The 217,590-nt window shown below is 66.1% G+C and carries 188 protein-coding genes, 3 tRNA genes, 1 other RNA gene, 2 pseudogenes and 1 riboswitch (1 of these 195 cut by a window edge); of the genes and pseudogenes, 114 read left to right on the forward strand and 80 right to left on the reverse strand.

Annotation, left to right across the window (positions count from 1 at the left end; translation table 11 throughout):
• The 3 genes in view from QRN07_RS07210 to QRN07_RS07220 are tightly spaced (at most 50 nt apart) and all read right to left on the reverse strand, a layout consistent with a single transcriptional unit that may run on beyond the window.
• Positions 1 to 147: the 5' end (the start) of a hypothetical protein gene (locus QRN07_RS07210; RefSeq protein ID WP_285240711.1), read on the reverse strand. Its footprint begins 156 nt before the window's first position; the window shows 147 of its 303 coding nt (coding positions 1-147); its start codon is at positions 145 to 147; the stop codon falls past the left edge of the window.
• Between the two features lie 31 nt (positions 148 to 178).
• Positions 179 to 403, reverse strand: coding sequence for a DUF3107 domain-containing protein (locus QRN07_RS07215; RefSeq protein WP_050685980.1), 225 nt, complete (start codon positions 401 to 403; stop codon positions 179 to 181).
• A 50-nt stretch (positions 404 to 453) separates the two neighbouring features.
• On the reverse strand, positions 454 to 1,119 hold the full coding sequence (locus QRN07_RS07220) for a TetR/AcrR family transcriptional regulator (protein WP_050685927.1): 666 nt from the start codon (positions 1,117 to 1,119) through the stop codon (positions 454 to 456).
• An 86-nt stretch (positions 1,120 to 1,205) separates the two neighbouring features.
• Between QRN07_RS07220 and moeB the strand changes: the two genes are divergently transcribed.
• Complete coding sequence (gene moeB / locus QRN07_RS07225; protein WP_285240712.1) at positions 1,206 to 2,405, forward strand: molybdopterin-synthase adenylyltransferase MoeB; 1,200 nt, start codon at positions 1,206 to 1,208, stop codon at positions 2,403 to 2,405.
• Between the two features lie 83 nt (positions 2,406 to 2,488).
• On the opposite strand, the gene QRN07_RS07230 is transcribed toward moeB, so the two are convergent.
• Positions 2,489 to 3,841: a glutamyl-tRNA reductase gene (locus QRN07_RS07230; RefSeq protein ID WP_285240713.1), complete on the reverse strand. Its 1,353-nt coding sequence runs from the start codon at positions 3,839 to 3,841 to the stop codon at positions 2,489 to 2,491.
• Positions 3,842 to 4,000: 159 nt separating this feature from the next.
• Here QRN07_RS07230 and hemE point away from each other — a divergent pair, with 159 nt between their 5' ends.
• The gene (gene hemE / locus QRN07_RS07235) at positions 4,001 to 5,095 is read left to right on the forward strand and encodes a uroporphyrinogen decarboxylase (protein WP_285240714.1); all 1,095 of its coding nucleotides are present in this window, start codon (positions 4,001 to 4,003) and stop codon (positions 5,093 to 5,095) included.
• A 4-nt stretch (positions 5,096 to 5,099) separates the two neighbouring features.
• Positions 5,100 to 6,566 carry a protoporphyrinogen oxidase gene (gene hemG, locus QRN07_RS07240; protein WP_285240715.1) on the forward strand — a complete coding sequence of 489 codons (1,467 nt, stop codon included), beginning with the start codon at positions 5,100 to 5,102 and terminating at the stop codon, positions 6,564 to 6,566.
• A 116-nt stretch (positions 6,567 to 6,682) separates the two neighbouring features.
• Here the strand turns inward: hemG and QRN07_RS07245 are convergent, their stop codons facing one another.
• A complete protein-coding gene (locus QRN07_RS07245) occupies positions 6,683 to 7,099 on the reverse strand; it encodes a hypothetical protein (protein ID WP_285240716.1) in 417 nt (138 codons plus the stop codon).
• On the opposite strand from QRN07_RS07245, the gene QRN07_RS07250 reads away from it, so the two are divergent.
• The 8 genes from QRN07_RS07250 to hemL all read left to right on the forward strand — a co-directional run bounded on the left by QRN07_RS07250 (position 7,098) and on the right by hemL (position 14,944).
• Positions 7,098 to 7,496, forward strand: a complete 399-nt coding sequence (locus tag QRN07_RS07250) for a hypothetical protein (protein WP_285240717.1) — start codon at positions 7,098 to 7,100, stop codon at positions 7,494 to 7,496. The genes QRN07_RS07245 and QRN07_RS07250 overlap by 2 nt on opposite strands.
• Before the next feature lie 113 nt (positions 7,497 to 7,609).
• Positions 7,610 to 8,311 (forward strand): hydrogen peroxide-dependent heme synthase, encoded by a 702-nt coding sequence (hemQ, locus tag QRN07_RS07255; RefSeq protein ID WP_056597120.1) that lies wholly within the window; start codon positions 7,610 to 7,612, stop codon positions 8,309 to 8,311.
• Complete coding sequence (locus QRN07_RS07260; RefSeq protein ID WP_285240718.1) at positions 8,308 to 9,567, forward strand: ferrochelatase; 1,260 nt, start codon at positions 8,308 to 8,310, stop codon at positions 9,565 to 9,567. Before hemQ ends, QRN07_RS07260 begins: the two co-directional genes overlap by 4 nt.
• Positions 9,564 to 10,562, forward strand: a complete 999-nt coding sequence (gene hemC, locus QRN07_RS07265) for a hydroxymethylbilane synthase (protein ID WP_050685944.1) — start codon at positions 9,564 to 9,566, stop codon at positions 10,560 to 10,562. Before QRN07_RS07260 ends, hemC begins: the two co-directional genes overlap by 4 nt.
• A gap of 7 nt (positions 10,563 to 10,569) precedes the next feature.
• Complete coding sequence (locus QRN07_RS07270) at positions 10,570 to 11,454, forward strand: uroporphyrinogen-III synthase (RefSeq protein ID WP_285240719.1); 885 nt, start codon at positions 10,570 to 10,572, stop codon at positions 11,452 to 11,454.
• Positions 11,455 to 11,515: 61 nt separating this feature from the next.
• Positions 11,516 to 12,496, forward strand: a complete 981-nt coding sequence (gene hemB, locus QRN07_RS07275; protein WP_050685948.1) for a porphobilinogen synthase — start codon at positions 11,516 to 11,518, stop codon at positions 12,494 to 12,496.
• A complete protein-coding gene (locus QRN07_RS07280; protein ID WP_285240720.1) occupies positions 12,496 to 13,596 on the forward strand; it encodes an LLM class flavin-dependent oxidoreductase in 1,101 nt (366 codons plus the stop codon). The genes hemB and QRN07_RS07280 overlap by 1 nt, the downstream gene beginning before the upstream one ends.
• A gap of 16 nt (positions 13,597 to 13,612) precedes the next feature.
• On the forward strand, positions 13,613 to 14,944 hold the full coding sequence (hemL, locus tag QRN07_RS07285; protein ID WP_050685952.1) for a glutamate-1-semialdehyde 2,1-aminomutase: 1,332 nt from the start codon (positions 13,613 to 13,615) through the stop codon (positions 14,942 to 14,944).
• Positions 14,945 to 15,027: 83 nt separating this feature from the next.
• Here the strand turns inward: hemL and QRN07_RS07290 are convergent, their stop codons facing one another.
• From QRN07_RS07290 to QRN07_RS07305, 4 genes are all read right to left on the reverse strand, one after another.
• A complete protein-coding gene (locus QRN07_RS07290; RefSeq protein ID WP_050685953.1) occupies positions 15,028 to 15,765 on the reverse strand; it encodes an amino acid ABC transporter ATP-binding protein in 738 nt (245 codons plus the stop codon).
• Positions 15,762 to 16,526, reverse strand: coding sequence for an amino acid ABC transporter permease (locus tag QRN07_RS07295; protein ID WP_050685954.1), 765 nt, complete (start codon positions 16,524 to 16,526; stop codon positions 15,762 to 15,764). Before QRN07_RS07295 ends, QRN07_RS07290 begins: the two co-directional genes overlap by 4 nt.
• A gap of 16 nt (positions 16,527 to 16,542) precedes the next feature.
• Complete coding sequence (locus tag QRN07_RS07300) at positions 16,543 to 17,478, reverse strand: ABC transporter substrate-binding protein (protein ID WP_050685955.1); 936 nt, start codon at positions 17,476 to 17,478, stop codon at positions 16,543 to 16,545.
• 328 nt (positions 17,479 to 17,806) lie between these two features.
• Positions 17,807 to 18,517, reverse strand: a complete 711-nt coding sequence (locus QRN07_RS07305; RefSeq protein ID WP_056597129.1) for a 3'-5' exonuclease — start codon at positions 18,515 to 18,517, stop codon at positions 17,807 to 17,809.
• A 63-nt stretch (positions 18,518 to 18,580) separates the two neighbouring features.
• Between QRN07_RS07305 and QRN07_RS07310 the strand changes: the two genes are divergently transcribed.
• Genes QRN07_RS07310 through QRN07_RS07320 form a run of 3 tightly spaced genes read left to right on the forward strand, consistent with a single transcriptional unit; the run spans position 18,581 to position 25,820 of the window.
• Positions 18,581 to 18,997 (forward strand): MGMT family protein, encoded by a 417-nt coding sequence (locus QRN07_RS07310; RefSeq protein WP_050687949.1) that lies wholly within the window; start codon positions 18,581 to 18,583, stop codon positions 18,995 to 18,997.
• Positions 18,998 to 19,035: 38 nt separating this feature from the next.
• On the forward strand, positions 19,036 to 22,278 hold the full coding sequence (locus QRN07_RS07315; RefSeq protein ID WP_285240789.1) for an ATP-dependent helicase: 3,243 nt from the start codon (positions 19,036 to 19,038) through the stop codon (positions 22,276 to 22,278).
• Positions 22,279 to 22,307: 29 nt separating this feature from the next.
• Positions 22,308 to 25,820: an ATP-dependent helicase gene (locus QRN07_RS07320; protein ID WP_502934783.1), complete on the forward strand. Its 3,513-nt coding sequence runs from the start codon at positions 22,308 to 22,310 to the stop codon at positions 25,818 to 25,820.
• Positions 25,821 to 25,843: 23 nt separating this feature from the next.
• On the opposite strand, the gene QRN07_RS07325 is transcribed toward QRN07_RS07320, so the two are convergent.
• Positions 25,844 to 27,172: a macrolide 2'-phosphotransferase gene (locus tag QRN07_RS07325; RefSeq protein ID WP_285240721.1), complete on the reverse strand. Its 1,329-nt coding sequence runs from the start codon at positions 27,170 to 27,172 to the stop codon at positions 25,844 to 25,846.
• 143 nt (positions 27,173 to 27,315) lie between these two features.
• Between QRN07_RS07325 and nudC the strand changes: the two genes are divergently transcribed.
• The 3 genes from nudC to QRN07_RS07340 are packed head-to-tail and all read left to right on the forward strand — an operon-like array spanning position 27,316 to position 31,172.
• Positions 27,316 to 28,338, forward strand: coding sequence for an NAD(+) diphosphatase (gene nudC / locus QRN07_RS07330; protein ID WP_285240722.1), 1,023 nt, complete (start codon positions 27,316 to 27,318; stop codon positions 28,336 to 28,338).
• Positions 28,339 to 28,389: 51 nt separating this feature from the next.
• The gene (locus QRN07_RS07335) at positions 28,390 to 30,525 is read left to right on the forward strand and encodes an ATP-dependent DNA helicase UvrD2 (protein ID WP_050687890.1); all 2,136 of its coding nucleotides are present in this window, start codon (positions 28,390 to 28,392) and stop codon (positions 30,523 to 30,525) included.
• Positions 30,522 to 31,172, forward strand: coding sequence for a M48 family metallopeptidase (locus tag QRN07_RS07340; RefSeq protein ID WP_285240723.1), 651 nt, complete (start codon positions 30,522 to 30,524; stop codon positions 31,170 to 31,172). The genes QRN07_RS07335 and QRN07_RS07340 overlap by 4 nt, the downstream gene beginning before the upstream one ends.
• Positions 31,173 to 31,247: 75 nt before the next feature.
• On the opposite strand, the gene QRN07_RS07345 is transcribed toward QRN07_RS07340, so the two are convergent.
• The gene (locus QRN07_RS07345; RefSeq protein ID WP_285240724.1) at positions 31,248 to 32,648 is read right to left on the reverse strand and encodes a zinc-dependent metalloprotease; all 1,401 of its coding nucleotides are present in this window, start codon (positions 32,646 to 32,648) and stop codon (positions 31,248 to 31,250) included.
• A gap of 136 nt (positions 32,649 to 32,784) precedes the next feature.
• Here QRN07_RS07345 and QRN07_RS07350 point away from each other — a divergent pair, with 136 nt between their 5' ends.
• From QRN07_RS07350 to QRN07_RS07370, 5 genes are all read left to right on the forward strand, one after another.
• The gene (locus QRN07_RS07350) at positions 32,785 to 33,969 is read left to right on the forward strand and encodes a YlbL family protein (RefSeq protein ID WP_432244827.1); all 1,185 of its coding nucleotides are present in this window, start codon (positions 32,785 to 32,787) and stop codon (positions 33,967 to 33,969) included.
• A 164-nt stretch (positions 33,970 to 34,133) separates the two neighbouring features.
• Positions 34,134 to 37,133 (forward strand): UPF0182 family membrane protein, encoded by a 3,000-nt coding sequence (locus QRN07_RS07355; RefSeq protein ID WP_056597140.1) that lies wholly within the window; start codon positions 34,134 to 34,136, stop codon positions 37,131 to 37,133.
• Positions 37,134 to 37,257: 124 nt separating this feature from the next.
• Positions 37,258 to 37,331: transfer RNA gene (locus tag QRN07_RS07360), tRNA-Met, on the forward strand.
• A 114-nt stretch (positions 37,332 to 37,445) separates the two neighbouring features.
• Positions 37,446 to 37,522: transfer RNA gene (locus QRN07_RS07365), tRNA-Met, on the forward strand.
• A 141-nt stretch (positions 37,523 to 37,663) separates the two neighbouring features.
• The gene (locus QRN07_RS07370) at positions 37,664 to 38,596 is read left to right on the forward strand and encodes a cytochrome b/b6 domain-containing protein (RefSeq protein WP_050687885.1); all 933 of its coding nucleotides are present in this window, start codon (positions 37,664 to 37,666) and stop codon (positions 38,594 to 38,596) included.
• 42 nt (positions 38,597 to 38,638) lie between these two features.
• On the opposite strand, the gene QRN07_RS07375 is transcribed toward QRN07_RS07370, so the two are convergent.
• The 3 genes from QRN07_RS07375 to QRN07_RS07385 form a co-directional block, all read right to left on the reverse strand.
• Positions 38,639 to 40,066 carry a cryptochrome/photolyase family protein gene (locus QRN07_RS07375; RefSeq protein WP_285240725.1) on the reverse strand — a complete coding sequence of 476 codons (1,428 nt, stop codon included), beginning with the start codon at positions 40,064 to 40,066 and terminating at the stop codon, positions 38,639 to 38,641.
• Between the two features lie 89 nt (positions 40,067 to 40,155).
• A complete protein-coding gene (locus QRN07_RS07380) occupies positions 40,156 to 40,944 on the reverse strand; it encodes a PspA/IM30 family protein (RefSeq protein WP_050687883.1) in 789 nt (262 codons plus the stop codon).
• Positions 40,945 to 41,056: 112 nt separating this feature from the next.
• A complete protein-coding gene (locus QRN07_RS07385) occupies positions 41,057 to 43,108 on the reverse strand; it encodes a TPM domain-containing protein (RefSeq protein WP_197273622.1) in 2,052 nt (683 codons plus the stop codon).
• 288 nt (positions 43,109 to 43,396) lie between these two features.
• Between QRN07_RS07385 and QRN07_RS07390 the strand changes: the two genes are divergently transcribed.
• The 4 genes from QRN07_RS07390 to QRN07_RS07405 all read left to right on the forward strand — a co-directional run bounded on the left by QRN07_RS07390 (position 43,397) and on the right by QRN07_RS07405 (position 47,757).
• On the forward strand, positions 43,397 to 44,962 hold the full coding sequence (locus QRN07_RS07390) for a S1C family serine protease (RefSeq protein ID WP_050687881.1): 1,566 nt from the start codon (positions 43,397 to 43,399) through the stop codon (positions 44,960 to 44,962).
• A gap of 242 nt (positions 44,963 to 45,204) precedes the next feature.
• Positions 45,205 to 46,005, forward strand: a complete 801-nt coding sequence (locus QRN07_RS07395) for an electron transfer flavoprotein subunit beta/FixA family protein (protein WP_050687880.1) — start codon at positions 45,205 to 45,207, stop codon at positions 46,003 to 46,005.
• 14 nt (positions 46,006 to 46,019) lie between these two features.
• Positions 46,020 to 46,973, forward strand: a complete 954-nt coding sequence (locus QRN07_RS07400) for an electron transfer flavoprotein subunit alpha/FixB family protein (RefSeq protein ID WP_285240726.1) — start codon at positions 46,020 to 46,022, stop codon at positions 46,971 to 46,973.
• A 4-nt stretch (positions 46,974 to 46,977) separates the two neighbouring features.
• Positions 46,978 to 47,757 (forward strand): PIG-L deacetylase family protein, encoded by a 780-nt coding sequence (locus QRN07_RS07405; RefSeq protein ID WP_050687878.1) that lies wholly within the window; start codon positions 46,978 to 46,980, stop codon positions 47,755 to 47,757.
• A gap of 78 nt (positions 47,758 to 47,835) precedes the next feature.
• On the opposite strand, the gene QRN07_RS07410 is transcribed toward QRN07_RS07405, so the two are convergent.
• The 4 genes from QRN07_RS07410 to QRN07_RS07425 all read right to left on the reverse strand — a co-directional run bounded on the left by QRN07_RS07410 (position 47,836) and on the right by QRN07_RS07425 (position 50,974).
• Positions 47,836 to 48,693, reverse strand: a complete 858-nt coding sequence (locus tag QRN07_RS07410; protein WP_157370897.1) for an anti-sigma factor — start codon at positions 48,691 to 48,693, stop codon at positions 47,836 to 47,838.
• Positions 48,694 to 48,703: 10 nt separating this feature from the next.
• Entirely contained in the window at positions 48,704 to 49,312 is a 609-nt protein-coding gene (locus tag QRN07_RS07415; protein ID WP_050687876.1) for a sigma-70 family RNA polymerase sigma factor, read from the reverse strand.
• 229 nt (positions 49,313 to 49,541) lie between these two features.
• On the reverse strand, positions 49,542 to 50,009 hold the full coding sequence (locus QRN07_RS07420) for a tRNA (cytidine(34)-2'-O)-methyltransferase (RefSeq protein ID WP_285240727.1): 468 nt from the start codon (positions 50,007 to 50,009) through the stop codon (positions 49,542 to 49,544).
• 20 nt (positions 50,010 to 50,029) lie between these two features.
• The gene (locus QRN07_RS07425) at positions 50,030 to 50,974 is read right to left on the reverse strand and encodes a J domain-containing protein (RefSeq protein WP_285240728.1); all 945 of its coding nucleotides are present in this window, start codon (positions 50,972 to 50,974) and stop codon (positions 50,030 to 50,032) included.
• A gap of 234 nt (positions 50,975 to 51,208) precedes the next feature.
• On the opposite strand from QRN07_RS07425, the gene QRN07_RS07430 reads away from it, so the two are divergent.
• The 9 genes from QRN07_RS07430 (at position 51,209) to QRN07_RS07470 (ending at position 61,809) form a co-directional block, all read left to right on the forward strand.
• Positions 51,209 to 51,904, forward strand: coding sequence for a hypothetical protein (locus QRN07_RS07430; RefSeq protein ID WP_350224280.1), 696 nt, complete (start codon positions 51,209 to 51,211; stop codon positions 51,902 to 51,904).
• Between the two features lie 60 nt (positions 51,905 to 51,964).
• Positions 51,965 to 53,200: a cysteine desulfurase family protein gene (locus tag QRN07_RS07435; RefSeq protein WP_285240729.1), complete on the forward strand. Its 1,236-nt coding sequence runs from the start codon at positions 51,965 to 51,967 to the stop codon at positions 53,198 to 53,200.
• 98 nt (positions 53,201 to 53,298) lie between these two features.
• A complete protein-coding gene (gene mnmA / locus QRN07_RS07440) occupies positions 53,299 to 54,432 on the forward strand; it encodes a tRNA 2-thiouridine(34) synthase MnmA (RefSeq protein ID WP_056597157.1) in 1,134 nt (377 codons plus the stop codon).
• 285 nt (positions 54,433 to 54,717) lie between these two features.
• Positions 54,718 to 56,349 (forward strand): ABC transporter substrate-binding protein, encoded by a 1,632-nt coding sequence (locus QRN07_RS07445; protein ID WP_050687870.1) that lies wholly within the window; start codon positions 54,718 to 54,720, stop codon positions 56,347 to 56,349.
• Between the two features lie 117 nt (positions 56,350 to 56,466).
• The gene (locus tag QRN07_RS07450) at positions 56,467 to 57,558 is read left to right on the forward strand and encodes an ABC transporter permease (protein ID WP_050687869.1); all 1,092 of its coding nucleotides are present in this window, start codon (positions 56,467 to 56,469) and stop codon (positions 57,556 to 57,558) included.
• Positions 57,559 to 57,560: 2 nt separating this feature from the next.
• Complete coding sequence (locus QRN07_RS07455) at positions 57,561 to 58,571, forward strand: ABC transporter permease (protein ID WP_056597158.1); 1,011 nt, start codon at positions 57,561 to 57,563, stop codon at positions 58,569 to 58,571.
• Positions 58,568 to 60,271 (forward strand): ABC transporter ATP-binding protein, encoded by a 1,704-nt coding sequence (locus QRN07_RS07460; protein WP_050687867.1) that lies wholly within the window; start codon positions 58,568 to 58,570, stop codon positions 60,269 to 60,271. Before QRN07_RS07455 ends, QRN07_RS07460 begins: the two co-directional genes overlap by 4 nt.
• Positions 60,272 to 60,349: 78 nt before the next feature.
• Positions 60,350 to 60,754: a chorismate mutase gene (locus QRN07_RS07465; protein ID WP_050687866.1), complete on the forward strand. Its 405-nt coding sequence runs from the start codon at positions 60,350 to 60,352 to the stop codon at positions 60,752 to 60,754.
• Positions 60,751 to 61,809, forward strand: coding sequence for a uroporphyrinogen decarboxylase/cobalamine-independent methonine synthase family protein (locus QRN07_RS07470; protein ID WP_157370898.1), 1,059 nt, complete (start codon positions 60,751 to 60,753; stop codon positions 61,807 to 61,809). The genes QRN07_RS07465 and QRN07_RS07470 overlap by 4 nt, the downstream gene beginning before the upstream one ends.
• A gap of 13 nt (positions 61,810 to 61,822) precedes the next feature.
• On the opposite strand, the gene QRN07_RS07475 is transcribed toward QRN07_RS07470, so the two are convergent.
• Genes QRN07_RS07475 through QRN07_RS07500 form a run of 6 tightly spaced genes read right to left on the reverse strand, consistent with a single transcriptional unit; the run spans position 61,823 to position 67,770 of the window.
• A complete protein-coding gene (locus tag QRN07_RS07475; protein ID WP_050687865.1) occupies positions 61,823 to 62,539 on the reverse strand; it encodes a DUF4166 domain-containing protein in 717 nt (238 codons plus the stop codon).
• A gap of 34 nt (positions 62,540 to 62,573) precedes the next feature.
• On the reverse strand, positions 62,574 to 63,866 hold the full coding sequence (locus QRN07_RS07480) for a DUF58 domain-containing protein (protein WP_056597164.1): 1,293 nt from the start codon (positions 63,864 to 63,866) through the stop codon (positions 62,574 to 62,576).
• Positions 63,866 to 64,861 carry an AAA family ATPase gene (locus tag QRN07_RS07485; protein ID WP_050687863.1) on the reverse strand — a complete coding sequence of 332 codons (996 nt, stop codon included), beginning with the start codon at positions 64,859 to 64,861 and terminating at the stop codon, positions 63,866 to 63,868. The genes QRN07_RS07480 and QRN07_RS07485 overlap by 1 nt, the downstream gene beginning before the upstream one ends.
• A complete protein-coding gene (locus QRN07_RS07490) occupies positions 64,858 to 66,087 on the reverse strand; it encodes a DUF4350 domain-containing protein (RefSeq protein WP_235504658.1) in 1,230 nt (409 codons plus the stop codon). The genes QRN07_RS07485 and QRN07_RS07490 overlap by 4 nt, the downstream gene beginning before the upstream one ends.
• Positions 66,084 to 66,728 carry a DUF4129 domain-containing protein gene (locus QRN07_RS07495; RefSeq protein ID WP_056597167.1) on the reverse strand — a complete coding sequence of 215 codons (645 nt, stop codon included), beginning with the start codon at positions 66,726 to 66,728 and terminating at the stop codon, positions 66,084 to 66,086. The genes QRN07_RS07490 and QRN07_RS07495 overlap by 4 nt, the downstream gene beginning before the upstream one ends.
• Entirely contained in the window at positions 66,718 to 67,770 is a 1,053-nt protein-coding gene (locus tag QRN07_RS07500) for a DUF7847 domain-containing protein (RefSeq protein WP_285240730.1), read from the reverse strand. Before QRN07_RS07500 ends, QRN07_RS07495 begins: the two co-directional genes overlap by 11 nt.
• 654 nt (positions 67,771 to 68,424) lie before the next feature.
• Here QRN07_RS07500 and mtrA point away from each other — a divergent pair.
• The 7 genes from mtrA to secA all read left to right on the forward strand — a co-directional run bounded on the left by mtrA (position 68,425) and on the right by secA (position 78,692).
• Positions 68,425 to 69,099 carry an MtrAB system response regulator MtrA gene (mtrA, locus tag QRN07_RS07505; protein WP_050687999.1) on the forward strand — a complete coding sequence of 225 codons (675 nt, stop codon included), beginning with the start codon at positions 68,425 to 68,427 and terminating at the stop codon, positions 69,097 to 69,099.
• Positions 69,100 to 69,253: 154 nt separating this feature from the next.
• Entirely contained in the window at positions 69,254 to 71,026 is a 1,773-nt protein-coding gene (mtrB, locus tag QRN07_RS07510) for an MtrAB system histidine kinase MtrB (RefSeq protein ID WP_082484095.1), read from the forward strand.
• The gene (locus tag QRN07_RS07515; protein ID WP_056597172.1) at positions 71,023 to 72,741 is read left to right on the forward strand and encodes an LpqB family beta-propeller domain-containing protein; all 1,719 of its coding nucleotides are present in this window, start codon (positions 71,023 to 71,025) and stop codon (positions 72,739 to 72,741) included. The genes mtrB and QRN07_RS07515 overlap by 4 nt, the downstream gene beginning before the upstream one ends.
• Before the next feature lie 90 nt (positions 72,742 to 72,831).
• Positions 72,832 to 73,743 (forward strand): ComF family protein, encoded by a 912-nt coding sequence (locus QRN07_RS07520; RefSeq protein ID WP_056597175.1) that lies wholly within the window; start codon positions 72,832 to 72,834, stop codon positions 73,741 to 73,743.
• A gap of 144 nt (positions 73,744 to 73,887) precedes the next feature.
• Entirely contained in the window at positions 73,888 to 74,613 is a 726-nt protein-coding gene (gene hpf / locus QRN07_RS07525; protein WP_050685658.1) for a ribosome hibernation-promoting factor, HPF/YfiA family, read from the forward strand.
• A 32-nt stretch (positions 74,614 to 74,645) separates the two neighbouring features.
• A complete protein-coding gene (locus tag QRN07_RS07530; protein ID WP_285240731.1) occupies positions 74,646 to 75,860 on the forward strand; it encodes a winged helix-turn-helix domain-containing protein in 1,215 nt (404 codons plus the stop codon).
• 93 nt (positions 75,861 to 75,953) lie between these two features.
• Positions 75,954 to 78,692, forward strand: coding sequence for a preprotein translocase subunit SecA (secA, locus tag QRN07_RS07535; protein ID WP_056597179.1), 2,739 nt, complete (start codon positions 75,954 to 75,956; stop codon positions 78,690 to 78,692).
• Positions 78,693 to 78,779: 87 nt separating this feature from the next.
• Here secA and QRN07_RS07540 read toward each other — a convergent pair whose 3' ends face one another.
• Both QRN07_RS07540 and QRN07_RS07545 read right to left on the reverse strand, forming a co-directional pair.
• Positions 78,780 to 79,307, reverse strand: coding sequence for an Rv3235 family protein (locus QRN07_RS07540; protein WP_056597181.1), 528 nt, complete (start codon positions 79,305 to 79,307; stop codon positions 78,780 to 78,782).
• Positions 79,308 to 79,367: 60 nt separating this feature from the next.
• Positions 79,368 to 80,114: a LysM peptidoglycan-binding domain-containing protein gene (locus QRN07_RS07545; RefSeq protein ID WP_056597182.1), complete on the reverse strand. Its 747-nt coding sequence runs from the start codon at positions 80,112 to 80,114 to the stop codon at positions 79,368 to 79,370.
• Positions 80,115 to 80,192: 78 nt separating this feature from the next.
• On the opposite strand from QRN07_RS07545, the gene QRN07_RS07550 reads away from it, so the two are divergent.
• Positions 80,193 to 80,819: a hypothetical protein gene (locus QRN07_RS07550; RefSeq protein WP_327019591.1), complete on the forward strand. Its 627-nt coding sequence runs from the start codon at positions 80,193 to 80,195 to the stop codon at positions 80,817 to 80,819.
• A gap of 59 nt (positions 80,820 to 80,878) precedes the next feature.
• Here the strand turns inward: QRN07_RS07550 and QRN07_RS07555 are convergent, their stop codons facing one another.
• Positions 80,879 to 81,094: a helix-turn-helix domain-containing protein gene (locus tag QRN07_RS07555; protein ID WP_050685601.1), complete on the reverse strand. Its 216-nt coding sequence runs from the start codon at positions 81,092 to 81,094 to the stop codon at positions 80,879 to 80,881.
• Between the two features lie 149 nt (positions 81,095 to 81,243).
• Here QRN07_RS07555 and QRN07_RS07560 point away from each other — a divergent pair, with 149 nt between their 5' ends.
• The 4 genes from QRN07_RS07560 to QRN07_RS07575 are packed head-to-tail and all read left to right on the forward strand — an operon-like array spanning position 81,244 to position 89,597.
• A complete protein-coding gene (locus tag QRN07_RS07560) occupies positions 81,244 to 81,888 on the forward strand; it encodes a hypothetical protein (protein ID WP_050685602.1) in 645 nt (214 codons plus the stop codon).
• Complete coding sequence (locus QRN07_RS07565) at positions 81,885 to 83,192, forward strand: CpaE/TadZ family protein (protein ID WP_056597184.1); 1,308 nt, start codon at positions 81,885 to 81,887, stop codon at positions 83,190 to 83,192. Before QRN07_RS07560 ends, QRN07_RS07565 begins: the two co-directional genes overlap by 4 nt.
• Before the next feature lie 57 nt (positions 83,193 to 83,249).
• Entirely contained in the window at positions 83,250 to 88,103 is a 4,854-nt protein-coding gene (locus QRN07_RS07570; RefSeq protein ID WP_285240732.1) for an NAD-glutamate dehydrogenase, read from the forward strand.
• A 27-nt stretch (positions 88,104 to 88,130) separates the two neighbouring features.
• Positions 88,131 to 89,597 (forward strand): sensor histidine kinase, encoded by a 1,467-nt coding sequence (locus QRN07_RS07575; RefSeq protein WP_050685605.1) that lies wholly within the window; start codon positions 88,131 to 88,133, stop codon positions 89,595 to 89,597.
• Positions 89,598 to 89,710: 113 nt separating this feature from the next.
• On the opposite strand, the gene QRN07_RS07580 is transcribed toward QRN07_RS07575, so the two are convergent.
• Positions 89,711 to 89,959: a WhiB family transcriptional regulator gene (locus QRN07_RS07580; RefSeq protein ID WP_015937605.1), complete on the reverse strand. Its 249-nt coding sequence runs from the start codon at positions 89,957 to 89,959 to the stop codon at positions 89,711 to 89,713.
• Positions 89,960 to 90,189: 230 nt separating this feature from the next.
• Between QRN07_RS07580 and QRN07_RS07585 the strand changes: the two genes are divergently transcribed.
• A complete protein-coding gene (locus tag QRN07_RS07585; RefSeq protein WP_442854152.1) occupies positions 90,190 to 90,678 on the forward strand; it encodes a hypothetical protein in 489 nt (162 codons plus the stop codon).
• Between the two features lie 1,806 nt (positions 90,679 to 92,484).
• On the opposite strand, the pseudogene QRN07_RS07590 reads toward QRN07_RS07585, so the two are convergent.
• A pseudogene (locus tag QRN07_RS07590) lies at positions 92,485 to 94,704 on the reverse strand (FtsK/SpoIIIE domain-containing protein); the annotation flags it as partial.
• 179 nt (positions 94,705 to 94,883) lie between these two features.
• Between QRN07_RS07590 and QRN07_RS07595 the strand changes: the two are divergent.
• The 3 genes from QRN07_RS07595 (at position 94,884) to QRN07_RS07605 (ending at position 98,756) form a co-directional block, all read left to right on the forward strand.
• A complete protein-coding gene (locus QRN07_RS07595) occupies positions 94,884 to 95,468 on the forward strand; it encodes an acyltransferase (protein ID WP_285240733.1) in 585 nt (194 codons plus the stop codon).
• Positions 95,469 to 95,580: 112 nt separating this feature from the next.
• Positions 95,581 to 96,768, forward strand: coding sequence for a UDP-galactopyranose mutase (gene glf, locus QRN07_RS07600; protein ID WP_050685607.1), 1,188 nt, complete (start codon positions 95,581 to 95,583; stop codon positions 96,766 to 96,768).
• A complete protein-coding gene (locus QRN07_RS07605; protein ID WP_285240734.1) occupies positions 96,765 to 98,756 on the forward strand; it encodes a glycosyltransferase in 1,992 nt (663 codons plus the stop codon). The genes glf and QRN07_RS07605 overlap by 4 nt, the downstream gene beginning before the upstream one ends.
• On the opposite strand, the gene QRN07_RS07610 is transcribed toward QRN07_RS07605, so the two are convergent.
• Positions 98,666 to 100,336 carry a DUF2142 domain-containing protein gene (locus QRN07_RS07610; protein WP_285240735.1) on the reverse strand — a complete coding sequence of 557 codons (1,671 nt, stop codon included), beginning with the start codon at positions 100,334 to 100,336 and terminating at the stop codon, positions 98,666 to 98,668. The two genes, QRN07_RS07605 and QRN07_RS07610, sit on opposite strands and share 91 nt — an antisense overlap.
• Positions 100,337 to 100,410: 74 nt before the next feature.
• On the opposite strand from QRN07_RS07610, the gene QRN07_RS07615 reads away from it, so the two are divergent.
• The gene (locus QRN07_RS07615; RefSeq protein WP_285240736.1) at positions 100,411 to 100,887 is read left to right on the forward strand and encodes a GtrA family protein; all 477 of its coding nucleotides are present in this window, start codon (positions 100,411 to 100,413) and stop codon (positions 100,885 to 100,887) included.
• A gap of 93 nt (positions 100,888 to 100,980) precedes the next feature.
• Here QRN07_RS07615 and QRN07_RS07620 read toward each other — a convergent pair whose 3' ends face one another.
• The 7 genes from QRN07_RS07620 to QRN07_RS07650 form a co-directional block, all read right to left on the reverse strand.
• Positions 100,981 to 102,690 (reverse strand): DUF2142 domain-containing protein, encoded by a 1,710-nt coding sequence (locus QRN07_RS07620; protein WP_285240737.1) that lies wholly within the window; start codon positions 102,688 to 102,690, stop codon positions 100,981 to 100,983.
• On the reverse strand, positions 102,687 to 103,751 hold the full coding sequence (locus QRN07_RS07625; RefSeq protein ID WP_082178293.1) for a substrate-binding domain-containing protein: 1,065 nt from the start codon (positions 103,749 to 103,751) through the stop codon (positions 102,687 to 102,689). Before QRN07_RS07625 ends, QRN07_RS07620 begins: the two co-directional genes overlap by 4 nt.
• Positions 103,752 to 103,819: 68 nt before the next feature.
• Positions 103,820 to 105,790 carry a DUF6541 family protein gene (locus tag QRN07_RS07630; protein WP_285240738.1) on the reverse strand — a complete coding sequence of 657 codons (1,971 nt, stop codon included), beginning with the start codon at positions 105,788 to 105,790 and terminating at the stop codon, positions 103,820 to 103,822.
• Positions 105,787 to 107,016: a lipopolysaccharide biosynthesis protein gene (locus tag QRN07_RS07635; protein ID WP_285240739.1), complete on the reverse strand. Its 1,230-nt coding sequence runs from the start codon at positions 107,014 to 107,016 to the stop codon at positions 105,787 to 105,789. Before QRN07_RS07635 ends, QRN07_RS07630 begins: the two co-directional genes overlap by 4 nt.
• Positions 107,017 to 107,046: 30 nt before the next feature.
• Entirely contained in the window at positions 107,047 to 108,090 is a 1,044-nt protein-coding gene (locus QRN07_RS07640) for a hypothetical protein (protein WP_056597195.1), read from the reverse strand.
• A gap of 61 nt (positions 108,091 to 108,151) precedes the next feature.
• Positions 108,152 to 109,066, reverse strand: coding sequence for a glycosyltransferase (locus QRN07_RS07645; protein ID WP_235504660.1), 915 nt, complete (start codon positions 109,064 to 109,066; stop codon positions 108,152 to 108,154).
• Between the two features lie 20 nt (positions 109,067 to 109,086).
• Positions 109,087 to 109,842, reverse strand: a complete 756-nt coding sequence (locus QRN07_RS07650) for a glycosyltransferase (RefSeq protein ID WP_056597199.1) — start codon at positions 109,840 to 109,842, stop codon at positions 109,087 to 109,089.
• Positions 109,843 to 110,009: 167 nt separating this feature from the next.
• Here QRN07_RS07650 and QRN07_RS07655 point away from each other — a divergent pair, with 167 nt between their 5' ends.
• A complete protein-coding gene (locus QRN07_RS07655) occupies positions 110,010 to 110,891 on the forward strand; it encodes a glycosyltransferase family 2 protein (RefSeq protein ID WP_050685624.1) in 882 nt (293 codons plus the stop codon).
• An 82-nt stretch (positions 110,892 to 110,973) separates the two neighbouring features.
• Here the strand turns inward: QRN07_RS07655 and QRN07_RS07660 are convergent, their stop codons facing one another.
• From QRN07_RS07660 to rfbB, 4 genes are read right to left on the reverse strand one after another with little or no spacing between them, the layout of a single operon-like run.
• On the reverse strand, positions 110,974 to 111,360 hold the full coding sequence (locus QRN07_RS07660; RefSeq protein ID WP_050685625.1) for a DUF2304 domain-containing protein: 387 nt from the start codon (positions 111,358 to 111,360) through the stop codon (positions 110,974 to 110,976).
• 10 nt (positions 111,361 to 111,370) lie between these two features.
• Complete coding sequence (locus QRN07_RS07665) at positions 111,371 to 112,063, reverse strand: glycosyltransferase family 2 protein (protein WP_502934784.1); 693 nt, start codon at positions 112,061 to 112,063, stop codon at positions 111,371 to 111,373.
• A 23-nt stretch (positions 112,064 to 112,086) separates the two neighbouring features.
• Positions 112,087 to 113,511, reverse strand: coding sequence for a sugar nucleotide-binding protein (locus tag QRN07_RS07670; RefSeq protein ID WP_056597201.1), 1,425 nt, complete (start codon positions 113,509 to 113,511; stop codon positions 112,087 to 112,089).
• A 3-nt stretch (positions 113,512 to 113,514) separates the two neighbouring features.
• Complete coding sequence (gene rfbB, locus QRN07_RS07675) at positions 113,515 to 114,513, reverse strand: dTDP-glucose 4,6-dehydratase (protein ID WP_050685627.1); 999 nt, start codon at positions 114,511 to 114,513, stop codon at positions 113,515 to 113,517.
• A gap of 55 nt (positions 114,514 to 114,568) precedes the next feature.
• Here rfbB and rfbA point away from each other — a divergent pair, with 55 nt between their 5' ends.
• Positions 114,569 to 115,438, forward strand: a complete 870-nt coding sequence (gene rfbA / locus QRN07_RS07680; RefSeq protein ID WP_050685628.1) for a glucose-1-phosphate thymidylyltransferase RfbA — start codon at positions 114,569 to 114,571, stop codon at positions 115,436 to 115,438.
• Between the two features lie 160 nt (positions 115,439 to 115,598).
• Here rfbA and QRN07_RS07685 read toward each other — a convergent pair whose 3' ends face one another.
• Positions 115,599 to 118,088 (reverse strand): GH25 family lysozyme, encoded by a 2,490-nt coding sequence (locus tag QRN07_RS07685; RefSeq protein ID WP_285240741.1) that lies wholly within the window; start codon positions 118,086 to 118,088, stop codon positions 115,599 to 115,601.
• A 758-nt stretch (positions 118,089 to 118,846) separates the two neighbouring features.
• Between QRN07_RS07685 and QRN07_RS07690 the strand changes: the two are divergent.
• Positions 118,847 to 118,996: pseudogene (locus QRN07_RS07690) on the forward strand (CpaF family protein); the annotation flags it as partial.
• 27 nt (positions 118,997 to 119,023) lie between these two features.
• On the opposite strand, the gene QRN07_RS07695 reads toward QRN07_RS07690, so the two are convergent.
• Both QRN07_RS07695 and QRN07_RS07700 read right to left on the reverse strand, forming a co-directional pair.
• Positions 119,024 to 119,542, reverse strand: coding sequence for a hypothetical protein (locus tag QRN07_RS07695; protein WP_285240793.1), 519 nt, complete (start codon positions 119,540 to 119,542; stop codon positions 119,024 to 119,026).
• 91 nt (positions 119,543 to 119,633) lie between these two features.
• Complete coding sequence (locus tag QRN07_RS07700; RefSeq protein ID WP_285240742.1) at positions 119,634 to 121,703, reverse strand: alpha/beta hydrolase; 2,070 nt, start codon at positions 121,701 to 121,703, stop codon at positions 119,634 to 119,636.
• Between the two features lie 1,161 nt (positions 121,704 to 122,864).
• Here QRN07_RS07700 and QRN07_RS07705 point away from each other — a divergent pair.
• From QRN07_RS07705 to ssrA, 13 genes are all read left to right on the forward strand, one after another.
• Positions 122,865 to 124,088 (forward strand): TadA family conjugal transfer-associated ATPase, encoded by a 1,224-nt coding sequence (locus QRN07_RS07705; protein ID WP_285240743.1) that lies wholly within the window; start codon positions 122,865 to 122,867, stop codon positions 124,086 to 124,088.
• Entirely contained in the window at positions 124,088 to 124,942 is an 855-nt protein-coding gene (locus tag QRN07_RS07710; RefSeq protein ID WP_056597482.1) for a type II secretion system F family protein, read from the forward strand. The genes QRN07_RS07705 and QRN07_RS07710 overlap by 1 nt, the downstream gene beginning before the upstream one ends.
• Positions 124,939 to 125,880, forward strand: coding sequence for a type II secretion system F family protein (locus QRN07_RS07715; protein WP_285240744.1), 942 nt, complete (start codon positions 124,939 to 124,941; stop codon positions 125,878 to 125,880). The genes QRN07_RS07710 and QRN07_RS07715 overlap by 4 nt, the downstream gene beginning before the upstream one ends.
• 89 nt (positions 125,881 to 125,969) lie before the next feature.
• Positions 125,970 to 126,254, forward strand: a complete 285-nt coding sequence (locus tag QRN07_RS07720; RefSeq protein WP_285240745.1) for a hypothetical protein — start codon at positions 125,970 to 125,972, stop codon at positions 126,252 to 126,254.
• An 84-nt stretch (positions 126,255 to 126,338) separates the two neighbouring features.
• Positions 126,339 to 126,686: a TadE family protein gene (locus QRN07_RS07725; RefSeq protein ID WP_231686064.1), complete on the forward strand. Its 348-nt coding sequence runs from the start codon at positions 126,339 to 126,341 to the stop codon at positions 126,684 to 126,686.
• Positions 126,687 to 126,711: 25 nt separating this feature from the next.
• A complete protein-coding gene (locus QRN07_RS07730) occupies positions 126,712 to 127,179 on the forward strand; it encodes a hypothetical protein (RefSeq protein WP_050685635.1) in 468 nt (155 codons plus the stop codon).
• Between the two features lie 32 nt (positions 127,180 to 127,211).
• The gene (locus QRN07_RS07735; protein WP_050685636.1) at positions 127,212 to 127,616 is read left to right on the forward strand and encodes a pilus assembly protein TadG-related protein; all 405 of its coding nucleotides are present in this window, start codon (positions 127,212 to 127,214) and stop codon (positions 127,614 to 127,616) included.
• 50 nt (positions 127,617 to 127,666) lie between these two features.
• Complete coding sequence (gene prfB, locus QRN07_RS07740; RefSeq protein ID WP_056597211.1) at positions 127,667 to 128,782, forward strand: peptide chain release factor 2; 1,116 nt, start codon at positions 127,667 to 127,669, stop codon at positions 128,780 to 128,782.
• Between the two features lie 168 nt (positions 128,783 to 128,950).
• Positions 128,951 to 129,727 (forward strand): cell division ATP-binding protein FtsE, encoded by a 777-nt coding sequence (gene ftsE, locus QRN07_RS07745; protein ID WP_056597213.1) that lies wholly within the window; start codon positions 128,951 to 128,953, stop codon positions 129,725 to 129,727.
• Positions 129,724 to 130,638, forward strand: a complete 915-nt coding sequence (ftsX, locus tag QRN07_RS07750; protein ID WP_050685639.1) for a permease-like cell division protein FtsX — start codon at positions 129,724 to 129,726, stop codon at positions 130,636 to 130,638. Before ftsE ends, ftsX begins: the two co-directional genes overlap by 4 nt.
• A 27-nt stretch (positions 130,639 to 130,665) precedes the next feature.
• Positions 130,666 to 132,093: a M23 family metallopeptidase gene (locus QRN07_RS07755; RefSeq protein WP_050685640.1), complete on the forward strand. Its 1,428-nt coding sequence runs from the start codon at positions 130,666 to 130,668 to the stop codon at positions 132,091 to 132,093.
• Between the two features lie 76 nt (positions 132,094 to 132,169).
• Positions 132,170 to 132,643, forward strand: a complete 474-nt coding sequence (smpB, locus tag QRN07_RS07760) for an SsrA-binding protein SmpB (RefSeq protein WP_050685641.1) — start codon at positions 132,170 to 132,172, stop codon at positions 132,641 to 132,643.
• A 73-nt stretch (positions 132,644 to 132,716) separates the two neighbouring features.
• Positions 132,717 to 133,086: a transfer-messenger RNA gene (gene ssrA, locus QRN07_RS07765) on the forward strand.
• 74 nt (positions 133,087 to 133,160) lie between these two features.
• On the opposite strand, the gene QRN07_RS07770 is transcribed toward ssrA, so the two are convergent.
• From QRN07_RS07770 to QRN07_RS07820, 11 genes are all read right to left on the reverse strand, one after another.
• Positions 133,161 to 133,295, reverse strand: a complete 135-nt coding sequence (locus tag QRN07_RS07770; RefSeq protein WP_285240746.1) for a hypothetical protein — start codon at positions 133,293 to 133,295, stop codon at positions 133,161 to 133,163.
• An 83-nt stretch (positions 133,296 to 133,378) separates the two neighbouring features.
• Complete coding sequence (locus QRN07_RS07775) at positions 133,379 to 133,747, reverse strand: hypothetical protein (RefSeq protein WP_050685665.1); 369 nt, start codon at positions 133,745 to 133,747, stop codon at positions 133,379 to 133,381.
• A gap of 63 nt (positions 133,748 to 133,810) precedes the next feature.
• Positions 133,811 to 134,203, reverse strand: coding sequence for a fluoride efflux transporter FluC (locus QRN07_RS07780; RefSeq protein WP_285240747.1), 393 nt, complete (start codon positions 134,201 to 134,203; stop codon positions 133,811 to 133,813).
• A complete protein-coding gene (locus QRN07_RS07785; RefSeq protein ID WP_285240748.1) occupies positions 134,200 to 134,619 on the reverse strand; it encodes a fluoride efflux transporter FluC in 420 nt (139 codons plus the stop codon). Before QRN07_RS07785 ends, QRN07_RS07780 begins: the two co-directional genes overlap by 4 nt.
• A 48-nt stretch (positions 134,620 to 134,667) precedes the next feature.
• The gene (locus QRN07_RS07790) at positions 134,668 to 135,381 is read right to left on the reverse strand and encodes a metal-dependent transcriptional regulator (protein ID WP_285240749.1); all 714 of its coding nucleotides are present in this window, start codon (positions 135,379 to 135,381) and stop codon (positions 134,668 to 134,670) included.
• Between the two features lie 48 nt (positions 135,382 to 135,429).
• Positions 135,430 to 136,188, reverse strand: coding sequence for a class I SAM-dependent methyltransferase (locus tag QRN07_RS07795; protein WP_285240750.1), 759 nt, complete (start codon positions 136,186 to 136,188; stop codon positions 135,430 to 135,432).
• 69 nt (positions 136,189 to 136,257) lie between these two features.
• Positions 136,258 to 137,679, reverse strand: coding sequence for an aminotransferase class V-fold PLP-dependent enzyme (locus tag QRN07_RS07800; protein WP_285240751.1), 1,422 nt, complete (start codon positions 137,677 to 137,679; stop codon positions 136,258 to 136,260).
• 35 nt (positions 137,680 to 137,714) lie between these two features.
• Positions 137,715 to 137,829, reverse strand: a riboswitch (SAM riboswitch).
• A gap of 161 nt (positions 137,830 to 137,990) precedes the next feature.
• On the reverse strand, positions 137,991 to 138,803 hold the full coding sequence (gene hisN, locus QRN07_RS07805) for a histidinol-phosphatase (RefSeq protein ID WP_050685646.1): 813 nt from the start codon (positions 138,801 to 138,803) through the stop codon (positions 137,991 to 137,993).
• A 45-nt stretch (positions 138,804 to 138,848) separates the two neighbouring features.
• Positions 138,849 to 139,964 (reverse strand): ribosome small subunit-dependent GTPase A, encoded by a 1,116-nt coding sequence (rsgA, locus tag QRN07_RS07810; RefSeq protein WP_056597220.1) that lies wholly within the window; start codon positions 139,962 to 139,964, stop codon positions 138,849 to 138,851.
• The gene (gene aroA / locus QRN07_RS07815; protein ID WP_050685648.1) at positions 139,948 to 141,336 is read right to left on the reverse strand and encodes a 3-phosphoshikimate 1-carboxyvinyltransferase; all 1,389 of its coding nucleotides are present in this window, start codon (positions 141,334 to 141,336) and stop codon (positions 139,948 to 139,950) included. Before aroA ends, rsgA begins: the two co-directional genes overlap by 17 nt.
• A gap of 7 nt (positions 141,337 to 141,343) precedes the next feature.
• The gene (locus tag QRN07_RS07820; RefSeq protein ID WP_050685649.1) at positions 141,344 to 141,892 is read right to left on the reverse strand and encodes a DoxX family protein; all 549 of its coding nucleotides are present in this window, start codon (positions 141,890 to 141,892) and stop codon (positions 141,344 to 141,346) included.
• Between the two features lie 270 nt (positions 141,893 to 142,162).
• On the opposite strand from QRN07_RS07820, the gene QRN07_RS07825 reads away from it, so the two are divergent.
• Positions 142,163 to 142,924: a sigma-70 family RNA polymerase sigma factor gene (locus QRN07_RS07825; protein ID WP_082178296.1), complete on the forward strand. Its 762-nt coding sequence runs from the start codon at positions 142,163 to 142,165 to the stop codon at positions 142,922 to 142,924.
• Positions 142,921 to 143,181 (forward strand): mycothiol system anti-sigma-R factor, encoded by a 261-nt coding sequence (gene rsrA, locus QRN07_RS07830; protein WP_050685651.1) that lies wholly within the window; start codon positions 142,921 to 142,923, stop codon positions 143,179 to 143,181. Before QRN07_RS07825 ends, rsrA begins: the two co-directional genes overlap by 4 nt.
• Positions 143,182 to 143,304: 123 nt before the next feature.
• Here rsrA and QRN07_RS19825 read toward each other — a convergent pair whose 3' ends face one another.
• The 5 genes from QRN07_RS19825 to QRN07_RS07850 all read right to left on the reverse strand — a co-directional run bounded on the left by QRN07_RS19825 (position 143,305) and on the right by QRN07_RS07850 (position 149,589).
• Complete coding sequence (locus QRN07_RS19825) at positions 143,305 to 143,379, reverse strand: 50S ribosomal protein bL37 (protein ID WP_369299106.1); 75 nt, start codon at positions 143,377 to 143,379, stop codon at positions 143,305 to 143,307.
• A 111-nt stretch (positions 143,380 to 143,490) separates the two neighbouring features.
• Positions 143,491 to 144,117, reverse strand: a complete 627-nt coding sequence (locus QRN07_RS07835; RefSeq protein WP_285240752.1) for a PadR family transcriptional regulator — start codon at positions 144,115 to 144,117, stop codon at positions 143,491 to 143,493.
• The gene (locus QRN07_RS07840) at positions 144,117 to 144,944 is read right to left on the reverse strand and encodes a DUF4097 family beta strand repeat-containing protein (protein WP_285240753.1); all 828 of its coding nucleotides are present in this window, start codon (positions 144,942 to 144,944) and stop codon (positions 144,117 to 144,119) included. Before QRN07_RS07840 ends, QRN07_RS07835 begins: the two co-directional genes overlap by 1 nt.
• Before the next feature lie 87 nt (positions 144,945 to 145,031).
• Positions 145,032 to 145,631, reverse strand: coding sequence for a GDSL-type esterase/lipase family protein (locus QRN07_RS07845; protein WP_157370901.1), 600 nt, complete (start codon positions 145,629 to 145,631; stop codon positions 145,032 to 145,034).
• Between the two features lie 142 nt (positions 145,632 to 145,773).
• On the reverse strand, positions 145,774 to 149,589 hold the full coding sequence (locus QRN07_RS07850; protein ID WP_056597225.1) for a multifunctional oxoglutarate decarboxylase/oxoglutarate dehydrogenase thiamine pyrophosphate-binding subunit/dihydrolipoyllysine-residue succinyltransferase subunit: 3,816 nt from the start codon (positions 149,587 to 149,589) through the stop codon (positions 145,774 to 145,776).
• Positions 149,590 to 150,144: 555 nt separating this feature from the next.
• On the opposite strand from QRN07_RS07850, the gene QRN07_RS07855 reads away from it, so the two are divergent.
• The 5 genes from QRN07_RS07855 (at position 150,145) to QRN07_RS07875 (ending at position 155,320) form a co-directional block, all read left to right on the forward strand.
• Positions 150,145 to 151,479 (forward strand): hemolysin family protein, encoded by a 1,335-nt coding sequence (locus QRN07_RS07855; protein ID WP_050685656.1) that lies wholly within the window; start codon positions 150,145 to 150,147, stop codon positions 151,477 to 151,479.
• Positions 151,476 to 152,546 (forward strand): hemolysin family protein, encoded by a 1,071-nt coding sequence (locus QRN07_RS07860; protein ID WP_050685657.1) that lies wholly within the window; start codon positions 151,476 to 151,478, stop codon positions 152,544 to 152,546. The genes QRN07_RS07855 and QRN07_RS07860 overlap by 4 nt, the downstream gene beginning before the upstream one ends.
• A 102-nt stretch (positions 152,547 to 152,648) precedes the next feature.
• On the forward strand, positions 152,649 to 153,629 hold the full coding sequence (locus QRN07_RS07865) for a metal ABC transporter solute-binding protein, Zn/Mn family (protein WP_285240754.1): 981 nt from the start codon (positions 152,649 to 152,651) through the stop codon (positions 153,627 to 153,629).
• Positions 153,630 to 154,445 (forward strand): metal ABC transporter ATP-binding protein, encoded by an 816-nt coding sequence (locus QRN07_RS07870; protein ID WP_050686840.1) that lies wholly within the window; start codon positions 153,630 to 153,632, stop codon positions 154,443 to 154,445.
• Positions 154,445 to 155,320, forward strand: a complete 876-nt coding sequence (locus tag QRN07_RS07875; RefSeq protein ID WP_285240755.1) for a metal ABC transporter permease — start codon at positions 154,445 to 154,447, stop codon at positions 155,318 to 155,320. Before QRN07_RS07870 ends, QRN07_RS07875 begins: the two co-directional genes overlap by 1 nt.
• A 17-nt stretch (positions 155,321 to 155,337) precedes the next feature.
• Here the strand turns inward: QRN07_RS07875 and QRN07_RS07880 are convergent, their stop codons facing one another.
• A complete protein-coding gene (locus QRN07_RS07880) occupies positions 155,338 to 155,802 on the reverse strand; it encodes a Fur family transcriptional regulator (protein WP_050686836.1) in 465 nt (154 codons plus the stop codon).
• A gap of 95 nt (positions 155,803 to 155,897) precedes the next feature.
• On the opposite strand from QRN07_RS07880, the gene QRN07_RS07885 reads away from it, so the two are divergent.
• Positions 155,898 to 156,554 (forward strand): MBL fold metallo-hydrolase, encoded by a 657-nt coding sequence (locus QRN07_RS07885; protein WP_050686834.1) that lies wholly within the window; start codon positions 155,898 to 155,900, stop codon positions 156,552 to 156,554.
• Here the strand turns inward: QRN07_RS07885 and QRN07_RS07890 are convergent.
• Positions 156,551 to 157,657 carry a PLP-dependent cysteine synthase family protein gene (locus QRN07_RS07890; RefSeq protein ID WP_285240756.1) on the reverse strand — a complete coding sequence of 369 codons (1,107 nt, stop codon included), beginning with the start codon at positions 157,655 to 157,657 and terminating at the stop codon, positions 156,551 to 156,553. The genes QRN07_RS07885 and QRN07_RS07890 overlap by 4 nt on opposite strands.
• A 74-nt stretch (positions 157,658 to 157,731) precedes the next feature.
• On the opposite strand from QRN07_RS07890, the gene QRN07_RS07895 reads away from it, so the two are divergent.
• From QRN07_RS07895 to QRN07_RS07905, 3 genes are read left to right on the forward strand one after another with little or no spacing between them, the layout of a single operon-like run.
• Entirely contained in the window at positions 157,732 to 158,628 is an 897-nt protein-coding gene (locus QRN07_RS07895; RefSeq protein ID WP_285240757.1) for a sulfurtransferase, read from the forward strand.
• The gene (locus QRN07_RS07900) at positions 158,625 to 159,764 is read left to right on the forward strand and encodes an NAD(P)-dependent alcohol dehydrogenase (RefSeq protein ID WP_285240758.1); all 1,140 of its coding nucleotides are present in this window, start codon (positions 158,625 to 158,627) and stop codon (positions 159,762 to 159,764) included. The genes QRN07_RS07895 and QRN07_RS07900 overlap by 4 nt, the downstream gene beginning before the upstream one ends.
• Positions 159,761 to 160,195, forward strand: a complete 435-nt coding sequence (locus QRN07_RS07905) for an HIT family protein (protein WP_050686826.1) — start codon at positions 159,761 to 159,763, stop codon at positions 160,193 to 160,195. The genes QRN07_RS07900 and QRN07_RS07905 overlap by 4 nt, the downstream gene beginning before the upstream one ends.
• On the opposite strand, the gene hrpA is transcribed toward QRN07_RS07905, so the two are convergent.
• Positions 160,192 to 164,136 (reverse strand): ATP-dependent RNA helicase HrpA, encoded by a 3,945-nt coding sequence (gene hrpA, locus QRN07_RS07910; protein ID WP_285240759.1) that lies wholly within the window; start codon positions 164,134 to 164,136, stop codon positions 160,192 to 160,194. The genes QRN07_RS07905 and hrpA overlap by 4 nt on opposite strands.
• 60 nt (positions 164,137 to 164,196) lie before the next feature.
• The gene (locus QRN07_RS07915; RefSeq protein ID WP_164468841.1) at positions 164,197 to 164,364 is read right to left on the reverse strand and encodes a hypothetical protein; all 168 of its coding nucleotides are present in this window, start codon (positions 164,362 to 164,364) and stop codon (positions 164,197 to 164,199) included.
• An 81-nt stretch (positions 164,365 to 164,445) separates the two neighbouring features.
• Between QRN07_RS07915 and QRN07_RS07920 the strand changes: the two genes are divergently transcribed.
• Positions 164,446 to 165,414 (forward strand): GlxA family transcriptional regulator, encoded by a 969-nt coding sequence (locus QRN07_RS07920; protein ID WP_050686824.1) that lies wholly within the window; start codon positions 164,446 to 164,448, stop codon positions 165,412 to 165,414.
• 9 nt (positions 165,415 to 165,423) lie between these two features.
• Here the strand turns inward: QRN07_RS07920 and QRN07_RS07925 are convergent, their stop codons facing one another.
• From QRN07_RS07925 to QRN07_RS07950, 6 genes are all read right to left on the reverse strand, one after another.
• On the reverse strand, positions 165,424 to 165,747 hold the full coding sequence (locus QRN07_RS07925; protein WP_050686822.1) for a protealysin inhibitor emfourin: 324 nt from the start codon (positions 165,745 to 165,747) through the stop codon (positions 165,424 to 165,426).
• A gap of 60 nt (positions 165,748 to 165,807) precedes the next feature.
• Positions 165,808 to 166,860: a M4 family metallopeptidase gene (locus QRN07_RS07930; RefSeq protein WP_285240760.1), complete on the reverse strand. Its 1,053-nt coding sequence runs from the start codon at positions 166,858 to 166,860 to the stop codon at positions 165,808 to 165,810.
• 141 nt (positions 166,861 to 167,001) lie between these two features.
• Positions 167,002 to 167,077, reverse strand: a tRNA-Arg gene (locus QRN07_RS07935).
• 111 nt (positions 167,078 to 167,188) lie between these two features.
• Entirely contained in the window at positions 167,189 to 168,733 is a 1,545-nt protein-coding gene (locus tag QRN07_RS07940; RefSeq protein ID WP_285240761.1) for a ferredoxin--NADP reductase, read from the reverse strand.
• Complete coding sequence (locus QRN07_RS07945; RefSeq protein WP_285240762.1) at positions 168,730 to 169,602, reverse strand: FAD:protein FMN transferase; 873 nt, start codon at positions 169,600 to 169,602, stop codon at positions 168,730 to 168,732. The genes QRN07_RS07940 and QRN07_RS07945 overlap by 4 nt, the downstream gene beginning before the upstream one ends.
• A 3-nt stretch (positions 169,603 to 169,605) precedes the next feature.
• Positions 169,606 to 170,094, reverse strand: a complete 489-nt coding sequence (locus tag QRN07_RS07950; RefSeq protein ID WP_285240763.1) for an FMN-binding protein — start codon at positions 170,092 to 170,094, stop codon at positions 169,606 to 169,608.
• Between the two features lie 168 nt (positions 170,095 to 170,262).
• Here QRN07_RS07950 and argS point away from each other — a divergent pair, with 168 nt between their 5' ends.
• From argS to QRN07_RS08000, 10 genes are all read left to right on the forward strand, one after another.
• Positions 170,263 to 171,912 (forward strand): arginine--tRNA ligase, encoded by a 1,650-nt coding sequence (gene argS / locus QRN07_RS07955; protein ID WP_050686816.1) that lies wholly within the window; start codon positions 170,263 to 170,265, stop codon positions 171,910 to 171,912.
• 5 nt (positions 171,913 to 171,917) lie between these two features.
• Positions 171,918 to 173,381, forward strand: a complete 1,464-nt coding sequence (gene lysA, locus QRN07_RS07960; protein WP_285240764.1) for a diaminopimelate decarboxylase — start codon at positions 171,918 to 171,920, stop codon at positions 173,379 to 173,381.
• On the forward strand, positions 173,382 to 174,698 hold the full coding sequence (locus QRN07_RS07965; protein ID WP_050686814.1) for a homoserine dehydrogenase: 1,317 nt from the start codon (positions 173,382 to 173,384) through the stop codon (positions 174,696 to 174,698).
• Positions 174,699 to 175,805 carry a threonine synthase gene (thrC, locus tag QRN07_RS07970; protein ID WP_050686813.1) on the forward strand — a complete coding sequence of 369 codons (1,107 nt, stop codon included), beginning with the start codon at positions 174,699 to 174,701 and terminating at the stop codon, positions 175,803 to 175,805.
• Positions 175,806 to 175,807: 2 nt separating this feature from the next.
• On the forward strand, positions 175,808 to 176,782 hold the full coding sequence (gene thrB / locus QRN07_RS07975) for a homoserine kinase (RefSeq protein WP_285240765.1): 975 nt from the start codon (positions 175,808 to 175,810) through the stop codon (positions 176,780 to 176,782).
• A 299-nt stretch (positions 176,783 to 177,081) separates the two neighbouring features.
• Complete coding sequence (rho, locus tag QRN07_RS07980) at positions 177,082 to 179,259, forward strand: transcription termination factor Rho (protein ID WP_285240766.1); 2,178 nt, start codon at positions 177,082 to 177,084, stop codon at positions 179,257 to 179,259.
• 232 nt (positions 179,260 to 179,491) lie between these two features.
• Positions 179,492 to 180,565, forward strand: a complete 1,074-nt coding sequence (prfA, locus tag QRN07_RS07985; protein ID WP_050686808.1) for a peptide chain release factor 1 — start codon at positions 179,492 to 179,494, stop codon at positions 180,563 to 180,565.
• Between the two features lie 12 nt (positions 180,566 to 180,577).
• Positions 180,578 to 181,450, forward strand: coding sequence for a peptide chain release factor N(5)-glutamine methyltransferase (gene prmC, locus QRN07_RS07990; protein ID WP_285240767.1), 873 nt, complete (start codon positions 180,578 to 180,580; stop codon positions 181,448 to 181,450).
• A gap of 12 nt (positions 181,451 to 181,462) precedes the next feature.
• Positions 181,463 to 182,275 carry an L-threonylcarbamoyladenylate synthase gene (locus QRN07_RS07995; RefSeq protein ID WP_050686806.1) on the forward strand — a complete coding sequence of 271 codons (813 nt, stop codon included), beginning with the start codon at positions 181,463 to 181,465 and terminating at the stop codon, positions 182,273 to 182,275.
• Positions 182,275 to 183,033 carry a WecB/TagA/CpsF family glycosyltransferase gene (locus QRN07_RS08000; RefSeq protein ID WP_285240768.1) on the forward strand — a complete coding sequence of 253 codons (759 nt, stop codon included), beginning with the start codon at positions 182,275 to 182,277 and terminating at the stop codon, positions 183,031 to 183,033. Before QRN07_RS07995 ends, QRN07_RS08000 begins: the two co-directional genes overlap by 1 nt.
• A 10-nt stretch (positions 183,034 to 183,043) precedes the next feature.
• Here the strand turns inward: QRN07_RS08000 and QRN07_RS08005 are convergent, their stop codons facing one another.
• The gene (locus tag QRN07_RS08005; RefSeq protein ID WP_285240769.1) at positions 183,044 to 183,940 is read right to left on the reverse strand and encodes a glycosyltransferase; all 897 of its coding nucleotides are present in this window, start codon (positions 183,938 to 183,940) and stop codon (positions 183,044 to 183,046) included.
• 271 nt (positions 183,941 to 184,211) lie between these two features.
• Between QRN07_RS08005 and QRN07_RS08010 the strand changes: the two genes are divergently transcribed.
• The 14 genes from QRN07_RS08010 to QRN07_RS08075 all read left to right on the forward strand — a co-directional run bounded on the left by QRN07_RS08010 (position 184,212) and on the right by QRN07_RS08075 (position 197,713).
• Complete coding sequence (locus QRN07_RS08010) at positions 184,212 to 185,324, forward strand: MraY family glycosyltransferase (protein WP_050686803.1); 1,113 nt, start codon at positions 184,212 to 184,214, stop codon at positions 185,322 to 185,324.
• Between the two features lie 95 nt (positions 185,325 to 185,419).
• On the forward strand, positions 185,420 to 185,902 hold the full coding sequence (locus tag QRN07_RS08015) for a Cg1360 family ATP-synthase-associated protein (RefSeq protein ID WP_056597249.1): 483 nt from the start codon (positions 185,420 to 185,422) through the stop codon (positions 185,900 to 185,902).
• Entirely contained in the window at positions 185,895 to 186,233 is a 339-nt protein-coding gene (locus QRN07_RS08020) for an AtpZ/AtpI family protein (RefSeq protein ID WP_285240770.1), read from the forward strand. The genes QRN07_RS08015 and QRN07_RS08020 overlap by 8 nt, the downstream gene beginning before the upstream one ends.
• 81 nt (positions 186,234 to 186,314) lie before the next feature.
• A complete protein-coding gene (atpB, locus tag QRN07_RS08025) occupies positions 186,315 to 187,115 on the forward strand; it encodes a F0F1 ATP synthase subunit A (protein ID WP_050686801.1) in 801 nt (266 codons plus the stop codon).
• A 110-nt stretch (positions 187,116 to 187,225) separates the two neighbouring features.
• Positions 187,226 to 187,444 carry an ATP synthase F0 subunit C gene (gene atpE, locus QRN07_RS08030; protein ID WP_050686800.1) on the forward strand — a complete coding sequence of 73 codons (219 nt, stop codon included), beginning with the start codon at positions 187,226 to 187,228 and terminating at the stop codon, positions 187,442 to 187,444.
• 46 nt (positions 187,445 to 187,490) lie between these two features.
• Positions 187,491 to 188,045: a F0F1 ATP synthase subunit B gene (locus QRN07_RS08035; protein ID WP_050686799.1), complete on the forward strand. Its 555-nt coding sequence runs from the start codon at positions 187,491 to 187,493 to the stop codon at positions 188,043 to 188,045.
• Positions 188,045 to 188,872: a F0F1 ATP synthase subunit delta gene (locus QRN07_RS08040; protein WP_285240771.1), complete on the forward strand. Its 828-nt coding sequence runs from the start codon at positions 188,045 to 188,047 to the stop codon at positions 188,870 to 188,872. The genes QRN07_RS08035 and QRN07_RS08040 overlap by 1 nt, the downstream gene beginning before the upstream one ends.
• Before the next feature lie 83 nt (positions 188,873 to 188,955).
• Positions 188,956 to 190,593 carry a F0F1 ATP synthase subunit alpha gene (atpA, locus tag QRN07_RS08045; protein ID WP_050686795.1) on the forward strand — a complete coding sequence of 546 codons (1,638 nt, stop codon included), beginning with the start codon at positions 188,956 to 188,958 and terminating at the stop codon, positions 190,591 to 190,593.
• 73 nt (positions 190,594 to 190,666) lie between these two features.
• The gene (locus tag QRN07_RS08050) at positions 190,667 to 191,557 is read left to right on the forward strand and encodes a F0F1 ATP synthase subunit gamma (RefSeq protein ID WP_050686793.1); all 891 of its coding nucleotides are present in this window, start codon (positions 190,667 to 190,669) and stop codon (positions 191,555 to 191,557) included.
• Positions 191,558 to 191,641: 84 nt separating this feature from the next.
• Positions 191,642 to 193,096, forward strand: a complete 1,455-nt coding sequence (gene atpD, locus QRN07_RS08055) for a F0F1 ATP synthase subunit beta (RefSeq protein ID WP_050686791.1) — start codon at positions 191,642 to 191,644, stop codon at positions 193,094 to 193,096.
• Between the two features lies 1 nt (position 193,097).
• Positions 193,098 to 193,382, forward strand: a complete 285-nt coding sequence (locus QRN07_RS08060) for a F0F1 ATP synthase subunit epsilon (RefSeq protein ID WP_050686789.1) — start codon at positions 193,098 to 193,100, stop codon at positions 193,380 to 193,382.
• A gap of 10 nt (positions 193,383 to 193,392) precedes the next feature.
• Positions 193,393 to 193,824 carry a DUF2550 domain-containing protein gene (locus QRN07_RS08065; protein WP_050686787.1) on the forward strand — a complete coding sequence of 144 codons (432 nt, stop codon included), beginning with the start codon at positions 193,393 to 193,395 and terminating at the stop codon, positions 193,822 to 193,824.
• A gap of 5 nt (positions 193,825 to 193,829) precedes the next feature.
• Positions 193,830 to 195,140, forward strand: a complete 1,311-nt coding sequence (locus QRN07_RS08070) for an alpha/beta hydrolase (protein WP_285240772.1) — start codon at positions 193,830 to 193,832, stop codon at positions 195,138 to 195,140.
• Complete coding sequence (locus tag QRN07_RS08075; protein ID WP_285240773.1) at positions 195,137 to 197,713, forward strand: bifunctional lysylphosphatidylglycerol flippase/synthetase MprF; 2,577 nt, start codon at positions 195,137 to 195,139, stop codon at positions 197,711 to 197,713. Before QRN07_RS08070 ends, QRN07_RS08075 begins: the two co-directional genes overlap by 4 nt.
• 151 nt (positions 197,714 to 197,864) lie before the next feature.
• On the opposite strand, the gene QRN07_RS08080 is transcribed toward QRN07_RS08075, so the two are convergent.
• Both QRN07_RS08080 and nucS read right to left on the reverse strand, forming a co-directional pair.
• On the reverse strand, positions 197,865 to 198,068 hold the full coding sequence (locus QRN07_RS08080) for a cold-shock protein (protein ID WP_050687909.1): 204 nt from the start codon (positions 198,066 to 198,068) through the stop codon (positions 197,865 to 197,867).
• 284 nt (positions 198,069 to 198,352) lie between these two features.
• Positions 198,353 to 199,048: an endonuclease NucS gene (gene nucS / locus QRN07_RS08085; RefSeq protein ID WP_050687910.1), complete on the reverse strand. Its 696-nt coding sequence runs from the start codon at positions 199,046 to 199,048 to the stop codon at positions 198,353 to 198,355.
• 71 nt (positions 199,049 to 199,119) lie between these two features.
• Here nucS and QRN07_RS08090 point away from each other — a divergent pair, with 71 nt between their 5' ends.
• Positions 199,120 to 199,476, forward strand: coding sequence for an Rv1322 family protein (locus QRN07_RS08090; RefSeq protein ID WP_056597255.1), 357 nt, complete (start codon positions 199,120 to 199,122; stop codon positions 199,474 to 199,476).
• A 44-nt stretch (positions 199,477 to 199,520) separates the two neighbouring features.
• Positions 199,521 to 200,321, forward strand: coding sequence for an alpha/beta hydrolase (locus QRN07_RS08095; protein WP_285240774.1), 801 nt, complete (start codon positions 199,521 to 199,523; stop codon positions 200,319 to 200,321).
• A gap of 17 nt (positions 200,322 to 200,338) precedes the next feature.
• On the opposite strand, the gene QRN07_RS08100 is transcribed toward QRN07_RS08095, so the two are convergent.
• Entirely contained in the window at positions 200,339 to 201,574 is a 1,236-nt protein-coding gene (locus QRN07_RS08100) for an AI-2E family transporter (RefSeq protein WP_050687925.1), read from the reverse strand.
• A gap of 263 nt (positions 201,575 to 201,837) precedes the next feature.
• Between QRN07_RS08100 and QRN07_RS08105 the strand changes: the two genes are divergently transcribed.
• Genes QRN07_RS08105 through QRN07_RS08120 form a run of 4 tightly spaced genes read left to right on the forward strand, consistent with a single transcriptional unit; the run spans position 201,838 to position 205,996 of the window.
• Positions 201,838 to 203,535 (forward strand): hypothetical protein, encoded by a 1,698-nt coding sequence (locus QRN07_RS08105; protein ID WP_285240775.1) that lies wholly within the window; start codon positions 201,838 to 201,840, stop codon positions 203,533 to 203,535.
• A gap of 52 nt (positions 203,536 to 203,587) precedes the next feature.
• On the forward strand, positions 203,588 to 204,565 hold the full coding sequence (locus tag QRN07_RS08110; protein ID WP_285240776.1) for a tetratricopeptide repeat protein: 978 nt from the start codon (positions 203,588 to 203,590) through the stop codon (positions 204,563 to 204,565).
• Positions 204,565 to 205,662: an NADH:flavin oxidoreductase/NADH oxidase gene (locus QRN07_RS08115; protein WP_050687915.1), complete on the forward strand. Its 1,098-nt coding sequence runs from the start codon at positions 204,565 to 204,567 to the stop codon at positions 205,660 to 205,662. The genes QRN07_RS08110 and QRN07_RS08115 overlap by 1 nt, the downstream gene beginning before the upstream one ends.
• Positions 205,663 to 205,675: 13 nt before the next feature.
• Entirely contained in the window at positions 205,676 to 205,996 is a 321-nt protein-coding gene (locus QRN07_RS08120; RefSeq protein WP_285240777.1) for a DUF3253 domain-containing protein, read from the forward strand.
• A gap of 5 nt (positions 205,997 to 206,001) precedes the next feature.
• Here QRN07_RS08120 and QRN07_RS08125 read toward each other — a convergent pair whose 3' ends face one another.
• Together QRN07_RS08125 and QRN07_RS08130 are read right to left on the reverse strand one after the other, a co-directional pair.
• Positions 206,002 to 206,928 (reverse strand): aldo/keto reductase, encoded by a 927-nt coding sequence (locus QRN07_RS08125; protein WP_285240778.1) that lies wholly within the window; start codon positions 206,926 to 206,928, stop codon positions 206,002 to 206,004.
• Positions 206,929 to 207,021: 93 nt separating this feature from the next.
• The gene (locus QRN07_RS08130) at positions 207,022 to 208,896 is read right to left on the reverse strand and encodes a Na+/H+ antiporter (RefSeq protein WP_285240779.1); all 1,875 of its coding nucleotides are present in this window, start codon (positions 208,894 to 208,896) and stop codon (positions 207,022 to 207,024) included.
• Between the two features lie 128 nt (positions 208,897 to 209,024).
• On the opposite strand from QRN07_RS08130, the gene QRN07_RS08135 reads away from it, so the two are divergent.
• The 4 genes from QRN07_RS08135 to QRN07_RS08150 all read left to right on the forward strand — a co-directional run bounded on the left by QRN07_RS08135 (position 209,025) and on the right by QRN07_RS08150 (position 213,652).
• Positions 209,025 to 209,819 (forward strand): ABC transporter ATP-binding protein, encoded by a 795-nt coding sequence (locus QRN07_RS08135; protein WP_285240780.1) that lies wholly within the window; start codon positions 209,025 to 209,027, stop codon positions 209,817 to 209,819.
• Positions 209,801 to 211,375 (forward strand): hypothetical protein, encoded by a 1,575-nt coding sequence (locus QRN07_RS08140; RefSeq protein WP_050687919.1) that lies wholly within the window; start codon positions 209,801 to 209,803, stop codon positions 211,373 to 211,375. The genes QRN07_RS08135 and QRN07_RS08140 overlap by 19 nt, the downstream gene beginning before the upstream one ends.
• A 160-nt stretch (positions 211,376 to 211,535) precedes the next feature.
• Positions 211,536 to 211,877 carry a DUF3039 domain-containing protein gene (locus QRN07_RS08145; RefSeq protein ID WP_050687920.1) on the forward strand — a complete coding sequence of 114 codons (342 nt, stop codon included), beginning with the start codon at positions 211,536 to 211,538 and terminating at the stop codon, positions 211,875 to 211,877.
• A complete protein-coding gene (locus QRN07_RS08150; RefSeq protein WP_050687921.1) occupies positions 211,877 to 213,652 on the forward strand; it encodes a DEAD/DEAH box helicase in 1,776 nt (591 codons plus the stop codon). The genes QRN07_RS08145 and QRN07_RS08150 overlap by 1 nt, the downstream gene beginning before the upstream one ends.
• 30 nt (positions 213,653 to 213,682) lie before the next feature.
• Here the strand turns inward: QRN07_RS08150 and QRN07_RS08155 are convergent, their stop codons facing one another.
• From QRN07_RS08155 to QRN07_RS08170, 4 genes are all read right to left on the reverse strand, one after another.
• Positions 213,683 to 214,975: a Y-family DNA polymerase gene (locus tag QRN07_RS08155; RefSeq protein ID WP_285240781.1), complete on the reverse strand. Its 1,293-nt coding sequence runs from the start codon at positions 214,973 to 214,975 to the stop codon at positions 213,683 to 213,685.
• The gene (locus QRN07_RS08160; protein WP_056597270.1) at positions 214,968 to 215,390 is read right to left on the reverse strand and encodes a LexA family protein; all 423 of its coding nucleotides are present in this window, start codon (positions 215,388 to 215,390) and stop codon (positions 214,968 to 214,970) included. The genes QRN07_RS08155 and QRN07_RS08160 overlap by 8 nt, the downstream gene beginning before the upstream one ends.
• Before the next feature lie 103 nt (positions 215,391 to 215,493).
• On the reverse strand, positions 215,494 to 216,132 hold the full coding sequence (locus QRN07_RS08165) for an isochorismatase family protein (RefSeq protein WP_056597272.1): 639 nt from the start codon (positions 216,130 to 216,132) through the stop codon (positions 215,494 to 215,496).
• Positions 216,132 to 217,460, reverse strand: coding sequence for a nicotinate phosphoribosyltransferase (locus tag QRN07_RS08170; protein WP_285240792.1), 1,329 nt, complete (start codon positions 217,458 to 217,460; stop codon positions 216,132 to 216,134). The genes QRN07_RS08165 and QRN07_RS08170 overlap by 1 nt, the downstream gene beginning before the upstream one ends.
• Positions 217,461 to 217,590: the final 130 nt, after the last annotated feature.

Consider the following 217,590-nt stretch of genomic DNA (forward strand, 5'->3'; position numbering starts at 1 on the left):
CATCAGGATGAGCCAGGCAAGGGCCGCGACGCTTACCGAAACGCCGGCGGGCAGGCCTGCCCCGTACTTGGCATGGCGTTTGTCATTGGCCCACACTATTAACCCCACCGCGACGGCGGCCAGGACAACGATGGTCAGCGAAAGCATGGGGCTCCTTTATTACCTTGCAGGCAGCGCGTCAGAACTGGCCGAAACCGACCCGGCGGGCTTCTTCGGCACCGATTTCCACGTACGCGAGGGCCTTGCCGGGAACAATGACCAGACGGCCCTTTTCATCCTTCAGGCGCAACTCGGTGCCTTTGGTGATGGCCTCTTCCACAACCTTGGCCACCGAATCCGCGTCCTGCGTGGATTCCAGCACAATTTCGCGGCCAACATTCTGAATGCCGATCTTAATTTCCACAGGGGGCCTCCCAGCCAGTCAAAGTTCGTTGCTGATGTCTCCTTTGTAGTCTAGGACTCTTTGGGGAAGCGAGAGATTCCGCGCCAAGCTAAACGGTAGATCAGGTCGCTGGCCACATTGAGGTCCAGGTTTCCGTCCGTTTCAAGCCAGTACCGGGCGCTGACCTGCGCCATTCCGGCGAGGCCGCGGCCCAGGAGCTCAGCTTCCAGGTGCGGAAGCTTGGTGTCCTCGGCGATGACGTGCGCGATGGCGTCGGCAAAGGTCCTGTTAAAGGTTTCCAGCCGGGAACTGACGTCCGGATCGTTGATCAGGTCCGATTCGAAAACCAGCCGGTGGGCCTGGTCATCGCTGGCGATGAACTGGAAGTAGGCACGCATCACCGCCTGGACGCGCTCGTCGTTGTCGGTGGTGGAGTTCAAGGCACCCATCATCAACGCGGTGAGGGAGGTCAGGTGGCTGTCCAGGAGAGCCAGGTACAGCTCCCGTTTGGAGGGGAAGTGCTGGTACAGCACCGGCTTGCTGACATGGGCCGTTTCGGCGATCTCGTCCATGGCGGCGCCGTGGTAGCCGTTGGCCACAAAAACTTCCTGCGCTGCTGAAAGGAGTTGGGCGCGCCGCTCGTCCCGGGGGAGCCGGGCGGAGCGTTGGCCTGCAGGGCGCGGGGAGGTGGGCGGAGCTTCGGCGTTCGGGTGATCAGCCCGTGCATCAGGGACCACGGTTGTCCCTCCTTCCATTGCAGTTACATAGACACTTTACTGCCGGGTAATATGACCGCGCGGTATCCCGGGGCATACATTGAAGTATGGCTTCGATGTTCACCGCAAATGTGTCAGCAGAAACCCTTGAACCGCTGGTGGAACCCGCGGCAGGGCTCAGCGCTGAAGAGGTGGAGCGCTACTCGCGGCACCTGATCATTCCGGAGATCGGCGCGCTGGGCCAGCGCCGGCTCAAAAATGCCAAAGTGCTGGTTATCGGCGCGGGCGGACTCGGTTCCCCCGCACTGCTGTACCTGGCGGCTGCCGGGGTGGGGACCCTGGGCATCGTTGATGATGACGCCGTGGACCTCAGCAACCTGCAGCGCCAGGTCATCCATGGTGTGGCGGACGTGGGGCGGCCAAAGATCGAGTCCGCCCGGGACGCCATCGCGGAGCTGAACCCACTGGTGGACGTCCGGCTCCACAACGTCCGGCTGGATACATCCAACGCCCTGGAGCTTTTTGCCGGCTATGACCTCATCCTTGACGGCGCGGACAACTTCGGCACGCGTTACCTGGTGAACGACGCCGCAGCCATCCTGGGCAAACCCTACGTGTGGGGGTCCATTTTCCGTTTCGACGGCCAGGTCAGCGTCTTCTGGGAGAAGCACGGACCCACCTACCGGGATCTCTACCCCGAAGCCCCGCCCGCCGGGTCAGTGCCCTCCTGCGGCGAGGGCGGCGTCTTCGGGATGTTGTGCGCAGCCGTGGGCTCCCTGATGGTGACCGAAGCGGTCAAGCTGATTACCGGCGTCGGGCGTTCACTGCTGGGCCGGGTGGCGCTGTTCGACGCGCTGGGCGGCAGCTGGCGCGAAATCCGGGTGTCCAAGGACCCGGCCGCGGAGCCCATCACCGAACTGGTGGATTATGACGCGTTCTGCGGCATCACCCCCGACGTTCCCACGGACACCGAGCACACTGTCACCGCCACCCAGCTGGCCTCCATGCTGGCCTCACGGAAGGCCGGGCTCCGGGACTTCGAGCTGGTGGACGTGCGGGAATCCGGTGAGTACGACATTGTCCGGATCGAGGGCGCGGTACTGGTGCCGCAGGGCCGGATCCTGGCCGGGGAAGCCTGGGGCGAGCTTCCGCAGGACAAGGACATTGTGTTCCACTGCAAGGCCGGGACCAGGTCCGCCAATGTGCTGGCCGCGGCCCGGAAAGCCGGTTACCAGCGCGTCAGCCACCTTGACGGCGGCATCCTGTCCTGGGTTCGCGACGTGGAGCCCAACAAGCCGGTCTACTGACCCCGTTGCGCTATCACCTCTGGTCGCAATAAGGGCCCGCAGGGGACCATAAGTGATAGGGCAACGCGGGGGTGCGGGGCGGGTCAGGCGGTTTCGAGGCCCTGGTGACTCTGGTGGCGCTGGTGGTCCTGCCGGCCCTGATGGTCCACGGGGCATTCGGCCTGCGTGGCCTGCGCTGCGGGCTGGTCCACCGTGATGCCGTAGAGCGCCTCCAGGGCGGCCACGTACTCGTCCTGCTGGCCGTTGGCGGCGAGTTCCCGTGCCCGGACGGTGGGGACGTGCAGGAGCTGCTTCACCATGCGGCGGAGCGCGAACTCGACCTCTTCAGCAGCTGCCGTGCAGCCGTGCCGGGCCCGGACCTTTTCCATTTCGGCGTCCAGGACGTTCATGGTGTGCCGGCGGAGGGCAACGATCGCCGAATCGACGGAGCGTGCCTCGCGTTCCTGCTCGAAGGCGCTGGCGGCAGTCCTGACAATCCCGCTGGCCTGGGCCAGGGATTCGGCCTGTTCCTGCGGCGCCGCGAGGCGCACGGATTCGAGGGTGAGCAGTTCCACGCCGTCGAGTTCTCCGACGGCGGGGTCGAAGTCATGCGTCAGGGCAAGGTCGATGGCGATCAGCGGCTGCGGGGAGCCGGCGCGGACCTGCGCCAGTTCGTCGGCTTCAACGCGGGTATCCGAGCCGCTGCAGCCGATCATGACGTCAGCCGCGGCGACCGCGGAACGCAGGGAATCGGCGTCGAGGGCCGTGCCTCCGCGGGTGGCTACAAACCCTTCGGCGCGCCCGGACGAGGAGAAAACCGAGATATCGGTGCAGCCGCGTTCGCGAAGCAGCGCCATGGTGGCGCCGGCATAGGCGCCGGTACCGAAGACGACGACTTTTTTGGCGGCCCAGCCGGGGTTTTCGGAGAGGTCGGTGGCCAGGTCCAGCGCCACGGAGACGATGGAGAGGCCCCGGGAGCCCAGGGCGGTCTGCGCGCCGACGTCCTTGGCGGTCTTGGAAGCGGCCTGGAAGAGCCGGACCAGGCCGGGGCTGGCGGTGCCCTCGTGCTGGGCCATGATGAGGGCACGGCGCACCTGGCCGGCAATTTCGCGTTCGCCCACGACGGCGGAATCCAGTCCCGCGCTGACGGCAAACAGATGCTTGGTCACTTCAGTGCCGGTCCGGGTGCTCAGGGACCGGGAAACGAGCGGTTCGCTAAGCCCACTGGCATCGCTGATCCGGGCCACGAGCGCTGCGCGGGCCGCTTCGACATCATCAGGATGCGGCGCCTCGCCGTAGATTTCGTACCGGTTGCAGGTGGCAAGGACAACCGCACCCGACACTGCCGGCGATCCGGTCAGCATGGATGTAGCGATACCGGAGGAACCGTTGCTCAACTGGGCAACGGTCTCAAGGTCGATGTCGGCGTGTGTAGCCACCAATGAAAAAAGAACCACAACGGACCAATCATAGCTTTTTCGCGGCTCGGTAGAACAACTGCGGCCGCCGGGAAGGGCAGATGGCTGCTGTGATTCCTGCCACGGGGGCTCCTGTCATGGTTTGCGGCGCCTGCCCGCCGTTATCTTTTGCCGCCGATTTTGGGCACAATCGAGAGCATGACTTCCAGCCCTGCCGTGTCCGCTGCCGGCGTCCTAGCGCCAGACCACCCGCTGTTGGATGGCCGCACCACCGATTCCCCGCTGATCACCGCCTACCGTGGCGGCAAGCCGTCCCGCCGTCCCGTCTGGTTCATGCGGCAGGCCGGCCGTTCCCTGCCGGAGTACATGAAGGTCCGCGAAGGCGTGGCAATGCTGGACTCCTGCCTCCGGCCGGAGTTGGCCTCGGAGATCACCCTCCAGCCCGTGCGGCGCCACGACGTGGACGCTGCCATCTTCTTCTCGGACATCGTTATTCCCCTGAAGCTGGCCGGTGTGGGCGTAGACATCGTCCCCGGCGTTGGCCCGGTGCTGGACAAACCGGTCCGGACAGCTGCTGACGTGGCGGCGCTGCCGCAGCTGACGTGGGAGGCCCTGGAGCCCATCCGCGAAGCCGTCCGCCTCACGGTGGCCCAGCTGGGCAAAACCCCGCTGATCGGCTTTGCCGGCGCGCCGTTCACCCTGGCCGCATACATGGTGGAGGGAAAGCCGTCCCGCGACCACCTGGGCCCGCGGACCATGATGCACGCTGACCCAGAAACCTGGAACGCGCTGGCCAACTGGGCAGCTGACGCTTCCGGCATGTTCCTGCAGGCGCAGCTTGAGGCCGGCGCCTCCGCAGCCCAGCTTTTTGATTCCTGGGCCGGTTCGCTGGGCCTGGCCGACTACGAGAAGTACGTTGCCCCCGCCTCGGCCCGCGCCCTGGACCACGTCCGCCACCACGGTGCCCCCCTCATCCACTTCGGCACCGGCACTTCCGAGCTCCTGGTGGCCATGCATAACGTCGGCGTCGACGTCATGGGCGTGGACTACCGGCTGCCCCTGGACGAAGCCAACCGGCGCCTGGGCGGAAGCGTCCCACTGCAGGGGAACATCGATCCTGCCCTGCTGCCCGCCCCTTGGGAGGTACTGGAAGCCCATGTCCGTGAGGTCATCGCCGCCGGCTCCGCAGCCCCGGGCCACGTCCTGAACCTGGGCCACGGCGTGCCGCCCGAGACGGATCCGGCAGTCCTGACCCGCGTGGTTGAACTCATCCACTCCATCGCACCGGAGTAGTCCGGTGGGCACGTTGGCGGCGCAGCCCGGAGCCGCCCTGGTGATCGGTGGCGGCATCTCCGGCCTGCTGGCGGCCAGGGAACTGTCGGCCGCCGGGCACGCCGTCACGGTCCTCGAAGCCGGTAGCAGCTGGGGCGGCTGCATCGGCAGCCACACGCTGGCCGGGCTCACCCTGGACAGCGGCGCCGAATCCTTTGCCACCCGCAGCGACGCGGTGGCCACCCTTGCCGCTGAGCTGGGACTGGCCGGCGAAATTGTGGCACCGCGTCCCGGCGGCGCCTGGGTCCAATTGCCGGATGGTCCCCGCGAGCTGCCTAAAACCGGCGTCCTGGGCATACCCGCCAACCCGTGGGACCCGGAGGTCCGCCGGTCCCTTGGCCTGCTGGGCTCCCTGCGCGCCTCCCTGGACCGCTTCCTGCCGGCCTCGGTGGGCACTTCCGCTCCCGTCACCAGCGTGTCCGCCCTGGTCCGGGTGCGGATGGGCACACGCGTCCTGGAACGTATGGTGGCCCCCGTCGTGGGTGGCGTGCATTCGGCGGACCCGGGACTGCTCGACGTCGACATGGTGGCCCCGGGGCTGCGGGCAGGAATCAGGGACCACGGTTCGCTCGCTGCCGCGGTCTCCGCCCAGCGCCGGGCCCGTGCAGGGACTGCCACCGGGTCAGGGGCTGCCACCGGCAGCGCTCCCGGCCGGCCTGCAAAAGCCGGCTCCGCTGTGGCCGGACTGGCCGGCGGCATGCATACCCTCGTAACCGCGCTGGTAGCTGACCTTCGTGGCCGTGGCGTTGCCCTCCTCCCGAATACCGCAGCCGGCAGCGTCACCAGGAACCCGTCGGGTTGGCAGGTCACCACGCCCGGACAGACTCTTGCCGCAGCCCTCCTGGTGGTGGCTGTGGACGGCCCGGCCGCCGTCGGCCTCCTGGAAAACGCCGTGCCGGCCATTGCGGGCAAGCAGCCCGCGTCCGGCCCGGACGTGAAACTGGTGACCCTGGTGGTGGACGAGGCAGGCCTGGACGCCCGGCCCCGCGGCACGGGCGTGCTGGTGGCGCCAGGCACACCCGGCATCGAGGCCAAGGCACTCACCCACGCCACCGGGAAGTGGGACTGGCTCGATGCAGCGGCTGGCCCCGGCCGGCATGTGCTCCGGCTGTCCTACGGAAAGGTCGATGGCGCCGGCGGGCAGCAGGCGGGCCCGGAAACGGACGGGGACCTCCTGGCAGCTGCCTTGCGCGACGCCACCGCCCTGTTGGCGCAGGCTGTCGGCCCGGACCACGTGGTGGCCTGGGACGTGGTCCGGTGGCGCGGCGCCCTGCCGTTCGCCGCGGTGGGCCACAAGGCCCGGGTGGCCGACATCCGGGCGGCGTGCACGGCCGCCGGCAACCTGGCCGTGGTGGGTGGCTGGGTGGCGGGCAACGGCCTCGCCGCAGTGGTTTCCGACACACGGGAACAGGCGCGCATCCTCATCGGCTGACCATCGTTGCTGGTCAGCGCCGGGTGTAGCGGAAGGGCGCCGAAAACGCGCGTTGTGGGCCCGGGTCACGGACTTCACCCTGCCCCGAACGGGCGGCTAGGGTCGGTGCCCATGGTTTACAACAGGTCCAGGCCAGCACTGTCCTCGGCCGGTATCCATGGGGGAATCCGGCGGGGCGCGGCAGCTGCGGCCATCGGAACGGTACTGGTCCTTAGCTCCGGAGCCGCGTCGTCATGGGGTGCGGATGCGCCGCCCTCCGCGCCGCAACAGAAATCCCGGCCGGAGGCAACTTTTGCGGCAGCCGAGGAGAAGACCCCGGAGCCCGCGCCGGGGAAATCCACTGCCCCTGCCACCACGCCGGCCTCCACGGCTACGGGGTTTCCCACAACGCCGGCCAGCACGGCACCGTCGCCCGGATCGCCGTCGGCCGTTCCCGCTGCCACTGCACCAGCCACTGCGGCGCCGGCACCCACCACGTCACCCACCGCGGCGACGCCGTCGACCACAACACCGACGCCCACCACCCCGGCCATGCCACCCACCACAGCAACGCCCAACGCCGCAACACCCCGTAGCATCCCGGCGGCACCGCAGGCGCCGGCCAGCGAAGCCGCTGCGGCGCCGGGCGGAACCGCACGACAGAATCCGGCGGACAACGGGGGAGCGGCGGCCGCCCCGTCCACTCCGGTACCCGCCCAAACCCCAGCCCCGGGCCCGGCCGCGACGCCGCAGGGCACGGGCATCCCCCGCGTCGGCTCCCAGGGCAGCACGTCGCTGGCGGTCAGCCTGCTGCACGCCGCCAATCCGGCGGCCGCGCCCGGGGCAGATCCAGCGGCCGGCCCGCAGCTGGCGATCGTGGGGCTCGGCGCCGGACTCATCGGCCTGGCCTGCGCTGCGGGCGCCGCGCTGTTCCGGCTCCGAAGCCATTAGCCAAGGGCCCCGGGCCAACCCCACCCCGCGCATTGTGTGACATTCAACACTTCTACGCGTTGTAGAAGTTGTGGGTTTCGCCTTGGCGCCCAACAGGGGGCAAACTTGTAACCATGAGCCACACTTCTGCCGAATCTGTCACTAAAACCGAAGAATCAGCCGAGCAGTTCTTTACCCTGTGGACCGTGTTCAAGCGGTCCGGGGAGGTGGTCCGCAGCGCTGACGCCGCGGCCGACTTCGAAGCCCTGCTGGAACGCCTGGGCCAGGCCGGCGTGACCCACCGCGGCAGCTACGACGTTTCCGCCATGCGCGCCGATGCGGACATCATGGTGTGGCTCCACGGCGCCAAACCCGAAGCCCTGCAGCAGGCCATCCGCGACATCCGCAGGAGCGGCCTCTTCGCCGGCACGGAAATCGTCTGGTCCGCCATGGGAGTGCACCGCGAGGCCGAGTTCGCCAAAAACCACACGCCTGCCTACTCCCGCGGCGTGGCGCCGGCCGAATGGCTGTGCGTCTACCCGTTTGTCCGCTCCTATGAGTGGTACATCCTGCCCGAGGAGGAACGCGGCGGAATGCTGCGCGAACACGGCCTCCTGGGCCGCGAATTCCCGCAGGTCATCTCCAACACCGTGTCCTCCTTCGCCCTCGGTGACTGGGAATGGATCCTGGGCCTGGAAGCCCCGGAACTCGTGGACCTCGTGGACCTGATGCGCCACCTGCGCAACACCGAAGCCCGCAACCACGTCCGCGAAGAGGTCCCGTTCTATACGGGCCGCCGCGTGTCGGCAGCTGAAGTTGCGGAGGTCCTGGCATGAGCGCCAACGGATCCGGCATCAGCACCGCCATCAACCCCGTCACCGAAGCCGGCCGGATGGCGCCCAAGGAATATGACGGCGTCCTGCTTGCCTCCTTCGGCGGCCCCGAGGGCCAGGAGGACGTCATTCCGTTCCTCCGCAACGTGACCCGCGGCCGCGGCATCCCGGATGAGCGCCTCGAAGAGGTCTCCCACCACTACCGCGCCAACGGCGGCATCAGCCCCATCAACCAGCAGAACCGCGAACTCAAGGCGGCCCTCGAGGCCGAGCTTGCTGCCCGCGGCATCAACCTGCCCATCCTCTGGGGCAACCGCAACTGGGATCCCTACATCCCGCAGACCCTGCAGGACGCGTACGACGCCGGCCACCGCCGCCTGCTGATGCTCACCACGAGTGCCTACTCCTGTTACTCCAGCTGCCGCCAGTACCGCGAGGACATCGGCATGGCCCTGACGGAAACCGGCCTGGACGGCCGGCTCGAAGTGGACAAGGTTCGCCAGTACTTCGACCACCCCGGCTTTGTGGAACCGTTCGTCGAAGGCACCGCAGCCGGCCTGGCCGATGTCCGCGCGCAGCTCGCCGCGGCCGGGACACCGGATGCTCCCATCCAGATCCTCTTCGCCACGCACTCCATCCCCACCCGCGACGCCGATGCGGCCGGCCGGTCGGACGGCGAGCCCCGCGAATTCGAGGAGGGCTCGGCGTACGTTGCCCAGCACCTTGCCTCCGCCGCCGCCGTCATCCGGCGCGTCGAGGAGGAATCAGGCCTCACCGCTCCTTGGTCGCTGGTGTACCAGTCCCGCTCCGGCGCCCCGCACGTGCCGTGGCTGGAACCTGACATCAACGATGCCATCGAGGAACTCGCCGGCAAGGGCGTCAGGGGCATCGTCATTGTCCCGCTCGGATTCGTCAGTGACCACATGGAAGTTGTGTGGGACCTCGACACCGAGGCCCTGGAGACCTGCGCCAACCTGAGCCTGGCCGCAACCCGGGTACCCACCCCGGGCACCCACCGCACGTTTGTTGCCGGCATGGTGGACCTCATCCTGGAACGGACCGCCACCAACAACATCAGCGACCGGCCCGCCGTCACCGGTCTGGGGCCCTGGTACGACGTCTGCCGTCCCGGCTGCTGCGCCAACTTCCGCGGCGAAAAGCCCACGATCGCCGCAGCCGACACCACTGTAGGCACCGGCCACGACCCTTATCCCGGGACAGCCGCAGCAGGTCCGGCCGGGGGAGCCTCGCAGCAGTGACGGTAAGGATCGGAACGCGCGCCAGCAAACTCGCGCTCACCCAGACGCAGCAGACCGCGGACCAGCTTGCCGCCGTCGGGGGTTTCCCGGTGGAACTGGTGCACATCAGGACCGACGGCGACGTCCTGACCGGGTCGCTGTCGCAGATGGGCGGCACCGGCGTTTTTGTGGCTGCCCTTCGCGACGCCCTGATCCGCAACGAATGCGACGTTGCGGTTCATTCATTGAAGGACCTGCCCACCGGCGCTGCCGTGGGACTGAGCCTCGCGGCAACGCCGCGGCGCGTTGATGTCCGCGACGTGCTGTGCGCACGGGACGGGCTCAAGCTGGCCGACCTGCCTGCCGGCGCAACCGTGGGCACTGGGTCGCCCCGGCGCGCCGCCCAGCTCCGCGCCGCCCGGCCCGACCTGGACATCCTGGACATCCGCGGCAACGTGGACACGCGGCTGGGCCGCGTTGCCGGCCTGCCGGGCAACACCACCGCCGAGGTGGTCCCCGGAAAGACCTGTGACCTGGACGCAGTGGTCCTCGCAGCCGCCGGACTGGAGCGGATCGGCCGGCTGGACGCGGTCAGCGAATTCCTCGAAACCGATGTGATGCTGCCCGCCGCCGGCCAGGGCTCCCTGGCCATCGAATGCCGGACAGCGGACGCGCCGCGGAAGGCCGGCAGTACCGAAGGCTCCCAGGCTGTCCTGGCCCAGGCCCTCGCCGCCCTTGACGACCCCGACACCCGGCTGGCCGTCACCGCCGAACGTGCCCTCCTGGCCCGGCTTGAAGCGGGGTGCGCGGCTCCCGTCGGTGCTTACGCCTACCGCAAGGGCAGCATGCTCCACCTCGAAGCTGCTGTCTGTGCAGTGGACGGCACGGCCACCGTCCGGGACAAGCGCGCTACGGACGGACTGACCGAAGTAGGTGCCACCCTCCTGGGAATCGAACTGGCTGAGGCGCTGCTGGCTGCAGGGGCCGCGGACATCGCCGATCTCCAGGCGTCCTGATCCCGCAATGGGACCCACGTCCAGCGAATCCGGAACCGGGCAGCCGCTGCGCGGCACCCAGGTGCTGGTAACCCGCAGTCCCGAACGGTCCACCGGGCTGGTCGCAGCACTGGAGGCGGCAGGAGCCACAGCCCTGGTGCTGCCCCTGATCGACTTTGAACGGGCAGCGGACCAGCACGCCCTTGAGGTGGCCTGCGACGGCCTGGGTGCCGGTGCCTTCGAATGGCTGGTGGTCAGCAGCGCCACCACCGTCCACGTCCTGGTGGCCCAGGCCGTCGACCGTGGGCGATCCCTGGGGGCCTGGCTGCCCGCTGCCACCCGGGTCGCGGCCATCGGGCCGGCCACCCGCAGGCTGCTCGAAGCCAACGGGGTCACTGTCACCCTGGTCCCAGCCCGCGAACAGTCCGCCGCCGGGCTCCTTGAAGTCTGGCCCGGCGGAACCGGCCCCGTCCTGCTGCCCCAGGCAGACATCGCCGCTTCCCGGCTGGCGGACGGACTGGCAGCTTCCGGCAGCAACGTCACGGCTGTCACCGCCTACCGGACCGTGGACTTCCCGGCCGCACCGGAGCGCCGCCTGGCCATCGCCGCGGAACCCGGCACCCCACAGCCGCGGCTGGTGTCTGCGGCCACTGCAGCTGCCGGCATGTCTGCGGGCACCATCCACGCCGTTGTGGCGGCCTCACCCAGCGCCGTCCGGCGGCTTGCCGTCCTGTTCCCGCTCCAGGCCTGCCGCCTGATCGCCATCGGGACGTCGACGGCGGACCAGGCTGCGGAGCTCGGCTGGCCCGCCGCGGCAGTGGCTACAGACCCCACATCTGCCGGGCTGGTCGAAGCCCTGACAGGTTCCATTGGACCAGGGCACGAGCCCGGTCTGGCCGCAGCACCGCCCTGACCGGCCCTGGCCACTGCCCCCCAACTTCCAGCACCTGAGACACCGTGAAGGACACAGGACCATGACGTTCCCCAACCACCGCCCCCGCCGCCTGCGCACCACCCCCGCCATGCGGCGGCTGACCGCCGAAACCCGGCTGGCGCCGGCAGAGCTGATCCTGCCAGCCTTCATCCGCGAGGGCCTCACCGAACCCAACCCCATCACGTCCATGCCCGGCGTAGCCCAGCACACCACCGAATCACTCCGACGCGCGGCGGCCCAGGCCGTGGAGCTGGGACTGGGTGGCATTATGCTGTTCGGCATTCCCGAGGTCCGCGACGCCGAGGGAACCGCCTCGCTGGACCCTGACGGCGTCCTCAACAAGGCCATCCGCGACGTCCGCGCCGAAGTCGGCGATGACCTGGTCATCATGAGCGACGTGTGCCTCGACGAATTCACCGACCACGGCCACTGCGGCGTTCTCGACGCCGACGGTTACGTTGACAACGACCGCACCGTGGAGATCTACGCCAGGATGGCCGTAGCCCAGGCCGACGCCGGGGCCCACATGCTCGGTCCCTCCGGCATGATGGACGGCCAGATCGCGGCCATCCGCACTGCCCTTGATGCGGCCGGCCACACCACCACGTCCGTGGTGGCCTACGCCGCCAAATATGCGTCCGCCTTCTACGGCCCGTTCCGCGAGGCCGTCGATTCCCAGCTCAAGGGCGACAGGCGGACCTACCAGATGGACGCCGGCAACCGCACCGAAGCGCTCCGCGAAGTGGAGCTTGACCTCGCCGAAGGCGCCGACATCGTGATGGTTAAACCCGCCATGAGCTACCTGGACATCGTGGCGGACGTCGCGGCCATGAGCCCCGTCCCCGTGGCCGCCTACCAGATCTCCGGCGAGTACGCCATGATCGAAGCGGCCGCCGCCAACGGCTGGATCGACCGGAGGGCCGCCATCACCGAATCCGTCCTTGGCATCCGCCGCGCCGGCGCCAACATGGTGCTCACCTACTGGGCCGCCGAGCTTGCCGGCTGGCTGAAGGAATCCTGATGACTGAGACGCAACACGCCACCGCCGGCGGCCCGGCACCGGCCAGCCCCACTGCACCCGTGGGCGCGAACCGTATCCTCCTGGGCCTGAACACGTTCGGGGACGTTGGCGAGAATCCGGACGGCAGCCCACAACCGCACGCCCAGGCCCTGCGCCAACTGCTGGAACAGGCCGAACTTGCCGACGCCGTCGGTCTTCACTCCTTCGGCGTGGGGGAGCACCACCGGCAGGACTACGCCGTCTCCGCCCCCGAGGTCTTCCTGGCTGCTGCCGCCGCCCGGACGCAGCAGATCCGGCTGGGCTCCGCCGTGACGGTGCTCAGCTCAGATGATCCCATCCGTGTTTTCCAGCGTTTCTCGACGGTGGACGCCATTTCCAACGGCCGCGCTGAAGTGATGCTGGGGCGCGGCTCCTTTGTGGAATCGTTCCCGCTGTTCGGGCTTGACCTTGCCGATTACGAGGTCCTCTTTGAGGAAAAACTGGAGCTGTTCGACAAGGTCAGGGCGCAGAAACCGGTCCACTGGGAAGGCCGCACCCGGCCCGCGCTGCACGGGCTGAGCGTCTACCCGCCGTTGGAGCACCACCTGCTGCCCACCTGGATCGGCGTAGGCGGGACCCCCGAATCCGTGCTCCGCTGCGCCCAGTACGGCTACCCCATCATCTTTGCGATCATCGGCGGCCAGCCCCGGTCCTTCGGCCCGTTGGCGGACCTGTACCGCGAAGCGATGGGCAAGTACGGGCACCCGGCGCAGCAGGTTGCCACCCACTCGCCCGGACACGTGGCGGACACCGACGAAGCGGCGAAGGCGGAGTTCTTCCCGCACTGGCTCAAACTCCGGAACAAGCTCGGCGCCGAACGCGGCTGGGGCCCCGCCGGCCGGGGCGAGTTCGAAGCCCTGTGCGCCCCGGAGGGTGCCCTGTACGTCGGGTCACCGGAAACGGTGGCCGGCAAGATCGTCCGGCTCAAGAAGGACCTGGGAGCTGACCGCTTCGACCTGAAGTACAGCAGCGGACCTTTGCCCCACGCCGCGATGCTGCGGTCCATTGAACTGATGGGTACGGCGGTGGCGCCCAGGGTGGCGGAACTGCTGGCCGGCTAACTGAGAGAATAGACCAATGACTTCCAGCAACCTCCGCAACGAGGAACTCTTTGACCGTGCCCGCAAGCTGATGCCCGGCGGGGTCAACTCCCCGGTCCGGGCCTTCGGGTCAGTCGGAGGCACACCGCGCTTTATGGTGTCCGCCAAAGGGCCGTACCTGACGGACGCCGACGGCAAGGAATACGTGGACCTCGTCTGCTCCTGGGGGCCGGCCCTGCTGGGCCACGCCCACCCCGCCGTGCTGGATGCCGTCCACACGGCAGTGGACCGTGGCCTGTCCTTCGGTGCGTCCACCCCGGATGAGGCCAACCTCGCCGCCATCGTGCAGGAGCGGGTGCCCGCCGCAGAGCGTGTCCGGATGGTTTCCACCGGCACCGAGGCCACCATGACCGCTGTCCGGCTGGCCCGCGGCTTCACCGGCCGCAACCTGATCATCAAGTTCGCCGGCTGCTACCACGGCCACCTGGACGGGCTCCTTGCCGCCGCCGGCTCCGGCCTGGCCACGCTGGCGCTGCCCGGCTCCGCCGGCGTCACCGCGGCCACCGCCGCTGAAACGCTGGTACTGCCGTACAACGACCTTGCCGCCGTCGAAGCCGCGTTTGCCCTGCATGGGGCCGACATTGCCGCCGTCATCACCGAGGCTGCCCCCGCCAACATGGGTGTGGTCACCCCCGCGGAGGGCTTCAACCTGGGCCTGTCCCGGATCACCCGGGCACACGGCGCGCTGCTGATTGTGGACGAGGTCCTGACCGGCTTCCGCACCGGATACTCGGGCTACTGGGGACTCACCGGCGGCGCCCCGGACGCGGCGGAGCCCTGGACCCCGGACCTGCTCACCTTCGGCAAGGTCATCGGCGGTGGAATGCCGACGGCGGCCCTTGGCGGGCGTGCCGACGTGATGGATTACCTGGCACCCGTGGGCCCGGTGTACCAGGCCGGTACGCTGTCCGGCAATCCCGTGGCCATGGCTGCCGGGGTTGCCACCCTCACCCACGCCACCCGCGACGTGTACTCCTTCATCGACGTCCGGTCCCTGGAACTGTCCTCGGCCGTGTCCAAGGCCCTCGACGCAGCCGGGGTTGACCACTCCATCCAGTTCGCCGGGAACCTGTTCTCGGTGGCGTTCGGCACCTCGGCCAACGGCGTCCACAACTACGCCGACGCCCAGGCCCAGGAAGTCTTCCGGTACGCACCGTTCTTCCACTCCATGCTGGAGTCCGGCGTGTACCTGCCGCCGTCGGTGTTTGAGGCATGGTTCCTGTCAGCCGCGCACGACGACGCTGCCATGAACCGCATCTTCGACGCCCTGCCGGCCGCCGCTGGGGCCGCCGCCGCAGCCCAAGGCTAGTCCCGGCGTCGACCCTTACCCGCGCAAAAAAATCCCCGGTTGCCACCAAGGCAACCGGGGATTTTCCGTTCCAGCGACGGGGCCTAGAGGACGTCCGAAAGGAAGCCTTTGAGCCGGTCCGTCGCGGGGGACGTGAAGATCTGCTCGGGCGGGCCCGACTCCACCACAACCCCGGCGTCCATGAAGGTCACGGAGTCGGAAACGTTGCGGGAGAAGCCCATCTCGTGGGTCACCACCACCATTGTCATGCCGCCCTTGGCGAGGTCGGTCATCAGCGCCAGGACGCCCTTGACCAGCTCCGGGTCCAGGGCTGAGGTGGCCTCGTCGAAGAACATCACCTCTGGCTTCATGGCCAAAGCGCGGGCGATTGCCACCCGCTGCTGCTGGCCGCCGGACAGGTTGGCTGGCCGTGCATCGGCCTTGTGCTTGAGGCCCACCAGGTCAAGCTGTTCCAGGGCTTCGGCGCGGGCCTGGTCCTTGGACAGCTTGCGGAGCTTCTGCAGCGCCAGCGAAACGTTCTCCACCACTGTTTTGTGCGGGAACAGGTTGAACTGCTGGAACACCATGCCGATGCGCTGCCGGAGCTCGTCCGGATTGTCCTTCAGGACCGAGCGGCCATCCAGAAGGATGTCACCCTGGTCCGGTTCGATGAGGCGGTTCATCACCCGCAGGAGCGTGGACTTGCCGGACCCAGAGGGGCCGATCACCGATGCTGTGGTGCCCTTTTCCACGTGCAGGTCGATGCCACGGAGGACATGGTTGTGCCCGAAGGAGAGGTGCAGGTTCTTGCCGGTCAGGGTGCCGGAAGTAAAGTCCGTCATGCCTGTGCCCCCTTGCCGATAGGTGCTGCCAGCTCGTCCGGTTCACGCTTTTCCGGTTTACCGGTCCGCAGCCTGTTATCGATGTAGTTCACCAGGTGCGTGAGCGGGACGGTCAGGATCAGGTACATCACGCCGGCCGCCACAAGCGGCGACAGGTTGCCCGTGTTGGCCATGGCGTCGTTGCCGATCCGGAAGATTTCCCGGTCGGACGCCGCGAGGCCCAGCATAAACACCAGCGACGAATCCTTCAGCAGTGAGATGAATTGGTTCACCAGCGCCGGCAGGACCCGGCGGATGCCCTGCGGCACCACCACCAGGCGCATGGACCGGCCGTAGCTGAACCCGAGTGCACGGGAAGCCTCCAGCTGCCCCTTTTCCACGCTCTGGATGCCGGAGCGGAAAATTTCGCCGATGTAGGCCGCCGCAATCAGCGTCAGCGCCAGGATACCCAGCGGATACGGGTTGCGGGTGCCGGTGATTTCCCGGGCGATGGGACTCAGGCCGATACCGATCACCAGGATCACCAGGATGGCCGGCAGGCCGCGGAACAGGTCGGTGTAGATGCGCGCCGCCCAGCGGGCGCCGGCGTTGCGCGAAATTCCCATCAGCGCCAGCAGCAGGCCCAGAAGGCATCCGAGGATGCCGGACGCTACGGCCAGAATCAGGGTGTTGGGCAGGCCCACCATCAACAGGGAGGGAATGACCTTGGCCATTTCCTCCCAGTTGAAGAAGGTGTCAGCGAGCTGGTCCAGGAGATCCATGAACGTTGCCGCTCAATCAGCTCTGCGGAACCGTGGCGGCCTTGCTGCCCGGCTTCCAGTCGGTGGGGGTTTCGCGGTCCGGGTACCACTCCTTGGTCAGCTTGGACCAGGTACCGTCGGCGATGACCGCGTCAAGGCCTGAGTTCAGGGCGTCGATGAGCGGCTGGTTATCCTTGGCCACTGCGTAAGCCGTGAAGTTCTGCGTGTTGACCACGGACTCGGCGATGACGGTGCCGTCGCCTTCCTTGACCTGGCCGGTGGCCTGCTGGGAAGGAGCCACCCAGGCATCAACCTGGCCGTTGCGCACGTTGGCGTAGACGGTGGCGTAATCCGGGAAGCGGACCGGTTCCAGCTTCAGGGTGTTGGTGACGTAGTCATCCTGCACTGTGCCCTGGACAACGCCGATGCGCACGTCGTCCTTGAGGTCGGCGAAGCCCTTGATGTCGCCGTCGGTCTTGGCGACCACTGCCATGAAGCCGAAGTCGTAGCCGTTGGTGAAGCCGACGTTCTGGCGACGGGCATCAGTGGTGGAGATCGAGGAGGACCCGACGTCGAACTGCTTGGTGGACACCTGGGAAAGCAGCGCCGAGAAATCGGTGGCAACAAACTCAACCTCAAGGCCCAGCTTGCCGGCAACCGCACGCAGGAGTTCGTTGTCGTAACCCGTGAACTTGCCCGACGGATCGATGAAGATGTTGGGCGGTGCGTCCGAAAGGGTACCCACCTCAAGCTTGCCCTCGGTGTTGAGCCCCAGCTTGGTTTTGTCGATCTTGTCGATCGGGGTGACCTCGGCGGTGGTGTATTTATCCAGCGTCTGCTGGTCGCTGCCGGCGAGGGCGTCCGTGGGGGTTCCGCTCGGCGTGGAGGCTCCCGAGCCGCACGCGGCCAGGGAAACAGCCAGGGCCAGGGCAACAGGAGCAGCGGTGAACCACTTCATTGCTTTGATTCTCATTGGGGATGTCACTTTCATTGAGTCATAAATCAACCGGCCGCGAGGCTGCGCTGGTGGCGCCTGGCATCCGCCCATGCTGATGTGGGCATGAAAGGCAGGGGTGGCCGCAAAACTTTATTGTCTCACCCCCGCCGAACCGACCCGTGAGGTGAATAATAGACGGACGACGGCGGCGAGTCCCGAACGATATTCAGCTTGCAACGGATAACAGTGGCAGGCAGTCCGGGGGGGATGCGGCCGGACCGAATGACCTGCGGATGATTGTGGCGGTTTTATGAAGCAGGGTTACTGTGACTTGCCTCGCAGCCCCGCGGGTGTCCAGCGGCGGTCAGAACCCGCCGACGCCGGCATCCTGTGGCGGCAGGACCGGCCAGTCGCCTTCGATGACCGCCGCCGGCTTGGTTTTGCGCAGGTAGCCCTGGAAGTCGGCGGCCTGGCTGACGGCCCAGTCCACCTGCAGCTGGTGCAGCTTGCTGGCGGGCATGGCCAGCTTGGGGAACTTGCCGGCCATGGCATCGAGTACCCGCAATGTGGCCAGCGCATCCGCAGCTGAGGTGTGTGCGTTGTCCAGGACCACGCCGTACTCCTCGCACAGGGCTGTCAGGGTGCGCTTGCCCTTGCGGTAACGGTCCACCTGCTTGTTCATGATGTAGGGGTCCAGGACGGGGAACCTGGTCAGCTGGGGGACACCGTACCGGGCCGACTCGGCTGCCAGGACCGTGAAGTCGTAACTGGCGTTGAAGGCAATGACAGGGGTTCCGGCGTCGAAGAGTTCCTGCAGCAGCGTGGCAAGTTCCTGGGTGACCTCGCGGGCGGGCCGTCCCTCACGCCTGGCTTTTTCCGTGGTGACGCCGTGGATGTCACTGGCCTCGGTGGGAATCTCCACGCCGGGATCTGCCAGCCACTCGTGCTCGCTGATGACCGCACCCTGGTGGTCCACCACCGTGACCGAGGCGGTGACGATCCGCGCGGAGCGGGAGTTACGGCCCGTGGTCTCAAGGTCAAAGGCTGCGCGGGGGAGGGTGTTCCAGGTGCTCATACCTCAACGCTAACGGTGACCGCAGACAATTCCGGGGAGCGCCACTGCGGCTACATTGGATCAATGCGGATTGAGTATGTGGAGGCGGTACTGGCGGTGGTACAGCTGGTTCCCGCCGGGTCCGCGGTGGCCTACGGCGATGTCGCCGAGCTCCTGGGCGCGGGCGGGCCGCGCCAGGTGGGGGCGGTGATGAGCCATTACGGCACCGGTGTTCCATGGTGGCGCATCCTCAAGGCCAGCGGCCAGGCTCCGGAGGGCCACGAAGCCGACGCGCTGCGGCATTACCTGGCCGAGGCCACCCCGCTCCTCGGTGCCCATCAGGCGTTCCTGGCAACGGGGGAGGGCCGTTGGCGCGTGGATCTGCAGGCTGCCCGGTGGGCGCCGCTGGATGCGGACTTCGACCGGATCGACGCCATCGCCGACCTGCTGGAGCGCCAGGTGCATCGATTGTCAGTGGCTGATGATGGAATGTCGGTGTGAGCGTAACCATCCCCTTCACCGGCGTCCGCGACGGTTTCCTGCAGGACCCGGACCAGCGCTGGGCCACCCCGGAACCGGCCGGTCTCCGGCTTCTTGCGCCCCGCCAGCTGCACGCAGGCGTCCCGCGGCTCTCCGGGGACCAACAGGCCGCCGTGGACGTCAGTCACGGCGCGGGGCCGGTGCTGGTCCCCGGCGCGCCGGGAACGGGCAAAACCACTGTCCTTGTGGAGGCGGCCGTCAGGCGGGTCCAGCGGGACGGCGTCGACCCTGAACGGATGCTGATCCTGGCGCCCAGCCGCCTGGCAGCAGACTTCCTGCGTGACCGCTTTACCGCCCGTCTGGACCGAAGCCTGAGCACCACGCCGGCGCGGACCTGGGCGTCCTATGCCTTCGACGTGATCGGCCGGGCCAAAGTGGCAGGCTTCCTTCCCCTGGACCGGGCGCCACGGCTGCTGTCCGGGCCGGAACAAGACCTCATCATCAGGGAACTCCTTGAGGGGCACCGGATTCCCGGCCTGGAACTGCCGTGGCCCGCAGATCTTGACGGGGCATTGGAGACGCGGGGTTTCCGCCATGAGGTCCGGCAACTTTTTGACCGCATCATCGAGTCCGGCAGGACCGCCGGGGACCTTGAGGACCTGGGCGCCGCCTGCGGGCGGCCGGACTGGGCTGCCGCTGCCCGGCTGTACGCCGAGTACCGCGACGTCCTGGACCTGCGGATGCCTGAGGCCTTCGACCCGGCAGGAATCATCACGGCGGCACGCCAGGTTTTCCAGGACTTTCCTGAATTCCTCGCTGCCGAACGTGACCGTCTCCAGCTGGTCCTGGTGGACGACATCCAGGAAGCCAATCCGGCCGTCTTCGAGCTGTTGGCGGACATCGCTGCGGGGAAGGACTGCTACGTCACCTCGTCGCCGGACACAGTGGTCCAGGGCTTCCGCGGGGCGCGCCCGGACCTCGTGGCCGAACTGCCCCGGCTTCTGTCGCCGGCCGGCCCCGTGGTGGAGCGTCCCCTCGGCTATGCCCACCGGCAGGCACCGGCCGTTGCTGCCGCCTGGCTGGACGTGGCCGGCCGCATCTCGGTCCGGGCAGGCGGCCAGCTTGCCCGCAGGCTTGAAGCACCGGAACCGGACCGGGCCCGGGGAATGGTCGAAGCACACCTGGTTCCCTCGCCCGTCCATGAGCTGCGGTACGTTGCCCAGCGCATCCTGGACCAGCACATCAACCATGGCAGGAACCTGACTGACGTGGCCGTGATCGTCCGCAACGGCGGGCAGGTCAGCGAACTCCAGCGCTACCTCTCCGGCCAGGGCATCCCGGTCCGCGTTTCCGTGGCAGAGTCCGCCGTCCGGGACGAGGTGGCGGTCCGGCCCCTGCTGGACGCCTTCGCCATTGCATTGGACCCGCAACTGTTGACCCCCGAGGCGGCAGTTGCGCTCCTGACTTCCAGGATTGGCGGCGCCAGTCCCATCGAGCTGCGCCGGCTGCGGCAGTCGCTGCGCCGCGAAGAACTCCTGGGCGGCGGTGGCCGGACCAGCGACGCGCTGTTGATCGAAGCCCTGCTGGACCCCGCGGAGCTGGCATCGCTGGGTATCGAGGGCAGGGCCGCCCGGCGGACGGCCCGGATGCTTCAGGCCGGCCGCAAGGCCGCCGCCGTCCCCGGCGCCAACGCCGAGTCCATGCTGTGGGCGCTCTGGAACTCCACCGGGCTGTCGTCCCAGTGGACGGGCACCGCGCTTGCCGGTGGCCAGCCCGGCGCCCGTGCCGACCGGGACCTCGACGCCATGATGGCGTTGTTCCACACCGCCGAACGGTACGTGGACCAGGTTCCAGGGGCCGGGCCGGAACAGTTCCTGGAGTACCTGCTGAACCAGGAGCTTCCCATGGACACCCTGGCTGCCCGGGCCCAGGTGGACGACGCCGTGGAAATCATGACTCCGGCCAGCGCAGCGGGCCGGGAATGGCCGGTGGTCCTTGTTGCAGGGCTGCAGGAAGGCGTCTGGCCCAACACAAGGCTGCGCGGCGAGCTGCTGGGCAGCACCCTCTACAGCGACGCCGTCGAGCACGGCCCCGCGTATGCCGTGCAGCGGGACCCCCTCAGCCGGCTGCGGGACATCCGCTACGACGAACTGCGCAGCTTTTCCACCGCAGTCTCCCGGGCCCGTGAACTGCTGATCTGCACCGCCGTATCCTCAGAGGACCACCAGCCGTCGTCGTTCCTGGACTACGTGGCCCCCCTTGAACGGGGCCAGGAAAGCAGGCCCTTCACCCAGGTGGAGCGGCCCATGACCCTTCGGGCCCTCGTTGCCGAGTTGCGCCAGCATGCCCAGGCGGAGGACAGCGCGGCTCCCGAGGCCGCACGGATCCTGGCACACCTTGCATCCGCCCAGCCACCCGTTCCCGGCGCCCACCCGGACTCCTGGTGGGGGCTGGCGCCCCCCACCTCCACGGACGCGGTGGTGCCGCCCGGCGGGACCGTCTTTGTGTCGCCGTCCAAGGTGGAGACCGTCCAGAAGTCACCGCTGGACTGGTTCGTCCAGGCAGCCGGGGGAGAGGCCGCCACGGATTTCGCCCGCAGCCTGGGCACACTGGTCCACGCCATCGCACAGGAACTGCCGGACGCCTCCGGCTCCGAATACGTGGCCGAACTGGTCCGCCGCTGGCCCGCGCTGGGGATGAAGGACAACTGGGAGGGCCGGCTGGATTTCCAGCGTGCCGAAACGATGGTCCGCAAGCTGGCCCAGTATGTTCTGGTGATGCGCAGCGAGGGCCGCAGCCTCCTGGGCGTGGAAACGGACTTTGACGTGGCGCTGGGGACTGTAGCCGTGGACGGGGACCAGCCACGCGACGCCGTACTCCGAGGACAGGTGGACCGGCTGGAAATTGACGGCCAGGGCAGGCTGGTGATTGTGGACCTCAAAACCGGCAAACGCCAGCCAGGCCGTGCCGACCTGGCACGGCACCCGCAGCTGGGCGCTTACCAGGCAGCGGTCCTGGCCGGCGGCTTCGCAGCCCCGGAAGGCGGCGGCACCGGCACGCCCGGCGGAGCGGTCCTGGCCCAGCTGGGAACCGGAGCAAAAACCCCCGCCATCCAGCAGCAGGAACCCGTTGACCCGCAGGAAAACTGGGCCATGGACATGGTCAAGGACGCCGCGGCAGTGATGGGCGGCAGCGAATTCGAGGCCCGGCATGACCCGTCGAAGGGCAGTCATGGCGGCCACGGCTGCCGGCTCCCGGAAGTGTGCCCGCTGTGTGCGCGCGGCCGGCAGGTGACCGAATGAGTACTGACCAGGCAGATGACCGAACGGGAATGGACCAGGCAGGGGGCGGAATGGGCACGGACCAGGCCGGGCAGCTGCCGCCGGAGCCGCTGTTCACACCCGAAGAGCTCTCCGTGCTGTTGGGGGAGAAGAACGTTCCCACCCCCGAGCAGTCCGCCATCATCTCTTCACCACTGACGCCGCGGCTGGTGATCGCCGGCGCGGGATCCGGCAAGACAGCCACCATGGCCGACCGCGTGGTGTGGCTGGTGGCCAACGGCTGGGTGCGGCCCGAGGAAGTCCTGGGCGTAACCTTCACCCGCAAAGCCGCCGGTGAGCTTGCTTCCCGGATCCGGGCCAAGCTGGTGGCACTGCAACGCCTGTCAGGCCAGGACGAGGGCCACAAGATCTTCCCGGCCGGCCTGCTCGGTGCCGACGCCCTCGAACCCAAGGTCTCCACGTATCACTCGTTCGCCAGCGGCATCGTGTCCGACTACGGCCTGAGGCTGGGCGTGGAGCGGGACGTGGTCCTCCTGGGCGGCGCCCAGGCGTGGCAGCTGGCCAGTGAAGTGGTGGAAGCCTACGACGGCGAATACGCCCATTTCCGTGCCGCGAAGTCCACCCTGGTCAAGGCCGTTATCCAGCTTGCGGGCGAATGCGCGGAACACCTGCAGGAACCCGAGGATGTTGAGGCGTGGCTGATGGCCAGGCTCTCCGAGTTCGAGGCTTTGCCCTACCTGGCCACCAAAAAGAAGAACCCGCCACAGGCCGCCGCTGAACTCGCCGGGATGCTGCGCACTAGGGCCAGCGTGGCCGACATGGTGGGCCGCTACGCCCTAGCCAAACGCGCCCGCGGCGCCCTGGACTTCGGCGACCTTGTGGCGCTCGCAGCCAAAGTGGCGCAGGACGTGCCCCTGGCAGCCCACATGGAGCGGCAGCGCTACAAGGTGGTGCTGCTTGATGAATTCCAGGACACCTCCTACGCCCAGCTGGTGCTCTTTTCCCGGCTCTTCGGCGGCGGGCACGCCGTGACAGCAGTGGGTGACCCCAACCAGTCGATCTACGGCTTCCGCGGCGCGTCAGCAGGCCAGCTCTTCCACTTCGTACGGGAATTCCCGGTCCGCAACACCAGCCCCGGCTTGCTCGGGGACTGGTCGCCCGCACCCACCTCGTACCTCACCACGGCGTGGCGCAACGGGCGCTCCATCCTGTCCGCGGCAAACGTGATGTCCGAGTCCCTGGTCCGGGCGGCCGGACAGAAGGGGCCGGCAGGCGGTGCGCCGGGTGCCGTGGCGGACGTACCCCCGCTTCAGCCCAGCCCCTATGCCGTGGACGGATCAGTGGTTCTGGGCCGGTTCGGCAGCGACGCGGACGAGGCCGCGGCGCTGGCGGCGGACGTCCTGAAATACCGGGTTACGGACTTCGAACTGGCCCCGGACGGAACACCTGTGCCGCCTGCACTGGCGGTCCTGTGCCGCCGGCGTGCCCAGATGGAACCGGTGCGGCGCCAGTTCGAAGCCCGGGGGATTCCCTACGAAATAGTCGGCCTTGGTGGCCTGCTGGACACACCGGAGATTGTGGACCTGGTAGCCACCCTGAGGGTGCTTGCCGATCCGGGCCGGTCCGATGCACTGATGCGACTGCTGGCCGGCGCCCGCTGGCGGCTGGGTCCGGCGGACCTGATGGCTTTGCGGGACTGGTCCAGCCAGCTGGCGCGGCGGCGGGGACGCGCTGCGGAGGGATCAGCCGCAGACGCTGACGGCCCGCCGGATGCCCCGGCCGAACCTGAGGTGCTCGAAAGCGACCTCACGGATGGCGCCAGCCTGGTGGAAGCCGTGGACTGGCTGCCGCGGGAAGACTGGGTTTCCGTCCACGGCCGGACACTGGGCGCGGACGCCCGCCACCGGCTGGGCCGGCTTGCCGCCGAACTCCGCCAGCTGCGCGGCTACCTCGGCGACGACCTGACCACGCTGTTGGGCGAAGTGGAGCGGGCCATGCTCCTTGATATTGAAGTGGCGGCCCGGCCCGGCATCAGCATCCACCAGGCCCGCCGGAACCTCGATGCCTTCCAGGACGCCGCCGCGGGATTCCTGCGGACCTCCCAGCGTGTGGACATCCTCGCCTTCCTCGCATGGCTGGAAGCAGCGTCCGCTGAGGAAAACGGGTTGGAGGCGCCGGCGAGCGACGTCAACCGGGAAGCAGTGCAACTGCTGACGGTCCATGCCTCCAAGGGGCTGGAGTGGGACGTGGTGTTTGTGCCCGGGCTGAACGCGGGTGCCTTTCCCAGCGACCGTGATTCCCGCTGGAGCAGCGGGGCGGCAGCGCTGCCATGGCCGTTGCGGGGGGACCGCGCCGACCTGCCGCAGTGGGACCTGGACCAGCCGGACCAAAAAGGGTGGCTGGACGCCGAGAAGGACTACAAAGCCAACGTCCAGGCGCACGGCGACTCGGAGGAGCGCCGGCTGGCTTACGTTGCGTACACCCGAGCCAAGCACGTCCTGTGGGTATCCAGCGCTGCATGGGTGGGATCCCGGGCCGGCCAGGCAGCCATGTCACCATTCCTGGCCGAGCTGGAACCGTTGGCGCAGGTACCGGCGGGTGCCGGACACCAGGCGCAGGCCACCGTCCACCCGCTGTCCCTCGATGAGGAGTCCCTCCCGGAGGCCAGTCCACTGACCCTGGAAACCGAAATCGCCACCTGGCCATACGACCCCCTGGAAGGGCCAGTGGATCCGCGGACCGGAGGGCGGCTCCGGCTGTCAAGGGGCCGCCGGGCAATGATGGAGGCCGCCGCCGCGCGGGTGGTCGCTGCCCTGCCGGCCGTGGCCGCGGGGGAGGAGCTGCACAGCCCAGCCGACGCCGGAAAACCGACTCCGGCCAGCCTGCCCGCCGGGCCGGCCGCTGGGTGGGCCCGTGAAGCGGCGCTGCTGCTGGAGCGGCGGTCCCGCCGTTCCCATGGCCAGGACGTGCACCTGCCCAGCCACATCTCGGCGTCAACGCTGGTGGACCTCGGCGAGGACCCATCGGCAGTCCTGTCCCGGCTCCGCCGCCCTGTGCCCCGCGAACCGGGCATGTCGGCCCGCAAGGGCACGGCGTTCCACGCCTGGGTGGAGGACTACTTCGGCACCACCGGGATGCTGGACCTGAGGGAGGCCCCCGGCGCGGACGACCACATCGACGCCGCCTACGATCTCGACGCCATGGTGGCCACGTTCAAGGCTTCTCCTTGGGCGGAAAGGTCGCCGGCATTTGTGGAGGTGCCGGTGGAGACCCGGGTAGGGGACGTGGTGGTCCGTGGCCGGATTGATGCCGTCTTCCAGGACGCTGACGGGCGCTGGGACCTGGTGGACTGGAAAACCGGCAGGCGTCCATCAGGTGCCCACCTGCGGACCAGGGCCGTGCAGCTGGCCGTCTACCGGCTGGCCTGGGCCCGATTGAAGGGTGTCCCGCTGGATGACGTGCGCGCGGCCTTCTTCTACGTGGCTGACAACAACGTGGTGCGGCCCCATGACCTGGCAACGTCAAGGGAACTCGAGGAACTGGTCCAGGCCGCCCTGGCCTAATCAGGGGTGCGCCCGGGGCCCGCTCAGCTGCCGGACTTGGCCGGGCCCTGCCCGGAGGGTTCCGGTTCAGCCTGCTTGGCCTCAACGATCGAGATGGCGGCGGTGGAGGTATCCTCCCCGGTTTCGCCGGGTGAAGTATCCGCTGCGGGCGCCGCGGAGTCCGCAGGAGCCGGGGCCGCCTCAACCGGGGCCGCCTCGACTGGAGTCACAGGAACCGGAGCCACCGGGATCGGCGCCACGTGGACGGCCGGCTGCACGGCTACCGGTACCGGTGTCACGGTGACGGCTCTCCCGGCCGCGACATGGCCGCCGTCGTCCGTTGCCACGGCATTTCCAGCGACGGCGGCGACCGGCTCCCCAGGTCCGGCCGGCGAAGCCCCGGCGTCCTGGGCGGCGCTGCCGGAGGCGGGCTGCGGCTCCACGCTGATGGGCTGCCCGCCGTATTCGGCGATATCGCTGGCCAGGGTCTCGAGCATGGATTCGGCCTCGGCCACCATGGCGGTGTCGCCCGCGGCGATGCCCTTGACCAGGTACTGGGCCAGGGCGAACTCGGCGGAAAGGGCCGCCCGGCGGAGCAGGTGCTGGTCAGGGGTGTCCCGCCGTCCGGCTGTGTAGCCGGCCAGGACCGCGGCCACGAAGTCCTGTTCGTTGGAGGCCACCAGCCAGGCGAAGTCGTCGGCAGGGTCGCCGATCCGGAGGTCGGTCCAACCGGTGACGGCGGTGACGCGGGGACCCTCCACCAGCAGGTTGTCCTCGTGCAGGTCACCATGGACCACGCAGGGGTTGAAACGCCACAGGGACACGTCCTCCATGGCGTGTTCCCAGCGGCGGAGCAATGCCGACGGGATCTTGCCCGTGGTGGCGGCCTGGTCCAGCTCGTTGAGCCGGCGCTGGCGGAACTCGTTGGGGGTGTAACTGGGCAGGTCGGCGTTGCTGACCAGCGCGCGGGGCAGGTCGTGGATGGCCGCGAGGGCGGCACCAACTTCCCGGGCCAGGCTGTCCGGCCCGGCGGTGAGGTCTTCAATGCTGCGGTTGTTGCCCGCCAGATGTGAGTAGACAAACGTGGTGAGCGTGCCAAGCCTGACGCTGCCGGCCACCGTGGGCATCAGGAATGGCAGCTCGGCGCGGATGCCGGGGGCGAAGGCGCGCAGCACCAGGAACTCGGTTTCCAGCCGGGCGCTTGCTTCGGCGTGCCGGGGTGACCGGACCCGCCAGCGCTTGCCCTCGGAATCCAGGAGGAGGGCCGAGTCGAAGTCCGCGGGATCGTCCGGGGCTGCGCTGACGGCCGTGGGGGTCAGCCCGGGGACTGCCGCGGTTGCAATGGCGGCCAGTTCAATCGGTTTTCTTCTCACCGTTCAACGGTAGATTGCCCGCCCGCCCGCGGGCCCATCCGGCGGCGGCGAGTCTTGAGATATGTGGAAATAGTGCGGTCCGCTGATCCACAGCCGGGCCCTTGGAAATGTCAATTGTCAGTCCCAGTCAGTACGGTGGACCTATGAGCCACGCTGAGTCTGTAATGCCGCTCCACCGGAAGGTGCCGGCGCAGCTGCCGGCCAACCACCTGACGGACGCCCTCCTCCCGGTCCGGCCTGCCCTGGTGGACCGTGGCTCGGTGGGACGGGTCAGGCCCGGCATGGTGGCGCACCTGCTGGCAGGCTCCGGGACAATGGCTGTTGTCCTGTCCCGGCGGCAGGGCCTGATCCACGGCACCGGCCTGTTCATGGCCGGGGCCAGGGAGCTCCACGAAGCCCTCGCAGCTGCCGGCCAGGGCCCGGAACTGGTGGTTTACCTGGGCGCTGCCCTTCCGGGCGGGGAGCTTGCCGAAGGCACCGAACTGCTGCTCTTTGTCCTGTCCGAACCTGCAGCGCCCGGCACGGCTGGGATCCCCGAGGACGCCGCCTGGGCCGGTTTCCGTGACGTCGCAGCGGGCCTGAGCAGCCTGCACACAGCCTTGTTTGTCGAAGCCAGCGCCATCACCAACTGGCACGCCCTGCACACGCACTGCCCGCGGTGCGGCACGCCCACAGAGGTCGAAGCCGGCGGCTGGGTCCGGCGGTGCCCTTCGGACCAATCCGAACACTATCCGCGGACGGACCCCGCCATCATCGTGACCGTGGTTGGCCCGGACGGCCGGGTGCTGCTGGGCGGCGGGGGTCCTGCGGAAGCCAAAAACTATTCCACCCTGGCCGGCTTTGTGGAGCCCGGCGAGTCCCTCGAGCAGGCAGTGGTCCGCGAGATCCACGAGGAAGTCGGCGTCCGGGTGGCAGCCTGCCAGTACCTCGGGTCGCAGTCGTGGCCGTTTCCTGCCTCCCTTATGCTTGGATTCACCGCCATCACTGAAGACACCGAGGCAACGCCCGACGGCGTTGAGGTCACCAGGGCGCGCTGGTTCAGCCGAGAAGAACTCCAGGCAGCCGTGCTCGCTGGTGAGATCACCATCTCCAGCAGGCTTTCCATCGCCAGGTCCCTGATCGAACACTGGTACGGCGGACGCATCCAGGACCTCACCGGTTCCTGAGGCCAACCATCCACCGGATTCATCCGGCAGTCGAGACTAAGAACAGCAGAAGTGACTACAGAGAATTTTGACGGCACAGCCTCCCTCGAGGACCGCATCCTTGGCGGCCTGGACGCCGAACAGCGTGAGGTGGCCAGTACCCTCAACGGTCCGCTGTGCGTGCTGGCCGGCGCCGGAACCGGAAAGACCCGCGCCATCACCCACCGCATCGCCTACGGCGTGCACTCAGGCGTCTACTCGCCGCAGCGGCTTCTGGCCGTCACCTTCACCGCGAGGGCTGCCGCGGAAATGCGCAGCCGGCTGCGGGACCTCGGCGCCGGCAATGTCCAGGCCCGCACCTTCCACGCAGCCGCGTTGCGCCAGCTCCAGTTCTTCTGGCCCCAGGCCGTGGGTGGCACCTTGCCCAACCTCCTGGACCATAAAGCCCAGATGCTCGCGGAGGCTGCACGGCGCCTTCGGCTGAGTACTGACAGGGCCTCCATCCGCGACCTTGCCTCGGAAATCGAATGGGCAAAAGTGTCAATGCTCACCCCGGCGAACTACCTGGAGAACGCCCAGGACCGTGGCGCGCCGGGTGGCTTCGACCTGACCGCCGTCGCCCGTGTTTTCCAGTCCTACGAGGACGTGAAAACGGACCGGAACGTCATCGACTTCGAGGATGTCCTGCTCATCACGGTGGGCATCCTGCAGGAGGACGAAAAGGTCGCCGCCACCGTCCGTGAGCAGTACCGGCACTTTGTGGTGGACGAATACCAGGACGTTTCCCCGCTCCAGCAGCGGCTCCTGGAGCTGTGGCTGGGCGGCCGGGACGAGCTTTGTGTGGTGGGTGACGCCAGCCAGACCATCTACTCCTTCACCGGCGCATCGCCGAAGCACCTGCTCGATTTCAAGGCGCGCTATCCGGAAGCCAACGTGGTCAAGCTCATCCGCGACTACCGTTCCACCCCGCAGGTGGTGAAGCTGGCCAACGACCTCCTGGCCGGACGGCGCAGCGGCGGTCCGGTCGCTGACGCCGCTTGGGCGTCGCCGCTGCAGCTTGTGGCGCAGCGGCCCGCGGGCCCGGTCCCCGAGTTCACCGAGTGCTCGGACGACGAAGCCGAGGCCGCCACCGTGGCCCGGAAGATCAAGGCACTGCTCGACGACGGCACCCAGGCCAGCCAGGTGGCTGTCCTTTTCCGAACCAACGGACAGTCCGAAGCCTACGAGCAGGCGCTGGCAGCGGCCGGAATCGGCTACCAGCTGCGCGGCGGCGAACGGTTTTTCGCGCGCAAGGAAGTCCGGGACGCCATCCTGCAGCTGCGGGCAGCCACGCGGGCCGTGGCCGAGGATGACTCGGCGGGCACGCTGGGCCAGGTGGTCCGCGATATCGTGGCCTCCCTCGGCTACACCGAATCAGCTCCCCACAGCGGCGGCGCCCTGCGGGAACGGTGGGAATCCCTGGCAGCGCTGGTGGCGCTGGCCGATGAGCTGCGCGAGGTCCGCGGGCCGGAGTTCAGCCTCGCTGATTTCGTCAACGAACTGCAGGAACGTTCACTTGCCCAGCACGCGCCCACCGTGCAGGGCGTTACCCTGGCCTCCCTGCACGCCGCCAAGGGTTTGGAATGGGACGCCGTCTTCCTGGTGGGGCTCAGTGAAGGCCTGATGCCCATCTCGTTCGCAGATTCACCCGAAGCAGTGGACGAGGAACGGCGCCTCCTCTACGTGGGCATCACGCGGGCCCGTGAGCACCTGTCCCTGTCCTGGTCAACGGCCAGGACACCGGGCGGGCGCGCCAACCGCAAACCGTCGCGGTTTATGGATGGGCTCCGGCCCAACTCGGTGGCCACCTCCAGCCTGCGGGGCAAAGGCCCGGCGCCACGCCGGAAGGCCGCGGCCCCGGCCATGTGCCGGGTTTGCGGCACCATGCTGGGCACCGGCGCGGAACGGAAAGTGGGGCGCTGCAATTCGTGCCCGCCCACCTACGAGGAACAGACCTTCGACGCCTTGCGGAATTGGCGCCGCGACGTGGCGCAGTCGGCGGACGTCCCGGCGTTTGTTGTCTTCACGGATGCAACGCTCACGGCCATCGCCGAGGCCCGGCCTGAATCGTTGGAGGAACTCGCGGAACTCGCCGGAGTGGGGCCCACCAAGCTGGAACGCTACGGCGAGGACGTCCTGCGGGTCCTCATCGAAAGTACCGAACTGTGACAGAGCCGGCAGTCGTTGCGGCGCCGGTCCTTGGCCGGCGGGCGGCAGCCCCGTTGACCACCGCTGATGGTGCCCCCGTGGAGATCCGGCGGTCAGCACGGCGCACCCGCACCGTGGCGGCGTTCTGGGAGAACGGCACGGCGGTAGTGGCCATCCCGGCCCGCTTCACCAAGGCCCAGGAAGCGGAGTGGGCCCACCGGATGCTGGCCAAGCTGCAGCGCCAGGGGGAGCGGCCGACGGCCGCCGGCAGGAAACGTCCCGCTTCCGACGCAGCCCTCGCGGCCCACGCGGCGCAGCTCTCCGGGCAGTACCTCGGCGGACGCGCAGTACCGACGTCGGTGCGCTGGGTCAGCAACCAGAACTCACGCTGGGGTTCGGCGACGCCTGCCCAGGGCTCCATCCGCCTGTCGGACAAGCTCCGGCCCATGCCGCAGTGGGTTATCGACTACGTCCTGCTGCATGAACTGGCCCACCTCCTGGTGGCCAGCCACAATGCCGCTTTCTGGCAACTGCTCACGGCATACCCGGAGACACAACGGGCCAAGGCGTTCCTCGAAGGCGTCTCGTTTGCCACCGGCCGGGGCCTGCCGAAGAGCGGATCCGAGGCCGGCGCGGAACCGCACGGGTGGCCGGCTGACGCCGACTGATTTTTCCGCCGCAACGCCTGATTGACGCGACGGATGCCGAAGGCCCGGCACTGGCGTGCCGGGCCTTCGCGGCGGTTACCCTTTCGGCTGGGGCTCCCCGCTGTCGTCGTCGTCGGTTTTCTCCGGGGCGTCATCGAAGCCACCGCTCAACAGCTTCTGCAGCGCGTCGTCCACTTCGCTGTCGCTGGCTTCCGCGAGTTTCCGGCGGGCGCTGAAGCCTTGAGGATCATCCAGGTCCTCTGACGTGGGCAGCAGGTCAGGGTGGTGCCAGATGGCGTCCCGGCCTTCGATGCCGCGTTCGTCCTTGAGGCTGGCCCACAGGGTGGCGGCGTCACGCAGGCGGCGCGGGCGCAGTTCAAGACCCACCAGCGAGGCGAAGGCATGCTCGGCGGGTCCGCCGGTGGCGCGGCGCCTGCGGACGGTTTCGCGGAGAGCACCCGCCGAGGGCAGGACCTTTTCCGTGGCGGCCGCGGTGAGCTCGTCCACCCACCCTTCCACCAGGGCCAGGGCCGTTTCGAGCTTTTCCAGGGCCTGGTCCTGGGCGGGAGTGCGCTGCGGCATAAACACGCCCTGGGACAGGGCTTCCTGGATGCCTTCGGGATTGCTCGGATCCAGGTCCCGTGCCAGTTCCTCGATGCGGGACGTGTCGATGTGGATGCCCCTGGCGTACGCCTCGATGGCGCTGAGCAGATGGCCCCGCAGCCACGGCACCTGGACGAAGAGTCGTGCGTGCGCAGCTTCCCGGACGGCCAGGAACAGCCGGATATCGTTGGCCGGCAGGGAAAGGCCCTCGCCGAAAGCCGCCACATTCGCCGGCAGCAGGGCCATCTCCAGGTCGGCCAGCGGCACGCCGATGTCGGTGGAACTGACCACGTCCGCCGACAGGGCGCCGATGGCCTGCCCCAGCTGCATGCCGAATATCGCTCCGCCCATGTTTTGGAGCATGGAGGACGCTCCGCCCATCATGGACTTCATCTCTTCGGGCATCTGCTCGGTCATGGCTGCGGACAGCGCGTTGGCAATGCTGTTCGCCACCGGTTCGGTGAGCCGTTTCCACGTTCCCAGGGTGGCTTCCACCCACTCCGCACGGGACCACGCACGGCCAATCAGGCCCGTGGCAGGAAGGTCGGTGACCGGGTCCAGCCAGAGCTCGGCCAGGCGCAGTGCCTCGTCCACTTCCTTCGACTGCTGGGAGGTGACGGACGGGTCTGCGCCGGTGGCGGCCACGCGTCGGGCGTTTTCGTGGGCCAGCTGCCAGTTGACGGGTCCCTCGGACGGTGCACTCATCATGGCCTGGACCTGGGAGAACATCTGGGCCAGGAGGTTGGGGTCGTCCGGCAGGCCGGCAGCTTTGGCCAGCTCGGCGGGGTCGAAGTTCTCCATCCCCTTGCCGCCCATCAGGTTCTGCAGCATTTCGGTCAACGGATCCTTCGGCGTATCGTCGCCGTTGGAGGAGTTGAGTGGATTGGAGGTCATGATCCCGCCGATCGTCGGTGTGACTGTTGATCAACCTTCACGGTACCCCGGTGGTGCACGGCTGTCTGCCGCCCCGCGGCGCCGTTCGCTGTAGGCAAAGAGCTGTCAACGGCCAGCACCGCGTAATGTTGGTCCGGTGACTACGACCCGTGGCGGACTCCCGCCAGAGGACCATGCCTCCGGGCTGACCCCGCCGCCCGCCACACCTGAGGCAGCCGGTGGCTGGCCTGCCGAAGGCTTCCCGCCGGATGCCCCTACCGGGCCTTCGCCCCGGGACCGTAAGGTCTCGGCCATGATGCTCGCCGGTGTGTCCGCGCTGGGACTGGGGATCGCCGTCGCCACCATTCCCGTTCCCTACGTAGTGGAATCACCCGGCCCCACCTACAACACCCTGGGACAGAGTCAGGGCCACCCCGTCATCAGTGTGACCGGCAGGGAAACATTCCCCGCGGCCGGAAACCTGGACCTGACCACCGTCTACGTGGACGGCGGCCCCAACGGGCCGGTCAGCATCCTGGGTGCCTTTTCCGCCTGGCTGGACCGCTCCAAGGCCGTCTACCCGCAGGAACTGCTGTACCCAACGGGTACCTCCAAGGAGGAAGCCCAGGAACAAAGCACTGTGGCAATGACCACCTCGCAGGAAAACGCCATCGCCTCAGCGCTGACCGAACTGGGCATCCCCTACGGCCAGCAGCTCCAGGCCGTAGACCTCTCCACAGGGGCCGCCGCGGAAGGCAAGATCCAGCCCTCTGATGTCCTTGTCTCCATCAACGGCAAGGACATCACGTCCCTCGCCGTCATCCAGGAGGACCTCGCGGCAGGCAAGGGTGCCCCCGTGGACGTAGTGGTGGAACGCGACGGGCAGCAGGTCACCCAGACCATCACTCCCAAGGACAACGGCGAGGGCAGGTTCGTCCTGGGTGTGGTGCTCAAGGCACTCTTCACCTTTCCCTTCGACGTCCAGATCTCCCTGGACAAAGTGGGCGGCCCCAGTGCCGGAATGATGTTTGCCTTGGGAATCATCGATACCGTGACGCCCGGTGACCTCACCGGCGGCAAGCACGTGGCCGGAACTGGAACCATCTCACCGGACGGTGCCGTGGGACCCATCGGCGGCATCGGACAGAAACTCATCGGCGCACGGGCCGCCGGAGCCACTGTATTCCTCGCGCCCGCAGGCAATTGCGACGAAGTGGTGGGGCACATCCCCGACGGCCTGCAGGTGGTCCGGGTGGAGAATCTCGCCGGTGCGCGTGCCGCCGTCGAACTGGCCGGCAGCGGCCAGGACACGTCCGGCTTGCCAGCGTGCACAAACAACTAGACTGGGCGCATCTGTCCTCGACAGGAACTAAGCAATACCGCCACTCGTGGCAATTATGACGGACTGATCCAGCGGTTTGGCCGGGACCTGACGTCACTCGCACGCACGCTCGTAAATCTGACGACCAGCTATGAGGTACCAGTTTGTCCCGTCCTGCCAGCTCCATGCCCACCGGTAGACCCCCTTCAAGACGCGGCGCACTGACGCCCACCCTGATCGTTGTTGCCCTGGTGGTTGTGGGCTTCATTTTCTTTGCCAATGTCTGGACTGACGTCCTTTGGTACCGCCAACTGGGGTTCTTGGAAGTCTTCCTCACCGAGAACCTGTCACGGATCGGCATCTTCCTGGCCGGCTTTGCGCTGATGTTCGCCGGTGTTTTCTTCGCCATCCGCATCGCCTACCGGTCCCGGCCGGTGTACGCCCCGGACTCCGAAGTCAGGGACAACCTCAACAGGTACCAGGCCCAGCTGGAACCCGTCCGGCGCGTCGTCATGATCGGCCTGCCTGTCCTCTTTGCCCTGTTTGCCGGCAGCGCCGCAGCCAGCCAGTGGCAGAAAGTCCTGCTGTTTTTCAACCAGGAGCCGTTCGGCAAGACTGATCCCCAATTCAACATGGACATCAGCTTCTACCTGATGGTCCTGCCGTTCCTGGGCTTCGTGGTGGGCTTCCTGATCAGCGTTGTGGTCATCGCCGGCATTGCGGGCATCCTGACCCACTACTTGTACGGCAGCATCCGCCTGATGGAACGCGGTGTGTTCACCAGCCGCGCAGCCCAGATCCACATCGCCGTCACCGGTGCCGCCTTCCTGGTCCTCCTGGGCGTCAACTTCTTCCTGGACCGGTTCTCCGCCGTGCAGAGCAACGGCGGACGCTGGGCCGGTGCGTTGTACACCGACGTCAACGCCGTCATTCCCACCAAGGCGATCCTCGCCGTCGCGGCCGTCCTGGTTGCCATCCTCTTTGTGGTGTCCGCTGTGATCGGCCGCTGGCGGCTGCCGGTGATCGGCACGGCCATGCTGGTCATCACATCCATCCTGGCCGGCGGCGTCTACCCGTGGGTCATCCAGCAGTTCCAGGTCCGTCCGTCTGAGGAGACCCTGGAAAAGCCGTACATCCAGCGGAACATCGACAACACCCGGGCCGCCTACGGCCTGGATGCGATCCAGGTGGACCGGTATGACGCCACGAACACGGCGAGCACCGGTGCCCTCGCCCCGGACGCCCAGACCACGGCGAACATCCGGTTGCTGGACCCGAACCTGATTTCGGACGCGTTCTCACAGCTGGAGCAGTACCGCCCGTACTACCAGTTCCCCGAGGCGCTGAACGTTGACCGGTATGAGGTTGACGGCAAGATCCAGGACACCGTGATCGCGGTGCGTGAACTGAACCCGTCGAACGTCGCCAACAATCAGCAGGGCTGGCTCAACCAGCACGTTGTGTACACGCACGGCTACGGCGTGGTTGCTGCCAAGGGCAACAAGTTCACGGTGGATGGCAAGCCCGAGTTCCTGCAGTCCGGAATCCCCTCCACAGGTGTGCTGGGCGATGACTCCACCTACGAGCCGCGCATCTACTTCGGCGAGTCCTCGCCGGACTACTCGATCGTGGGTGCCCCGGACGGAGCGCCGGCGCGTGAGCAGGACCGGCCCTCAGGCCGCGAAGGCGAAGGCGATGCGCAGTACACGTTCGAAGGCAACGGCGGTCCCAACGTGGGCAGCTTCTTCAACAAGATCCTGTACTCCATCAAGTTCCAGTCCTCCGACCTGCTTCTCTCCGACGGCGTGAACGAGGAATCACAGGTCCTTTACGACCGGAACCCCCGCGAACGCGTGGAGAAGGTCGCCCCGTACCTGACCGTCGATGGCAACGCCTACCCGGCAGTGGTGGACGGCAGGGTCAAATGGATCGTGGATGGCTACACCACCAGCCAGTACTACCCGTACTCGCAGCAGGAGCAGCTTTCCGATGCCACCACTGACACCCAGACCACGTCCGGACGCGCCGTGGCCCTGCCCAACAGCTCGGTGAACTACATCCGGAACTCGGTCAAGGCCACTGTTGACGCCTACGACGGCTCCGTCACGCTCTACGCCTGGGATGACCAGGACCCGCTGCTGAAGGCCTGGCAGAAAGTGTTCCCCACCTCGCTCAAGCCGTTCTCCGAAATGTCGGGCGATGTTATGAGCCACGTCCGCTACCCGGAGGACCTGTTCAAGGTCCAGCGCCAGCTCCTGGGCGAGTACCACGTGACGGACCCGTCCACCTTCTACCAGACCAAGGACGTCTGGAGCGTACCGGCGGACCCCACAGTGGATTCGACCAGCGGCGTCAAGCAGCCGCCGTTCTACATGTCACTGCAGATGCCTGACCAGAAGGAACCCGCGTTCCAGCTGACGTCCTCGTTCATACCGCAGATCGTCAACGGCAATGCCCGCAACGTGCTGTACGGCTTCCTTGCGGCGGATTCCGACGCCGGGAACGAGGCTGGTGTGAAGGCTGACAGCTACGGCCAGCTGCGGCTGCTCCAGATCCCGCCGGAGACCCAGGTCCCCGGCCCTGGACAGGCCCAGAACAAGTTCAACTCGGATCCCACGGTCTCCCAGGCGTTGAACCTGCTGCGCCAGGGTGCTTCGGAAGTCCTCAACGGCAACCTGCTCACCCTTCCGGTGGGCGGCGGCATCCTGTACGTCCAGCCCGTCTACCTGAAATCCACTGGTGAGACGTCGTACCCCACACTGCAGCGCGTGCTGGTGGCGTTCGGTGACAAGGTGGGCTTCGCGCCCACCCTGGATGAGGCGCTGAAACAGCTCTTCGGTGGCGACTCCGGTGCTGCGGCCGGCGACTCGGACAACAACGGCCAGACGCCCGTGGACCCGGCAGCGCCGACCACACCGGGGAACGCCGACGCCAAGGCCGAGCTCAAGGCGGCCCTGGACGAGGCCAACTCCGCCATCCAGGCCGGTCAGGCCGCACTGGCAGCGGGAGACTTCGCAGCCTACGGCGAGGCGCAGAAGCGCATCTCTGCAGCACTGCAGAAAGCCCTCGACGCCGAGGCCAAGGTGCCGGCCAGTGCAGCACCGGAGGCCACACCGGCTCCGGATGCCTCGGCTGAACCCTCGGCCTCGCCGTCCGCTTCGCCCTCGGCGTCCGCCGGAAACTAGGCAGTAAAGGCATTGCAATGGCGGCGTCCGCTCCTCTATGGGGCGGGCGCCGCCGCTGCGAGACGCACATCACGCCCTCCCGATTTGGCCCCACGTTCACCTCCCGGTAAAGTAGATCTTGCGACGCGGGGTGGAGCAGTTCGGTAGCTCGCTGGGCTCATAACCCAGAGGTCACAGGTTCAAATCCTGTCCCCGCAACTGACGGAAAGTCCGGACACATAGTGTCCGGACTTTCCTGTTTAACAACCAGGTGCAGCCTGGCGGGACAGTGGTCCGGAGGGTCGGAAAAGTAGGGTAGTGTTGATCAAGCGACGCGGGGTGGAGCAGTTCGGTAGCTCGCTGGGCTCATAACCCAGAGGTCACAGGTTCAAATCCTGTCCCCGCAACCATATGAAGAAGACCCCGATCGGCTGACCAGCCGGCCGGGGTCTTCTTTTTCCGTGATGACCGGCACTTCCTAGTATTCTCATTCGCAGGGCCTTCCACGCGGTGGAAATCCGGCCGGTCATTCTCGAAAGGAATGTTGCTCGATGTCCACACCCACGAAGAAGCCAGGCACCGCCGCAGGAAAGCGGTCCAGGATCTATTGGGGCGTCCCCGCGGCGCTTGTGGTACTGGTGCTGCTGGTACTGGCAGCACGGTGGCTCATCGGGCTGCCTGCGGTCGCATCCTTCGTGGCGGACTATCCCGGCCATTCCGAACTTCCGGCCGCTGCGCCGGAAGGTTTTCCGGCGTGGCTGGCGTGGCAGCATTTCCTCAACGGCTTTTTCCTGCTGCTGATCATCCGCACCGGCTGGCAGGTGCGCACCACCACCCGGCCCAGCGGCCACTGGACCAGGAACAACAAGGGTCTGATCAAGACGCGGAATGCGCCCACCAAGATCACCCTGGAGTTGTGGTTCCACCTGACGCTCGACGCCCTGTGGATCCTCAACGGTGTGGTCTTCGCCGTCCTGCTCTTCGCCACCGGACAGTGGATGCGGATCGTGCCCACCAGCTGGGACGTTTTCCCCAACGCGCTGTCCGCCGCGCTGCAGTACGCCGCACTGAACTGGCCCACGGAAAACGGCTGGATCAACTACAACGCCCTGCAGCTGCTGGCTTACTTCACCACAGTGTTCATTGCCGCGCCGCTGGCGTTCATCACGGGCCTGCGGATGTCTTCGGCCTGGCCCCGTAAGGCTCCCGCGCTGAACAAGGCGTTCCCCATCGAGTGGGCCCGGGCCGTGCACTTCCCCGTCATGATCTACTTTGTCGCGTTCATCGTGGTCCACGTGTTCCTGGTCCTGGCCACCGGTGCATTGCGGAACCTGAACCACATGTATGCCGTAAGCGACGGCGAGGGATGGCTTGGGTTCTGGCTGTTCCTGGTGTCCGTCGCGGTAATGGTGGCTGCGTGGTTCCTGGCCCGCCCGCTGTTCCTGCGGCCCATCGCGTCCCTTATGGGCAAAGTCAGCCGCTGAGGTCCTGCGGGCCTGAATCAGGCCCGCCCACCTGCCCGCGGCTCAGGCGTCCTTGAGCTTCTGGAAGGCCGCCAGCGCCCGTTCCCGGGACTCCGGCAGTTCCACCAGGGGTGCCGGGTAGCCGGGAGCGTCGGCGGTCCACGGCTCATGGACTGCTTTGCCTTCCACCCCGGCAAGTTCAGGGATGAACTCGCGCAGGTAGTTTCCGGCGGCGTCGAACTTCTTGCTCTGCGTGACGGGGTTGAAAATCCGGTAGTACGGTGATGCATCCGCTCCGGAACCGGCCACCCACTGCCAGTTCGCCGGGTTGCTGGCCGCGTCGGCGTCCACCAGGGTGTCCCAGAACCACTGCTCGCCAATCCGCCAGTCGGCCAGCAGGTTCTTGACCAGGAACGAGGCAGCGGCCATCCTGACCCGGTTATGCATCCAGCCGGTCTGCCACAGCTGCCGCATCCCGGCGTCCACAAAGGGGTAGCCGGTGTGCCCCTGCTGCCAGGCGGCGAGCTCCTTTTTGCCCAGCGACTCCCACTCAAACCTGTCGAACTCCGGGCGGTAGTTGCGGGTGGCCAGCTCCGGGTTGGTGTAGAGCAGGTGCCAGCAGAACTCCCGCCAGCCGAGTTCGGAACGGAAGATCCCGACGTCGGCCGGTATCCGGTGCGGGAACCGGCGCCGGATCTCGCGCCAGACGCGGAACGGGCTGACCTCGCCGAAGCGGAGATGGGGCGACAACCGGCTGGTCCCTTCGGTCCCCGGGATGTTCCGGCCGGTACCGTAATCATCGGCCGGGCCGGACAGGAAGTCGGTGAGCCGCTGTGCGGCGCCGTCCTCGCCAGGCGTCCAGGTGGCTGCAAGCCCGCCGCTCCAGTCAGGGGCGTGGGGGAGCAGGTTCCAGCTGCCCAGCGCGTCGCTCGCCGGCACCCCCCGCCCGGACGCCGCCGGAGCGGGCAGTTCAGCGGGTGGGTCCAGTGGGTCCCGGACGTCGTGGGCGGCGAGGCACGCCCGCCAGAATGGTGTGTAGACCTTGTAGGGGCCACCCGCTCCGGTCCGGACCGTCCAGGGCTCGAAGAGGAGGTTCGCCTGGAAGCTGGTGGCTTCGATGCCTGCCTCCTCGGCCCAGGACTTCAGCTCGGCGTCAATGGTACGTTCCGGCAGGCCGTAGCGGCGGTTCCAGAAGAGATGACCTGCCCCGGTCTGGCTGGCCAGCGTCCGGATGATGTCGCCGGCCGGGCCGCGGCGCAGCACCAACCGTGAGCCCTTCTCCTCAAGGTGCGTGGCCAGGGCGGCCAGCGAGTGGTGCAGCCACCAGCGTGCTGCGCCGCCCAGCGGCCGGATTCCTTCCGATTCCTCGTCCAGGACGTAGACCACTGTCAGGGGCAGGCCCAGCCTGGCGGCTTCGGTCAGCGCGGGGTTGTCGTCCAGGCGGAGGTCATCACGCAGCCAGACGAGGGAGGTCTTTTCAGTTGCAGCCATCCCACCACGCTACACAAGCCGGACGCGGCTGAGGCCGGGGCTGACAGCCCCGGCCTCTCCGGTTTGGTTCAGGATGGTCGGTGCAGGGCCTACAGCTTGTCGAAGTCTGCTTCGTCGACAGTGTTGGCGGAGTGAGCGGAACCGGCAGCGCCGATGGCGGGCTTGGCGCCGCCGGACTTAAGGGCAGCCAGGCGGGCTTCGATTTCAACCTGCTCGCCGAGGTCCTCAAGCTGGTTGAACTGGGCGTCCAGGCTGGATTCCGTCAGCTCCTGCTGGCCACGGACCTTGGCTTCTTCGCGGCGGATCTTTTCCTCGAACCGGCCAACCTCGCTGGTGGGGTCCATGAAGTCGATGCTCTTGATCGCGTCGTGGACCTGGGACTGTGCCGCGGCGGTCTTGGACCGTGCCACCAGCTCGTTGCGCTTGCTGGTGAGTTCGTTCAGCTTGCCCTTCATCTGGTCCAGGCCTGTCTTGAGCTTGGCCACGACTTCCTGCTGGGACGAGATGCTGGGCTCGGCGCCCTTCGCTTCACTTTCGGCCGCCATCTGCCGCTGGAGGGCAACCTTTGCCAGGTTGTCGAACTTCTCGGCGTCGGCTGGATTCCCGCCGGAGCGGTACTCGTCGGCCTTCCGCGACGCGGCCAGGGCCTTGTTGCCCCAGTCGCGGGCGTTCTTGACGTCTTCGTTGTAGTCGTCCTCGAGCATGCGAAGGTTGCCGATGGTCTGCGCTACGGCGGACTCAGCCTCGGCGATGTTGTTGGTGTAGTCCCGGACCATCTGGTCCAGCATTTTCTGCGGATCCTCAGCGTTGTCCAGCAAGGAGTTGACGTTAGCCTTTGCCAGCTGCGCGATACGGCCGAAAATGGACTGCTTAACCATGGTGATACCTTTCGTCCTGCTCTGTGATGGCCACTGGGGTCGTGGCCAGTGGTGTACTGCCGTGCGCCGGCCGGGTCGTTCCGGCCGGCACCTCTGTTGGGTGAATGGGAGTCTAGAAGCTACCCGAGTCGCCGCCGCCGAAATCTCCGCCGCCGCCGCCAAAGTCTCCGCCGCCGAAGCCGCCGCCACCGCCGTCGCTGTGGCCGCCGCCCCAACCGCCGCCACCGCCGCCGCCGTTGAGGATGGAGTTGATCAGGATCCCGCCCAGGATGGCGCCGCCCAGGCCGCCACCCCCGCCGCCGCCACCGAACATACCGCCACGGCCGTAGCCCTGGTTGGCGTAGCCGTCGAACTGGTTGACGTCCGACTGTGCCAGCTGGGCTGCCTGCGCTGCGAGGGCGTGCGCCTGCTGGGCGTATGTCAATGCCGTGACCGGGTCGGTCCGTGAGATGGAGAGCGCGTAATCCAGGTTGCGCTGCGATTCGGCCAACCGGGTCCGGGCTTCGGTTCCAACGCCGCCGCGCCGCGCCGTGATGTAGTCGGACGTAGCACTGATCTGGGCCTGCGCCGACATGATGCTTTGCTGCAGGGAGGCCTGCGCGCGTCGGGCCTGGTCCTGCTGGTCCCGGATGCCCGTCAGTGACTGGTCAAGGGACTGGTGGGCCGTCTCAACCCGCTGCAGCGTTGCAATGGGGTCGATTTTTCCGCCCTGAATTTCGGCTTTTACCTGTGCCAGTGCAGCTTCGACAGCCGCCACCGGCCCGGCCAGCTCAGGGTGTGCACCGGACTGGATGATGGCCCGGGCCTGGGCAAGGTCCTGTGAGGTGTCCACCACGGCCGCTTCGAGGCCGTTGTGGGCGTCGTCCAGGCTGGCGGAGACCCGCGAAATGGCATCGATCAGGACATTTGTCTGGTGCAGGCTTTCCTCGGCCGCACGGACGGCTACCGCCGCCATGCTGCTTTCGCCCTCCGCCAGTTTCTGGCCGGCTGTAGCGGTGGCGTTCTGGACAAACGCCAGGCGCTCCTTGGCCTGCAGGATGTTGTCCGACACCTGGGTCAGTGCGGAGTCTGCGTATTTGGACCGCAACAGGGTCAGCGACTGCTCGGCGCTGGCGATCTTCGCATCCGCCTCGGCTGCGCCGGCATTGACGGCTGCCACGGCCTGCGGAGCATTCTTTTCGAGCTCGCGCAGCGAATCGAAATCTGCCTTCTGTTCCTGGAGGGAGCTCAACGCGGCTTCTGAGCGCCGGATGATCTCGCCCAGCCAGGTGCGCTGCTGCTCCTCGGTGTCAGGGATGTGGTCATCGAGCTGCTGCTGGAGCTTGAAGGACTCGCTCATGTGGGCCTTGGCTTCGTCCAGGGCCTTGGTGAAGTTGCCCACGGCGTTGTCGCCGTACTGGGCCTGCGCGAACCCGAGCTCCTGCTCGCTGGTTTTAATGGCGTCGTCAGCTTCGATCAGCAGGGATCCGCTCTTGCGGCGGAGTTCCTCCACGGTGAGTCCTGCAAGCGGGTCGAGATCGGCGCCCTGCGGACCGTAATTTCCGGTCGAAGCCTGTCCTGCAGTCTTCTTGCGCCGGTTGCGCAGGTACAGGAAAGTACCGGCACCACCCGCGGCAACTACGCCTGCGCCCACGAGTACAGCGGTACCTGCGCCGTTCCCGGAGGACACAGTCCCGGATCCACCACCTGCGGCGTTGCCTATCGCTGAAGCCGTGTCGATGGCAGCCTGGGCATAGTCTTTCTTACCGCCGGCGAGATTGGCCGTGACGGCGTTCTGGGTGATGTTCCCTTGTTCGGCCCGGATGGGGCTCGAGGAATTCGTGGCGAAATTAAACTTTCCATCCACGGTAGCGATGGCCAGGATTGCATCGGCCCGGCCCATCCCCTTCTGCGTGGCAACCGCCTGGGTCCACTCGCTGGGGTTGGTCGGATTCTCGAAAGAATCCACCGTCACCACATACAGGTTGTACTTGTGGTCCTTGAGGAGATCCTGAATGGCTTTCTGGACGTCGCCTTCCCGCGACCCCAGGACCTTGGCATTGTCCACGATGTTGGTTCCCGAGGGAATCGTCACCGGATCCTCAGCCCAGGCCGCCCCGGCCGGAAGCGCCAGCAGACCGGCAAGGCCGATCACGGCGAGTGTACGTTTGATCTTTGACCGCATGTGCAACCCTTCAGCACGCCTGACACCGATTCGGGACGAATCAGTCGTCTCAGAATCCAGCAGCGCCCCCACGCTCGTGTGAAGCCGCAGGTCGCTGTGGCAATTCATCTTGATTCTATGGTGCACCGCGAAGCCCGTCCATGACGGCAAATATGCCACCAGCGAAACGGGGAACCATGGTGGAACTTCGCCGTCGCCGGAACCTTCAGCAAGCTCACAGCAAACATCCGAGCTTGATCCAGCATCGCAGTCCATAGTTAATGCAGACGAGGATTGAAAGGAAGTCCCATGACTGAGAACCAAACCCCCGGACCGGCCCCCGAGGACCCCCGCGGCAACCGCGGAAACCCGTGGCAGCAGGACTCCACGCAGTCCGGCGGAACCCCCGCGGAGGCTCGGCATGAGGACGGCGGCGCCCCCGGCCAGGACCAGACCCAGGAGATCCCCCGGAACCAGACCCAGGAGATCCCCGGCGCACCCCGCCCGGTGTACCCGCAGCACCAGCCGTTCTACGGCCAGCAGCAGCACCAGCCGAACCCGCAGTACGGCGGGCACCAGCAGCACCAGGCAAACCACTACGGCGCGCACGCAGCCGCCGGGGGAGTGGCCACGGCCCCGAACCCCAAGGACGCCCCACGGCGCAAGGCCGCGTTCGGCGTCGGCACCCTGGTGGCCAGCATCCTGGCCGCCGGGCTGGTGGGTGGCGGTGTTGCCACTGTTGGCTCCGGCGAGCTTTTTGGCAACGGCGGCTCAACCTCCACGGCCAGCAGCAACAGCCAGCCCGGAACCGTGATCGTCAACAACCAGGAAAAGGTCAATGCCATCACCGCCGCGGCGGTGAAGGCATCACCCAGCGTGGTGACCATCAGTGCCGCCAGCGGAAGCGCCGGCGGCACGGGCTCCGGCATCGTCCTGGACGACCAGGGCCACATCCTCACCAACACCCACGTGGTCACCCTCGATGGGCAGAGTGCCAACGCCACCCTTGAGGTCCGCACCAGCGATGGCCGGGTCCTCACGGCCAAGCTCGTGGGCACCGACCCGTTGTCCGACCTTGCGGTGATCCAGGTGGATGCCGGTTCCGGCCTCACCCCGGCCACCCTGGGCGACTCGGGCAAGCTGAACGTGGGCGACACCGCCATCGCCATCGGCTCCCCCCTCGGCCTGACCGGCACGGTCACGGACGGCATCGTCTCCACCCTGAACCGGACCATCAGTGTGGCGTCCTCGGCGGCCCCTGAAGAGGGCGACACCACCCAGGGCGAAGACGGGGGCTTCCAGTTCGCGCCTCCAGGTGGCGGCCAGAGCCAGCAGACCGCGGACAAGGGCTCCATCGCCATCAATGTCATCCAGACGGACGCAGCGATCAACCCCGGCAACTCCGGCGGCGCGCTGGTGAACACCAGCGGCGAGATCATCGGTGTCAACGTGGCGATTGCGTCCGCAGGCTCTGATTCCTCCTCGACCACGGGCGGAAACATCGGTGTCGGCTTCAGTATCCCCATCAACCACGCCAAGCGCGTGGCGCAGGAGATCATCGACACGGGCAAGGCTTCCCACGGCCAGCTGGGAGTCAGCGTCAAGGCAAAGTCGGCGAGCGGGTCCACCACCAGCTCCTCCGGTTTCTCCGTCGGGGCTGACGTCGCCACCGTAGAATCCGACTCCGCCGCCGGCAAGGCCGGCATCAAGGTGGGCGACGTCATCACCAAGTTCAACGACCTCGCCATCGGCGAACCCAACCAGCTGACCGCCGCGGTCCGCGAACAGGCCGCCAACGCCAAAGTGAAAATCACGGTGCTGCGCAACGGTTCAGAACAGACGTTCGACGTCACGCTTGGTGAGGCCGCCAGCTGACCCGGCCCGGCAAACGCAGGAAACCACGACGGCGGGGTCCCCACGAAGGTGGGGGCGCCGCCGTCGTTCGTTGGGAAATTTTCCCGTAACGGCACCGGCTCCGCGTAACGCAAGAAGGAAAGCCTGTCCTTCTATATGGTTAGCTAGGAGCTACCCGGATGCCGGGCATTCCGCGGCCATGACCTTATCCGGCTGGCTGCCCATACGCACGGAAGGCTGCTGTCACTACAGTGGAAGATACATTGAAGATCATTGTCCTGGTCAAGCATGTACCGGACGCCCAGTTCGACCGTCACCTCACCGGGGCCGGCCACACCACGGACCGGGACGAAAGCATCCTGTCCGAGCTGGATGAATACGCCCTCGAAGCGGCCCTGCAGCTTGCCGAGGCACGCGGCGGCAGCAAAGCCGGAAACCAGGTCATCGCCCTGAGCATGGGCCCGGCCGCCGCTGTCAACGCGGTCAAGAAGTCCCTCCAGATCGGCGCCACCGAAGGCGTCCACCTCACGGACACCGCGCTGGCCGGCTCCGACGCCGCCGCCACCTCCCTGGCGCTCGCCGCAGCTGTCCGGCACCTTGGCTCCGATGGGGCCGTCGACCTGGTCATCACGGGCATGGCATCGACCGACGGGGAGACCTCCCTGGTGCCTGCGCAGCTCGCCGAGCGGCTTGGCCTGCCCCAGGTCACCTTCGCGTCGTCGCTGGAGGTTTCAGGCGGACGCCTGACGGCCCGCCGGGACGCCGACACGTCCTCTGAGACGGTGGAGGCACCGCTGCCTGCCGTTGTCTCGGTGACGGACCAGATCAACGAGCCGCGGTACCCCAATTTCAAGGGCATCATCGCCGCCAAGCGCAAAAACATCACCACCTTGTCCCTCGCCGACATCGGTGTGGACGCCTCGCAGGTGGGCCACGCAGGGTCCTGGACCACAGTGGCCAGCGCCGAGGAACGCCCGCCGCGGACAGCCGGCACCATCATCACCGACGAAGGCGACGCCGGCATCAAGCTGGTTGACTTCCTGGCCGCCCAGAAGCTGCTCTAAGAGGGATCACGAACATGGCAAAAGTACTTGTATTCATCGACAACCCCGGCGCTTCGCTCAAAAAGAGCAGCCTTGAGCTCCTGACACTGGCGCGCACCCTGGGTGAGAGCACAGTCGCCGTCAACGGGGACGTGTCCGACGCCGTTGCCGCCACCTTCGCCGAATACGGCGTAGGCACCGTCTTCCACCCGTCAGCCCGGGACCTCAACGATTTCCTGGTGGCCCCCAAGGCCGCGTACCTGTCCGCCGCCGTCGAAAGCGCCGGCGCAGGCATTGTGCTGCTCGACAACTCACCGGAGGGCAAGGAAATTGCCGCCCGCCTGGGCGTCCGCCTCAGTGCCGGTGTGATCACGGACGCTGTTGCCGTGGAAGCTGACGGAACGGCCCACAAGTCAGTCCTGGCCGGCTCCTACACCACCGCCTGCAAGGCCAGCACCCCGGTGTCGGTAGTGACCGTCAAGGCCAACAACGTGGTCCCCGAGGCTGCGGCGGCGCCCAGCAGTCCTGAGGCAGTCACGATCGAGGTCCCGGCGGACAGCACAGCGGCTGCAGCACGGATCACCGCCCGTGAGCAGAAGGCCGCCAGCGGCCGGCCGGACCTCACCGATGCCCGGATCGTGGTGGCGGGTGGCCGCGGCCTGGACGGCGACTTCGGTCCCGTGGAAGCCCTGGCCGATGTGCTGGGTGCTGCCGTGGGCGCCTCCCGGGCAGCAACCGACGCCGGCTGGATCAGCCATGATGCGCAGGTGGGACAGACCGGCAAGACCGTGTCCCCGCAGCTGTACATCTCCGCCGGCATCTCGGGAGCCATCCAGCAGAAGGCCGGCATGCAGACCGCCAAGGTCATTGTTGCCATCAACAAGGACGCCGAGTCCCCGGTCTTCGAGATTGCGGACTTCGGCATCATCGGGGACGTCTTCGACGTCCTGCCCCAGGCCACCGAAGAGATCAAGAAGCGTAAGGGCTGATGCAGTGAGTTTTTCCCCGCGCCAGGGACAGAGCCCGTTCAATCCGGAAAAGCACCGGATTGAGCGGGTGCTCTGTTTTGCGGCCCATCCTGATGACATCGACTTCGGCGCGGCAGGCACCATCGCCGGCTGGACGGCGGCGGGAGTCCAGGTCAGCTATTGCATCATGACCGACGGCGACGCCGGCGGCTTTGATCCTGCGCACAGGGCGGACATCATCGCCCTGCGGGACGCCGAGCAGCGCCGCGCGGCGGGTCTGGTGGGTGTCGCGGACATCCACTACCTGCACCAGCGGGACGGTTATCTTGAACCCTCGCACGGGGTGATGAAGGAAGTGGTGCGGCTGATCCGGGAGATCAGGCCCGACGTCGTACTGGCCATGCACCCGGAACGCAACTGGGACCGGATCCAGAAGAGCCACCCTGACCACCTGGCGGTGGGGGAGGCGGTGACCCGTGCGGTGTACCCCGCCGTGGAAAACCCGTTCGCGTACCCGGAACTGGCGGAAGCCGGGCTGGACGCCTACAAACTGCCGTGGCTGTGGCTTTATGCTGGTCCTGCCGACAGGGAAAACCACTTTGTTGATGTCACGGAGCAGGTGGATGCCAAGCTCGCGGCAATCCATGTCCATGTCAGCCAGCATCCGGATGTGCAGGCGATGGAGGCTGCAGTTCGCGGGGGTATGCAGGGCAATGCTGCCCGCGGTGGACTGCCGCAGGGCCGCAGCGCCGAAGCCTTCCATGTTGTGGCAGTCAACGGTCCCGGGACCATCGCCGGTTTCTGACCGCCCCGGATACGGCAAGCGCCCCGCCTGTCTCTTCCTTGGAAAAGGCAGGCGGGGCGCTTATGGTTCTACTGCGGTTCAGGCTCCCAGGGGAGCGGCAGCCACCGTGGGCAAGGTGGGGGACGTGGATCCACCCACCGGCTCCACCGTGATGCCCAGGCTGGCGGCGGAGGAAATTCCGCGGACCACAGCGGGCTTGGATAGGGCTTCGGCATCCATCAGGCCCTGGGATACCGGCGCGGAGCCATCCTTGGGGATCAGCCACATCTGGTAGACCTTGCCGGCCGGGGGTGCCGGAACGTCCTTCATCTTGACCACTGCAGCGTCCTGGGCAGACGAAATCTGCAGGGTTGCCGTTCCGCCGCCGCTTACGTCGACGGAGGCTACCCGCAAGTCGCTGGCCCGGACCACCTGGTTGAGCGGATCGTTCTGGTCCGCGAGGTATGCACCCACACCCACGCCGCCCAGGGCGATGGCTGCCGCGGCAGCCACACCCACAAACCAGCGGCGTGCGCCGGAGGGCTTACGGTCAGTTCTGCGTTGCCGGGCCCGGGCCAGTTCGTCGACGGGTGCAGGAGCCGGCGCTGCTGATTCAGTGACCGCCTCCGTGACCGGTGGCACGGCTGGCGCCTGCTCCGTTGTGGTGCTCTGGACAGGCAGCTGCGCCATGATGCGGTCAAAGAGGTCAGCCGGGGGCTCCTCTTCGGCTTTGAAGGTCATGGCCAGCGTTTCGCGGGATTGGCGGACACGTTCCAGGAAGGCGGTTCGCTCGGCCGGGGGTGCGGCCGAAAGGTAGTCTTCGATGAGCTCGCGTTCGGGATCCGTGACGGCGTCCAGGGCATACAGTTCAGCGAGGTCCACGGCACGCCCGGATGCGAGGTCCGCGGCAACGGTGTCGCCGAAGGACCCTGAGCGGCTGGTGCGTCCATCGTTCATGCCTGTCATCTCAACTCACCCCCAAACAGGTCTTTAGTCGGATCAGTCCGTCGCGGATGCGGGACTTGATGGTGGGAACCGCCGCGTTGAGGCGCTCTGCGACTTCCCGGTAGGTCAGGCCGCCGTAGTAGGCCAGGCGGACGGATTCCTGCTGCGTTTCCGTCAGCGTTTCCAAACACCTGACAACTGCTTCGGCCTCAAGCCGGCTGCCCACTTCATCTGAGACGCTGTCGTGGGCAATGTCCTGGCTGCTGGCTCCGTATTTGGCTTCCCTGTCAGTGGATGACTGCGAGGACCGTACCTTGTCCACTGCGCGGCGGTGCGAAATGGTCATCAGCCAGGAGAGCGGGCTCCCGGCCTGCGGATCAAATTTGGAGGCGTTCTGCCACACCTGAAGGAACACTTCCTGCGTGGTGTCCTCGCTGAGTTCCGGGTCGATCAGGACCCGGCGGGCCATGCCGAAGACCCGGCGCGAGGTGAGCTGGTAAAACTCCGCAAAGGCCGGTTGGCTGCCCTGGGCAATGCCGGCAAGCAGCACGGCGAGGCGGCGGCTTAGATCAGCCGGCGAATCTGTCACCGCTGCCGGGGCCTCGGTATTTGGCGCGTTGGGAGTTTCCATTACTTCCAAGCATAAGTCTCCGGGCGGTGAAACCTGCGCACCGCAGCCCGGCTGCCGGGCCCTGGTCCTGGAACCTGCGTCTAGAAGTGTCACCTGCCGCTCCTCATGTGCCGTGGAATGTTCTCAGGTGTAATTCGGCGCTGCAGGTCAGGCGGATGGGCGGGGCACGGTAATTGTTTCAATCCGCCGGGGGGACGTGGCCCGGGGCGTCATGGCCGCACCAGGCTGCTCAGATTCGGGCGCCGGCGAAACCGTTTTGCCGCCAGGCTTCGTAGACGGCGATCGAGGCTGCATTTGCGAGGTTGAGCGAGCGCAGGGCGGGGAGCATGGGCAGCCGGACAGTGGCGGTCACGTGCGGATCTGATTTCAGCGCCGCGGGCAGCCCCACGGACTCCTGCCCGAACATCAGGACGTCCCCGGGCTGGTAGGCGATGTCGGTGTAGCTGGCCGTTCCATCCGAGGTGAACGCGTAGACGCGCTCCGGCTCAAGGTGTTGCCACGCTGCGTTGATGTCCGGGTGGACCGTCACCAGTGCAAGGTCGTGGTAATCCAGTCCGGCGCGGCGGAGTTTGGCGTCGGAAAAGTCGAACCCGAGCGGTTCCACCAGGTGCAGCTCGGCGCCGGTGATGGCGGCCAGCCTGATGGCGTTGCCGGTATTGCCGGGGATTTCGGGGGAGTGGAAGAGGATGCGGAACACGGATCAATCCTAGCCAAGGCTCAGTGCATGCCGCGCAGCAGCCTGGCGAGCACTGACACGTTGACGGTGTTTGGCGCCGGCCCCGAGGCCAGGAACTCCTTGAGGCCCCGGACCATTCCCGCGGCGTTGACGATCTGCACGCTGTCCAAACCGCCTGCGGAGCGGCGATGGTGGTCGATGACTGGTTCGTGCAGGTTGCCCCCGGGGCTGTGGACCACCGTCCATCCGGTCACGTTGAGTTCGGGGAAGATGTCCTGCATGGCCCGCACCACGTGGCCCAGCTGCGGCGGGGCAATGGAGCGCCCGCCGTGGTTCAGTGTCTGGCCGTCCCAGGCGTAAGCGCCCTTGGGCAGCAGCATGGAACCGATCAGGGCCAGCCGGTAGCCGGAGAAAAGGACATGGTCGATGTGGCTGTTGTCGGCAGGGGACTGCAGGCCGTTGATGAGCCGGGCCGCCGGAATGGCAGGCAGGACCTGGCGGCTCAGCAGCTGGACTGTGCGCATCTCCCGCTGGATCCGGGCTTCCGCGCCGAAGATCCCGCGCTTGCGGGGCATGCCGTGGACCTGTTGGCTGGCTTCCGTCAGGGAGAGCAGCGGAACGCCGTTGCCCGCACCGAACGGCGGGACGTAGACGGGCGGGTCACCGGCCGTATTCCTGGCGGTGGCAGGCCGGTGGACAGTGGCCGAGGCCCGGCTGCCTGCAGGCGGCGCATCAAAATGCGCTTCGGAGCTCCCGGTGCCAGTCCCGGTGGTTCCGGCCGCATAGGAACGGTCGTAGGCCTTGCGGCGCTGGGGGTCGATCAGCGTTTCGTAGGCCGAGGTCACGCGGCGGAACGCTGCAGCGTCACCGCCCTGGTCCGGATGGGCGGTCCTGGCGGCGCGACGGTACGCCACTCTGATTTCCTTCTCGGTGGCGGTGACGGCCACCTGGAGGACCTGGTAATGGGAGCTGCTGCTCTCGGTCAAACACTCATCCTTTGCATTGTGGCCAATCACCCGGGAGGCGGACCGGCCTGCCCAGTTTAGCCAGCGTGATCGCTTCCCAGGCAGTACGGACCGGTGCCGGCAGGACTGGTCCTTTCTTTGTCAACGCCCATGGAGGCCCCGCTGGTTCCCTGTGCCCGGCGGCCAGGACGGAGTTTAGACTCGACTTGCGCGCCTGGACCGGCAGCGCAGGAAGCATTGGGGTTGGAGATGGTTTTGCGGACGACGACGGCGGGCAGGGGCCGGAACGCCGTGCAACGGGCGGCGCAACTGGCGGCAGCCGCGCTCGCCGTGGCGTTGCTGGGTGCCTGCAGCGTTGACGTGCGCGACCCTGCCGCACCGGCCCCGGTCAGCAACAGCGCTGCGCCGGCGACGCCCACCATAACTCCTGGTCACGACGCTGATGCGGTGGCAGCGCAGGACATGCCGTTCTCTGCCGGCGGGGTCTTGGCCCCTGGGGTCCCCGTAGGGATCGGAGATTCCTTGGCAGAGGTTCCCGGCTGGAAGCTCGCCAAGGCCAACGTGGCAGGTGAAAGCCAATACGCCAAGGCGGATGGCTGCGTGGCTGCCGCCAAAGTCCGAACCGACCAGGGGCCCCTGGTGCGGCAGGACGACCGCGACTCAACGGTTGCTCTTTTCCAGTACCTGGACCCAACCATCCTTCCCGAATACCTGAAGCCGGGATCGTTGCGGTGGGGCGGCGACAATGACGCGCCGCCAAAATCGGTCGAGGTCCTGGTCCTCACAGAAGCCGCGGCCGCCGGCGGACGGGCCACCGCTGTCCTGGCCCGCCTGTTCGGGACCGCGGGTTCATCCATCTACGTGTCCGTGTCGTGCCCGGATGCAGGTTCCCTGGCCGCTGCCCGTTCGGAAGTGGAACGGTTCCTGCCGGTTTTGCCGCCCGCCAACTAGCGGCCCGCATGTGCGGTGGGACCGGTGGGGGGTGGAAAGGCCCAGCGATAGAATGGGCAGGTGCCTGCCTACCTTGACCATGCCGCCACCACGCCGCTTTCGGCCGGGGCCCTGGCCGCCATGACCCGCGAGCTTGCCCGCACAGGAAACCCGTCGTCACTGCACGGGGCCGGGCGGCGGGCCCGCCGCGTGGTCGAGGACGCCCGGGAAACCGTTGCGGCTGCCGCGGGCGCCCATCCGTCGGAAGTGATCTTTACGTCCGGCGGCACGGAGGCGGACAACCTCGCGGTGAAGGGCCTGTATTGGGCCCGGGTGGCAGCCGACCCCACCCGACGGCGCATCCTCTGCTCCGCCGTCGAACACCATGCAGTACTGGACACGGTGGAATGGCTGGAACGCCACGAGGGTGCCCAGGTCACGTGGTTGCCGGTGGATGCCGCAGGCGTCCTGGACCTCGAAGTCCTGGCGGCCGAAATCGCGCGCGACCCCAAAAGCATCGCGCTGGTGACAGTGATGTGGGCCAACAATGAAGTGGGTACGGTCCAGCCCATCAGCCGCATTGTGGAAATCGCCAGCGCCAGTGGCATTCCGGTCCACTCCGATGCGGTCCAGGCGTTTGGTTCCGTGCCGGTGGACTTCAAGGCATCCGGCTTGGCCGCGATGTCCGTTTCCGGCCACAAAATCGGCGGACCCGTGGGGGTGGGGGCCCTTCTGTTGGGCAGGGCGGTTACCCTGACCCCGGTCCAGCACGGCGGGGGCCAGGAACGCAACGTCCGTTCGGGCACCCTGGACACCCCGTCCATTGCGGCCTTCGCAGCGGCAGCCGAGGGCGCCGCTGCCGCGCTCGGACCGGATGCGCTGCGGATCGCGGAACTCCGGGACCGGTTGGTGGCCGGCGTCCTTGACCGCGTCCCTTCCGCCGTCCTTCGCGGTGCAGCGGCGCCGGACCGCCTGCCGGGCAACGCACACTTTACGTTTCCCGGTTGCGAAGGCGACTCCCTCCTGTTCCTCCTGGATCTGGCCGGAGTGGAGTCCTCCACGGGTTCGGCCTGTACCGCGGGCGTCCCCCGTCCCTCGCACGTATTGCTCGCCATGGGGCTGGACGAGGAGACTGCCCGCGGCGCGCAGCGCTTCACGCTGGGGCACAGTTCCACTGAGGCCGACGTCGACGCGTTGCTCACTGCGTTGCCCGAGGCTTACGCCCGTGCACGGCAGGCAGGAATGGCCGGGCATGAGTCGTCGATCCAGACAGCGGGAACGGTGGCCCGGCAGGGAACCGGCGCCGGGTTTGCATAGGCCCGTAGAATAGATAGGCGAGGATCGTTTCCGGGGACCAGCCTGGCCGGTCCGCACCTTCCGGTGGAAGCGCCGGAACCATCAACCAGAAAGCCAGCATGCGAGTTCTAGCAGCCATGAGCGGCGGCGTTGATTCCGCCGTTGCCGCAGCCCGTGCCGTCGAAGCCGGGCACGACGTCGTCGGCGTCCACCTGGCGCTGTCCCGGATGCCCGGCACCTTGCGCACCGGCAGCCGAGGCTGCTGCACCATCGAGGACTCCCGCGACGCGTGGCGTGCCTGCGACGTGCTGGGCATCCCGTATTACGTGTGGGACTTCTCCGAGCGGTTCAAAGAGGATGTGGTCCAGGACTTCATCGACGAATACGCCGCGGGCCGTACCCCCAACCCCTGCATGCGGTGCAACGAGCGGATCAAGTTCGCCGCCCTGCTGGAAAAAGCCATTGCGCTCGGCTTTGACGCCGTCTGCACCGGGCACTATGCCAAGGTGATCGAGGACGCCGACGGAAACCGGGAACTGCACCGGGCCGCTGACTGGGCCAAGGACCAAAGCTACGTCCTCGGCGTGCTCACCCACGAGCAGCTCAAGCACTCCATGTTCCCGTTGGCCGAAACGCCATCCAAGGCCGAGGTACGGGCCGAGGCTGAGCGCCGCGGACTCTCCGTCGCCAACAAGCCGGACAGCCACGACATCTGCTTCATTCCCGACGGCGATACAGCCGGCTGGCTGGCCGAGAAGATCGACATGTCCACCGGGGACATCGTGGACGAAACCGGGACCAAAGTAGGCGAGCACCCCGGCGCCAATGCCTTCACCGTCGGACAGCGCCGCGGGCTGAAGCTGGGCACCCCGGCCGCCGACGGAAAACCGCGCTTTGTCCTGGAGATCCGGCCCAAGGAAAACAAGGTTGTGGTGGGCCCGGAAGCCCTCCTGGCCATCGACGAGATCCGTGGCATCAAGGTGTCCTGGGCCGGTCTGCCCATCAGCGAAGTTGGAACGGGCGCCGGCTTTGACTGCTACGCCCAGGTCCGTGCGCACGGCGACCCCGTGCCGGCGCAGGCCTGGATGGAACCCGATGCTGACGCCTCGGCACCGGGCCAGCTGGTGGTCCGCCTCGGCACGCCGCTCCGCGGAGTCGCCCCCGGCCAGACGGTGGTCCTCTACCAGGGCAGCCGGGTCCTGGGCCAGGCCACCATCGACGCCGCCCGCTCGCTGCAGCGGACGGAGCTCTAAGCCACCCACGCTGATGCGCCGTCCCATGAGGGGCGGCGCATTTTGCTGTGCCCCGGCCCAGGCCTGTTCCGGACTCCGCCGGGCCGCTTCAAGGGTTGTCGGCGCCGCGCCGAAGTGAGAGTCGCTGATCAATCGTGTAAATTTTGTGTCTCAACTCACAAATCACCCGTTGCGGCGGGTGGGTCGGTGGTTGAATCAACGCATCAGCACAGCGCACCTCCCGCTTAGGCGAAGTGACCCCTTAGCGGGCGGCAGGCGCGTACTCATCGAACAGAAAGTTCACAGATGATGAAGAGCAACAAGGCCCTGAACGGCGCGATCGCGCTGGCAGGCATTTCCGCCCTGGCACTGACGGCCTGCACGGGCCCCTCGGGCGGTGGCGGGACCTCAACCGAAGGCTCCAGCAGCAGCACCATCACCTTTGGCACCACGGACAAGGTTGTCACCCTGGATCCGGCAGGGTCCTACGACGCAGGCTCCTTCCTGGTGATGAACCAGATTTACCCGTTCTTGCTCAACGCGAAGCCCGGCAGCGCCGACGCCGTCCCCGACATCGCCGAGTCGGCCTCCTTCACGGCACCCACCGACTACACCGTCAAGCTCAAATCCGGCCTGAAGTTTGCCAACGGCCATGAGCTGACGTCCTCGGACGTGAAGTTCTCCGTGGAGCGGATCATCGCCATCAATGACCCCAACGGTCCAGCATCACTCTTTGCCAACCTGGACTCGGTCGAGGCCACGGACGATGCCACCGTGGTGTTTAAGCTCAAGGCCGCCAACGACCAGGTGTTTGCCGGCGTCCTGGCATCCAACACCGGCCCGATCATCGACGAGGAAGTGTTTCCCAAGGACAAGGTCATGTCTGACGATGACATCGTCGCTGCCAAACCTTTCGCCGGCCCGTACACCATCGAGAGCTACAAGAAGAATGAGCTCATCAGCCTCAAGCCGAACGCCGACTACAAGGGCCTGCTCGGTGCGCCGGCCAATGGCGGAGCCAACATCAAGTACTACGCGGACGCCAATAACCTCAAGCTGGATGTGCAGCAAGGCAACATCGACGTTGCCGGCCGCTCGCTGACGGCAACGGATGTGGCCGACCTGGAGGGCGACTCCAAGGTCAAGGTCCACAAGGGACCCGGCGGGGAACTGCGCTACATCGTCTTCAACTTCGACACCATGCCGTTCGGTGCCAAAACCGCGGAGGCCGATCCGGCCAAGGCGCTGGCGGTCCGCCAGGCCATGGCCAACATCGTGGACCGGGATGCGATTGCCACCCAGGTCTACAAGGGCACCTACCTGCCTGCATACTCCGTGGTTCCCGATGGCTTCCTTGGTGCTGAACAGCCCATGAAGGAACTTTACGGCGACAATGGCAAGCCCAGCCTGGACAAAGCCAAGAAGGCACTCTCAGACGCGGGCGTGAGCGGGCCCGTCAACATCAAGCTCCAATACAACCCTGACCACTACGGCAGCTCCTCCGGAGATGAGTACGCCATGATCAAGGAACAGCTGGAAAAGTCGGGCCTGTTCACCGTGGACCTGCAGTCCACCGAATGGGTCACCTACTCGAAGGACCGGACTGCTGACGCGTACCCGGTTTACCAGTTGGGCTGGTTCCCGGACTACTCCGACCCTGACAACTACCTCACCCCGTTCTTCGTACCCAACAACTTCCTCAAGAACCACTACGAGAACGCCGACGTCGCTGCCCTGATCCAGAAGCAGCTGACAACTGTTGATAAGGACGAACGCGTCAAGATCCTCGGCGAGACCCAGGAAGCGGTTGCCAAGGACCTCTCCACCCTGCCCCTGCTCCAGGGCGCGCAGGTGCTGGTCTCCGGAGCGGACGTCAAGGGAGTCGAGACCACCCTGGACGCTTCCTTCAAGACGCGCCTCGGCGTCATCTCCAAGTAAGTCCATCCGGCCCTGACGGGCAACGGGGCGGAACACCTGTAGGTGTCCCGCCCCGTTGACGGGCCCGGCCGGCGTTTGGGGACGCTTGGCGCGGGCACCACATTCTTAGGTGATCCATTGACAACACTGATCGACGCCCCGCCCCCGGAAACGGACGGTGCACTACAGGCCGCCAAAAAGTCCTCCGGCGGAGGGCTTGGCCAATATATCCTGATCCGATTCCTCTTGATCTTTCCAACCATCTTCATCCTGGTGACCATGGTGTTCTTCCTGATGCGGATCACCGGCGATCCCATCACCGCAGCCCTGGGCGGGCGCCTGCCCCCCGAACAGCTGCAGGAACGGATCCAGGCGGCGGGCTATGACCGGCCGATCTTTGTCCAGTACTTCGAGTACCTGGGGCAACTGGTCACCGGCAACTTCGGAACCACCCTCTCCGATAACCGCAAAGTGACCGAAGTGCTGACAACGTACGGTGCCGCCACCCTTGAACTGAGCATTAATGCCTTGATCGTTGCGCTGCTGATCGGCATCCCCCTTGGCATGGTGGCTGCCCATCGGCGTGACCACCTGCCCGATGCCGTCCTGCGGATCTTTGCCATCCTTTGCTATGCCACCCCGGTCTTTTTCGCCGGGCTGCTGCTGAAACTGACGTTTTCCGTGTGGCTGGGCTGGCTTCCCGTCGCCGGCCGGGCCAAAACCTCCAACGAGCTGGCACTGACAGCCCTTCAGGCTCCCAGCGGAATCTACTGGCTGGACGCCCTCCGCAGCGGCAACATGGCAGCGCTGGGGGATGTGATGGCCCACGCGGTACTCCCCGCGTTGGCCCTGGGCCTGCTGACCGCCGGCATCTTCCTGCGGCTGGTCAGGACAAACGTGATTGGCACCCTGGGCCGGGACTATGTGGAAGCGGGTCGCTCCCGCGGCGTCAGCGAGTATCGGCTGGTCACCAAACACGCCTATAAACCGGCGCTGATTCCGATCATTACGGTGATGGGCCTGCAGATCGCCGTGATGCTGGGCGGAGCGGTCCTGACCGAAAAGACCTTCGAATGGAAGGGCCTTGGTTTCCAGCTGGCAACCTACCTGACCGCCCGGGACTTTGTGGCGGTCCAGGGCATCGTGGTGCTGCTGGCAGTAATTGTGGCCCTGACAAACTTCATCGTGGACATCATCGCCGCGTTGATCGACCCGCGTGTGAGGTACTGATCATGAGCAGCACACCCCAGGGCGCAGAAGCCCCCGTTCCCGTGGCCAACCCCCGCGCAGGCCTGTTCCGGCGGTTGCCGGTTGTCTCGCACCTGAGCCGCAGCGTTGGGCTGCAGCGAGGGATGCTGGTGATCGGGTTGGTCCTGACAGGAACCTTTTTGTTGGCTGCGGCGCTGGCTCCTTTGCTGGCACCCTTCGGGTTCGCCCAGCTCTCCGACGCGGACGGCAGCTTCCCCAGCCAGCAGCCCCCCGGCGGCAAGCACCTCTGGGGCACCACTGTGGGTGGCTATGACGTCCTCTCCAGGGTTCTCTGGGGAACCCAGACCGCTTTGCTGGTGATCGTGGTGGCCGTGGCGCTGTCCATTTTCGCCGGCGTCGCGCTGGGCCTTGTCAGCGGCTACCTTGGCGGCTGGCTGGACCGGATACTGGTGGTGGTGGCCGACGCCGTATATGCGTTCCCCTCGCTGCTGGTAGCCATCGTCATGGCCATTGTGATCAGCGGTGGACAGTCCAGCCTCTTCGGCGGCATCATGGCCGCGGCCACCTCCATCACCGTGGTGTTCATCCCGCAATATTTCCGGGTCATCAGGGCGGAAACCATCAGGCTGAAATCGGAGCCCTTCGTGGAATCAGCGAAGGTGGTTGGTGCGTCCAACCTGCGCATCATCACCCGGCATATCTACCGGAATGCCACCCGAACGCTGCCGCTGATCTTCACGCTCAACGCCTCCGAAGCCATCCTGACCCTTGCCGCCCTGGGGTTCCTCGGCTTCGGTATCGAACCCAGTTCCGCAGCTGAGTGGGGCTTCGACTTGAACAAGGCGCTCGCCGATACAACGTCGGGCATCTGGTGGACGGGGGTGTTCCCGGGCCTGGCCATAGTCTGGACCGTTTTGGGCCTGACATTGGTAGGCGAAAGCATCAACGACCTCAACGATCCCCGCCTTCGCGGCCGCAAGCGGGCCCGCGCCGCCGTGGTCCCGGCATCCGCCGAGAAAGGAAGCAAGGCATGAGCACCTCATCGCCCTCAACGCCCGGCCTGCCAGCACCGGTCCTGGCAATCAATAACCTGAGCGTCACCTTCGCCACCGACGGCGGGGACGTGCACGCGGTCAGGGGCGTCAGCCTCGACGTCCGCCCCGGCGAAGTACTCGCCATCGTCGGCGAATCAGGGTCCGGCAAAACCGTTACCGCCAAAACCATTTTGGGCCTGTTGCCCGAAACCGCCACTTCCTCAGGAACTGTCCTCATTAACGGTGCAGACGTCATCAGCGTCAGCCCGGGACGGCTGCGGCAGATCCGCGGCCGTGACGTGGCAATGGTGTTCCAGGAACCGTCCACGGCCCTGAACCCGGTCTTCACGGTGGGCTGGCAGATCGCCGAGGGCCTTCGCGCCCACGCAGACAAGGAGAGCGGCAGGAAGCTCTCATCCCGGGAAGCCAAGGAGCGGGCCATCGAAGCCCTCCGCAAGGTGGGCATCCCCGACCCGGAAAAGCGCGTCAACTACTACCCGCACCAGTTCTCCGGCGGGCAGAAGCAGCGTGTGGTCATTGCAGCCGCCCTGGCACTGAATCCAGGGCTGATTGTGGCGGACGAACCCACCACCGCCCTGGACGTCACAGTCCAGGCCGAAATCCTGGCACTGCTGCGGGACCTCCGCGATAAGTACGGCACCTCGATTGTCCTCATCACCCACAACATGGGAGTGGTGGCTGACCTCGCTGACCGGGTGGTGGTGATGTACCGGGGCGACATCGTCGAGGAAGCGTCCGCCCGGACGCTTTTCGCCGAACCGCGCCAGGACTACACAAAAGACCTCCTGGCCGCGGTGCCGCACCTCGGGCGCGATTCGGCGTCGGCCACACTGAGCACCCGGGCCCATCAGGGGGCCGAAGTCCTGGTCGAAGCCAAAGACCTGGTCATCGAATACCCAGGGAGGCTGGGCGCCCCGGCGTTCCGCGCCGTGGACGGTGTGTCCCTTACTTTGTCCAAGGGGGAGGTGTTCGGGCTGGTGGGGGAGTCGGGGTCCGGGAAGACCACCATCGGCCGGGCCATCGCAGGGCTGAACCGCACCACCGGCGGCAGCCTCAAGGTGCTGGGCTTTGAGATGCTGGGAATGAAAGAACGCGCCTTCAAACCGCTCCGGAAGGACATCGGCTTTGTGTTCCAGGACCCGGCCGCGTCCTTCAACCCCCAGCTGACCATCGGCGACTGCATCGCCGAACCCATGCTGATCCATACCAAGCCGAGCCCGGCGCAGGCCCGTCAACGCGTTGCCGGGCTGCTTGAATCAGTCCAGCTGCCGGCGTCGTACGCGGGAAGGTACCCGCACGAACTCTCCGGCGGGCAACGCCAACGCGCTTCCCTGGCACGCGCCCTCAGCCTGAACCCCAGGCTGCTGATCGCAGATGAGCCGACGTCTGCACTTGACGTATCGGTGCAGGCGAAAGTCCTGGAGCTGTTCCGGGACATCCAGGAGGAGTTTGGTTTCGGCTGCCTTTTCATCAGCCATGACCTCGCCGTGGTGGACATCCTCTCCCAGTGGGTGGGAGTTCTGTACAAGGGGAAACTGGTGGAACAAGGCATCGGCAGCCAGGTGATGGGCAACCCCGGCCACGACTACACCAAGCGGCTGGTGGCATCCCTGCCGGTGCCGGACCCTGATGAGCAGGCACGACGGCGGGAAGAGCACCGGGCGCTGCTGGGCATCTGAGCAGCAGGACCGCTGGGCGCGGCAGGCACCGGGCTTAACACGCCCGGTGCCTGCCGTTGCTGCCCATAGACTTGACCCATGACGCAGCACAACCCCGGCACCCCTGACCCCGACGACTTCGACCCCGCAGCCAGTTCCCTGGCCGGGCAAGTGGACAACTCGGTGATGGCCGAACTGCTGTCCATCCGCTCAAGCATCGATAACATCGACGCGACCCTGGTGTACCTCCTGGCCGAGCGCTTCAAGGCGACCCAGAAGGTGGGCTTCCTCAAAGCCAACCACCGCCTTCCGGCCGGTGACCCGGGGCGGGAAGCCGCCCAGATCGCCAGGCTCCGGCGGTTGGCCGAAGACGCCCACCTCGACCCTGCCTTCGCCGAGAAATTCCTCAATTTCATCATCGGCGAGGTGATCCGGCACCACGAAGCCATCGCGGAGGGCCATCAGGCCGCCGCCCTGGATACCCAGGCCGCCACCACCGCATGAGGGTTGAACCGCAGGACCAAGGCGCCACAGCCGCGCCGGTGCAGGCGCCGCCCCTGGAAGTGACGGCCACCGCCCTGGGCCCATGGCCCGGCGACGATCCACTGGAGGCCACGCGGATCATCAGGGGTGAACTGGGCAGCCCGCACCTGCCCTTCCTCGCGGAACTGCCGGACCGTGGCGTGGGCTCGGACGCCCTTGGCCGCACCGCCACGCTCCTCGAAGAACTGGCAGTGGACGTCCAGCCATACGGTTGGCGGCTGGTGGACCGGCCCGGCAAGGACCACCGGCGGGCCGTGTCCGCGCTGTCCACCGACATTAATATCCTGGCCGACGTGGTGGGCGCCGAGGACACCTCAGCGGCCGAAATCAAGGTCCAGCTTGTGGGGCCGATGAGCCTCGCGGCCGGCCTGCACCTCCATAACGGCGAACGGGCCCTGCTCGACTACGGTGCCCGCCGTGACTTGGCGGCCTCGCTCGCCGCTGGAGTGGGCGCTTACCTGGCCCGGGTATCCGCGGCAGTTCCCGGCGCCCGGCTGGTGGTCCAGGTGGATGAGCCCGACATCGCTGCCGTCCTGGCCGGAAGCATCCCCACCTCCAGTGGGTACCGCACCCTGCGGGCCGTCGCCGCCTCCGAGGCCCGCGAGTCCTGGCGCGTGGTCCTGGATTCGCTGCGCCTGGCCGGTGCTGCAGAAATCGTGGTCTCAGTTCCGGAGATCGAGGCTCCGTTTGACCAAATCCTTGCCGCCGGAGCTGACGGGATCGCCGTGCCGATGAAGGCGTTGACCAACCGGCAGTGGGAACAACTGGCCGGTGCGGTGGAGGCCGGCAAACGGCTGTGGGCCGGTGTCCTGGATCCGTCAGCGGAGCTGCCGCGGACAGCGGAGTGCGTGGAACGGGTGTGGCGCCCCTGGCGGCAGCTTGGCCTGCCGGCAGCCGCGCTGGCAGGGGTCCGGGTGACGCCGTCCGCCGGTGCGCAGGCACGGACCCCAGCCCAGGCCACGGCCGTGCTGGGCAGGCTTACCCAGGTTGCGGACGGGCTCAACCAGCTGACGTGAGCGGCGCGACCGGTCAGGTCCGGTTTTCCCAGCGGTCCGGCTGCGCGTAGCGGGGCAGGAAACTTTGGGCCGAGCTGCCGCCGGCGTAAGGCCGCAACCGGTAGTCGAAACTGCCGGCGTACACCAGCACCACCCCGATTTGGGGCTGGATCACCTTGACCTGGATCCGGTGCCTGCCGTCCGTGCCGGCCGCCGGATCCCACCACTGCTGTGCATAGGCTTTGGCGTCCAGGGCCGCGGGCAGGGGAATCCGCAAAGCTCCGAGGAAAAGCCGGGACGCCTCGGAGATCCCGCGGAGCTTGCCGTCCGGGGTGACGCTGAGGTTCAGGTCAGTGACCATCCGCCGGTACCTGCCCACGTAGTCCACCAGCCTGGCGCCTGCCGCGCCGTCCCTTTCGGCGCTGGTGGTGTCCTGGAAAATCCGGGTCCGCCCGGGGAACCTGATTTCACGCCGTGCGGTCAAGCTGGAGCGGCCGAACGGATCCTGGTGGGCATGGTTTTCGATCCGGAACGGGATGTCCTCGCCGTACTCGGGGAAAAACGCCTCCTCGCCGCCGGTCATCCGCAGCAGCGGCCGCAGCCAGTCCTGGCGGCACCCCACCACATCGAAGGTTCCTTCCCCCACGCCGTATTGGCCTGATCCAGGGACCAAGGAAAAGTACTCCTGCAGCTCGGGCTGCAGCCTGTCGAAAGCAGACCCAAGGGCCTGTTTGTAAATGGGGACGTTCATGGCGTGCCTCCTGCCGGGACGAACAGCTGTGGCTTCACAATCTACCGGCCGCCTTGAGCCGGATGTACATATCGGCCAGGGCGGGCGGCAACTGGTGCGGTTCAGCGTCCACTACCTCCACCCCGCAGCGGCGCAGTTCGGCGCTGACGGCAGCCCGCTGAAGCAGGGTCCGTTCGGCTGCGGCGGCCCGGAAGACGCTGCTGGCGTCCCCACGATCGCGGAGCATGGTTTCGAGCTGGGGGTCCCTGACGGCGGCAACCACCACAACGTGGCGGCCGGCCAGTTGGGCGGCCACCGGAATGAGGCCTTCCTCCGGGGCTCCGCCGTCGAGTGAGGTCAGCAGGACCACCAGGGAGCGGTGGGCCGACACCGCCCGGACCTCGGCCGGGACCGCCGGCCAGTCCATTTCGATGAGCTCGGCATCCAGGGGGGCCATGGCCTGCACCATCCGGCCCAGGAGGTTGCCCTGGCCGGCGGAACCGGCACGCGCCCGGATTCTCCTGTCGAAGGCCAGGAAGTCCACCCGGTCCCCGCCGCGCTCTGCCAGGACCCCCAACAGCAACGCGGCTTCCATCCCCGTGTCCAGCCTGGTTTCGTCGCCGATCCTGGCGGCCGAGGTCCGGGAGACGTCCAGGACCATCACCACCCGCCGGTCGCGTTCGGGCCGCCAAGTGCGGACCACCACGGCGGAGCGGCGGGCGGTGGCGCGCCAATCGATGGACCGGACGTCGTCTCCGCGCACGTAATCGCGGAGGGAATCGAACTCCGTGCCCCCGCCGCGGATCTGCACCGCTGCCTTCCCGTCGAGTTCACGCAGCTTCCGCAGCTTCGACGGAAGGTGGCGTCGGGAATGAAAGGGAGGCAGGACCCGCAGCGAGCCCGGAGAGGTGATGGTCACCTGGCCTGCTGCAAGCCCGAGTGGTCCGAAGGCCCGGACAGTGATGTGCGGGGTCCGGAGGTCTCCGCGGCGCACCGGGTGCAGCCTCACGGTGACGCGGCGTCCCTCGCCGGGCGGGACATCGATGTGCTGGACGGGGTTCTCGGCCCCTGCGGACGGCTGCCAGCCGTCGCGGATGGAGCCGCGGAGGCGGCGCCGTCCGTTGTTCCGGATGGTGAGGGTGGCCTCGACGCTGCCATGCAGGGTGACGCTGCCGGGCTTGGGCCGGAGCACTTCAATGGAGCGGAGCGACGCTGCCAGCAGCACGTCGGCGACCAGCAACGCAGCCAGCACGCCCACTGTCGTCAGGACCGTGGCCCGTCCGGGAAGCAGCAGGACGGGCACCAGGCCAAGCAGGACCAGGAGGACAAAGCGCCCGGAAACGGCCATCAGCGCGGTACAGGAACGGATGCCAGGATGCTGCCCAGCACATCGTCCACCCGTACGCCGTCCATCTGCGCTTCGGGCTGGAGCGACACCCGGTGCCGGAGGCACGGCAGCGCCAGGGATTTCACGTCGTCAGGGGTGACGAAGCTCCTGCCAGAAAGCCACGCCCATGCCCGGGACGTATTCAGTAAAGCGGTGGCGCCACGGGGAGAGACGCCGAGCTGGAAGGACGGGGCCGTGCGGGTGGCCCGCACCAGGTCCACGATGTAGCCAATGATTTCCGGTTCCACGGCAACGGCTGCCATGGCTTCGCGGGCCAGCGCGAGGTCCCCGGCACCGGCCACTGCCCGGATACCTGCTGCGGCCAGGTCCTGCGGGTTGAACCCGGCGGCGTGGCGGCGGATGACTTCAACCTCGTCGTGGCGTTCCGGCAGCTGCATGGTGAGCTTAAGGAGGAACCTGTCCAACTGAGCTTCCGGCAACGGATAGGTCCCTTCATATTCGACAGGGTTCTGCGTGGCGGCCACCATAAACGGGGCCGGCAGCCTGCGGGACACCCCGTCCACCGAGACCTGCCGCTCTTCCATGGCCTCCAGCAGGGATGCCTGCGTTTTGGGTGGCGTCCTGTTGATTTCGTCAGCCAACAGGATGTTCGTAAAAACCGGTCCTTCGCGGAACGTGAAGTCTGCCGTCCGGGAGTCGTACACCAGCGAACCGGTGACGTCTCCGGGCATCAGGTCCGGGGTGAACTGGACTCGTTTGGTGTCCAGGCTCAACGCCGCGGACAAGGCACGAACCAGCAGCGTTTTGGCCACGCCCGGGACACCTTCAAGAAGCACATGTCCTTGTGAGAGCAGGCCCACGAGGAGTCCGGTGACCGTGGCGTCCTGGCCCACCACGGCCTTCGCCACCTCGCGGCGCACATCCTGCAGCGCCTGACGGGCCGCGTCGTGCTCCGTTGATTCAAGGACCCGGGGCCCGCTGCTGTAGTCGCTCATGTATTCCTGACCTCTTTCTCGAGTTGGTCCAGTTCCTGCGCCCAGGCCACCAACCGGGCCTCGGTGCCGGGGTGTTCGTTAATTAGTGTTCGGATACGGTCAGCAGGCCGGCCCAGGAGGCGCGCCAGGGCCTCGATTGCCTGCGCATCGGTGGCCTCCGGTCCCAGCCTGAGCTTTCCGGACAGCCGGACCAGTGTTCCGGCGCGTAGGTTGTCGCGTGCCTGCCCAAGGGCGCGGGCATCGTGGTAAAGCCGCGCGCGCCCTTCCGCGGTTTCCACCGCTTTGACCACCACCGGCAGCGGTTCAAACACCAGCGGCCCATTCCGGCGGCCACGCCACACGATGGCGGCCAGGGCGACAATCAGCAGCCAGGGACCCAGGTACGGCACCCACTTGGGTCGCAGCTCCGCCAGGGAGGTTGGGGCCCCGGATGGTTCCAGGTCCGCCAGGGAAGGCAGGTACCAGACGAGGTCTTCAGAGGTGCCGAGGGTGCGCAGGGCCAGGGCGGCATTACCGTGCTCGGCCAGGTGCCTGTTTCCCAGGATCGTGGTGCTGCCCAGGACGGTCAACCGCTCATCGTCGCTGACGGCAAGCATTCCCCCGGCGGCACCTTGCGGCCGGTAGCAGGTGGTGCCGCCGTCGTAGGTGAAGCCAGCGTCTCCGGACACCGGACCGGCCGCTACGGCGTCCGGCAGTGAGCATCCGGGTTCCAGGACCGGCACCCCGTCCGGTACCACTCCCGCCTGGCGGATGTTCGGGGTCGTGGCGTCCTCGGGTGCCCCGGACCCTGTCAGGGCAGAAAGGGTGGCAAGCCGGGGAGTGACCACGACTATCCGTACCGCCGAGTCTGCCAGTTCACTAAGCTGTTCGCCGGAAAGGAAGCCACTGCGGTCATAGAGCAGGAGGGTGGGGTAGTCGCTGTTCGCCAATGCCTCCATGGCGGTTTCGAAATCACCGGCCTGGTGGACCTCGACACCGTGTCGGCCAAGGATTTCGCCGACAGCCCGGCTTCCGTTGGGACCGGCGTTTGCGAGCGACAGGGTTTCACTGTCCCCCTTGGGGGCAAGCTGGTTCCAAATGCCAAGGGCCAGTCCCACGGCGACGACACTTGACAGGATCGCCAGGCCGCGGTGCCTGCGCACCCAGCCTGATTTCCGGGTAGCCAGGGCCGGGTCCGAAGGAGGTTCGTCCGTGGCCTCGGTGGCTTCCTGTGGAGCGGCGCTCACGGCAGCGCCGCGCTGCGCTCGGTGCCGGCGGGGGCAGGGCGTGCGGTTTCGAGCGCTGCATCCAGGCTTGCCAGGTCCCGGTAGTCGGCGGCCTCAGCGGGCGTATTGCCGTAGCGGACGGCGTCGAAAGTCCTTGCCGCCTGGTCCAGGCGCAAGGTTTCGGCGCCGAACGCCGCGGACAGCCCGCGCGCTGCCTCGTCGGCAGTGCGGCCGGGTTCAGGGTCCAGGATGGTCCGGTACTCAGCTGACCGGACCATGGCCCGGAACAGGTCGACGACGGCGTCCCCCCACCTTTGTTCGGCGGCGGACTTTGCGGCCCGCTCCCGGAAGTCCCCGGCAGTAAGCTGGCTTGCGCTTTCGAACACTGGGTTGGCCTTACGGTGCTTCGCGTTCAAGCGGGGCCTGGCCACGATAACCGCCGCGGCGATGATGGCAGCTATAACGATCCCGATGACGGGGCTGGGGACCGGTGCGCCTTCGGCCGGCTGTCCTCCGATGGAGTTCAACCAGTCCAGGACTGTTTCCCACGCGTCGGCAAGCCACGATGGTGCGGCATCCCGGTATTCAGGCCTGGCCAGTTCCTCACTGGCCCACCGCCGGGCCTCGTCAGCACCTGGCAGCAGCGGGGGTTCAGCGGACATCCGGCCAGGTTCCGGGTGTTGCGCCGGCCGCGGGAGCCTGGCCGGGAGCACCTGCAGGCAGGCCCCGGCCGGGGATCCCGTCGGGATCGTCGCCGGACTCCAGGAGCCGCAGCAGCGAAATATCCAGGCCGTCCTTGCGCATCCGCAGGTCGAGGTAGAGCAACGCCATCACAGATGTCTGGAACGCGTAACCAAGGGCGCCAATCATGATGCCCACAATGGCCGTAAGAACCAGTCCAACGATGGCCAACCCGGCAGAACCGCCGGTTCCGCCGTCGGGCGAGACGGTGCTGCCAAGGAACTGGACCAAAAGGCTGATGGGTATGGTCACGACCTGGCTGATGACCGAAATAAGGATTCCCACCACCAGGGTGATTCCCAGGATCCGCCACCAGTTGGCGCGGGTCAGGCCCCACGACCTGCGGATGGCGGCCATGGCACCCAGTTCCTCAATGACCACGGCAGCCGGTGCCACCAGCACCTTGATGGTCAACCAGATGTACAGGACGAACATCCCGAACATAACAGGCAGCAGGATCAACAGGCCGGTCGCGTCCATGGTGCTGATCACCAGCGCAGCCACGCCTACGGGGATCAGGACAGCGACTACGCCGGCGCCGAGGTACACCAGCGCCAGCCTGACGAGCGCTCCGGTACGGGACCTGGCCAGTTGCCACATCTGGCGGAAGCCCGTGCGGCGGTCCAGGATCCCACGGGCCACCGGGACCACCATGGCGCCCTGCAGGATCGTGGCCACCAAAACGGACAAAACCGCGGCAACAGCGATCCCGCCCACAAACCCAAACCCCAGGGCGGCGAAGTCCGCTGCGGTGGCGTTGTCCGCCCACCCCGGATTGAAAAGGGTTCCGGCGGCGGCGCCTGCGGTCAGGAGCGCCGTAAGGATGTAGATCAACGATTGCGCGAGGAGGCCGGCGCCGAGCATGGCCTTGGCGTTACGACGGATGGTCTGGAAGGAACCGTCCATGATTTCCCCGAAGAGCAATGGACGCAACGGGACAGTGCCGGGTTTCGGCGGTGCCATGTAGCGGGGCTGGCCGTAAGGTGCGCCGCCGGTCGGACCTCCCTGCCAGGCCGGGGGAGGGGGACCCCATGACGGGCGTTGGCCCCATGGTTGTTGGGCAGATTGCTGGCCTTCGGGTTGGCCCCATGGTTGTTGTGGGGGTTGTTGGCCTTGGGCTTGGCCCCATGGTTGTTGGCCCCATGGTTGTTGTGGGGGTTGTTGGCCTTGGGCTTGGCCCCATGGTTGTTGGCCCCATGATTGCTGGGCGGGTGGTTGGCCCCATGGTTGCTGGCCCTGTTGCCCCGGCCATTGTCCGGATTGTTGCTGGCCCTGCTGCCCTTGCCACTGTCCGGAGGGTGCCTCGGACGGCCACCGCGGCTGGCCGGGTTGTCCGGCGGCCGGCCGTTGCCCCTGTTGCTGGCCTGGCTGCTGTTCGGGCGCCTCCCCGTCGCTGCCGGCCGGCTCCTGCGGGCCTGAATCCTGTGGTGACACCGTGTTCCCTCCCCAACGCGTAAATCCAACGCCGCCCGGAGAAGCTGCCGCGGCCTGCGCCTGGCGCCCCGGAACGGCGGGCATGACCCCAGCCTATAGTTCCGGCGTCGGGCGGCCTAGCATCCCGCCATGCCGTAGCCGGCTGAACACGACAAACCCCGCCTGATAAGGGAATATATAACTATGAAGGCACGCATTCTGGTGGTAGACGATGACGAAGCGCTGGCCGAAATGATTGGAATTGTGCTGCGCAATGACGGATTTGAACCCGTTTTCTGCGCGGACGGCGCCCAGGCGCTGGATATCTTCCGGTCATCGCGGCCCGACCTCGTGCTGCTTGACCTCATGCTCCCTGGCGTCGACGGTATCGAGGTGTGCCGGCAGATCCGGTCCGAGTCCGATGTGCCGATCGTGATGCTCACGGCAAAGGCGGATACTTCGGATGTTGTCCGCGGCCTGGAATCCGGTGCGGACGACTACGTCCCCAAACCGTTCAAGCCCGCAGAGTTGGTGGCAAGGGTCAGGGCCAGGCTCCGCCCGGGCGACCAAAAAGCCCCGGAGACGCTCCGCATCGCCGACATCACCATCGATGTCGCCGGCCACACCGTCAGCAGGGGCAGCGAGCGGATCTCCCTGACGCCGCTCGAGTTTGACCTGCTGGTGGCGCTGGCCCGTAAACCCTGGCAGGTTTTCACCCGGGAACTGCTGCTGGAACAGGTCTGGGGTTACCGCCACGCCGCCGATACGCGCCTGGTCAACGTCCACGTCCAGCGCCTGCGCTCCAAGATCGAACAAGACCCGGAAGCCCCGGAAGTTGTATTGACGGTGCGTGGTGTCGGCTACAAAGCAGGGGCCTGATCCCACGCCGCAGGATTCCACTCCGGAGGACGGGGAACGCGGCCTCGACGGTGCGCCGCCCGTAACCGGCGCCCCGGCCGTCCCCGCCGGACACGACGGCCCCCCGGGCCATGCGCCGGAGCATACGGATGCCCTCACTCCCGGGTTCCGGCAGGTGACGTTCCGCACCAGGATCTGGCGCCGCCGCGCCCTTATTGTCGGCTGGCGCGTGGCACGGCTCGTGGGCACGGGAGTTCGGCGCTTCCTGCCCGCGTTGAGGTTCATCGCCCGCGCCCTGCAGCGTCGGTGGCGCCGCTCCCTGCAGTTCCGCACGGTCCTGACCACGCTGATGCTGGCGGTGACCTCGTTCGCCGTGGTGGGTGCGTACCTGTCCAACCAGATCGCCAACAACCTCTTCCAGGAACGCCTTACCCAGGCGGAATCCGAGACGCGTTACAACGTCAAGCAGGTCCAGGAGACGTTCGACGGCGCCCAGGTCACCGACCAGTCCAGCGTCATCACCCTGGTGTACGACACACTTAACGCCGTGGAGGGTCGCGGCTCGGTCATCCAGCGTCGGTACGTCTTCGAGGCCAAGCCCGAACAGACCAAACCCAGGAACCGGTGGGTGGAATCGCGTGCCTCGGACCAGCTGACCGTCAGCGTCATCCCGCCGGACCTTCGGAAAGCTGTCCAGTCGTCCGGCAAGGACCAGTACTGGGCCTCCACCGTGATCCCGGTGGGCACGGAGGACCGGCCGGGCATCGCCGTCGGAAACCTCGTGACCTTTAACGGGACCGTCTACGAGCTGTACCTGATTTACGACCTGAACACCGCCCAGCAGACCCTGGACGAGATCCAGGGTGTGCTCTGGGCAGGTGGAGCCGTGATGGTGCTGCTGATCGGAGCCGTTGCCTGGTACGTCACGCGGAACGTGGTGAGCCCTGTCAGCCATGCCGCCATGGTGTCGGAGAAACTCGCAGCGGGACAGCTGCAGGAACGCATGGTTGTCCGCGGCGAGGATGAGGTTGCCCGGTTGGGGGCCTCCTTCAACCATATGGCGGCGAGCCTGCAGGAACAGATCACCCAGCTTGCCACCTTGTCCCAAATGCAGCAGCGGTTCGTCTCCGACGTCTCCCACGAACTGCGGACCCCGCTGACAACCGTGCGGATGGCAGCCGAAGTGCTCTACGACGCCCGCGACGACTTCGACCCCATCAATAAGCGTTCCGCCGAACTGCTGTACAACCAGGTGGAGCGGTTCCAGTCCTTGCTGTCCGACCTCCTGGAGATTTCGCGCTTCGACGCCGGCGTCGCCGAACTGGACGCGGAAGCGGAAGACATCCGGCACGTCGTGGCGCACGTCATCGAAGGCGCCGCCCCCGTGGCAGCCGAATACGGCTCCGAACTCATTCTCAGCGCACCGGCCGAGCCCGTCATCGTGGACATGGACGCCCGCAGGATCGACCGTATCCTGCGGAACCTCATCCTGAACGCCGTGGAACACGGCGAAGGGAAACCGGTGGCCATCACCGTCGCCGCCAGCCAGACCGCCGTTGGGATTTCCGTCCGCGATCACGGCATGGGGATGGAACCGGCCGAAGCCGCCCGCGTTTTTGACCGGTTCTGGCGCGCCGATCCCGCCCGCGCCCGCACCACCGGAGGCAGCGGTCTGGGCCTGTCGATCGCCATGGAAGACACCAAACTGCACAACGGCTGGCTGCAGGCCTGGGGCCGCAAAGGCAGCGGCGCCAACTTCCGGCTCACGGTGCCGCTGCGCCAGGGTGAAGGCATCGACGCCTCACCCGTTCCACTTGAACCTGATGACACCATGGTGCAGGGTCAGCCGGGGAGCATTCCCAGGGAGGCCGACCAACGCAACATGCTGATCCTCGAAGCCGGTGCCTCACACCTGGCACCGGCAATCACCTCCAAGGAGACACCATGACGGGCCGTAGCAGGGGTGCAACCAGGCTGGCGGCCATCATACTGGCGATGCTGCTTGCTGTCCTGGCAGGCTGCGCCCGGATTCCCACGGCCGGCCCTGTTGGCAAAAGCAGCGAGGGCAGTGCGGGAAACCTCAGTGCCCCGGTGTTCCTGCCGGCCGCCCCGCAGCCCGGAGCGTCGCCGGAGACCATCATTGACTACTTCTACCGTGCCGGCAGTGGCTACGAGGACGATTACGCCGTGGCCCGCCAATACCTGACGCAGGCATCCTCCGTGAGTTGGAAGCCGGATCAGCGGGCCCTGGTGTACCGCGAAGCCAGGGTGGTGGCCACGGAGACGGAGAACGTCTATAACTACGAACTGGACGTGTCCTACACGGTCAATGCAGACGGCATTGCTACCCAGTCGCCTGAAGGGACCGTGGAGAAGATCCCGGTTACCCTTACCCAGGTGGACGGTGAGTGGCGGATCTCGGCGATACCGGACGGCACGGCCATCGCAGAGGAAACCTTCAAGGTCATCTACGGGGCTTTTCCCATCTACTTCTACGATCCCACTTTTACGTTCGCCGTCCCTGATGTCCGCTGGTTCATCAGGAACAAAACAGTCAAGGCCATGACCAGTGCCCTGCTGGCCGGTCCTGCACCGTACCTGCGTGGCGCGGTGGCAAGTGCTTTCCCTTCCGGCATCAAACTGGCAAGGGAGTCGGTGCCGGTGGTTTCCGGGGCCGCCCAGGTGGACTTGAGCGCCAAGGAGCTCACTGAAACCTCGCCCGAAGACCGGCTGCGCATGCAGATGCAGCTGACGCTGACCTTCCGGAGCCAACCGGACGTGGTGAATGTGGAATTGCGAGCCAACCAGGACCTGGTGCGGGTGGAGGACACCGGCGCGGTCCTGCCGCCGGTCCAGGACAAGAGCGTTCCCTCGCGCCAGATCGCCATCAGCGGCAATGAACTGGTCCGGTACGAGAACAACAGGATTTCGCCGCTGCCGGACATGCAGTCCGTGTCCGCCCTCGGCCCGCGTTTCCCGGCCGAATCCCCGGTGTCCCAAAGCGCAGCCTTCCTCAACGAGGGCCGCACCACGCTGTACAGCATCGTCCCGGGGCAGCCGGCACGCGCCCTGACTACCAGGTCCACCCTGACCAGGCCTTCCTTCAGCCTCAACGACTGGGTCTGGACTGCCGGGCCGGGAGCGGCGGGGGAGACCGAAGTCGTAGCATTCCGCCCCGCCGGTGTGGCAGAAGGGGCTGCACTGCCCTCGGTCTCCCTGTCCCCGGCATGGCTCGCAGGCCGGACCGTAAAGGAATTCCGGATTTCCCGCGAAGGGGTGCGCGCCCTCGTCATTTCGGAACAGAACGGCGTTACCCGCGTCCAGGTGGCCGGCATCATCCGCGCCGCAGATGGGACACCCCGGGAGCTGACGGCGCCGGTAACCCTTGTCACCGGCAGCAACCCTGACCAGGGTGTCTGGGTCAATGACACCACCGTGGCCGTTATGAAAAGCTCCACGGCGTCCAACGTCACACCTGAGATCCTGTCGCTGACCTCGGGGGCGCCGCAGCAACTGGCTCCGTGGCCCGGCCTCCTGTCGCTGAGCGGTGGAAACGGGCCGGACGAGATCTTCGCGCAGTCGGCCGAGGGTATCTTCCAACGGCTGGGCAACGGCTGGTCACCCCAGATCAAGGGCCCAACTGAGATGTCCTTCCCCGGCTGAGGTGGACTGCGCCGGTTCCAGCCCGGCAGTTACCCACATGCGGGGTCCGGCCTGTTCCGTCCTGGCCCCTCAGATGGCATTTTTTGGGGTATGGGCATTGAACTCTTTCCGCCTGCCAACCCAGCGTCCGACCCGGACCTGACGCCCGCCGAGCCCTGGCCCGCCCGCCATCGATCACCGTACGGCAGCGCTTTCCTGCGCTTCGCTGACCAGCTGGGCGCAGCGGCCATGGAGCTCCTCGCTGCCGCCGTTCCCGTGGACTGCGTCTGCTGCGGAGCAGAGGACCGGGCCCTGTGCGCTGGCTGCAGCCGCCGGGTGCGGCGACTTTCCACGCTGCCCTTCCGCGCCGAAGGCGGCGCCCCTGCGCTGATGGATGTCTCAGGGAGGGTGCTGCTGCCTGTGGTTGCAGCCGGCGTCTACCGGGAAGAACTGGCCCAGGCGCTCCTGTCCTTCAAACGGCATGGCCAGTACCAGGTGCGGCACTCCTTGGCACAGGCGCTCGCGGGGGCCCTCCGCGGCGCGGCGCCGGACGGTGCCGCCATGATCTGCGTCCCCGTGCCCACCAGCACGGCTGCGTTTGCGGCCCGGGGATTCAGCCCGGTCCACTCGCTGCTGGGGTTGGCCGCCCGGCAGGTGCCGGGCGTTGCCGTGGCGGATGTGCTGGCCAGGACGGGAAACGGTCACCCGCAAGTGCCCGGAGGGCAGAAGGGGCTGGATCGGGGGGACCGGGCGCGCCGGGTCCGGGGATCCATGCGGGTCCGGCGCGGAGCGGCTGCCACAGTGGCCGGCAAGGCTTGCATCATTGTCGACGACGTCCTTACCACGGGCGCCACGCTCGCCGAGGCGGCCCGCGCTTTGCACCTCGCAGGGGCCTTCGTCAGGGGTGCGGTGGTCCTGGCCGCGACACGCCCGCCAGGGGCGGCCGACGCCAGCGCAATACCCGCCGGGGCGCAAGGAAGCCACCCCGTCTTAGAAAAAAATAAACCGGAAAAAGGTGAATAACCTGCGTCGATGAACTAACGTCGGTTGTGGGTACAAAGAACAGAATGTACCTTTCGATGGCGGCTCGGAGAGGGGCTCGACTGTCAAGCAGATCGGCCCTAGGACGTGCCGTCGTCGTGTCACCGAAGTCATTTGGAGGGCACCATGGAGTTTATGATCAGCGGACGAAATCTGACGGTCTCAGACCGATTCCGCGAATACGCCGGTGAGAAGATCTCGAAGATCGAGTCTCTCGGCGACAAGGTCCAGCGCGTGGACGCGAAGGTTTCCAAGGAAACGAACGCCCGGCAGACCGGGGACCAGCTCACCGTAGAAGTGACAGTCCTGGGGCGCGGACCCGTAATCCGTGCCGAAGCCAGCGCCGCCGACAAATTCGCTGCCTTCGATCTCGCTTACAACAAGTTGCTTGAACGGCTCCGCCGCGCCAAGGACCGCAAGAAAGTCCACCACGGCCGGCACACGCCCAAAGCCGTCCGCGAAGCCACCGCCTCGCTTGAACCGGCCAGCGCCAGCGAACCGCTTTACCTTGAAGCCAGCCACCGGTCCGATGCCGTGGCCCCGTCAGCGGACAAATCACCTTATGAGGTGGACAACGACATTCCTGCCGGTGACTCACCGGTCCTGATCCGGCGCAAGGTCTTCCCGGCAGCATCACTGACCCTTGACGATGCAGTGGACAACATGGAGTTGGTGGGTCACGACTTCTACCTGTTTGTGGACAAAGAGACCAACACGCCGTCGGTCGTGTACCGCCGCCGTGGTTGGACCTACGGTGTCATCACGCTGGACAGCGACTGCGAGCCCGGCGACTCGGTGGTGGAAGAGAAGATCCTCGCCTACCGTTCGGACGACGTCGCAGCCAACGCCTAGCGTGGGTGTTTTGACTGCCGGAAAGGACTGATGTGCCGGCTGCGCTGAGCCTGAACCAGGCACGGCGGATTGCGCTGGCAGCACAGGGACTTTCGAAAGGGCGGCCCACCGGGCCCGTGTCTTCACGGGCGGTGGGCCGCACCTTTGCCCGGCTGCAGCTGGTCCAGATTGATTCCGTAAACGTGCTCTCCCGGAGCCATTACCTTCCGTTCTTTTCCCGGCTGGGGGACTACGACCGCTCAATCCTGCACAGGATGTCAGGTACACACCCCCGTCGGATGATGGAATATTGGGCCCACGAAGCCAGCTATATCCGGCCCGAGCACTATCCGGATCTTCTCCTGTGGCAGAAGCGTGCCTGGGTTGGTGCTGCCGCCATGGACGCGGAACTGCGCGGTGATGTGTCTGGCCGGATCTTGTCGGCGCTGGCACCGGGCCGGCCAATGACTGCTGCCGAACTGACGGCCAGGATCGGCCACGTCGAGGAAAAATCGACGGATAACTGGGGCTGGAACTGGAATGCCGTGAAACGGGTCCTGGAACACCTCTTTGAGGCGGGGCTGGTTTCGGCCGCGGCCAGAACCGACCAGTTTGAACGCAAGTACACACTGACGTCCAGGGTCCTCCCGCGCGACGGCGGCAAAGCGGTCGATGATCCGGACGCAGCCCTGTGCCGGCTGACGGAAGCCGCAGCGCAGGCCCACGGAATCGGTTCCGTCAAATGCTTCGCGGACTACTTCCGTACACCCATCAAGCCCACAGCCTTGGCGGTACAGCGGCTTGTGGCGAATGGCAGGCTGGAACCCGTCACTGTTACCGGATGGCCGCGGCTGCTGTACCGGCACGTGGATGCAGCCATGCCCCGGAAGGCGGTGGGCCGTGCCCTCCTCAGCCCTTTCGATTCGATGGTGTTCGAACGCCGGCGCCTGGAAGAGCTGTTCGGCTTCCACTACCGGATTGAGATTTACACTCCGGCGCCCAAAAGGCGCTTTGGCTACTACGTCCTTCCTTTCCTCCTTCGCGACGCCATGGTCGCCCGTGTGGACCTGAAAGCCGACCGCGCCGGCGGCCGGCTGCTGGTCCGATCCGCCTTCGCCGAACCAGGCGCGCCGCCGGATACCGCCATCGAACTCGCCGCTGAACTGGGCCTTATGGCCCAATGGCTGGGGCTGGGGGATGTGGAGGTCCAGCCGGTGGGTGATCTGGCGCCGGCCCTGCTGATCGCCGTCGCCAGGATGGTGCGCTGATCCGCTCTGAGGAGAAAAGGCACCGCGGTGGTGTCTCTCACGTAGACTAAAAACGCCAGAATTCGGCCGGCAGCAGACTGGGAGCATCTTCACGTGGCATCACTTATCGAAAAACTTCTCCGCACGGGTGACAAAAAGACACTCCGGCAGCTGAGGAACTATGCCGACTCCATCAATGCCCTCGAGGACTCGTTCAAGACCTTCACGGATGCTGAACTCCGCGAGGAAACTGACCGGCTGCGTGAACGCCATCAGGATGGCGAGAAACTGGACGACCTCCTGCCCGAGGCTTTTGCGGCGGTCCGTGAGGCATCGTCGAGGACCCTGGGGATGCGGCACTTCGATGTCCAGCTGATGGGTGGCGCTGCGCTGCACCTGGGCAACATCGCGGAAATGAAGACCGGTGAGGGCAAGACCCTCGTTGCCACCGCGCCTGCCTACCTCAACGCCCTGGCTGGCAACGGCGTCCACGTCATTACCGTGAACGACTACCTTGCCGAGTACCAGTCGGACCTCATGGGCCGCGTCTACCGCTTCCTCGGCCTCACCAGTGGCTGCATCCTTTCGAACCAGGATCCGGCGGTCCGCCGAGAACAGTACGCAGCCGACATCACCTACGGCACCAACAACGAATTCGGCTTCGACTACCTCCGTGACAACATGGCGTGGGACAGGAACGAACTGGTCCAGCGCGGGCACCACTTTGCCGTGGTGGATGAAGTGGACTCCATCCTCATCGACGAGGCAAGAACCCCGCTCATCATCTCCGGTCCTGCCCAGGGCGACACCAACCGGTGGTACAGCGAGTTCGCCAAGGTTGTCCTGCGGCTGGAGCCCGAGAAGGACTACGAGGTCGACGAGAAGAAGCGCACCGTAGGCGTGCTCGAGGGCGGGATCGAAAAAGTCGAGGATTACCTCGGCATCACCAACCTGTATGAGTCAGCCAACACTCCGTTGATTGGATTCCTGAACAACGCCATCAAGGCCAAGGAACTCTTCAAGCGCGACAAGGATTACGTCATCCTGGACGGCGAAGTCCTGATCGTTGACGAGCACACCGGGCGTATCCTCGCCGGTCGGCGCTACAACGAGGGAATGCACCAGGCGATCGAGGCCAAAGAAGGCGTCGAGATCAAGGCGGAGAACCAGACCCTCGCCACGGTGACCCTGCAGAACTACTTCCGCATGTACAGCAAGCTCTCCGGCATGACCGGCACAGCTGAGACTGAAGCCGCCGAATTCATGAGCACCTACAAGCTGGGTGTGGTGGCCATTCCCACGAACCGGGACATGCAGCGCATGGACCAGGCCGATCTTGTTTTCAAGAACGAAACCGTCAAGTTCGATGCAGTGGTGAAAGACATTGCCGAACGGCACGAAAAGGGCCAGCCCGTCCTGGTGGGTACCACCAGCGTCGAAAAGAGCGAGTACCTTTCCCGCCTGCTGGCGAAGGAAGGCATCCGCCACGAAGTCCTGAACGCGAAGAACCACGCCCGGGAAGCTGCCATTGTTGCCCAGGCCGGCCGCAAAGCCGCTGTCACCGTGGCAACCAACATGGCCGGCCGAGGCACGGACATCATGCTCGGTGGCAACGCCGAATTCACCGCCGTCGCCGAACTGGCCAAGCGTGGCCTTGACCCGGAAGAGAACTCCGAGGAATACGAGGCAGCCTGGCCAGGCGCGCTCGAAGCTGCCAAACAGTCGGTCAAGGACGAGCACGAGGAAGTCCTCAACCTGGGCGGGCTCTACGTCCTGGGCACGGAACGGCACGAATCGCGCCGCATCGACAACCAGCTTCGGGGCCGCTCCGGCCGCCAGGGTGACCCGGGGGAGTCGCGCTTCTACCTGTCCCTGAAGGACGACCTGATGCGGCTCTTCAACTCCGGTGCCGCGGAGCGACTGATGAACAGTTCCGTCCCGGACGATGTGGCGCTGGAGTCCAAGCTGGTTTCCCGGGCCATTGCCTCCGCGCAGGGTCAGGTGGAAGGCCGCAACGCCGAGCAGCGCAAAAACGTCCTCAAATACGACGACGTCCTCAACCGCCAGCGCGAGGCCATCTACAGCGACCGCCGCCGAATCCTCGAAGGGGACGACCTGCACGAAAAGGTGCAGTTCTTCGTGGAGGACACCATAGTTTCGCTCATCGACGCGGCAACCGCTGAAGGCAACGGCGACGACTGGGATTATGCCCAGCTGTGGACCAACCTGAAAACGCTCTACCCCGTAAGCGTCACGGCCGACGACATCATCGAGGAAGCCGGCGGCCGGTCGAGGCTGACCGTTGAGATGCTCAAGGAGGAACTCCTCTCCGACGCACGTGTGGTGTACCAGACGCGTGAAGAGACCATCGGTGCCGAAAGCATGCGCGAACTTGAACGCCGCGTGGTCCTTTCCGTCATTGGCAGGAAGTGGCAGGAGCACCTCTACGAGATGGACTACCTCAAGGAAGGCATTGGCCTGCGCGCCATGGCCCAGAGGGATCCGCTGGTGGAATACCAGCGGGAAGGGTTCCTCCTCTTCCAGAGCATGATGGAAGCCATCCGCGAGGAAAGTGTCGGATTCCTCTTCAACCTCGAAGTTGAAGTCACACCCGCCCAGGACGTTGTGGTGCAGGATGATTCAGGAGCCCACACCGAGCACGTGGAACCCCAGGTCCGGGCGGCCGGACTGGAAGCCCCCGAGAAGCCGGCCCAGTTGCAGTACACGGCTCCCGGCGAAAGCGGCGGCACCGAGACCCGCGTCGAAACCCGGACGTCAGGCCGCTCGGGGAACCCGGCAAAGGCTGCCAACCAGGACGCCGTCAAGCGGACCGCGAAGAAGAAAAAGCGCTGAACCGCAAGGGACATGTGCACCCTTAAGTGACCACGTGAGGCAGGGTCGGACATCATGTCCGGCCCTGCCTCCGTTAGCGGGGCCCACTCAGCCCACCAAAAGTTCGGTGACCCGCCACACCTGCTTGCTGCGCTCAAGCCTGACGGCCACGGCACGGACCCGGACATCGTCGATGACCACCGCGCTTGCCTCGTAGATTCCGTCGCCGACCCCGCAGACCCGGATGGAGCGGACCATCGAGTTCCGGTGCAGCCGGGCCAGGTCTGGATTGCCGGTCCGGACCAGCTCATGCCGGATCAGGGCCGCGCGGTGCTGCAGAGTGGACAGGCACTTCGGGTCGAGCCTGCGGGCCAGTTGGTGGACGGGCCGGATCCCAGCCAGCACCTCCATGGCGGCCTGGACAGTGCCCCGGGCGATGGCCCGCACCTCGGCTGCCTCATCGGCAAACCGCAACGGGGGCGCTTCCGCCCGGCTCCGGGCGTCCGGCCAGGATCCAGGGGGCAGGGTCTTGGCGACTTGCCCGGACGCGGAGTTCTGCTGCAGCCCGTGTCGCTGGGCGCTGAGAGCCTGGGCAGTTGTTCCGATAGCGGCTCGGATGGGGATGCTGGCGGTCATTGGATTTCCCTAGGTTGGTAACGGAGGAGCCGGTCTGGTGCAGGCAGGTCGTCGGAGTCCCTAAGCCGGTCCGGGATGCACCAGCACCTGCCCGGGCAGCAGGTGGTCGGGGTCGGGACCGATTACTGCCCGATTGGCCTGATACCAGCGGGGCCATTCGACGGCAATGTCAGCGTCACTGGCCTCCGGCCCCAGGTGATCTGCGGCGATGTCCCAGAGGCTGTCGCCGGCGAGCACTGTCACGGCAGGGCCTGCCGGTGCCAGGTCCTGCCCCGGCAGGTTGCCGGGGCGGCCGGGGCTACCGGCCAGCAGGCCCGGGCCTTGATGTTGGGCGGCAGGTTGCCAGCCGGGATGGAGTGCTCCCGGCAACGGCGGGGCGGGGGCGCTGATGCCGGGGATTGATGTGCGGCTTTCGGCAGGCTGCCAGGGTGGTCCGGGTACGGCCGCATTTGCTGCGGTCACGGACGCGAGTTGGGCGGACAGGGCGGCAACTGCGAGGCGGCGCATAAAAGCCGGGGAGAGCCAGCCGACCGCTGCAGCCGCCGTGGGCCTGCCGGTTCGTTCCAAGAGGGCGCTGCCGGCCGCCAGAACGAAGGCAAGCAGCCACCAGGCCACCAGCAGGCTGCCCACGGCAGCCGCTGCGACTCCCAGGATGTCCTCGGATCCAGGTTCCTGGTGCCGCGAAGCTGAATCCACCCACTGACCGGCCAGGCCCGCACCAATCACAACGAGGAGAATCCCCAGCAACAGAAGAGTGGCTGCGGCGGCGGTGTCTGAAAGCTGTTGTTGCCGTGGCGAAATCATCATTGAAAGCCCATCCAATGCAGTTTGATGCTGTTTGATAGCGTTAAATGCAGTTTGAACCTGATGAAGTACTTTTGTCCAGTGTCCGAACTGACGGGACCCGGCATTGACCTCCCGCTGGCCCCGTCCTACGCTTTGCGCATGCGGTGGGATGCACTCTTCGAGGACCTTGAAGGCCAGTTGGCCGAACCCGGCCGGCTCGCACTCGATGCTGAAATCAGCGACCGGGTGCGGGCCGAGATGGTAAACATCGCCTTGGCAGACAGGCTCCGCGGCTCGCTGGGCTGTGTGGTTGCGGCACACCTCACCTGCGGCGAAGCAGTGCAGGGAACCCTGCAGCATGCCGGCGCCGATGCCCTGCTGCTGGTAGCGGGCGGGTATCAGATGCTCATCCCTTACGCCGCGGTCGGCAGGTACGTGGGCATTGGCCGGCACTCGGCCGCGGAGGAATCGACGGTCCGCAGGAAAATCGGGCTGGCCCACGCATTACGGAGCCTGGCGCGGGACCGGGAGGAACTGGTGGTTGTCCTGTCGGCGGGTGAGGGTGCGATGCGGCTTGCCGGCGTGATCGACAGGGTAGGAAAGGATTTCCTTGACCTTGCAGCCGTGGCCCCGGGGGAGGCGCGCCGGAGCGGGCGGGTCACTGAGTTTTCCACCATCCCGTTTGCTGCGGTGGCGATGGTCCGGTCGCCCCGAGGGGACGGCTAAGAACCGGGCATGGCGGGTCAGCCTGCAGGGACGGTGCTCAGAGCTGCGCGGCCGAAGCCTCAGGCCTGCTTGGCCTTGGCTTCACGGATCATCCGGCTGGCCTCGGCGTAGCGTTCTTCGATGTACTGCTCAAGCATTTTTTCCTCCACCCGCCATTGGCCGCGACCGCCCACCTGAATGGCTTTGAGCTCTCCGCTGCGGACCAGGGCATAGGCCGCCGGCGAATTTATCTGGAGCTGCTCGGCGACGTCGGCAAGAGTTAGGAACCTGGGCATGGAACCATTTTGCCATCGGGTGGACAGGTTTGCTGCTGTTATCCACAGATCCGCAGTGTTTGGCCGGATCCCTTTCGCCCGGAGGACCTTGCGGCAACAATGAGGAGTCTGAAGACTGCGGCACGCAAGCGCACCGAGGGAGGCACAGTATGGTTGCTGATCCGCCTGTTCCCGTGGCCAGGTTGAAACGTCCCTCTTGGAAGGACCCCCGGTTGCTGGTGGGCCTGTTGCTTGTCCTGGTATCCGTTGCCGGAGTGGTTTTCCTGGTGGGCAGTGCAGACCGGACCACCGAGGTTTACGCCGCCAGGGACGGCATCGCCGTGGGTGAAGCGCTGACTGCCGCCAACGTGGTGCGGGCCAAGGTCCGCCTCGGTGAAACTGAAAAGCAGTACCTCACCGTGGAAGAAGGCCTGCCGGCGGGAGTTGTAGCCATCCAGCGGATCGGCAAGGACCAGCTGATTCCGCGGGGGAGCCTCGGCGCCGTGGACCGCCTTGACCGCAAACCGGTGGCTCTCACCATCCAGGATGCACTCCCGTCCCAGGCTGTGGCAGGGGCCCGGGTGGACGTCTGGGTGGCACAGCCTGACGCAAGGAACGGCTTCGGTGAACCGACACTCCTCTTGAACGCGGCGGAAATAGCGGAAGTAACCACAGGTTCGAGCACGTTGGGCTCCACCCGGACAACAGTCCTGATGGTGTTGGTTCCGGATAGCCGGATGCCGGCGCTGCTGGGTGCCCAAGCCAATGACGCCCGCATCGCCGTGGTCTGGAATCCGGGCGCCGGTCCGTCATGAGTATTCCCGTCGTCACCGTGGGGCGGGCCGGAGATGACCTGGTCGGTGGACTGGAACGGCTGCATGGACCGGTCACCGTCGTCAGGAGATGCGACGGATTGCCTGAGCTGCTGGCGGCCTGCCAGAGTGGACTGGCCCGGGCAGCCATCGTAGCGGAAGGCTCCGAAGGATTGACGGCAACCCTGGTGGACCGGCTCAGTGCAGTCGGAGTGGCTGTCCTGGCCATCACCGACAGCCAGTCGGAAGCGGCCAGGCTCCTGGGACTCGGGGTAGCATCTGCACCCGCCGGGGTGGGGCCTGAGGACCTGTCCGGCAGGATCGCCGAGGCCGTGGCGATGCTGACCCGGTCAGACGCACGCCATCCGGGCGCCAGCTGGACGGCAGACGCAGGTCCTGCCCTGCGACGCCTGCCGGAGCGGCCGGCTGCATCCCGTGAGCCTTCGGCATCGGGACGTGTCCTCGCGGTGTGGGGGCCGGCAGGCGCTCCCGGACGGACCATCGTCGCCACCAACATCGCCGGCGAACTCGCCGGCGAGGGCAAAAAAGTCCTGTTGGTCGACGCCGACACCTACGGTGCGAGCACTGCGGCGGTCTTGGGTCTGCTCGACGAATCAGCCGGGCTGGCCCAGGCCTGCAGGCTTGCTGACCAGGGGGTGCTGGACGCGGAGGCGCTCCGGCGGGCAGCCAGCACCGTTGCGGCACGCCCAGGGACCTTCCAGGTCCTCACCGGCCTTACACGCGCGGACCGTTGGACGGAGGTGCGCGCGTCAGCCCTGACCATTGTCCTTGAACGCGCCCGGCAGCAGTACGAGGTGGTGGTCGTGGACACCGGGTTCTGCCTGGAATCGGACGAGGAGCTCAGCTTCGACTCCATGGCTCCGCGCCGGAACGCGGCTACCCTGCGCACGTTGGAACTTGCTGACACTGTCTACGCCGTTGGAGCCGGCGACGCCGTGGGGGTGCCGCGCCTGGTGCGCGGTCTTACCGAGCTGGAGGCAACGGTGCCCCAGGCCTCCCCGGTGGTGGTGATGAACAAGGTGCGGGCGTCGGCTGTGGGGCGTGGGCCGGAACGGCAGTTGCGCGAAGCCTGGGAGCGGTACGGACCTGCGCTGGATCTTGGGATCCTCCTGCCGTACGACCGCGCCGCAGCCGACGCGGCGTTGCTCGCCGGGGAGCTCCTGATGGAGGCGGCGCCCGAGTCGGCGCTGCGCAGAGCCATCCGCGGAATCGTTTGTGCAGTTGAACAACGAAAACGAAAATCCTCTGTTTTTTCTTCCACACCGCGTCGCAGACCAAACGGCTAGGCTCGGCATAAGAGCTGCAACGGTGCAGTAAAAATCTTGTGATGGAGGCGTGTGTCGATGTCGTCTGGATCCAGCGTGGAGGATCAGCCCCTTTCCACGGAAGGCCTTGAAGGCTTCCTTGGGGACTACTACCAACACCTTGCCGAGGAGGACGCCCGTGGCTATGCCGGCGAAACGCTCGCGGCCAGGGCACAGCACCATCGCGGAGTGGGGGCCAAGCGGCTTCCGGGCCAGGCCATCGTCTCAATCTCCGACGAAGAAGACAGCAGCGTGGTTTTTGTCGTCACGGATGACATGCCGTTCCTGGTGGATTCCGTCAATGCCGAGATTGTCCGGCAGCATGCAGCCATTAAACTCGTCATCCACCCGCTGTTTGTTGCCACCCGCAACCGGGAGAGCGGCGAGCTCGCGAGGGTCAACAAGGTGCCCGCCTCCCTCGGCATCTCCAGCGGCGACACCGCGGCGATGCCCAGCCTGTCCCACCTGATCGCTACGGGCGAGAACGCTTCGCACATGGAGTCCTGGATCGCCGTCGAAATCAACCGCATTCCCGAGGATGCGAAGGAGGCGCTGTTTACGGGCCTTCGGCGGGTCCTGAATGATGTCCGCGCCTCGGTGGAGGACTGGCCCAAGATGCGCCAGAAGGCCCTGCGCATCGCCGACAGCCTGGACCAGGTGGCCAACCCCTCCCAGATCGTTGAGCTCCGCCAGGCCCAGGACCTTCTGCGCTGGCTGGATAACGGCAACTTCACTTTCCTCGGCTACCGCGAATACGATTTGGTGGACGTTGCGGGCGAGGACGTGCTCGAACTGCGTGACGACAGCGGGCTGGGCCTGCTTCGGGATTCAGCCGACTCCCCACACGTCCAGCACCTCACCGACGCCGGGCGGAAGAAGGCCCGCGAGAAGCGGGCCCTGGTGATCACCAAGGCAAACTCCCGCTCCACCGTCCACCGCTCCGCATACCTGGACTACATCGGCGTCAAAAGCTTCGACGCCGCGGGCAACGTCAATGGCGAACGCCGGTTCATTGGCTTGTTCGCGACCAGCGCGTATGCCGGTTCAGTATTGGATATCCCCATCGTCCGGGAAAAAGTCGACGCTGTCCTCCGTAGCGCGGGGTTCCCCGCCGACTCCCACTCCGGCAAGGACCTGCTGGGCATCCTGGAGACCTACCCGCGGGACGAACTGTTCCAGATCGAGGCCGAGGACCTTGCAGCCACGGCGCTGGGCATCCAGAAACTGCAGGAGCGGCGCCGTACGCGGCTCTTCCTGCGGCCCGACATCTACGGCCGGTTCATGTCGGCCCTGGTCTACCTCCCCAGGGACCGGTACACCACCAACGTGAGGCTCCGCATCGAGCAGGAACTGCGGGAAACGTTCCAGGCCGTGTCCATCGACTACGAGGCCCGGATGACGGAGTCCGCGCTGGCCCGGCTTTTCTTCCGCATCCGCCTGCCGAAGGACGCCGATGTGGTGGACATCAACGCCGAGGAGCTGGAGAAGCGGCTGGTCCGTGCTGCCCGTTCGTGGAGTGAAGGCGTCGCGGAGGTCCTGCGGGAAACCCCTGATGTGGACGATGCCAAGATGCTCGCAGCCATCTGGTCCGAGGCGTTCCCGGCAGGGTACCGGGTGGACTACGAGGTGGAGGATGCCCTTGAAGACATCCGCCGTTTTGAAAAGTACGGCGCCGCAGCCGAACGCATTGAGGGTGCCCGGCAGGAACGGCCAGGTGTCCACGTGTACCTGCCTGAGGGTGCCGGGGCAACCCTGGAAGAAGACGCCCGCGTAAAGCTCTACATGCTCGAGCCCAAGAGCCTGAGCCAAATCCTGCCCTTCTTCCACAACCTGGGCCTTGAAGTCCTCGACGAGCGGCCCTTCGAAATTGAAACTGCCGATAACCGCGACTTCTTCCTGTACGACCTTGGCCTGAAATACCCCGCCGGTGTGGATCCGCTGGCCACAGGGGAGCTGCTGGCAGACTCCTTCGGCGCCGCTGTTGGCGGGGCCACTGAAACGGACAGCTTCGACAGGCTGGTCCTGCGCGAAGGTGTCCATTGGCGCCAGGTGACGGTGCTCCGCGCCTACGCCCGTTACATGCGCCAGATGGGCAACACCAGTTCGTTCGGTTTTATGGCCGACACCCTGCTGGCCAATCCAGACGTGACCCACGGGCTCCTGAACCTGTTCGCGGCCAGGTTTGATCCGGCAGGCGGGAACAACAAGCGCACCGAAGCGCAGGACGCCGTGCGGCAGGACCTGTCAGCCTCCATCGAGAAGGTGGCAACGCTCGACGCCGACAGGGTGCTCCGCACCTTCGTTAACCTCATCGAGGCCACGCTCCGCACCAACTACTTCCAGCACAAGCCGCACCTCAGCTTCAAGCTTGACCCTTCGCAGATCGAAGGCCTGCCCTTCCCGCGGCCCATGTTCGAGATCTGGGTTTACTCACCCCGGGTGGAAGGCGTCCACCTGCGCTTCGGCAAGGTGGCCCGCGGCGGGCTGCGCTGGTCTGACCGCCGCGAGGATTTCCGCACCGAGGTGCTGGGCCTGGTCAAGGCACAAACCGTCAAAAATGCAGTGATCGTGCCCACCGGCGCGAAGGGTGGTTTCTTCGCCAAGCAGCTGCCGGACCCTGCAGCAGACCGTGCAGCGTGGATGGCGGAAGGTGTGGAGAGCTACAAAACCTTCATCCGTGGCCTGCTGGACCTTACCGACAACCTCGTCACCGAAGGCGAAAGCGAAAGGCTCGTGCCGCCGTCGGACGTCATCCGCCATGACGACGACGATTCCTACCTGGTGGTGGCTGCGGACAAGGGAACCGCCACGTTCTCCGATATCGCTAACGGGCTGGCCGCCGAGTACGGATTCTGGCTCGGCGACGCCTTCGCCTCCGGTGGTTCGGTGGGCTACGACCATAAGGCCATGGGCATCACGGCCCGCGGCGCCTGGGAATCCGTCAAGCGCCACTTCAGCGAGCTGGACCTGGACACGCAGTCCCAGCCCTTCACAGTGGTGGGCGTGGGCGACATGTCAGGGGACGTCTTTGGCAACGGGATGCTGCTGTCCCGCCATATCCGGCTCCTGGCGGCGTTCGACCACCGCCATATCTTCCTGGACCCCACCCCGGATGAGGAATCGTCGTTCGTTGAGCGGCAGCGGCTCTTTGAGCTGCCCCGCTCGTCCTGGGACGACTACGACAAGTCGCTCATCAGCGCCGGCGGCGGAGTCTTCCCCCGCCACGCAAAATCCATTCCGCTTTCCCCGGAAGTCCGGACAGCGCTGGGCCTTCCGGCCGCAACCTCCGAACTCAGCCCGCCGGAACTCCTCCGCGCCATCCTCCTGGCGCCGGCAGACCTGCTCTACAACGGCGGGATCGGCACCTACGTTAAGGCGGCCGGCGAAACCAACGCCTCCGTAGGCGACAAAGCCAACGACGCCATCCGCGTGGACGGCGGGGACCTGCGGGTCAAGGTGGTGGGCGAAGGCGGAAACCTGGGCATGACCCAGCGTGGCCGAATCGAGGCGGCCCTGCAGGGCGTCATCCTGAACACCGACGCGATCGACAACTCTGCCGGCGTTGATTGCTCCGACCATGAAGTGAACATCAAGATCTTCGTGGACCGTATGGTGGCCGCAGGGAAGCTTTCCCGTGAAGAACGGGCCGGATTCCTCGCCTCGATGACGGACGAAGTTGGCCGCCTGGTGCTCGAGGACAACATCGACCAGAACATCCTGCTGCTCAACGACCGCACCCGGGTGGCGGAGTGGAGCCCCAGCTACGAACGGCTGATGGATTGGCTGGAGGTGCGGGCTGAACTTAAGCGTGACCTTGAGGCCCTTCCCACGACGGCAACACTGCGGGAACGGCTGCAGCAGGGGCAGGGCCTGACCTCACCTGAGCTGTCGGTCCTGGCCGCGTACGCCAAGATCGAACTCGCCTCCGCCCTGCGCGAGAGCGACCTGGCGGATGATCCGTGGTTCCGGCAGACCCTGCGGGCCTATTTCCCGCAGCAACTGCGGGAACGCTTCGACGATGAACTGGATACACACCCCCTGCGCCGGGAAATCATCGCCACGGTTGTAGCCAACGACATCATCAACCTCGGCGGCATCACCTTCGCGTTCCGGGTCATGGAGGAGACGTCGGCCAGCGAGGTCGCCGTAGCAAAGGCCTTCGTAGCACTCCGTGAGGTTTACGGGCTGGACGCCATGGTGGCGGAACTGAACAGCCTGCCGGCCTCGTTCCCAACCGAGCACTGGAGCGCCGTGCACCTCGACGTGCGGCGGCTCCTGGACCGCGCCGTCCGGTGGCTGCTGAGCCAGGGCGGGGTGTCACAGTCCATCGCTGATGTCATAGCCGAGTTCAAGCCCCTCGTGGAGCCCATGCGGGCACACCTGCTGGACTACCTCCAAGGCAGCGACCGCGACCGGGTTTCCGGTTGGCTGGACAAAGCCCGCGAGTGGGACCTCCCCGAAGGTCTCGCGCTGCGGTGGGCCGAACTGTTCGAAAGCTTCGTGCTGCTGGACATCGCCAAGATCGCAAGGCTCCGTGAAGATTCGGTGGCGGACATTGCCGCGGTCTACTACACGGTCTTCAACCGCTTCCACGCGGACTCGCTGCTGGAACGGATCAGCAGCCTTCCGCGCCAGGACCGGTGGCAGGCCCTGGCCCGGGCAGCTTTGCGCGATGACCTGTACTCCACAGTCTCGGACATGACGACGGCGGTGCTGGACGCCACCCCCGCGGGTGGGAAACCGGAAGCGCGGCTGACGGACTGGGAGACACAGAATGCCGAACAGCTGGGCCGGGCAAAGAGCATGTTCGACGAGGTCAACTCGCTCGAGGCCGATGATATGGCTTCACTGTCGGTAGCATTGAGGCTCTTGAGGTCAATCGTCCGACGCTGATAAGCAGGCGTCGCAACTGGAGGTGCAGTGGCAATCTTTACGGACCCCATCAGGGAACATGCTGATTTCGGGCCGGGGGATGCGGAGTGGCTGCACCTCCTGGTGGGGGACTGGCAGATGGTGGCGGACCTGGCGTTCGCCGACCTGGCACTCTGGTTCCCCCACCCTGACCACGGCTATGTCGCTTTGGCGCACGTCCGGCCCTCCACCACGCACACGGTGTTCCATGGGGACTTCGTGGGCGAGGGGATCCGGTCTGACCTGCAGCCCCTGGTGGACAAAGCCTGGCACAGCCGCACCATCGAGCGTTCCAGCGAAACCAACTGGAGCAGCGACATGGCGTTGCGCGTCGAAGCGGTTCCAATGGTGCGCAATGGGCGGACCCTCGCCGTCGTCACCACGCACATGGACCTGTCCAGCTCGCGCATGCCGTCCCGCCTGGAGCTGACCTACCGCCAGTGCGCCTATGACCTGCTCCGGATGGGGACGCTGGGCCTGTGGCCTGATTTCGCCTCACCTACCGGCTCCCGCCGCGGTGCGCCGCGCGTTGGCGACGGACTGATCAGGCTCGACGCCGAGGGCATCGTTCAGTACGCCAGTCCCAACGGCGTATCGGCTTTCCGGCGGCTGGGTGACGGCGAATCGCTGGAAGGCCGGTCGCTGGCGGAGGTGACCGCGAGCCTGCTGAAGGACCGGCGCATGGTGGACGAGACCCTGCCCCTGGTGGTCACGGGCAGGATGCCCTGGCGCAGCGAAATCGAGTCCCGCGGCGTAAGCCTGTCCCTCCGGGCCATCCCGCTGCGCGATGAGCAGCAGCGGTTCGGCGCCCTGGTCCTTTGCCGCGACGTGTCCGAGTTGCGGCGCCGCGAAATGGAGCTTGTCACCAAGGACGCCACCATCCGGGAAATCCACCACCGGGTCAAAAACAACCTGCAGACCGTGGCGGCGCTGTTGCGGATGCAGTCCCGGCGGATGGTCAGCGATGAGGCGAAGCAGGGCCTGGAGCAGGCCATGCGCCGGGTTGCCACCATCGCCCTGGTCCATGAGACGCTGTCCCAGGGCCTGACGCAGAGCGTCGACTTCGACGAACTGATCGGCCGCCAATTCCGCCTCTCGGCGGAGGTTGCCTCCCCATCCCAACAGGTCAAAACCGAGCGCTCCGGAACGTTCGGGGAACTGCCCAGCGATCTTGCAACGCCGCTTGCCCTGGTCATCAACGAACTCGTAACCAACGCAGTGGAACATGGGCTGGCCGGCAAGGCTGGGACGGTTTGGCTGATTGCGGACCGGACGGACGGGGACAACGGCGAAGAAATCACGGTGACCATCGCCGACGACGGGGTGGGACTTCCCGAGACGCCGCACGTTGAGGGACTGGGACTGCAGATTGTGCGCACCCTGGTGACCAGCGAGCTGGGTGGCAGCATTGCGTGGCTTCCCCGCGACGGCGGCGGAACCGCGGTCCAGATCCTGTTGAGCCTCGAAGGCAAATAAGCCCCTCGCGTTACCCGCGGCGGCGGGAACGCAGAAGCCCCGGTGGCAACCTTGTTAGGTTGCCACCGGGGCTTCCGGATAAAGCCATGGTTGGGGACCGAGGCCCCGCGGGATCAGGAGGCGCGGCGGGCCCTGGCTGCGCGGCGCTTAAGGGCACGGCGCTCGTCTTCACTCATGCCGCCCCACACGCCGGCGTCCTGGCCGGACTCAAGGGCCCATTGCAGGCAGGTGTCCACCACCGGGCAGCGACGACACACGCTTTTGGCCTCCTCGATCTGCAGGAGGGCAGGTCCCGTGTTTCCCACGGGGAAAAAAAGTTCCGGGTCCTTTTCGAGGCACGCTGCGCGGTTACGCCAATCCATGCTGATCAGTCGCTCCAATTCTGGGAAAAGCTCTTGTGAAATTATTCACTAAGCGCTACAAAGGAAAAGGGCCCGGCAGGGCCCCGTTGGTCATCTGAATCCAGCCTGTCATGTTAACGCTGTGTAAACAAGGGGTAATAACGCTTGATATCCCGGGAACGCTGAGCGATACATCACACTGTGGGGGCAGGCCCGCACCACTGTCCGACTATGTCCGGTAGGGTGCCAGTGTGTCAAGACCCCCCGCACCGCCACCAGAGCCCGCCGTCCCCGCGGAGGAACCGGACAGCCGCCCGGATTCCGCTGTGGGAGACATAACCCTCCACCGCCCCCGGGCTGTCCTTGTGGTGGCCGGTATCGTGGCCGCCGAGGCCACCGCACTGCTGGTGGCCGCAGCCTGGTACGGCTACCAACTGTTCTCCGGCAGCCCCGTGCTTTCTTTCTGGGGAGCCGTGTTCACGCTGGGGCTGATGCTGGCTTTTTCGGCATGGCTTTACGCCACGGCGGTTTTCCTGAGCCGCGGCTACCGCTGGACCCGGGCCGCCGCCCTGGTAGCACAGCTATTTGTCCTGGTCATCGGATTTCCGAGCATCAGTGGTGGGGTAGTGATCCCCGGCCTGTTGATGGTTATCCCGGCGATCATCGCCACCTTGCTCCTTTTCAGCAGCAAAGTCATTGGCTTCGCGACCCGGACCGGGAACCCGGCGCCCACCCTCTGACGGTCCTGCTGGTCCTGACGGTCCTGCCCAGGCCACCTGCACAGGGCGGGAACGTCCGTTGGACACCAGGACCGCCCGTCCTGGCGGGGGCCTGTCCTCGAGTTCGAAACGGATTCCCAAAAGATCCCCGTCCGCCAGGCTCCGCGGCGACAACAGCAACGCGGTTCCAGCGGCCCGGACGTCCGTGGCGAGCGGAAACCGGTGCATCAGCAGGGGGCTGAACCGGGCCGTAAAAACCACTGCGTAGCCCAGGGTGTGCAAGGCTGTCAGATCCGCCAGCGCAGCGGCCGGCAGCAGGTCTGCGTCATCGGCCAACAGCACGGTACTGCGGGGGAGCCTGCCCGTGCCCGCCTCCGCCAGGGCGCGCTGGAGCCTTGGAGTTGCGTCGGCATCAGCGGCCAGCTGCAACCACCGGTCCGGGGCCGGATTCAGTGCCTGGATGGCAGCCAGGACCGCTGACTTGCCGCTTCCCTGCCCGCCCAATACCGCCAGCACGCCGCCGGGCGGGAGCGGCAGAGAAGCGGGAGCCAGTTCGTCGCCGCCGATTCCAAACACCAGTGATGGGCCTGCGGCCGCCGTGCCGGCAGCTGCAGCGTACGGGTGCGGCCCAGGAAACCGGGTCCGAACCTGACTGACCGTCACCACGGCAGGCAACGGTTCCACCTTGAAGGGACGCCGTTCGACCTGTGGCGCCACCGGCGTTCCGGGCGACCCAACAAATACCTGGCATACCGCAGCGTTGCTGCCGGCCACGGGCCCGAAAGCCACAGCCCGCCCCCTGGCGGCCGCGACGGCGGGCAGTCGCGGCCAGGCCAGGCGGCCTTCCTCCGTGGAACCGGCAGGGAAAAACAGCCTGTTGGGCAGCGCCCCGAAAAACCTTGCAGTCACCAGTTCCCGGCCGCCGGAAACAATGATGGTGATCGCTGCCTGCGAGCCATCCCGGACCAGGTCGTGAACCAGCTCTTCGGCCCACGCCAGCGGACCGGCACGGAACGCCGAAACCCAGGATCCCCAGCCGGTAATGACCAACACCAGTGGCGTGCCGGATTCTTCTCCGCCGAGCCTGTGGGCCATCTCCTGGTGCAGCAACTCGAGGACCCGGACGGCATGGCGTGCCTCATGCAGGCCGGCGTGGGCACCCGTCCGGTGATCGCCGGCCCGGTGGCGGAAGGCGCCAACGGCGTCGAGGTAGTACAGGTGGCTCTCCTGAGGGTGCGAGGCAAGCCCTATCGCTGCAAGTTCCAACGCATCCAACGCTCCGGAACCGGCTCCGCCCAGCAGGGCCAGATGGCTGTCCAGGGCCGGATCCCACACCAAAGGAATGACCTGCTGTTCCGCCGGCAGGTCCAACAGTCCCAGGCCAACGGGCCGGGACTGCACGCCGGATTCGGATCCGGCGCCTGCAGGTTCCCGGCCGCCACGCCACGGCGGGCCGACAGGCCGCTGATTGTCGATTACGGGCTCCTGGACCAACAACGGCAATGGCGCTGCTACCGGCCGCCTTGGGGGCGCCCCGTTCCAGCTGGCCCACAGGTCCCTGACCAGGGCCACCAGTGGAGCTGCTGCGCGGGCAGGGGTGGGCGCAGCGTCAGGTTCACCTAAGCCGGCGCCGGGATGTTCCAACTGATCCACCGCCCGCCGCACCCATAACGGCGGCGTTGCCCGACCCGTAGCGCTGGTTGCGGTTTGAAACTCCTGGATACATTCGCTGCCCCGGGCCAGGAATGCCCGGCCCGGTAAGCCGATGCCGATGGCGGCGGCCGCCGGGGATCTGATGATCTCCATCGATTCCATCTCCGACTGGACACGAAGGGCGATGCTGGACGTGACATTGGCCCGGATGTCCGCGGTGAGCGCACCCTGGGGCCGCTGGGTGGCCATCACCAGGTGCAGGCCCAGCGACCTGCCAACGGCAGCGATCCGCATCAGTTCACGGAGTACCTCGGGTGCATCGTCGACCAGCATCCGGAACTCGTCGATGATAATCACCAGGTGGGGGAGCGGCGGATCCCCCGGTGCGGGCAGGAAGGCGCCGAGGTCCGGGACGCCCGCAGCGGCGAGGACCCGCTCACGGAACCGGACTTCGGCACGCAGGGAGGCCAGCGTCCGATCCAGTTCGTGGCTCGAGAGGTCGGTCAGCAGACCCACGCAGTGAACCAGCCCGGCCAGGGGACCCAGGCCGGATCCGCCCTTGAAATCAATAAAAAGAAAAGTGACCCGATCCGGCGGATACGTGAGGGCCAACGCCAGGGCCAGCGTCCGCAGCAGCTCCGACTTGCCTGATCCCGTGGTCCCGGCCACCAACAGGTGGGGGCCGTCCGCTTCCAGGTCAAACCCGCACGACCCTTCCGGTCCCAGCCCCAGCGGAACTGGAAGCCCGGCCTGCCCGGCACCGGATTTCCAGCGGAAGGCCGTTTGGCCGGCAGAGGTCGGAACCAGCGCACTGAGTGGGCAGGCCGCCGGTGTTGGCTGCGTGCCCGGATCCGGACGCATCGGAGCCACTGCTGACTGACGGCAGAAGCGGCTGAAAACAGACTCTGAGGCCAGGTCCGGGACAAATTGCAGCCGCCGCGGGCCTGACTGCACGGTGGATCCCCGCCCGGAGAGGATCACAGTGGAATCGTCCGGGCCTCCTGCCGGAAAGAACTGCAGGACGCGCCAGCCCCGGCGCAGAGCCTCACCAGGCAGTCCATCTCCGGTGCTGTCTCCGGCTGGGTCTGCCGGTGAACCAAGGACCAGGAAAACGCCGGCGCCGCCATTCCGGGACAACGCATCCAGGCATGCAGGCGTGGTGGCGGTCAGGGCCACCTGTGGCAGATACCGCGCGGCCAGGGGCAGCAGCGAAGCGGGACCGTGGACAAGCACCCGGGCATTGCGGCCCCGCGGGTACCCCGTCAGTTGCATCAGGAACGACCGGCACATCCCCAGGACGAGGTCTCCGGGCCCGCGGATGGTTGCATGCCGGATACCCGGGTCCAGGGACACGGGGACAGTCCCCGCTGACGGGATGCGGGCTCCGGGAACAGGCGGTTCGATCAGGACATTTGCCGGCCGCCGGGCCAGGCCCAGCCGGAGCCACAGGCCGTCCGGCGGCGGATCGTCAGAGGTCCCGGCAGCCTGCCGCGCTGCCAGTGCCAGCAGGGACAGGGCCGGAGCGGACTGCACCCGCCGCTGCCGGTCCTGTTCCACGGCCGACCGGACGGCCGCAGAAAGTTCGCGCCTGTAGCGGCGGGAAGCTGCCACCGGAAGGGCGACGGAGACCGCGGACACAGCAGAAAACGCCAAAAACAGCCACATCCCGGTGAAAGCCGAGAGGCCGACCCCCACCACAAGTGGCAGGAGGGCAGGCAGCAGCAGGGCCCTGCTGAACGGTTCGCTCCGGCCGGGGACCACCAAGGGCATTTGCACGGAAAGCCCCGCATCCGACAGCGGCGCCTGTGGCACATCGACGAAAACGAGGGACATGGTGGTGTTGCCGCACCGGATGCCCGACGCGGTGGACACCGTCGCCCGGTTGACCTGCACACCGTCAACCTCGGTGCCGTTGGCACTGTCCAGGTCGACAAGAACGATGTCTGTGTCCGTGACAACCAGCCGGGCATGTTCGCGGGAAAGGTCAGGGTCCGGGATGGAGATCCGCGCATGGTCGCGGCCGATGGTGTAGGTTCCCCGCCGCAGGGGTATCAGGGTGCCGGCGCCGGGTCCGCTGTGCACTGCGAGTGTCAGTGACGCCGGTGGCAGGCCATGGCTGCCGGGCCGTTGGGGACCCCGGCCCTGCTGGCGGTCCGTGGGGTACCTTGCTCCGCAGGCCACGAGCACCGCCCCATTGACCAGGGGTGGCGTTCCAACGGCCAGGGAGCCCAGGTCCTGTCCCGCCACCGTCACCCCGGCCACGGCATAGGACGCCGCGAGGACTGGGAGCAGGTCACTGCCGGGAGTCCCCGAAGGGGCTGCAACGGTCAGCTCCAACGGTTCCGTTGGCACCGCTGAGCCGGGGCGGCCCACCAGGGTGAAATGCAGTGTCATGGTTGTGGTCCTTACCTCGTTGCCACCACGCTAGCCAGCAGGCTTCCCGCCGTCGCGGCTGCGGGTTTCCATGTGGAAAAGTGCGGATGTCAGCGGGCGTCCGGTCTCGCCGGTGGCATCCGCCTCGGTTAGGATCGCTACACCATCACCTCCGTCCGTTTGGAAAGCAGGCGCCTCCCGTGAGCACCGTAGCCGCCAGCGCAGACGTCTCCGCGGATGCCCTGATCGGTGCCGGGACAAAAGTCTGGCATCTGGCCCAGGTCCGGGAGGCTGCACGTGTGGGGGAGAACTGCGTTGTGGGCCGGGGGGCCTACATCGGCCCCGGAGTGGTGCTGGGCAATAACTGCAAGGTCCAGAACTACGCCCTGGTCTACGAACCGGCAGTGCTGGCGGCCGGTGTTTTCATCGGCCCGGCAGTTGTGCTGACAAATGATGTTTTCCCCCGCGCAGTAAACCCCGACGGCGGCCTGAAGACTGAGGACGACTGGCACAAGGTCGGCGTCACCATCCTGGAAGGCGCCGCTGTGGGTGCCCGCGCCGTCTGCATTGCCCCGGTGACCATCGGGGCGTGGGCCACTGTGGCAGCAGGCGCCGTTGTCACCAAAGATGTGCCGGACTTTGCCTTGGTCGCAGGGGTCCCGGCACACCGGATCGGGTGGGTAGGGAAAGCCGGGCAGCCGCTGCGGCTGGAGGGACAGGACTGGGTTTGCCCGATCACCGGAGCGCATTACCGGGAACAGGACGGGACCCTGCGGGAGGCCTGATCGCGGCGCCGTGCGTGCCGCCGATATTGGTTGGCTTTATACCCCCTCAGGTACGCTAGAGCCGCAGACCCTGCACAACAGGGTGCTGCCCGCTTTCTATCCAGGAGATTTTGTGACCGCTGACCTCGTTATCGTAGGGTCCGGCTTTTTTGGCCTGACAATTGCAGAGCAAGCCGCAACGGAGCTCGGGCTCAAGGTCGTTGTCCTCGACCGCCGCCACCACATTGGTGGAAACGCATACAGTGAAAAAGAAGAGCAGACGGGAATTGAGATCCACCGCTACGGCGCGCATCTCTTCCACACCTCAAATGAGCGGGTCTGGGAGTACGTCAACCGCTTCACCACTTTCACAAACTATGTGCACAAGGTTTACGGCGTCCACAAGGGCGAGGTCTACTCACTCCCCATCAACCTGGCCACCATCAACCAGTTCTTCCGGGCCAACCTCACCCCGGGCCAGGCCAAGGACCTGATTCAGGAACAGGCAGGCGAACTGGCGGGAACCGATCCGCAGAACCTCAATGACAAGGGAATCCAGCTGATCGGCCGGCCCCTATATGAGGCCTTCATCAAGCACTACACCGGTAAACAGTGGCAGACGGACCCCAAGGACCTGCCGGCCGGCATCATTTCCCGGCTCCCGGTGCGCTACAACTATGACAACCGGTACTTCAACGACAAGTATGAGGGCCTGCCCACCAACGGTTACACGGCCTGGATCGAAAAAATGGCAGAACACCCGAATATCGAGGTCAGGCTCAACACCGACTTCTTCGACGAAAGCCACGAGTACAGCAAGGAAAAGGTGGTTGGCACCATACCCGTCATCTACACCGGGCCTGTCGACCGCTACTTCGATTTCTCAGAGGGCGACCTTTCCTGGCGGACCATCGACTTCGAAGAGGAAGTCCTCGACGTCGGCGATTTCCAAGGCACGTCAGTGGTGAACTACAACGACGCCGACACTGCCTACACCCGCGTCATCGAACCACGGCACTTCCACCCCGAGCGGGAGTACCAGACTGAGAAAACCGTCATCATGCGCGAGTTCTCACGCGCGGCCGAAAAGGGCGACGAACCCTATTACCCCATCAACACGCCGGTGGACCGTGACCGCCTGCTCAAGTACCGCGATCTTGCAGCGGCGGAAAAGGACGTCCTGTTCGGCGGGCGCCTGGGTACCTACAAATACCTGGACATGCACATGGCCATCGGCTCTGCCCTGGCAATGTTCGATAACAAGATCCGGCCGCATTTCGAGAGTGGCGCCAAGCTGGAAAGCGGAGGCGTCGACGCATGAACGAAGCTCCGGGCTGGGCCACCCTTCAGCGGGTGATTTTCCCGCCGGAGTCCGGGGTGGACACCATGTCGCTCTATGCGGACGCCGGCCCGGCCACCGGGGCACGGTTCAAGGAGAGCGATGAGTTCGCCAGGAACACCAAGCCTGTCGAGGAAAAACTCCACCTTGTAGGTTCAAGCTCACGCGACGTTCATTTCGATGATCTGCTGTCGCGCCACTCCATCCGGGTTCGGGCGGGCGAGCAGCTCTCCCTGGGAACGTATTTTAATGCCTTCCCTGCAAGCTACTGGCGACGCTGGACCCCGTTGCGCGACATCCGGCTTGTGGTCGAGACGGCAGGACACGGCTCCGTCGCGGTCTACAAGTCCAATGCCCGCGGCACCGTTCAGCGGGTGGACGGCGCGAGGGTGGACGGCGACAGCCGGACAGAGTTCCTGCTGTCCATCAAACCGTTCGGTGATGGCGGCTGGTACTGGTTCGACCTGGCATCGGGCGCCGGGGACCTTGTCCTGAAGGAAGCCCGCTGGGAGGGACCGCCGGCACTTCGCGCCGGGGAGCAGGCCACCATCCAAATCACCACCATGGACAAGCCGGACTTCTGCCTGGCCAACATCCGGACACTGGCCGACCACCCCGAAGCGCTTGAACTCGCAAGGGAAGTCATTGTTGTCGATCAGGGCTCCCGGAAAGTCGTCGCCGAGCCAGGCTTCGCTGATGTCGCTGCGCGGCTGGGATCCAAGCTTCGCATCATCAACCAGGCCAACCTGGGCGGCTCCGGCGGCTTCGCCAGGGGCATGTACGAGGGCGTCAACAACGGCAGCGACTATGTCCTGCTGCTTGATGATGATGTGGTCATCGAGCCCGAAAGCATCCTGAGGATGATGGCATTCTCGGGCCGCTGCAAGAAACCCACGATCGTGGGCGGGCACATGTTCGACCTTTACAGCCGGAGCACCCTGTATTCGATGGGTGAGACCATCGACGCGCGGACCTTCTCGCCGAGCCAGCCGCACGAGGACATGCAGATGCGGCACGACTTCAGTGTGTCAAACCTTCGTCAGACTCCTTGGCTCCACCGGCGCTTCGACGTTGATTACAACGGCTGGTGGATGTGTATGGTCCCCACGTCGATCATCCGCGATATCGGCTTGCCGCTGCCGCTTTTCATCAAGTGGGACGACTCGGAATACGGGCTTCGCGCACGGGCTGCCGGATACCGCACAGTTTCGCTGCCCGGCGCGGCCCTCTGGCACATTTCATGGCTGGACAAGGACGACCTGGTGGGCTGGCAGGCCTACTTCCACAACCGCAACAGACTGATTACTGCGCTCCTGCACAGCCCGCATCCCAAGGGCGGGGACGTTCTTGCCAGGTCGTTCCAGGAAGATGTGAAACACCTTGTTTCGCTCCAGTACTTTACGGCACAAAACCGCCTTCAAGGCCGGGACGACCTGCTCAAGGGACCTGGCCGCCTGCACCCGACACTTGGCACCCAACTGGCCCGCATCAACGAGGCCCGCAATTCCTACACTGATGCACAAATGGTGGAGGACGTAGACGACTTTCCGGCGCCCGCCTTGGGGGCAGGACTGTCGGCGGGATCCGACAGCAGGATGCCGGCGAAAAAGGACATGGTCAGATGGGGTGTGGCCACGGTGGCACGGCAGTTGCTCAAACAGCCTTCAGCGGAGTCACTGGAGCGTCCCCAGGCCTATCTTGCGCACCTTGATAACCGCTGGTTCCGCATTGCGAATTTCGATTCGGTGGTTGTTTCAAATGCCGAGGGCACCGCTGCGTCCTGGTACAAGCGCGATCCCCGCAAACTGAAAGCCATGCTCAAGCTCTCCGCCGTGCAGCATGCCAGGCTGTTCAGGAACTGGAACTTCCTCGCAGAAACCTACCGCTCGGCCCTGCCGGACCTCGTATCCATGGAATCCTGGCGGAAAACCTTTGATGCTGCAGGCAAGTCGGCCGCTGGCTCTGAATAGCCGTCCTGGCGCGGCTGCCGGTCGGCTGCAGCCGGCCGGGGCGCGCTGGGCCGGATGGTCAGCCAGCGGTGCAGGCAAAGGCCGCTGACAGCGAGTACCAGCAGGTACATGGCCGTCAGGCCCTGCCAGGTTCCCGGGGGCTGCCAGAGCGGCTCGAACATCTCTGTCCAGTTGACGTGGTCCTGGATCCCCAACGTGTAACGGCGCATTCCTTCAAGGAAAACGTACGTGTGCGCCAGGATGGCGAGGACGATGCTCCACCGGAGCAGCGACGAGCCCCAGGGTGTCACTTTGTACGGGCGGAAGCGGACGGTGACGCCGGCCGCCAGAATCATCGTCACAACCATCGCCAAGGCGTACCGGCCCTGCCAGATCCAGCCCAGCTGCTCACTGGAACTTGCCTGCAGGACAACAGGAATCACGAGCACGGTCAGCGTGAGCAGCACCATTGCGCACCGCCCACGGACCGGACGGGACGTATAGGCGAGAAGCAGCATGGCCCCGAAGCCGAGGACCCAGGCGTAGGTGGCGGCGACGGGCGGTTGTGTGTCGAGCCAACCGAGGACACCCACGTACTGGGCCATGAAGGCGACTGTTTTATCCACCATTTCCACAGCCGCCACGTCTGCCGGGATGGATTCACTGCCGGCCAGGAGGCTTTCGAAGCTCTTTGCCGAAACAACCCACCAAAGTGCGAATGAGCATGACAGTCCTACGGCCAGGACGGCGGCCTGGGCCCGCCTGTCCCGCAGCGCCCGGAAGAGTGCAGGGGCGCTGTGACAGAGCATGGCGGAAAGGGCGGCAATGGCAAGCCAGAGCAGGGAAAGGGGCCGGGTATGGGCCAGTAGCGCACCAGCCAGCGCAAAAATGACAAGCAACAGGCTGCTGATTTTTGTTTTACGGGCGGACTGTTCAAGGATGGCGCAGAGGCTCATGAACACCGCACCTGATGCAGCGATTTCCAGGGCGTTGGGATTAATGGCGCCGGTGAGGAAAAATACGGACGGCGTCAGGGCGATGGCGCCGGCAATAACAGGCCTTTGAAAGCGGCGAAGGGAAGCAGCCGCACAAAAGATTGACGCAAGAAAAAATGAAACAAGCCAGGTGTTGATAAGCCGCATCGCATAAATGGCCGGCTCGCCGCTGAGGCCCCGGCTGCCGAGGCCAACAATTGCATAGTAAACAGGATTGTAATTGCCGGCCGACGTCTTGGCCGGAATCCAGGTCCTGTCGCCGGCATCAATTTGCTGTGAGCAGTCCGGGGTGACATCCGACTTTTGGGCAAAGCAGCTGTACTCGCCAAGGTGCGCAATGTAGCCCGGGACATTAACGGTGAGCGGCTCACCCTGAACGCCGGAGCTGCTGCCGCTGAATTGTCCCCTCGCAACGGCTGCGGCTTTGATGGCGTGGGCGGGCTCGTCGGGGACCGACATAAGGGGAGAAGCGAAGCTCCAGATCGACCCCAGGCAGCCAAACAGCAACCAAGCGGCGACCAGGACGCGGACCGGGGAAGGTAGCTGGTTGAGGCTGGATGAACGACTGTTTTTGGGCGCCAGAGCCTGCCTCTTGAAAATCTGCATGATAGTTTAAATGGTACTTGGAGCTGTGCCGTTCGCTGGCTGAACACTCCGTACCACTGGAGAGGCCACCCATCATGCGAAAATCTGCTCCCAGGGAGTCGTCCGCCTCAGCGGCGACCGCAGCAGACCCTGCCCCGTCAAACCTTGCGGTGGTCCTTTACCGGCATCCGATAGTCCGGTTCCTGCTGGTGGGCGGGTTGTCTTTTGCGCTTGACCTGGGGCTTTTGGCGATATTCCATGAGGTATTCGGGGTGCCGCTGTGGATTGCCACGCCCATCGCATTCCTCATCAGCCTGGTATTCAATTTTCTGTTGCAGCGGATTTTCACCTTCCGGGCGAATAACAATGGAAGCGTCAGCGCTGCAAAATACGTGCTGCTGGTGATCGTTAATGTCTTGGTCAGCGATTTGATTGTCACCGGCTTTGACGCGGCGGGCTGGTCATATATTTTTGGAAAGGCATCGGCAACAGCGCTGACGACAGTTTGGAATTACTTCCTCTACCGGCACTGGATTTTCAAGCGCGTTACCGAAGAGTACAGCAGTTCCTGAACTATCCAACGGGCCGGTTGTGCCCTCTGGCTTGCATGGGTTGTGCCGACACGACAAAGTCCCCGTCCCGGAAGGGATGGGGACTTCGTCGTTTCAGTCCGTAGGGCCGGTCTCAGCCCGGATGCCGCCGGGAGGCATTCGTGTTCCCGCACCCACCGGCGAACCCGGCACAGGAGCGCTGGGCAGCCCGCTGGGCCCGGTGGACGGAAGGGCCGGGCTGGGCTTCCCGGTCCGGACCGGGCTCTTGCCCTCGGGACGCCACACGGGACGCTGCTGTCCGCCATGCAGGTACCGCAAGAGAATCAGGCCTCCTGCCGCGGTGACCAACAGATAGGCGACGCTGAGGACAAACCAACCAAGTGGCGGCTGCCAGTGGGGGGACGAGAAGAGGGTCTGCCAGTTGGCTATTTCGCTGATACCAACAACGTAGCGCCGCAGCACGTAGACGAAGGTCAGGGTGTGGCAGAAAACCATTACCCAGAAAACGACCCGTGAGACCCTGACGGCAGCCGGGCTGGCGGGGAAGCGGAGTTTGCGTAATCCGAGTCCCACGCTGATGAACAGGACCATAACGAGGGGCAGGGTGTACCGGCCCTGCCAGATGAATCCCATCCCCCGCCACAGGGCGGTCTGCAGCAGCGCCGGCACCAGGTACAGCATGGCCAGGGCCACCCAGTAACCGGTCCAGTGCCGAAGCGGCCGGACGCAGAAGGGGACAATCAGTGCTGCCACCATCAACCCGCCCCAGACAAGCTGGACCAGTTCCGGCGCCGGTGTGTCGAGCCAGCCCATGGTGCCGATGTACTGCGGGAAGAAGTCGTAGGTGCGGTCAAGCATGATGATGAATCCGCGGTACAGCGGTGCATCGGGATGCGGGCTTGCAATGCCTTCCGGCGCCACGCCCACGTTTGCGGGCCCGTTGGATGCCAGGTACATCCACACCAGGCCCAGCACGGCGCCGGGGACTGCCAGCCCTGCGGCTATCAGGACGCGCTTGTCACTGAAGACGGCAATCGTGCGGCGGAAGCGGAATGAACAGACACCGACTACCAGGGCGCAGAGCAGCCAGATCAGTGATATTTGCCGGGCGTTGGCAAGGACCACCGTTGCCGCAGCAACCGTCGCCAGGGCCGGAATCACCCTTTTGGTATTGCGCCAGTTGTCCAGCACCACAACGAATCCCGCGAAAGCGGCCATGGTCGCAGCGATTTCCAGGGAGTTCGGATTGATGCCACCGCCCAGGAACAGGACCATTGGCGTGACACTCAGTGCAGCAATCAGCACCGGGAATTTTGGGCGCCTCAGTTCAGTAAGGGCTGTGAAGCCGGCGGCAAAGAACACCGCACACAGCAGCGCGCTGACCAGGCGCATTGCGTAGAGGGCCGGCGCGCCGGACATGAACAAAGTGGGCAGGCCAACCACCCAGTAGTACATGGGGTTGTAGGACCCCGCGGACGTCACCCCGATGTTGGTGAACGTATCGTCCGAATAGATGGGGGCCGTGCAGTCAGCCGCTTGGGTGCGGTTGAACTTGTAGCAGCTTTGCGCGTGCAGGCTGGCGATGTAATTGGGAACCCGGACATGGACACCATGGCCGAACGAAGTGCCTTCCTCGACCAGGACCTGGCCCCGGACCACGGCAGCGGCCTTGATGGTGTGTGCCGGTTCATCGGGAGCACCCATCAGCGGGGTAGCCAAGGACCACAGACCGAACAGGAGGGAGAAGATGGCGGTGAGGAGAGCGAACGTCGGCAGCGGCCGGGGAAGGCTGCGGCGTCCGGTGTTTTTCGTAAGGATGGTCATTGTCCGCCTCCAACGGTGCTGATGAGCCTGCGGGCGTCGGCAATGGCTTTTTTACCCGGAGACATCACGAACGCGAACGCATTGGCGTTCTTCTGCGCCTCTTCACTCAGGACGCTTTCAGCCATCGACTGGGTCAGCCTGCCCAGCTCGGGTTCCTCGTACTGCCGGCAGACGTAGACATAAATGACTGTCGCGAGCGCGTAGCCGGATCGGCCGTCGAGGCCCTGCACCACGGACCTTGCCGAGGACTGGACTGTGCCTGTGCTGACGGCGTCGACAACCGAAGTGGCCTGCAGCCGCCGGGGCTTGCCGTCGAAGACCAGTTGCGCGGCAGTAAATCTGTTGCCGATGATGCTGCCGTCCAGGATCGACAGCCCGCCGTCAGTGTCGTCGAGCTTGTTCGCAAGGTCCAGCGGCGGTGAGGATACCTGTCCCAGGACCGTTGACGGCAAGGAATCAGGGGTGGCAGGCGTCCAATCCACGCCGGCATCCCGGCCGAGATAGTCGTTGACCGGTCGGACAGTGTCCGATGGACCTTCCGGGACCAGCACCGTGATCCCGAGATCCGGCAGGTCTGTTTCGGGGTTCAACTCGAGCAGGCGCGGGTCGTTCCAGCGTGTGATCCGGCCTTCAAGGATGCCGGCAAGGACCGGCGCATCCAGCACCACGTCACTGACGTCCTTGATCTTGATGGCTACACCCACCGGCAGGACTCCTGCAGCGAAGGAGACGGCACCGTCGGCCGTGCACATCCCGCGCACGGACGCGGCCACATCGTCCGGAAGCGGGGATGAGCCAACAGCAAAATGGGCCTGCCCGTCCTGGAAAGCCTTGAGGCCGGGGGCTGTGCCGTCCGGGGAGTAGCTTACCGAGGCGCCCTTGACGGCTTCGCCCCAGGCCAGGCCCCAGGCACTGACTGACCCCTGGGCGGCATTGCTGCCGATTCCGGTCAAAGCACCCTGGATGGTACCCGGGGGAGTGGTTGAACAGGCAGCCAACGACAGGAGGCCCACCAGCAGTCCTGAAGTGCGTATTTTATTGCGGTTGGAAAGGTGAATCACGTGTCAAGCCTAATGCCCACACCCGGCGGCGACGGGCAGGCCGCCTCCCGCGGGACGCCCGGACATCCTCACCCGCAACCCGAGATCCGGTACAGCCGCGCTGCGTCGCCTTCTGAATCAACGAGGGTAAGCCCCCTGGCCTGGCCAATATCCGTGACACCCGGATAGGTCTCGGAGCCAGGCAAATCGATGAGGTAGTCGGAACCGAAATCCAGGACGTACTGGACGTTCTGGTTGCGAAGGGCGGGACACAGCCCGCTCACGTCGGGCCCGTCCTTGAGGCTTTCGTTGATCAGCTTTGCGTCCGGACCGGCTTCTGCAAACAGGTGCGCGGTCAGCACTCGCCGTCCCGTGTACGCGTAGGCGAGTGAGCTGCCGTTCCAGGGATTGTCGGCAATCACGGCGTCAGCTGGAACGTGGTCCGGCAGGCGTTTCAACAGGGCCAGTTCAGCCGGGGTCAACAAGTCGGAATCGGCACTCAACTTGTACACCCCTGATGCGCCGCGGATGTAGTGTGTGAGCGGCCCGGCGGTACTGGCCAGGGCCAGCAGGACGATGGTTGCCGCCGCGGCGACGAGGGCGGGACCGCGGCCGCGGAGTTGTGCCCGGCCTTCAAGTGTCCCCTGCAGCCTGGCCGCCATGGCTGACGACTGCCACCAGTCCCAGAGAGCCAATGCACCGAGCACGGCAAGGGGTGTGGCGAACAGCGGCAGGAGCGCTGCGAGCCTGTAGGTGTCGCCGTACCAGGTGCCTATCAGTGCGTCCCGGACGGCACCCTTGGGGAACGACGCGGCCACAACGTAAAGGCCGCCCAGGACAGCGTATGAGAATGCCATCCAGCGGTGCTTCCGTTGCCGGAAAACGGTGAGCAATCCGGCCACTGAGAGGGCGGCGACAATAACGGCCGGGATCGTGGATTGCATGGTGCTGACCGTGAGGATTTCACCGACGGCGGCGCCCGGCTTAACTGCCGGGCCCCAACTGTCGTACGGGGCTGGACGCAGCTTGAACCACAGCAGGGCCGCAACCAGGAGCACGGCCAGGCTGGCGGCACTGAACAGGACGGACCGGAGCGCGCCGGCCCGGAGGCCGGAGCGCCTCGCGATGCGCCACCAGAGCAGTCCAGCCAGGGGCAGGCCCATCGCTATGGTGGTGTTGACCGAGCTCGTGTGGGCGAAGGCAAGGCCGCCCAGCCCGAGTATCAAGGCAAAAATCCAGCTGCGCAGGGGGTCCGTGCGGGTCCGCCCGAGCCGGACAACGGCCGCGAGGCAGGTGATCAGCGCCGGCATCATGCTGACGGCCAACGCGTAGGGGAACAACGGACCCCAAACGATCATGAGATACGGGAAGGCAACCTGGGCCGCTGCAATGATCCCTGTGACCACCAGGGCTGCGGGCCGGCGCGAGATGGTTTTGGCCACCAGGAACAGGCAGGACGCGGGCCAGAGGACAGCGGCGATAACCAGGTTCAGGGCGTTCTGCGCCGTGGGGATGTCGACGGCGGCCACCTGGACCAGGAGCGCGGCGAAGGAGTGCCATGCCGCGGGATAGACGGCGTCCAGGCCCGATACCCCCTGCAACGCAGCGAGATTGAGCGAGGACGCGTTGCCGGTATCCAGGATGAACCGGATGGCGTTCAGGTGGAAGACATTGTCGAACACCTGCGAAGGGTCTGCCGGCGAGCCCACCAGCTGCGCAAACCTGATGGCTGTTGGGATTGTCGCCAAAGCCAACGCCGCGAAGGGCAGCCATTGGCGGAGGGGCGGCGCCCCTGTAAGACGCCACCTGACTCCGCGCGTTACTGCCAACGCTGCTGCGGCCAGCAGGGCACTGACCAAAAGGTAAGGCAGGATGCTCCACGGCACGCCAATGGCCCCGCCGAGTACCCCTGCCAGGCCGGCGGACGCAGTGGACAGCAGGGGCGCCAGGCCAAGGATGGCTCCGGCGCGGAACTTCAGGCACGCACCGATCAAAGCGCCCGGTATATACAGGAGCAGCACTGCCACGGCTATCGCAGGTACGGCGCCAAGCCAGCTCACAATGCGGCCCCGTCAACTTCGCGGGTCGGGGCCTCGCCCCTGACCAGGCGCAGGATGGCCAGCAGTTGGATGACGGTAACTGCCACTTCGCCGATCACCAGGCCGAGGGCGCCGCCTTGGCCGCCCATCAGGCCCGACAGGATAATCATGGCCGGCAGACCCAGCACTGCCCCAACAATGGTGCTGTAGAACACAACGCGCATCTTCTTGGCCGGTACAAGCCAGTGCGCCCCGGTGGAGGTTGTGACGCAAACCAGGAAGAATGACAGGCCAAACCAGAAGCAGGTCCAGAAATCGGCAGGCACCTTCGGGAACAGCATGAAGCTGACCCACGGCCCCAGGAGCGCCAGGAGCGCCCAGCCTGCAAGGCCGAGGCCGGTGAGGGCCCGGAGTGAAAACACCCGTCTGCGGGTATGGTCGCCGCCGTGTTCGCTGACCCAGCCCTGAAGGCTGTTACCCAGGGCAGCCGTGGCGAGGAGCCCGATCCGGTAGAACTTTTCGGCCGTTACGAAGGATGCGAGTCCGGCCGTTGACGCGGCAAACTGCACCACAAGCACAGGTGTGGACGCGTAGGCCCCGGCCGCAGCGGTGATGCCGGCACCCGCACGGAGCGCCCAGATTTCCTTCAGGATGGCGGTAAGGCCGAGTCCGTTGAAATCACTTCGGTTCGAGTGGTCCTTGTTGAACCAGAGGGTTCCCGCCAGCCCCAGCACTATCAGGGCAAGCGGGTAGAAGGAGATCTCACCCGTTGCAAACAGCAGGGGAATGACGCCCAGTGTTGCCACCATCCGGGGGAGGACGTCGTATTTGGCAATGCGCCCGGCATGTCCGGTCGCGATGCAGTACCAGGCCGGGGTCAACCCGGCAGCGGCCTGGGCGCAGGCCATCAGGAAGGCAAGCCAGAACTGGCTGGCGCCTGTGGTGAAGGCCAGTGTGAGCGCCATCAGCGGCACGGCACAGACAAACATGAACGAGCGGGTGACGAAGCTGACGGCGTAAAAGCGCCGCCGCACGGTCTCATCACCGGACGCGGCGACCGCGGCCGGGCCGGTCAGGGGCCAGCCGAGCCCGATGAGGATGGCAGCGATGGCACCGACGGCCTGTCCCACAGCGAGTGAGTTCCAGGCAGGAGCGCCGCCAACGTTGGCGATGATGGGCAGCAGGATGAAGGAGGACAGGGACGCCAGAAGCGGCAGCCCGGCGAACGCTGCGATCCTTTTGATCATGCTGCCGTCTCCCCGGTGCCGGCAGCGGCCTTACATATAGTCATAAGCGTCCTTGCCGAGCTGGCCTTTTACAAAGACGTCTTCCACTTCGCTCCTGAACCTGGACTTTTCGTTCAGGATGGCGGCGCGGTAGCGGTCCTGTTTGGCAACCTCGGCGTCAAAGTTGCCAATGAGCTGCGGGAGCATGGCTGCGGCAGCCGATACCTCGTCCTTGCCCGGCGTGATTTTGTGTTCCCAGGGGACGGGGACGTCGGCGTAAAAAGCTCCGGAGCCCCGGCGGGCCACGATGCTGAGCGCGCCGGACAATGCCGCCTCGCGGGGCATCCGGTCTTTTCCGGGATGGTGGCCCAGGTCAAGGTAGACCCCGCAGCCCTGCAGGGTGCCCACCACTTCTGCCCGGGTCATGCCAACGATCGGCTGCCATTCGATCGAGGGCGGGCACAGTTTCTTCACGGCCTCGATGATGTGGCCGCCCTTGGCCGGGTTGTACGTCACCAGGTTCACGTTGCGGCTGGTTTCCGGATGGGCCTGGAATTCGCTGTTGGGTGTGTAGTCGGAGATCAGGGACGGCACAACATCAAAGCGTGTCGCCACGAAGGCCCACGCGTAAGAGGACTGGACGAGGTGGACCACGTCGCGGTCGTTGCGGAGGAACGCGGGGGCCACCTTGTTTTTCCACATCCGGGCGAAGGGGACGGCAGCTTCTTTGGCCTTCTCAAAGGGGCCGGCATCACTTCGGTGCCACATCCGCTCCGCCATAAACGTGAGGGAGTTATCGATGCTCAACCACCAGCACATGCGGCGGGCCAGTTTTACGCCTGACATCTCGTAGACGTAGGTTTCCGGATACACCACCACGTTTCCGGGGGCGTCAATGATCGCCGGGGCCTCCGGCGCGTTGTAGATGTTGTACTGCTCAACCCTGTCGTTGTGCACCGTGTGCGGGTGCGGAACGAGGTAGGCGTCGCGGCCCAGTTCGCGCAGCATGTCGACAAGCTGATGCAGTGCTTCCGGGCCGCCGGTCCTTAGTCCTTTGTGGTACAGGACGAAGATGGTTCCTGAGTGATCGGTCATGGGTGGTCCTTCGATTTCGGCCGCGCAGTGGGGCGCCGGCGCTGCATGATGGAATTCCTGCTCAGCGCAGGCGGGCGGCCAGGGCGTCGTCGATCTTTCCCATCTTCAGGCGCTGGGCGTCACGGACGCCGGCCAGGGCGGCCACAAGGTGCTTGCGCCGGTTGGGACCAAAACCAAACCGGACCACATGGCTTTGGATCTCCATGTAAATCCGGCGCAGCACCCATTTGGGCTGCTTGAAAGCGTACCGGCGGGCGAGGACCAGGGAGTTCCTGGTGATGTAGTAGACCCGGAAAGGTGCGTGGTAGTACACAAAAAGCTTTTTCGCGCCGACGTGGGCATGCCACCCGAGGATCGTCATGGGACGCGCATTGCCCAGGCTGTGCTCAAGGTTGCAGCCCCGCCCGGCAAGGGCACGGAGCCCCTTTTCGCGGAGCCGGGCATTGAATTCCGAATCCACGCAATCAATGAAGAATCCCTCATCAAAGGACCCCACAGCGCTGAAGGTACTGGTGCGGACCAGGCTGCCGCTGGTCATGGGGTCAAAGATCTGCGGTTCCTCCGGGCTTCCCCAGGACGGCAACGGGATGTTGTTGTGCGACTCGGCGCAGACCATGCCCACGGTGGCCGGTTCGGAGGAGGAGGCAGCCGTTGCCAGGGCCGAAGCTACGTAGTCGCCGGTGAAGCGGGAATCCTGGTCCATGGTGACCACCCATTCCGGGTCCCAGCGGCTGATTGCTTCGTTGACGCCCAGGTTGAGGGCCCGGGCAATGCCGGAATTGGTGCCAAGGCGGACCACCACAGCGCCGGCGTCTTCCATGGCCCGCAGCGATTCGGTGACATCCGCCGGCGATCCGTCGTCAACCACCACCACGTGCTCCACATACTGCAGGAGCCATTCGATGTTTGCCACGTTCTCGGGGCCGGGGTTGAATGCCGAAACCACACCGCACACGTTGCGGGCACGGCTGGTCACTGCCGGTTCTTCCGCGCCCATCAGACGGCCCCCACCTGGTGGAAGCGCCGGAGCGCCGTGGCAAGATTGCGGACAAATGCCAGCCTCGCGCGCAGGATCTTTGAGGCCGAGCGGATGCCGCTGGGGGTCAGGTTCTCGCCGTGGAGCCGATGCAGGATGGTGTCTTCTTCCAGGTAAACGATCGAACGGTTGACGTTGCCCACAGTTGCTATCCACTGGTCGTGGGATTCGTCCATATAGGCGGGAAACGGCAGGATCTGGGCCAGGAGTACACGCCGGAATGCCATGGCACAGCCCCAGTGCAGCCGGTACCCCACCACGATGCCCGCAAGGTTCCGGACGGTGTGGTCCGAATCGGCCGCTTTCAGGCGGATGTCGTGGAAGCGCCCTGAGGGCCCCTCAACGTGCCGGCAGTTGCTGACCACCATGTTCCGGCCGTCAAGGGCGGAGATCATCCGTTCCACCCGGCCCGGCAGCCAGACATCATCCTGGTCCGAAAGGAACACGTATTCGCCGCGGGCTTCACCCAGGGCCCGTTCGAAAGTACGGACGTAGCCCACGTTGCGGTCGGCGTTGATCAGCCGGATCCGGGGGTCGTTCATGCCTGCGACCAGGTCGGACGTCGCGTCGGTGGAGCAGTCGTTGACCACCACCAGTTCGTCGTGGGGTCCGATTTCCGGCAGGATCGAAGCGATTTGTTCTTCGATGTGGCGGGCGCCATTGTATGCCGCCATGCACACGCTGATGCGCGGCGAAGGGGCAGTTGCGGGCTCCATAAGTTTTTTCTCCTCGGGCCTCCGGGCGGTGCCAGCGGGGCGGGCAGGGTCCCCAGCAGTCTAGCAAGCCGGGCCTGCAGGGAGGGACGCGGTGCCGGTCAACTATAATTGGTGGAACACTGCCGGCGAGCTCTTCGCGCGGAATCCACGGAAGGAACCTCAGGTCCATGACCGTTGACGTAATGTTGCCGTACTACGGCGATGTCCATCAAATGAAGCTCGCAGCCCGCAGCGTGATGAATCAGGAAAACCAGGACTGGCGGCTCGTGGTTATCGACGACGGCTACCCGGATCCCGAGCCTGAGCGCTGGTTTTCCACGATCACGGATCCCCGGGTCACGTACCTCAAGAACGAGCAGAACCTGGGTGCCAACGGAAATTACCGTAAGGCCCTGACCCTCGTCGAGGCACCGTATGTTGTCATCATGGGCGCAGACGACGTTATGCTGCCCAACTACCTTGACCTCGTGACGAGCGCGTTCGCGGAATACCCGAAGGCGGACGTGATCCAGCCGGGTGTCCAGGTGATCGACGAGCAGGGAATCGCCTGCACGCCGCTCGTGGATGCGGTGAAAAAGATCTACGCTCCCAAGACCAGCGAGCGGATCGAACTGAAGGGCGAAGTGATGGCCACCAGCCTGGTGCGTGCCGACTGGGCTTACTTCCCGTCCCTTGCCTGGCGCTCGGAGACTGTGAAGCGCATCGGCTTCACCGAGGGCCTGGATGTGGTCCAGGATCTTGCCCTCCTGCTGGACATCGCCGCCGAGCATGGTTCGATGATTGTTGACCCGGTCCTGGCGTTCCTTTACCGCCGGCACTCGGCGTCTGACTCGTCGGTTCGCGCGCTTGACGGCCGCCGTTTTGATGAGGAACGACGCTTCTTCCAGCAGCAGGCGGAACGTTTCGCGGCCATGGGTTGGAAGGGCGCCGCGAGGGCCGCGAACTTCCATACGACGTCCAGGCTCAACGCCGCGTCGTTGATCCTGAAGTCCGTCGGCAAAGGCAAGTTCGACTCGCTGCCCAGGCTGGCGAAGCACATCGTGCGTTAGTCAGCCCCGTAACGGAGTGGGCTTAACGCCGTCGGGTCCCCAACAGAACACTGTTGGGGACCCGATCGCGTTAACGGGATCGTCAGCCCTCCGGGTCCGCTGCACCGGCGTTCCGGGTACCGGACTCGAAACGGTGCTGCAGGACTTTCAGCTCGGATTTGAGGATTGCCACTTCCTCGCACAGGATCCTGACCTCGTCCTCGGCCTGGGACTGTTCCCGGGACAGGTGGAGGCAGACGCCCACCAGCAGCACAAGCGTCATGATGAACAGCAGGTTAGCCGGGACCTGGATGCCCAGCAGCCCGCTGGCTTTTTCCAGCAGGGAGGGGAAGGCCGAAAGCAGGAGGGTGCCGATGCCCACCACAATCCAGAGGATGGCGTACTTTTCCCGTAGTTTCTGGCGGCGGAGCATTTCGAAAACAAAAAAGAGTATTGCCAGGACGACAATGGAGCCCATCAGGAGCGACATGTTGGATTTCCTAGTTGGTAGACGGCTCGGTTTTTTTCCGGGTCAGCGCGAACAGGAGCGCCAATCCGGAGCGTCCAAGGTACATCGCTGCCTTGACAGGGTTGTGGCTCGGCGTGCCACCCTGCCGCTCCCGCATGGACACCCCGACCTGCTGGACTGTACAGCCTGAGCGGATGGCGACGACCAGGGAATCGATGGTGTCCCCGAGGTACTCGGCAGGGTAGTGATCCACGTACTGGCGGATGGCCTTGGAGTTGGCCGCCCGGAATCCTGAGGTGACGTCGGTGAGTTTTGTTCCGGCCAACCGGGAGATGGTCCAGGCCAGGACGTTCATGGCCCACTTGCGGGGGCCGCGGACCTCGTAGTTGCCTTTGTCCGCGAATCTGGCGCCGATGGCAATGTCCGCGTGTTCGAGGCCGTCCAGGACGGCTTTGATGTCCCTGGGATCGTGCTGTCCGTCTGCGTCCACCTGGATCACCTGGCTGTACCCGTGGGCCTTGGCGTATTTGAAGCCCGTCCGCATGGCGCCGCCCACCCCCATGTTGAACGGCAGCTGCAGCACGATGGCCCCGGCGGCCCGGGCCACGTCCGCGGTGTTGTCCCGCGACCCGTCGTCCACCACCAGCACGTCGCAGGAAGGCCCGAATTCAAAGACCTCCGTGATGGTTTTTCCAACGGATTCTGATTCGTTCCATGCCGGCATGATGACCAGCGTGTCGGACCGTGTCACTTCGCGCGGTCCACATTCTCGACATAGCTCTTGAGGCGCGTTGAAACGAGCGGAAGCTCCAGCCCGGAAGCCTTGATCTTGGCCAGGTCCAGCGCGCTGTTCAGTGGGCGGGGGGCTGCGGACTTCCCCTTGAAGTACTCCTCGGTACTCACCCCGGTCACCGACCCGCGCGGTTTGCCGGACAGCTCGTAAACGTCCGCTGCAATGTCAGCCCACGACTGCGGCTCGCCGTCGTTGCTGAGGTTGTAGGTCCCGTACGCTGCACCTGACGTCAGCAGATGCCTGATGCCGGCCGCGATGTCGCTGGTGAAGCTGAGGCGTCCCACCTGGTCGTTGACCACCGACGGTTCAATGCCGCGGTCAGCCAGCGAGGCCATGGTCCGGACGAAGTTGTTGCCTTCGCCGATCACCCAACTGGTCCGCACGATGTAGTGGCGCGGAACCACGCTGACGATCGCGTCGCCGGCGGCTTTCGTTTGGCCGTAGACGCCGAGCGGCGTCAGCGGTTCCGTTTCGTGGTGGACTGCCAGGCCGCCGTCGAACACGTAATCGGAGGAGACGTGCACCAGCGTGAGGTCATGTTCGACGGCGGTCCGCGCCAAACGCGATACGGCGGCGACGTTGACGGCCCAGGCGGCCTCGCGGCCTTCGGGGGTCTCCGCGGTGTCCACGGCGGTGTAGGCGGCCGCGTTGATGATCGTGGAGTAGTTCTTCCAGTTCCGGCCGGCGAAGGCTTCGTCGCTGCCGAGGTCGAACCCGGCGCGGCCGGCGAACTCAACGGAAGGGTCGCCGTCGTACAACCCGCGGAGGGCCTTGCCCAACTGGCCGTCGGCACCCACCACCAGGGTCTTTTTCGCGGGCATGGGGATCACGTCAGCCAGGCGCGGGTGCGCCTTGTCCTTGTCGGACAGCTCCGCCTGCGCCAGGGAAATGGGCCACTGGATCGCTGAAACCTCATCCGCAAGGTTGAGGAACGTGTACTGGCCCTGCGCGTCCGCTGACCAGTGGTCGTTGACCAGGTACGTGTACGCGGTGTTGTCCTCGAGGGTCTGGAACGCGTTGCCCACACCGCGGGGAATGAAGATCGCCTGGCTGGCGTCCATTTCGGCGGTGAAGACGGCGCCGAACGACGGGCCTTCGCGCAGGTCAACCCACGCGCCGAAAATCCGGCCGGTGGCCACGGAGATGAATTTGTCCCACGGCTCCGCGTGGATGCCGCGGGTGGTGCCCGCCTTCTCGTTGAAGGAAATGTTGTTCTGGACAGGCTGGAAATCCGGCAGGCCCAAAGCCACCATCTTTTCCCGCTGCCAGTTTTCCTTGAACCAGCCGCGGTTGTCGCCGTGGACGGGCAGATCGTAAAGGACAACGCCCGGAATGGGTGTTTCCGTGGCCGTCAGCTTTTTGCCGAACTCGATGGCCATGGGCTACTGGCCCTGCTCTTTGTACTTGGCTTCCGTGGCGGCCTTCTGCGGGCGCCACCAGTCCTGGTTGTCGCGGTACCAGGCGATGGTGTCCTCGATGCCGAGGTCAAAGTTGGAGAACTGGGGTTCCCAGCCGAGCTCGTCACGGAGCCTGGTGGAGTCAATGGCGTAGCGCAGGTCATGGCCCGGCCGGTCCACCACGTGGTCGTAAGCGTCCGGGGACTGGCCCATGTGCTTGAGGATCAGCTCCACAACCTCTTTGTTGTTCTTTTCGCCGTCGGCGCCGATCAGGTACGTCTCACCGATGGTGCCCTTGTCGATGATGGCCAGCACCGCGGAGGAGTGGTCATTGGCGTGGATCCAGTCGCGGACGTTTTCGCCTTTGCCGTACAGCTTCGGGCGGATTCCGTCGATCACGTTGGTGATCTGGCGCGGAATGAACTTCTCCACGTGCTGGTACGGGCCGTAGTTGTTGGAGCAGTTGCTGATGGTGGCCTGCAGCCCGAAGGACCGGACCCAGGCGCGGACCAGCAGGTCGGAGCCCGCCTTGGTGGACGAGTACGGGCTCGACGGGTTGTACGGGGTCTGCTCGGTGAACCGCTCCGGGTCATCCAGCTCCAGGTCGCCGTAAACCTCATCCGTGGAAATGTGGTGGAAGCGCCGGTTGTGCTTGCGGGCCGCTTCGATCAGCACGTAGGTGCCGATGATGTTGGTGTCCAGGAAGGGGCGCGGATCGTGGAGGGAGTTGTCATTGTGTGATTCGGCCGCGTAATGAACCACAACATCGGTCTCGGCGACGAGGCCGTCCACCAGGCCGGAATCGGCGATATCCCCCTGCACAAAACTGAAACGGTCTGCAGGGAGGCCCTTGAGGGACTCCAGGTTGCCCGCGTAGGTGAGCTTATCCAGCACCGTCACGGTGTGGTCAGTGTGCTCCAGCACGTAGTGGACAAAATTTGAACCAATGAACCCGGCACCGCCGGTTACGAGGAGTCGCGACATAGTCCCCAACGATACCGGATTTGCCGACGCACTTAGTGGGAGGAAAGATGGTGGCATGCGCGGAATAATACTTGCCGGCGGTACCGGCTCCAGGCTTCACCCGATCACATTGGGAATCAGCAAGCAGTTGGTCCCGGTTTACGACAAGCCAATGATCTATTATCCGCTTTCCACCCTGATACTCGCCGGCATCCGTGACATCCTCATTATCACCACGCCCCACGACAGCGAGCAGTTCCAGCGGCTGCTGGGGGATGGCTCCCGTTTCGGCGTCTCCATCACGTACAAAGAGCAGCCGTCCCCGGATGGTTTGGCGCAGGCGTTTGTCCTTGGCGCAGAGCACATCGGGGATGACAGCGTCGCCCTGGTCCTCGGCGACAACATCTTCTACGGCCCGGGAATGGGCACCCAGCTGCGCCGGTTCGAAAATATCGACGGCGGGGCCGTCTTTGGGTATTGGGTGGCGGACCCGAAGGCTTATGGCGTGGTGGAATTTGACTCCGCGGGGAAGGCTATTTCCCTCGAAGAAAAACCCGAAAAGCCCAAAAGCCACTACGCGGTACCCGGCTTGTATTTCTACGACAATGACGTGGTGGAAATTGCCAGGGACCTCAAGCCTTCGGCCCGGGGCGAGCTCGAGATTACCGATGTAAACCGCACCTACCTGGACCGGGGCAAGCTGCAGGTTGAAATCCTGCCCCGGGGCACCGCATGGCTGGACACCGGAACGTTCAGCGACCTCAACGATGCGTCCAACTTTGTCCGAACCACGGAGAACCGCCAGGGATTGAAGATTGGCGCACCCGAAGAAATCGCATGGCGGCTGGGCTTCCTGTCAGATGAGGAACTCCGCAAGTTGGCTGAGCCCCTTGTTAAGAGCGGCTACGGTGCGTACCTGATCAACCTGCTCGAGCACGGACGTTAAGGGCGCCGCGCACTGCAGAGCCGGCGGACCGCTCCCCGGATGCCGACGGATATTCCGTCCGGCGTTCGGGGAGCATTTTCGTTAATTGCGTCAACAACACAAGAGGGCCCGGCGACGGTGCGTTACCGTGTCCGGGCCCTCCTTCTGCTGGTGCCGCGTGCTAGGACACTGTGGTCCAGACACCGCGTGAAGCGGTCCAGTTGACCCGGCCGTTCTGGAAGTTCTGGCTGCAGGAACCGTTGCCGGGCGTGCACGTCTGGCTTGACGTGGGGAAGCCGAGCCGGCCCGCCTCGAACCCCTGGGTTGCCCAGGCTTGCTGGATGGGGCCTGGCGTGAGGGGATGGGCGCCGCTGGTGGGCGACCACATGATGGTTCCCTTTTCGAAGTTCTGGAAACACCCTCCGCTGCGCAGGCCGCAGGTCGTTCCGCTGGTGGGGTAGCCCAGGGACCCGGTCTCATACCCGGAGGTGGCCCACCTGGCCCGGATGGGGGCCGAGGTCAGGGCGTGCGCCCCGGTTGAGGGCGAGTACATGACGGTTCCCTTGGTGAAGTTCTGGAAACAGCCGTTTTTCTGCAGGCCGCAGATTTGCCCGCTGACCGGGTAGCCAAGTTTTCCACCTTCGAAGCCGGAACCGGCCCAGGCGTCCCGGACGGGGCCAAACATGACGGCGTTGGCGCCGCTGGCCTTGGACCACATGACGGTTCCGGCCGAGTAGTTCTGGAAGCAACCGCCGCCCGCCAGTCCACAAACAACGCCGGATGCCGGGTAGCCGAGGGTGCTGTTCTCGAATCCGGCCTTCTGCCAGAAGTCGCGGATGGGGCCGTTGATGCTGGGCTGGGCGCCGGTCTTCGGTGAGTACATCAGGGCTCCCTTCTCAAACATCTGGAAGCAGCCTGCGTCCTTGAGTCCGCAGTACTGGCCTGAGGTTGGGAACCCCAGCGTACCGGTGCCCCAGCCGGATGTTGCCCATCCTGCAGCCATGGGTCCGGCTGGAACGGTCGCAGGGGGAGTGGCACGGGAGTAGGCGGCGACGCCTTTTTCAAACGGCTGCCGGCACTGGGTCTGCGCATCGGAGCAGGTTGCAGTGCCGGTGGGGTAGCCCAGGCTCCCGTTTTCAAAACCGGTGCTCTGCCAGTAGGAGAGCAGTTTGCCGGTGACCGGGAATGCCCCGGTGGCAGGTGAGAACAGGAGGGTTCCCTTCTGGAACAGTTGGTAGCAGCCGCCGGCCCGGATGCCGCAGACTTCCCCGCCGATGGGGTAGCCGATCGGTTCGCCCCGGGTCAGTGCCGCCTTCCATGAGTCAGCCATGCCCAGGTAGATGGGCCAGGCGCCTGTGGTTGAGGTCCAGGCCACCACCCCGCCCGTGAAATTCTGCCGGCAGGTGGAGGCTGCGCAGGTGGCTTCCGCGGCAGGGTAGCCCAGGAGGCCGTTTTCATAGCCGGCACGGCCCCAGGCGTCCAGCAGGGGGCCGGCCTTGACCAGCTTCGCAGCCGTTGCGGGGCTCCAGAGGACCGTTCCGGCCTCGAACAACTGGAAGCAGCCGCCTGCTTTGAGGCCGCACACCGCGTTGCTGGTGGGGTAGCCCAGGGCGCCGTTCTCATAGCCCCTGGCCGCCCAGTAATCCCGGATGGCGCCGAAGCCGAGGACTGATGCGCCGGTGGCAGGGGACCAGAGGATGGAGCCGCCCTGGTAGTTCTGGAAGCAGCCACCCTTCTTGAGCCCGCATACCACCCCTGATGTGGGGTAGCCCAGGGAGCCGTTTTCGAAGCCGTTCCGCTGCCAGGCGTCCCTGATGGGTCCGTTGAGGCTCGGTTGGGCGCCCAAGTCAGGCGACCACATGATGGCGCCGCCCTGGTAGACGCGGTAACAGCCGCCATCCCGGAGTCCGCAGACGATGTCGCTGGTGGCAGCCCCGAGGGCGGGCAGCGTGGCACGCAGCGCATTGATGGGCGCCGCGGCGGCCACGTTGTTGCTGTTCGACGCGAAGGCCTTCAGCCCTGCCAGGTCACCGTTCCACACGTTTGAGTCGCCGGCCAGGGGTCCGGTGCTGCTGTACTGCCAGATGCTGTAGGTGTTCCAGCTGCCGGTGGGAACGGCGCCGGCGTTGTTTGTCGGGGCGCCGGGGTAGGCGGCAACCCAGAGGGGGTAGTCTCCGAACCCTGTCGGGTTGCCGAGGCACTGGTTCCACCATGAGGTGTTGGTGTAAATGGCGGGCAGGCGCCCTGTCAGCGACCTGACGGTGTTGCCGAAGTCCCTGACCCAGGCGCCAAGCTGCGCGGCGGACATGTCGTAGCAGGTGTTGCCGTAGTAGATCCCGTCGATGGTCCGGCCCTCGTAGGGGTTGAACTCGAAGTCCAGGACAGGCGGCAGCGTTGAGCCGTCGGCTGACCAGCCGCCGCCGTTGCGGACGAAGTACCGGGCCTGCTCGGCGCCGGAGGACCTGTTGGGGATGGCGAAGTGGTAGGCGCCGCGGATCATCCCGACGTTGCGTGAACCCTGGTACTGGGATGAGTAGGACGGATTTGTGTAGTACGTGCCTTCGGTGGCCTTGACGTACGCGAAGCGCGCGCCCATGTTCCACTGCTGGTTCCAGTCCACGCTTGGCTGGTGTCCGCTGACATCCAGGCCCTGGACGCCAAAGGTGGGCATCCACGTGCCTTCTGCGGACGGCGATTCGGAGCGGAGTAACCGTGCTGAGGAACTCCTGGCGGTCACCCGCGCTGACCGTTGACCCATTTCGGCCCCGCCGGCCGCCAGCACGTCTGCCATGGATTCGTTAAGGGTTGGCTCAGGTGACGGTGCTGCGGGGGCCGGCGCAGGCGCCGGTAGGGTCTGTGCCGGGGCGGGAGCTGTCGGTGTGGCGGAGGGCGACGGGGCCGGTGCGGCGGGTGTGGTCTGCTGAGCGCCGGTGCCGGTTGCCGGCTTGCTGGTTTCCACCGCCGATCCGGACACGGGCGGGACTGTGGGCTGCGGCGTTACTGCCGAGGCGATGCCCGGCCCTGCTATCAGGGACGCTGCCAGCGCGGCCGCGCCAATCAGGCTGAGAAAGGGTCGTGAGACAGGCGACGGGCGCGACTTCATATGAACTCCGGTGATAGGGCCGCTCCCCAGAAGCGAGCCATCAGAATCTGCTGATCCCGGACAAACAACACATCCGGGATTCCGCAGGGGAATGTCAGAGACAACTGGCTGGGCCAACGTAGCACCATGTGCTAAATGTGACCAGTGTTTCAGTTGATTCCAATGTGACCATTATGCAGGCAGACGCAAGGGGCCGGAAGTCACACGGCATCCTCATCTTTTGCGGGGCAGAGTCGGCGCCGGAAACGGGCGGAAAGGCGCGTGGAGACACCGGCGCGCGGAGGTCTTCCACATTCGTGCGGGAACACCTTGGCACTCCTCCGCCCAACACGCCGTATGAGATTTACGTGGCGCGGAACGGGGCGTCGGAACTGTCCGCGCTGAGCGACCAGCAGGTCCGCGGCGTCGTAGAACGGATGCTCGAAAGCTCAGGACGGCGCCTGGACGGGCCCTCACGCGTCGTGGACGCGTCCCTCGTCTGCACAGCTTTACTCTGCACAGCTTTACTTGGACGGCGGAGTGGAGGTGTCCCGCGGATCGGGTTTCGGGATTACTCCTTCGTCCCCGGGAAGCACCTTGCCCTGATCCCGCTCGGCCTGATCCTCAACATTCAGCTCCCATGCGTCGCCCGGCGAGCAGGGGGCGGTAGCGCCGATACTGTAGGACTGGTCAGCGGCATCAGTATCGAATTCAGCCCGGAGGACGGGTCCGCCCTCTGCGAAGACCACCGGGTGTGTTGTCGGGTTTACGGTGCGTACGGTCATGCCCAGGGATTCCCAGTATTCGGCGACGCGTTGGGCGTCTTTAATGTGTTCCGTTCCCTGGGGTGCCCAGTGGTCGTAGCTGTAGTTGGCACCCTCCACACCTTTTCCGAGGGCGCATTCCTGCGCCCCGGCTACACCGTTGCGGGGCCACCACCCGGTGACGTCGAGCTGTTTGGTGGTGTTGATGACGAGCTCGACCACACGGTCCCGTCCATCTCTGGCGCTGACCGTCTGTTCCGGTGTCGTAGTCTCTGACATTGTGGTGTTTGGCTCCTTCTCAGCGCATGCGGATACCGTCATTCCCATCACGAGTCCGACCAGGGCCGCAGTGAGTGTCCTCATATGTTTTTTAGCGGCCGGCATTGGACAACCCTTCCAGTAAGGCTTTCTGCAGATCCGTCGGACCCAGGGGCACATACGGGCTCATCTTTTCCGCTTCGCCTGTGATTGCCCAGACCGTGTTCTTCAGGGATTCAGTCCTCTTGTCGAAGTATCCGGCTTGTTCGCCGTCGTCACCAATGAGCGCGCTATGGTCTGTTACGGCCCTCCCGGCGTCGCCGCCAGCGTCAGTGCCGAAGGCGTGGGAACCGAACTCAGGTTTGATCGGGTTCACGTGGTGATCGCGGCTGGTTTCCCGGCCGGTCCAGGCCCACTGGTCTCCGCTTTCGGTTTCCCCAGGTATCTTGTCGCGCGCATGTCCGGAGTATACGTGTCCGACGTTGAGGTCAGCGGCGGTATGGACGTTGTCCGGTAGTCCTGCGGAGCCAAGGGTGACGAAGTTATCCACCCGGATTCCAGGCTGCGTGAGGGCCACCGCAGCGGTGGTCGTTCCGTAGGAGTGCGCCACAATATTGAGCTGCGGCGCGCTCTCACCGCGGACTGCAGCCAGGCCGCCGAGGGCTCCCGCCAGCTTCTGCCCACCCGCGACTGCTCGATTCACATCAAGAACGCCGACGTCGAGATTGTTGTCCAATGCCGGCACGGGAGGTGTCTCATATCCGATCCAGGACACCACGGCGCTCCCCGAGGGAAGCTGGTCGTGCAGGTTTTGGGCTGCTTTCGTCCACCCCGTCATGTCATTGCTGGTCGTGCCCATCCCCGGAACAGCGTAGGTGACACTGCCGGCCGTATCGAGATCACCGACCGACACCGCAGCCAACGGGGGCTTGTCCTCGGTGAAGGAAACCAATTGCCGTTTCTCCCACCCCTCAGGCGTGAATTGCGCCTTTTGGATGTTGCGCAGCCCGTCGAGTTGCTTTTGAAAGTTGTTGAGCGTTTGCTCCAATCCGGCCGCCAACGGGGACGCCGCGCCGAAGCCCGAGGGAGTGTCGTAGATCAAAGCCTGTATTTGCGCGATCCAGGTCTCCGCATCGGCGACCGCTGCCTTGAGCGCGGTTTGGTTGGCCTGATTCCGGGCCGTATAAGGCACTCCTTCCAGATTTCCGAAATCCGTAGGAAACTGTGTCAGCAATAGGTCCTGCCGTTCCGAGAACGGGGTTTTGCTACCCGTTGGCGGGTTCAGGCCTGTCCACCACGTGTGGATTTCGCCCGGGTTCATCAGCTGAAGATGAGACCGCAGGGCAGGAGAGGCCGCAATCGTGGCAGCGAGTTCTTTCGCCGACAGGGTCGAGAACAAATCTAAGAGTTCCCGATTGCTTAGTGGCGTGACAGCAGCAGCGGCAACATCGAGTGCGGGATTTGAAATGGATCCGCCGCCGGCCGCGGCGAACGCATCGGCGATATGTTCAATCCACTTCGCATCAGCCTCGTTTTCGCCCAACAGCCGCTCAAAGCCCCCTGGGAAAGAGTTCGATCCGAGCAGCACCCACGAGCAGGAAGAGGTAAATGACGACCAAGCGTTGCGAAGCTGCATGAGGTCTTGCCGCATGCCTGTGTTACCTGCCCTGGCTTGGGCCACGAAGGTGCGTAAATGGTCGGGAACGGCCGAACTCTTCCCGTCCGAGGACCCAGAGCCCGCGCTGCGGTTGCGTTGGCTGGGGGAGAAGGCCGCTGAAATGGTTGGTGGCGCGATGGGGGTCTCAGAGGGTTTCGGATCAAAGAGCCCCTCCACTGCGGAGCCGATGTCTCCGATGAAGTTCTCGGGCCTGCTTTCACGTTCAGCTTCCCGCACCTGCCACGCTGCCAAACGGGATTGGCGCTCGCGTTCCGACCGCGCCTTCTGCTGCGCTTCTTCGATCTGTCCGGCAAGACCGTCAAGTACAGCGGCGAGTTTTCCACGATCTTCAGCCTCACTGGAGGAAGCTTCCCTGAACAGGTCGGCGTACGCGCCGGCGAAATCCTCCAGCGCCGTCTCCACCGCGCCACGACGCAACACACCCTCATCACGAAGCCGCCCATCCACATCCCTGGCAACCCCGACCAACGACGTGGCAGCATCATCATCAAACGCTAAAGCCACGGTGTTTACTCCCCCCAAAGGAAAAACGGCGCAGGAACGACTTGGTTCCTGGGCGCCCGGCCCCTGCATCATGCCGCGAGGAAGGGACGGGACTTTGGCTACATTACCAATATGGACGATTAATTCCAATAAATTGATAAACTATTCAGGGGCAGGGAAGCCGAACTTCAGCTCACCCTCACCAGGGTTGCAGCGCCGGTTTGGCCGCCTGTGTTCCACCAGGCCTGGCTGATGCCGGCACCGATATAAGTGCTGGGCAGCGCCGGCAATGGCTACAGCTGACAGCCGGTTTTTTAGAGTTGTTAATGGATCCCCAATTTTTCGTTGCCTACCGGAAGAGGCGGGCTGCGGCCCTTAATGCGGTAACAGTGTTCGCCCGGGAAGTACCGGTACGGCAGGGATCTTGCTGGTGCTGCGGCCCGGGCATAAGATGCCCGAACGCTGTTGTCAGGGATTTATCCCGTCCCCTGGGGGGAACTTGTTGCGACCGCCAAGGAGACTCCTCATGAAACGCAGAACAGCCCCGCTGGTGATGGCCATTGGACTTTTGGCCGGACCGGGAACGGGTACTGCCACAGCCGCCCCGCCAACTCCCACAGATCCCTCGGTTCAGCAGTTCGATTGCCCCGGTTTCGTCATATCTGCGCAGGTCACGGGAGCTGAAAAGGTGATTCCCCACTCCCTCCACTTTGCCGGTTCCAAGCCCGTCACCCTGTTTACCAACGTCGCCGCGGCTTCCACGCTAACCCTTTCGGGACCAGCGCCCGCTTTGAAGGTTTTCAGCTCGTCCATCAACGGAACGGTGCGCGTTGCCTGGGACCCTGGAACCGCTGATTTTATTTACAAAGCCACCGGACGGAACTTGATCACGGTTCCAAAGCACACCGGATATCCGGGCGGCGTGTTCCTGACAGTAGGCCAGGTGGCTTGGACGCTGGATGGGCCCGTCGACCCTGACGGGGGCCTCACGGGGCCGGGGACCGTCACGGATCTCTGCAGGTTGCTGGCGCCGTAGCGGGAAAGCCGCCGACTTTTGGCTCCGCCGGAAGCAGGGGTTTTCCACATTCGCTGCCGGGTGCCTTGGCACCCCACTCTCAGGTCCCTAGGCTGGACCCATTCGCACTGCCTCCAACGGAGGTGGCAGGTTCTACAGGGGTACGCATGGATGCTCTGGGAATAGTCGAGGACGAGGTCCGCGAGCTCATCCGCAGGCGCGGGCTTGATCCGTTGCGGCAAGCCGTCGAGGTCCGCCGACTGGTGGAGGCTGCCGTCACCGATTACGACGAGCGCTCACTGCTGGGTACCCTGCCGCCCATCGGAGCCTTGGATTCTGCGCGCAGGTTCCTCTTTGACGCGGTGGCAGGGTTCGGCGTCCTGCAACCCCTGCTGGATGACCCCAGCATCGAGGAAATCTGGCTCAACACGCCGTATGAGATCTACGTGGCGCGGAACGGGGAGTCGGAACTGACCTCGCTGAGCCTCACCGACCAGCAGGTCCGCGACCTCGTGGAACGGATGCTGAAGAGCTCAGGACGGCGCCTGGACGTGTCCTCACCCTTCGTGGACGCGTCCCTGCCCGACGGCTCGAGGCTGCACGTGGTGATACCGGATGTGACCCGCCGGCATTGGGCAGTAAACATCCGGAAATTCGTGGTTAAGGCCAGCCGGCTGGAACACCTGGTGGAACTGGGAACGCTGACCCCACAGGCCGCAAGATTTCTGGGGGCAGCAGTTGCCAGCGGACTGAACATCCTGGTCTCGGGCGCCACGCAGGCAGGAAAAACCACCATGTTGAACTGCCTGGCCGCTGGCATCGGCGGCCGCGAGCGCGTGATCACCGTGGAGGAAATCTTCGAGCTGCAGTTCCCGTTGCGGGATGTGGTGGGGCTCCAGTGCCGGCAACCAAACCTCGAAGGCTACGGTGAAATACCCTTGCGTCGTTTGGTGAAGGAGGCGCTGAGGATGCGCCCGGACCGTCTGGTGGTCGGAGAGGTCCGGGAAGCGGAATGCCTGGACATGCTGATTGCCCTGAATTCCGGCCTGCCGGGGATGTGCACTGTCCATGCCAACTCGGCGCATGACGCAGTCACCAAGATCTGCACCCTGCCCCTACTGGCGGGCGAGAATATCTCGAGTGCGTTTGTGGTGCCAACGGTCGCCTCGTGCATCGACCTGGTGGTCCATTGCTGTCGGCAGGCCAACGGCAGGCGGGAAGTGACGGAAATCCTGTCGCTGGGCCGCCGGGTGGAGAACGGGATCATCGAGTCGTCACTGGTGTTCGCCACCGTGGACGGCGTACTGCAGCCGAGGGCAAACTCCATGCCGGAGGCCGAAAAATTTGCCCGGGCAGGCTACGACGTAGCCGCCCTGCTGGATCCCCGATGATGGCCGCCCTGGCAGGCATGACGGCGGGTGCAGGGCTCCTCCTTGTTTGGTGGTCCTGCTGGGAATCGCAGGCCGCACGGAAGAGGCCCCGCCGTCCCAACCGGCTCGCCGACCTTTTGGCCGCCTCGGGGGTCGCAAGGGTGAGTGTCGGAGGCCTGATTGGCTCGTGTCTGGGCCTTGGCGCGGCGGTAGGCGCACTGGTTTTCGCCGTCAGTCGTTCCGTTCCCATCGCGGCTTGCTTCGGACTTTTCGCCCTGGGGCTTCCTATCACCATCCTGCGGTGGCAGGCGCGGAAGCGGAGCATGATGCTGCGCCAGCTCTGGCCGGATGTAGTGGATCATCTCCGCTCCGCCATCCGCGCCGGCCTGCCCCTTCCGGAAGCCCTGATCCAGCTGGGCACCAAGGGCCCCGAAGAGCTGCGTCCGGTGTTCCGGGACTTCGGGGCTGACTACCGGGCCGGAGGGCAGTTCGACGGATCACTGACCAGGCTGAAGGACAGGCTCGCCGACCCTGTCGCCGACCGGATCGTCGAAGCGCTGCGGCTTACCCGCGAGGTGGGCGGAACGGATCTGGGCCGGTTACTGGGGACTCTCGCCGAATTCCTGCGCGAAAGTGCTCGTACCCGCAGCGAGCTCGAAGCGCGCCAGTCGTGGACCATCAATGCCGCACGCCTGGCCGTGGCCGCGCCCTGGATTGTCCTGATGCTTCTCGCCACCAGGCCCGAGGCCGTCCATGCCTACAACACCCCCATGGGGGCCGCCGTGCTGCTGGGTGGACTGGTGGTCTCCCTTACCTGCTATTCAATAATGTTGAAGATCGGCGCCTTGCCCCAGGAAGAACGGGTACTGCGATGAACGGCATCCCCACCGCGGGCATCGTTGTAGGGCTCTCGCTGGGCATTGGCCTGTGGCTTGTTGTTGCCAGGTCACCGCTGATGCGGGCCACCACTCTCGCGCAGCGGATCGAACCGCAACTGCGCTCGCAGAACCTCACATCACGGTTGCTCCTCGCCGGCGATACCCACCCGGCTCCGTTCGGCCCGCTGGCAGGTATCCTTCGGCCTGTACTGCATGACGCGCTGGCCGCCCTGGGCCGGTTGAACCCATCTGCCGGTGGCGCGGCACGCCGCCTGGCGCAGGCGGGCATCACCAAATCGGTCCTCGACTTCCGCGTGGAACAACTGGTGTGGGCAGCCTGCGGGTTCATCGCAGTCCTCGCCATCATGGTACCCGGGTCAGCATCCGGGCGGCTCAGTCCGGTGCTGGCCGCCGTCCTGGTCGCAGCCGGCGCCGTGGGTGGGTTCGTCGGCCGGGACTACTGGCTGGGAGTCCAAATCCGGCGGCGGGCGGTCCGTATGCTGGCAGAATTTCCCAGCCTCGCAGAGCTGATGGCGCTCGCGGTCAGCGCCGGTGAGAGCGCCACCGGGAGCCTGGACCGCATTTGCAGGACTGCCCGGGGAGAGCTGGCCCGCGAGTTTGCGATGATCCTTGCCGAGACCCGGTCAGGCAAACCTTTGGTCCAGGCGTTGCAGGAGTTTTCAGCGCGCACGGACCTGGCACCTTTGGCCAGGTTCGTTGACGGAATCATCGTGGCGGTTGAACGCGGAACACCCCTGGCTGATGTGCTCCGGGCGCAGGCCCAGGACGTCCGCGACAACGCCAAACGCGATCTGATGGAAGCCGCCGGCAAGAAGGAGATCGCCATGATGGTGCCCCTTGTGTTTGGCGTCCTGCCGCTTACCGTCGTCTTCGCAGTTTTCCCCGGTCTCGCCGCCATCAATCTGGGTTTTTAGGAAGGCCCGCCGCACTGCCACCAACAACCAGCCAAGGTCGGGGGACCGGGCGGCCATCTCCGGAAGTACTCAAGAAACAGGACGGTCAAATGAAGACCATCGGACTCCGCGTCGTGGTGGCGCTTGTTATCCTTTTGGCGCCAACCACCGGTAAACACCGGCCCGCCAACCGCCGCCGTGCCCGCACCATCCCCTCCACTGCACAGCGGACCGGTGGCAAAACTCCGGGAAGTGGGCACCCGGAACGCGGCGACGTCCCCGGCTGGGTAATGATCACGCTGATGTCGGCCGTCCTGGTGGCCGCGCTGCTTGCCTTGGCCGGTCCCGCCCTTGAAGCGATGTTCAACCAGGCCATGGACACGGTGGGTGGGTAGCCCGTGTCCACCCCCGCCAGGAGCCGGCTCCGCCAACCGGCGTCCGAGCTTCAGCCGGCGGACGCAGGCGAACGCGGGTCCGCGGTGGTCGATTTTGTCCTGGTCGGGAGCCTGCTGACTGTTCTGTTCCTTGCGGTCATCCAGCTGACACTGATCCTGCACGTCCGGAACACCCTTGTTGATGCCGCTGCTTCGGGTGCCCGCTACGGGACCCTCGCAGACCGTAATGCAGCGGATGCGCAGGAGCGGACCCGCAGCCTGATCGGAACCGCACTGAATCCCGGCTTTGCTGGGGAGGTCAGCACCGGGGAGGTGACCGTACAGGGACTTCGCACCCTCGAAGTGACAGTGCGCGCACCGTTGCCGGTCATCGGGCTGATCGGACCCCAGGGGATGCTGGAGGTTACGGGCCATGCGGCCGTCCAGCAGTGACCCGCGGAAGAGCGCAGGTCTACGGATGCCGGATGCATTCCCGGCCCTGAACCCACCAGCGGACCCGGATGCAGGAACCGACGGTGAACGGGGGAGCGCGGTGGTGGAATTCACCTTCCTGGCGGTCCTGTTACTGGTTCCCCTGGTGTACTTCATCATCACTGCCGGCCAGGTCCAGGGCGCTTCCTTCGCCGTGGCCGGTGCAGCCGACCAGGCCGCCAAGGTGTTTGTGGCGTCGCCTGCGGAGGTGGACGCCCGCGCCGCCGCCGAGCAGGCAGTTCAGCTAGCCCTTGCGGACTTCGGCCACGGCCTGGATCAGGCCCGGGTGGATACCAGCTGCAGCTCCGCTGACTGCCGGGCAGCCGGCTCAACAGTCACTTACACCATCCGGTTGACCGTTCCCCTGCCGTTCATACCCTTTAACAACGGGCTTGGCCTCCATGCCACGGAGGTGCAGGCCTCATCCACCCAAATGGTCGGCAGGTTCCGGTGACGCCGCGCGCCGAAGAAGGACAGATCACCGTTATGGTGGTGGGCTACCTGGCCGTCGCGCTGCTGGTGGCCACCGTGATGCTGGGCATCACCTCGGTGTACCTGGAGCACAAGCGCCTGCTGTCCCTGGCCGACGGCGCCGCCCTGGCCGCGGCGGACAGCTTCACCCTCGGCGAGGTGGCAGCCCAGTCGGGCAGCCCGGCAGCCCTCCTCGACCCGGGCAGGGTCCGCAGCGCGGCCACGGACTTCGTGGCTGGCAGCCCTGCCGCTCTCCGCTTTGACAGCCTGGCTGTGGCGGGGGAGACCGGCACCCGGGACGGAGCCACGGCAGTGGTGGTCCTGACCGCTGCCGTCCACCCGCCCATCGTGAACTTCCTGGTCCCGGGCGGTATTCCCATCGAAGCCAGGTCCACCGCCCGGTCCCGGCTCACCCGGTGACCACGGCACGTGACGGACGGTTTTGCCGGATAGCGTAGGGTTAAACAACCATGGCCAATATTGATTTTTCCGCTGAAATCCGCGCGCTACGCGGCACCTACACCTCCATCGAACGCGTCACCGATGTTGAGGCACTGAAGGAAGACATCGCCGAACTGAGCGAGCGGGCAGGCGAGCCCAACCTTTGGGATGACCCGGCGGCGGCCCAGAAAATCACCTCAAGGCTCTCCCACCGCCAGTCCGAACTGGAGCGCCTCACCAGCCTGGAATCCCGGATCGACGACCTTGAGGTCCTGGTGGAACTCGGCCAGGACGAGGGCGACGCCGACTCCATGGGCGAAGCAGCCACGGAGCTGGAATCCATCCGAAAAGCCCTCAAGGACCTCGAGGTGGTCACCCTGCTGTCCGGCGAATACGATGAGCGGGAAGCCGTGGTCTCCATCCGGGCAGGCGCCGGCGGCGTGGATGCCGCGGACTTCGCCGAGATGCTGATGCGCATGTACCTTCGCTGGGCCGAACGCCACGGTTACCCCACCACGGTGATGGACACGTCCTACGCCGAAGAAGCCGGCCTGAAATCCGCCACGTTCGAGGTTAAGGCCCCCTACGCGTTCGGCACCCTCAGCGTTGAAGCCGGAACCCACCGCCTGGTCCGCATCAGCCCGTTCGACAACCAGGGCCGGCGCCAGACGTCCTTCGCCGCCGTCGAGGTCATTCCGCTGATCGAACAGACGGACTCCATCGAGATCCCGGACAACGAAATCCGCGTTGACGTCTTCCGTTCGTCGGGCCCGGGCGGTCAGTCGGTCAACACCACCGACTCGGCAGTACGCCTCACGCACCTTCCCACCGGAACGGTCGTCTCCATGCAGAACGAAAAGTCGCAGCTCCAGAACCGCGCCGCCGCCATGCGCGTGCTCCAGTCCCGGCTGCTGCTGCTGAAAAAGGAGCAGGAAGACGCCGAAAAGAAGGCCTTCGCCGGCGACGTCAAAGCCTCCTGGGGCGACCAGATGCGGTCCTACGTCCTGAACCCCTACCAAATGGTCAAGGACCTCCGCACCGAACACGAAGTGGGCAACACCTCGGCCGTGTTCGATGGCGAGATCGACGACTTCATCGACGCCGGCATCCGCTGGCGCACCGATAACCGCAACGCCGAAAAGTAAACCCCGCGGCGGCGGCCTTGCCGACACGCCATCGGCAAAAAGCATGTGATGCCGGCAACCCTGCGTATAGTCGAGGGGCCGGGGCCCTAATTCCCCCAAACGAAAACCCGTGCACCGGCTGCAGACTGGGCTGCAAGTCTCAGCCATGCCTGCAGGGTACTTAGGGCCATGATCCGATTCGAAAATGTCACCAAGGTCTACGACCAGACAGCCAGGCCTGCGCTGGACGCCGTCAACCTTGAGATTGACCGCGGCGAATTCGCCTTCCTCGTGGGCGCATCCGGCTCCGGAAAATCCACCTTCCTGCGCCTTGTGCTCAAGGAGGACCGGGCGTCCTCCGGTGCGGTGTACGTCGCCGGCCAGAACGTCGCCAAGATTTCCAGTTGGCGGGTGCCGCGCCTGCGCCGCGGCATCGGCGTTGTCTTCCAGGACTTCCGCCTCCTGCCCCAGAAAAACGTCTTCGCCAACGTGGCCTTCGCCATGCAGGTCATCGGCCGAAGCCGCAGCGTCATCCGGGACACCGTCCCCGAGGTCTTGAAGACCGTGGGCCTGGAAGGTAAAGAGCACCGCATGCCGCACGAGCTTTCCGGCGGTGAGCAGCAGCGCGTGGCCATTGCCCGCGCCGTGGTCAACCGGCCCGGCATCCTGCTGGCTGATGAGCCCACCGGAAACCTCGACCCCACCACATCCATGGGCATCATGGGCATCCTGGACAAGATCAACCAGAACGGCACCACCGTGGTGATGGCCACGCACGACGACGACATCGTCAACGAGATGCGCAAACGGGTGGTGGAACTCAAGAACGGCGTGGTTATCCGCGACGAGGCCAAGGCCCTTTACACGTCCATGATTCCCGTGGTGGGCCAGTCCCGCCGGCTCAAGGATGCCAGTGGTCGGGAAACCCCGGACGAGGCGCCCGGGGAAAGCGGGGCACAGCGGTGAGGCTCGCATTCATCCTCAGCGAGATCGGCAGCGGCCTGCGCCGCAACGTCTCCATGGTGGTCTCGGTCATCCTGGTCACCTTTGTCTCCCTCACGTTTGTGGGCGCGGCCGGCATGTTGCAGATGCAGATCAACCAGATGAAGGGCTACTGGTACGACAAGGTCCAGGTCGCCGTTTTCCTCTGCAGTGACGGCTCGACGGCGGCCAGTTGCGCAGGCGGTCCGGTCACCCCGGAGCAGCAGGACAGCCTGAACACCCTGCTGGAATCCCCGGCGGTGGGCCAGTACATCAACGACTTCGCGTTCGAATCCCGCGAGGAAGCGTACGACCACTTCAAGAACCAGTTCTCCAACTCGCCCATCGTGGACTCCGTCACGCCGGACCAGCTGCCGGCGTCCTTCCGGATCAACATGAAGGACCCGGAAAAATACCAGATCATCAGCGAGACCTTCTCTTCCCAGGCAGGCGTGGAAACGGTCATTGACCAACGACAACTGCTGGAACGCCTGTTTTCCGTCATGAACGGAGCCTCCCTGGTGGCCGTCAGCATCGCCGGCGTGATGATCGTCTGCGCCATCCTGTTGATCGCCACCACCATCCGGCTCTCAGCGTTCAGCAGGCGCCGGGAGACGGGGATCATGCGCCTGGTGGGCGCCTCCAAGACGGTGATCCAGCTGCCGTTCATCCTCGAAGGGGTGATCGCCGCCGTCATCGGCGCCGCCCTGGCCTCAGCCACGTTGTGGGCCGTGGCGCGTTTCTTCCTGGGCGACTTCATGGCCCAGCAGTACCCTGACACGGCGTTCATTTCCGCCGGACAGACCCTCATCCTGGCGCCGGCGCTGCTGTTGCTGGGTGCTTGTTTGGCAGGAATTTCGTCCCTCTTGACCCTTCGCAGATACTTGCGCGTCTAGGCTGTGCAAACCAACCAAGGAATGCTTATGAACGTCATGGCTCAACCTCCCCACGGCCGCCGGTCCACCCGGAGCCGCCAGGCCGCACGCCGGTCCGGCCTCATCAGTGGCCTCCTCGCCGTCGTGCTCGCCGCCGGGCTGGCGTCCTCCGGGCCTGCCGCCATGGCCGACGAGCTCGAGGACCAGCAGGCAGCGCTGCAGGCCGAAGCTGCACGCGTCCAGCAGTCCCTGGAGTTCGTTGATTCGCGCATCGCCAAGGCCGCCGGCGATCTGGTGCTGTACCAGGGCCAGTTGCCCGGCGCCCAGCAGGCACTCCTTGAAGCGCAGGGCCGCGTGGCAGGTGCCGTCAAGGAAGTGGAGGCGCTCTCCGCCCGCGTGGACATGGCCCAGCAGAACAAGGCCAAGATCACGCAGCAGATGGAGTCGGACAAGCAGAAGATCACCGACACGAAAAAGCTGATCGGCCAGATCGCCACCCAGGCCTACAAGTCGGGCGGCGTGCCGTCCAACCTGTCGCTATTCTTCGGTTCCAACACCGGCAGCAGCCTGACGGAAACCATGGACCTCGCGGACCAGGCAATGCGCAGCCAGAACGCCGCCATGGATAAGCTCACCCAGCAGAACGCCACCAACGTCAACTCCCAGGCCCGGCTGCAGGCCGTGGAAGCGGAGATCAAGGAACTCAAGGCCAAGGCCGATGCGGCCCTCGAACGCGAAAAGGCCTTCCGGGACGAGGCCGCAGCCAAAAAGGCCCAGGTGGATCAGCTGATCGCAGACACCACCCGCCTCGACGCCGAACTTCAGGCCGCCAAGCCCGGCATCCAGTCCCAGCTGGCCAGCGTCCAGGCCAGCCAGAACGCAGTGGCCGCTGAAATCGAGGAACGCGACCGCAAACTGCGTGAAGCGTGGGAAGCCGAGCAGCGCCGGATCGCCGAGGCAGCCGCTGCCGCCGCAGCCGCCGCCGCAGCGGCAGCGAACCGCCCCGCCCCGCCGGTGGAAACGTTTGTGCCGCCTGTTGGGTCGCCGTCGGCCTTTGGCCTGCGCCACCCCTTCGCGTCCAGCGTCCCCATCACCTCCGGCTTCGGCTACCGCAGCACCCCGCCCGGCAGCATCGATTTCTACGGCACCGGTGGCTACATGCACACCGGCATCGACTTCGGTGCCCCCTGCGGCACGCCGGTGTACGCGGCTGCGGCCGGCGAAGTCTTCAGCTCAGGTTGGAACTCGGCCGACGGCGGTGGCTGGCGGGTCAAGATCTCCCACGGCCTGATGCAGGGCAACACGCTGAACACCATTTACTACCACAACTCCAGCATCGTGGTCTCGAACGGCCAGCGCGTCTCGCAGGGCCAGCTGATCGCTTATTCCGGCAGTACCGGCAATTCCACCGGCTGCCACGCGCACTTCGAAACCTGGGTGAACGGCCAGGCGATGGATCCGATGCGGCTGCTTTAGGCCCTGCCGTAGACTTGTATGATCCCGCGCCGGCTGGCCGGGGCAACAACCGAGACTGATATTGAGGAGCTTTCCCGTGCCCAAAGAAAGTGGCCGTAAAGTGGTGGCCACCAACCGCAAGGCCCGGCATGATTATCACGTGCTGGATACCTACGAGGCCGGCATCGCGCTGATGGGGACAGAAGTGAAATCCCTGCGCGAGGGCCACGCCTCAATGGTGGACGGATTCTGCACCTTCTACAACGACGAGCTGTGGATGGAAGCCATCCACATCCCGGAGTACAACCAGGGCAGCTGGACCAACCACGCTGCCCGCCGCCGCCGGAAGCTGCTGCTGCACCGCGAAGAACTGACCAAGATCTCGCACAAGATCAGGGAAACCGGCTACACAATCGTCCCGCTCCAGCTCTACTTTGTGGACGGCCGGGCCAAAGTGGAGATCGGGGTGGCCCGCGGCAAGCGCGAGTACGACAAGCGCCAGACGCTCCGCGAGCAGCAGGACACCCGTGAGGCCCAGCGGGAGATGCGGGAGCGCAACCGCCGCCGCTAGGAATGAAACCGGCGGATCATGCGTTAGTATAGGTAGTCCGGTGGGCTTGCCCACCGGTTTGATAACAAAATACGGGGATGATCGGTTTCGACGATGTTAGTCGCGACAGGTGAAGCGGGCCGAGGATGCAGAATTATCTCGTAAACGCTGTCTGCAAAACAATAATCGCCAATTCAAAACGCGATGACTTTGCTCTTGCTGCCTAAGCAGTAAGACCAGTCCGTCAGCCCGAGGTTGCTATTGCCCCGGATGCTGGCGTCATTTAGATAGCCACTGCTGTTTGCCCCCGTCATCGGGGTAAACGGGACACTTTGATGACTGGGCCCGGATCGGCCAGCTGTTTGCAGCATGGCCGGGGCCGAGAAAGTCCGACGCAAACTGCGCCCGGAGAAGCCCTGACAACACGACATCGGACGGGGGTTCAATTCCCCCCATCTCCACATTTTGCTGTGCCGCGAGGCAACGCAGTACGGCCCGGACTCTTGTCCGGGCCGTACTGCGTTAACCAGGCTGACCCTCAGCGCTTCTTAAGGTGCGCCACGGGGTCCGGCGCACCGTCCAGGGGAGTCCTGGTTTTCTTCTCGGCGCGCTTTTGTTTAATGGTTTTAACCGGCTTTTTGGTCATGTGCCGGTGTGGTGACTTGTCAGGCATGGCGGGCTCCCTCGGCGAATCGGGACACCACGTGCCCCTCCTCGTAAAATACGCCTGTTTGTCGCGGAAGGAAATGCCCTGGGTCAGGCCGGTGCCTGGACGTCCACCACACCAACAAAGCGTGTTCCGACGCCGTCGAATTCGGTCCTGACGAAGCCCGCGGGCCGCTCCGGGACCTCCTGCTTGGTGTGGTGTTCGCAGGCCACAAAACTGAAGTCCGGCCACCATTTTTTCGGCCGGGCCGCTTCCTCATAGCCGCAGACGGTGCACTCCAGGTGCACCCAGACCGGACGCTTGCCGGTGCGGTTTGCGCGGGACTGCACCAGCCACGGGGGAGGGGCGTCCAGGATCGCTCCCAGCTCCGCTTCGCTCATCCATTTGGGCAGGCCATGGCGCTGTGCCATTTCCAGGGGTATTTCGAGGGCAATTGCCGCGTCACGTCTGCTGATCATCAGGTACAACTTTACGGGAGCCCACCAAATCAGTCCGGTCTGGTGGGATTGCCGGGCGTCCGGCTAGCCGGTAACGGCCATGCCGGCAGCGGCAGCCGCAACGCCCAGGGCCAGGTTGGCCGTCACGTTCACCGCGGCAGCCCCGTAACGGGCTTCGCTGATCAGGCGCACCGTAGCGGTGGTCCACGAGCTGAACGTGGTCAGGCCGCCGGCCAGGCCGGTGGCCAGGGCGGTCTGCCACTCACCGGCCAGTCCCAGTCCGCCGGTCACCCCCGCGGCGGCTCCGATCACAAAACAGCCCACCACGTTGACCAGCAGGGTTGCCCAGGGCCAGTGCCGCGCGCCATTGCCCGCTTCCGCCTGGCGGGCCGCCTGCTGGGCGAACCAGCTGTCTGCCGCGAACCGGAGGAGGGCCCCGGCTACCCCGAACAAGCCCACCAACAGCGCGGCGGTCATGGCTGCTCGTTCCGGGTCCGGGACGCCACTTTGCCGAGCTGCCAGCCTGCACCTGCGGCGGCCAGCCCCAGCACCAGGGAAAGGGCCAGGTACGCCGCCCACACCACATGCGCGCCGGACTGCGCCAGCCGGTCCACGGCGAAAATTACTGCGGAGAAGGTGGTGAAAGAGCCCAGCAGGCCCGGTCCCAGCCCTGCCCGCAGCCAGAAGGGAGTATGCGGGCGGTTCAGCCAGAAAGTGGTCAAGGCAGCCAGGAGGAAGCTGCCGCACACGTTGATTCCGAGCGTGGCCCAGGGGACACCGCCCGGAACATCAGGGAAGGCGAGGCCGAGGCCGTACCGCAGCTCGCTGCCCACCAATCCGCCCACAGCCACCGCCAGCCATGCCGGCGCCGCAGGCATACCGGGGCGGCTCATGCGGGGGCGGTGCCGCGCAACAGCCCCTGGCGCGGTCCGTGCGTCACGTCAGCTGCCCACCAGGAGGCAACCTTGGTGCGTTTGCTCGCTGTGCACCCAGAGCGCCGAGGTGATTTCGTCAGCGAGGTCAAACTCACGGCTGTTCCCAACGCCACCGATCCGGACCACCAGGGCACCGCCGAACGGCCGGCGGCCCACCACCTCCACTTCGGCGTCCAGGTCGATCCGCTCGGCGGCCAGGTACCGCAACAATTCAGGGTTATCGTCACTGATCCGGGTGATTCTGCCGGTGTGGCCCTCATCCAGCCCGGAAAGCAGGTGGGCGGCAGGCATCAGCACCTCACCGGACGCCGTGGGAATGGGGTCGCCGTGCGGATCGCGGCGGGGATCGCCCAGTTGGGCGGCGACGCGTTCGATGAAAGTGTCCGAGACGGCGTGCTCCAGCAGTTCGGCTTCGTCGTGGACCTCGTCCCAGCTGTAGTTCAGCTGCTGGACCAGGTACGTCTCAATCAGCCGGTGGCGGCGGACCATGGCAAGGGCCAGGCGCAGGCCCGGGCCCGTCAAGGTAATGGCGCTGTAGGGCTTGTGGTCAACGAGGCCCTGGTCCTTGAGCTTGCGGACCATCTCCGAGACGGAGGAGTTGGCCACACCCAGGCGCTGGGCCAGCTGCGAGGAGGTGATGGGTTTGTCCTGCCACTCGGTAAACGAGTAGATGACCTTGACGTAGTCCTCGATCGAGGAGGAGGGCGCGCTGGTCTTCACAGCATCAAGCTTACCGGGTACTGCACCGCCGCTGGCCGGCAACGAGATTCACGCCGCCGTGGCCCGCCATGCCAGGGTCAGGTAGGGCAGGTCGATGATTTCGCCGTCCCGGTGGCCAAGATGCTCATGCAGGTACCAGTCCAGGTTGGCCAGCACCTTGGCGCGGGTGGGTTCGGAGGCCCTGAGATAGTAGCTGCGCGTTTTGGTGAGCTCCATCAGGCCCGTGGTGGTTACAGGGTCCTGCCACCGGGTCACGTACCCCTCAAGGCCTTGGAATTCAGGCCCGACGGCGGGCCGGTGGCCAGGCTTGTAGACGTCGCCCGCGTGCATGATCCGGGACAGCCGGTGGACCCAGGGAACGGAGGTGTCCAGCTGGTTCCAGACCAGCCCCAGCGTGCCGCCCGGGCGAAGGACCCGGGCGAGCTCCGTGCTGGCCGCAGCTGCGTCGCACCAGTGCCAGGCCTGGGCCACGGTGACGACGTCGAACGCCGCCGCCGGCAGGCCGGTGGCCTCTGCGGTGCCCAGGACAGCCGTGGCACGTGGATAGTGCTCAGCCAGCTGTTCCAGCATGTCCGCGGACGGGTCCACTGCGGTGACGGCCAGTCCTTTGGCCAGGAGCAGTGCGGTGAATTTTCCGGTGCCGGCGCCGACGTCCAAAACCTCACCGGCCGGTGCGGGCACCAGCCAGTCCGCGGCTGCCGCCGGGTAGCCCGGCCGGACCTGCTGGTAATGCTCGCCGCCGTCCTGGAAGCTTTGGCCCAGCTCCTGGCGCCGGTTGTGTTCCAGCTTGGGGCCACCCCGGACCACGCGCGGCCTCCTTCAGTAGATGTCTCTCCTGAATTTACCGCATGGACCCCGCCGGGGCGGCCCGCCGGTTCAGTCGTCCAGGCAGGGGGCCGCGCCGGCGGTGCCCGGCGTGTTGGGGGCCCAGTGCGGGTAGGTCCGGGAATCGTTGGCGGGCACCCAGCGGCCTGCGTCCACCACGTAATCCCAGCCAAGGCCCTGGGTCCGGAGGGCAGAGACGCCGGCAAGGAGACGTTGGGCGTCCTCAAGGCGGGAGCCCACACCAAAGCTGGCCCGCAGCGAACCGGACGGAAGGCCCAGCCGCTTGAGCAGGGGGTGGGCGCAGAAACGCCCGTCCCGGAGGCCCACGCCGTGCTCTGCGGACAGGTAGGCCGCCACCAGACCGGCGTCGTAGCCGGCCACGGAAAAGTTAACCACACCGATGGTGTCCGTCTCAGCGTTGGTGTCCTTGAAGATCTGGTGGACACTCACGCCCTCGATCTGCTGCAGCCCCGCCACCAGGTAGGACCGGATGGACTGTTCGTGGGCGTGCCATTCCTGCGGGTCCAGGGCGGCGATGACCTGCGTGGCACGTGCCAGGGTGGCGGCGCCGAGGACGTTGGGCGAGCCGCCCTCGTGCCGGGCCGGGCCCGTGGCCCAGCTGACGCCGTCGAGCCGTGCTTCCTTGACTGCACCGCCGCCGGCGAGGTGCGGTTTTCCGGCGTCGAGCCAGTCCGGGCGGCCCACCAGGACGCCGGAACCGAACGGGGCGTAGAGCTTGTGGCCGGAGAACGCGAGGTAGTCAACGCCGTCGGCGGTGATGTCTACCCGCCGGTGGGGTGCCAGCTGCGCGGCGTCCACCACAATCCGGGCGCCGTACTGGTGGGCCAGCGCGGCGAGGGCGCGGATGGGCAGGATTTCGCCGGTGACGTTGGAGGCGCCGGTAACCGCCAGGAGGCTGACCCCGCCCTGCTCCAGTTCGCCGCGGACAGCGTCGATGGTGCCGGCCAGGGTGTCGGCGGCCACGATGCTGCGGTGCGGTACACCCTGCCACGGCAGCAGGTTGGCGTGGTGCTCGATGTCCAGGTACAGGACGTCGCCGGTGGGCCGGCCGTCCGTGCTGGGCAGGCACCCTGCCAGGAGGTTCAGCGAGTCGGTGGTGTTGCGCGTGAAGATCACCGAGTCGTCCGGGCGGCCGCCCACAAAGTCCCGCACGATGTTCCGCGCGTTCTCGTACACGGAGGTGCTGATCTGCGAGGCGTAGCCGGCGCCACGGTGCACGCTGGCGTAGTAGGGCAGGATCTCGTTCAGGTAGGCGGAGACCAGGGACAGCGCCGGCGCGGAGGCGCCATAGTCCAGGTTCGCGTAGCGGACATGGCCACCGGCGATCAGCGGCGCCTGGATCTCGGCGCCGGTTACGGCGGCGAGGGGCCTGGCGGCGATGGAGTGGCCGGCCAAAACCGAAGGTGCGGCGGGCGCCAGCGAAGCTGCGGGGGAGACAGTGGCAGTTGTCATGGGGAATCCTCACGTTGACAGGACTCCCTGCAGGGAATCCGCGCTTGCCGTATCCATGTCCGGACCGGCCTGGTCGTCACCCGGGGCACCCCACCGCGAATGGAGGGTTGCCGGCCAGCAAACCGGGGTTTAGCGCTGGCACTCGTGACCTGCTTAAGAGCGTAGGACATGGTGCGGGGTGGTTTGAAGCCAGCCCGAATGTTAAGGGATTTGTTACGCCGCGCCCGTACGCCGGGGCTTTTGTCGAAGAACACGACGGCGGACGCCCCCATCCGGAGGCGTCCGCCGTATATTCTTCGGTCCAGGCAGTCCTAGAGGAGGTCGTCCAGCCCCGGGTTCAGGCGCCGCAGCACCTCGGAATGCAGGATGGAGTTTGTGGCCAGGGCGTTTCCGCCGAACGGGCCGTCCTGGCCCTCCAGGGAGGTAAACCGGCCGCCGGCTTCCACCACGATGGGGACCAGGGCGGCCATGTCGTAGAGATTCAGTTCGGGTTCGCAGGCAATGTCCACCGACCCCTCGGCGACCATGCAGTAGGACCAGAAGTCGCCGTAGGCGCGGGTCCGCCATACGTCCTCGGTGAGCCCCAGGAACTCGTCGAAGTTGCCGCGTTCCTTCCACCCGGTGAGGCTGGAGTAGGACAATGACGCATCGGAAAGGGTGGCGACGTTGGAGACGCGCAGCCTGGTGGCCGAAGCGAGCGAACGGCCCATGTAGGCGCCCATGTCTTTCGCCGCCCACCAGCGTTTGCCCAGCGCAGGTGCGCTGACCACACCCACCACCGGTTCGCCCTCGTCAACGAGCGCGATCAGGGTTGCCCATACCGGGACGCCCCGGACGAAATTCTTGGTCCCGTCAATGGGGTCGATGATCCAGCGGCGTGAGCCGTGGCCGCTGCTGCCGAACTCCTCACCCAGGACGGCGTCGCGGGGGCGGGACCGGGAAAGCTGGCCGCGGATGGATTCCTCGGCTGCCTTGTCCGCGTCGGTGACAGGAGTCAGGTCCGGCTTGGTCTCCACATGGAGGTCCAGGGCCTTGAAACGGCTCATGGTCTGGTCGTCCACGGAATCGGCCAGGACGTGGGCCAGGCGCAGGTCATCGTTGTAGCTGGAAGCGGATTGGATCATGGTTCCAAACTACCGTCTGGCGGCGGTTGTGCTGGGAGGCCCACGTCAGTTGACGCTGCCGAGTTCCTTGGTCTCCTGGGCTTCCAGGCGCGGATCCGCCCCGAGGAGCCGCCGCAGGGAAGAGAGCCGGGCAGCGCCGGTGGGACCTGCCTGGCCGGCGGCCACCCAGGCGTCCAGCCCGCAGTTCACGGCCGCTGCCGTGTGCTTGCAGCCGCGTTCGCAGGCATCGGTGCCGGGGGAGAGGTCCGGGAAGGAACGCAGGATGCGGTCCGGGTCCACCAGTGCCAGGCCAAAGGACCGGATGCCAGGGGTGTCGATGATCCAACTGCCGGCCGGCGCATCTGCCAGCCGCAGGGCCAGGGCGGAGGAGGATGTGTGCCGGCCGCGGCCGGTGACGGCGTTGACGCCGCCGGTGGCCCGCTCGGCTCCGGTCAGCGCGTTGACCATGGTGGATTTGCCCACGCCGGAGTGCCCCAGCATCACAGTGACGTTCCCGTGCAGGAAGGTCCGCAGCTCCGCTACGGCCTCGCTGTCCAGCCGGGCGGACAGGCCATCGTCCGACCTGGCATCGATGCCCGATGCCTTATTGTCCGCGGTGCGGCTGATGATGACCGGGAAGTCCAGGTGCGCGTAATTGGACAGCAGCTCAGCGGGATCCTTGACGTCTGCCTTGGTGATCAGCAGGATCGGTTCGATCCCGGCGTCGTAAGCCGCCGCCAGGGCACGGTCGATGAAACCGGTGCGCGGTTCCGGGTTGGCTGCTGCCACCACGATCACCAGTTGGTCGGCGTTGGCCACCACAGCCCGTTCCACGGGATCTGTGTCGTCCGCGCTGCGGCGCAGCAGCGTGCGCCGGTCCTGGATTTTCACCAGGCGCGCCAGCGTGTCCGGTTCGCCGGAAACGTCGCCCACCAGCGAGACAAAGTCGCCGGCCACCACGGGGTTGCGGCGCAGTTCCCGGGCGCGGGCGGCGATCACCACCCGTTCCGTAGCGGTGTCCTCACCCACCACCGCCGTGTAGCGGCCGCGGTCAACGGTGATGATCCGGCCAGTGACGGCGTCGTCGTGGCTGGGCCGGTCCTTGGTGCGGGGCCTGGAACCTTTTTTGCTGGGCCGGATGCGGACATCCGATTCGTCCCAAGAGTCAGTGCTGCGCGCCAACGCCTGTACCTTCCGTGCCGGTTCCGGCAGGAGAGCCCTGCGCCAGCATCGCGGTCCACAGGTCCGGGAAGTCGGGCATGGTTTTGGCGGTGGTGGCGATGTCCTCCACCTCGACGCCGGCGACGGCCAGGCCCAGGATGGCACCTGCGGTGGCCATCCGGTGGTCAGCATAGGAATGGACGACGCCGGCGTGCAGCGCAGCGGGGCGGATCACCAGGCCGTCGCTGGTTTCCTCGGCGTCGCCGCCCAGGCGGTTGATTTCCGCCACGAGCGCCGCGAGCCGGTCAGTTTCGTGGCCGCGCAGGTGCCCGATGCCGGTGAGCCTGGACGGGGTGTCTGCCAAGGCGCACAGGGCGGCAACAGTGGGGGCCAGTTCGCTGGTGTCGGCGAAGTTTCCGCCCTTGATGCCGGAGCCTGCGGTGACGGTGAGGACCCCGTCCGTCAGCGAGACGCTGGCGCCCATGTCGGCCAGGATGCTGCGCCAGAGATCACCCACCTGCTGCGTGCTGGCGGGCCAGCCGGGAATCCGGACCGTTCCCCCGGATGCCAGGGCTGCGGCCAGGAAGGGCCCGGCGTTGGACAGGTCCTGCTCGATCCGCTGGTCGAAGGCCCGGATGGGACCCGGCGCCACCACCCAGTGGTTGGGCACGGAATCGTCCACCGAGACTCCTGCCTCACGCAGGACAGCCACGGTCATGGAGATGTGGTCAAGGCTGGGTACCGGCTTGCCCACGTGTTCCAGGTGGAGGCCTTCGGTGAACCGGGCCCCCACCAGGAGCAGGGCGGAGACGAACTGCGATGAGGCGCTGGCGTCGATCACCAGGTGGCCGCCGCGGACTTCGCCCGTGCCCTCAACGGCGAAGGGCAGCGAAGAGGGGGTGCCGCCGTCGTCCGCCGTGACCACAACACCGAGCGCCTTCAGCGCCTCGATGATGGTGCCCATGGGACGCTGCCGGGCGTGCGGATCGCCGTCGAAAACGCTGGTCCCCTGCCGCAATGCCGCGAGGGGCGGAACAAACCGCATCACGGTTCCGGCGAGGCCGCAGTCGATGGTTGCCGGGGCAGGCGGCGCGTCCTGCCGCAGCGGGACGACCTCAAGGTCGGGGCCGAAGCTGCCCTCACCCGGGACCTCCGTGATGGTGGCTCCCAGGCTACGCAGGGCCCCGATCATCAGCGCCGAATCCCTGGAGTGCAGGGGCGCCCGGAGCCGCGACGGCCCGTCGGCCAGGGCCGCCAGGACCAGGTACCTGTTGGTCAGGGACTTGGAGCCGGGGACCGTGACGGTGGCATCGACAGGATGCGTGGCGAAGGGGGCGGGCCAAAGCGGAACGGGTGTCCCGGCGGAGTCCAGGGTGGTGGCAGCGGCGGTCATTGTCGGTTTAGGCTCCCGTTGCGTGGTCCACGGCGCGGCGGACTGCTTTGTCAGCGGTGCGCAGCTTCCGGTTGGTGCTCCTGCGTGCGTCGGTGGCGAGGTGCGATGCGCCCTTGCGTGCGTCGGCTGCCAGGTGTTCGGCGCGCCAGGCCAGGCCCGGCTTGCCTGCGGTGTCCACGGATGCCAGCAGCGCCCCGCCGCTCAGGGAAAGGTTTTTCAACAGCTGGTTGCGGCGGTCCTGCCGGCCTTCCTTGCTGCTGATGTCAGCGCTGCGCCACTCCACAAACGTGTTGAGCAGGGAAATGACCGTCAGCAGGGTGGCCGAGACGCGCGAGAACTTACCCAGTCCGAACAGCACACCGGCACCCACCTGCGTTCCGCCGATCACGCGGGCCAGGGTGCGCTCATCCGCCTTGAAGGGCAGCGACGCGGCGGCCTTGCGGAGCAGCGGTGAGAGCTGCTGGGCGGTATCGTCGGCGTTCTTAAGCTTGTCCACTCCAGCAACAACAAAACTGGAAGCCAACATGGGCCGTGCGAGCGTGCGGAAAAAGGACATGGATTTCCTCCTGGGTGGACGGACCGCTCCGTCAGCGGCGCAAGGTGCAGATCCAGTCTTGCACTTTTGGGGAATATTTGCCCGCGGCCGGGGGTTGTTGAGAGCGGGTCCGGAAAGGCCGGACCGCCGGACGCAGAGCGGAGTTGGGCCTTGGCGCGGGTGTTGGATGGAATTGGAAAGGCGGGCCCGGTGGCCCTTGGCGCACTGGCGTCGGAGGCTCCGGGGTTCGGATCGCCGCGGGCGCAACGCCTGACAGTAGACTTGAACGCAATGAACACCCTGGATCCGGCCGTTTCGGCCATGTATGAGGCTTCGCAAGGCGAAGTAAAGGCCGGCGCCGCAGCGCAGCCTGAGTCCGTGCCCGCACAGGCGCCCGGCGCTTCAGCCGAGCAGGCCGGCGGGGACGTGGACGTGTCCACGGAGACCACCGACCAGCGCCGCGCCCGGTTTGAGCGCGACGCGATGCAGTATGTCGACCAGCTGTATTCCGCGGCCATGCGGATGGCCCGGAACCCGTCGGATGCCGAGGACCTGGTGCAGGAGGCGTACACCAAAGCCTTCTCCGCGTTCCATCAGTACCGGCCCGGCACCAACCTCAAGGCCTGGCTGTACCGGATCCTGACGAACACCTACATCAACCTCTACCGCAAGCGGCAGCGCGAACCCCTGCAGTCCAATTCGGACACCATCGAGGACTGGCAGCTGGCGCGCGCGGAGTCGCACACCTCCAGCGGGCTCCGCTCCGCCGAGGCGGAAGCGCTGGACCACCTGCCGGATTCGGACGTTAAACGCGCGCTCCAGGAGATTCCCGAGGAATTCCGCCTTGCGGTCTACTTCGCGGATGTCGAAGGGTTCGCGTACAAGGAAATTTCAGACATCATGAACACGCCCATCGGCACCGTGATGTCCCGGCTCCACCGCGGCCGGAAAATGTTGCGGGACATGCTGGGCGGATACGCTGCCGAGCGCGGATTCAAAACAGCCGTGGCCTCCAGGGACGCGGCGGAAAGCAAACAGGAGAGCGGGAAATGAGCGACTGCCAGGGATTGGGCGATTGCGACGATACGCGGATGCAGCGGATCTATGAGTACCTTGACGGGGCACTGACCCGTGAGGACATTTCGGAGATCAAGAACCACCTTGATGACTGCCCGGAATGCACAGAGCAGTACGACCTTGAATGCGTCATCCGCAACATGGTTAAGCGCTCGTGCACCGAGGCCGCCCCGGAGAACCTGAAGAACGCCATCCTGGACCGGATCCATTCGATCCGGCCCGTGGACGCGTAGCCAAACCTGACATCAGGGGGTCTGCCCCCGGTGGCGCGGCCATATCGCACGCCACAGCAAAGGACCCCGGCAGCCGAGTGGCTTCCGGGGTCCTTCGCTTGAACCGTGATACCTGGCGTGTGCCTAGGTGTTGGGGCGCTTACCGTGGTTCGCGCCGCCACGCTTACGGTCACGACGCTTGCGTGCACGCTTGCTCATAGCTGGCCTCCTTACATGTTGGTACTCAAAAGAGCTGCCCTCAAGTCTCCCACATGATCCGATGGCCCGCGAACCGGTGACCGGCGCGTGACCTGCGAGTCCGCAGCGGGTTCAGGGCTTGGCCGGCGTTGCGGCGCCAGGCTGCGGGGGGACTGCGGCACGGGCCTGCCGCAATCCGGCGGCCAAGGCGTCGAGGGTTGCCGGGTCCAGCGGCGCAGCGGCCGCCTGGCGGCGGAGATCAGCAAGGACACCCTCCTGGAAGGCCTGCAGCAGCCCACCGGCTCCCAGGAGGATCGCCTCGCTCTGGGCATCCGGGCCGGCGGCAGCGTTGTCCCTGCCGGGGCGGCCTGCGAGGGCCGCTGTTGCCGCCGCAGCAAGATCCGCGCTGATCCCCAGCATGTTGCCCCGGACGTCACTGCCCTGGGTGCCGGCCAGCCGCCGGACGGACGCGGCGATGCCCGTCTCCACGCCCGCCAGCTCCTCACGGCGCCTGTTCAGTTCCGCCATCCCGGCGTCCGTGATCCGGTAGTTGGTGCGGCGACCCACTGCCTCGGTGGCCACCAGGCCCTCCTCCTGCAGTTTCCCCAGGCGGGGATAGATGGTTCCCGCGCTGGGCGAATATGTTCCGCCGAACCGGTCCCGTAGGGCCAGCATCAGGTCATAGCCGTGCTTGGGTCCCGCCTCGAGGAGGGCCAGCAGGTACAGGCGCAGGGCACCGTGGGCAAAAACCGGCGGCATCAGAGCCCGGTTCCGCCGCCCTCCGGAGCAGCACGGTGGAGGATGGACGTCCGGCCGGACATCGAGTTGGTGCGGACCAGCATCAGCTGCCGGTCCGGGCCCGAAATGGTCTCCACGGTGCCGCTGACCTGTGCGTAGTGCTGGTCATCAATCACAACCGTACCGCTGGCTGTTTTGGCTACGATGTCGGCGCCCACGTCATGGGGTAACAGCACTGTCAAGTTTCCGGACACCGAGTTGGAGCCGAAATCATGGGTGTTGCCGAGGAGTTCGAACGTGAGGTCGCCGCTGACCGTGGTGGCCCGGACGTTGGTGAAATCCCCGGCGGCGTGAACCTCCCCGGAGACGCTCCTGGCAGTGAGGATGCCGTGGTGCCCGCTCACGGTGACGGTCCCGCTGACGGTGTTGACGTGCAGCTCCCCGGCGGTGTTTTCCGCTGCCACCGAACCCGACACGGTATTTAGCCGGGTGGGTCCGGTGACACCGCTGACCAGCCCGTCACCGCGGACAGTCCCCACTTCCACCTCTGTTCCGGCCGGAACGGTGAGGTGGATGGTGGCGGAGTTGGCGCTGGTGTGGTTCACCGTTTCCATCAGGTTCTTGAACCACCCCTGTGGCCCGTGCAGCTGGTGCCTGATTTCCAGCCGACCACCGGATACAGTGACGTCCACGGGATCCCCGTGGACGTCACTGATGTCAACCAACACCCCCGGCTGGTCCCCGACCCGCACCTCGAACCTGCCCTGGATCATGCCCAGCTTCAGGGCGGACACACCATCGATATCGATGGCCTGCGGGCTTGTTACGGTCCAGTTCTGATCGGTCATTGATCCTCCAGAGGCGATATATCGTGTACTGGCTTCAACGTACCGGCCGGTAACCGGACCGTCAAGATATATCGCGACCGGCGGTGGTTACTCGGGGGCGTCCAGCTTGAGCCACTGGAACCAGCCGCGGTGCAGTACCAGCCAGGCCATCAGGCCATAACCGGCCTGGCCGGGGGTTCCCCCGTTGGCGGCGAGGTCCTGGCGCCACTGCTCGTGGTTCAGCAGGGGTGAAAATGTATCGACATAAAGGTGCTTGCGCCGGGTGGAAACATCGGCGAAGGCGGTGTTCAGCTCATCCAGCCGCCGGTTATGGACCGGGTCAAGGGTGGGTGGCGGTCCCACCACAAACACCTCGACCCGGTTCTGCGAGGCAGAGTCCAGGATGTTGGCAAGGTTCAGCCGGCTGCGCGCGGTGGACAGGCCGAACTCAATATCCCGCCCGGACAGTCCGATGACCAGGCGGTTCTCGGCCTGCGGGCTGAAACGCCGGCCGGCCTCGTCGAGCCAGCGGGCTGCCAGCGCTTCCGTCCCCTCCTGGGGGCAGGGAAGTGAGTAGCTCTCCAGCAGAATCCCGTCCTGGGGAGTCCGTGCCAGGACGCGGCCCAGCCAGCCAAGTGCCCGCGGGTCACCCAACCCTGCCAGCAGTTCGTCTCCTACGGCTGCGATACGCAGCTTCCTGTCTTCCACACGTTCCTCTTTACTTCGGTGCCGGCCCGCTGTCCCCGTCGCAGCCACTGATGCGGTGGATCGAAGCGGCGCTGTCCATCCATTAAACAGAACTGCCCGGCCGGAGTCGGTATTTCGACGTCCGGCCGGGCAGCCTTAGCGGTTATTTCTGTGAAAAAGCCTGCTTAAGCAGCAGATCCTGCTCCGCAGCGTGGCGTTTCATGGAACCGGCTGCCGTGGAGGCAGATGCCGGCCGTGACACAAGCCGGACCTTGCGGTCCAGTGCGTCGGGCAGGTTCAGGCCAATGAACGGCCACGGTCCCTGGTTGGCCGGCTCATCCTGGGCCCATACGGCTTCGGCGTTCGGGTACTTGGCAAGTTCCGTGGCGATCTCCTCGTGCGGCAGCGGGTACAGCTGCTCCACGCGGACGATTGCGGTGGTCTTGTCGCCGGTCTTCTGCCGGGTGGACAGGAGATCGTAGTACAGGCGGCCGGATACCAGCAGGACGCGTTCGACGGCGTCCGCCGGCAGCTGCTCATGGTCCGGGATCACGGGCAGGAAGGTGCCGGTGGTGAAGTCCTCCACCGAAGATGCTGCGGCCTTGAGGCGCAGGAGCTGCTTGGGCGTGAAGATGATCAGCGGCTTCCGTGGCCGGCTGTACGCCTGGCGGCGCAGCAGGTGGAAGTGGGAGGCCGCCGTGGTGGGGTTGGCCACGATCATGTTCTGCTCGGCACACATCTGCAGGAACCGTTCGATCCGTGCGGAGGAGTGGTCAGGGCCCTGGCCCTCGTAGCCGTGCGGGAGCATCAGCACCAGCGAGGAACGCTGGCCCCACTTCTGCTCGGCAGAGGAGATGAACTCATCAATGATGGTCTGGGCGCCGTTGACGAAGTCGCCGAACTGGGCTTCCCACAGCACCAGTGCATCCGGGCGTTCCACCGAGTAGCCGTACTCGAAGCCCATGGCGGCGTATTCGGACAGCAGGGAATCGTAGATCCACAGCTTGGCCTGGTCATCGGACAGGTTGCCCAGGGGCAGCCATTCCTTGCCGTTGGCGCGGTCGTGGAACACCGCGTGGCGCTGGACGAACGTCCCGCGCCGCGAGTCCTGGCCGGCCAGCCGGACGGGCACGCCCTCCATGATCAGCGAACCGAAGGCCGCGATCTCGCCGAAGCCCCAGTCGATGCCGCCTTCACGGGACATCTGCTCGCGCTTCTCCAGGAGCTGCTTGAGCTTGGCGTGCACGGTGAAGCCTTCGGGGATTTCAACGTGTGCCGTGCCGATCCGCGCCAGGGTCTCCTTGGAGATTGCGGTGGAGGCCGGGGAGTTGATACCGAAATCGGACTGCTGGGCGTGCGGGCGCTCGATGTCCGAGACTGCTGCGGAGTCGGCCGTGATGATCGGGATCGGCGAGGTCTGGGCTGCGTGCGTTTCGGCGAAGACCCGCTCCAGCCGTTCCTGGTAATCGCGGAGGAGCTGCTCGGCTTCTTCCTCGGTGATGTCACCGCGGCCGATCAGCGACTCTGTGTACAGCTTGCGGACGGAGCGCTTGGCTTCGATCAGGTTGTACATCAGCGGCTGGGTCATCGAGGGGTCGTCGCCCTCGTTGTGGCCGCGCCTGCGGTAGCAGACCATGTCGATGACAACGTCCTTGTGGAACCGCTGGCGGAACTCGTAGGCGAGCTGGCCGATGCGGACCACTGCTTCGGGATCGTCGCCGTTCACGTGGAACACCGGCGCCTGGATCATCTTGGCAACGTCGGTGGAGTACGTGGAGGAACGGGAAGAGGACGGCGCGGTGGTGAAACCAACCTGGTTGTTGACCACTACGTGGATGGTGCCGCCGGTGCGGTAGCCACGGAGCTGGGAGAGGTTAAGTGTCTCCGCCACCACGCCCTGGCCGGCGAAGGCTGCGTCACCGTGCACCATGATGGGCAGCACGGGGAAGGATTCGCCCTGGTCCAGGCGGTCCTGCTTGGCGCGGACGATGCCTTCGAGGACCGAGTCCACAGCTTCAAGGTGGGACGGGTTGGCAGCCAGGTAGACCTTGGTCTCCTTGCCGTTGTCCGAGGTGAAGGTCCCTTCGGTGCCCAGGTGGTACTTCACGTCACCGGAGCCCTGCACGGAGCGCGGATCCTGGGTGCCTTCGAATTCGCGGAAGACCTGGGCATAGGTCTTGCCGGCAATGTTGGTGAGCACGTTGAGCCGGCCACGGTGGGCCATACCGATCGCAACCTCGTCCAGGCCGTCGTCGGCTGCGTCGGACATGATGGCGTCCAGCAGCGGAATCAGGGATTCGCCACCCTCAAGGGAGAAGCGCTTCTGGCCCACGAACTTGGTCTGCAGGAACGTCTCGAAGGCCTCGGCAGCGTTGAGCTTCGAGACGATCCGGAGCTGCTCTTCACGGCTGGGCTTGGAGTACGGATGCTCCAGCTGGTCCTGGAACCACTTGCGCTCGTCCGGGTCCTGGATGTGCATGTACTCGATGCCGGTGGTGCGGCAGTAGGCGTCGCGGAGTACGCCGAGGATGTCGCGGAAGGCGAGCATCGGCTTGCCGCCGAAGCCACCCGTGGGCCATTCGCGGTCCAGGTCCCACAGGGTGAGGCCGTAGGTCAGGACATCGAGGTCCGGGTGCTTGCGCTGGACGTATTCCAGCGGATCGGTGTCCGCCATCAGGTGTCCGCGGACGCGGTAGGAGTGGATCAGCTGCTGGATCCGGGCGACCTTGTTGATCTGGTCGGCGGGGTCCACCTGCAGGTCCGGGCTCCAGCGCACGGGCTCGTACGGAATCCGCAGGGATTCGAAGATCTCGTCGTAGAAGCCCTGCGCGCCGAGCAGGAGCTGGTGCACCAGCTTGAGGAACTCGCCGCTCCCCGCGCCCTGGATGACCCGGTGGTCGTACGTGGACGTCAGCGTGAGGACCTTGCTGATGGCGTTGTGCGCGATGATCTTTTCGCTGGCACCCTGGAACTCGGCCGGGTAGTCAAGGGCGCCGACGCCGATGATGGCGGCCTGGCCCTTGGAGAGCCTGGGCACGGAGTGGACCGTGCCGATACCGCCGGGGTTGGTCAGCGAAACGGTGGTGCCCTGGTGGTCGTCAGCGGTGAGCTTGCCGGCCCGGGCCCGCTTGATGAGGTCCTCGTAGGTGTGCCAGAACTCGGCGAAGTTGAGGGTTTCGGCCTTTTTGATGTTCGGGACCATCAGCAGGCGGGTGCCGTCGGGCTTGGGCATGTCGATCGCAATGCCGAAATTCACGTGGGCAGGCTGGACCGCGGAGGGCTTTCCGTCCACCTCGTCATAAAAGACGTTCATCGACGGGAACTGGGCCAGGGCCCGGATCACGGCATAGCCGATCAGGTGCGTGAAGGAAACCTTGCCGCCGCGTGCGCGGGCCAGGTTGGAGTTGATCACCACGCGGTTATCTATCAGCAGCTTGGCGGGGATGGCGCGCACGCTGGTGGCCGTGGGAACCTCAAGGCTGGTGACCATGTTGGTGGCGATGGCCTTGGCCGGGCCGCGGAGGACGGAGACAACGTCCTCTTCCGGTGCTGTGGGCGCCTTGACGTTCTTGGGCAGCTGCGCCGGGATGGGCTGGGCGCCATTGCCCGCACCGGTCTTCTTGCCGCCATCGCGGGCTTCTGTTGCCGGGGCCTTCTTCACGGGAGCTGCGGCAGAAGCCGGCGCAGCCGCGGCCGGCGCTGCGGCGGGTTTGGCCGGAGCGGCCGCAGGCGGTGCTGCCGGTGCCGGCGGGGCAGCGGCCTTCACCACCGGAAGTTCCCGGGTTGCGGGGTTGGCTTCGACGTGGCCCGAATGTCCATTGGAAGAAGAACCGCTGCCGGAGCCGAAAGATTCAAACAGCGGCCACCACTTGGAGTCCACCGCGTTCTTGTCCTCTTGGTACTGCTCGTACAGTTCGTCAACGAGCCACTCATTTCCGCCAAATTCCTCTGGTAGACGGTGGCTAGGCTGCTCTGGCACTTGAAATACGCCTCTTCCATGAGTTTGATTTCCCTCCGGCCAACGGTGCTTAAGCACTGCGGTTGAGCCGGCCTCTGCGTCCTCTGAACCCAGACCTCTGCAAGTCTAGTGAGCATCCTGTGTTAACTGCCAATAAGGGTGACCCAAATCATGACGTGACGCCGGTGTACGGGAATATGGCGGGCCGCGCCGGTGTTGCGCCGGCCGCAGGAGTGGCGGCGTCCGCCCGCCGGGACCAGCGCCGCGGACCCGGCAGGCGGCGGTGCCGGGTCCGGACGGCCATAAGGGCTCCTGTAGACTGAAGCCCTTATGGACAGTAAATCTAGGTGCCGGCCTGGGGGCTGTCAGCGGAGCATTAAGAGCAGCACCGCGCAGTCCACCCGCAGAGCCGGCAAACCCCGAACACGTTCCCATTCCCCAGCGGCCCAGCAGCCGTCCGGGACCCGCCAGGGCAGGTCGGCAACAGCTGACCATCCCCCTCCGGCCAGGCCGTTGTTCCGGCCCAGGGCTTCGCGGTTTTGCCGCGCTACGCAGGCCCGCCGGGCGGGATGCTGAGTGGAATGGATTTTCCTTGCAGCAGGCTTGCTGCTGATCGCCGGGACCGGGTTCTTTGTCGCCGTCGAGTTTTCCCTGATCGCCCTGGACCAGCCCACCGTCCAGCGCGCCGTTGACAACGGCGACACCGGCGCCGTGCCCCTTCTTGCGTGCCTGAAATCGCTGTCGACGCAGCTCTCCAGCTGCCAGCTGGGCATCACCCTCACGACGCTCCTCACGGGCTACGTGATGGAACCATCGGTGGGCAAACTCCTGGAAGGCCCGCTGGCCGCCGTCGGACTTCCCGACGTTGCCGTGGCCTCCATTTCGCTGGCCCTGGCCATGGTGCTTGCCACCCTGCTGTCCATGCTGCTGGGCGAACTGGTGCCCAAGAACATGGCCATTGCGCTCTCCTTCCAGGTGGGCAAGGCCCTGGCCCGTCCGCAACTGATGTTCACGGCCGTGTTTAAGCCGGCGATTGTGGTGCTCAACGGATTCTCCAACAAAGTCCTCAACGTTTTCGGGCTCGAGGCCAAGGAGGAAATCTCCGGCGCCCGCACCCCCTCGGAGCTTGCCTCCCTGGTGCGCCGCTCGGCGGCCATGGGAACGCTCGACGCCGGGACGGCAAACTTCGTTGCCCGCACCCTGAACTTTTCCACGCGGACGGCGGCGGATGTTATGACGCCCCGGATCCGGGTGGAAACCATCGACGCCAGCCAGCCCGTCTCTGACATTGTGGACGCCGCGCGCCGGACCGGGTACTCCCGGTTTCCGGTGATCGGCGATTCGGCGGATGACATCAGGGGCCTGGTCCACGTCAAAAAAGCCGTGGCAGTGCCCTGGGACCGGCGGCACAAACTCGAAGCCGGTGCCATCATGACCGAGGTGTTGCGGGTACCCGAGACCATCCATCTCGACGCGCTCCTCGCCGAACTGCGCGAGGGGAACCTTCAACTGGCAGTGGTCCTGGACGAATACGGCGGCACAGCCGGCATCGCCACCCTCGAGGACCTCGTGGAGGAAATCGTGGGGGAGGTGGCCGACGAGCACGACAAGGTCCGCCCCGGTCTGCTGCAGAGCGCATCGGGGGACTGGTACTTCCCGGGCCTGCTCCGGCCCGATGAACTTTCCGAACAGGTCCCCGGGCTGACCGTCCCTGACGAAGCAGCCTACGAAACTGTTGGCGGTTACGTGATGAGCGAGCTGGGCCGGATTGCCACCGTGGGAGACACCGTGCCCGTGGGTGGCGGCGTCCTGAGCGTCACCAGGATGGACGGGCGCAGGATCGACCGGATCTGCTTCCGGCCGGCCGCCCCGGATCCCGAAGAGACCACCAACGACAGGAACCAGGCATGAGCGACTGGGCCGGAATACTTTGGCTGGCTGTCCTGCTGCTTGGCAACGCCTTTTTTGTGGCCGCTGAATTTGCCGTGATGTCAGCCCGCCGCAGCCAGATCGAACCGCTGGCCGAGGCAGGTTCCAAACGGGCGCAGACCACCCTGAAGGCCATGGAGAATGTCTCGCTGATGCTCGCCTGCGCCCAGCTGGGCATCACCGTGTGCTCCCTGCTGATCCTGCTGGTGGCCGAACCGGCCATCCACCACCTGCTGGCGGTGCCCATGGAGACGCTGGGCGTTCCCATGGAGGTCGCTGACGTTGCCGCGTTTGTGGTGGCGCTGATGCTGGTGACGTTCCTGCACGTGACCTTCGGCGAGATGGTGCCCAAAAACATTTCCGTTTCCGCCGCGGACAAGGCAGCCCTGTTCCTGGCGCCGCCGCTGATGTTTATTGCCCGGCTGGTCAATCCCGTCATCTCAGTCCTCAACTGGTCCGCCAACCACATCCTGAAGCTGCTCCGGATCGAGCCCAAGGATGAGGTGACGTCCTCCTTCACCCTTGAGGAGGTGCAGTCGATCGTCCAGGAGTCCACCCGCCATGGGCTGGTGGATGACGACGCCGGCCTCATCACCGGGGCACTGGAGTTCTCCGAACACACGGCGCAGGACATCATGGTGCCGCTGGGTGAACTGGTGATGCTTAAAGCAGCCACCACCCCCGTGGAGTTCGAGAAGGCTGTCAGCAGGACCGGGTTCTCCCGGTTCCCCATGCTGGACGACGAAGACCTGCTTTACGGCTACCTGCACGTAAAAGATGTGCTCTCCATCCCCGAGTCGGCGTACGGCGAAGCCATCGCCGAAAGCCGGGTCAGGTCGTTGGCCAACCTGGCCCTCGACGACGAGATCGAAAAGGCGATGTCCGTTATGCAGCGCACCGGGTCGCACCTGGCCCGCGTGATCGGCCCCGACGGGAACACCAGGGGTGTCCTGTTCCTGGAGGATGTGATTGAACAGCTCGTGGGCCAGATCCGTGATGCCACGCAGGCAACGGGCATCCGCCGGTTGGGCCAGCCCAACGGGGCCTGACCGGCCCCGCCCGGCGTCCGCAGCGTATACCTAAATAGGAATCATTCCTATTTAGGTATACGCTGGACGGGTTGTCCTCTCCTCCTGATTGAAGGTTTTTTCGTGCGCCGTCCTGCCGCTGCCTACACTTCCCTCGCCGCCTTTGCCGGCCTTGGCCTCCTGCTGGCGGGCTGCGCCGCGCCGCAGGCTGCGACCGAGTCTGCGGCGGACGGGATTTCCGTGGTGGCCTCCACCAACGTCTACGGGGATATCGCCCAGGCCATCGGTGGGGACGCCGTCAGCGTCACGGCCATCATCAACAAAACCAGCCAGGACCCGCACTCCTACGAGGCCACGGCACAGGACAGGCTGGCGGTTTCCAAAGCAGACCTGGTGATCGAAAACGGTGGCGGCTACGACGACTTCGTCACAACCCTGACCAAGGACAGCAGCCTTGCCGACGGCAACATCCTGAACGCCGTGGACATCTCCGGACTGGACGATCACGGCGACGCGACGGCGGAGGCCACGGCAGGCGGCGCAGCCGACGCCGAAGACCATGACCACGACCACGGCGCCTTCAACGAACACGTCTGGTACAGCCTGCCTGCCATGGAGAAACTCGCGGACAGCATTGCTGCACGGCTCACCGAACTGGACCCCGGTTCGGCAGCCACGTTCGAGGCCAATGCCGCATCCTTCAAATCCGCTGTGGAAAAACTCTACGGCAGCCTCGACGCCCTCAAGGGCGCCGGTGCCGGCAAGCAGGTTGCCGTCACCGAACCTGTGCCGCTCTACCTCCTGGCGGATGCAGGCTTGGAAAACGCCACCCCCGAGGAGTACACGGCCGCCATCGAGGAAGGCACGGACGTTCCGCCCGCTGTTCTCAAGGCGGCGACTGGCCTGGTGTCAGCCAAGACGGTCCTGCTCCTTGCCTACAATGAGCAGACCGAGGGCCCGCAAACCGAAGCCCTGAAGAAGGCAGCCGAATCTGCAGGCGTACCGGTCGTTGACTTCAACGAGACGCTGCCTGAGGGCAAGACGTACCTGCAGTGGATGACGGACAATGTGGAGAAGATCAGCAAAATTCTGGAGAATAAATAGTTGAAACCCGCGGTCAGCCTCACCGGCGCCTCCCTCAAGTTCGGTCAGCGGGCGCTTTGGGAGGACCTGGACCTGGATATCAGGCCCGGGGAGTTCTTTGCTGTCCTGGGTCCGAATGGAAGCGGCAAAACCAGCTTCCTCAAGGTCCTGCTGGGCCTTCAGGACCTGCATCACGGAACGGCCACCCTTGGCGGTCACCCCGTGGAGCGCGGCAGCAACCTGATCGGCTACATCCCCCAGCAGAAATCCTTCGCCCCGGATGTTCCCATGCGTGCCCGGGATCTGGTTGGCCTGGGCGTGGACGGCCACCGCTGGGGATTCCGTTTCTCCGCAGCCAAAGTGAACCGCCGGATTGACGAGCTCCTGGAACTTGTCGGGGCCACGGAATACGCCAAGGTACCCGTCGGCCAGCTCTCCGGCGGCGAGCAGCAACGGCTCCGCGTGGCCCAGGCCCTCGCCACGGACCCGCAGGTGCTGCTCTGCGACGAGCCATTGCTTTCCCTTGACCTGCACCACCAGCAGGCCGTGAGCGCGCTGATCAACAAGCAGTGCCATAAAAAGAACAGCGCAGTAGTGTTTGTGACCCACGAAATCAACCCCGTGATCGACTATGTGGACCGCGTCCTGTACCTGGCCGGCGGCCGGTTCCGGGTCGGCGCCCCCGAGGAGGTCATGACCACCGAGGTACTTTCCGACCTCTACGGCAGCCACGTCGAAGTGATTCATGCCAACGGCAGGATCGTGGTGGTGGGGCTCCCGGATGCCACCACGCACCATCACAGTGCCGGCCGGGAACTGGCAGGGGACGCCGCCTGATGGACCTCGACAGCATCCTCGGAGCCATCTTCAGCTTTGATAACTACGGCGAACTGCTGGTCCTGGTCCAGAACTCCATCTGGGCCGGTGCCGTCCTGGGCCTCCTGGGCGGGCTGGTGGGAACGTTTGTGATGAAGCGCGACCTGGCCTTTGCAGTGCACGGCATCTCCGAACTGTCCTTTGCCGGGGCAGCCTTCGCGCTGCTGATCGGTACGGACGTGGTTTTCGGTTCGCTGATCGGCTCCGTCGCCGCCGCGCTGCTCCTGGGCCTGATGGGGGTCCGTGCCCGGGACAAAAACTCAATCATCGGCGTCATCATGCCGTTCGGCCTGGGGCTGGGCATCCTGTTCCTCTCGCTGTACGAGGGCCGTGCCGCCAACAAATTCGGTTTGCTGACCGGCCAGATCGTGTCCGTGGACACCGTCCAGCTGCAGGCCCTGGCCGGGACCGCCGTGGTGGTGATGCTGGCGCTTTTTGCGATCTGGCGTCCGCTGAACTTCGCCAGTGTGGACCCCGAGCTGGCGGAGGCCCGCGGTGTTCCCGTCAGGACACTCGCACTGGTGTTTATGGTGCTGCTGGGCATCAGCGTTGCCTTGTCCATCCAGGTGGTGGGTGCCTTGTTGGTCCTCGCCCTGCTGATCACTCCTGCGGCCGCGGCCTTGCGGGTGACCTCAAGCCCGGTGGCCGTGGTGCTGCTGAGCGTGGTGTTCGCGGTGGTGGCCACCGTGGGCGGGATCCTGCTGGCGCTGGGCGGCCGGATCCCCATCAGCCCCTACGTGACCACGCTGTCGTTCCTGATTTATGCCGTGTGCCGGGGGATCGGCGCTTTCCGGGCCCGCAGGGGGCTCAACGGCCGCGTACTGCAGGGCGCCTGAATTGCTGCCGGGTCGTGCTACAGCAGGCCGGCGGCCTTGAGGCTGGTGCAGTCCGGGCACAGCCCAAAGATTTCCACCGTGTGGGCCACTTCCGTATAGCCGTGCACCGCTGCGGTCCGGGTGGCCCAGGTTTCAACGGCCGGGGCCTCCACCTCCACAGCCTTGCCGCAGTTGCGGCACAGCAGGTGGTGGTGGTGGCCGGTGACCGCGCAGCGGCGGTACACCGCTTCGCCGTCGCCGTTGCGGAGCACATCCACGAGGCCCTCGTCAGCGAGGGACTGCAGGATCCGGTAGGCGGTGGCCAGCGAGACCGAATCGCCCTGGTTCTGCAGGATCCGGTACAGCTCCTGCGTGCTGACAAAATCACTGAGCGTGTCCAGGGCGGCGCTGACCGCCTTACGCTGTTTGGTCACGCGTTGTTCCTTGCCCCCACTGGCCGGCGGCGGCGGGGTGGTGGCGTCAGCCTGGGCTCCGAACGGCATGGAGGGACTGCCTTTCCGTGGGGATGGGTGCAACGCTAAAGATTACCAGCCGCGGCGTCGTGGACACGGTGCTGACCGGACCCTAGGCTGGCCGGATGAAGCTGACGAAATATACGCACGCCTGTGTCCGGCTCGAAAAGGACGGCCGGGTGCTGGTCCTTGACCCCGGCACGTTCTCCGAGACCGACCAGGCGCTGGCCGGCGCCGAAGCTATCCTGGTGACCCACGAACACCCTGACCATATTGATATGGCGGCAGTGGTTGAGGTGCTCAACGGCCCTGGCGCCCCGGCTGTCCACGCCCCGGCGGGAGTGGCGGAGAAACTGCGCGCCGAAGCACCCGGCGCCGCCGGAGCCATCCACACGGTGGATCCCGGCAGCACCTTTGAAGCGGCAGGCTTTGCCATCAGCAGTTTCGGCGGCCAGCACGCCCTGATCCACCCCCAGATTCCGGTGGTGGCCAACATCGGCTACCTGGTGGACGGGAACGTCTACCACCCGGGGGATTCCTTCATCATCCCGGACGGGATCAGCGTCAAGACACTGCTGGTGCCGCTGCACGCGCCCTGGTCCAAAATGTCCGAGGTGGTGGACTTCGTGATCGGTGTCCGGGCTCCGCAGGTGTACCAGATCCACGACGGGCTGCTCAACGCTGCCGGCCTGAAGATCGTGGAGACGCAGGTACAGCGGCTCGGCGCGAAATACGGCGTCACCTACACGCACCTTGAGCCGGGCGAGTCGGTGGAGGCCTAAACCGGCCAGGCGCCCGTCTCGAAGAACTCTGCGAGGGTGGCTTCGTGGGGCGCCGGGTCCAGGCCCTGGGCCGCCAGCCAGGCAGGGTTGTAGTAGTTGCCCGCGTAGCGTTCGCCGCCGTCACACATCAGGGTGACAACGCTGCCGGTGCGGCCTGCCGCGAGCATCCCGGCCACCGTCTGCCAGACTCCCCAGAGGTTGGTTCCGGTGGAGGGCCCGGCGGCGAACCCCGTGAGGGTCCGCAGGTGCCGCATCGCGGCGACGGATGCCGCGTCCGGGACCTGGATCATGGCATCGATCACGGACGGCACAAAGCTGGGTTCCATCCTGGCGCGGCCGATTCCTTCGATGCGGGACGGCAACCCGGCGGGATCGGCGGCGCCCCGCCAGCCGGGGAGGAACGCCGAGTTTTCCGGATCCACCACCAGCAGCTGCGTGGAATGGTTGTTGTAGCGGAGGTACCGACCGATGGTGGCGCTGGTGCCGCCGGTCCCGGCGCCCACCACGATCCAGTCCGGCACCGGATGTTCCTCGAGCCGGAGCTGGCCGAAGATGGACTCGGCGATGTTGTTGTTCCCACGCCAATCGGTGGCCCGTTCGGCGTAGGTGAACTGGTCCATGTAGTGGCCGTTGCAGGTGGCCGCCACTTCCTCAGCAGTGGCGTAGACCTCCGCGGCGTGGTCCACCAGCAGGCAGGAGCCCCCGAACTGCTCGATCAGGGCGATTTTCTCTGCGCTGGTGCTGCGTGCCATTACGGCGATGAACGGGAGCTCCAGGAGCTGGGCGAAATAAGCCTCGGACACGGCGGTGCTGCCGCTGGAGGCTTCAACGATGGTGGTGTCGGACCGGATCCAGCCGTTCACCAGGCCGAATAGGAACAGGGACCGGGCCAGCCGGTGCTTCAGGCTGCCGGAACGGTGGGTGGACTCGTCCTTGAGGTACAGACCGATGCCCCAGTGTTCCGGCAGCGGGACCGAGTATAGGTGGGTATCGGCGGAGCGGTTGTTTTCCGCCGCGATCTTCCGGATGGCCGCGTCCGCCCATTCCCGGTCGCTGCTTGTCCTGCTGCCGTGGTCCGGGGCGCTGCCCTGCTCGATCTTCACCGCACCAGCCTACCTGCGGCGCGGCCCCCGCCCTTTAGAGTTGGAACCGAACGTCAAAGCACCGAAGGAGCCCCATGGAACCCCTGATGGATGTGGACCGGCTGGCCGGCCGCCTTGCCGCCGGTGAGCGGACGGTCCTCCTCGATGTGCGCTGGGCGCTGGGCGACCCCCACGGCCGTGACCACTACCTGGCCGAGCACCTGCCAGGTGCGGTATTTGTGGACCTCGCCACCGAGCTTGCCGATCCGGCAGCGGAAGGCCGGGGCCGGCACCCGCTGCCGGAGGCGCGGGCATTCCAGGACGCTGCCAGGGGTTGGGGCCTGCGGTCCGGCGACGTGGTGGTGGCGTACGACGACAGCGGCAACATGGCCGCGGCCCGCTTGTGGTGGCTGCTTCGGGATGCCGGGATTGCCACCGTTTTCCTGCTCGACGGCGGCTTGGCCGCCTGGCGCGCGGCGGGGCTCCCGCTCGCCGCCGGTCCGGTGGTACCGGAACCGGGCGACATTGACCTTGCGGCGGGTGCAATGCCCGTCCTGGACGCCGCTGCGGCTGCGGAGTGGCCTGACCGCGGCCTGCTCCTGGATGCGCGGGCCGGGGAACGCTACCGCGGTGATGTGGAACCCGTCGACCCGCGCGCCGGCCACATCCCCGGGGCCGTCAGTGCGCCGGCGGCGGCGAACTTGGCGGCCAAAGGGCTCTTCCTGCCGGCCGCGGACCTGCGCCGCCGGTTCGAGGCGCTGGGCGCGCGGGACGGCGTGCCGGTGGCTGTCTACTGCGGCTCCGGTGTTACCGCAGCACACCAGGTGGCGGCCCTGGAACTGGCCGGCTTCAGCGCTGCCCTGTATCCGGGATCATTCTCGGAATGGTCCAACCGGCCGGACCTTCCCGTGGCCACCGGCCCGGAACCGGACGGGTCGGAACGGCAGCCAACTGGCAACGCGGGCGGCCGCGGGGGTAGCGTCGCACTATGACCCCAGGACGCCCCGTACCCCCGCCCCTCGCCCAAACCATCAACCCCGTTGCCGACGGCGGCGTGCTGGCCGCCGCCTATGGCGCCACGTCGGGGGACAGCGGCCTGGTCCCGCTCACCGTTGCGCGGCGGGCGCCCAAGGCGGACGACGTCGAAATCGCCATCGAGTACTGCGGGCTGTGCCATTCCGATGTGCACGCCACCCGGGGGGAGTGGGGCAACCAGTCCTATCCGCTGGTTCCCGGCCACGAGATCGTGGGCACCGTCAGCCGCGTCGGCGCCGACGTTACGGACTTCGAGGCCGGCGACCGTGTGGGGGTGGGGTGCATGGTGGACTCGTGCCGGGAATGCGGCAGCTGCCTGGACGGCCTGGAGCAATACTGCGAAAACGGCATGACCGGCACCTATGGAGCCAAGGACCGGCGCAACGGGGACACCGTCACGCAGGGCGGCTATGCCACCTCTGTGGTGGTGGACCGGCGCTACGTGCTGCGGGTGCCGGAATCGCTGGATCCGGCCGCCGTGGCCCCGCTGCTGTGCGCTGGTGTCACCACGTTTTCCCCGCTCCGCCATTTCGACGTCGAAGAGGACGACGTGGTGGGTGTTGTGGGCCTCGGCGGACTGGGTCACATGGCCGTCAAACTGGCCAAGGCCATGGGCGCAAAGGTGGTGGTTTTCACCACCTCCGAAGCCAAGGCGCCCGCAGCCCTGGAGCTCGGCGCGGACGACGTGGTCCTGTCGCGGGACCCTGCCGCAATGGCAGCGGCGGACCGTACCATCGACCTGATCATCGACACCGTGGCCGCACCCCACGACCTGAACCCCTTCTTCCGGACGCTGCGCGTGGACGGGGCCCTGTTCCAGCTGGGCCTGCCATCCGAGGCCATGCCGCCGGTCAACCCGGGCGCGCTCATCTGCCGCCGGATTGCCTATGCCGGCTCCCTGATCGGCGGAATCGCCGAAACCCAGGAGATGCTGGACTTCTGCGCCGAACACGGCGTGGTGGCGGACATCGAACTGGTGGGCGCGGACCAGCTGAATGAGGCCTACCACCGGATGGTGGCCGGCGACGTGAAATACCGGTTTGTGCTGGACACCGGCACCCTGCAGGCACCCGCCAAGGAGGCAGACGCGTGAGCACGCTGTTCACCAAAATCATCAACGGCGAGATTCCGGGCCGCTTCGTCTGGCGCGAAGCCGATGTCGCCGCCTTCCTCACCACCGGGCCGCTTGCAGACGGCCACACCCTGGTGGTCCCCACCGAAGAAGTGGACCGGTGGACCGACGCGTCACCGGAAACCCTGGCCCGGGTCATGGAGGTTGCGCGCCGCATTGGCGCGGTCCAGGTGGACCTCTTCGGCGCCCCCCGGGCCGGCCTGCTGGTGGCCGGTTACGAGATCAACCACCTCCACGTCCACGTCTGGCCGTCCCGCAGCATGGCGGACTACGACTTCGGCTCCGTGGACCAGAACCCGGATCCGGTGGCACTGGATGGGCACGCGGCGAAACTCCGCCAGGGCCTCCGCGACGCCGGGTACGGCGCCGCGGTGCCGGGGGAACCGGGCTAAGCCGGGGCGAGTGCCTTGTTGAGCACGGCACGGATGCGTTTTTCCGAGACGGAGTAGGCGGTACCCAGCTCCACCGCAAACAGGCTGACCCGCAGTTCCTCGATCATCCAGCGCACCTGGGTTAATTCGTGCCCGGCGCGCCGGCCCGGCAGGAGGGCGGACACGGCGTCGTCGTAATCGTCCTCCAGCCGCTGGACCGCAGCCATCCCCAGCGCATCCCGCTGCACGTTGCCCGGGAGGCGTTCCAGGCGTTTCTCGATCGCAGCCAGGTAGCGCGGGAGCTGGCTGAGCTGGGAGTAGCCCGTGCGTGCCACAAAGCCGGGATGGACCAGGTTCTCCAGCTGGCTCCGGATGTCATTGAGGGCGCTGATGAGGGCCAGGCTGGTGGTGCCCTTCAGCTGCTTCTCGATCCGGCGGGCGCTGGCCAGGATCCGTTCCACCACGGACGTGACGCTGAAGACGGTGTCGATCAGCTCGGCCCGCACGGTCTCATACAGCGCGTCGAAGGCTGCCCGGTCCCACGGCAGCTGGGCGGGGACCAGCTTGTCGATGGCTGCCAGGGCGCAGTCTGCGATCAGCGCCGTGACCGAGCCGTGCGGGTTCTGGCTGAACGTGAGCTTCTCGGTGTTGCTCAAGTGTTCGAGGACGTAGCGGTCGGGTGCCGGGACGCGCAGGGCCAGCAACCTGATGACGCCGCCCCGCATGGCAGCCTGCTGCTCGGCCGGAGTCTGGAACACGCGGAGGGACACTGACGTCCCCTGGTCCACCAGGGCGGGAAAGCCAGTTACAGTGTGGCCTTTGACCATGCTGCTGACCTGCTGCTGGAGGGTCCCCACCGACCACTCAACCAATCCGGTCTGTTCGGCGAAGCCGCCGGGCACCTGCCCCCGCCCCCCGGCAGGGGCTGTGCCGGCGTCGGGCCCGGTGCCGTTGCGTTTGACCTTTCCCCCCGCGGCAGGACCGGTTGTCGCAGGGGTGGCGCCGAGGGACTCGGCGATGGCACGCCGGGTGGCCGGTGCCAGCCGTTCCTGGAGCGCCGGCAGGTCCTTGCCCTCCTCCAGCACCTTGCCTTTGCTGTCCACCACCTTGAAGCTCACGCGCAGGTGAGGGGGAACGGCGTCCCAGTTCCACGATCCCGGCGGGATGACAGCACCGCGGAGCCGCCGGAGGGCCAGTTCGAGGGAGGCTTCGAGGTCATCCGCCGCCGGGTCGAAGTCGGCTTCGAGGACGGCTACCGTTTGGCGGGCGACGTCAGGAGCAGGCACGAAGTTTTTCCGGACCTGCTTGGGCAGCGACTTGATCAGGGCCGTTACCAGCTCCACACGTTGGCCCGGAATAAGCCACCGGAAGGGGGCATCGTCGAGCTGGTTCAGGAAAAGGACCGGCACTTCTGCCGTCACGCCGTCGGACGGGTTGGGCGCAGAACCGGGAGCCACCGGGTGGAACTCGTAGCTCAGCGGCAGGTCGAATCCCTTGTGCAGCCAGGACTTGGGGTAGGCGGAATCGTCCAGGTCATCGGCGTCGTTGCTGATCAGCAACGACTTGTCATAGTCCAGCAGGTCCGGCTGCTCCCGGCGGGCGCCCTTCCACCACTTGTCGAAGTGCCGTTCGGAGACCACCTCAGCGCCTATCCGCGCGTCGTAGAACTCAAAAAGCGTCTCGTCATCCACCATGAGGTCCCGGCGGCGCATCCGCGCTTCCAGTTCCTCCACCTCGTGCAGGAGGGCCCGGTTGCGGTGGAAGAACTTGTGCTGGGTTTTCCAGTCGCCTTCCACCAGCGCATGGCGGATGAACAGCTCGCGGGCCAGGACCGGATCCACCCGGCCGTAGTTGATCTTCCGCTGGGCGATGATCGGTACCCCGTAGAGGGTGACCTTTTCGTAGGCCATCACCGAGCCCTGCCTGGTGGACCAGTGCGGCTCGCTGTAGCTGCGCTTCACCAGGTCCGGTGCCACCTGTTCCGCCCACAGCGGATCAAAGCGGGCTGCCACGCGTGCCCAGAGGCGGCTGGTCTCCACCAGCTCGGCGGCCATCACGAACGTTGGGGACTTCTTGAACAGCGCAGACCCGGGGAAAATTGCGAACCGGCTGCCCCGGGCGCCCGCGTATTCGCGCTTGCGTTCGTCCAGGATGCCGATGTGGCTCAGCAGGCCGGACAGCAGGCTGATGTGGATGCCTTCGTGGTTGCCCACAGGATCCACCTCGCGATTGTTGTCCAGGCTGATGCCCAGGGGGCGGGCCAGCTGGCGCAGCTGCGCGAAGAGGTCCTGCCACTCGCGGACGCGCAGGTAGTTGATGAACTCGTTGCGGCACAGGCGCCGGAATGCTGAGGAGGAGAGTTCCTGCTGCTTCTCCTGCAGGTAATTCCAGAGGTTCAGGAACCCGGTGAAATCCGAATTCTCGTCCTTGAACCGGTTGTGCTTTTCGGCCGCGAGCTGTTGCTTGTCGGTGGGCCGTTCGCGCGGGTCCTGGATGGTGAGCGCGGCTGCCAGGATCATGACTTCGCGGACGCAGCCACGTTTGCCGGCCTCCACAATCATCCTGCCCAGGCGGGGATCCACCGGCAACTGCGCCAGCTGGTGCCCGACGGCGGTCAGCCCGCCGCCCTTTGCACCGCCCTTTGCGCCGGCCGGCTGCGCCGCTGCCAGGGCGCCGAGTTCGCGGAGCAGGGTGACGCCGTCGTTGATGGCCCGCGACTCGGGCGGCTCCACGAAGGGAAACTCTTCAACGTCCTTGGGCCCGCGTGCCACACCCATGGCGGTCATCTGCAAAATGACCGCGGCAAGGTTGGTGCGCAGGATCTCAGGATCGGTGAAGAGGGGGCGGGACTCGAAGTCCTCCTCCGAGTACAGCCGGATGGCGATGCCGTCCGACACACGGCCGCACCGGCCCGAACGCTGGTTGGCGGATGCCTGCGAAACCCGTTCGATGGGCAGCCGCTGGACTTTGGTGCGGTGCGAGTAGCGGGAGATGCGGGCGGTGCCCGTGTCGATCACGTACTTGATGCCTGGCACTGTCAGCGAGGTTTCCGCCACGTTGGTGGCCAGGACAATGCGGCGTTTGGAACCCGGGTGGAACACCTTGTGCTGTTCCTGCAGGCTCAGCCGGGCAAACAGTGGCAGGACCTCGGTGCCCGCCAGCCTGCGGTTGGACTGGATCCGGGCTTGCAGCGCTTCTGCAGCGTCCCGGATTTCGCGTTCACCGGAGAAGAACACCAGGATGTCGCCGGGGGCCTCGGAAGCCAGTTCGTCCACAGCGTCGCAGACCGCGTCCAGCGGGTCCCGGTCCTCCTCGAGTTCATCGTCCGAGCCCTCGTCCTGGTCGTCCTTGGGCTGCGAGAGCGGCCGGTAGCGGATTTCCACCGGGAAGGTCCGGCCGGAGACCTCGATGATCGGTGCCGGCTGCTCCGGCGTGCCGAAATGGTTGGCGAACCGCTCCGGATCAATGGTGGCGGAGGTGATGATGACCTTCAGGTCCGGGCGCTGCGGCAGGATCCGCCGCAGGTAGCCCAGAATGAAGTCGATGTTCAGGCTGCGCTCATGCGCTTCATCGATGATGATCGCGTTGTATTTGCGCAGCAGCTTGTCGCGCTGGATCTCGGCCAGCAGGATGCCGTCCGTCATCAGCTTGACCTTGGTGTTGCGGCTGACTTCACCGGTGAAGCGGACCTGGAAGCCCACTTCCTGGCCGATGTCCACGCCCAGTTCCTCCGCAATGCGTTCGGCCACCGTGCGTGCCGCCAGCCGCCGGGGCTGGGTATGGCCGATCAGGCCGTTCTCGCCCAGGCCCAGTTCAAGGCACATCTTGGGGATCTGGGTGGTCTTTCCGGAACCGGTCTCGCCGGCAATGATTGTCACCTGGTTGGCGGCAATGGCGGCCATCAGGTCGTCGCGGCGCTCGGAAACCGGCAGCTCGGCGGGATAGGAAATATGAAAAGTCATGGCTGCTGACAGTCTACTGCCGCAGCCGGGCCGCCCAGGGGCCGGTCCGGACCCCGGACGTCAGAAGAGGCGGCTGGTGTGGCTGGAACTGGGCAGTTCCAAGGCTGACCAGTCCAGGCGGGAGTCGATGCGGGGCAAGTGACCACGACCGTCGTGGAGGATCGCGGCAACCGTGGCTGCCACGACCAGGAGGACAGAAACGATGAGGATGCTGACGAAGATTTCCATGTCTTCATCGTGATCCCGGGCCGGCAGCAAAAACAGTGGCAGAAACGACCAAAAAGCGTGAATTACTGCCACACTGGAAATATGCTCAAAACAGTGGCAGTCATTGTGGTGTCTAACGTTTCGATGTTCGAGTTCGGCACCGCCTGCGAGGTGTTCGGCATCGACCGGTCCCGGCGGGGCAACGGCGTTCCCGCTTTCGATTTCCGGGTGTGCACGCCCGTCCCGGGCAGCGTGACACTCGAATCCGGGCTTTCCATGAATGTGGAGCTTGGCCTGGACGCCACCCTGGACGCCGACCTCGTCATCATGACCCCTTATGGCGGGGACGCGGAACTGCCGGAGCCGGTGCTCGCGGCCCTGCGCGCCGCAGATAAGAGGGGCGCCTGGGTGATGTCGATCTGCTCGGCTGTGTTCGCGCTTGCCAGGGCAGGGCTGCTGGCGGACCGGCGGTCCACCACGCATTGGCGGCATTCGCAGGAGCTGGCCACCTCCTATCCCGGCGTTGAGGTGGACGAAAACGTGCTCTACGTCCAGGACGGGAACATCATTTCCTCTGCCGGCACGGCTGCGGGAATCGATGCCTGCCTGCATCTTGTCCGGGTGGAACTCGGGGCCCAGGTGGCCGCCGCGATCGCCCGGGACATGGTGGTACCGCCACACCGGGACGGCGGCCAGGCCCAGTTCATCGAGCGGCCCATCCCCACCTGCGGCTCGGCACCCATGGCCGAACTCCTGCGCTGGATGGTGGGCAACCTGGACCGGGAACACTCCGTCAACGACCTTGCCGCCCAGGTGCACATGTCCGCCCGTACCTTTGCCCGCCGGTTCCGCTCGGAAACGGGCGCGACGCCCGCTGCCTGGCTGAATTCCCAGCGTGTGCTCCGTGCGCAGGAGCTGCTTGAGTCAACGGACCTGAACATCGACGAGGTGGCCAGGCAATCCGGTTTTGGCCACCCGGTGCTGCTGCGGCACCACTTCGCCAAAGTCCTCGATACCAGTCCGCAGTCCTACCGGCGGGCGTTCCGCGGCCAGTTGGCAGGCGTGGGCTGAGCGGACCACTCAGGCGGGGTCGGTACCCGGCTCGGCGCGGGCTTCTTCGGCGGCGGCCCGGGCGCTGTCCACCAGGATCCGCCAAGGGCCGGTAACCGCCCGTTCCGGCAGGGCCGCACGCCGCTGGCCGGCGCGGATGGAGTAAATGAAACGGTCAGGCACGGCGTCTGAAAACGCCTGCGCTGCCGCGCGCGTGGTCCTGGGCACTGCGTCCCAGGGGCATGCCTCCACCAGGAACTGCCACTCGTTAATGGCTGTCTCGGACTGGGCCTCAACGGTCCAGACCCTGGTTATTGCCGCAATTCCGCCGGTCCGTTCCACACTGATCTTCATGGCCTGGTTCCTGGGTTCCTGCTGCCCCGCCGCCCGTCGCCGGGCCGCGGGGAGCTCCGTTTAGAGCTTGACCTTCACAGTTTCCCACGCCTTGGCCACGGCGTCATGCTCTGCTGAGCCGGCACCAAAAATTTCCACGGCGGACGCGGCGGTGGCACGGGCAAAAACACCGAATGTTGCCATTGGTGGCAGGGAACCGCCTGTCAGGGTGTCGTACCAGATCCGGCCCGGGGCGTCCCAGGCGTTCCCGCCCAGCGCTTCGGCGACGAGGTAGAAGGCACGGTTGGGGATGCCGGAGTTGATGTGCACGCCGCCGTTGTCAGCGCTGGTGCGCACATACGTATCCATGGAGTCAGGCTGCGGATCCTTGCCCAGCACGTCGTCGTCGTACGCGGTACCCGGCGCCTTCATGGAACGCAGCGCAGTGCCCTGCACTTCGGGCGTAAAAAGGCCTTCGCCGATCAGCCAGCTGGCCTCTGCAGCGGACTGTTTTCCGACGTACTGCTCCACCAGGGCGCCAAAGACGTCCGACATCGACTCGTTCAGCGCGCCGGCCTGGTTACGGTATACCAAGGCGGCAGTGAACTGGGTGACGCCGTGCGCCAGTTCATGGCCGATCACGCTCAGGGACTTGGTGAACCGGTCAAAGACCTCGCCGTCACCGTCGCCGAAGACCATCTGGTTGCCGTCCCAGAAGGCGTTGTCATACAGCTTGCCAAAGTGGACCGTGGCATCCAGGCCCAGGCCGTTGCCGTCCACGGAGTTCCGGCCAAAAACGTCCGCGTAGAGCCGGTGGGTGGAGCCCAGCCCGGCGTAGGCCTCATCCTGGGCCAGGTCTCCGGTGTCCGGTTCGCCTTCCTTGCGGACCAGCTTCCCCGGCAGGACTTCAGCGTTGCCGGCGTCGTAGATGGTCCGGTTCACCGGCCCCGGAGCTGTCTGGCGCACGCCGGCCGGGCCGGCCGCTGCCGACCGGGTCCGGGCCGCCTGCACTGACCGGACATGGACCAGGGCTTCCCGGGCGGCCCGGGCCGCTGCGGAAAACTGCGGCGCATCCTGGCGCGCCAACCGCCGCAGCAGATACGGCGGGACGATGGTGCAGAACGGCGTGTGCATGGCGTTACCTCCTGGAGTCGGTGGAACCAGACTACGAGGGGGTGCCGACAATTCAGTGCAGGCTCACCTGCCGGAAAACCGGACCGGTGGTGCACGGTGGGTTAAACAAAACCACCCCGGCAGGACCGGGGTGGTTTTGGCTGGTGCCCTCGATAGGATTCGAACCTACGACCTTCTGCTCCGGAGGCAGACGCTCTATCCCCTGAGCTACGAGGGCAATCCGGGCTTCCTGCCGTTTCCGGCGGGACGTCCTAGAGCTTAGCAGTAAGGTGGCCCGCAAGGAAAAACGGCCGCTGCGGGGGTGGTGTGGGGCACCTTCCGGCAGCCTTCAGTAGCCCGCGAACGAGTCCGTGTGGACGCGCCGGGCGCCGGCTGCCCTGGCCGCACGGCGCAGCGAGGCGACGCTGGCCGGTGAACCGGAGACGTAGACCTCCCGCGCCCCGATGTCAGGGACCAGCGCCTTGAGTGCTGCCCGGTCCAGCCGGGTGCCCCCGTTGGGTGTGCCGGCCAGGTCCGGGGGCGGCGCAGAACCGTCCGCCAGGTGGACCACCACACGCAGGCCCGAAGCGCGCAGCTCATCGGCATAGGCCACCTCGGCGGCGCTCCGGGCCAGCAGCAGCAGGACCGCGTCGCGGTCCCGCAGCCCGCCGGAGGACAGATGGGACAGGTACGGGGTGATGCCGATTCCTGCGGCAACCAGCAGCACCGGCTGCTGCCGGTTCCGGGGGAGGACAAAATCGCCGCCCACGGAGGTGGCGCGGAGCTTATCGCCGGGCTCCAGCGCCAGGAGGGCCTTCTTGGCGGCGGAGAGGGGACCGGCGGTCCGGACGCCGAAGGTTACCTGCCGCGCATCCGGTGCGCCCGTCAGGCTGAAGACCCGGCGCCGGCCCTTGCCGTCCGACTTGGCGTGCGGCAGGTCGAGCTCCATGTACTGGCCCGGCTGGAAACGTACCGGCCGGGCAGGGGTGAAGGAGAATTCGGTGGTGGTGGGCGTCAGCTGGCGGGTGCCTTCCAGCCGCAGCGTCACGCCGCCGCGCTGGCCCAGCATAAAGGCCAGCAGGTTACCCAGCAGCAACGCGGCCTCGGGGGAGTTGGCGAGGAAGCCGAAGTTGTACGGAACCGCAAAGACCACACCCACAACGGCAGCAAGTGCCAGCTGCTGCCAGCGGCGCGGCGGAAGGGTCAGCGGCTCCGTGAGCATAAAACCCACGAAGAAAAGCACCGGCCGTTGCGCCAGCGCCTGCCAGAGGCCCGTCCCGGCGCTCATGCCGGCACGGATCAGCTCCACAGTGATGATGGACGTGGACGCCGCCACAAAAACGGCAGCCATCAGGGCTTTCCGGGTCCGGTACAGCACCAACAGGACGCCCGGGACCAGCAGGAACAGCATGGCTGGTGTGGCGGCCCACCAGGTGGCAATGTTCAGGCCGGTCAGGCCCGTGACGAAGGCGCCGGCGGCGGCGGGGTTGAAAACATGCCGGCCACGCCACGCCAGGGCATATTTGGAGGCGGAAGCCAGGACGCAGGCCAGCGCCACCCCTGCCACGTCCATCACTTGGAACGAGGGCCAGAACAGGAAATAGATCAGCAGGCCGGTGATCAGGGCGGACTCGGAATGCGGCTGTACCCGGAACAGTGCGGCCAGGGCCCGGTTGGCGGTGTAGGTCAGCGCCAGGCACAGGACCAGGTGGGCCAGCATCTCTGGGATCCCGAAGGTGAGCCAGCCCAGGACATCCAGCAGCAGGCTGTAGGCCACCAGGACTGCAAGGACCAGGAGCACCAGCCGGTACATGGTGAGCCGGCCCAGGGCGGTGTCCACTGTGCCGGCAAGGGAAGGGGCAGGGCCCGCCTTGGGTGTTTCCACGGAACTCATGTGAACAGTTTCCCTTCAAAGTCGGCGGAGTGGGCGGCGCTGCCGTCGGAAAAGACGGTCAGCCAGGAAAAGTCGAATGACCCCTCAAGCGCAGGCCCGGGTGCAAAAAAGAGTGCTGTGGCCAGGGCGTCCGCCACCATTGCGGTCTCCGCCATGGCCCAGGTGGCCACGGCGGTCCGCACAGGCAGGCCGGTGGTGCCGTCCAGGACGTGGTGGAGCCCATCGCCCCACACCCGCCGGTTCGCGGCCGAGGCGCACAGGGACCGCCCCGCCAACTCCACCACCCCGATGGCCTGCCGGGGGTTGTAGGGATGTTCGAGGCCCACGCGGACGGTGCCCGGGCCGCGGGCCAGGAGGTCGCCGCTGCCATCAATCAGGAAGGCGTCGTGGCCCGCGGCAGTAAGGTCCGCGGCCAGCAGGTCCACCAGCAGCCCCTTGCCTGCTGCGCCGATATCCAGGACCACCGGCCCGTTGACGGTGAGGGTGGCGCCGGTCCAGTCCAGCCGGCCGTCCCAGGCCGGCGCCGGAAGGGCCGCGCCGGTTGGCTGCAGGGAATACTGCGCGTCGTAGCCCAGGCGCTCCAGGCTGCTGCCGATCAGGGGCGTCATGGCACCCCCGGTGATCCGGTACAGCGTCCGATACAGTTCCCCCAGGGCTGAGGCCTCCGCGGGGAAGGTGTAGCTGCCCGCGGCCCGGGCCATGGCCGCCACCCGTGAGTCGTCCCGGAAACGGGACCACACGCCGTCGAACGTTTCCACTGTTGCCAGCAGCGCCGTCCGGAGGGGGCCGGACAGCGGGCGCGGCGTGGTGATTTCCCACTGCGTGCCGATGCCCGCAAAGGAAAATGCCGCGCCGTCCGCTGCCGGCACCGCCTACTTCGCCTCGGACTTGATCTGTTCCACTGCGTCGTTGAAACCGCCACTGGTCAGTGACGAGCCGGCCACCTTGGAGACGTTGAGGCCGTCAATGTCCTTACCCACAATCTGACCGGCGATACCACCGGCGAACTCGCCCTGGAACTTGCGGGTGTTGGGGTTGGAAGGGTGCGTGGTGATCTGCACGTCCGTGACTTTGCCGGCCGCCAGAGTCAGCTCCACACCGACGGTCTCGGTCCCGTTGGGGGAGACATAGTTGCCGTCCGCGCTGTAGGTGCCGTCCTTGTAGGCGGAGGCACCGCCGGATCCCGTGGTGGCCATCGAAGTGGATGACGTGCCCGTGGTGGGTGCGGCCGCCGGCGTCTCCGCGGCAGATGTGTTGGCGGGGTCGCCGCCGGAAGCGGCGGGCGCGCAGCCTGCCACGGCGCCGATCAGGGAAAGGCCTGCCATTCCGGCGTAAACGCCCTTGCGTACTGAGGGTCTCATGTGGGGCTCTCGTTTCGTCATTGGTTCATCCGGCGGTGGTTACTGTTATGTCAACGTCGAAGCAAGCCTATTGGTTCAGTCGGACCCGGTTGCCTCCATCACCTGCGGGCCCGCAGCGGGTCCGCCGTAAGATTCTTTGCTGTCCCGGGCCCCCGGTAGGCTAGGAGGGTGACTCCCGAAGAACTCTCCCTCGCCATATCCGCCTGCCTGAAGGACGCCGTTGCTGCCGGCGAAATCAGCCTGGCAGCGTCAGCAGTGCCGGACGAGGTGCGCGTGGAGCGACCCAAGAACCGGGACCACGGCGACTGGGCCACCAACATCGCACTGCAGCTGGCCAAGCCCGCCGGAATGAACCCCCGCGATCTCGCCACCGTCCTCCGCACCCGCCTGGCCTCGATCGACGGCGTCTCCGCCGTGGACATCGCCGGACCGGGCTTCCTCAACATCACCGTCGACGCCGCCGCAGCCGGCGCCCTCGCCAAGGTGATTGTGGAGGCAGGCCGGACCTACGGCACCAACACCGCGCTCGCCGGCCACACCGTCAACATGGAGTTTGTTTCCGCGAACCCCACGGGCCCGCTGCATATTGGCCATACCCGCTGGGCCGCCCTCGGTGACGCCATTGCCCGCGTCCTGCGGGCCTCCGGCGCCCGGGTCACCACCGAGTACTACATCAACGACGCCGGCTCGCAGATGAACGTCTTTGCCAACTCCGTGTACTCGCGGTTGCATGGCCGCCCGGTACCCGAGGGCGGCTATCCCGGCCAGTACATCGCCGACTTGGGCCACGAAGTGCTCACCGTTCACCCGGACATCCGCGAACTCACCGAGGTGGCGGCCGTCCCCGTGATCCGGGCCGCGGCGTACAAGGCGCAGCTTAAGGACATCAAAACCACCCTTGCGGACTTCGGCGTCGAATTCGACGTCTACTTCTCCGAGCAGGAACTGCACGACGGCGGCGCGATCGAAAGTGCCGTGGCTCGCCTGCGCGAACAGGGCCACGTGTTCGACGACGGCGGCGCGGTCTGGCTGCGGACCACCGACTTCGGGGACGACAAGGACCGGGTGATGATCCGCGCGAACGGCGAGCCCACGTACTTCGCTGCGGACGCCGCGTATTACCTGTCCAAGAAGGACCGCGGCTTCCCGGAGAAGATCTACCTCCTGGGCGCCGACCACCACGGCTACATCAACCGGCTCAAGGCCATCGCCGCCTGCGCCGGGGACGATCCCGAGGCCAACATCGAGGTCCTGATCGGCCAGCTGGTGTCCGTCAACGGCGCCAAGCTGTCCAAGCGCGCCGGCAACATCATCGAGCTCAGGGACCTGGTCGACTGGCTGGGCAAGGACGCGGTGCGCTACTCGCTGGCCCGGTTCCCGGCCGATTCGCCGCTGACCCTTGACCCGGAACTGCTGAAGAAAAACAGCAACGAGAACCCGGTGTTCTACGTCCAGTACGCCCACGCACGGTCCCGCGGTGCTGCCCGCAACGCCGTGGCCGCCGGTGTTGACCGCTCCGTGTTTGAGGCCGCGCTGCTGGACCACACAACGGAAAACGAACTGCTCTCCCACCTGGGCAGCTACCCCTCCATCGTGGCCAAGGCCGCGGAACTGCGCGAACCGCACCGCGTGGCCCGGCACCTGGAACTCATCGCGGGCGCCTACCACCGCTGGTATGACGCCTGCCGGGTGGCCCCGATGGGGGAGGAACCGGTTACCGACGTGAACCGCACCCGCCTCTGGCTCAACGACGCCACCAGCCAGGTCCTGGCCAACGGCCTTGACCTGCTGGGCGTCTCCGCGCCGGAACGGATGTGACAGCGATGACCGCACAGGCCAATACCGCCGCTTCACCGCTGGCACCCGAATGGTTGTCCGTTCCTGACGACCTCAACGTCCTGCATGAACCGCTGTGGGCCGGCGGCGTGCAGCGCAACGACCAGGGCGAACTTGCCGTGGCCGGCCTGCCCGTCTCGGCCCTCAAGGAACAGTTCGGCACCCCGCTGTTTGTCCTGGACGAGGCCGACTTCCGGTCCCGCGCCCGGTCCTTCAAAGACGCCTTCGACGCAGCCTTCGCGGACATCTGCGGCGGCGTGGACGTCTACTACGCCGGCAAGTCCTTCCTGTGCACCGCTGTAGTGAAGTGGGTTGAGGAGGAGGGCCTGCGCCTGGACACGGCTTCCGGCGGCGAGCTGGCAGTGGCCGCCCGCGCCGGCATCGCCGGGGACCGCGTGGCGCTGCACGGCAACAACAAGTCCGACGCCGAGATCACCCGCGCCCTGGACATGGGCCTGGGCCGGATCGTGGTGGACAGCCTGGCGGAACTGGTCCGCGTGGGCGCCATCGCCCAGGCGCGCGGCGAGCAGGCGAAGGTGATGCTCAGGCTCACCCCGGGTGTCCACGCCCACACCCACGAATTCATCGCCACGGCCCATGAGGACCAGAAGTTCGGCCTCTCCATGGCAGCTGACACCACGGAACTGGCAGGCCTTTCCGCCGCCGAGGAAGCGGTGGCAGCAGCCGCCGCGCACCCTGGGATCGACCTGCTGGGCCTGCACTGCCACATCGGCTCGCAGATCTTCGAACCGGACGGCTTTGCCGTGGCGGCGGAGAAGCTGCTCCGCTTCCTGGCCGCGATGCAGGAAAAATACGGCATCGTGATGCCGGAGCTGGACCTCGGCGGAGGATACGGCATCGCCTACACGGCGGTGGATACCCCGCGCCCCCCGGCGGAAATCGCAGCGGCGATGGCCGCCGTCGTGCGTTCCACCTGCACGGAGTTGGGCATCACGGCACCCCGGATCTCCATTGAACCGGGACGGGCGATCGTGGGCAGCACCACCTTCACGCTGTACGAGGTGGGCACCCTCAAGACGGTACGGGTCGACGCGCCCGCCGGCACCGACGCCGGAAACGTTACGTATCCGCGCCGGTATGTTTCGGTGGACGGCGGCATGAGCGACAACGCCCGCCCGGTGCTTTACGACGCGGATTACTCGGCTGTCCTGGCCGGCCGAACCTCCGCCGCCGCCCCGGAACTGTCCCGCGTGGTGGGCAAACATTGCGAGAGCGGCGACATAGTTGTTAGAGATGTATATCTGCCCGGGGACGTGGCAGCCGGTGATTTGCTTGCAGTACCGGGGACCGGCGCCTACTGCTGGGCCCTGTCGAGCAACTACAACTATCTGGCCCGGCCGGGCGTTGTCGCGGTGCGCGACGGATCTGCCCGGCTGATTGTCCGCGGGGAAACCGAAGAAGATCTGCTGAACCGCGACATGGGAGCCTGAATGACGGAAATGCGAACCCTGAAGGTGGCCCTCCTGGGCTGCGGCAACGTTGGGGCACAGGTGGCGCGGATTCTCCTTGAGGACGCCGACGCTCTGGCCGCCCGGACCGGAGCCCGCCTTCAGCTCAGCGGGATCGCCGTCCGCAACGTTAACTCCAAGCGCGACGTCGACCTGCCCCAGGACCTTTTCACCACGGACGCCGAGACCCTGGTCAAGGACGCCGACCTGGTCATCGAACTTATGGGCGGCATCGAGCCGGCCCGCACGCTGATCCTCGCTGCACTCAGCAACGGCGCGTGCGTGGTCACGGGCAACAAGGCCCTGCTGGCCCAGGACGGCCCCACCCTTTACGAGGAAGCCGACAAAGCAGGCGTCCAGCTCTCCTATGAGGCCGCGGTGGCCGGTGCGATCCCCATCCTGCGCCCCATCCGCGACAGCCTGTCCGGTGACCGCATCACCCGCGTGCTGGGAATCGTTAACGGCACCACCAACTTCATCCTGGACCAGATGGATTCCACGGGCGCCCAGTTCGCCGACGCCCTGGCCGAAGCCCAGCGCCTGGGCTACGCGGAAGCGGACCCCACCGCTGACGTTGAAGGCCACGACGCCGCCGCGAAGGCCGCGATCCTGGCCTCCCTGTCCTTCCACACCCGCTTTGCCCTGGAAAACGTGCACTGTGAAGGCATCACCGCAGTCAGCGCCGCGGACATCGCCGCGGCCAAGGACGCCGGTTTTGTCATCAAGCTGCTGGCCATCGCGGAGAAGCTTGCGGACGCGGACGGAAACGACGGTGTCTCGGTGCGGGTGCACCCCACCCTGCTGCCCCGCGAACACCCGCTGGCAGCCGTCCGTGGAGCCTTCAACGCCGTGTTCATCGAAGCCGAGAACGCCGGCGAACTGATGTTCTACGGCCAGGGTGCCGGCGGCACGCCCACGGCTTCCGCCGTCCTGGGCGACCTGGTGTCCGCGGCGCGGCGCCTGGTCCTGGGCGGTCCGGGCCGCACCGAGACCACTACCGGCCACGTCCCGGCGCTGCCCATCACCGCAGCGTCCACCAGTTACTACATCGGCCTGGACGTGGCTGACCAGCCCGGCGTCCTGGCCCGGATCGCGCAGCTTTTTGCGGAGCACGGCGTGTCCATCGAAACCATGCGCCAGACCATCCATCGCAACGCCGATTCCTCCGTGGAATCCGCCGAGCTGCGGATTGTCACCCACCGCGCATCAGAGGCTGCACTTGCAGCCACCGTCGAGGCCGTCAAGGGCCTGGACGTCATCAACTCAGTTACATCCGTTCTTCGGGTAGAAGGAGTCTAAGTGGCTCACCAATGGCGCGGCGTTATCCGCGAATACGCTGACCGTTTGCCCGTCACGGAAGCCACCAGGGTCATCACCCTGGGCGAAGGCGGAACGCCGCTGGTGCCTGCACAGGCGCTCTCCGAACTCACAGGCTCAAAGGTCTACCTCAAGGTGGAGGGCATGAACCCCACCGGATCCTTCAAGGACCGTGGCATGACCATGGCCATGACAGCCGCTGTGGAAGCCGGCGCCAAGGCCGTGGTGTGCGCCTCCACGGGCAACACGTCCGCCTCTGCCGCCGCGTACGCGACCGCTGCAGGGTTGAAGTGCGCCGTCCTGGTGCCCGAGGGCAAGATCTCCATGGGCAAACTGAGCCAGGCGATCGCCCACGGTGCCACCCTCCTGCAGGTGGACGGCAACTTCGATAACTGCCTGGACATCGCCCGGAAGCTCGGGGAGTCCTACCCCGTGTTCCTGGTGAACTCCGTCAACCCGGCCCGCATCCAGGGCCAGAAGACCGGCGCCTTCGAAATTGTGGATTCCCTGGGCGACGCCCCGGACATCCACGTCCTGCCCGTCGGCAACGCCGGCAACATCACCGCCTACTGGAAGGGCTACAAGGAGTACTCCGCGCCCTTCGAGTCCGCGACGGCCGGCACCCTGCCCGCAGTGTCCACCAGGACTCCTGTTATGTGGGGCTTCCAGGCCGCCGGTGCCGCCCCGTTTGTGGCCGGCCACCCCATCACGGAACCCGACACCATCGCCACCGCCATCCGGATCGGCAACCCTGCTTCGTGGGACGGCGCCATCAACGCCCGCGACGAATCCGGCGGACTGATCGACGCCGTCACCGACGACGAGATCCTGGCGGCCCACCGCTGGCTTTCCGCCCGCGAGGGTGTTTTTGTGGAACCTGGTTCCGCCGCAGGCGTGGCCGGGCTGCTGAAGAAGCACGCCGCCGGCGAGGTACCCGCGGGCAAAACCATCGTTATCACCGTCACCGGCCACGGCCTCAAGGATCCCCAGTGGGCACTGCGCACCGAGGACGGCAGCGATGTGCAGCCGGTCAAGGTGTCCAACGACGTTGTCACTGTCGCCGCTGAACTGGGACTGGAAGAAAAGTAACCTTGGAAACCACCTCACAGGCCGTGGCCGCACTGGAGCTCATCGAGTCCGGCCAGCGTGTCACGGTCCGGGTCCCCGGCACCTCCGCCAACCTCGGACCCGGCTATGACAGCCTGGGCCTGGCGCTGGCACTGCACGATACCCTCACCGTTGAAAGCCTGGACACGGACGAACTCCTGTTCGAGCTCACCGGTGAGGGTGCAGAGACGCTGCCCCGCGACGCCAGCCACCTGGTGGTCCGGGCCATCGATGCCGCCCTCGAGCGCCTGGGCTTCGGCCGCCGGGGCCTGCGGGTGACGGCGCAGAACGTCAACCCGCACGGCCGCGGCCTTGGCTCCTCGGCGTCAGCAGTGGTGGCGGCCGTGACGGCGGCCAACGCGATGGTGCCGACGGCGAGCAGCCGCGGCAAAAACTGGATCCTGCAGCTGACCAGTGAGCTGGAGGGCCACCCGGACAACGTCGCACCCGCCATTTTCGGCGGATTGGCGCTGTCATGGCAGGACAGTGACCGGTACAGCACTACCTGCGCCACGGTGGCCGGATCGGTCATCCCCATTGTTGCCGTGCCGGACTACGAATTGTCCACGGAAGCGGCGAGGGCCTTGCTGCCTGCCTCGGTGGGCCACCACGCGGCGGCCATGAATTCCGGGCGCGCGGCCCTGCTGATCCACGCACTTACCGCGGATCCGGAACTGCTGTTCCCCGGCACTGAGGACTACCTGCACCAGAGCTACCGCGCCGAGGCCATGCGCCCCAGCGCCGCGCTCATCACCGCCCTGCGCCGGGCGGGGCACGCAGCAGTGGTTTCCGGAGCAGGCCCCACCGTGCTGGTCCTGGCCAACGGCGAGGTTGAGGCCGCCGCCGTGCTGGCCTCGATTGAGGCGTTCACGGCCGCCAACACGCCGGAAATCGGCTGGCGGGTGCTGAAGCTGGCTGTGGACGTTGAAGGTGCTAAGGTGGACATGCACCGGCGGTAATTGACGCCTGTTGATCCGTTTTTGCAGTTCCTTGCCATTGGATCTTTTACTGCGCAATCTATGCCGGTGCCGCCTGCTTGGTCTGTCGCAGGAATCTGCAGCATTTCAACTGCCCCTGACGCGTCAGTCCGGCGGTCCGCACTGAGCGGAGCGCAAGGTGTATCTGTTACCGGCCCTGCTGGCCACAAAAGACAACCGGCAAGGCCGAAAATATCCGGCTGCAGATCTGAACTGCAGCCCAGATCAAATCATCGCGTCCAGCTCCCAGTCCGGACGCCGTCGAGGGGGAAGGATCCTTCGTGACCGAAACCACTGAGCTGTTGCCAGCTGTGGAAACATCATCTTCTGCAGCCGAAACATCGGCTGCACCCGCCAAGAGCAGCGGCCTGGCCGGGCTTAAGCTGGCCCAGCTGCAGGCTCTTGCCAGCCAGCTCGGCATTTCCGGCGGTTCCCGCATGCGCAAGGGGGACCTGGTCACGGCCATTTCCGCCCACCGCGCAGGCACCCCCATGGTGAAGGCCCCTGCCAAGGCGGCAGAGAAGCCGGCCGTGGCCACCGCCCCCGAGGTTGTTGCCGCGCCGGAAGCCGAGGCTCCTGCGGCCGACGCCACCCGGGCCCGCCGGGGCCGCAGCCGCCGCGCCGGAAGCGACGGCGTCATCAGCCCCGCAGCCGAGCCGGCCGCTGCCGAGGTCGCTGCAGCTCCCGCCGCCACGGAAGCGGCACCTGCCGCTGCCGCGCCGGAAGCAACGGACGGCGCCGAGCGCCGCCAGCCGCGCACCCGCAACCGCCGCCGCGGCGAAGCGGCCGCGACAGCAGGCCAGGAGACCGCCGCCGAAACCGCGCCGGAGCAGCCCGCCGCTGAGCAGCGCACCGAAGCACCGGTTGAAGCCGCCGAAGCCGGCCAGCGCGGCGACCGCCGCGAGGGCGTCCGCACCCGCAGCACACGCGAGAGCGCTGCCCGCGAGAGCGCCGGCCGTGACAACGCTGCACGTGAGAACGCTGTGCGCGACAACGCCGCACGGGACAACGCCGAGGCAGGCCGGGACAATGCCGGCAGCCGCGACGCAGGCCAGCGCGAAGCCACCCGCCGCGATGACAACGACGAGAGCGACGGCGGCAGCCGACGGAACCGCCGTAACCGCCGTGACCGCAACGAACGCCCCGAGCGTAACGACCGGAACGAGCGCACTGACCGCTCCGCGGGCCAGGACCGGGACGCCAACTCCCGCAACGACCGCTTCCGGGACCGCAACGACCGCCGTCGCGGCCGTACCCAGGGACCCGATGTCGATGACATCGAAATCACCGACGACGATGTGCTGCTGCCCGTTGCCGGCATCCTGGACGTCCTGGAGAACTACGCGTTCATCCGCACCTCCGGCTACCTGCCCGGCCCCAACGACGTTTACGTCTCGCTGGCCCAGGTCAAGAAGTACAACCTGCGCAAGGGTGACGCCGTCGTAGGCGCCATCCGTGCCCCCCGCGACGGCGAGGACCGCAGCCAGCAGTCCGCGCGCCAGAAGTTCAACGCGCTGGTCCGGGTCACCTCCGTGAACGGCAAGACCCCGGAAGAGCTCAAGGACCGCGTCGAGTTCGCGAAACTGGTTCCGCTCTACCCGTCCGAGCGCCTGCGCCTGGAAACCGATCCCAAAAAGATCGGCCCGCGTGTCATCGACCTTGTGGCCCCCATCGGCAAGGGCCAGCGCGGCCTGATTGTCTCCCCGCCCAAGGCCGGCAAGACGCTTATCCTTCAGTCCATCGCCAACGCGATCACCACCAACAATCCTGAGGTCCACCTCATGATGGTGCTGGTGGACGAACGGCCTGAAGAAGTCACCGACATGCAGCGCACCGTCAAGGGTGAGGTCATTGCCTCCACCTTCGACCGCCCCGCTGACGACCACACCACCGTGGCTGAACTGTCGATCGAACGCGCCAAACGCCTCGTGGAAATGGGCATGGACGTGGTGGTCCTCCTGGATTCCATGACCCGCCTGGGCCGCGCCTACAACCTGGCAGCACCGGCCTCCGGCCGCATCCTGTCCGGTGGCGTCGATTCCGCAGCCCTGTACCCGCCGAAGCGCTTCTTTGGTGCAGCCCGCAACATCGAAAACGGCGGCTCGCTGACCATCCTGGCAACGGCGCTCGTGGAGACCGGCTCCAAGATGGACGAGGTCATTTTCGAGGAGTTCAAGGGCACCGGCAACATGGAGCTCCGGCTTTCCCGCCAGCTGGCCGACAAGCGCATCTTCCCCGCCGTGGACGTCAACGCGTCCGGAACCCGCCGCGAGGAAAACCTGCTTTCCGCCGAGGAAGTCAAGATCATGTGGAAGCTGCGCCGGGTCCTCTCCGGTCTCGAAACGCAGCAGAGCCTTGAACTGCTGACCAACAAGATCCGGGAGACCCAGAGCAACGTCGAGTTCCTGATGCAGATTCAGAAGACGACGCTGGGCAGCAAGTCGGATAACGACAAGTAGCTGGGTTCACCGCTAGATTCTGGCGGTCCCGCGCGCCAACGCCGCACGGATTTTCCGCCCCCGCCTCTCCGCCGGGTGGCTTACGATCTACGATCGCAAGCCACCCGGCTTCGGCAGGCCCGATGCCACTCCCGGGGCGGAAAATCCGTGCGGCTTCGTCGTTAAGTCGCCAGCAGCGGTCAAGTTAATGGTGTCGTTACTAGACTTGTAAGAGTCGAAAGAGGTTTTGAAAATGTTTGAGTCCGTACAGGGCCTGCTTGATGAGCATGATGCCATCCAGGCGCAGCTTGGGGATCCCGCTGTTTATGCTGACCAGCGGCTGGCCCGGAAGCTGGGGCGGCGGTCCGCGCAGCTTAACGGCATCGTGGAGGCTTACCACCGGTGGGAGGGCATCAGCGATGACCTTTCCGCAGCCCGGGAAATGGCCGCCGAGGACCCTGAGTTTGCCGCCGAGGTACCCGAGCTGGAGGCTGCGCTGGAAGTTGCGGCCGCCAAGCTCACGCGGCTGCTGATCCCGCGTGACCCGGACGACGCACGCAACGTGATCCTTGAAGTCAAGGGTGGCGAGGGTGGCGACGAGGCTGCCCTGTTCGCAGCGGACCTGCTGCGGATGTACACCCGCTACGCCGAGTCCCGCGGCTGGAAGACGGAGATCATCTCCGCCACCGAGTCGGACCTGGGCGGTTACAAGGATGTCCAGGTTGCCGTCAAGGGCAGCTCCAATGATCCCGCTGAAGGCGTCTTCGCCCGGCTGAAATTCGAGGGCGGCGTCCACCGCGTCCAGCGGGTTCCCGTCACGGAGTCCCAGGGCCGGATCCACACGTCCGCAGCCGGTGTGCTGGTCCTTCCCGAAGTGGACGAGCCCGAGGAACTGGACATCAACCAGAACGACCTAAAAATCGACGTGTACCGGTCGTCGGGCCCCGGTGGACAGTCCGTTAACACCACGGACTCCGCTGTCCGCATTACCCACCTGCCCACCGGCATTGTGGTGGCCATGCAGAACGAAAAGTCCCAGCTGCAGAACCGCGAGGCAGGCATGCGTGTGCTCCGCGCCCGGATCCTGGCCCACCAGCAGGAGATCATCGACGCCGAGAACTCCGCGCAGCGCAAATCGCAGATCCGCACCATGGACCGATCGGAGCGCATCCGCACCTACAACTACCCGGAAAACCGGATCGCCGACCACCGAACGGGCTACAAGGCCTACAACCTTGACCAGGTGATGAACGGTGACCTGGAGTCTGTGATCCAGTCCGCCATCGAGATGGACGAACAGGCGCGCCTGGACGCCATCGGCGACTAGTCCACTTCCGCGATGACCATCGGGCCCGACCAAACGCTCGCCGCCGCCGTCAGTGAGGCTACCCGGATACTGGCGGCGGCCGGCGTCCCCAGCCCCCGCGTGGACGCAGAACTCCTCGCCGACCACCTCCTCAACGTCGGCCTGGGCCGGCTGCGGGCCTTGCTGTTGGGCGACACCCCGGCGCCTGATGGCTATGGGGCGCTGATCGCGGAGCGTGCCTCCCGGGTTCCCCTGCAGCACATCACGGGAGTGGCTTACTTCCGCTACCTGGAACTGGCGGTTGGTCCCGGCGTGTTCATTCCGCGCCCCGAAACCGAATCCGTGGTCCAGTTGGTGATTGACCACATCCGGGACGCCGCTCATCCTCGTGTGGTGGACCTGGGCACGGGCTCCGGTGCGATCGCGGGATCCATCGCCGCGGAAGTCCCCGCTGCCGAAGTCCACGCCGTGGAATACAGCGCATTTGCCCACGCGTGGGCAGCAAGGAACCTCGAGCCCCTGGGAGTGAACCTGGTGCAGGGCGACCTGCGCACGGCCCTCCCGGAGCTGAACGGCACGTTTGACGTGGTGGTCTCCAACCCGCCCTATATTCCGGCGGAAGCCGTCCCGAACGAACCCGAAGTGGCGTTGCACGATCCGCCGGAAGCGCTGTACGGCGGCGGCGCGGACGGCATGGAGCTTCCGACGGCGGCCGCTGCCTCCGCTGCCCGGCTGCTGCGGCCGGGCGGCTACTTTGTGATGGAGCATGCGGAGGTCCAGTCAGGGTGGATTGCCGCCATGCTGGCCCGGCAGGGGTCCTGGACCGGCATCACGTCCCATCAGGACCTGAACGGCAAGGACCGCGCCACCACCGCCTTTTTGGCGGATCCTCCCAGTTTGGAATGAAAGAATAGGCCAGTGACCACAACCTATAACTGCACCACGGACGATCAGCGCGCGGCCGGCCTGGAGCACGCCCAGCGTGCCATCAGCGAGAAGAAAGTGGTGGTGTTCCCTACGGACACCGTCTACGGGATCGCTGCTGACGCGTTTTCGGCCCAGGCCGTCACCATGCTCCTGGCGTCCAAGGGACGCAGCCGGGCCATGCCGCCGCCCGTGCTGATACCCCGCATCAACGCTTTGGACGGGCTGGCCACGGACGTTTCCGCGGATGCCCGCAAGCTTGCCGAGGCTTTCTGGCCCGGCGGGCTCACCCTGATCCTGCACGCCCAGCCGTCTCTGGACTGGGACCTGGGGGAGACCAAGGGAACTGTGGCGCTGCGGATGCCTGCCGACGACATTGCGCAGGAACTCCTCACACTGACGGGCCCGTTGGCGGTGTCTTCGGCCAACCGGACCGGCCACGCACCAGCCCAGACGGCGGCGGATGCCCGCGAGCAGCTGGCGGAGTCCGTGGAGGTTTACCTGGAAGGCGGCTTCCGGCCCCTGGCTGGGGACGCCGCGGTGGCATCGACAATCGTTGACGCCACGGGGCCGCTGCTTCGGGTGGTCCGTAACGGCGCCGTGAGCCTCGACCGGCTCCGGGAGCACGTGCCGGGTGTCCTGGGGCTGGGCGAGATCCCCATGGCCGAAATTGACGAACCGGCGACTGAAACTGTTGACGAACCGGCCGACGGCGCCGTTGATGAAACGGGCAATGGAACAGCGGCCGCAGCAGTGACCGCCGACGTCCCGCCGGCGGACGCGCCGGAGCGGACGTCCGGATCCTGATGTTGCCGGACCGCCAAAGGGTTCCCGGCCTGGGAGTCGATGCCACTCCCTTGCGGGTTCCTGACCTGGTGGATGTCCTGGGCGGATTCATCAGCGAGGGGTCCACCAGGACCATCCTTGGCCACAACCTGCACAGTGTGACGCTGACGCTGCAGGACAATGGTTTCCGCGCGCTGTACGAGCGCAGTGACGTGGTGCTGCTGGACGGCGCGCCAGTGCTGTGGCTGTGGGGCCGGACCGGCAAGGCCCAGGGACCTGTCATGGACTACAGGCTGGGATCCACTGACTGGCTCCCGGCCCTGGGCGGCGTGGCCGGCCTGCAACGGATCGCTGTGGTGGGTGCCGGGGCCGATGCCAATGCCGGGGCAGTCACCATGCTCGAGTCGATCGTGCCCGGTGCCCGCGTGACCGGTTTCCCAGGAGCAGGCTGGGACACCGCCCGGGAAGATGAAGCTGTCGCGTGGCTGCAGCGTGAGGCGCCCCAACTGGTCCTGCTGGGTCTGGGCATGCCGTTGCAGGAAGAAGTGCTGCAGCGCAGGCTCGCCGACCTGCCGCCGGCCGTGTACTGCGCGGTAGGCGGAGCCATTGACCAGCTTGCCGGGACGCAGAAGCTTGCTCCCCGCTGGCTTGGCCGGCTGGGCCTCGAATGGGCCTGGCGGCTGGTGTTGCATCCCCGCCGGGTGGCTTACCGGGTGCTGGTTGAACCGTGGGTCCTGCTGTGGCTGCTGGCCGGCCGCCACTTGAAGCGCCGGCCGTAGGGGCGGGCGCCTAGAACTTCTGGTCCTCCAACGGGGCGAAGCCCTTGCCGCGGAGCCCTGCGCTGAACGCCTTGGCCCAGGACATCAGCCCGGGGAGGTCCCGGCGCTGCAGGAAGTAGCCCAGGTAGCCGCCCACGTCCGCCACGAGGGACTTGACCCGGAAATAGCGCCTGATCAGGTACCCGCGGTTCCGGTAGTAGTAGTAGCGCTTGAACGCCGACTCCGGAACGATGACGTGCCACCGGGCGCCAAAAACGTGCTGCGTTTCTTCAAAGGCGTGCGGGTGCGTGATCGAGGTGGTGGTGACGGTGCCGAACCTGATGCCGGCCTGCCGCAGCCGCAGGGTGAAGTCCACTTCGTCGCCCCGGATGAACAGCCGCATATCGGGGAGTCCGACCTTGAAGAAGACATCCGAGCGGATCAGGGCACCGTTGAAGAAATGCCCGTCGTTGGGCAGGAACCCCAACTGCTCCACCTCTGCACGGTCATGGGTGACCTTGCCGTCCAGCCGGAAGAAAAACGACAACCGGTCGGGTTTGCCGGGCGCTGTCACCAAGGGGACCACTGCTTCGAGGTCGCGGGCTTCTGCCTCGCGGAGCAGGGTGGCAAGGCATTCGGGATCTGCGGGCTCGGCGTCGTCGTCCATCATCCAGATCCAGCGGGCGCCACTGGCCACCGCTTTCAGGGTGGCGAGGGCAAAACCGCCGGCGCCACCGAGATTGGCTTCGGAGCGGACATAGTCCACATTGGAATGGCCGGCGGCAATGCTGCGGGCCGGCGTTGTGCCGCTGTCCACCAGGCAGATGGTGTCCACAGCGGCGGTCTGGGCGTTGATGGCGGACAAGAGCACGGCAAGCTCTTTGGGCCTGTCGAAAGTTACGGCGGCAACTGCCACGCGGGGGGTCATGGGGGTCCTTTCAGCATGGCTGCCAGGGATGTCCCCGTTCGCTGTGCGCCAGTGTGGCGCGAAGCCATGAAGCTGTTGGCGCTAGTATCTTTGACTAGAGTCCACTGTAATACAGCCGTGTAAGGCACCAAGAACTGCCTGCTGCGCGCCCGGCGACGGAGAGTTTCATTTATCGAAGAACAGATTTCCGGCCAGTGAGCCCACGCGGGAACAACCAGCCGCATCCGCTGCGGGGGGCCATTGTGCCATCTGTCGAAACGGCCGCCGTCCCATGATCATGTACCTGCTGATGGGCCTGACGGCAGCCGTCGTTTCCTACGCGGCCACGTGGGGCGCCAGGATCGTGGGCCACCGTCTCGAACTTCACCTGCCCATCCGCAGCCGTGACATGCACTCCATTCCGGTCTCACGCCTGGGCGGGGTTGCCATCTTCCTTGGCGTGCTTGTGGCCCTGGTGGTGGCCAGCCAGTCGTTCTTCGTTAAGGACATCTACCGGAACAACTTCCAGCCCTGGGGTGTCCTCGCCGGCGCGGCAATCATCGTCCTGATCGGGGTGGCGGACGACCTGCTCGATATCCGCTGGTGGGTCAAGCTGATCGGTCAAAGCGTGGCCGGCCTGGTGGTCGCAGTCTGGGGTGTCCAGATGACAATCGTCCCCTGGATTCCCGAACCCATCTACCTGGAGAACAACACGCTCAGGGTGGTGCTGACGGCGGGGCTGATAGTGGTCAGCATGAACGCCTTCAACTTCATCGACGGGCTGGATGGCCTGGCTGCAGGTGTCGCCGTCATAGGCGGAGCTGCGTTCTTCTTCACTGCCTACTGGGTGCACCGGAACGCCGTCCTGCTGGACTATTCCGACCTTGCCACGCTGCTCACTGCGGTCCTGGTGGGCAGTTGCCTGGGGTTCCTGCCGCACAACTGGTTCCCGTCGAAGATCTTTATGGGCGACTCCGGTGCCATGCTGATCGGCCTGCTGATGGCTTCGGCCGGTGTTGTGTCCACGGGCCAGATCACCTCCGGGCTCTATGACAGGGTCAACGGCATCTCAACCGTCATCCCCATCCTGCTGCCGTTTGCGGTGCTGTTCCTGCCGCTGCTTGACCTCGGGCTGGCAGTCATCCGAAGGACCGCGCGTGGGCGTTCGCCGTGGACCGCGGACCGCGGCCACCTGCACCACAAACTCCTGGACATCGGCTACTCGCACCGCACGGCAGTAATCCTGCTCTACCTTTGGACCGCCGTGCTGTCCTTCGGGGGCCTGGCGTTCGCCGTTTTCCCCTGGCAGATTGTCCTGACCGTGGACATTTTCGCCACGCTGGCCATGGCGCTGGTGACAGCATGGCCTTACCTGACCCGACGTGGCGAAAGCACGCGGGCATAAAGCGGGTCAGGAATTATTTCTATCTCGTGTAGAATTTAGGGGCAGCCTTGAGCTGCCCTCCACACCAGCCATCAGGCGCCGACGATTGGGATCTAATGACCTCCAACGCCGAGTCCGGACCCGCGTCCGGCAACTCACCCGTTGGCGCTTCGGGTCCCACGAAATCACTGTGGCTGCACCTTCTTAAGCTCAGCGCGCTGGCCGGCTCGGCCGCCGTCGTCAGCTGCTCCCTGGTGGCCATCCTCTTCGTGGGTCCCCACGGCGGGCTGTCCAGCCTGTATGGGGGAGTGCTGGTGATGCTGTTCTTCGGCATCAGCCTGCTGGTGGGCCACTTCGTGGGACGTAACAATCCAGCCGGAGCAATCGGCGTTTTTGTCGCCACCTATTTCATCAAGGTGGTGGGCTTCGCCGCGGTCCTTTTTATCGTCGGAGCCCCCGAGTGGCTTGACGGCCGGTGGTTCGTCATCAGCGCCGTGGCCACCGTGGTCCTGTGGCAGGCCGCCGAAATCTACGGTTTCAGCAAAGCCCGCCTCCAGATCTACAACGACCCCGAAAGCAAGGGACCAGCCGATGCGTGACCCGAAGAACGCCCGCAGCGGACGCCTCCGCACCCGCGGCCGCGGTGTCTCCGCACCCGGTGTATCAGAGAACGGCAGGGACGGCGGTTACAACGCTGGAATCGCCGTATTCAGCTACATCATTGGCGGAATCATCGTCTGGAGTTTGATAGGGTGGGGACTGGATAATCTGTGGGGAACGCGCTGGATTGTGCTCGCAGGCGCTCTGCTTGGAGCCGTCGGAGGTTTTTACCTTTCCCACATGCATGGTCTCACCAGTTCCCGAGAAAAAGCTGGGGATCACCGTGCTGCCAGCGGGCCGTCCAAGGACGGCAACACTAATGCCAAATAATTTCACAGGGGGAGCAGCAGGCCATCAGGCCGCCGGTCCCCGCCCAACGCCCAATGATGGACACTGCAGAGAGGAAACGCGTTGATCGCGCTTGCGCTCCCGGCCCAAGATTCAGGAGAGTTTACTCCTCCTGGTATTAACGAAATGCATTTGCCGGCAATCCTGCCGTGGGGTGCCGCAGAGGGATTCTCCAAGCAGATGCTGCTGGTCCTCCTCTCCGTCGTCTTTATCGCCGTCTTCTTCGTGCTTGCCGCACGCAAGGGACAGCTGGTACCCGGCAAACTCCAGTTCGCCGGCGAGGCCGCCTACGGCTTCGTCCGCAACGGAATCGCCAAGGACATCATCGGCGGCAAGGACTTCATCAAGTACGTCCCGCTGCTGTTCAGCTTGTTCTTCTTCATCCTGGTGAACAACATCTACGGCGCCATTCCGTTCTTCCAGCTCCCCACGTTCTCGCACGTCGGCGGCGCTTACGTTCTGGCGGGGATCGTCTACTTCACCTGGCTGATCATCGGCCTCAAGAAGAACGGCATCCGCTACTTCAAACTGGCCACCGTTCCTTCCGGGGTTCCGTGGTACATCCTGCCGATCGTTATCCCGATCGAGATCATCTCGAACTTCATTGTCCGCCCGGTGACGCACAGCCTCCGTCTGTTTGCCACCATGCTCGCAGGACACCTGATTGTGATGATCGCCGGCTACGGCATCGAGTTCCTTGTGTCGCAGGAGAACATCCTGCTGCAGGGCACCTCGGTCCTGGTCCTGGCAGGCGCCATCGCCATGTACATGCTTGAAGCCCTGATCATGGTCCTGCAGGCCTATGTCTTTACCCTGCTGACCGCGATCTACATTGAAGGCGCACTCCACGCCGACAGCCACTAGCCGCAGCGCCGCACGGCGCACGGCCTGAAGGCACCCAAAAGACTTCCCCTCGCGGGGATGAAGCAACCCAAACAACCTGCCACATGGGTGGCATCTTGAAAGGAAGAAAAATGGAAGGCTCCATCAACGGCTCAATCAACCTCATCGGTTACGGTCTCTCCGCAATCGGCGGTGGTATCGGTGTTGGTCTCGTGTTCGCCGCGTACATCAACGGTGTGGCACGCCAGCCGGAAGCCCAGCGCGTCCTGCAGCCGATCGCATTCCTCGGCCTCGCGCTGACTGAAGCCCTCGCCATCCTCGGCCTGGTCTTCGCCTTCGTTCTCTCCTGAGAACCGAAGCGGACATTAGAACCGAGTAGATAAGGACGGGTGAAACATGAATCAGCTGATCATCTCAGCCGCCACTGAAGGCGAAGAGGTTAACCCCCTCGTTCCCAACGTTTGGGAAATGGGCGTTGTCCTGGTTGGCTTCGTCATTCTTATGTTCATCGTGGTCAAGTTTGTTGTCCCGATGTTCGAGAAGACCTTCGCCGAGCGCGCCGAAGCCATTGAAGGCGGCATCGCCAAGGCTGAGAAGGCCCAGGCCGAGGCCTCTGCTGCACTCGAAGAGTACAAGCAGCAGCTGACGGACGCCCGCGCCGAAGCCAACCGCATCCGTGAGGAAGCACGTGCCGAAGGCGCACAGATCCTGGCTGACCTGAAGGAGAAGGCGGGCGCAGAGTCTGCCCGCATCACCGCTCAGGCCCACGCCCAGATCGAGTCCGAGCGCCAGGCCGCCGTCGTGTCCCTGCGTGCAGAGGTGGGCACGCTTGCCACCACGCTGGCAGGACGCATTGTCGGCGAAGCACTCAACGATGATGAGCGTTCAGCCCGCGTTGTTGACCGCTTCCTGGCAGATCTGGAGAACCAGAACGCGGGTGCTGCGAAGTAATGGCAGGCGTATCGAGCGAATCGCTGGCAACAGCGCTGGCAGGTCTGGAAGCAAAACTTCCGACGGCGTCGCTTCAGTTGGCAAAGGAACTCTTCGGAATTCTGGGAACGGTGGACAGCTCGGCTGGCTTGCGCCGCGCCTTGACTGACCCGTCCCGCTCAGGTGACGAGAAGTCGGCGCTGGTCAGGCAGCTTGTTGGCGGGAAAGTCTCCGCTGATGCTGCTGACGTCGCAGCCGGATTGGCCAGCTCACGCTGGGCAGCCGCACGCGACATCGGCGATGCACTCGAGACCCTTGCCGCAACGGTGGTCATTTCCGTTGCTGAAAACAAGTCCGCCGTTTCTGCCTCCGGAATCTCCGGCCTGGAAGAGCTGGAGAACGATCTGTTCTCCTTCAACCAGACTGTTGCCTCCAACCACGAGGTACAGCGTGCCTTGTCCGAGCCGCAGGCAAGTGCTGCTGCTAAAGCCACCCTCGTTGAGCGGCTGGTGCCCGGCGCAAGCGAGGAAGCAAAAATCCTCATCAAGCAGGCTGTCACGCAGCCCCGCGGCGTCAAGCCGTCGCGGCTGGTAGGGCGGTTCGCTGAACTGGCCGCCAAGCGACAGCAGCGCTGGATTGCCACCGTCAGCGTCACACAGCCGCTGTCCAACACGCAGCTGGACCGCCTCCAGGCGGGCCTGAATGCCATGTACGGACGCGAACTGAAGGTCAACCTCACCGTTGTCCCCGCACTGATTGGCGGCATCCGTGTCCAGGTGGGGGATGAAGTGCTCGACGCTTCCGTCCTCACCCGCCTGGGTTCACTGCAACGCCAGCTGGCCGGCTAGCCGGACAAGCACAACCACACTGATACAAACCCCGGTCATCGTGAGCAACGATGATCACGAAAACAGGAGAGCAGGGACTGCAGATGGCCGAATTGACCATCAACGCCGACGACGTCCGTAATGCGCTGAACGAGTTCGCGGCGTCCTACGAACCCGGAAACGCAGAACGCGTAGAGGTCGGCCGCGTAACCACCGCAAGTGACGGCATCGCCCGTGTTGAGGGCCTTCCCTCGGTCATGGCGAACGAGCTGCTTCGCTTCGAGGACGGCACGCTGGGCCTGGCCCAGAACCTTGACGTCCGCGAAATCGGCGTGATCGTACTCGGTGACTTCACCGGCATCGAAGAAGGCCAGGAAGTCCACCGCACCGGACAGGTTCTGTCCGTCCCCGTGGGCGACGCATTCCTGGGCCGCGTTGTGGACCCGCTGGGCGTGCCCATCGATGACCTCGGCGAGATCAAGGCTGAGACCACCCGTGCCCTGGAACTCCAGGCTCCCGGCGTGACCCAGCGCAAGTCTGTGCACGAGCCCATGCAGACCGGACTCAAGGCCATCGACGCCATGATTCCGATCGGCCGCGGCCAGCGCCAGCTGATCATCGGTGACCGCCAGACCGGCAAGTCCGCGATCGCGATCGACACCATCATCAACCAGAAGGCCAACTGGGCTTCCGGTGACGTGACCAAGCAGGTCCGCTGCATCTACGTGGCGATCGGCCAGAAGGCATCCACCATTGCCGCTGTCCGCCAGACCCTCGAGGACAACGGCGCGCTGGAATACACCACCATTGTGGCGTCTCCCGCATCCGACCCCGCAGGCTTCAAGTACCTGGCCCCCTACGCCGGTTCGGCGATCGGCCAGCACTGGATGTACGGCGGCAAGCACGTCCTCATCGTGTTTGATGACCTTTCCAAGCAGGCTGAGGCCTACCGCGCAGTGTCACTGCTGCTGCGCCGTCCGCCGGGACGCGAAGCCTACCCGGGCGACGTTTTCTACTTGCACTCCCGCCTGCTGGAGCGTTGTGCCAAGCTCTCCGACGAGCTCGGTGCCGGTTCCATGACGGGCCTGCCGCTGATCGAGACCAAGGCGAACGACGTTTCCGCCTACATCCCGACCAACGTCATCTCCATCACTGACGGGCAGATCTTCCTCCAGTCGGACCTCTTCAACGCCAACCAGCGTCCCGCAGTCGACGTGGGCGTTTCGGTGTCCCGCGTTGGTGGCGCCGCGCAGGTCAAGTCCATGAAGAAGGTTTCCGGCACGTTGAAGCTGGAGCTCGCCCAGTACCGGGACATGCAGGCATTTGCCATGTTCGCCTCGGACCTGGATGCGGCTTCCCGCCAGCAGCTGACCCGTGGTGCCCGCCTGATGGAACTGCTCAAGCAGGGCCAGTACTCGCCGTTCCCGGTCGAGGACCAGGTTGTCTCCATCTGGGCCGGCACCAACGGCCACCTGGATGACGTTCCCGTTGAGGATGTGAACCGGTTCGAGACCGAGTTCCTGGAACACCTCAAGCACAAGTCCTCCATCCTCACCACGCTGGCCCAGACCAACGTGATGGACGATGACACCGCAGCAGCCTTGAAGTCGTCCATCATCGACTTCAAGAAGGGCTTCTTCGGCGAAGGCGACAATCACCTGGTGGGCGCAGGCCACGAGGCACACGACGCCATCTCCGGTGGCGACGTTGACCAGGAAAAAATCGTCAAGCAGAAGCGCTAATTCCACTGGACAGGTGTGCCGGGCCCACAGGGTCCGGCACACCGGTTTAGGGAAATGTTAGGAAAGGATAAGTATGGGAGCCCAGATTCGGGTCTACCGCCAGAAGATCAGCTCGACCACGTCGATGCGCAAGATCTTCAAGGCGATGGAACTGATCGCTACCTCGCGCATCGGCAAGGCCCGTGCGCGCGTAGCAGCTTCACTGCCTTACGCGAACGCGATCACGCGCGCCGTTTCTGCTGTCGCCAGCCAAAGCGAAATCGACCACCCGCTGACCACTGAGCCGGAGCAGATCCGCCGCGCCGCAGTCCTGGTAATCACCTCGGACCGCGGATTGGCAGGTTCTTACTCGGCCAGCGTCCTCAAGCAGGCGGAAGGTCTCAACGAGCTGCTCCACGCCGAAGGCAAGGAAGTCAAGACCTACCTCGTCGGACGTAAGGCCCAGGCCTACTTCGACTTCCGGAACCGGCCCTATGAACGGGTCTGGACCGGAGGAACCGACGCGCCGGAGTTCGCCACGGCCCGTGAAATCGGTGCAGCACTGCTCGCCGAGTTCGCAGCCGACTACGAGGACGGCGGCGTTGACGAGATCCACGTCGTTTACACCCGCTTCAAGTCGATGGTCACCCAGGAACCGACGGTCATCCGTCTTCTGCCCCTTGAGGTAGTGGAAGAGGAAGCTGCATCGGAGTCGGAGCTGTTGCCGCTTTACGAGTTCGAACCGGAAACGGAACGCGTCCTGGACGCGCTGCTGCCGCGGTACATCGAATCCCGCCTCTTCGCAGCAATGCTGCAGGCAGCAGCTTCCGAGCTCGCCGCCCGCCAGCGCGCCATGAAGTCGGCAGGCGACAACGCAACGGACCTGATCAAGAAGTACACGCGTCTGCGCAACACGGCCCGTCAGGCCGAAATCACGCAGGAGCTTTCCGAGATCGTTGCCGGCGCGGACGCCCTCGCGTCCTAGTCCGGCCCGGTACCGGTTCCCGCGGGACCTGCACCACAACAGATAAACTTAACCCCACGCCATCTACTGAGTGAAGTGAGAGAGATGACTGCCACTGCTACCGAACACGTAGCCGCAACGTCCGGTGCCACCGGCCGCATTGCGCGCGTTATCGGCCCGGTTGTCGACGTCGAATTCCCGGCTGACGCAATCCCGTCGATCTACAATGCCCTCACCACCGAGATTACTCTCAACGGTGAGACCAAAACCATCACGTTTGAGACCTCCCAGCACCTGGGCGACAACCTCATCCGCGCCATCTCCCTGCAGGCAACCGACGGACTCGTCCGCGGCACGTCCGTGGTGGACAGCGGCGCCCCCATCTCCGTTCCGGTTGGTGACGGCGTCAAGGGCCACATCTTCAACGTCCTGGGCCAGCCCCTGGATGTCACCGAAGCAGAGCTGGAGACCACCGAACGGTGGCCCATCCACCGCAAGGCTCCGGCGTTCGCCACCCTCGAGGGCTCCACGGAGATGCTCGAGACCGGCATCAAGGTCATCGACCTTCTCACCCCTTACATCAAGGGTGGAAAGATCGGCCTGTTCGGCGGCGCCGGCGTGGGCAAGACGGTGCTGATCCAGGAAATGATCACCCGTGTGGCCCGTAACTTCGGTGGAACCTCCGTGTTCGCCGGTGTTGGCGAGCGTACCCGTGAGGGCAACGACCTCTGGGTTGAAATGGAAGAGGCAGGCGTCCTCAAGGACACCGCCCTTGTATTCGGCCAGATGGATGAGCCGCCGGGAACGCGGCTCCGCGTGGCCCTGTCCGCACTGACCATGGCGGAGTACTTCCGCGATGTGCAGAACCAGGATGTGCTGCTCTTCATCGACAACATCTTCCGCTTCACGCAGGCCGGTTCCGAGGTGTCGACCCTCCTGGGCCGCATGCCTTCCGCCGTGGGCTACCAGCCCAACCTGGCTGACGAGATGGGCCTCCTCCAGGAGCGCATCACGTCCACCAAGGGCCACTCCATCACCTCGATGCAGGCCATCTACGTTCCCGCGGATGACTACACCGACCCGGCCCCGGCCACGACCTTCGCGCACCTGGATGCAACCACGGAACTTTCCCGTGAAATTGCTTCCCGTGGCCTGTACCCGGCCGTTGACCCGCTGACGTCGACCTCCCGCATCCTGGATCCCCAGTACATCGGCAAGGACCACTACAACACGGCAGTCCGCGTGAAGCAGATCCTGCAGAAGAACAAGGAACTCCAGGACATCATCGCCATCCTCGGCGTTGACGAACTCTCGGAAGAGGACAAGATCGTCGTGTCGCGTGCACGCCGCATCCAGCAGTTCCTTTCCCAGAACACCTACACCGCCAAGCAGTTCACCGGCGTCGAAGGCTCCACGGTTTCCATCAAGGACACCGTCGAAGGCTTCACGGCGATCTGCGACGGCGATCTGGACCACATCGCGGAGCAGGCGTTCTTCAACGTCGGCGGCCTCGATGACGTCGAGCGCCAGTGGGCCAAGATCCAGGAACAGACCAAGTAATATGGCTGAGCTTGAGGTTGAGATTGTCGCAGCGGACCACTTTGTGTGGTCCGGAGCGGCCAAGATGGTCAAGGCCCGCACCAGCGATGGTGAAATCGGAATCCTGCCCGGCCACTCGCCCCTGCTGGCGATCCTGGCTGAAGGTGAACTGGCCATCCAGCCGGTGACCGGGGACCGGATCGCCGTGGATGTTGACGGTGGATTCTTCTCCGTGGACAACAACCGCGTCGTCATCGTTGCTGACAATGCCCAGCTGGGCGGCTCGGCTACCGCTGGGATCCGCTAGCACGCCCCTGATGGACGCTCCGGTAATTACGTTCATCGCCATGGCAGTCATTTTTGGGCTGCTGGTATTTGCACTGTGCCTTTCGGGGGTGCGCCGCTTCAACCTGCGGCGTGCCCTCGGCACGGTGGACGCCTCCATTTGCACGGCTGGAAACAGCTGGCAGATGGGGGTTTGCCGTTATCAGGACAATGACCTGGAGTGGTTCCGGCTGCTTTCCCTCAGCGTCCGCCCCAAGCACCGGTTCAAGCGCAGCTCCCTGGAGCTCCTGGGCCGGCGCAAACCCACCGAGGATGAGGCCGTTAAGGTCCAGCCCGATGTGGTGATCGTTGAACTCCGCTATGAAGGCGAGGACCTTCGGCTCGCCATGAAGTTCGATGCCTACACTGGCCTGTCCTCGTGGCTGGAAGCCGGACCGGTCATCGGCGTAGGGACCTGGCGCTAGCCGCCGTGGAATGGTTTTACAACATCCGGCTCACTGACGGTCCGGTCTTTTGGACGGCAGTGGTCCTTGGCCTTGCCGGTGCCATCCACCTGGCAGTCCCGCCGGCCGCCACGGGCCCGGTCCGCTGGCTGATCCGCGTCCTGGCCGCCGCTGCCGCCGCGTTCGCCCTGGTGGCCGCAGTGCACTGGGCCCTGATCAACATCCTTTCCGTCTTCCCCGAAAACATCCCGGACGCCGTCTTGATCTGGCTGGTGCCCGCCGTCGGCGCCCTGCTCCTGGCCTTCCTGAGGCTGCCGGGGAACTCCTGGCGTTCCCGCTGGACCAGCCTGGTGGCAGTCCTGCTGGTCGCGACGCTCTCCGCTGTGCAGATCAACGCCTACTTCGGCCTCAACCGCACCGTCAGCGACCTCCTGGGCACCGCCGTGGCCAGCGTGCCTGTCCTGGAACCGGCCCTGACGCGCCAGTCCGGCGCCCCCGACGGCGTTACGCTCCAAGGTTGGAAAGCCCAGGGTGATCTCCCGGCCGGGGGAGAGCTCCGCAGGTCCGCCATTCCCGGCACCCTTTCCGGCCTGGCAGCCCGCGACGCCTACATTTACCTGCCGCCGGCCTACTTTGCCGCCAACCGGCCGGCCCTGCCCGTGCTTGTCCTCGTCGCCGGACAGCCCGGCGGGCCCGCCGACTGGCTGACCGGCGGTGCACTCCGGGGCCACCTGGACACCTTCGCCGCTGCCCACGGCGGACTTGCCCCCGTGGTGGTGGTTGCCGATCCCAATGGTTCGCAGAACGCCAACACCATGTGCATGGACAGCGCGATTGCCCAGGCAGACACCTACCTGGCGAAGGACGTGGTGCAGTGGATCAGCACCACCTTGGCGGTGGATACGGACCACAGCCGCTGGGCGGCGGGCGGGTTCTCGTTCGGCGCCACCTGCGCCGTGCAGATGGGCACCCGGCATCCTGACCTGTTCCCGGCCGTCCTGGGCTTTTCCAGCGAGGCCGAACCCGCCGTGGCCAAGGAGCGCCAGAAGACCATCGAAGCAGCATTCCCCGGGGACCCGGAGGCTTTCGACCGCCAGACGCCACTGGCCATCATGGCAACCGAACGCTTTGACGGGCACGCCATGTATCTCACGGCCGGTGCCGATGACGCAGAATTCGTGGCGTACCTGGATACGCTCACCACCGCGGCCCGGGACGCCGGCTTTACCGTTGAATCGCAGCGGGTGGAGCATACGGGCCATTCGTGGGACACCTCGTCCCGCCGGATCGAGGATGCGCTCCAGTTCCTGGCCGGACGCTGGGGGCTCCCCGGGTGAGCGCCGCCAAGCAGGAAACCACCGCGCGACTGGCCTGGACCACTGTGGCCCGTCCTGTGCTGCAGCGTTTGGGCCGTAACCTGGCAGCGGTCCCGTTCACGCTCGGTGTCCTGGCCATCTTCTGGATAACCGCGGCGGCCACGGGAAGTTTCCTGGCGGGGCCGCCGGAGCACCTGCTCGAAGTGGCAGGGGTCAGCCTTCCCCGGCTGCAGGCCGGGTCCTGGTGGTCCATGTTCACCAGCCTTTTCTTTGCCACCAACCCCCTGGCCTACCTGGCTGCCTCGCTGATGATTGTGGTGCTGCTGGGCCTGGCCGAACGCCGGCTGGGCACCAAGGCGGCCATCGGTCTCCTTGTGCTGGGCCAGTTTGCCGCCGTGACGCTGTTCCTGTTGGTGACCCAGCTCGCCGTTGCGGTGGGGGACGGGTGGCTGGACCGGATGGCGGACGTTGTCCTGATCGGCCCGTATGGCCCGGTCCTCGCTGCCGGACTGGCCGGCAGTGCCCGGCTCCCGGTCCTGTGGCAGCGCCGGCTCCGTACCGTGGTGCTTTCCATCTCGCTGCTGCTGGTCCTGTATGTGGGCCACGCGGAAACCGTCATTGGCCTGATCGGGGCGTTGCTGGGCCTGCTGGCCGGATGGTGGATCCAGGGCGACGGCGGGCAACCGCACCGGCACCGCTCCACCGGCCGCGAAGCCCGGAACCTCCTGGCCCTGACCGTGGCCGTCTTTGCCGTGGGTCCCATCCTGACGGGCATTGCCCGCTCGCCTACCGGTCCGTTGGCGCTGCTGCGCGATGTGGTGCTGAACCCGATGCCCACGCTGGGCCAATTGGCCTTTAACTGCGGCGCCACGGTGGAGGCATCCTGCCTCGAAGCCGGCCGGGCCGGCTTTGCCGGCCCGTTTGGCCTGGCGCTTGCAGTGGTTCCCGTTGCGCTGCTGCTGATCTGCGCGGACGGCATGCGCCGCGGACGCAGGCTGGCCCTGAATATTGCCCTGGTCATCCAACTGGCCGTCACCGCCCTCGCCGCCGTTTATCTTGCCCTTTTCGCTTTGCTTCCGGCGCGGCCGCTGGGTCCACGGGCGGCACCGCTGGGGACTGCTTTTGCCCACGTGCTGCCCCTGGTGGTGGTGCCGCTGCTGCTGGCCCTGGTGCTGTGGCTGAACCGGCGGCATTTCCGCGTCCAGACCCTGCCTGGAGCCCGCCGGTTGCTGGCGGCTGTGGTGGGCGGTACGTGGCTGGTCCTTGCCGGGACTTACACTGTGGCCTGGTTCGGGTCCGGCGGGCTGTCCCGCGACGGCGGTGTGGCGGGCCTCTTCGCAGAGCTGGCCCGGCAATACGTTCCGGTGCCCATTCCACAGCACTTCCAGCGCCTGTTCACGGACCGCAACACCGTCGAAGCGGTGCTCTTTGCCTACTCCGGGCCGGTTTTCTGGGTGATCGCCCTGGTGGCGGTGTGGTGGATTTTGGTGGGCGGCCAGCAAAGCAGCGATTCCGGCAGGCAGGACCGCAGCCGGGCCCGTGACCTGCTGCACCGCGGCGGCGGCCCGTTGTCCTGGATGGCCCTGTGGGAACCAAACACCTACTGGTTCAGCCCTGATGGGAACGGTGCCATGGCCTACCAGCAGCACGGCACTGTTGCCCTGACGTTGGGCGGGGCGTTCGGGCCCGGGCCTGCCCAGCCCGCGGCCACCGAAGGGTTCCTGGCGCACTGCCGCAGCCAGGCCCTGATTCCGGCGCTGTACTCCTGCGATGACAGGATATGGCCGGAGCTGCGGGACCGCGGCTTCCACCGGGTCGCGGTGGCGCAGGAGACCCGGCTGGCGGTCCGGGAGATCGAGTTCAAGGGCAAGGAGTGGCAGAACGTCCGCACGGCATTGAACCGCGCAGCGAAGCTGGGTGTGACGGCGGTCTGGGGGCCTTACAACGAGCTGCCCGCGCCGCTGCGGTCCCGGCTGAACGAGGTGTCCGAAGGGTGGGCAGCAGCCAAGTCGGTCCCCGAGATGGGCTTCACCCTCGGCGGTGTGGACGAACTGGATGACCCCGAGGTGCTGTGCTGCCTCGCCGTGGACGCCGGCGGGACGGTTCACGGGGTCACCAGCTGGCTTCCCGTTTACGACGGCGGCCGGCTGGTCAGCAGGACGCTCGACGTGATGCGCCGGGGACCTGAGGGGTTTCCAGGGGTGATGGAATTCCTGATCGCCTCCGCCGTCCTTGAACTGCGGGACACCGTGGAAGTCATTTCGCTCTCCGGCTCGCCGCTGGCCAGCAGGCCCGGCGACGGAAACCCGCCGGCCGCCGTCGGCAGCCTTTCCGCAGCGCAAACCGCGGCGGAAGGAGGCGCCGATAACCTGCTGAGCATCCTTGATCTGGTGGGCCACGCCCTGGAACCTGTTTATGGCTTCCGTTCCCTGGCGGCCTTTAAATCGCGTTTCAAACCCGAATACCGGTCGCTTTATCTTTATTACCAGGACCCGCTGCACCTGCCCGCAATTGGCAGGGCACTGACGCGTGCATACCTTCCCGGGTTGTCCCTTTCGCAAGGTGCAAGGCTGGTCCGCAAACTGGTTTCGTGAAACAAATTGCGGAGCGTGTTTCCGGCCCTGGCAACAATGAGCGGTGCATGCCGGGAATGGCAACGGACCCGGGTGGACAAACAAATGGTCCCCGGCAAAAGCCGGAGACCATTTGAAAAGCGTTGGCCGCAGCTGCGGCCGGGGGCGGAGCCTAGACCAGCGTGACGCCGGTGGCCTGGGGGCCCTTGGCGCCCTGGCCGATTTCGAACTGAACGCGCTGGTTCTCGTCGAGGGTCTTGAAGCCGCCCGTCTGGATTTCCGAATAGTGGACGAAGACATCGCCGTCGGCGTCATCCGGCGTGATGAAGCCGAAGCCCTTTTCAGCGTTAAACCACTTGACGGTTCCCTGTGCCATGTATTTCTCCTCATTGTGGAAAGGGTCTAAGAACGGCACACTGCGTGCCGGCCTTGGTCACTCCGCGGGAAGAATCCTGGCAGCCGGGCCGGTAAAGGAACGGGGTTGCAGGAGCTTCACGCTCGCAACATGTCTTGCGAGCATGAATAACACCTACACAAAGACTGTTCCAAGAATTTCATGTCCGTTCCCGCAGGTCAACGGTTTGGAATGCACAACAGGAAGAAAATAAGGTAACAAAACGGTGAAATGCCCAGCGCCTGGCCTGCCGGGGGCGCTCTGGCCTAGAAGAGCCGGGACCCGCTGTCGTCCACGCCCCGCATGGCGTCATAGTCCAGGGTGACGCAGTGGATGCCGCGGTCCGCGGCGAGCACCTTCGCCTGCGGCTTGATCTGCTGGGCGGCGAAGATGCCACGGACCGGCGCCAGCAGCGGATCCCGGTTCAGTAGTTCCAGGTAACGCGTGAGCTGTTCCACTCCGTCAATGTCGCCGCGGCGTTTCAGCTCAATGGCCACCGTGGCGCCGTCGGCGTCCCGGGCCAGGATGTCCACGGGCCCGATGGCCGTGAAGTACTCCCGGCGAATGAGCGAGAAGCCGGTACCAAGGGTCTCGATCTGGTCGGCCAGCAGCCGCTGGAGGTCCGCTTCGACGCCGTCCTTAATCAGGCCTGGGTCCACTCCCAGGTCGTGGGAGGTTTCGCTGAACTTCTCGTGGATGTTAATGATCAGCCGGTCGTCCGTCTTCGCCGACTGGACGGTCCACTGCTCCACCACGCCAAGTTCCAGGTCCACATCGTCCGGGGACGTCACCCGCAGGCTCGCCGGCGGGCTCATCCAGTTCAGCGGCTTATAGGAGCCGCCATCCGAATGGACCAGCACCGACCCGTCCGCCTTGACCAGGAGCAGCCTGGTGGCGAGGGGGAGATGGGCCTTGAGCCGGCCAACGTAATCTACTGAGCATCGGGCTATGACAAGTCGCACGCCGTACAGACTACCGGCTGGCGCCCTGTGCCAGGGTCCGGCCCCCGCTGAAGCTGGGGCAGAATGGAAGCATGCCCCGCTCCAACCGTCCGCGCCGTCCCGTGTCAGGCAAGGGTGCTGCACCTGGCCGCAGCAGCGGAAAAAAGACCGCCGGCGGCGGCGTGCCGGAACTGGACCTCGAACGTGCCAGGGCCGGCATCGCGCGGCGGGAAAGCGCGCCGGACGGTGACTGGATGGTCCGCACCATGACGGCACGGAATGCCGAGAAGACCTACATCTGTCCCGAATGCTCCACCGCAGTGGTGCCGGGAGTCGCGCACCTGGTGGTTTGGAAGGACGACCACCTGTTCGGCGCGGCGGCCGGGCTTGCAGAGCGGCGGCACTGGCATACCAACTGCTGGATGTCGCGCAGTTACCGTTACCGCTGAGCCCTGCGGGCAGCCCGGGCCCCGCGTTGGCTAAGCTGGCAGGCATGACTTTTGATCCGGCGTCGTACGCATTCACCCAGTCCACGGGCCCGGCCCCCATCAGGGCGTCCACTGTCCTGCCCGCACGCCGGGAAAACGTGGAGCTGCTGACGGCTGACGGGCACACCCTGGTGGGCGAACTGGCCCTTCCTGAATCCGGCCCCGTGCACGCCACGCTGATCACCCTGCACCCGCTGCCCACCCACGGCGGCTTTATGGATTCCCACGTGTACCGGAAGGCGTCCTACCGGCTGCCGGCCCTGGCAGGCATCGCGGTGCTGCGGTTCAACACCCGCGGCACCACCTCGCCGCGCGGGACAAGTACCGGTGCGTTCGAGGAAGGCATCGGTGAGCGGAACGATGTTGCGGCAGCGGTCCAGTTCGCGGTGGACCGCGGCCTGCCTAACCGCTGGCTGGTGGGCTGGTCCTTCGGCACCGAACTTGCCCTCATGTACGGCGCCGTGGATCCCGTGGCCAGCCAGGTGGAAGGTGCTGTGCTGCTGTCGCCGCCGCTGCACCGCGCCACGGACCAACATCTGCGGCAGTGGGCGGACGCCGGCAAGCCGCTGGCCGTGCTGGTGCCCGAACACGATGACTACCTGCAGCCGGCAGAGGCTGCCGAGAGGTTCGCACTGGTGCCCCAGGCACGTGTGGTGGGGGTGGCCGGCGCCAAACACCTGTGGGTGGGGGAGAAGCACGCCGCACGGGTGCTCAACGAGATTGTGGCCACTGTCAGCCCGGCAGGGCTGGGCGGGGAAGGCCTGCCGCAGGAGTGGGCCGGTCCGGCCGCCACCGCTCCGGCCTGAGCCTGCCCGGCTGTGGCTTAGTGCTGGTCCTGCCGGACGATGTAGATTTCCCGGACCAGCAGCAGGACAGCTGCTGCGGTGGGGATGGCGATCAGCGCGCCGAGCACGCCCAGCAGGCTGCCGCCGGCAATCACAGAGATGACTGCGACGGCCCCGGGGACCGCTACTGCCTTCTGCATGATGCGGGGGGAGATGAAGTACGCCTCGAACTGCAGGTAGGCGAAGTAGCAGATGGCGTAGATGACGGCTGTCTGCCAGCCCACCGTGAGGGAGATCAGCAGCACCACAACAGCGGCGATCAGCCCGCCCACCAGGGGGATGAACGCGAGCAATGCCACCACAAACGCCAGCAGCAGGGCGAATGGAATATGCAGGATGGACATCACAATGAAGGCGTACGTGGCATTCAGCAGGGCCACGCAGACCTGGCCGATCACATAGTTGCCCACCGATTTGGTGATCTCCTCAGCCAGGGCTTCCACCCGGTTCCGGCGCGAGCGGGGGGCCAGGCGGTAGCCCCACTTCTTCATGGCCGGCAGGGCGGCCAGGAAGTACAGGCTCAGGACCAGCACAATCAAGGCGCCGAAGAGGCCGTTGGCCACGGTGGAGCCGAAGCCCACCACGCCCCCGAAGATCCCGCTGACGGCTGCCGGATCGTTGACGAACTTGTCCAGTTCGTCCTGGATGCGGTCGCGGACCCCGAACTGGTCATCGAGGTTGACGAAAAAGTCCGAGTTGATGAAATCCCGGACCCAGACCGGTGCCTGCTCCACAATCTGGGTGACCTGACCCACGATGGTGGGGATCAGCGTGGCGAAGAATCCGACAACAGCGCCTGCCAGCACCGCCACCGCAAGCAGGATGCCCACGGGGCGGGGGACCTTGCGGTTTTCCAGCCAGCCCACCACCGGCTCCAGGCCAAGGGCGATAAAGAGTGCTGCAACGATCCAGAGGAGAAGCTGCGTGGTGTTGGAACCGATCCAGTAGACCAGGAGGGCGAGCCCCACGCCCACAGTCCCCATAAAGCCCATGTACAGCGGATGCTGCGGCGACATCCGCGGACCGGGACGGCCGAACTGCGCCTTCACCTTGCTCTCCTCGCGGTCCCCGCCTTCCTCGGCGGCGTACTCCGGCGGCATCTCGAAGCGGAGCCGCGGCTGGGCGCCGGGGAGGGGCTGGCGGAGCCTGCGGACCACCTGGCCCAGGGCTGCGGCGGCGGTACCCTTGCGCCGCTTCGGTGCCTGACCCTGCAGCGCGTCCGCCTGCCCCTCGGTGCTGCCTGGGTTTTCGGTGTCCGCGGAGGATGCGTCCGTCTTGTCAGTCACTGGTTTTTGGGGCCTGTTCCGTGCGTGGCACCGCGCCTGCGGGCCGTTGTGATGATCATCGCAAACACTATCAGCCGGCCCGCCAGCACCGGCGGCGGTACCGCCGCCACCGGCTCCAGCCGGCGCCCGAGCGGGTCCCGGACAGCGCCCGTGGTAACAAAACGGTTACTATTGAAGGTAAACCCCCGCTGATGATAGGTGATCCCTTGCGTTTAAAGACTGCAGCCGCGCTGGTGCTGCTCGGCCTCCTGACCCTCCTGGCAGGCATCGGCCAGCAGACCATCTGGGCTCCGTCCGAGACCTTCACCGTCTCCGCGCCGGCCGACGGCACTGACGCACCCGTTACCGTTTTCGACCAGGGCCTGCGCACCCTGCATGGCGGCACCGCCAGGATCACCGTGGAAGGCGACGGGAACTTCATGCTTGCCTCCGGCCGACCGGACGACGTCGCCGCCTGGGTGGGCGGGGCCGCCCACAACACTGTCAACGGCGTGTCCGAGGACAAGAAGTCCCTTCAGGTGCAGCACTCGGAGGGTGAGGCCACAGTGCCCAACCCGGCCGGTTCCGACCTTTGGGTGACCACCGAGAACGCCAGCGGCGAACTCGATTACACCTGGACCCCGCCCGCAGACGGTGAATGGTCGCTGCTGCTGGCCACCGACGGCACCAAGCCGGCCCCGGCCACCGTCTCCATGACGTTCCCCAACGACACCGCTACCCCGTGGGCGGTGCCCCTGATCGTCCTGGGTGCCATCATCATGGCGGCCGGCATTGCCCTGGCCCTGCTCTCCGCGCGCAAGCGCAACGGCGAAGGCGATGGTGCAGGCAGCGGCTTCGCACAGCGCGCGCGGGAGCGGAAGACCAACGGCTCTTCGGCACCGCTGGCCATGGCGGCGGCAGTCCTGGCGGCCGTGGTGGTTGCCGGTTCCGGCACCGCAGCCGTGGCGGCCACGCCGGCTCCTGACGCCTCCGGGTCTGCGGCACCGGCCAAGGACGAGGCAGCACCGTCGCGGGTGCTCCTGGACGCCCAGTTCCGCCGTGTCCTGGAGCAGGTCTCCAGTGCGGTGGATGCCGGCGATGCCGCCAAGGATGCCGCGCAGCTCGCCACCCGCGTTGGCGGTACCGAGCTGGAGGTCCGCACCCAGAACTACAAGATCCGCTCCCAGGTGGGCTCCTACGAGGCACGGATGCCCGTCCGGTCCACCAAGCTGCTCACCACTGTTGTCACCACCAACCGGGACTGGCCGCGGTCCGTTCTGGCTGTCACCCAGGGTGACGGGAACGTGGTTCCCCAGCTCCTGACCCTGGTCCAGGCCTCGCCGCGGGACAACTACAAGCTGGTCCAGACCACACCGCTCCAGCCGGGCACCACCTTCCCGAACATCAGCCGCGAGGGTACCGAAACCCTGGCAGCCGGGGATAAGACCGGCCTGCTGTACACGGCCGAAGAAGCCATGGCAGGACTTGCCGACCGCCTGGGCAACGCGGAATCGCCCTACAAGGACAAACTGGTGGAGGGCGAGTCCTCTCCCTACATCGCCGACACCCTTTCGTACCAGGCCGAAGTGGTCCAGTCAGGCCAGAACGGTAATTTCGCCTTCACCCACAAGGTGGATCCAGCCAGCATCACGGTGTTCCGCACCGCTGACGGCGGCGCGTTGGTGGAAGGCCGCATCAACTTCGGGTTCGAAGGCACCCCCAAGGCGGCCGGTGACAAGCTCACCATCGGTGACGACGCCGCCGCCCTGGCAGGCGGCAAGGAAACCACAACGGGTATGGTCCTCAGCTTCGTGGAATCCATGGCGGTTTATGTGCCGCCGGCCGGCAGCACCGATCCCATGAAACTTGTTGCCGCCACCCGCGGCCTTGTGGGGGCCTCCTTCAAGTAGTCCGGTGACCGCAGTACCCCCGGCAGCGGCCGGAGTGGCTAGAGTGGAAAGCATGAGTTCGCCTGCTTCCCGCCCTGTCCCTCCAGCCGCTGCCAGCCTGCTTAACCTGCGTGGCGCCGTCGATCTTTCCAGCCTCAAGCAGCGCCCCGCCGCTCCCGCTCCCGCCAGCGGCGCGCCGGCGCCTGGTGCACCGGCAACGGGCGACGGCGGCCCGGAACTAAGCGTCAACGTCACCGAAGCCAACTTCCAGCAGCTTGTGGAGCTGTCCGCGCAGGTACCGGTTGTGATCGCGCTGTGGGCGCCGTATTCCCCGGAATCCGCGGGCATGCTCGAAACCCTCGAGCGCGTGGTGGCCGGCTACGCCGGAAAGCTGGTGCTGGGCGCCGCGGACGTGGAAGCCTTCCCCCAGCTGGCCCAGGCGTTCCAAGTGCAGGCCGTGCCCACCGCCGTTGCAGTCCTTAAGGGCCAGCCTGTTCCGCTGTTTGAGGGCGGTGCAGAGGAAGCGCAGGTGCGTGGCATCCTGGATGAACTTTTGAAGGTGGCCGCAGCCAATGGGGTGACCGGCAGCCTGAACGCCGGGCCGCAGGAGGAGCAGGAACCTGCGCCCCTGCCGCCCCTTCACCAGGCCGCCTATGATGCGATCGAGGCCGGCGACTACGAGGCCGCCGCCACCGCCTACCGCCAGGCGCTCAAGGAAATGCCTGCGGACCACGAGGCGAAGGCGGGGCTTTCGCAGGTGGAACTGATGGCCAGGCTGCAGCCACTGTCCGCCCCGGACAGCGACGCCCTGCGCAAACTGGCCGCCGATGAGCCGGACAACATCGACGCCCAGCTGGGGGTGGCGGACCTGGACGTTTCCGGCGGCCACGTGGAGGACGCCCTGAACCGGGTGGTCACCTTCATCGGCCGGAACTTCGGACCCGAGCGGGAGACTGCCCGGATCAGGCTGCTGGAACTGTTTGAAGTGGTTGGCGCCTCCGATGAGCGCGTTGCCAAGGCACGGCAGGCCCTGGCCCGGGTGCTGTTCTAGTGCCGGGCCTGTTCGAGCCCCTGGCCCTGCGCGCCCTCGAACTCCGGCACCGCGGGTGGGTCTCGCCCATGTGCCAGTACAGCTGCGATCCCGACGCCGCGCCCGGAGTACCCAACGACTGGCACCTGATGCACCTGGGTTCCTTCGCCGCGGGCGGGGCGGCGCTGATCATCACCGAAGCCGCGGCCGTCAATGCGCAGGGCCGTATCAGTCCCAGGGATGCCGGGCTGTACAACGACGACCAGGCGGCGGCCTGGCAGCGGATCACCTCCTTTGTGCACCGGCACGGCGCCGCGGACGCTAAGATCGGTGTCCAGCTCGCCCACGCCGGCCGGAAGGCCGCCACTTACTGGCCGTTCTCCGGGGAACAGGGCTCGGTGCCCGCTGCCGACGGCGGCTGGGACACCGTGGGACCGTCACCGGCCGCTTTTGACGGCTACGCGGTTCCGGCGGAGATGACGGAGGACCAGATCCGTGGCGTCATCGCGGACTTTGCCGCCGCCGCCGTGCGGGCCGTGGCGGCGGGATTCGACACGGTGGAGCTCCACGGTGCCCACGGCTACCTGCTGCACCAGTTCCAGAGCCCGCTGATCAACCGCCGCCAGGACGCCTGGGGCGGCAGCGAGGCAGGGCGCAACAGGCTGATGCTGGCAGTGATCGATGCTGTCCGCGACGTCATCCCGGACAGCATGCCCCTGCTGCTCAGGATTTCGGCCACGGACTGGGCGCCGGGCGGGGTGGATTTGGCCGCATCCATCCGGCTGGCCCGGCAGGCAGTCGCCCAGGGTGTGGACCTGATCGATGTCTCCAGCGGAGGCGCTGTACCGCAGCAGCAGATTGCTCCCAGCCCCGGCTACCAGACAGGGTTTTCCGCCGCCATCCGCGCGGACGCAGGCGTCCCCACCGGGACTGTTGGCCTGCTGACGTCCGCCGGCCAGGCTGAACACGCCATCGCCACCGGCCAGGCGGACGCCGTGTTCCTGGGCCGGGCGGCCCTGCGGGATCCGCACTGGTGGCTGCGGGCCGCCTTCGAACTGGGTCATGACCTTCCGTGGGCGCCGCAGTACGAGCGCGCCGTGCCGCGGCGCACCTTCTGAGGCGCTGACACCCATGGCACATCGGGAAGAAGTACCGGATGAGGCTCCCCGGGAGAAAAACCCGGCCGACGGGAGCCGCGGCGTGGGTCCCGTCGACCAGGAGCTGGAAGCGAAAATCCTCGAACTCCTGGCGGCCAGGGCCGCAACGTCCACCATCTGTCCTTCGGATGCCGCCCGGGCAGTGGGCGGGGACACCTGGCGTGACCTGATGGAGCCTGCCCGGCAGGCAGCCCGGCGGCTGGTGGACGCCGGGCAGGTCAGCATCACCCAGGGCGGGACCGTGGTGGATCCGTCCACGGCCAGGGGACCCATCCGCATCCGCCGGGCCAGGTAGCCGGCTTAGCCCAGTTCGCCGGTGCCGGCTGCCGTCAGTGGCAGGATCCGGTCCCAGAATTCGGCCGGGATGTCCCAGCCGGCAAGATCCACAGCCTCCGCAACCCGGTCGGGTTCCGACATACCCACGATGGTGGAGGTGACGCGGGGGTCCCTGGTGGAGAACTGCAGGGCAGCGGCGGCCAGGGGAACGGAATACTCGGCGCAAAGGGCAGCCATCCTCCGGACACGGCCGATGATCGCGGGGGAGGCGGGCCGGTAGCAGTAGTTGGGTTCGGCGTCGGGTCCCTTAACCAGCATCCCGCCGCCGAACGGGGCAGCGTTCACGAACGCCACACCACGCTCCGCCGCATCCCGGATGAGGGGCCCGGCGCTCTGGTCCACCAGCGTGTAGCGGTTGTGGCTGATCACAACGTCGAACACGTCCAGGGCGAGGTACTTCAGTTCCAGGTCGATGGGCCCACCCGCCACGCCCAGGTGTCCGATCACACCTTGGCTGCGCAGGTCCAGGAGCGCTTCGAGCGGCCCGCCGGCAGCAGTACCCTCCTCGAACGTGATTTTTTCGGGGTCGTGCAGGTACACCAGCGGCAGGTGGTCAAGCCCCAGCCGGTCCAGGCTTTCCTCAACGGACTGCCGGACCCGCGCGCCCGAATAGTCGGCAACGCCACGGATCGGGTCCACTTTGGTGGCCACCACCACCCCGTCCGGAACGCCGCCGGCTGCGGCGATGGCGGCTCCGATCCGGCGCTCGCTGTTGGTTTCGCCGTACTCATTGGAGGTATCGATGAAGTTCAGGGGTCCCGCAAAGGCCCTGAGGATGGTGTCGACGGCGGTGTCGGTGCCGCGGGGTGCCGGGTGGCTGCCCAGGGAGCTGGTGCCCACGCAGACGGTGGAGACGGTCAGCCCGGTGCGGCCCAGGGTGCGGTAGTCCATTCGGGAATCCTTCGGTTCAGACGGCGGGGAAACGCTTTCTTCTCCAGTATGCCGGTCTGCCCCGGCCGGGATGCCCGCTCGCCGCCCCGCGTGTCAGCCCAAAAGATCATCGGCGTAGCACCAGCGCCAGTCTTCCCCGGGTTCGATGCTGCGCATGACAGGGTGGCTGGTTTCGTGGAAATGCAGCGAGGCGTGGCGCCCGACGGAGGAATCGCAACAGCCCACGTTCCCGCATTCCAGGCACATCCGCAGGTGCACCGTGGCCGTTCCTTCACGCCGGCACGCTGCGCAGAAAGCGCCGGGCGGGACCGCGGGCTCTGCAGCTGCTGCCAGATGCCCGCAGATTCCGCCGGGCCGGGCGATCCCTTCACCGCCACCGCCATCGGAGGAGTCCAGCTCGTCCAGGGCCGCATCCAGCATGGACTCCTCGATGTCCAGCCGTTCCAGCACCTCACTGATCACCTCGTGCGCAAACTGCCCACCCCGCCGCAGGTCCAGGACCTTGGTCCGTTCGGCATCCAGCATGGCCATCCGCAACCGGGCATACCCCTGGCTGGGCGTTGCGGCGTCCGTCTCGGGCCGGCCCAGCCGTTCCCAGGCGGCCAGGCCCCGTTCCTGCGTCCGGCGCTTGAGCATGTCCATGACTTCCGGCGGGTCAGTGTCCCGGCGCAGTTCCGCCAGCCGCCCCAGGCCGGCGTCTGTGGCCAGCTGCATCAGCGAAGCCCGGTTCAGGGCGTCCTCGCGCCGGTCCGGACCCTGCACCGCCAGCAGCCTGACCAGAACAGGGAGTGTGAAACCCTGCAGCACCAACGTCCCGCCAACCACCACCAGGGCAGCCAGGACCAGCACATTCCGGTGTTCCAGGTCTGCGGGCAATGTCAGTACCGCGGCCAGGGTGACCACGCCCCGCATTCCGGCCCAGGAGACAATCGCCGCGGCCTGCCATGGTGGTTCCGGCTCGGCTTTCCGGACCGAGGGAACCAGGCGCGGCAGGAACGTGGCCGGGAACACCCAGACCGGCCGGAGCAGCAGCACCGCCAGGAGGATCACCGCGCAGCCCAGCCAGACCCGGCCGGCACCCAGCGAGTCGTCCTGGACACCCTCCACGATGGCCCGCACCTGCAGCCCGATCAGCAGGAACACCGAGTTCTCCAGCAGGAACTGCACCGTGTCCCAGTTGCTGCGGGCACTCTGGCGGGCTGCGCCGTTGGGCATGGAGGGTGCCTTGAAGCCCATCACCAGCCCGGTCACAACAACAGCCAGCACCCCGGAGGCATGGATGGCCTCAGCGGGGAGGTACGCCACAAAAGGGGCCATCAAGGACGTGGACGTGTTGATGGCCACGTTGCTGACCCGCTTACGGACCTCCGTGAGGACATAGGCGGCCGCGAACCCCACAGCCAGCCCACCGCCGGCGGCCACCAGGAAACCGCCTGCGACCTCCAGTGCGGAAACGGACCCCGCGATCGCCGCGATCGCAGCGCGCAGGCACACCAGCGCGGTGGCGTCGTTAACCAGCGACTCGCCCTCGAGGATGCTGACGATGCGGCGGGGCATGCCCACCCGCCGCGCGATGGACGTGGCAGCCACGGCGTCCGGCGGGGCCACCACGGCGCCCAGGGCAATGGCCGCAGCCAGGGGGATCTCCGGGAACAGCCACCACACCACAAATCCCACGGCGATGGTGCCGAACACAACGTAGCCCACGGACAGCAGCCCGATGGACCTGATGTTGGAACTGAAATCAAACAGCGAGGACCGGAAGGCGGCGGCATACAGCAGGGGTGGCAGCAGGCCCACCAGGACCAGTTCGGGGTTGAGCTCAACCTCCGGGATGAACGGCAGGAAGGATCCCGCCACTCCCGCCAGGACCAGCAGCAGCGGAACGGGAAGGTCAAGCTTCCTGCCCAGCGCGCTGACGGCGCAAACCACGGCGACGATGACCAGCAGGCCCAGGGCAATGTGCATGAGGCAAGTCTGACAGGCTGCGGCCACAGGACCGCCCCAACGGGAGCGCGCGCGGGGTGCTCCTACGCCTATTTCACTACTCCTCCGGGAGGACCCGCCGCCCGGGGGTCGAAGGCTAGTCTGGCTTTATGACAGCTCTGCAACCTGAACAGGCGCCACGGCCCGGTACGGCACCCGCCCTGTCCATCAATGGCCTGGCAAAACGGTTCGGCGGGAAAATCGCGGTCGACGGCATCAGCCTTGATGTGCCGGCGGGTTCCTTCTACGGCGTTGTGGGCCCCAACGGCGCCGGCAAGACCACCACGCTCTCGATGGCCACCGGGCTGCTGCGGCCGGACTTCGGCACGGCAGCCGTGCACGGCGTGGACGTCTGGTCGAACCCCTTGGAAGCCAAGAAACTGATGGGGATCCTCCCTGACGGCGTCCGGCTGTTCGACCGGCTCACCGGCGAACAGCTCATCACCTACGCCGGCCTGCTGCGGGGCATGGACAGGGAAGTGGTGGCCACCCGCGTGCGCGAACTGCTGGCTGCCATGGACCTGACCAAGGATGCCGGGACGCTGGTGGTGGACTACTCCGCCGGCATGACCAAGAAGATCGCGTTGGCATCCGCCCTTATCCACGCCCCGCGGCTGCTGGTCCTGGACGAACCGTTCGAAGCGGTGGACCCGGTCAGTGCCGCCAACATCCGCTCCATCCTCGACGGCTATGTGGGTTCCGGCGGTACGGTGATCGTTTCCAGCCACGTGATGGACCTGGTCCAGCGCATGTGCGACCACGTGGCAGTGGTGGCCGGTGGCAGGCTGCTGGCCGCCGGAACTGTTGACGAAGTCCGCGGCGAAGCCTCGCTCGAGGACCGGTTCGTGGAACTGGTGGGCGGCCGAAGCACAACGGAGGGGCTCGAATGGTTGCGCACCTCCTAAGGCTCAAACTCACACTGCTGCGAAACGGCCTCCGCCGGAGTCCGTGGCAGCTGGTGGGCATGGCGTTCGGTGCCCTGTACGCCCTGGGCATCATCGGGCTGCTGATTTTCGCCCTGGTGATGCTACGGACCGAACCACTGGAGCTTGCCTCCACTGCGGTGGTCCTGGGCGGGGCCGCAGCCATCGTCGGCTGGGCCGTGATCCCGGTTGTGGCCTCCGGAACGGACATGACCCTGGACCCTGCCCGCTTCACTACCTTCGCCATCCCGCTGCGGAAGATGCTCCCGGGCCTGGCGCTGGGCGGGCTGATCGGAATCCCCGGCATCGCCACCGCCCTGGTGGGACTGTCCACGGCCGTGACCTGGTGGCGCGGGGTGCTGCCGGTCCTGGCGGCCGTGGTTGGCGCGGCCCTTGGCGTCCTGACCTGCATTGTCATCTCCAAGGTGACCACCACGGCGACCGCAAGCCTGGCAGCTTCCCGCCGCTTCAAGGACGTCAGCGCCATCGCTTTTATGGTTCCGCTGGTCCTGCTCGGACCCATCATCGCCGGCGTGACCCGCGGCATCACGGATTCCGCGGCCTTCCTGCCGGAACTGGCCCGCACCATGTCCTGGACGCCGCTGGGCGCCTCCTGGGCCCTGGCCGGGGACGTCGCGGCAGGCGACGCGGGACCGGCGCTGCTGAAGCTGCTGATCGCCGCCGCCACGCTGGCCGCACTGGCGTGGGCGTGGAAGTCCATGCTGGAACGGGCCCTGGTGACCCCGCCCTACAGCGGCGGCAGCACCAAGCGCAAGGGCGGCAAGCTGGGCCTGCTGGGCCTGCTGCCACCAACCCCCACCGGCGCCGTGACGGCCCGGGCGCTGACCTACTGGCTGCGCGACCCCCGCTACTCAGGGTCCCTGGTGGTGATCCCGCTGCTCCCGGTGGTGCTGGTGTTCACCGGCGCCCAGAGCGGGGATTTCAGCAGCCTGGCCATCCTGGCGCCGCTATCCGCCTTCCTCCTGGCCTGGTCGATCTCAGCCGACGTCTCCTACGACAACACTGCGTTTGCCCTGCACCTCGCCACGGGTGTCAGGGGCACCGCGGACCGGTTGGGCCGGGCCATGGCCTGCCTGCTGTTCTCCCTTCCCACGGTACTGGTTTTCGCCGTGGCATATGCCGTCCTGACCGACACCTGGTATGCGTTCCCGGGGCTGCTGGGACTAACGCTGGGCATCCTGTTCAGCGGGCTGGGCCTTTCGTCTGTGGTGTCTGCCCGGTACACCACGCCCGTGCCCTTGCCCGGTGACAGCCCGTTCAAAAAGCCGCCGGGCAACGTGGGCCAGACCATGGCCGTCCAGTTCGGCGGCATGGGCGTCCTGCTGGTCCTGGTGATCCCCGAGGTTGCACTGCTTATTGCCGAACTGGTCACCGGCAACAGGATGCTGGGCTGGATCAACCTGGCCGTGGGCCTGCTGCTGGGTCTTGGACTCTTCGCCGGCGGCATCCGGCTGGGCGGAAAATGGCTTGACGCCAGGGGGCCGGAACTCCTGGCCCAGGTGGGCGTCAATAAGTAATGCCTTTCACCGGGGCCGCTGCCGCACGGCAGCGGCCCTTGGCGTCCCCGGCGCCTGTTCCAACACGCCCGGGCGCGCCGGCTGTCCCTGCGCTGCACCTGGTCCAAACGGGCACCCGGGAGGTCCCGGCGTCGAACGCCAGGCCTTCGGAAAGGCTAAGATGGAAGGCATGACTAGCATGACGGACCCTCTCGAAAACGATCCGCGGCGCGAGCTGTCCGGGGCTGGAACGTCCACGGCCACCATTGAGCGCGAGGAACTCCGCCAGGAAGTGGAGCCCGGGGACCGGGAGCGCTTTTCGCACTACGTGCGGAAGGAAAAAATCATGGAGTCCGCCCTCAGTGGCGAACCCGTTATTGCCCTGTGCGGCAAGGTCTGGACGCCGGGCCGGGATCCCAAAAAGTTTCCGGTCTGCCCCATGTGCAAAGAGGTTTATGACGGCCTGCGGCCCAGCAACGACGGCGGCAAGGGCTCCGGCGGGGACAAGGGCAACAACAAATAGTGACGGAAACCCTCTTTGGTGGCCCCACCCTGCCTCCGGCATACCCGGAACGCGCAGCCTGGGGAACCGCCCCGAAACTCCGTGCCTGGCAGCAGGAGGCCCTGGACCTGTACATGCAGGCGGCCCCCCGCGACTTCCTGGCCGTCGCAACGCCCGGCGCCGGTAAGACCACATTCGCGCTGCGGGTTGCCTCAACGCTGATCGAGGCCGGCACCGTCAACCGCGTCACCATTGTGGCGCCCACCGACCACCTCAAGCGGCAGTGGGCCGACGCCGCCGCCAAGGTGGGCATTGCGATCGACCCCAACTTCAAGAACTCCGACGGCCAGCACGGCCGCGGCTTCGTTGGGGTGGCCGTCACATACGCCCAGGTGGCCAGCAAACCGCTGCTGCACCGGGCCAAGACGGAGGCCGCCCGCACCCTGGTGATCCTCGATGAGATCCACCACGGCGGCGAAGCCCTGTCCTGGGGCGACGGCCTGCGCGAGGCGTTTGATCCTGCCATCCGGCGGCTGTCCCTGACAGGTACGCCGTTCCGGTCGGACACCTCACCCATCCCGTTTGTGGAATACGCCCAGGACCGCGACGGCATCCGCCGGTCGAAGGCGGATTACACATACGGTTACGGCAGTGCCCTGCGCGACCATGTGGTCCGCCCCGTGATGTTTATGGCCTATTCGGGCCAGATGCGCTGGCGCACCAGCGCCGGCGAGGAAATGGCCGCCTCCCTCGGTGAGGCCGCCGTCACGAAGGACATCACCTCCCAGGCCTGGCGTACGGCGCTTAACCCCACGGGGGAGTGGATCCCGGCCGTCCTGGCCGGCGCGGACAAGCGGCTCAGCGAGGTGCGCCGCACCGTGCCCGACGCCGGCGGCCTGGTTATCGCCACCGACCACGAGGATGCCCGCGCGTACGCCGGCCAACTGAAGCGGATCACCGGCGAATCGCCCACCGTTATCCTCTCGGATGACGCCAAGGCTTCGGACAAGATCGACGAGTTCACCGCCAGCGAGAAACGCTGGATGGTTGCGGTCCGCATGGTGTCCGAAGGTGTTGACGTCCCGCGGCTGTCCGTGGGCGTGTACGCCACGTCCACCTCCACCCCGCTGTTCTTCGCCCAGGCCGTGGGACGTTTTGTGCGTGCCCGCAAACGCGGCGAAACGGCGTCGGTGTTCCTGCCGTCGGTGCCGCAATTGATGGCGCTGGCCAACTCCATGGAAGCCGAACGAGACCATGCCCTGGACCGTCCCGAAAAAGAGGACGCCGACGGCCTGTTCAACCCCGAAGACTCACTCATGGCGGACGCCAACCGCGAGGACAAGGCATCCGACAGCCTCACCAAAGGCAAGTTCGAGGCACTGGATTCGCAGGCGTCCTTTGACCGGGTCCTGTTCGACGGCGGCGAGTTCGGTACCGGCGGCGAAGTGGGTTCGGACGATGAACTGGACTTCCTGGGCATTCCAGGCCTGCTGGACGCGGAACAGGTGGGGACCCTCCTGCGCCAGCGCCAGCACGAGCAGCTGAACCGGAAGAGCAGGTCTGCGCCCGTGCAGGCGGCCGCCCCGGCCATGCCGGACCACCGGATGCTGATGGACCTGCGGAATGAGCTGGCCAAAAACGTCTCGGCCTGGTCGGCCCGGACCGGCACCCCGCACGGTGTGGTGCACACCAAGCTGCGGACGGTGTGCGGTGGCCCTCCCGTGGCCCAGGCCAACGAGGAACAGCTCCAGTCGCGGCTGCGGAAGCTCCAGGACTGGTTTATCGGCCGCACGTAGGCGCGTGGCGGACCGCCACGGGTCGAGGCGTTATTTGGCTTTGACCACCGGCAGGTCATCCCAGTGCGTGGTGTACCGCGGCGTCAGCCTGTCCCGCTTGGTGGCCCACTTCGATCCGGACCTGAGGCCGCCGTGGCCCAGCCCGATGCTGGCCCGGCCGAACCGTTCCGCAACACCATCCAGGATGGGGCCCAGGGTCCGGTCCGGCGTGTCCAGGAAGTCCATCAGGGTGTCCTGGCTGCCTGCCGGACTCAGGTCCCTGACGGTGACGCCCACCCGCATATAGGGGGTGCCTTCGCGGATGTCCGGCAGCAGGCGCTGCGCCGCCCTGATGATCTCCAGGGGATCGGCGGTGGGGGAGGGGAACGCCACGTCCACGGAGTGGGCCACGACGGGTCCGCCGTTAAAGGACGAGGTCCGGGCGAAAGCGTTGAGGTTCCCGGTGACCAGCTTTTTCCGGGCAAGGCGGGCTGCTGCGCCCTGGGCGTAGACACTCAGGGCCTGCCCCACTTCCCTGACACTGCTGGCGGGAGTCACAAACGACCGGGAAAACAGGATCTGGCTGTGGCCCCGGGTTTCGTCCAGGGTGATGCAGGGGGTTCCCTGCAGTTCCAGGACCGTCCGCATCAGGACCACCGAGAAACGCTTGCGGATCACCAGGGGATCGGCATTGCGCAGGTCCCAGGCCGTGATAATCCCGACCGCGGCGAGCCGGGTGCTGTTGCGCCCGCCCACACCCCAGATCTTCTGCGCCGGAAGCTTGCGCAGCAGCCGCTCCTGGTCCGCGGGGCTGATGCTGTCCCAGTGGCAGACGCCCTGGAAGTGCGGGTTGTTCTTGGCCCATTGGTTGGCAAGTTTGGCGAGGGTTTTGGTGGGGGCCAGCCCCACGCAGACGGGCAGTCCCACGTGGCGGCGCACGCCGCGGCGGATGTTCCGGCCGGCGGCGTGCTGGTCGGCGGTGCTTCCGGGCAAGGTCAGGAAGGCCTCGTCGATGCTGTAGATCTCGGTGGCCAGCGAGTGCCTGGCCAGGTACTCCATCACCCGTGCGCTGAGGTCCCCGTACAGTTCGTAGTTGCTGGACAGGCCCACCAGGCCCCAGGCCTTGGCCTGCGCCGAGATCTGGAACCAGGGTGCGCCCATGGCGATGCCCAGGTCCTTGGCCTCGGCGCTTCGGGTGATCACACAGCCGTCATTGTTGGACAGGATCACCACGGGCCGGTTTTCCAGCGATGGGTCGAAGGCGCGCTCCGCGGAAACGTAGAAGTTGTTCACGTCCACCAGGGCGAAGCACTTTGCCGCGCGGTCGGGGCCGGCTTCAGACACGGTGCAGGCACCGGGTGGCGACGCCCCACACGGCCAGGTCGACGCCGGCCGTCACCGTGATGGGGGCCAGGCCGGGATCGTCAGCGGTGAGCGTGAGCTCGTCCCCGGCAAGGTGGAGCCTGCGGATGATCAGCTCGCCATCCACAACGGCAACCACCACGGAGCCGCTGCGGGCCGTGAGGGAGCGGTCCACGATCAGTTCGTCCCCGTCGAAAATGCCGGAGGCCCGCATCCCGTCGCCCGCCACCCTGAGGATGAACGTGCTGGTGATGTCGTTGATCAGGTGCTTATTGAGGTCGATGCGGCCGGAAAAATAGTCCTGAGCCGGAGAGGCAAAGCCCACCGGCAGGAATGACTCTCCGGTCCCGGCTGCTCCTTGTCCGGCGCTGTCCGCCGGCTCCGTTGGGTAGGCCATGGTGTCCCTCCATTCCGATTCCCCCCAGTCTAATCGAACATGTGTTCGAGCCAGGCCGACGCGGGGGCGGTCCGGAGGTGACCCGCAGGTACAGGCCGTGGGACTAGGCGATCTCGACGCCGCCCAGTTCCATCTCCGCCACGGCCTCGTCGAGGTCTTCGGCGATCCCGGCTGTCAGGGAACGGATCACGGTGACGCCGTAGCCTGCCTGGACCGCATCGAGGGCGGTGGCGCGCACGCAGTAGTCGGTCGCCAGCCCGACCACCACCACGTCCTCCACGTCGTTGCTTTGGAGCCATTCATCCAGGCCGATGGCGTCCCCGTCCGGTGCTGACTGCGGCGAATCGTTGGCCCCGGGCATTGACCCGGGCTGGCGCTCGCCGGTGGGGACAACGTCCTCGGGGGCAAGTAGGCCTTCGAAGCCGGAGTAGGCGGCCGTGAACTGGCCCTTGCGGAAGAAGGCCTCGATGTACTCGGTGTCCAGGTCCTCGTGCAGCTCCGCCCCGCGGGTTCCCGCCACGCAGTGCGGCGGCCAGCTGTCCTTGAAGTCGGGGGCAGCGGAGAAGTGGTTGCCCGGATCGATATGCCAGTCCTGGGTGGCCACCACATGGTCGAATTGGCCCTGGTGGGCGTCGACGTATTCGCTGATGGCAACGGCCAGGTCCGCCCCGCCGGTGACGGGCAGTGCACCGCCTTCGCAGAAATCGTTTTGGACATCAACAATGATCAGGGCGCGGGACATCAGCTCTCCTCGTAAACGGTGGGGATGGCGGCGTCGCCGCGCTGGAGCCGGTGGACCACCGAGGGCAGTTCGGCCATGGAATCCGCGTGCCGTTGCCGCGCGCGCTGCACTCCCTCATAACCGGTCCAGCCGGGCAGCAGTTCGCCGTTTTTCATGAACTGCTGCAGGAGCTGGCGGTCGTTGCCGTCGTCCTCGGGCCGGTGCCCCACCCCGACCATCTCGGCGGTGGCAGTGCCGCGTTCGTTCAGCTTGCGCAGGGCATATTTGCGGCCGCCTACGCTGGCCTTATTTTTGGCTGCCTTGGCGACGGAGACGAAGTTCCCGGCGTCGTCAGTGCGGCTGACGAGCTTGTAGACCATGCTCGCCGTCGGCGCGCCGGAGCCCGTCACCAAAGACGTGCCCACGCCGTAGGAATCCACCGGAGCGGATTGCAGGGCAGCGATGGCAAACTCATCGAGGTCGGAGGTGACCACAATTTTGGTGTTCACGTTCCCCAAATCGTCCAGCAGGCGGCGGACCCATTGCGCCTGGGCCACAAGGTCACCCGAGTCCAGCCGTACCGCGCCCAGTTTGGGCCCTGCCAGGTCCACGGCCGTGCGGACGGCGGTTTCGACGTCGTACGTGTCCACCAGCAGCGACGTGCCGGCGCCAAGGGACGCGATCTGGGCCTCGAAGGCGTCGCGCTCATTGTCGTGCAGGAGCGTAAAGGAATGCGCTGCGGTGCCCACGGTCTTGATGCCGTAGCGCACGCCGGCTTCCAGGTTGGAGGTGCTGTCGAAGCCGGCAATGACAGCGGCCCGGGCAGCAGCGGACGCGGCTTCCTCGTGGGTGCGCCGTGACCCCATTTCGATGCATGGCCGTCCGCCGGCCGCGCCCACCATACGGGAGGCCGCCGAGGCGATGGCACTGTCGTGGTTCAGGACGGACAGGAGGTAGGTCTCCAGCATGCAGGCCTCGGCGAAGGTGGCCTCGACAATGAGGATGGGGGAGTTGGGGAAATACGCCTCGCCCTCGGCGTAACCCCAGATGTCGCCGGTGAACCGGTAGTCGGCCAGGTAGTCCAGCGTCTGCTGGTTCACCACCTTGGTGGCAGCCAGGAACTCCAGTTCGGCCGCGCCGAACCGGAAGTTGGCGATGCCTTCCAGCAGCCGTCCCGTGCCCGCAACCACGCCATACCGGCGGCCATCCGGCAGACGCCGCGCGAAGGCTTCAAACACCGATTTGCGGTGGGCTGCGCCGGAATGCAGGGCAGCCTGCAACATGGTCAGCTCGTAGTGGTCTGTGTAAAAGGACGTGCGGGGATGGTCCCAGCCGGCAGAGGTGCTCACGAAAATCACTCTAGTCCCCACCGGCTCCCACGTCTCGCTGCGCTTCGCCGCGGGTCCCTCGCCGGCGTGGCCCCACCCACCGGCTCCCACGTCTGGCTGCGCTTCGCCGCGGGTCCCTCGCCGGCGTGGC

The sequence above is a fragment of the Pseudarthrobacter sp. MEB009 genome (assembly GCF_030208875.1).
In the GTDB taxonomy this organism is placed as follows: Bacteria; Actinomycetota; Actinomycetes; order Actinomycetales; family Micrococcaceae; genus Arthrobacter.

Bases quoted from the DNA above. Each gene is read 5' to 3' on its own strand.
- QRN07_RS07565 (WP_056597184.1), top strand. From the start codon at position 81,885: ATGAGTATTCCCGTCGTCACCGTGGGGCGGGCCGGAGATGACCTGGTC.
- QRN07_RS08050 (WP_050686793.1), top strand. From the start codon at position 190,667: ATGGGAGCCCAGATTCGGGTCTACCGCCAGAAGATCAGCTCGACCACG.
- QRN07_RS08035 (WP_050686799.1), top strand. From the start codon at position 187,491: ATGAATCAGCTGATCATCTCAGCCGCCACTGAAGGCGAAGAGGTTAAC.
- QRN07_RS07880 (WP_050686836.1), bottom strand. From the start codon at position 155,802: ATGCCGTTCGGAGCCCAGGCTGACGCCACCACCCCGCCGCCGCCGGCC.
- QRN07_RS07885 (WP_050686834.1), top strand. From the start codon at position 155,898: ATGAAGCTGACGAAATATACGCACGCCTGTGTCCGGCTCGAAAAGGAC.
- QRN07_RS08110 (WP_285240776.1), top strand. From the start codon at position 203,588: ATGAGTTCGCCTGCTTCCCGCCCTGTCCCTCCAGCCGCTGCCAGCCTG.
- QRN07_RS07370 (WP_050687885.1), top strand. From the start codon at position 37,664: ATGTCCACACCCACGAAGAAGCCAGGCACCGCCGCAGGAAAGCGGTCC.
- QRN07_RS07465 (WP_050687866.1), top strand. From the start codon at position 60,350: ATGACGCAGCACAACCCCGGCACCCCTGACCCCGACGACTTCGACCCC.
- QRN07_RS07480 (WP_056597164.1), bottom strand. From the start codon at position 63,866: ATGGCCGTTTCCGGGCGCTTTGTCCTCCTGGTCCTGCTTGGCCTGGTG.
- QRN07_RS08145 (WP_050687920.1), top strand. From the start codon at position 211,536: ATGGAAGGCATGACTAGCATGACGGACCCTCTCGAAAACGATCCGCGG.
- lysA (WP_285240764.1), top strand. From the start codon at position 171,918: ATGACCGCACAGGCCAATACCGCCGCTTCACCGCTGGCACCCGAATGG.
- QRN07_RS07455 (WP_056597158.1), top strand. From the start codon at position 57,561: ATGAGCAGCACACCCCAGGGCGCAGAAGCCCCCGTTCCCGTGGCCAAC.
- QRN07_RS07920 (WP_050686824.1), top strand. From the start codon at position 164,446: ATGCTCAAAACAGTGGCAGTCATTGTGGTGTCTAACGTTTCGATGTTC.
- QRN07_RS07615 (WP_285240736.1), top strand. From the start codon at position 100,411: ATGCGAAAATCTGCTCCCAGGGAGTCGTCCGCCTCAGCGGCGACCGCA.
- QRN07_RS07320 (WP_502934783.1), top strand. From the start codon at position 22,308: ATGGACCAGGCAGGGGGCGGAATGGGCACGGACCAGGCCGGGCAGCTG.
- QRN07_RS07390 (WP_050687881.1), top strand. From the start codon at position 43,397: ATGACTGAGAACCAAACCCCCGGACCGGCCCCCGAGGACCCCCGCGGC.
- QRN07_RS08140 (WP_050687919.1), top strand. From the start codon at position 209,801: ATGGTTGCGCACCTCCTAAGGCTCAAACTCACACTGCTGCGAAACGGC.
- QRN07_RS07635 (WP_285240739.1), bottom strand. From the start codon at position 107,016: ATGATCAAAAGGATCGCAGCGTTCGCCGGGCTGCCGCTTCTGGCGTCC.
- QRN07_RS08135 (WP_285240780.1), top strand. From the start codon at position 209,025: ATGACAGCTCTGCAACCTGAACAGGCGCCACGGCCCGGTACGGCACCC.
- nudC (WP_285240722.1), top strand. From the start codon at position 27,316: ATGAGCCACGCTGAGTCTGTAATGCCGCTCCACCGGAAGGTGCCGGCG.
- mtrA (WP_050687999.1), top strand. From the start codon at position 68,425: ATGAAGGCACGCATTCTGGTGGTAGACGATGACGAAGCGCTGGCCGAA.
- QRN07_RS07660 (WP_050685625.1), bottom strand. From the start codon at position 111,360: ATGTCGCTCCTGATGGGCTCCATTGTCGTCCTGGCAATACTCTTTTTT.
- QRN07_RS07705 (WP_285240743.1), top strand. From the start codon at position 122,865: ATGGATGCTCTGGGAATAGTCGAGGACGAGGTCCGCGAGCTCATCCGC.
- QRN07_RS07345 (WP_285240724.1), bottom strand. From the start codon at position 32,648: ATGACCTCCAATCCACTCAACTCCTCCAACGGCGACGATACGCCGAAG.
- QRN07_RS07715 (WP_285240744.1), top strand. From the start codon at position 124,939: ATGAACGGCATCCCCACCGCGGGCATCGTTGTAGGGCTCTCGCTGGGC.
- QRN07_RS07280 (WP_285240720.1), top strand. From the start codon at position 12,496: ATGACTGAGACGCAACACGCCACCGCCGGCGGCCCGGCACCGGCCAGC.
- QRN07_RS07915 (WP_164468841.1), bottom strand. From the start codon at position 164,364: ATGGAAATCTTCGTCAGCATCCTCATCGTTTCTGTCCTCCTGGTCGTG.
- QRN07_RS07415 (WP_050687876.1), bottom strand. From the start codon at position 49,312: ATGGAAACTCCCAACGCGCCAAATACCGAGGCCCCGGCAGCGGTGACA.
- rsrA (WP_050685651.1), top strand. From the start codon at position 142,921: ATGAGCGACTGCCAGGGATTGGGCGATTGCGACGATACGCGGATGCAG.
- aroA (WP_050685648.1), bottom strand. From the start codon at position 141,336: ATGACCGCCGCTGCCACCACCCTGGACTCCGCCGGGACACCCGTTCCG.
- hemQ (WP_056597120.1), top strand. From the start codon at position 7,610: ATGAGCCACACTTCTGCCGAATCTGTCACTAAAACCGAAGAATCAGCC.
- QRN07_RS07950 (WP_285240763.1), bottom strand. From the start codon at position 170,094: ATGAGACCCTCAGTACGCAAGGGCGTTTACGCCGGAATGGCAGGCCTT.
- QRN07_RS07735 (WP_050685636.1), top strand. From the start codon at position 127,212: ATGGTGGTGGGCTACCTGGCCGTCGCGCTGCTGGTGGCCACCGTGATG.
- QRN07_RS07355 (WP_056597140.1), top strand. From the start codon at position 34,134: ATGCCCACCGGTAGACCCCCTTCAAGACGCGGCGCACTGACGCCCACC.
- QRN07_RS07695 (WP_285240793.1), bottom strand. From the start codon at position 119,542: ATGTCAGAGACTACGACACCGGAACAGACGGTCAGCGCCAGAGATGGA.
- QRN07_RS07560 (WP_050685602.1), top strand. From the start codon at position 81,244: ATGGTTGCTGATCCGCCTGTTCCCGTGGCCAGGTTGAAACGTCCCTCT.
- QRN07_RS07495 (WP_056597167.1), bottom strand. From the start codon at position 66,728: ATGTCCGCTGAACCCCCGCTGCTGCCAGGTGCTGACGAGGCCCGGCGG.
- hemB (WP_050685948.1), top strand. From the start codon at position 11,516: ATGACGTTCCCCAACCACCGCCCCCGCCGCCTGCGCACCACCCCCGCC.
- QRN07_RS08120 (WP_285240777.1), top strand. From the start codon at position 205,676: ATGGCACATCGGGAAGAAGTACCGGATGAGGCTCCCCGGGAGAAAAAC.
- QRN07_RS07785 (WP_285240748.1), bottom strand. From the start codon at position 134,619: ATGAGCCGCCCCGGTATGCCTGCGGCGCCGGCATGGCTGGCGGTGGCT.
- QRN07_RS07375 (WP_285240725.1), bottom strand. From the start codon at position 40,066: ATGGCTGCAACTGAAAAGACCTCCCTCGTCTGGCTGCGTGATGACCTC.
- atpA (WP_050686795.1), top strand. From the start codon at position 188,956: ATGGCCGAATTGACCATCAACGCCGACGACGTCCGTAATGCGCTGAAC.
- QRN07_RS07410 (WP_157370897.1), bottom strand. From the start codon at position 48,693: ATGAACGATGGACGCACCAGCCGCTCAGGGTCCTTCGGCGACACCGTT.
- QRN07_RS07655 (WP_050685624.1), top strand. From the start codon at position 110,010: ATGACCGTTGACGTAATGTTGCCGTACTACGGCGATGTCCATCAAATG.
- prmC (WP_285240767.1), top strand. From the start codon at position 180,578: ATGACCATCGGGCCCGACCAAACGCTCGCCGCCGCCGTCAGTGAGGCT.
- QRN07_RS07540 (WP_056597181.1), bottom strand. From the start codon at position 79,307: ATGACCGCCAGCATCCCCATCCGAGCCGCTATCGGAACAACTGCCCAG.
- QRN07_RS07780 (WP_285240747.1), bottom strand. From the start codon at position 134,203: ATGACCGCCGCGCTGTTGGTGGGCTTGTTCGGGGTAGCCGGGGCCCTC.
- QRN07_RS07930 (WP_285240760.1), bottom strand. From the start codon at position 166,860: ATGCACACGCCGTTCTGCACCATCGTCCCGCCGTATCTGCTGCGGCGG.
- QRN07_RS07685 (WP_285240741.1), bottom strand. From the start codon at position 118,088: ATGCCCACCTTTGGCGTCCAGGGCCTGGATGTCAGCGGACACCAGCCA.
- QRN07_RS07520 (WP_056597175.1), top strand. From the start codon at position 72,832: ATGGGCATTGAACTCTTTCCGCCTGCCAACCCAGCGTCCGACCCGGAC.
- QRN07_RS07385 (WP_197273622.1), bottom strand. From the start codon at position 43,108: ATGCGGTCAAAGATCAAACGTACACTCGCCGTGATCGGCCTTGCCGGT.
- QRN07_RS08040 (WP_285240771.1), top strand. From the start codon at position 188,045: ATGGCAGGCGTATCGAGCGAATCGCTGGCAACAGCGCTGGCAGGTCTG.
- QRN07_RS08165 (WP_056597272.1), bottom strand. From the start codon at position 216,132: ATGTCCCGCGCCCTGATCATTGTTGATGTCCAAAACGATTTCTGCGAA.
- QRN07_RS07300 (WP_050685955.1), bottom strand. From the start codon at position 17,478: ATGAGAATCAAAGCAATGAAGTGGTTCACCGCTGCTCCTGTTGCCCTG.
- QRN07_RS07650 (WP_056597199.1), bottom strand. From the start codon at position 109,842: ATGGAGCCCGCAACTGCCCCTTCGCCGCGCATCAGCGTGTGCATGGCG.
- hisN (WP_050685646.1), bottom strand. From the start codon at position 138,803: ATGATCCAATCCGCTTCCAGCTACAACGATGACCTGCGCCTGGCCCAC.
- QRN07_RS07250 (WP_285240717.1), top strand. From the start codon at position 7,098: ATGCCACCCACCACAGCAACGCCCAACGCCGCAACACCCCGTAGCATC.
- QRN07_RS07500 (WP_285240730.1), bottom strand. From the start codon at position 67,770: ATGGCACCGCCGAAACCCGGCACTGTCCCGTTGCGTCCATTGCTCTTC.
- QRN07_RS08090 (WP_056597255.1), top strand. From the start codon at position 199,120: ATGCCCCGCTCCAACCGTCCGCGCCGTCCCGTGTCAGGCAAGGGTGCT.
- QRN07_RS07720 (WP_285240745.1), top strand. From the start codon at position 125,970: ATGAAGACCATCGGACTCCGCGTCGTGGTGGCGCTTGTTATCCTTTTG.
- QRN07_RS08010 (WP_050686803.1), top strand. From the start codon at position 184,212: ATGATCATGTACCTGCTGATGGGCCTGACGGCAGCCGTCGTTTCCTAC.
- QRN07_RS07620 (WP_285240737.1), bottom strand. From the start codon at position 102,690: ATGACCATCCTTACGAAAAACACCGGACGCCGCAGCCTTCCCCGGCCG.
- ftsE (WP_056597213.1), top strand. From the start codon at position 128,951: ATGATCCGATTCGAAAATGTCACCAAGGTCTACGACCAGACAGCCAGG.
- rfbB (WP_050685627.1), bottom strand. From the start codon at position 114,513: ATGTCGCGACTCCTCGTAACCGGCGGTGCCGGGTTCATTGGTTCAAAT.
- QRN07_RS08015 (WP_056597249.1), top strand. From the start codon at position 185,420: ATGACCTCCAACGCCGAGTCCGGACCCGCGTCCGGCAACTCACCCGTT.
- QRN07_RS07825 (WP_082178296.1), top strand. From the start codon at position 142,163: ATGAACACCCTGGATCCGGCCGTTTCGGCCATGTATGAGGCTTCGCAA.
- QRN07_RS07610 (WP_285240735.1), bottom strand. From the start codon at position 100,336: ATGCAGATTTTCAAGAGGCAGGCTCTGGCGCCCAAAAACAGTCGTTCA.
- QRN07_RS07670 (WP_056597201.1), bottom strand. From the start codon at position 113,511: ATGGCCATCGAGTTCGGCAAAAAGCTGACGGCCACGGAAACACCCATT.
- QRN07_RS07840 (WP_285240753.1), bottom strand. From the start codon at position 144,944: ATGACCGATCAGAACTGGACCGTAACAAGCCCGCAGGCCATCGATATC.
- QRN07_RS07775 (WP_050685665.1), bottom strand. From the start codon at position 133,747: ATGATCAGCAGACGTGACGCGGCAATTGCCCTCGAAATACCCCTGGAA.
- QRN07_RS07640 (WP_056597195.1), bottom strand. From the start codon at position 108,090: ATGACCGATCACTCAGGAACCATCTTCGTCCTGTACCACAAAGGACTA.
- QRN07_RS08005 (WP_285240769.1), bottom strand. From the start codon at position 183,940: ATGACCCCCCGCGTGGCAGTTGCCGCCGTAACTTTCGACAGGCCCAAA.
- QRN07_RS07835 (WP_285240752.1), bottom strand. From the start codon at position 144,117: ATGCCGCCGGTTTTTGCCCACGGTGCCCTGCGCCTGTACCTGCTGGCC.
- QRN07_RS08065 (WP_050686787.1), top strand. From the start codon at position 193,393: ATGGACGCTCCGGTAATTACGTTCATCGCCATGGCAGTCATTTTTGGG.
- QRN07_RS08080 (WP_050687909.1), bottom strand. From the start codon at position 198,068: ATGGCACAGGGAACCGTCAAGTGGTTTAACGCTGAAAAGGGCTTCGGC.
- QRN07_RS08125 (WP_285240778.1), bottom strand. From the start codon at position 206,928: ATGGACTACCGCACCCTGGGCCGCACCGGGCTGACCGTCTCCACCGTC.
- QRN07_RS07730 (WP_050685635.1), top strand. From the start codon at position 126,712: ATGCCGGATGCATTCCCGGCCCTGAACCCACCAGCGGACCCGGATGCA.
- prfB (WP_056597211.1), top strand. From the start codon at position 127,667: ATGGCCAATATTGATTTTTCCGCTGAAATCCGCGCGCTACGCGGCACC.
- QRN07_RS07605 (WP_285240734.1), top strand. From the start codon at position 96,765: ATGAACGAAGCTCCGGGCTGGGCCACCCTTCAGCGGGTGATTTTCCCG.
- QRN07_RS08095 (WP_285240774.1), top strand. From the start codon at position 199,521: ATGACTTTTGATCCGGCGTCGTACGCATTCACCCAGTCCACGGGCCCG.
- QRN07_RS07900 (WP_285240758.1), top strand. From the start codon at position 158,625: ATGACCCCAGGACGCCCCGTACCCCCGCCCCTCGCCCAAACCATCAAC.
- QRN07_RS07475 (WP_050687865.1), bottom strand. From the start codon at position 62,539: ATGAACGTCCCCATTTACAAACAGGCCCTTGGGTCTGCTTTCGACAGG.
- QRN07_RS07310 (WP_050687949.1), top strand. From the start codon at position 18,581: ATGCGGATTGAGTATGTGGAGGCGGTACTGGCGGTGGTACAGCTGGTT.
- hpf (WP_050685658.1), top strand. From the start codon at position 73,888: ATGGAGTTTATGATCAGCGGACGAAATCTGACGGTCTCAGACCGATTC.
- QRN07_RS07380 (WP_050687883.1), bottom strand. From the start codon at position 40,944: ATGGTTAAGCAGTCCATTTTCGGCCGTATCGCGCAGCTGGCAAAGGCT.
- QRN07_RS07800 (WP_285240751.1), bottom strand. From the start codon at position 137,679: ATGACAACTGCCACTGTCTCCCCCGCAGCTTCGCTGGCGCCCGCCGCA.
- atpD (WP_050686791.1), top strand. From the start codon at position 191,642: ATGACTGCCACTGCTACCGAACACGTAGCCGCAACGTCCGGTGCCACC.
- QRN07_RS07940 (WP_285240761.1), bottom strand. From the start codon at position 168,733: ATGAGTTCCGTGGAAACACCCAAGGCGGGCCCTGCCCCTTCCCTTGCC.
- QRN07_RS07270 (WP_285240719.1), top strand. From the start codon at position 10,570: ATGGGACCCACGTCCAGCGAATCCGGAACCGGGCAGCCGCTGCGCGGC.
- QRN07_RS07875 (WP_285240755.1), top strand. From the start codon at position 154,445: ATGGACCTCGACAGCATCCTCGGAGCCATCTTCAGCTTTGATAACTAC.
- QRN07_RS08105 (WP_285240775.1), top strand. From the start codon at position 201,838: ATGATAGGTGATCCCTTGCGTTTAAAGACTGCAGCCGCGCTGGTGCTG.
- QRN07_RS07860 (WP_050685657.1), top strand. From the start codon at position 151,476: ATGAGCGACTGGGCCGGAATACTTTGGCTGGCTGTCCTGCTGCTTGGC.
- QRN07_RS07925 (WP_050686822.1), bottom strand. From the start codon at position 165,747: ATGAAGATCAGTGTGGAACGGACCGGCGGAATTGCGGCAATAACCAGG.
- QRN07_RS07555 (WP_050685601.1), bottom strand. From the start codon at position 81,094: ATGCCCAGGTTCCTAACTCTTGCCGACGTCGCCGAGCAGCTCCAGATA.
- QRN07_RS08130 (WP_285240779.1), bottom strand. From the start codon at position 208,896: ATGCACATTGCCCTGGGCCTGCTGGTCATCGTCGCCGTGGTTTGCGCC.
- QRN07_RS08160 (WP_056597270.1), bottom strand. From the start codon at position 215,390: ATGGCCTACCCAACGGAGCCGGCGGACAGCGCCGGACAAGGAGCAGCC.
- hrpA (WP_285240759.1), bottom strand. From the start codon at position 164,136: ATGACTTTTCATATTTCCTATCCCGCCGAGCTGCCGGTTTCCGAGCGC.
- QRN07_RS07260 (WP_285240718.1), top strand. From the start codon at position 8,308: ATGAGCGCCAACGGATCCGGCATCAGCACCGCCATCAACCCCGTCACC.
- QRN07_RS07755 (WP_050685640.1), top strand. From the start codon at position 130,666: ATGAACGTCATGGCTCAACCTCCCCACGGCCGCCGGTCCACCCGGAGC.
- QRN07_RS07545 (WP_056597182.1), bottom strand. From the start codon at position 80,114: ATGATGATTTCGCCACGGCAACAACAGCTTTCAGACACCGCCGCCGCA.
- QRN07_RS07965 (WP_050686814.1), top strand. From the start codon at position 173,382: ATGACGGAAATGCGAACCCTGAAGGTGGCCCTCCTGGGCTGCGGCAAC.
- QRN07_RS08020 (WP_285240770.1), top strand. From the start codon at position 185,895: ATGCGTGACCCGAAGAACGCCCGCAGCGGACGCCTCCGCACCCGCGGC.
- prfA (WP_050686808.1), top strand. From the start codon at position 179,492: ATGTTTGAGTCCGTACAGGGCCTGCTTGATGAGCATGATGCCATCCAG.
- QRN07_RS07570 (WP_285240732.1), top strand. From the start codon at position 83,250: ATGTCGTCTGGATCCAGCGTGGAGGATCAGCCCCTTTCCACGGAAGGC.
- hemL (WP_050685952.1), top strand. From the start codon at position 13,613: ATGACTTCCAGCAACCTCCGCAACGAGGAACTCTTTGACCGTGCCCGC.
- hemE (WP_285240714.1), top strand. From the start codon at position 4,001: ATGACTTCCAGCCCTGCCGTGTCCGCTGCCGGCGTCCTAGCGCCAGAC.
- QRN07_RS08000 (WP_285240768.1), top strand. From the start codon at position 182,275: ATGTTGCCGGACCGCCAAAGGGTTCCCGGCCTGGGAGTCGATGCCACT.
- QRN07_RS07445 (WP_050687870.1), top strand. From the start codon at position 54,718: ATGATGAAGAGCAACAAGGCCCTGAACGGCGCGATCGCGCTGGCAGGC.
- QRN07_RS07515 (WP_056597172.1), top strand. From the start codon at position 71,023: ATGACGGGCCGTAGCAGGGGTGCAACCAGGCTGGCGGCCATCATACTG.
- rfbA (WP_050685628.1), top strand. From the start codon at position 114,569: ATGCGCGGAATAATACTTGCCGGCGGTACCGGCTCCAGGCTTCACCCG.
- QRN07_RS07460 (WP_050687867.1), top strand. From the start codon at position 58,568: ATGAGCACCTCATCGCCCTCAACGCCCGGCCTGCCAGCACCGGTCCTG.
- QRN07_RS07665 (WP_502934784.1), bottom strand. From the start codon at position 112,063: ATGCCGGCATGGAACGAATCAGAATCCGTTGGAAAAACCATCACGGAG.
- moeB (WP_285240712.1), top strand. From the start codon at position 1,206: ATGGCTTCGATGTTCACCGCAAATGTGTCAGCAGAAACCCTTGAACCG.
- QRN07_RS07820 (WP_050685649.1), bottom strand. From the start codon at position 141,892: ATGTCCTTTTTCCGCACGCTCGCACGGCCCATGTTGGCTTCCAGTTTT.
- QRN07_RS08060 (WP_050686789.1), top strand. From the start codon at position 193,098: ATGGCTGAGCTTGAGGTTGAGATTGTCGCAGCGGACCACTTTGTGTGG.
- QRN07_RS07895 (WP_285240757.1), top strand. From the start codon at position 157,732: ATGGAACCCCTGATGGATGTGGACCGGCTGGCCGGCCGCCTTGCCGCC.
- QRN07_RS07295 (WP_050685954.1), bottom strand. From the start codon at position 16,526: ATGGATCTCCTGGACCAGCTCGCTGACACCTTCTTCAACTGGGAGGAA.
- atpE (WP_050686800.1), top strand. From the start codon at position 187,226: ATGGAAGGCTCCATCAACGGCTCAATCAACCTCATCGGTTACGGTCTC.
- QRN07_RS07305 (WP_056597129.1), bottom strand. From the start codon at position 18,517: ATGAGCACCTGGAACACCCTCCCCCGCGCAGCCTTTGACCTTGAGACC.
- QRN07_RS07485 (WP_050687863.1), bottom strand. From the start codon at position 64,861: ATGAGCGACTACAGCAGCGGGCCCCGGGTCCTTGAATCAACGGAGCAC.
- QRN07_RS07400 (WP_285240726.1), top strand. From the start codon at position 46,020: ATGGCAAAAGTACTTGTATTCATCGACAACCCCGGCGCTTCGCTCAAA.
- QRN07_RS07580 (WP_015937605.1), bottom strand. From the start codon at position 89,959: ATGGATTGGCGTAACCGCGCAGCGTGCCTCGAAAAGGACCCGGAACTT.
- QRN07_RS07710 (WP_056597482.1), top strand. From the start codon at position 124,088: ATGGCCGCCCTGGCAGGCATGACGGCGGGTGCAGGGCTCCTCCTTGTT.
- mnmA (WP_056597157.1), top strand. From the start codon at position 53,299: ATGCGAGTTCTAGCAGCCATGAGCGGCGGCGTTGATTCCGCCGTTGCC.
- QRN07_RS07470 (WP_157370898.1), top strand. From the start codon at position 60,751: ATGAGGGTTGAACCGCAGGACCAAGGCGCCACAGCCGCGCCGGTGCAG.
- QRN07_RS07290 (WP_050685953.1), bottom strand. From the start codon at position 15,765: ATGACGGACTTTACTTCCGGCACCCTGACCGGCAAGAACCTGCACCTC.
- QRN07_RS07770 (WP_285240746.1), bottom strand. From the start codon at position 133,295: ATGCCTGACAAGTCACCACACCGGCACATGACCAAAAAGCCGGTTAAA.
- QRN07_RS07245 (WP_285240716.1), bottom strand. From the start codon at position 7,099: ATGGCCGGGGTGGTGGGCGTCGGTGTTGTGGTCGACGGCGTCGCCGCG.